Origin of the sequence: Bacillus sp. B.PNR1 (assembly GCF_030386235.1) — a bacterium.
GTDB lineage: Bacteria > Bacillota > Bacilli > Bacillales > Bacillaceae > Bacillus > Bacillus stercoris.
Genome location: NZ_JANYMN010000003.1, coordinates 56,497 through 287,182, shown reverse-complemented (window position 1 = coordinate 287,182; position 230,686 = coordinate 56,497). Strand labels below are relative to the sequence as shown.

205 protein-coding genes, 7 tRNA genes, 7 pseudogenes and 2 riboswitches (2 of these 221 running past the window's edge) are annotated in these 230,686 nt (G+C 44.6%); of the genes and pseudogenes, 153 read left to right on the top strand and 66 right to left on the bottom strand.

Annotation, left to right across the window (positions count from 1 at the left end):
• The 4 genes from putB to putR form a co-directional block, all read left to right on the top strand.
• A protein-coding gene (gene putB / locus NZD81_RS18120; RefSeq protein ID WP_134976107.1) for a proline dehydrogenase PutB crosses the window boundary here: on the top strand, positions 1-847 show its 3' portion. 65 nt of this gene lie to the left of the window's left edge; only the last 847 of its 912 coding nucleotides appear in the window; its start codon lies beyond the left edge, outside the window; the stop codon is at positions 845-847.
• Between the two features lie 16 nt (positions 848-863).
• The gene (gene pruA, locus NZD81_RS18115) at positions 864-2,411 is read left to right on the top strand and encodes an L-glutamate gamma-semialdehyde dehydrogenase (protein WP_040084225.1); all 1,548 of its coding nucleotides are present in this window, start codon (positions 864-866) and stop codon (positions 2,409-2,411) included.
• 91 nt (positions 2,412-2,502) lie between these two features.
• On the top strand, positions 2,503-3,957 hold the full coding sequence (gene putP / locus NZD81_RS18110) for a sodium/proline symporter PutP (protein WP_071581388.1): 1,455 nt from the start codon (positions 2,503-2,505) through the stop codon (positions 3,955-3,957).
• Positions 3,958-4,108: 151 nt separating this feature from the next.
• Entirely contained in the window at positions 4,109-5,344 is a 1,236-nt protein-coding gene (gene putR, locus NZD81_RS18105) for a proline utilization transcriptional regulator PutR (RefSeq protein ID WP_014662710.1), read from the top strand.
• Between the two features lie 36 nt (positions 5,345-5,380).
• Here putR and NZD81_RS18100 read toward each other — a convergent pair whose 3' ends face one another.
• The 3 genes from NZD81_RS18100 to NZD81_RS18090 form a co-directional block, all read right to left on the bottom strand.
• Positions 5,381-6,238: a TIGR03943 family putative permease subunit gene (locus tag NZD81_RS18100; RefSeq protein WP_040084224.1), complete on the bottom strand. Its 858-nt coding sequence runs from the start codon at positions 6,236-6,238 to the stop codon at positions 5,381-5,383.
• Positions 6,239-6,242: 4 nt separating this feature from the next.
• On the bottom strand, positions 6,243-7,124 hold the full coding sequence (locus tag NZD81_RS18095; RefSeq protein WP_134976109.1) for a permease: 882 nt from the start codon (positions 7,122-7,124) through the stop codon (positions 6,243-6,245).
• Between the two features lie 90 nt (positions 7,125-7,214).
• Positions 7,215-8,078 carry an alpha/beta fold hydrolase gene (locus NZD81_RS18090; protein ID WP_134976081.1) on the bottom strand — a complete coding sequence of 288 codons (864 nt, stop codon included), beginning with the start codon at positions 8,076-8,078 and terminating at the stop codon, positions 7,215-7,217.
• Between the two features lie 161 nt (positions 8,079-8,239).
• Between NZD81_RS18090 and ffoR the strand changes: the two genes are divergently transcribed.
• The gene (ffoR, locus tag NZD81_RS18085; protein ID WP_014662714.1) at positions 8,240-9,250 is read left to right on the top strand and encodes a ferredoxin--NADP(+) reductase; all 1,011 of its coding nucleotides are present in this window, start codon (positions 8,240-8,242) and stop codon (positions 9,248-9,250) included.
• Positions 9,251-9,281: 31 nt separating this feature from the next.
• Here ffoR and cobA read toward each other — a convergent pair whose 3' ends face one another.
• From cobA to nirB, 5 genes are all read right to left on the bottom strand, one after another.
• Complete coding sequence (cobA, locus tag NZD81_RS18080) at positions 9,282-10,733, bottom strand: uroporphyrinogen-III C-methyltransferase (RefSeq protein WP_282373948.1); 1,452 nt, start codon at positions 10,731-10,733, stop codon at positions 9,282-9,284.
• Between the two features lie 60 nt (positions 10,734-10,793).
• Complete coding sequence (nirD, locus tag NZD81_RS18075; RefSeq protein WP_014662717.1) at positions 10,794-11,114, bottom strand: nitrite reductase small subunit NirD; 321 nt, start codon at positions 11,112-11,114, stop codon at positions 10,794-10,796.
• Positions 11,115-11,145: 31 nt separating this feature from the next.
• Positions 11,146-13,563, bottom strand: coding sequence for an NADPH-nitrite reductase (gene nasD, locus NZD81_RS18070; RefSeq protein WP_134976083.1), 2,418 nt, complete (start codon positions 13,561-13,563; stop codon positions 11,146-11,148).
• Between the two features lie 120 nt (positions 13,564-13,683).
• Positions 13,684-15,816: an assimilatory nitrate reductase catalytic subunit NasC gene (gene nasC, locus NZD81_RS18065; protein ID WP_282373949.1), complete on the bottom strand. Its 2,133-nt coding sequence runs from the start codon at positions 15,814-15,816 to the stop codon at positions 13,684-13,686.
• A gap of 6 nt (positions 15,817-15,822) precedes the next feature.
• On the bottom strand, positions 15,823-18,138 hold the full coding sequence (nirB, locus tag NZD81_RS18060) for a nitrite reductase large subunit NirB (RefSeq protein WP_282373950.1): 2,316 nt from the start codon (positions 18,136-18,138) through the stop codon (positions 15,823-15,825).
• Between the two features lie 179 nt (positions 18,139-18,317).
• On the opposite strand from nirB, the gene NZD81_RS18055 reads away from it, so the two are divergent.
• The 5 genes from NZD81_RS18055 to zinU all read left to right on the top strand — a co-directional run bounded on the left by NZD81_RS18055 (position 18,318) and on the right by zinU (position 22,679).
• The gene (locus NZD81_RS18055) at positions 18,318-19,523 is read left to right on the top strand and encodes an MFS transporter (RefSeq protein ID WP_014662721.1); all 1,206 of its coding nucleotides are present in this window, start codon (positions 18,318-18,320) and stop codon (positions 19,521-19,523) included.
• A 116-nt stretch (positions 19,524-19,639) separates the two neighbouring features.
• Entirely contained in the window at positions 19,640-20,554 is a 915-nt protein-coding gene (gene folE2, locus NZD81_RS18050) for a GTP cyclohydrolase FolE2 (protein ID WP_282373951.1), read from the top strand.
• Positions 20,551-21,168 carry a L,D-transpeptidase gene (locus NZD81_RS18045; RefSeq protein ID WP_282373952.1) on the top strand — a complete coding sequence of 206 codons (618 nt, stop codon included), beginning with the start codon at positions 20,551-20,553 and terminating at the stop codon, positions 21,166-21,168. Before folE2 ends, NZD81_RS18045 begins: the two co-directional genes overlap by 4 nt.
• Positions 21,169-21,318: 150 nt before the next feature.
• Positions 21,319-21,456, top strand: a complete 138-nt coding sequence (locus tag NZD81_RS18040) for a hypothetical protein (protein WP_243572611.1) — start codon at positions 21,319-21,321, stop codon at positions 21,454-21,456.
• 29 nt (positions 21,457-21,485) lie between these two features.
• Positions 21,486-22,679 carry a zinc metallochaperone ZinU gene (gene zinU / locus NZD81_RS18035; protein ID WP_282374328.1) on the top strand — a complete coding sequence of 398 codons (1,194 nt, stop codon included), beginning with the start codon at positions 21,486-21,488 and terminating at the stop codon, positions 22,677-22,679.
• A gap of 46 nt (positions 22,680-22,725) precedes the next feature.
• On the opposite strand, the gene NZD81_RS18030 is transcribed toward zinU, so the two are convergent.
• Positions 22,726-23,406, bottom strand: a complete 681-nt coding sequence (locus NZD81_RS18030; protein WP_134976095.1) for an amino acid ABC transporter permease — start codon at positions 23,404-23,406, stop codon at positions 22,726-22,728.
• Between the two features lie 9 nt (positions 23,407-23,415).
• The gene (locus NZD81_RS18025; protein ID WP_014662728.1) at positions 23,416-24,279 is read right to left on the bottom strand and encodes a transporter substrate-binding domain-containing protein; all 864 of its coding nucleotides are present in this window, start codon (positions 24,277-24,279) and stop codon (positions 23,416-23,418) included.
• Between the two features lie 161 nt (positions 24,280-24,440).
• Between NZD81_RS18025 and NZD81_RS18020 the strand changes: the two are divergent.
• From NZD81_RS18020 to bglC, 4 genes and pseudogenes are all read left to right on the top strand, one after another.
• Positions 24,441-24,636 (top strand): annotated as a pseudogene (locus NZD81_RS18020) (hypothetical protein).
• 17 nt (positions 24,637-24,653) lie between these two features.
• Positions 24,654-25,109, top strand: a complete 456-nt coding sequence (locus tag NZD81_RS18015; RefSeq protein ID WP_040084209.1) for an RDD family protein — start codon at positions 24,654-24,656, stop codon at positions 25,107-25,109.
• Positions 25,110-25,189: 80 nt separating this feature from the next.
• Entirely contained in the window at positions 25,190-25,522 is a 333-nt protein-coding gene (locus tag NZD81_RS18010; protein ID WP_040084394.1) for a YckD family protein, read from the top strand.
• Between the two features lie 153 nt (positions 25,523-25,675).
• Positions 25,676-27,109 (top strand): 6-phospho-beta-glucosidase, encoded by a 1,434-nt coding sequence (gene bglC, locus NZD81_RS18005; RefSeq protein ID WP_069148927.1) that lies wholly within the window; start codon positions 25,676-25,678, stop codon positions 27,107-27,109.
• Between the two features lie 36 nt (positions 27,110-27,145).
• Here the strand turns inward: bglC and nin are convergent, their stop codons facing one another.
• The 5 genes from nin to hxlA form a co-directional block, all read right to left on the bottom strand.
• Positions 27,146-27,544: a DNA-entry nuclease inhibitor gene (nin, locus tag NZD81_RS18000; RefSeq protein ID WP_014662735.1), complete on the bottom strand. Its 399-nt coding sequence runs from the start codon at positions 27,542-27,544 to the stop codon at positions 27,146-27,148.
• Between the two features lie 26 nt (positions 27,545-27,570).
• Positions 27,571-28,020, bottom strand: coding sequence for a DNA-entry nuclease (nucA, locus tag NZD81_RS17995; protein WP_134976099.1), 450 nt, complete (start codon positions 28,018-28,020; stop codon positions 27,571-27,573).
• A gap of 167 nt (positions 28,021-28,187) precedes the next feature.
• A complete protein-coding gene (gene tlpC, locus NZD81_RS17990; protein WP_282373953.1) occupies positions 28,188-29,909 on the bottom strand; it encodes a methyl-accepting chemotaxis protein TlpC in 1,722 nt (573 codons plus the stop codon).
• Positions 29,910-30,019: 110 nt separating this feature from the next.
• Entirely contained in the window at positions 30,020-30,577 is a 558-nt protein-coding gene (gene hxlB / locus NZD81_RS17985) for a 6-phospho-3-hexuloisomerase (protein ID WP_014662738.1), read from the bottom strand.
• A gap of 5 nt (positions 30,578-30,582) precedes the next feature.
• Positions 30,583-31,215, bottom strand: coding sequence for a 3-hexulose-6-phosphate synthase (gene hxlA, locus NZD81_RS17980; protein WP_095431239.1), 633 nt, complete (start codon positions 31,213-31,215; stop codon positions 30,583-30,585).
• Between the two features lie 232 nt (positions 31,216-31,447).
• Here hxlA and hxlR point away from each other — a divergent pair, with 232 nt between their 5' ends.
• From hxlR to NZD81_RS17935, 6 genes are all read left to right on the top strand, one after another.
• Complete coding sequence (gene hxlR, locus NZD81_RS17975; protein ID WP_134976103.1) at positions 31,448-31,810, top strand: transcriptional activator HxlR; 363 nt, start codon at positions 31,448-31,450, stop codon at positions 31,808-31,810.
• Between the two features lie 564 nt (positions 31,811-32,374).
• Entirely contained in the window at positions 32,375-43,138 is a 10,764-nt protein-coding gene (srfAA, locus tag NZD81_RS17970) for a surfactin non-ribosomal peptide synthetase SrfAA (RefSeq protein ID WP_289861032.1), read from the top strand.
• Positions 43,139-43,150: 12 nt separating this feature from the next.
• The gene (srfAB, locus tag NZD81_RS21310) at positions 43,151-53,902 is read left to right on the top strand and encodes a surfactin non-ribosomal peptide synthetase SrfAB (RefSeq protein WP_483298475.1); all 10,752 of its coding nucleotides are present in this window, start codon (positions 43,151-43,153) and stop codon (positions 53,900-53,902) included.
• Between the two features lie 36 nt (positions 53,903-53,938).
• A complete protein-coding gene (srfAC, locus tag NZD81_RS17945; RefSeq protein WP_289861031.1) occupies positions 53,939-57,766 on the top strand; it encodes a surfactin non-ribosomal peptide synthetase SrfAC in 3,828 nt (1,275 codons plus the stop codon).
• A gap of 28 nt (positions 57,767-57,794) precedes the next feature.
• A complete protein-coding gene (srfAD, locus tag NZD81_RS17940) occupies positions 57,795-58,523 on the top strand; it encodes a surfactin biosynthesis thioesterase SrfAD (RefSeq protein ID WP_069148935.1) in 729 nt (242 codons plus the stop codon).
• A gap of 100 nt (positions 58,524-58,623) precedes the next feature.
• Positions 58,624-59,850 (top strand): MFS transporter, encoded by a 1,227-nt coding sequence (locus tag NZD81_RS17935; RefSeq protein WP_289861030.1) that lies wholly within the window; start codon positions 58,624-58,626, stop codon positions 59,848-59,850.
• A 14-nt stretch (positions 59,851-59,864) separates the two neighbouring features.
• Here NZD81_RS17935 and NZD81_RS17930 read toward each other — a convergent pair whose 3' ends face one another.
• Together NZD81_RS17930 and NZD81_RS17925 are read right to left on the bottom strand one after the other, a co-directional pair.
• Positions 59,865-60,422 (bottom strand): YcxB family protein, encoded by a 558-nt coding sequence (locus NZD81_RS17930; RefSeq protein WP_289861029.1) that lies wholly within the window; start codon positions 60,420-60,422, stop codon positions 59,865-59,867.
• A 53-nt stretch (positions 60,423-60,475) separates the two neighbouring features.
• Positions 60,476-61,414 carry a DMT family transporter gene (locus NZD81_RS17925; RefSeq protein WP_040084192.1) on the bottom strand — a complete coding sequence of 313 codons (939 nt, stop codon included), beginning with the start codon at positions 61,412-61,414 and terminating at the stop codon, positions 60,476-60,478.
• Between the two features lie 123 nt (positions 61,415-61,537).
• On the opposite strand from NZD81_RS17925, the gene NZD81_RS17920 reads away from it, so the two are divergent.
• Complete coding sequence (locus NZD81_RS17920; RefSeq protein WP_136654864.1) at positions 61,538-62,872, top strand: aminotransferase-like domain-containing protein; 1,335 nt, start codon at positions 61,538-61,540, stop codon at positions 62,870-62,872.
• Here the strand turns inward: NZD81_RS17920 and NZD81_RS17915 are convergent.
• The 6 genes from NZD81_RS17915 to bsdA form a co-directional block, all read right to left on the bottom strand.
• Positions 62,867-63,541: a 4'-phosphopantetheinyl transferase gene (locus tag NZD81_RS17915; protein WP_136654863.1), complete on the bottom strand. Its 675-nt coding sequence runs from the start codon at positions 63,539-63,541 to the stop codon at positions 62,867-62,869. The genes NZD81_RS17920 and NZD81_RS17915 overlap by 6 nt on opposite strands.
• 103 nt (positions 63,542-63,644) lie before the next feature.
• Positions 63,645-64,292 (bottom strand): YczE/YyaS/YitT family protein, encoded by a 648-nt coding sequence (locus NZD81_RS17910; RefSeq protein ID WP_040084189.1) that lies wholly within the window; start codon positions 64,290-64,292, stop codon positions 63,645-63,647.
• A gap of 123 nt (positions 64,293-64,415) precedes the next feature.
• On the bottom strand, positions 64,416-65,159 hold the full coding sequence (gene tcyC / locus NZD81_RS17905) for a cystine ABC transporter ATP-binding protein TcyC (protein WP_003246629.1): 744 nt from the start codon (positions 65,157-65,159) through the stop codon (positions 64,416-64,418).
• 13 nt (positions 65,160-65,172) lie between these two features.
• Entirely contained in the window at positions 65,173-65,877 is a 705-nt protein-coding gene (gene tcyB / locus NZD81_RS17900; RefSeq protein WP_014662754.1) for a cystine ABC transporter permease TcyB, read from the bottom strand.
• A complete protein-coding gene (gene tcyA, locus NZD81_RS17895; RefSeq protein ID WP_282373962.1) occupies positions 65,864-66,670 on the bottom strand; it encodes a cystine ABC transporter substrate-binding lipoprotein TcyA in 807 nt (268 codons plus the stop codon). Before tcyA ends, tcyB begins: the two co-directional genes overlap by 14 nt.
• Positions 66,671-66,785: 115 nt before the next feature.
• Positions 66,786-67,658, bottom strand: coding sequence for a transcriptional regulator BsdA (bsdA, locus tag NZD81_RS17890; RefSeq protein ID WP_069839841.1), 873 nt, complete (start codon positions 67,656-67,658; stop codon positions 66,786-66,788).
• Between the two features lie 89 nt (positions 67,659-67,747).
• Here bsdA and NZD81_RS17885 point away from each other — a divergent pair, with 89 nt between their 5' ends.
• The 5 genes from NZD81_RS17885 (at position 67,748) to NZD81_RS17865 (ending at position 71,401) form a co-directional block, all read left to right on the top strand.
• Entirely contained in the window at positions 67,748-68,362 is a 615-nt protein-coding gene (locus tag NZD81_RS17885; RefSeq protein WP_050982287.1) for a non-oxidative hydroxyarylic acid decarboxylases subunit B, read from the top strand.
• Positions 68,363-68,364: 2 nt separating this feature from the next.
• Complete coding sequence (gene bsdC, locus NZD81_RS17880) at positions 68,365-69,786, top strand: phenolic acid decarboxylase BsdC (protein ID WP_282373964.1); 1,422 nt, start codon at positions 68,365-68,367, stop codon at positions 69,784-69,786.
• A gap of 16 nt (positions 69,787-69,802) precedes the next feature.
• Complete coding sequence (bsdD, locus tag NZD81_RS17875; protein WP_019257455.1) at positions 69,803-70,030, top strand: phenolic acid decarboxylase subunit BsdD; 228 nt, start codon at positions 69,803-69,805, stop codon at positions 70,028-70,030.
• Positions 70,027-70,491: a pyridoxamine 5'-phosphate oxidase family protein gene (locus NZD81_RS17870; RefSeq protein ID WP_136654861.1), complete on the top strand. Its 465-nt coding sequence runs from the start codon at positions 70,027-70,029 to the stop codon at positions 70,489-70,491. The genes bsdD and NZD81_RS17870 overlap by 4 nt, the downstream gene beginning before the upstream one ends.
• Before the next feature lie 64 nt (positions 70,492-70,555).
• Positions 70,556-71,401: an alpha/beta fold hydrolase gene (locus tag NZD81_RS17865; RefSeq protein ID WP_136654860.1), complete on the top strand. Its 846-nt coding sequence runs from the start codon at positions 70,556-70,558 to the stop codon at positions 71,399-71,401.
• 39 nt (positions 71,402-71,440) lie between these two features.
• On the opposite strand, the gene NZD81_RS17860 is transcribed toward NZD81_RS17865, so the two are convergent.
• Positions 71,441-72,919 (bottom strand): peptide MFS transporter, encoded by a 1,479-nt coding sequence (locus tag NZD81_RS17860; RefSeq protein WP_071581058.1) that lies wholly within the window; start codon positions 72,917-72,919, stop codon positions 71,441-71,443.
• Positions 72,920-73,198: 279 nt separating this feature from the next.
• Here NZD81_RS17860 and NZD81_RS17855 point away from each other — a divergent pair, with 279 nt between their 5' ends.
• Positions 73,199-74,953, top strand: a complete 1,755-nt coding sequence (locus NZD81_RS17855; protein WP_282373965.1) for a right-handed parallel beta-helix repeat-containing protein — start codon at positions 73,199-73,201, stop codon at positions 74,951-74,953.
• A 14-nt stretch (positions 74,954-74,967) separates the two neighbouring features.
• Here the strand turns inward: NZD81_RS17855 and NZD81_RS17850 are convergent, their stop codons facing one another.
• On the bottom strand, positions 74,968-75,189 hold the full coding sequence (locus NZD81_RS17850) for a YczF family membrane protein (protein WP_014662762.1): 222 nt from the start codon (positions 75,187-75,189) through the stop codon (positions 74,968-74,970).
• Positions 75,190-75,313: 124 nt separating this feature from the next.
• Between NZD81_RS17850 and gerKA the strand changes: the two genes are divergently transcribed.
• From gerKA to gerKB, 3 genes are read left to right on the top strand one after another with little or no spacing between them, the layout of a single operon-like run.
• Positions 75,314-76,948: a spore germination protein GerKA gene (gerKA, locus tag NZD81_RS17845; RefSeq protein WP_282373966.1), complete on the top strand. Its 1,635-nt coding sequence runs from the start codon at positions 75,314-75,316 to the stop codon at positions 76,946-76,948.
• A complete protein-coding gene (gerKC, locus tag NZD81_RS17840) occupies positions 76,938-78,161 on the top strand; it encodes a spore germination protein GerKC (protein WP_040084176.1) in 1,224 nt (407 codons plus the stop codon). Before gerKA ends, gerKC begins: the two co-directional genes overlap by 11 nt.
• A gap of 24 nt (positions 78,162-78,185) precedes the next feature.
• Entirely contained in the window at positions 78,186-79,307 is a 1,122-nt protein-coding gene (gene gerKB, locus NZD81_RS17835) for an endospore germination permease GerKB (RefSeq protein WP_014662765.1), read from the top strand.
• A 104-nt stretch (positions 79,308-79,411) separates the two neighbouring features.
• Here gerKB and NZD81_RS17830 read toward each other — a convergent pair whose 3' ends face one another.
• Together NZD81_RS17830 and NZD81_RS17825 are read right to left on the bottom strand one after the other, a co-directional pair.
• Positions 79,412-80,092: an ABC transporter ATP-binding protein gene (locus NZD81_RS17830; protein ID WP_014662766.1), complete on the bottom strand. Its 681-nt coding sequence runs from the start codon at positions 80,090-80,092 to the stop codon at positions 79,412-79,414.
• Between the two features lie 15 nt (positions 80,093-80,107).
• Positions 80,108-81,583: an ABC transporter permease gene (locus tag NZD81_RS17825; RefSeq protein ID WP_282373967.1), complete on the bottom strand. Its 1,476-nt coding sequence runs from the start codon at positions 81,581-81,583 to the stop codon at positions 80,108-80,110.
• Between the two features lie 212 nt (positions 81,584-81,795).
• Between NZD81_RS17825 and yclJ the strand changes: the two genes are divergently transcribed.
• From yclJ to phrC, 4 genes are all read left to right on the top strand, one after another.
• Positions 81,796-82,479, top strand: a complete 684-nt coding sequence (gene yclJ / locus NZD81_RS17820; RefSeq protein WP_041521471.1) for a two-component system response regulator YclJ — start codon at positions 81,796-81,798, stop codon at positions 82,477-82,479.
• On the top strand, positions 82,466-83,887 hold the full coding sequence (gene yclK / locus NZD81_RS17815; RefSeq protein ID WP_103031555.1) for a two-component system sensor histidine kinase YclK: 1,422 nt from the start codon (positions 82,466-82,468) through the stop codon (positions 83,885-83,887). The genes yclJ and yclK overlap by 14 nt, the downstream gene beginning before the upstream one ends.
• Before the next feature lie 162 nt (positions 83,888-84,049).
• Entirely contained in the window at positions 84,050-85,198 is a 1,149-nt protein-coding gene (gene rapC / locus NZD81_RS17810; RefSeq protein ID WP_014662770.1) for a response regulator aspartate phosphatase RapC, read from the top strand.
• Positions 85,182-85,304, top strand: a complete 123-nt coding sequence (phrC, locus tag NZD81_RS17805) for a phosphatase RapC inhibitor PhrC (protein WP_014662771.1) — start codon at positions 85,182-85,184, stop codon at positions 85,302-85,304. Before rapC ends, phrC begins: the two co-directional genes overlap by 17 nt.
• A gap of 97 nt (positions 85,305-85,401) precedes the next feature.
• Here the strand turns inward: phrC and NZD81_RS17800 are convergent, their stop codons facing one another.
• Together NZD81_RS17800 and NZD81_RS17795 are read right to left on the bottom strand one after the other, a co-directional pair.
• Positions 85,402-85,512 (bottom strand): YjcZ family sporulation protein, encoded by a 111-nt coding sequence (locus NZD81_RS17800; RefSeq protein ID WP_040084173.1) that lies wholly within the window; start codon positions 85,510-85,512, stop codon positions 85,402-85,404.
• A gap of 142 nt (positions 85,513-85,654) precedes the next feature.
• Entirely contained in the window at positions 85,655-87,019 is a 1,365-nt protein-coding gene (locus tag NZD81_RS17795; protein ID WP_014662772.1) for an aspartate kinase, read from the bottom strand.
• A gap of 384 nt (positions 87,020-87,403) precedes the next feature.
• Between NZD81_RS17795 and yclN the strand changes: the two genes are divergently transcribed.
• The 4 genes from yclN to yclQ are packed head-to-tail and all read left to right on the top strand — an operon-like array spanning position 87,404 to position 91,021.
• The gene (yclN, locus tag NZD81_RS17790; RefSeq protein ID WP_014662773.1) at positions 87,404-88,354 is read left to right on the top strand and encodes a petrobactin ABC transporter permease YclN; all 951 of its coding nucleotides are present in this window, start codon (positions 87,404-87,406) and stop codon (positions 88,352-88,354) included.
• Positions 88,347-89,294 (top strand): petrobactin ABC transporter permease YclO, encoded by a 948-nt coding sequence (gene yclO / locus NZD81_RS17785; RefSeq protein WP_282373968.1) that lies wholly within the window; start codon positions 88,347-88,349, stop codon positions 89,292-89,294. The genes yclN and yclO overlap by 8 nt, the downstream gene beginning before the upstream one ends.
• Positions 89,288-90,046, top strand: a complete 759-nt coding sequence (yclP, locus tag NZD81_RS17780) for a petrobactin ABC transporter ATP-binding protein YclP (RefSeq protein ID WP_014662775.1) — start codon at positions 89,288-89,290, stop codon at positions 90,044-90,046. The genes yclO and yclP overlap by 7 nt, the downstream gene beginning before the upstream one ends.
• 21 nt (positions 90,047-90,067) lie before the next feature.
• A complete protein-coding gene (gene yclQ / locus NZD81_RS17775; RefSeq protein ID WP_014662776.1) occupies positions 90,068-91,021 on the top strand; it encodes a petrobactin ABC transporter substrate-binding protein YclQ in 954 nt (317 codons plus the stop codon).
• A gap of 47 nt (positions 91,022-91,068) precedes the next feature.
• On the opposite strand, the gene NZD81_RS17770 is transcribed toward yclQ, so the two are convergent.
• From NZD81_RS17770 to NZD81_RS17755, 4 genes are all read right to left on the bottom strand, one after another.
• Positions 91,069-92,487, bottom strand: coding sequence for an MDR family MFS transporter (locus NZD81_RS17770; protein WP_282373969.1), 1,419 nt, complete (start codon positions 92,485-92,487; stop codon positions 91,069-91,071).
• Positions 92,488-92,506: 19 nt separating this feature from the next.
• The gene (locus NZD81_RS17765) at positions 92,507-93,385 is read right to left on the bottom strand and encodes a TetR/AcrR family transcriptional regulator (RefSeq protein ID WP_282373970.1); all 879 of its coding nucleotides are present in this window, start codon (positions 93,383-93,385) and stop codon (positions 92,507-92,509) included.
• A gap of 163 nt (positions 93,386-93,548) precedes the next feature.
• The gene (gene nfsA / locus NZD81_RS17760; RefSeq protein WP_282373971.1) at positions 93,549-94,298 is read right to left on the bottom strand and encodes an oxygen-insensitive NADPH nitroreductase; all 750 of its coding nucleotides are present in this window, start codon (positions 94,296-94,298) and stop codon (positions 93,549-93,551) included.
• Positions 94,299-94,314: 16 nt separating this feature from the next.
• On the bottom strand, positions 94,315-94,602 hold the full coding sequence (locus NZD81_RS17755) for a putative quinol monooxygenase (RefSeq protein WP_014662780.1): 288 nt from the start codon (positions 94,600-94,602) through the stop codon (positions 94,315-94,317).
• Positions 94,603-94,742: 140 nt separating this feature from the next.
• Here NZD81_RS17755 and NZD81_RS17750 point away from each other — a divergent pair, with 140 nt between their 5' ends.
• Positions 94,743-95,057: an ArsR/SmtB family transcription factor gene (locus NZD81_RS17750; RefSeq protein WP_003234476.1), complete on the top strand. Its 315-nt coding sequence runs from the start codon at positions 94,743-94,745 to the stop codon at positions 95,055-95,057.
• 1 nt (position 95,058) lies between these two features.
• Here the strand turns inward: NZD81_RS17750 and gabR are convergent, their stop codons facing one another.
• The gene (gene gabR, locus NZD81_RS17745) at positions 95,059-96,498 is read right to left on the bottom strand and encodes a MocR-like transcriptional regulator GabR (RefSeq protein ID WP_014662781.1); all 1,440 of its coding nucleotides are present in this window, start codon (positions 96,496-96,498) and stop codon (positions 95,059-95,061) included.
• Positions 96,499-96,603: 105 nt separating this feature from the next.
• Between gabR and gabT the strand changes: the two genes are divergently transcribed.
• The 4 genes from gabT to gdh all read left to right on the top strand — a co-directional run bounded on the left by gabT (position 96,604) and on the right by gdh (position 101,162).
• Complete coding sequence (gene gabT / locus NZD81_RS17740) at positions 96,604-97,914, top strand: 4-aminobutyrate--2-oxoglutarate transaminase (RefSeq protein WP_069148956.1); 1,311 nt, start codon at positions 96,604-96,606, stop codon at positions 97,912-97,914.
• Positions 97,915-97,982: 68 nt separating this feature from the next.
• Positions 97,983-99,371 (top strand): succinate-semialdehyde dehydrogenase, encoded by a 1,389-nt coding sequence (gene gabD / locus NZD81_RS17735; protein WP_014662783.1) that lies wholly within the window; start codon positions 97,983-97,985, stop codon positions 99,369-99,371.
• A 122-nt stretch (positions 99,372-99,493) separates the two neighbouring features.
• Positions 99,494-100,357, top strand: a complete 864-nt coding sequence (gene glcU, locus NZD81_RS17730) for a glucose uptake protein GlcU (RefSeq protein WP_014662784.1) — start codon at positions 99,494-99,496, stop codon at positions 100,355-100,357.
• Positions 100,358-100,376: 19 nt separating this feature from the next.
• The gene (gene gdh, locus NZD81_RS17725; protein WP_040084163.1) at positions 100,377-101,162 is read left to right on the top strand and encodes a glucose 1-dehydrogenase; all 786 of its coding nucleotides are present in this window, start codon (positions 100,377-100,379) and stop codon (positions 101,160-101,162) included.
• Between the two features lie 44 nt (positions 101,163-101,206).
• On the opposite strand, the gene NZD81_RS17720 is transcribed toward gdh, so the two are convergent.
• From NZD81_RS17720 to cutR, 3 genes are read right to left on the bottom strand one after another with little or no spacing between them, the layout of a single operon-like run.
• Positions 101,207-101,821, bottom strand: a complete 615-nt coding sequence (locus tag NZD81_RS17720) for a YcnI family copper-binding membrane protein (RefSeq protein WP_014662786.1) — start codon at positions 101,819-101,821, stop codon at positions 101,207-101,209.
• 13 nt (positions 101,822-101,834) lie between these two features.
• On the bottom strand, positions 101,835-103,460 hold the full coding sequence (ycnJ, locus tag NZD81_RS17715) for a copper transporter YcnJ (protein ID WP_282374330.1): 1,626 nt from the start codon (positions 103,458-103,460) through the stop codon (positions 101,835-101,837).
• A 34-nt stretch (positions 103,461-103,494) separates the two neighbouring features.
• Positions 103,495-104,067, bottom strand: a complete 573-nt coding sequence (cutR, locus tag NZD81_RS17710) for a copper uptake transcriptional regulator CutR (protein WP_014662788.1) — start codon at positions 104,065-104,067, stop codon at positions 103,495-103,497.
• 164 nt (positions 104,068-104,231) lie between these two features.
• Between cutR and NZD81_RS17705 the strand changes: the two genes are divergently transcribed.
• The 6 genes from NZD81_RS17705 (at position 104,232) to sipU (ending at position 109,629) form a co-directional block, all read left to right on the top strand.
• The gene (locus NZD81_RS17705; protein ID WP_003246726.1) at positions 104,232-104,585 is read left to right on the top strand and encodes a hypothetical protein; all 354 of its coding nucleotides are present in this window, start codon (positions 104,232-104,234) and stop codon (positions 104,583-104,585) included.
• 173 nt (positions 104,586-104,758) lie between these two features.
• On the top strand, positions 104,759-106,195 hold the full coding sequence (locus tag NZD81_RS17700) for a PTS mannitol transporter subunit IIBC (RefSeq protein ID WP_172640203.1): 1,437 nt from the start codon (positions 104,759-104,761) through the stop codon (positions 106,193-106,195).
• 24 nt (positions 106,196-106,219) lie between these two features.
• On the top strand, positions 106,220-106,651 hold the full coding sequence (locus tag NZD81_RS17695) for a PTS mannitol transporter subunit IIA (RefSeq protein ID WP_136654853.1): 432 nt from the start codon (positions 106,220-106,222) through the stop codon (positions 106,649-106,651).
• Position 106,652: 1 nt separating this feature from the next.
• Positions 106,653-107,774 (top strand): mannitol-1-phosphate 5-dehydrogenase, encoded by a 1,122-nt coding sequence (locus NZD81_RS17690; RefSeq protein ID WP_040084158.1) that lies wholly within the window; start codon positions 106,653-106,655, stop codon positions 107,772-107,774.
• A 93-nt stretch (positions 107,775-107,867) separates the two neighbouring features.
• On the top strand, positions 107,868-108,932 hold the full coding sequence (locus NZD81_RS17685) for a tartrate dehydrogenase (RefSeq protein ID WP_082033069.1): 1,065 nt from the start codon (positions 107,868-107,870) through the stop codon (positions 108,930-108,932).
• 133 nt (positions 108,933-109,065) lie between these two features.
• A complete protein-coding gene (gene sipU, locus NZD81_RS17680; protein ID WP_069148962.1) occupies positions 109,066-109,629 on the top strand; it encodes a signal peptidase I sipU in 564 nt (187 codons plus the stop codon).
• Between the two features lie 61 nt (positions 109,630-109,690).
• On the opposite strand, the gene NZD81_RS17675 is transcribed toward sipU, so the two are convergent.
• Complete coding sequence (locus NZD81_RS17675) at positions 109,691-110,299, bottom strand: dienelactone hydrolase family protein (RefSeq protein ID WP_040084156.1); 609 nt, start codon at positions 110,297-110,299, stop codon at positions 109,691-109,693.
• Between the two features lie 85 nt (positions 110,300-110,384).
• Here NZD81_RS17675 and NZD81_RS17670 point away from each other — a divergent pair, with 85 nt between their 5' ends.
• Positions 110,385-110,777 carry a 3-hydroxyacyl-ACP dehydratase FabZ family protein gene (locus tag NZD81_RS17670; RefSeq protein ID WP_014662795.1) on the top strand — a complete coding sequence of 131 codons (393 nt, stop codon included), beginning with the start codon at positions 110,385-110,387 and terminating at the stop codon, positions 110,775-110,777.
• A gap of 32 nt (positions 110,778-110,809) precedes the next feature.
• Here the strand turns inward: NZD81_RS17670 and NZD81_RS17665 are convergent, their stop codons facing one another.
• Complete coding sequence (locus NZD81_RS17665) at positions 110,810-110,974, bottom strand: hypothetical protein (protein ID WP_052438188.1); 165 nt, start codon at positions 110,972-110,974, stop codon at positions 110,810-110,812.
• 132 nt (positions 110,975-111,106) lie between these two features.
• Between NZD81_RS17665 and NZD81_RS17660 the strand changes: the two genes are divergently transcribed.
• The 9 genes from NZD81_RS17660 to NZD81_RS17620 all read left to right on the top strand — a co-directional run bounded on the left by NZD81_RS17660 (position 111,107) and on the right by NZD81_RS17620 (position 118,525).
• A complete protein-coding gene (locus NZD81_RS17660; RefSeq protein WP_040084155.1) occupies positions 111,107-111,856 on the top strand; it encodes a Cof-type HAD-IIB family hydrolase in 750 nt (249 codons plus the stop codon).
• Between the two features lie 201 nt (positions 111,857-112,057).
• The gene (gene pxpA / locus NZD81_RS17655) at positions 112,058-112,831 is read left to right on the top strand and encodes a 5-oxoprolinase subunit PpxA (RefSeq protein WP_014662798.1); all 774 of its coding nucleotides are present in this window, start codon (positions 112,058-112,060) and stop codon (positions 112,829-112,831) included.
• A 14-nt stretch (positions 112,832-112,845) separates the two neighbouring features.
• Positions 112,846-114,060, top strand: coding sequence for an NRAMP family divalent metal transporter (locus NZD81_RS17650; protein ID WP_289861028.1), 1,215 nt, complete (start codon positions 112,846-112,848; stop codon positions 114,058-114,060).
• A 23-nt stretch (positions 114,061-114,083) separates the two neighbouring features.
• Positions 114,084-114,857, top strand: a complete 774-nt coding sequence (locus NZD81_RS17645) for a putative hydro-lyase (RefSeq protein ID WP_080478305.1) — start codon at positions 114,084-114,086, stop codon at positions 114,855-114,857.
• A gap of 44 nt (positions 114,858-114,901) precedes the next feature.
• Positions 114,902-115,624, top strand: coding sequence for a 5-oxoprolinase subunit PxpB (gene pxpB, locus NZD81_RS17640; protein ID WP_040084154.1), 723 nt, complete (start codon positions 114,902-114,904; stop codon positions 115,622-115,624).
• A gap of 2 nt (positions 115,625-115,626) precedes the next feature.
• The gene (pxpC, locus tag NZD81_RS17635; protein ID WP_082033075.1) at positions 115,627-116,634 is read left to right on the top strand and encodes a 5-oxoprolinase subunit PxpC; all 1,008 of its coding nucleotides are present in this window, start codon (positions 115,627-115,629) and stop codon (positions 116,632-116,634) included.
• A gap of 15 nt (positions 116,635-116,649) precedes the next feature.
• Positions 116,650-117,402, top strand: coding sequence for an IclR family transcriptional regulator (locus NZD81_RS17630; RefSeq protein ID WP_014475834.1), 753 nt, complete (start codon positions 116,650-116,652; stop codon positions 117,400-117,402).
• 63 nt (positions 117,403-117,465) lie between these two features.
• Positions 117,466-118,107, top strand: a complete 642-nt coding sequence (gene lipC, locus NZD81_RS17625) for a spore germination lipase LipC (RefSeq protein WP_014662804.1) — start codon at positions 117,466-117,468, stop codon at positions 118,105-118,107.
• 172 nt (positions 118,108-118,279) lie between these two features.
• The gene (locus NZD81_RS17620; RefSeq protein WP_014662805.1) at positions 118,280-118,525 is read left to right on the top strand and encodes a YczI family protein; all 246 of its coding nucleotides are present in this window, start codon (positions 118,280-118,282) and stop codon (positions 118,523-118,525) included.
• A 5-nt stretch (positions 118,526-118,530) separates the two neighbouring features.
• Here NZD81_RS17620 and NZD81_RS17615 read toward each other — a convergent pair whose 3' ends face one another.
• Positions 118,531-118,818 (bottom strand): antibiotic biosynthesis monooxygenase family protein, encoded by a 288-nt coding sequence (locus NZD81_RS17615; RefSeq protein WP_069839882.1) that lies wholly within the window; start codon positions 118,816-118,818, stop codon positions 118,531-118,533.
• A 150-nt stretch (positions 118,819-118,968) separates the two neighbouring features.
• Between NZD81_RS17615 and pbpC the strand changes: the two genes are divergently transcribed.
• The 4 genes from pbpC (at position 118,969) to NZD81_RS17595 (ending at position 125,972) form a co-directional block, all read left to right on the top strand.
• The gene (gene pbpC, locus NZD81_RS17610; RefSeq protein ID WP_289861027.1) at positions 118,969-120,975 is read left to right on the top strand and encodes a penicillin-binding protein 3; all 2,007 of its coding nucleotides are present in this window, start codon (positions 118,969-118,971) and stop codon (positions 120,973-120,975) included.
• A gap of 100 nt (positions 120,976-121,075) precedes the next feature.
• A complete protein-coding gene (locus NZD81_RS17605) occupies positions 121,076-121,978 on the top strand; it encodes an aldo/keto reductase (RefSeq protein ID WP_069148970.1) in 903 nt (300 codons plus the stop codon).
• A gap of 186 nt (positions 121,979-122,164) precedes the next feature.
• Positions 122,165-124,249: a mannitol operon transcriptional activator MtlR gene (gene mtlR / locus NZD81_RS17600; RefSeq protein WP_289861026.1), complete on the top strand. Its 2,085-nt coding sequence runs from the start codon at positions 122,165-122,167 to the stop codon at positions 124,247-124,249.
• A 211-nt stretch (positions 124,250-124,460) separates the two neighbouring features.
• Positions 124,461-125,972, top strand: coding sequence for a class I adenylate-forming enzyme family protein (locus tag NZD81_RS17595; protein ID WP_289861025.1), 1,512 nt, complete (start codon positions 124,461-124,463; stop codon positions 125,970-125,972).
• A gap of 18 nt (positions 125,973-125,990) precedes the next feature.
• Here NZD81_RS17595 and NZD81_RS17590 read toward each other — a convergent pair whose 3' ends face one another.
• Positions 125,991-126,587 (bottom strand): class I SAM-dependent methyltransferase, encoded by a 597-nt coding sequence (locus NZD81_RS17590; RefSeq protein WP_289861024.1) that lies wholly within the window; start codon positions 126,585-126,587, stop codon positions 125,991-125,993.
• 150 nt (positions 126,588-126,737) lie between these two features.
• Between NZD81_RS17590 and NZD81_RS17585 the strand changes: the two genes are divergently transcribed.
• From NZD81_RS17585 to amj, 5 genes are all read left to right on the top strand, one after another.
• Positions 126,738-127,598, top strand: coding sequence for an SDR family oxidoreductase (locus NZD81_RS17585; protein ID WP_289861023.1), 861 nt, complete (start codon positions 126,738-126,740; stop codon positions 127,596-127,598).
• Positions 127,599-127,613: 15 nt separating this feature from the next.
• Positions 127,614-128,117 (top strand): D-lyxose ketol-isomerase, encoded by a 504-nt coding sequence (gene lyxE / locus NZD81_RS17580; protein ID WP_040084144.1) that lies wholly within the window; start codon positions 127,614-127,616, stop codon positions 128,115-128,117.
• 87 nt (positions 128,118-128,204) lie between these two features.
• Positions 128,205-128,750 carry a GNAT family N-acetyltransferase gene (locus NZD81_RS17575; protein ID WP_289861022.1) on the top strand — a complete coding sequence of 182 codons (546 nt, stop codon included), beginning with the start codon at positions 128,205-128,207 and terminating at the stop codon, positions 128,748-128,750.
• A gap of 83 nt (positions 128,751-128,833) precedes the next feature.
• A complete protein-coding gene (locus NZD81_RS17570; RefSeq protein WP_014662815.1) occupies positions 128,834-129,256 on the top strand; it encodes a pyridoxamine 5'-phosphate oxidase family protein in 423 nt (140 codons plus the stop codon).
• Between the two features lie 506 nt (positions 129,257-129,762).
• Complete coding sequence (gene amj / locus NZD81_RS17565; RefSeq protein WP_003234394.1) at positions 129,763-130,572, top strand: lipid II flippase Amj; 810 nt, start codon at positions 129,763-129,765, stop codon at positions 130,570-130,572.
• Positions 130,573-130,616: 44 nt separating this feature from the next.
• Here amj and NZD81_RS17560 read toward each other — a convergent pair whose 3' ends face one another.
• Positions 130,617-130,907: a DUF3817 domain-containing protein gene (locus NZD81_RS17560; RefSeq protein ID WP_014662816.1), complete on the bottom strand. Its 291-nt coding sequence runs from the start codon at positions 130,905-130,907 to the stop codon at positions 130,617-130,619.
• Between the two features lie 184 nt (positions 130,908-131,091).
• Between NZD81_RS17560 and lrpC the strand changes: the two genes are divergently transcribed.
• The 10 genes from lrpC (at position 131,092) to NZD81_RS17510 (ending at position 145,586) form a co-directional block, all read left to right on the top strand.
• Positions 131,092-131,526, top strand: a complete 435-nt coding sequence (gene lrpC, locus NZD81_RS17555; RefSeq protein WP_136654844.1) for a transcriptional regulator LrpC — start codon at positions 131,092-131,094, stop codon at positions 131,524-131,526.
• A 64-nt stretch (positions 131,527-131,590) separates the two neighbouring features.
• A complete protein-coding gene (locus tag NZD81_RS17550; protein ID WP_289861021.1) occupies positions 131,591-133,774 on the top strand; it encodes a DNA topoisomerase III in 2,184 nt (727 codons plus the stop codon).
• A 204-nt stretch (positions 133,775-133,978) separates the two neighbouring features.
• Positions 133,979-135,067 (top strand): glycosyl hydrolase family 8, encoded by a 1,089-nt coding sequence (locus NZD81_RS17545; protein ID WP_069148978.1) that lies wholly within the window; start codon positions 133,979-133,981, stop codon positions 135,065-135,067.
• A complete protein-coding gene (gene epsK, locus NZD81_RS17540; protein ID WP_069148979.1) occupies positions 135,048-135,899 on the top strand; it encodes a cyclic-di-GMP receptor EpsK in 852 nt (283 codons plus the stop codon). Before NZD81_RS17545 ends, epsK begins: the two co-directional genes overlap by 20 nt.
• 10 nt (positions 135,900-135,909) lie before the next feature.
• The gene (locus NZD81_RS17535) at positions 135,910-137,619 is read left to right on the top strand and encodes a DUF2334 domain-containing protein (protein ID WP_103749865.1); all 1,710 of its coding nucleotides are present in this window, start codon (positions 135,910-135,912) and stop codon (positions 137,617-137,619) included.
• A complete protein-coding gene (locus NZD81_RS17530) occupies positions 137,612-138,874 on the top strand; it encodes a glycosyltransferase family 2 protein (protein ID WP_069839898.1) in 1,263 nt (420 codons plus the stop codon). Before NZD81_RS17535 ends, NZD81_RS17530 begins: the two co-directional genes overlap by 8 nt.
• Positions 138,875-138,879: 5 nt before the next feature.
• Positions 138,880-140,991 (top strand): cellulose biosynthesis cyclic di-GMP-binding regulatory protein BcsB, encoded by a 2,112-nt coding sequence (locus NZD81_RS17525; protein ID WP_289861020.1) that lies wholly within the window; start codon positions 138,880-138,882, stop codon positions 140,989-140,991.
• A 137-nt stretch (positions 140,992-141,128) separates the two neighbouring features.
• Positions 141,129-141,272, top strand: a riboswitch (cyclic di-AMP (ydaO/yuaA leader).
• A gap of 193 nt (positions 141,273-141,465) precedes the next feature.
• Positions 141,466-143,289 carry a potassium transporter KimA gene (gene kimA, locus NZD81_RS17520; protein WP_172640213.1) on the top strand — a complete coding sequence of 608 codons (1,824 nt, stop codon included), beginning with the start codon at positions 141,466-141,468 and terminating at the stop codon, positions 143,287-143,289.
• Positions 143,290-143,345: 56 nt separating this feature from the next.
• Positions 143,346-143,795, top strand: a complete 450-nt coding sequence (locus NZD81_RS17515; protein ID WP_040084387.1) for an NUDIX hydrolase — start codon at positions 143,346-143,348, stop codon at positions 143,793-143,795.
• Between the two features lie 66 nt (positions 143,796-143,861).
• Complete coding sequence (locus tag NZD81_RS17510) at positions 143,862-145,586, top strand: pyruvate oxidase (protein ID WP_289861019.1); 1,725 nt, start codon at positions 143,862-143,864, stop codon at positions 145,584-145,586.
• Between the two features lie 293 nt (positions 145,587-145,879).
• Here the strand turns inward: NZD81_RS17510 and NZD81_RS17505 are convergent, their stop codons facing one another.
• The 4 genes from NZD81_RS17505 to NZD81_RS17490 all read right to left on the bottom strand — a co-directional run bounded on the left by NZD81_RS17505 (position 145,880) and on the right by NZD81_RS17490 (position 148,544).
• On the bottom strand, positions 145,880-146,146 hold the full coding sequence (locus NZD81_RS17505) for a hypothetical protein (protein WP_060397954.1): 267 nt from the start codon (positions 146,144-146,146) through the stop codon (positions 145,880-145,882).
• Between the two features lie 103 nt (positions 146,147-146,249).
• The gene (locus NZD81_RS17500; RefSeq protein ID WP_014662829.1) at positions 146,250-147,527 is read right to left on the bottom strand and encodes an Nramp family divalent metal transporter; all 1,278 of its coding nucleotides are present in this window, start codon (positions 147,525-147,527) and stop codon (positions 146,250-146,252) included.
• Between the two features lie 229 nt (positions 147,528-147,756).
• Entirely contained in the window at positions 147,757-148,014 is a 258-nt protein-coding gene (locus NZD81_RS17495) for a GlsB/YeaQ/YmgE family stress response membrane protein (RefSeq protein ID WP_003246519.1), read from the bottom strand.
• A 77-nt stretch (positions 148,015-148,091) separates the two neighbouring features.
• Positions 148,092-148,544, bottom strand: a complete 453-nt coding sequence (locus NZD81_RS17490) for a DUF2188 domain-containing protein (protein ID WP_014662830.1) — start codon at positions 148,542-148,544, stop codon at positions 148,092-148,094.
• Between the two features lie 118 nt (positions 148,545-148,662).
• Between NZD81_RS17490 and NZD81_RS17485 the strand changes: the two genes are divergently transcribed.
• The 4 genes from NZD81_RS17485 to NZD81_RS17470 all read left to right on the top strand — a co-directional run bounded on the left by NZD81_RS17485 (position 148,663) and on the right by NZD81_RS17470 (position 150,808).
• Positions 148,663-149,481 carry an EcsC family protein gene (locus NZD81_RS17485; protein ID WP_014662831.1) on the top strand — a complete coding sequence of 273 codons (819 nt, stop codon included), beginning with the start codon at positions 148,663-148,665 and terminating at the stop codon, positions 149,479-149,481.
• A gap of 128 nt (positions 149,482-149,609) precedes the next feature.
• Entirely contained in the window at positions 149,610-149,981 is a 372-nt protein-coding gene (gsiB, locus tag NZD81_RS17480) for a glucose starvation-inducible protein GsiB (protein ID WP_014662832.1), read from the top strand.
• A 132-nt stretch (positions 149,982-150,113) separates the two neighbouring features.
• A complete protein-coding gene (locus NZD81_RS17475; protein WP_014662833.1) occupies positions 150,114-150,446 on the top strand; it encodes a cupin domain-containing protein in 333 nt (110 codons plus the stop codon).
• Between the two features lie 2 nt (positions 150,447-150,448).
• Complete coding sequence (locus NZD81_RS17470; protein ID WP_289861018.1) at positions 150,449-150,808, top strand: YdbC family protein; 360 nt, start codon at positions 150,449-150,451, stop codon at positions 150,806-150,808.
• Between the two features lie 36 nt (positions 150,809-150,844).
• Here the strand turns inward: NZD81_RS17470 and NZD81_RS17465 are convergent, their stop codons facing one another.
• Positions 150,845-151,666, bottom strand: a complete 822-nt coding sequence (locus NZD81_RS17465; protein WP_015382816.1) for a manganese catalase — start codon at positions 151,664-151,666, stop codon at positions 150,845-150,847.
• Positions 151,667-151,750: 84 nt separating this feature from the next.
• A complete protein-coding gene (gene dctB, locus NZD81_RS17460; RefSeq protein ID WP_168781291.1) occupies positions 151,751-152,803 on the bottom strand; it encodes a C4-dicarboxylate TRAP transporter substrate-binding protein DctB in 1,053 nt (350 codons plus the stop codon).
• A gap of 69 nt (positions 152,804-152,872) precedes the next feature.
• Here dctB and dctS point away from each other — a divergent pair, with 69 nt between their 5' ends.
• The 9 genes from dctS to NZD81_RS17415 all read left to right on the top strand — a co-directional run bounded on the left by dctS (position 152,873) and on the right by NZD81_RS17415 (position 162,708).
• Positions 152,873-154,480, top strand: coding sequence for a two-component system sensor histidine kinase DctS (gene dctS / locus NZD81_RS17455; protein ID WP_014662837.1), 1,608 nt, complete (start codon positions 152,873-152,875; stop codon positions 154,478-154,480).
• Complete coding sequence (dctR, locus tag NZD81_RS17450) at positions 154,470-155,150, top strand: two-component system response regulator DctR (RefSeq protein ID WP_148343886.1); 681 nt, start codon at positions 154,470-154,472, stop codon at positions 155,148-155,150. Before dctS ends, dctR begins: the two co-directional genes overlap by 11 nt.
• A gap of 119 nt (positions 155,151-155,269) precedes the next feature.
• Positions 155,270-156,535, top strand: coding sequence for a C4-dicarboxylate transporter DctP (gene dctP / locus NZD81_RS17445; RefSeq protein ID WP_014475862.1), 1,266 nt, complete (start codon positions 155,270-155,272; stop codon positions 156,533-156,535).
• A gap of 147 nt (positions 156,536-156,682) precedes the next feature.
• Positions 156,683-157,735 (top strand): AI-2E family transporter, encoded by a 1,053-nt coding sequence (locus NZD81_RS17440; RefSeq protein WP_136654837.1) that lies wholly within the window; start codon positions 156,683-156,685, stop codon positions 157,733-157,735.
• A gap of 48 nt (positions 157,736-157,783) precedes the next feature.
• Positions 157,784-157,914, top strand: a riboswitch (cyclic di-AMP (ydaO/yuaA leader).
• Between the two features lie 72 nt (positions 157,915-157,986).
• Complete coding sequence (locus tag NZD81_RS17435; RefSeq protein ID WP_041521244.1) at positions 157,987-159,225, top strand: dicarboxylate/amino acid:cation symporter; 1,239 nt, start codon at positions 157,987-157,989, stop codon at positions 159,223-159,225.
• A gap of 90 nt (positions 159,226-159,315) precedes the next feature.
• Complete coding sequence (locus NZD81_RS17430; protein ID WP_289861017.1) at positions 159,316-160,242, top strand: ABC transporter ATP-binding protein; 927 nt, start codon at positions 159,316-159,318, stop codon at positions 160,240-160,242.
• A complete protein-coding gene (locus NZD81_RS17425) occupies positions 160,235-161,002 on the top strand; it encodes an ABC transporter permease (protein ID WP_014662842.1) in 768 nt (255 codons plus the stop codon). The genes NZD81_RS17430 and NZD81_RS17425 overlap by 8 nt, the downstream gene beginning before the upstream one ends.
• 94 nt (positions 161,003-161,096) lie before the next feature.
• The gene (locus NZD81_RS17420; protein WP_003225151.1) at positions 161,097-161,432 is read left to right on the top strand and encodes a hypothetical protein; all 336 of its coding nucleotides are present in this window, start codon (positions 161,097-161,099) and stop codon (positions 161,430-161,432) included.
• A 130-nt stretch (positions 161,433-161,562) separates the two neighbouring features.
• Positions 161,563-162,708, top strand: coding sequence for an acyl-CoA dehydrogenase family protein (locus tag NZD81_RS17415; protein ID WP_069148989.1), 1,146 nt, complete (start codon positions 161,563-161,565; stop codon positions 162,706-162,708).
• Positions 162,709-162,732: 24 nt separating this feature from the next.
• On the opposite strand, the gene fbpB is transcribed toward NZD81_RS17415, so the two are convergent.
• Both fbpB and NZD81_RS17405 read right to left on the bottom strand, forming a co-directional pair.
• Positions 162,733-162,912, bottom strand: coding sequence for a Fur-regulated basic protein FbpB (gene fbpB, locus NZD81_RS17410; RefSeq protein ID WP_080478162.1), 180 nt, complete (start codon positions 162,910-162,912; stop codon positions 162,733-162,735).
• Positions 162,866-163,030 (bottom strand): Fur-regulated basic protein FbpA, encoded by a 165-nt coding sequence (locus NZD81_RS17405; protein ID WP_003225157.1) that lies wholly within the window; start codon positions 163,028-163,030, stop codon positions 162,866-162,868. The genes fbpB and NZD81_RS17405 overlap by 47 nt, the downstream gene beginning before the upstream one ends.
• A 246-nt stretch (positions 163,031-163,276) precedes the next feature.
• Between NZD81_RS17405 and NZD81_RS17400 the strand changes: the two genes are divergently transcribed.
• Positions 163,277-164,149, top strand: a complete 873-nt coding sequence (locus NZD81_RS17400; protein ID WP_014662844.1) for a cation diffusion facilitator family transporter — start codon at positions 163,277-163,279, stop codon at positions 164,147-164,149.
• Between the two features lie 14 nt (positions 164,150-164,163).
• Here NZD81_RS17400 and NZD81_RS17395 read toward each other — a convergent pair whose 3' ends face one another.
• Entirely contained in the window at positions 164,164-164,484 is a 321-nt protein-coding gene (locus tag NZD81_RS17395) for a thioredoxin family protein (RefSeq protein WP_003234326.1), read from the bottom strand.
• Between the two features lie 153 nt (positions 164,485-164,637).
• On the opposite strand from NZD81_RS17395, the gene NZD81_RS17390 reads away from it, so the two are divergent.
• The 5 genes from NZD81_RS17390 to NZD81_RS17370 all read left to right on the top strand — a co-directional run bounded on the left by NZD81_RS17390 (position 164,638) and on the right by NZD81_RS17370 (position 171,176).
• Positions 164,638-165,723, top strand: a complete 1,086-nt coding sequence (locus tag NZD81_RS17390) for a D-alanine--D-alanine ligase (protein WP_103031592.1) — start codon at positions 164,638-164,640, stop codon at positions 165,721-165,723.
• A 71-nt stretch (positions 165,724-165,794) separates the two neighbouring features.
• Positions 165,795-167,168: a UDP-N-acetylmuramoyl-tripeptide--D-alanyl-D-alanine ligase gene (locus NZD81_RS17385; RefSeq protein WP_103032391.1), complete on the top strand. Its 1,374-nt coding sequence runs from the start codon at positions 165,795-165,797 to the stop codon at positions 167,166-167,168.
• 400 nt (positions 167,169-167,568) lie between these two features.
• Positions 167,569-169,053 carry a degradosome RNA helicase CshA gene (gene cshA, locus NZD81_RS17380; protein WP_040084118.1) on the top strand — a complete coding sequence of 495 codons (1,485 nt, stop codon included), beginning with the start codon at positions 167,569-167,571 and terminating at the stop codon, positions 169,051-169,053.
• Between the two features lie 172 nt (positions 169,054-169,225).
• The gene (locus tag NZD81_RS17375; RefSeq protein ID WP_134976259.1) at positions 169,226-169,705 is read left to right on the top strand and encodes a PH domain-containing protein; all 480 of its coding nucleotides are present in this window, start codon (positions 169,226-169,228) and stop codon (positions 169,703-169,705) included.
• Positions 169,695-171,176, top strand: coding sequence for a PH domain-containing protein (locus tag NZD81_RS17370; protein ID WP_289861016.1), 1,482 nt, complete (start codon positions 169,695-169,697; stop codon positions 171,174-171,176). Before NZD81_RS17375 ends, NZD81_RS17370 begins: the two co-directional genes overlap by 11 nt.
• Positions 171,177-171,427: 251 nt before the next feature.
• Here NZD81_RS17370 and NZD81_RS17365 read toward each other — a convergent pair whose 3' ends face one another.
• Positions 171,428-172,027 (bottom strand): rhomboid family intramembrane serine protease, encoded by a 600-nt coding sequence (locus tag NZD81_RS17365; RefSeq protein ID WP_040084115.1) that lies wholly within the window; start codon positions 172,025-172,027, stop codon positions 171,428-171,430.
• A 93-nt stretch (positions 172,028-172,120) separates the two neighbouring features.
• Here NZD81_RS17365 and acpS point away from each other — a divergent pair, with 93 nt between their 5' ends.
• From acpS to NZD81_RS17280, 17 genes and pseudogenes are all read left to right on the top strand, one after another.
• On the top strand, positions 172,121-172,486 hold the full coding sequence (gene acpS, locus NZD81_RS17360; RefSeq protein ID WP_069839917.1) for a holo-ACP synthase: 366 nt from the start codon (positions 172,121-172,123) through the stop codon (positions 172,484-172,486).
• A 165-nt stretch (positions 172,487-172,651) separates the two neighbouring features.
• A complete protein-coding gene (locus tag NZD81_RS17355) occupies positions 172,652-173,668 on the top strand; it encodes a LolA family protein (protein WP_080478309.1) in 1,017 nt (338 codons plus the stop codon).
• 114 nt (positions 173,669-173,782) lie between these two features.
• Complete coding sequence (alr, locus tag NZD81_RS17350; protein WP_040084114.1) at positions 173,783-174,952, top strand: alanine racemase; 1,170 nt, start codon at positions 173,783-173,785, stop codon at positions 174,950-174,952.
• A gap of 115 nt (positions 174,953-175,067) precedes the next feature.
• Positions 175,068-175,349: a type II toxin-antitoxin system antitoxin EndoAI gene (gene endB, locus NZD81_RS17345; RefSeq protein ID WP_003225183.1), complete on the top strand. Its 282-nt coding sequence runs from the start codon at positions 175,068-175,070 to the stop codon at positions 175,347-175,349.
• A gap of 4 nt (positions 175,350-175,353) precedes the next feature.
• Entirely contained in the window at positions 175,354-175,704 is a 351-nt protein-coding gene (gene ndoA, locus NZD81_RS17340; RefSeq protein WP_003156187.1) for a type II toxin-antitoxin system endoribonuclease NdoA, read from the top strand.
• Between the two features lie 114 nt (positions 175,705-175,818).
• The gene (gene rsbRA, locus NZD81_RS17335) at positions 175,819-176,643 is read left to right on the top strand and encodes an RsbT co-antagonist protein RsbRA (protein ID WP_014662853.1); all 825 of its coding nucleotides are present in this window, start codon (positions 175,819-175,821) and stop codon (positions 176,641-176,643) included.
• A 4-nt stretch (positions 176,644-176,647) separates the two neighbouring features.
• On the top strand, positions 176,648-177,013 hold the full coding sequence (rsbS, locus tag NZD81_RS17330) for an RsbT antagonist protein RsbS (protein ID WP_003225190.1): 366 nt from the start codon (positions 176,648-176,650) through the stop codon (positions 177,011-177,013).
• A gap of 3 nt (positions 177,014-177,016) precedes the next feature.
• Positions 177,017-177,418 carry a serine/threonine-protein kinase RsbT gene (gene rsbT / locus NZD81_RS17325; protein WP_003240352.1) on the top strand — a complete coding sequence of 134 codons (402 nt, stop codon included), beginning with the start codon at positions 177,017-177,019 and terminating at the stop codon, positions 177,416-177,418.
• Between the two features lie 11 nt (positions 177,419-177,429).
• Positions 177,430-178,437, top strand: coding sequence for a phosphoserine phosphatase RsbU (rsbU, locus tag NZD81_RS17320; protein ID WP_014662854.1), 1,008 nt, complete (start codon positions 177,430-177,432; stop codon positions 178,435-178,437).
• A 61-nt stretch (positions 178,438-178,498) separates the two neighbouring features.
• Positions 178,499-178,828: an anti-sigma factor antagonist RsbV gene (gene rsbV, locus NZD81_RS17315; RefSeq protein ID WP_014662855.1), complete on the top strand. Its 330-nt coding sequence runs from the start codon at positions 178,499-178,501 to the stop codon at positions 178,826-178,828.
• On the top strand, positions 178,825-179,307 hold the full coding sequence (rsbW, locus tag NZD81_RS17310; RefSeq protein ID WP_014662856.1) for an anti-sigma B factor RsbW: 483 nt from the start codon (positions 178,825-178,827) through the stop codon (positions 179,305-179,307). The genes rsbV and rsbW overlap by 4 nt, the downstream gene beginning before the upstream one ends.
• Positions 179,273-180,061: an RNA polymerase sigma factor SigB gene (sigB, locus tag NZD81_RS17305; RefSeq protein ID WP_014662857.1), complete on the top strand. Its 789-nt coding sequence runs from the start codon at positions 179,273-179,275 to the stop codon at positions 180,059-180,061. The genes rsbW and sigB overlap by 35 nt, the downstream gene beginning before the upstream one ends.
• The gene (gene rsbX / locus NZD81_RS17300) at positions 180,061-180,660 is read left to right on the top strand and encodes a phosphoserine phosphatase RsbX (protein ID WP_014662858.1); all 600 of its coding nucleotides are present in this window, start codon (positions 180,061-180,063) and stop codon (positions 180,658-180,660) included. Before sigB ends, rsbX begins: the two co-directional genes overlap by 1 nt.
• A 301-nt stretch (positions 180,661-180,961) precedes the next feature.
• Positions 180,962-181,197, top strand: a pseudogene (locus tag NZD81_RS17295) (hypothetical protein).
• Positions 181,194-181,634: an EVE domain-containing protein gene (locus tag NZD81_RS17290; RefSeq protein WP_147772930.1), complete on the top strand. Its 441-nt coding sequence runs from the start codon at positions 181,194-181,196 to the stop codon at positions 181,632-181,634. Before NZD81_RS17295 ends, NZD81_RS17290 begins: the two are co-directional and overlap by 4 nt.
• Positions 181,618-182,061: a MarR family winged helix-turn-helix transcriptional regulator gene (locus NZD81_RS17285; protein ID WP_103031598.1), complete on the top strand. Its 444-nt coding sequence runs from the start codon at positions 181,618-181,620 to the stop codon at positions 182,059-182,061. The genes NZD81_RS17290 and NZD81_RS17285 overlap by 17 nt, the downstream gene beginning before the upstream one ends.
• 92 nt (positions 182,062-182,153) lie before the next feature.
• Positions 182,154-184,313, top strand: a complete 2,160-nt coding sequence (locus NZD81_RS17280; RefSeq protein ID WP_289861015.1) for a Tex family protein — start codon at positions 182,154-182,156, stop codon at positions 184,311-184,313.
• Between the two features lie 9 nt (positions 184,314-184,322).
• Here the strand turns inward: NZD81_RS17280 and cmpA are convergent, their stop codons facing one another.
• Positions 184,323-184,436, bottom strand: coding sequence for a cortex morphogenetic protein CmpA (gene cmpA / locus NZD81_RS17275; RefSeq protein ID WP_003225207.1), 114 nt, complete (start codon positions 184,434-184,436; stop codon positions 184,323-184,325).
• A 103-nt stretch (positions 184,437-184,539) separates the two neighbouring features.
• Between cmpA and NZD81_RS17270 the strand changes: the two genes are divergently transcribed.
• The 8 genes from NZD81_RS17270 (at position 184,540) to NZD81_RS17235 (ending at position 185,831) form a co-directional block, all read left to right on the top strand.
• Positions 184,540-184,992 carry a SprT family protein gene (locus tag NZD81_RS17270; RefSeq protein WP_040084104.1) on the top strand — a complete coding sequence of 151 codons (453 nt, stop codon included), beginning with the start codon at positions 184,540-184,542 and terminating at the stop codon, positions 184,990-184,992.
• A 121-nt stretch (positions 184,993-185,113) separates the two neighbouring features.
• A tRNA-Asn gene (locus NZD81_RS17265) sits at positions 185,114-185,188 on the top strand.
• A 4-nt stretch (positions 185,189-185,192) separates the two neighbouring features.
• A tRNA-Ser gene (locus NZD81_RS17260) sits at positions 185,193-185,283 on the top strand.
• 29 nt (positions 185,284-185,312) lie between these two features.
• A tRNA-Glu gene (locus NZD81_RS17255) sits at positions 185,313-185,384 on the top strand.
• 11 nt (positions 185,385-185,395) lie between these two features.
• Positions 185,396-185,470, top strand: a tRNA-Gln gene (locus tag NZD81_RS17250).
• Positions 185,471-185,497: 27 nt separating this feature from the next.
• Positions 185,498-185,573, top strand: a tRNA-Lys gene (locus NZD81_RS17245).
• Between the two features lie 11 nt (positions 185,574-185,584).
• Positions 185,585-185,666: transfer RNA gene (locus NZD81_RS17240), tRNA-Leu, on the top strand.
• Positions 185,667-185,747: 81 nt separating this feature from the next.
• Positions 185,748-185,831 (top strand) — tRNA-Leu (locus tag NZD81_RS17235).
• A 219-nt stretch (positions 185,832-186,050) separates the two neighbouring features.
• On the opposite strand, the gene NZD81_RS17230 is transcribed toward NZD81_RS17235, so the two are convergent.
• From NZD81_RS17230 to NZD81_RS17215, 4 genes are all read right to left on the bottom strand, one after another.
• Positions 186,051-186,614, bottom strand: a complete 564-nt coding sequence (locus NZD81_RS17230) for a GNAT family N-acetyltransferase (RefSeq protein ID WP_040084102.1) — start codon at positions 186,612-186,614, stop codon at positions 186,051-186,053.
• Positions 186,615-186,811: 197 nt separating this feature from the next.
• Positions 186,812-187,330: a hypothetical protein gene (locus tag NZD81_RS17225; protein ID WP_014662892.1), complete on the bottom strand. Its 519-nt coding sequence runs from the start codon at positions 187,328-187,330 to the stop codon at positions 186,812-186,814.
• Positions 187,331-187,793: 463 nt separating this feature from the next.
• Positions 187,794-188,252, bottom strand: coding sequence for an SMI1/KNR4 family protein (locus NZD81_RS17220; protein WP_282373990.1), 459 nt, complete (start codon positions 188,250-188,252; stop codon positions 187,794-187,796).
• Between the two features lie 12 nt (positions 188,253-188,264).
• Positions 188,265-190,061, bottom strand: a complete 1,797-nt coding sequence (locus tag NZD81_RS17215; protein WP_282373991.1) for a T7SS effector LXG polymorphic toxin — start codon at positions 190,059-190,061, stop codon at positions 188,265-188,267.
• 479 nt (positions 190,062-190,540) lie between these two features.
• Between NZD81_RS17215 and NZD81_RS17210 the strand changes: the two genes are divergently transcribed.
• The 17 genes and pseudogenes from NZD81_RS17210 (at position 190,541) to cspC (ending at position 208,779) form a co-directional block, all read left to right on the top strand.
• Positions 190,541-191,566 (top strand): amidase domain-containing protein, encoded by a 1,026-nt coding sequence (locus NZD81_RS17210; RefSeq protein WP_289861014.1) that lies wholly within the window; start codon positions 190,541-190,543, stop codon positions 191,564-191,566.
• Between the two features lie 81 nt (positions 191,567-191,647).
• Entirely contained in the window at positions 191,648-192,121 is a 474-nt protein-coding gene (locus tag NZD81_RS17205) for a hypothetical protein (RefSeq protein ID WP_017695949.1), read from the top strand.
• 937 nt (positions 192,122-193,058) lie between these two features.
• A pseudogene (locus tag NZD81_RS17200) lies at positions 193,059-193,260 on the top strand (hypothetical protein); the annotation flags it as partial.
• Positions 193,261-193,485: 225 nt separating this feature from the next.
• Positions 193,486-194,010 carry an NAD(P)H-dependent oxidoreductase gene (locus NZD81_RS17195; protein ID WP_289861013.1) on the top strand — a complete coding sequence of 175 codons (525 nt, stop codon included), beginning with the start codon at positions 193,486-193,488 and terminating at the stop codon, positions 194,008-194,010.
• A gap of 982 nt (positions 194,011-194,992) precedes the next feature.
• Positions 194,993-195,169, top strand: coding sequence for a hypothetical protein (locus tag NZD81_RS17190; protein WP_289861012.1), 177 nt, complete (start codon positions 194,993-194,995; stop codon positions 195,167-195,169).
• Between the two features lie 24 nt (positions 195,170-195,193).
• Positions 195,194-195,880, top strand: coding sequence for a hypothetical protein (locus NZD81_RS17185; protein ID WP_136654829.1), 687 nt, complete (start codon positions 195,194-195,196; stop codon positions 195,878-195,880).
• A 406-nt stretch (positions 195,881-196,286) separates the two neighbouring features.
• Positions 196,287-196,472, top strand: a complete 186-nt coding sequence (locus NZD81_RS17180; protein ID WP_282373993.1) for a hypothetical protein — start codon at positions 196,287-196,289, stop codon at positions 196,470-196,472.
• A gap of 98 nt (positions 196,473-196,570) precedes the next feature.
• Positions 196,571-196,654 (top strand): annotated as a pseudogene (locus NZD81_RS17175) (hypothetical protein); the annotation flags it as partial.
• Between the two features lie 153 nt (positions 196,655-196,807).
• Entirely contained in the window at positions 196,808-197,428 is a 621-nt protein-coding gene (locus NZD81_RS17170) for a type 1 glutamine amidotransferase family protein (RefSeq protein ID WP_282373994.1), read from the top strand.
• A 461-nt stretch (positions 197,429-197,889) separates the two neighbouring features.
• Entirely contained in the window at positions 197,890-198,687 is a 798-nt protein-coding gene (locus tag NZD81_RS17165; RefSeq protein WP_014662902.1) for a dihydrodipicolinate synthase family protein, read from the top strand.
• Between the two features lie 125 nt (positions 198,688-198,812).
• Positions 198,813-200,063: a CynX/NimT family MFS transporter gene (locus NZD81_RS17160; RefSeq protein ID WP_282373995.1), complete on the top strand. Its 1,251-nt coding sequence runs from the start codon at positions 198,813-198,815 to the stop codon at positions 200,061-200,063.
• A 44-nt stretch (positions 200,064-200,107) separates the two neighbouring features.
• A complete protein-coding gene (locus NZD81_RS17155) occupies positions 200,108-201,004 on the top strand; it encodes a LysR family transcriptional regulator (RefSeq protein ID WP_243572533.1) in 897 nt (298 codons plus the stop codon).
• A gap of 51 nt (positions 201,005-201,055) precedes the next feature.
• On the top strand, positions 201,056-201,688 hold the full coding sequence (locus tag NZD81_RS17150) for an MOSC domain-containing protein (RefSeq protein WP_282373996.1): 633 nt from the start codon (positions 201,056-201,058) through the stop codon (positions 201,686-201,688).
• A gap of 95 nt (positions 201,689-201,783) precedes the next feature.
• Positions 201,784-202,410, top strand: coding sequence for a LysE family translocator (locus tag NZD81_RS17145; protein WP_134976382.1), 627 nt, complete (start codon positions 201,784-201,786; stop codon positions 202,408-202,410).
• Positions 202,411-202,934: 524 nt separating this feature from the next.
• Positions 202,935-207,593, top strand: coding sequence for an isopeptide-forming domain-containing fimbrial protein (locus tag NZD81_RS17140; protein WP_289861011.1), 4,659 nt, complete (start codon positions 202,935-202,937; stop codon positions 207,591-207,593).
• Positions 207,594-207,602: 9 nt separating this feature from the next.
• The gene (locus NZD81_RS17135; protein WP_081483664.1) at positions 207,603-208,172 is read left to right on the top strand and encodes a class D sortase; all 570 of its coding nucleotides are present in this window, start codon (positions 207,603-207,605) and stop codon (positions 208,170-208,172) included.
• Positions 208,173-208,578: 406 nt separating this feature from the next.
• A complete protein-coding gene (gene cspC / locus NZD81_RS17130) occupies positions 208,579-208,779 on the top strand; it encodes a cold shock protein CspC (protein WP_014662910.1) in 201 nt (66 codons plus the stop codon).
• Between the two features lie 289 nt (positions 208,780-209,068).
• On the opposite strand, the pseudogene NZD81_RS17125 reads toward cspC, so the two are convergent.
• A pseudogene (locus tag NZD81_RS17125) lies at positions 209,069-209,802 on the bottom strand (DMT family transporter); the annotation flags it as partial.
• A gap of 301 nt (positions 209,803-210,103) precedes the next feature.
• A complete protein-coding gene (locus NZD81_RS17120) occupies positions 210,104-210,985 on the bottom strand; it encodes an AraC family transcriptional regulator (RefSeq protein WP_148343870.1) in 882 nt (293 codons plus the stop codon).
• Between the two features lie 113 nt (positions 210,986-211,098).
• Here NZD81_RS17120 and NZD81_RS17115 point away from each other — a divergent pair, with 113 nt between their 5' ends.
• Positions 211,099-212,025: a DMT family transporter gene (locus NZD81_RS17115; RefSeq protein ID WP_014662914.1), complete on the top strand. Its 927-nt coding sequence runs from the start codon at positions 211,099-211,101 to the stop codon at positions 212,023-212,025.
• 172 nt (positions 212,026-212,197) lie between these two features.
• Here NZD81_RS17115 and NZD81_RS17110 read toward each other — a convergent pair whose 3' ends face one another.
• Entirely contained in the window at positions 212,198-213,070 is an 873-nt protein-coding gene (locus NZD81_RS17110) for an AraC family transcriptional regulator (protein WP_282373998.1), read from the bottom strand.
• Between the two features lie 225 nt (positions 213,071-213,295).
• Between NZD81_RS17110 and NZD81_RS17105 the strand changes: the two genes are divergently transcribed.
• From NZD81_RS17105 to NZD81_RS17090, 4 genes are all read left to right on the top strand, one after another.
• Positions 213,296-214,684: an aminotransferase-like domain-containing protein gene (locus NZD81_RS17105; RefSeq protein ID WP_282373999.1), complete on the top strand. Its 1,389-nt coding sequence runs from the start codon at positions 213,296-213,298 to the stop codon at positions 214,682-214,684.
• Positions 214,685-214,797: 113 nt separating this feature from the next.
• The gene (locus NZD81_RS17100) at positions 214,798-216,093 is read left to right on the top strand and encodes an MFS transporter (RefSeq protein ID WP_282374000.1); all 1,296 of its coding nucleotides are present in this window, start codon (positions 214,798-214,800) and stop codon (positions 216,091-216,093) included.
• 230 nt (positions 216,094-216,323) lie between these two features.
• Positions 216,324-216,692: a hypothetical protein gene (locus tag NZD81_RS17095; RefSeq protein ID WP_069149014.1), complete on the top strand. Its 369-nt coding sequence runs from the start codon at positions 216,324-216,326 to the stop codon at positions 216,690-216,692.
• Positions 216,693-216,867: 175 nt separating this feature from the next.
• Positions 216,868-217,461, top strand: coding sequence for a YdeI/OmpD-associated family protein (locus tag NZD81_RS17090; protein WP_282374001.1), 594 nt, complete (start codon positions 216,868-216,870; stop codon positions 217,459-217,461).
• A gap of 154 nt (positions 217,462-217,615) precedes the next feature.
• Here the strand turns inward: NZD81_RS17090 and NZD81_RS17085 are convergent, their stop codons facing one another.
• Positions 217,616-218,275 (bottom strand): hypothetical protein, encoded by a 660-nt coding sequence (locus tag NZD81_RS17085; protein WP_147772978.1) that lies wholly within the window; start codon positions 218,273-218,275, stop codon positions 217,616-217,618.
• A gap of 313 nt (positions 218,276-218,588) precedes the next feature.
• On the bottom strand, positions 218,589-219,452 hold the full coding sequence (locus NZD81_RS17080) for a DMT family transporter (RefSeq protein WP_014662921.1): 864 nt from the start codon (positions 219,450-219,452) through the stop codon (positions 218,589-218,591).
• A 154-nt stretch (positions 219,453-219,606) separates the two neighbouring features.
• Here NZD81_RS17080 and pdxR point away from each other — a divergent pair, with 154 nt between their 5' ends.
• Positions 219,607-220,998 (top strand): MocR-like pyridoxine biosynthesis transcription factor PdxR, encoded by a 1,392-nt coding sequence (gene pdxR / locus NZD81_RS17075; RefSeq protein ID WP_069149017.1) that lies wholly within the window; start codon positions 219,607-219,609, stop codon positions 220,996-220,998.
• Positions 220,999-221,174: 176 nt separating this feature from the next.
• Entirely contained in the window at positions 221,175-221,600 is a 426-nt protein-coding gene (locus NZD81_RS17070; protein WP_014662923.1) for a MaoC family dehydratase, read from the top strand.
• 37 nt (positions 221,601-221,637) lie between these two features.
• Here NZD81_RS17070 and NZD81_RS17065 read toward each other — a convergent pair whose 3' ends face one another.
• The gene (locus NZD81_RS17065; RefSeq protein WP_040084078.1) at positions 221,638-222,210 is read right to left on the bottom strand and encodes an alpha/beta hydrolase; all 573 of its coding nucleotides are present in this window, start codon (positions 222,208-222,210) and stop codon (positions 221,638-221,640) included.
• Positions 222,211-222,292: 82 nt separating this feature from the next.
• Complete coding sequence (locus NZD81_RS17060) at positions 222,293-222,622, bottom strand: winged helix-turn-helix transcriptional regulator (RefSeq protein WP_041521251.1); 330 nt, start codon at positions 222,620-222,622, stop codon at positions 222,293-222,295.
• A 247-nt stretch (positions 222,623-222,869) separates the two neighbouring features.
• Here NZD81_RS17060 and NZD81_RS17055 point away from each other — a divergent pair, with 247 nt between their 5' ends.
• Entirely contained in the window at positions 222,870-223,742 is an 873-nt protein-coding gene (locus tag NZD81_RS17055; RefSeq protein WP_014662926.1) for a YitT family protein, read from the top strand.
• A gap of 161 nt (positions 223,743-223,903) precedes the next feature.
• Here NZD81_RS17055 and NZD81_RS17050 read toward each other — a convergent pair whose 3' ends face one another.
• Complete coding sequence (locus NZD81_RS17050) at positions 223,904-225,091, bottom strand: MFS transporter (protein WP_282374002.1); 1,188 nt, start codon at positions 225,089-225,091, stop codon at positions 223,904-223,906.
• Positions 225,092-225,293: 202 nt separating this feature from the next.
• Here NZD81_RS17050 and NZD81_RS17045 point away from each other — a divergent pair, with 202 nt between their 5' ends.
• The 5 genes and pseudogenes from NZD81_RS17045 (at position 225,294) to NZD81_RS17025 (ending at position 229,285) form a co-directional block, all read left to right on the top strand.
• Complete coding sequence (locus NZD81_RS17045) at positions 225,294-225,872, top strand: TetR/AcrR family transcriptional regulator (protein ID WP_134976402.1); 579 nt, start codon at positions 225,294-225,296, stop codon at positions 225,870-225,872.
• Positions 225,873-226,397: 525 nt separating this feature from the next.
• Positions 226,398-226,668, top strand: a pseudogene (locus NZD81_RS17040) (ArsR/SmtB family transcription factor).
• Between the two features lie 12 nt (positions 226,669-226,680).
• Positions 226,681-227,988 (top strand): arsenic transporter, encoded by a 1,308-nt coding sequence (locus NZD81_RS17035; RefSeq protein ID WP_282374003.1) that lies wholly within the window; start codon positions 226,681-226,683, stop codon positions 227,986-227,988.
• Between the two features lie 12 nt (positions 227,989-228,000).
• A pseudogene (locus NZD81_RS17030) lies at positions 228,001-228,378 on the top strand (arsenate reductase/protein-tyrosine-phosphatase family protein).
• Between the two features lie 97 nt (positions 228,379-228,475).
• Positions 228,476-229,285: a GNAT family N-acetyltransferase gene (locus tag NZD81_RS17025; protein ID WP_282374004.1), complete on the top strand. Its 810-nt coding sequence runs from the start codon at positions 228,476-228,478 to the stop codon at positions 229,283-229,285.
• Positions 229,286-229,339: 54 nt separating this feature from the next.
• Here the strand turns inward: NZD81_RS17025 and NZD81_RS17020 are convergent, their stop codons facing one another.
• A complete protein-coding gene (locus tag NZD81_RS17020) occupies positions 229,340-230,260 on the bottom strand; it encodes a DMT family transporter (protein ID WP_282374005.1) in 921 nt (306 codons plus the stop codon).
• 132 nt (positions 230,261-230,392) lie between these two features.
• Here NZD81_RS17020 and NZD81_RS17015 point away from each other — a divergent pair, with 132 nt between their 5' ends.
• Positions 230,393-230,686 carry the start of an aminotransferase-like domain-containing protein gene (locus NZD81_RS17015; RefSeq protein ID WP_282374006.1) on the top strand. Its footprint extends 1,155 nt past the window's final position, so the window shows 294 of its 1,449 coding nt (coding positions 1-294); it begins with the start codon at positions 230,393-230,395; its stop codon lies beyond the right edge, outside the window.

Sequence of the window (230,686 nt, the reverse complement as noted above, 5' to 3'; positions counted from 1 at the left end):
CTGGGGAAGCAGAGTAGCAGCGGGTAAAATTATCGGCGGGAATGACTTTAACAGTTCAATCCCGACCATTCGACAGCTTAACAGCCAAGGTTTGTCAGTTACTGTCGATCATTTAGGAGAGTTTGTGAACAGCGCCGAGGTCGCACGGGAGCGTACGGAAGAGTGCATTCAAACCATTGCGACCATTGCGGATCAGGAGCTGAACTCACACGTTTCTTTAAAAATGACGTCTTTAGGTCTGGATATAGATATGGATCTGGTGTATGAAAATATGACGAAAATCCTTCAGACGGCTGAGAAGCATAAAATCATGGTCACCATCGACATGGAAGATGAAGTCAGATGCCAGAAAACGCTTGATATTTTCAAAGATTTCAGAAGGAAATACGAGTATGTAAGCACAGTGCTGCAAGCCTATCTGTACCGGACGGAAAAAGACATTGACGATTTAAATTCTTTAAACCCGTTCCTTCGCCTTGTAAAAGGAGCTTATAAAGAATCAGAAAAAGTAGCTTACCCGGAGAAAAGCGACGTCGATGAAAATTACAAAAAAATCATCCGAAAGCAGCTCTTAAACGGTCACTATACAGCGATTGCCACACATGACGACAAAATGATCGACTTTACAAAGCAGCTTGCCAAGGAACATGGCATTGCCAATGACAAGTTTGAATTTCAGATGCTGTACGGCATGCGGTCGCAAACCCAGCTCAGCCTCGTAAAAGAAGGTTATAACATGAGAGTCTACCTGCCATACGGCGAGGATTGGTACGGCTACTTTATGAGACGCCTTGCAGAACGTCCGTCAAACATTGCCTTCGCTTTCAAAGGAATGACAAAGAAGTAAAAAAGGAGAGATTATCATGACAACACCTTACAAACACGAGCCATTCACAAATTTCCAAGACCAAAACAACGTGGAAGCGTTTAAAAAAGCGCTTGCGACAGTAAGCGAATATTTAGGAAAAGACTATCCGCTTGTCATTAACGGCGAGAGGGTAGAAACAGAAGCGAAAATCGTTTCAATCAACCCGGCTGATAAAGAAGAAGTCGTCGGCCGAGTGTCAAAAGCTTCTCAAGAGCACGCTGAGCAAGCGATTCAAGCGGCTGCGACAGCATTCGAAGAGTGGAGATACACATCTCCTGAAGAGAGAGCGGCTGTCCTGTTCCGCGCTGCTGCCAAAGTCCGCAGAAGAAAACATGAATTTTCTGCTTTGCTTGTAAAAGAAGCAGGAAAGCCTTGGAACGAGGCGGATGCAGATACGGCTGAAGCGATTGACTTCATGGAGTATTATGCACGCCAAATGATCGAACTGGCAAAAGGCAAACCGGTCAACAGCCGTGAAGGCGAGAAAAACCAATATGTATACACGCCGACTGGAGTGACAGTTGTTATTCCGCCGTGGAACTTCTTGTTTGCGATCATGGCAGGAACAACAGTGGCGCCGATCGTTACTGGGAACACAGTGGTTCTAAAACCTGCGAGTGCTACACCTGTTATTGCAGCAAAATTTGTTGAGGTGCTTGAAGAGTCCGGATTGCCAAAAGGCGTAGTCAACTTTGTTCCTGGAAGCGGAGCAGAAGTAGGCGATTATCTTGTTGACCATCCGAAAACAAGCCTTATCACATTTACGGGATCAAGAGAAGTTGGCACGAGAATTTTCGAACGCGCGGCGAAGGTTCAGCCGGGCCAGCAGCATTTAAAACGTGTCATCGCTGAAATGGGCGGTAAAGATACGGTTGTTGTCGACGAGGATGCGGACATTGAATTAGCGGCTCAATCGATCTTCACATCTGCATTCGGCTTTGCCGGACAAAAATGTTCTGCAGGTTCACGTGCAGTTGTCCATGAAAAAGTGTATGATCAAGTATTAGAGCGTGTCATTGAAATTACGGAATCAAAAGTAACTGCTAAACCTGACAGTGCAGATGTTTATATGGGACCTGTCATTGACCAAGGTTCTTATGATAAAATTATGAGCTATATTGAGATCGGAAAACAGGAAGGGCGTTTAGTAAGCGGCGGCACTGGTGATGATTCGAAAGGATACTTCATCAAACCGACGATCTTCGCTGACCTTGATCCGAAAGCAAGACTCATGCAGGAAGAAATTTTCGGACCTGTCGTTGCATTTTGTAAAGTGTCAGACTTTGATGAAGCTTTAGAAGTGGCAAACAATACTGAATATGGTTTGACAGGCGCGGTGATTACAAACAACCGCAAGCACATCGAGCGTGCGAAACAGGAATTCCATGTTGGAAACCTATACTTCAACCGCAACTGTACAGGTGCTATCGTCGGCTACCATCCGTTTGGCGGCTTCAAAATGTCCGGAACGGATTCAAAAGCAGGCGGTCCGGATTACTTGGCACTGCATATGCAAGCAAAAACAATCAGTGAAATGTTCTAAAGCGGGACTAAATGGGCATCCTCCCTGCGGGGATGTCCATTTCATCCATATACCATAAAAAAGAGGAGGAAGTGCCATAGAAAACATACAGCTGATTATTTCGATTTGTATTTATATGGCGGGGATGATGCTGATCGGCTACTTTGCTTACAAGCGCACGTCGAATCTGACGGATTACATGCTTGGAGGACGCTCTTTGGGTCCGGCCGTAACCGCTCTCAGTGCCGGTGCTGCCGATATGAGCGGCTGGCTGCTGATGGGTCTCCCGGGCGCCATGTTTTCAACAGGTCTGAGCGGTATTTGGATTGTGTTCGGACTTTGCCTTGGGGCATGGGCGAACTGGCTCTATGTTGCGCCTCGGCTGAGAACCTATACTGAACAAGCGGGGAATTCCATCACAATTCCCGGGTTCCTTGAAAATCGCTTCGGAGACCATTCGAAGCTGCTGAGACTATTTTCAGGGATTGTGATTTTAGTTTTCTTCACATTTTATGTTTCGTCTGGAATGGTATCCGGCGGCGTTTTATTCAACAGTATTTTGGGGATGGATTATCACACCGGCCTGTGGGTTGTGACTGGTGTTGTTGTGGCGTATACCCTGTTTGGCGGCTTTTTGGCAGTCAGCTGGACAGATTTTGTTCAGGGGATCATTATGTTTGCCGCACTCATCCTTGTTCCGATCGTTACGTTTTTCCATACGGGAGGAGCAAGTGAAACAGTTACTGAAATCCGCTCTGTTGATCCAGATATGTTTAATATTTTCAAAGGAACAAGCGTCCTTGGCATTATTTCTTTGTTTGCCTGGGGTTTGGGCTACTTTGGCCAGCCGCATATCATTGTGCGTTTTATGGCGATAACGTCCGTAAAAGAGATCAAAAGAGCGCGCAGAATCGGAATGGGCTGGATGATTTTGTCGGCAGTCGGCGCTGTGCTGACCGGTTTGGGCGGAATCGCTTATTACCATCAGAATGGCATGACACTGAAGGATCCTGAGACGATTTTTATTCAATTAGGGAATATTTTGTTCCATCCGATTATCACAGGTTTTCTGATTTCAGCTATTTTGGCCGCAATTATGAGCACAATTTCTTCCCAGCTGCTTGTGACATCAAGCTCTCTGGTAGAAGATTTGTATAAGTCGATGTTCAGACGCTCAGCTTCTGATAAAGAGCTGGTGTTTTTGGGCCGTATGGCTGTGCTTGTGATTTCTGTCATCGCATTATTCCTGGCTTGGGAGAAAAATAATACAATCCTTGGATTGGTAAGCTATGCGTGGGCGGGCTTCGGTGCATCATTCGGGCCGGTTGTGCTGCTCAGTCTGTTTTGGAAACGAATGACCAAATGGGGGGCACTCGCCGGCATGATTGTGGGAGCAGCAACTGTAATCATTTGGGCGAATGCCGGTCTTTCGGACTTTCTGTATGAAATCATACCTGGTTTTGCTGCGAGTCTATTAACTGTCTTTATCGTCAGTGTATTGACGCAGGCTCCGTCACAAGCTGTCGAAGACCAGTTTAAAGACTACCAAGATACAATGTCACAATAAAGATCGAAAGGAGGAGGAAGGGGCTATCCCTTTTTCCTCTTTTCTCCTTTTAAGCGGCCATTTTTTCTTTTGGAAACAAACGTATTTTTTTCTATACAAAAAGCCCCCGTATGGATATGATTAAAGTAAAAAAAGTATAGGAGAAAAAGGTATGGAAGAGCTTTTAGAGAGAGTTTTTTCATTTTCAGATGTTGATAAGCTGATTGATTTTATCAGTTATGAACTGCAAAAACCAGTCATCCTGGAAAGCGCGGATTTCTTTTTGTTAGCCTATAATTCTTACTATATTAACCATTTTGACTCTGCCAACCAGCAGACTATTTTCTCAAAAAAATGTCCGGTTCAGATTTTTGAGAGGTTTTTGAAGGACGGAATCATTGAAAAACTGAAAACAGAACCTGAGCCTTTTCGCGTCAATAAAATTGAAAGCATTGGGTTAAACCAGAGGGTGGTCGTGAGTGCAAAGCACAAAGGGGAAGTCATGGGCTACATCTGGGTTCAGGAGCTGGACCAAAATCTGACGGAAGAAGAGCTCGATTTTTTGTATGAGACCTCTTTTCATGTCGGGAAAATCATTTATAAAACGAACAAATTGAAACAGGAAAAGGAAGAAAAAGCAGAGGATCTCATCAAACGGGCGATCTATCAGCAATTCACCTCTGAGAAGGACCTCAGACGAGAAGCTGAAAAGATCAACACCGTGCTGCCTTCCATGTTTTCAGTTGTTATCCTGCACGCCGCGAATGGGGATGGGGAAGCGGTTGAGGATTTAAAGGAAAATATCAGGTCGTACCTGAATTTACGGGATAAAGTCAGTCATGTCTTAACGATCGAATCAAATATTGTCATCGTCGTAGCGAGTTTTTCCCAAAAAAGCTCCGTCTCCTCAGCAGCTTCTGAATTTATTAACAAGCTGTTAACACATTTTCACTTTCAAAAAATACCTACCCCTATTTATATCGGTATCGGAAACGAATATAATCACCTTCTCAAGCTTGGCAAGAGCTACACAGAAGCACTCGAAGTCATCAAAGCCGCAGAAATCACCGGCAATCAGGAAAACATTCCATATGAATATGCCAAACTCGGCATTTATCGCTATTTAGAAAGCATTGAACAGAAAAACGAACTTTTAGAATACGAGAATAAGGATTTGGCTTTATTAAAAGCGAAAGACGAAGAAAGCAGCACTGAGCTGCTCAAAACCTTGGAAATCTATCTCCTCAACAACTGCAAAACAAAACCAGCGGCTGAACAGCTGTTCATTCACCAAAATACATTGAATTACCGCATCAAACAGATTACTGAGATGACATCAATCGATTTAAGCGATTTCAGAACGCGATGCCAGCTCTATCTTGATTTGATGCTGATGAAAAAGAAATAAAAAAGAAACCAGTACTTGTACTGGTTTCGTCTTCATTTAAAATCCTCTGTAAACGTACGGATCATCAGGCTTTTTAATGGTGTTCCAGTCGGTTACTTTCACAACAGGGAGAGTTGATTTGAATGGCTGATAATATTCTGAGGCCAGAGTGCCTTTAATCTGAATCCATTCATCATCCTTGATGTTCATGTCCTTCGGAAACTCCACAAGCATCCCGTACACGCCGGAATCAGCGATACAGTGAATGACGCCAAACCTCAACACGAACAGCTGATTTTTGTTAATCGCGTTTCCTTTGTACGCAAATCCATGAAATTCAATCGTCCGTCCGAGAAATTCACCCGGATAGTTATAGATGGTTTCCATTCCTTTTAGGAAATCATCATCGGTCAGAGAAATCTCTTTTTTGCCGGAATACTTATTAAACAGCTGTTTCATCTGTTTGTCATAGCTGTCTTGCGCGTAATAAAGGCTGGCATCAGGCCGCAAATACTGTGTTTGGGAGTAATGATCTCCGCTCTCCATCGCCTTAAACGAGAACCCTTTTGTTTTGACAATCGATGAGTCAAGCGTTGCAATCGGGAAGAAAATGCCTGACACCAAAGGAAAAAGAAAAACAACATAAATCAAATAACGCTGATAAAATGGCTTGTTTTGCTCATGATCATGCTCGTGATCATGGCCGCACCCGCAATCATGGTCATGGTGATGCCCGCCTTTTTCAGGCGACTTGATAAATAGATATGCTTGGACGGCGGTCAGAATGGCCAGCAGGAAGATCGCAATAAAGGAAAGATAGGCATATTTCATATTGATATATTTTGTTAGATTTCCTGAGGCATGCAGATGATAAAAGAAAAACGTAAATCCCATCAGCACCAATAGACGAAACACCCAATCACCCCTTTACCAGTAGTGATCCCGCTAAGACGAGCACGACAATGTACGTAATCAGCAGGAAAACAAATCGTTTTTTGAAGGCCGCAAGCATCATCAATAGATTCTTAATATCCACCATTGCCCCAAAGACGAGAAAGGCGATTAACGACCCTAATGAAAATGTGCTGCTGAAGGAAGACGCGATGAATGCATCAACTTCTGAACAAAGCGACAAGACAAATGCCAGACTCATCATCACGAGGGAAGAGGATACATCACTTTGCCCGATCGCAAGCAAAGTGGATGTTTTGACATACGTCTGCATGGCTGCTGCGATAAAGGCGCCGATGATTAAATATTTCCCCACGGAGAAAAATTCATCAATGGCATGACGCAAGGTCCCGCCCAGCTTTTGGAGCAAGGTGCCGTGATGATGATGGTGCCCGGGTTCGTCAGGCTTTAAAAGCTGATTATCCTTAAATTGATAGGATAAGATGACCCCGATGATCAGCGAAACGGCGAGAGCCAGTCCGCCTCTGTAAAAGACAACGCTCCATCTATTCCCGAACGCAATATAAGTAGAAAATAAAACGATAGGATTAATGATAGGCGCGGTCAGCATGAAAGCTACGCCCGCATGCAGAGGAACTCCCTTTAACAGAAGCCGCCTCGTAATCGGGATGATGCCGCATTCGCAGGCGGGAAATAAAACGCCGGCCAGCGCACCGAATAAAACGGCGAGAAAACGGTTTTTCGGCATGATTCTTGCAATCATTTCTTCAGAAACAAACATTTGAATGATTCCGGAAAGTATGACGCCAATCAGAATAAACGGAATGGCTTCTATTAAAATGCTGATAAAAATAGAATTCAGCTGAAGAAAAGATGATGGTGCTGTCACAATAAAACCTCCGCTCATGGTAAGCTGCCTCTCTTATGATACCAGAAAAAAAGGCACTGCTTGTTTGACGGAGGAGGGGAAAGGATCGTTTCACTTTGGTGGGGATTCTAAAAAGCCGAGTAGGATACTGTCTGTTTCAGCAGCTTCTTTTCCGAGCCAAATCAGGTGCCCCCATGAGTGAAGCAAACAGAGGGCGGCGTCACGAATGTGCTCTTTTGCATGATGTGCATGTGACAAGTCAACCAATCCATCATAAACACTTTGCATAATCAGCACAGGACATGAGATAGCCTGCAGTTCTTTCGAAGAGACAGCGGTTGTTTGTGACAAGTCAAGAAGAAATCCTTCACCCGAGCGCTGGCGGCTGTTCATTTTTCGAAAAGCTTCTATGTCGCTTTCATCCATCAAGGACTTGATTCGCTGAAACGGAAGCGTGCTGAATTGCGGGCTCATAGCACGAAATATCCAACGTGGAAAGGCGTTATTCAAAGAAGAAATCAGCTTCCATATCCACTTTTCCAGCGGCGGACGGAAGAGGATTCTTCCGACTTTGTATTCCGCGTCTTTGGGGGTAAGCCATTCCTTTGTGACCGCGGATTGCAGGATCAAAGTGTTTACTCTTTCCGGATAATGTGAGGCAAAGTATATGCCGCTCGGCCCTCCTGCTGAGATGGCGATCACATGGACGCGTTCGAGTTGTAAATGATCTAATATATTCACATAAAAACGGCAGGCATCAGCAAGGATTTTTCCAATCTCTTTTGACGTTCGTCCGTAGCCGGGCCTTGAAGGCGTAATGATGGAATACCCCTGCTCAATCAGTGCTGTGTACCCGAATTCCTCGTAACAATTTGAATGGCCGCCATGCATGACAAGGATTGGGGTGCCCTTGCCTGTCACAGAATATTCTAGTGTACGGCCTTCGATAGTGATTGTTTCGACTCGTCTTTTCATTTGTTTCACCCAATTGTTTTTTGCCTATTATAGAGTTTTCAGCAATTGACCACAAGGAGAAGAAATGAATAAACAAAGGACCTTGAAATATGATATACTTTGTATTGATATTCATTCTCAATTAAAGTTGTTGATATAGATGTGAACGGGAGGCAGGACGGATGGCTGAGAATCAAGAGGTATATGACGTTACGATTATAGGCGGGGGGCCGATTGGGCTGTTTACTGCTTTTTACTGCGGGATGCGGGAGCTGAAAACAAAGGTAATCGAATTTTTGCCGAAGCTCGGAGGGAAAGTGTCTTTATTTTTTCCTGAGAAAATCATTCGCGATATCGGCGGCATACCGGGGATTGCGGGAAAGCAGCTGATCGAGCAGCTGAAGGAGCAGGCGGCGACGTTTGATCCTGATATCGTGCTGAATCAGCGTGTGACCGGGTTAGAACGTCTGAATGACGGCACCATTGTATTGACAGGTTCTGAAGGGGAAAAGCACTATACAAGAACTGTGATTTTGGCTTGCGGCATGGGAACGCTTGAGGTCAATGAGTTTGACAGCGAGGATGCAACTCGGTACGCGGGCAAAAATCTTCATTATGGAGTGGAGAAGCTTGATGCGTTTAAAGGGAAGCGCGTGGTGATATCAGGCGGCGGAGATACTGCCGTCGATTGGGCCAATGAGCTGGAACCGATTGCGGCGTCTGTGACTGTCGTTCATCGCCGCGAGGCATTCGGAGGAATGGAAAGCAGTGTGACGAAAATGAAGCAATCATCGGTGCGAGTGCTGACGCCTTATCGTCTGGAGCAGCTGAGCGGCAATGAGGAGCGCATCCAAAAAGTGACGATTTGCCATACGGAGTCTGGCCAGAGGGAAGAGATAGAGGTTGATGAACTGATCATTAATCATGGCTTCAAAATTGATCTCGGGCCGATGAAGGAGTGGGGGCTGGAGATTGAAGAAGGCAGGGTGAAAGCAGACAGACATATGCGGACGAATCTTCCGGGCGTGTTTGTGGCAGGGGACGCGGCTTTTTATGAAAGCAAGCTGAGATTGATTGCCGGAGGCTTTACCGAAGGCCCGACAGCGGTCAACAGCGCTAAGGCTTATTTGGACCCTAAGGCTGAGAATATGGCGATGTATTCAACCCATCATAAAAAATTGGTGCATAAATAAAACAGCCCTTGAGGAAAAGGGCTGCTTGCCATCAGCTGTGAAGGAGTTTTTTTTCCGCTTGTTGATTGTGGATGAAAGCAAACAATTCATCCTGTGCTTGGACGGCTGCGAATCCATAAGCGCCGGCAGCCGAATCATCGCCTATGCAGACGATAGGGGGGCGGCTTGCTGATGGTTCTGGTGAAATGCCAATTTGTTGTCCATTACTGATCAATTGCTGAACGGACAGCTTGTTCGGGCAAATGACCATGTGCAACGGGGATTCACTGATGGTACGCTGAATCATGTGGGTGAACCGGTCGTCTATGACATTTTCATGAGTGATATAAAACGAACTGGACTCATGCGTCGGGACATTTTCCACTGCAGGGCGGCTCCCAACAACAAGGCGTTTTTCTGAATCAGGCTGAATGGCGGTGACAAGAAAACCCCGTTTTTCAAGCTCCGCCTTTGCTTGCTCAGTTGCTGCACTCAGTCGGGCTGTCAGCTGGCGGATGTCGATTTTCTTAGAAGCCAGTGCTTTGAAAAATTCACAAACCGCACGGCGCGATGTGAAAAGTATGTCTTCAAAGCTGCCGATCTTTCGAAGAATGTCTTCATTGACGGGCATATTTTCAGTCCGCCACTTGGGCCATTCGATGACATCGGCGCCGGAATCACGCAGCCTGTCTGCAAGCGGGTCTTCATCCTCGCCATGAGTGACTATCATCATATGCCGGCCGATAAGCGGTTTGCTTTCAAACCAGCTGTGTGTTTGAAAGTTAACGATATCTCCGATGACGATAATCGCAGGGTTTGTTATCTGGTGCTCCTGAACTTTTTGCTGAATGTTCTCAAGCGTTCCTTTCACACTTCGCTGGCGGCCCCACGTTCCCCATTGGATGACAATGACAGGGACAGAAGGCGATTTTCCGTATGAAATGAGCTGCTGGCAAATATAAGACAAGTTCTTGACACCCATGTAAAAAACAAGGGTTTGAACGCTTCGGGCAAGCCCTTCCCAGTCAAGGTTCGGCGTGCCTTTTAATGATTTATCATGCGCTGTAATCATGGCAAAAGACGATGCGAAATCCCGATGCGTGACGGGGATGCCCGCATATAGCGGCGCTGCGATTCCAGAGGTGATTCCCGGCACCATTTCATAGCGAATGCCGTGCTCATGAAGAGCATCCGCTTCCTCGCCGACTCTGCCGAATACGCTCGGATCTCCGCCCTTCAAGCGAACGACGGTTGACCCATTTAATGCTTTTTCAACCAGCAGGGCGTTAATTTCTTTTTGTTTCATAAAATGGCGGTCTGGCAGTTTTCCGCAATAAATAAACTGGCAGTCCGGTGATGCAAATTCGAGCAGCCTCGGGTTGGCGAGCCGGTCATATAAAATCACATCTGCTTCCTCGAGCGCCTGTTTTCCTTTAATGGTGAGCAGCCCTGGGTCACCGGGTCCGGCTCCCACGAAATATACGATTCCGTTCTTCATGATCATGTCATCCTTCCGTCACTGTAAAAAATGAAGGACCACTAGAAAAGTGATCCGGTCTTTTGATCAATATACGAGATAAACATGCTCTCCTTCGATCAGCGTTTCGTATGTTTTGACGCATCCGTGGTCAGGTTCTTGAACGATTCCGTCTTCTAAGGAGATTTTCCAGTCGTGCATCGGGCAAAAAACATATTCGCCGCTGACGATGCCTTCTGCCAGAACGCCGCCCTTATGTGGACAGCGGTTTTCGATGGCGCGGATGCTTCCGTTTGAAAGCTTGAAGACTGCAAGCTCCTTATCTTCAATATACACTGTTTTGCCTAATTGTTCAGGCAATTCTCCAATTTTTCCGATACATACTTTCGTTACGTCTTTGTTTACCATGTCCATTCCTCCTTAATGTTTGTTTTTGTCATTATGATGTGGTGACGACATTTTCAAATAATTCTTTAGAAGTTTGTTTATCCTCTAAAAAGTCTTTCCACGGATCCTTGTGGACAGAGAGTGTTTCATTCATTCTGTCGTTCAGCTCCTGCCGCTTTTTAGGATCGTTTAACACGGACTGGACATGGGATAAACCGACGCGCTCAAGCCATGCGGATGTACGCTCCAGATAGTTTGCAGTTTCCCGGTAATATTGCAGGTAAGCGCCTGCGTATTCTAACACTTCTTCATTTGTTTTTACCTTCATCAGCAAATCGCCGGCACGCAAATGGGTTCCGCCGTTTCCGCCGACATAAAGCTCCCAGCCTCCGTCGATGCCGACTACGCCAAGGTCCTTAATGCCGGATTCCGCACAGTTTCGCGGGCAGGCAGACACGGCCATTTTGACTTTATGAGGCGTGTTCAGCCCTTCGAATTTTTTCTCAAGTGCAATGCCCAGTGCCATGGAGTCTTGTGTGCCGAAGCGGCAGAATTGCTCGCCTACGCATGTTTTTACTGTCCGAAGTGTCTTTCCGTACGCGTAGCCTGATGGCATATCAAGATCTTCCCATACCTTCGGAAGGTCTTCTTTTTTCACTCCGATAAGATCAATTCGCTGGCCGCCTGTCATTTTCACGAGCGGGATCTCATATTTGTCGACGACATCAGCGATTTTGCGCAAATCTGTAGAGTTGGTCACGCCGCCGTACATCCGAGGAACGACTGAGTATGTTCCGTCTTTTTGAATATTGGCGTGCATTCGTTCATTAACAAAGCGGGAAGTCCGTTCATCCTCGTATTTGGTTGGATTGATCATGCCTAAGTAGTAGTTCAGAGCCGGACGGCATTTGGAACAGCCTTCTGGCGTTTTCCAGCCGAGCACATTCATGACTTCTCTTGTATGTGACAGCCCTTTGGCTTTGATTTCTTCTACGACCTCATCTCTCGACAATGTGGTGCAGCTGCAAATGGCTTCTTTTTGCGCTGACGCATCAAAGTCTGATCCGAGCGTATGCTGGAGGATTTCTTCTACGAGCGGCTTACAGCCTCCGCATGAACGGGATGCACCGGTGCATGCTTTGATCTCGTCCGTTGACGAGCAGCCCTTTTCCTGGATGGCTTGAATAATCGCACCTTTTGACACGCCGTTGCAGCCGCAGATGATTTCATCGTCGCTCATCGCTGCGGTAATGCTTGTGCCTGCTTCTTGGTCGAGAGGCTGTAAGATTGATATTTTTGAGGTTTCAGAGATATCGGCTTCTTTTTGAATCATAGAAAACAGGCGGTTGCCCTCGCTGCTGTCGCCGAATAAAACAGCACCGACAATTTGGTTGCCTCTCAGGACGATTTTTTTATAGATGCCGTCCTGCTCATCAAAGACTTTAATCGCTTTTTTCTCCTCTGATTCGTTAAAGTCACCGGCAGAGAAGACTTCGACGCCTGATACCTTTAACTGTGTGGAGAGAACGGAACCTTCATACGGTTTTGTGTCGATGCCGCAAATATGCTTCGCCAGCACTTTTGCCTGTTCATAAAGTGGCGCCACAAGCCCGTAGGCGATTCCGCGGTGCTCAGCACATTCGCCGACCGCATAAATGTGCGGGATTTCCGTCTGCATATAATCGTTGACGATGATGCCGCGGTTAACCGGAATGCCGCTCTCGGCCCCGAGCGTTGTATTTGGGCGGATGCCGACAGCCATGACGACCAAATCAGCTTCAATGCTTGTGCCATCCTTGAAGCGGAGGCCTTCGACACGATCGTCACCAACAATTTCTTCGGTTTGCTTTTCAAGTAAAAAGGTCATCCCTTGTTTTTCTAACTCGTTTTGCAGCAGGCGTCCTGCCGTTGCATCAAGCTGGCGCTCCATCAGGAATGGGGCGAGGTGGATGACGGATACTTCCATGCCGAGATTCAGCAGTCCGCGAGCCGCTTCCAAACCAAGAAGTCCTCCGCCGATGACGGCTGCTTTTTTATATTGTTTTGACGCGGCGAGCATTGTGTCTGTATCTTTTATATCCCGGAAAGCTGTGACGCCTTTTTTGTCTGCTCCCGGAATCGGAAGGATAAAAGGGACAGAGCCTGTCGCCAGGATTAATTCGTCGTAAGGCTGGATTCTGTCTGAGTCTGTGATGACTGTTTTGTTTTCCGTATCTACTTTGATGACCGTTTCATTTGTATACAATTGAATGTTGTTTTCTTCGTACCAGTCCCAATCGTTTAACGTAATATCTTTAATATCTGTATCGCCTTGAAGCACTTTTGACAAAAGGATTCGATTATAGTTGGGATGCGGTTCGGCACCAAAAATTGTGATCTGAAACTCGTCTTTAGCAACACTCAGTATCTCTTCAATGGCCCTTACCCCGGCCATTCCATTACCAACAAGAACTAGCTGTTTTTTTCCCATCAGATGATCCGCTCCTTATCAATGTTTTTTCCAGCGTAGCACAGCAAAAAGGAATATTTAAGATACATGTTATAAAATGTAACAAAATATACGAAAAGTTCTAAAAATTTTATGAAAAATTTAAATAGGTCTGATTCGGACGGCGCATACCTTAAAACCGGGCATTTTACAGGCTGGATCTAAGGCCTCCCCGATTAAATCATTCACATTTTGAGCGTCTGCCCAATGAATGGGAACAAAAACGGTATCCTTTCTGATTTGTTCTGATAATTTGCTGCGGACGGTGATGCTTCCCCGCGGAGATTCTATTTTTACCAGTACACGGTCCTCGATATTGTAGGTCGCTGCTGTTTGCGGATGGATTTCCATAAACGATTCAAAATGTCTCGCGGCCAGGGCGGCGCTTTTTCTTGTTTGAACGCCTGTTAAGTAGTGAGACATGACGCGGCCTGTCGTTAAATAAAGCGGATAATCGGCTGTCGGCTTCTCTTTTGGCACAGGCGGTTCATTTGGAATTACACTTAATGCCGCTTTTTGATCCGGATGAGCAAATGATTCTGTAAACAAGCGCCCGGTTCCGGGATGATCAGGTTCCGGACATGGCCAGTGAATGCCGCCTTCACGTCTTAGCCTCTCATATGTGATGCCTGAATAATCGGCGATCCCTCCTCGGCTCGCTTCTCTTAATTCATTAAAAATATCCTCCGCTGACGTGTAAGAAAAGTAGCGGCCTTTGCCGAGAACGGATGCGAGATCACAAATGATCTGCCAATCATGCTTTGCTTCGCCGGGACATGGCCGGCTTGCTTCTCTTAATGTCACGCGTCCTTCTACATTTGTCATGGTGCCCTCATCTTCTAAATAAGAGGAGGCTGGCAAAATCACATCTGCGTATTCCGCAGTCTCTGAAATAAACAAATCGATTGCGACAAAGAATGTTAGTTTTCTTAGGGCTTTTTTCACGAGATTCGCATTTGGGCTGGAGACAGCAGGATTGGAGCACGTGAGGAACAGTCCTTTAATGTCGCCGTCATGGATTTTTTCCATCATTTCATAGGCTGAGACACCTTTTCGCGGCAGATCATCCTGATGAATTCCCCACACTTTCGCAATATGTGCCCGGTGTTGCTCATTTTCGATAGATAGGTAGCCCGGAAGCTGATCGGCTTTCTGGCCATGCTCTCTTGCACCTTGCCCGTTGCCTTGTCCGGTGATCGCTCCGTAACCTGAGTAAGGCTTGCCGATTTTTCCTGTGATCAGCACCATGTTTAAGAAGCCTTTCACAGCCGCTGTTCCATCGGTTTGCTGTTCAATCCCGCGGGCTGTAAACAGCATGCCGGACGTTTCCTTTGCAAACTTTACAGCAGCTTTTCTTATATGCGCCAGCGGGACACTCGTCTGTTCAGCGATGTTATTCAGGTTCAACGAGTCAGTATGCTGCTTCAGCTCCTTGAATCCATTTGTTCGTGATTGAATGAAATCCTCGTTTATGAGCTGCTCGTCAATGATGATTTTGACGAGACCGTTGGCAAGGGCGGCGTCTGTGCCGGGTTTGATTTTCAGATGAAGATCGGCGATTTTTGTTGTAGCTGTTTCACGCGGATCAATGGCAATGATGTAAGCTCCGTTTTCTTTCGCTTTTTCAAAATACGGCATCATTGTAGGCTGGCATTCCGCAATATTGGTGCCGGCCAGAATGATCACACGGGTGTGGGGAATGTCTGATAAGGGATTCGTTAAGCCTCTGTCCGCGCCGAATGTTTGGTTGGCTGCGGTTGCGGCGGCGGACATACAAAGCCGCCCGTTGTAGTCAATGTATTTGGTCTGTAAGCCCACCCGTGCGAATTTCCCCAACAAATACGCCTCTTCATTTGTTATCGAGGCGCTTCCGTATACAGCCATGGCGTCATGGCCGTGTTCTGTTTGGAGCATCGTCACTTGGTCTTTGATGTAATTCAGTGCTTCTTCCCAAGAAACAGGCATAAACTCGCCGTTTTTTTTTAGCAGCGGGTGGGTGATGCGAGAGGAGTTCAACGCATGCTGGTGAGCATTCATGCCCTTCATGCAGAGACGGCCCTTTGTCGTAGGATTGTCAATCCCAATCGCTGTGTACTTTTTCCGTGTGACGATGGTTTGTTCCACGAGCTGCATTTTGCACTGCATGCTGCAAAACGGGCATTGGGTGTCATACGTTTTTTCTGATTGGATGTCTTGCTGTTTATCGCGGAAATATCTAAGCAGTCGTTCGGTCAAAATGCCTCACCCTTTCTTATGTGCGCCAGCCTCTATAGGCGGATTTTGAATCAGTGACAGGTCTGTATGAAGGCTTTCCAGCAGCTGTGTCCTTAGGTCTTCTTCAAATAGCACTTCTCTGATATGAACGATTCCGAGACGGTCCATCCACTGATGAACGGCTTCTAAGTAATGAGCTGTTTCACGATAATACTGGATCAGCCCTTTGATCATGCCGGCAGTTTTTTCTGCGTTGTCTGTCACGCAAAACAGGGCTCCGGAACGGGCATGGGTTCCCCGGACGCCGCCGATGTATATGTCCCAGCCAGCTTGTGTCCGAACCGCGCCGACATCCTGCAGGGCGGCATCGGTGCAGTCTGTTTCACATGATAAGCTGATAGAAATGGGAGCGGGGAAGGGAAGCGTCTCAAGGTGTCTTTCGATTTGGGCTGCCAGCTGCTGAATCAATCGATTTTGCCCGCATGTACATGCTTTGATGCTTTGCAGCGTGTGCCGGAGTTCATTGGTGGAAACGGGCATCTTCAGGTCTTTTTTTATGTTCGGGAGATCCGCAGATTTGATCCCCGAAAGCTTCAGTCTTTGGCTGTGAGTGATGGATACGTCAGGGATGCTGTATGCCTCAATGATGTTGGCGATGTTTCTTAACTGCTCCGCGTTTGTCCGCCCGCCGTACATTTGCGGGATCAGAATGCATGTGTCCTCAGCGGCTGGCTCAGGCTGAACAAAACCTGGGTACAGCATTTCCAGGTAGTATTGAATCGCAGGAACACAAGTACTGCATCCTTTTTTTGTTTTCCAGTCAAGCTGGTCCATCACTTCTGCCGGATTAGTGAATGGCCTGCGCTGAAGCTCAGCGATGATGTCGTCTTCTGTAAAATCAGTACAGCTGCAAAACGAAGGTGTGCCGGCAGGCTTCGTATATTCGCTGTTGGTCATGTATCTCAAAAGGTCTTCAACGAGCGGTTTGCATCCTCCGCAGGACCCAGTGGCTTTGGTGCAGTGCTTGACTTCCTCAACAGTTGTTAAGCTATTCGTGTGCACCGCGTCTTCAATCGCGCCTTTCGTCACTGTGTTGCATTGGCAAATCGTTTCACTGGAAGGCATGGATTCAAATAAAGTGCCGCTTTTCTGCGGTTCGATGATCTGCTTTTTGACAATGGAGATGTCTCGTTGTTTCAGTAAGCTGTCGAGAAGCCGCTGCTTATCACGGGTGTCTCCGAATAAAATAACCCCGGCCAGCTTGTCATCCTCAAAAAGTGCTTTTTTGTAAATGCCAGCTTGTTCGTCGTAAATATTGATGCTCGTCGTGTGTTCATCCTCTTGGATTTTTCCTGCTGACCACACATCAATTCCAGCTATTTTTAATGCTGCAGCTGAGGCTGAGCCTTGATATCCCTCACATGGAACGCCGCAAATATGTTTGGCGAGAACATTTCCCTGCTCATAAAGCGGTGCCACCAATCCGTACACCGTTCCGTTATGCTCGGCGCATTCGCCAACGGCGTAGACATTCGGTTCGCTTGTCTGCATGCAGTCATTCACGATGATCCCGCGGTTCACTTCGATTCCAGCGGATACAGCCAATTCAATATTCGGTCTAACGCCAGCCGCCATCACAATCAGGTCTGCTTTTAGTGAAGCGCCATCTTTAAAATGGATTCCGTCTGCCCGCGTGGTGCCGGAAATGGAGACGGTGTCTTTCTCCAAAAGAAAGGTTAAGCCTTTTTGTTCCAGCTTCGTTTGCAGCAGCCGCGCTGCCGTTTGATCGAGCTGTTTTTGCATAATGCCGGCGGAGTGGTGAATGACGCTGACATCCATGCCGAGCCGCTGTAAACCGATTGCAGCTTCCAGTCCTAATAAGCCGGCTCCGATCACCGCCGCCTTTTGATAGCGCTCGGCCATCTCCATCAGCGCTTGGCAGTCTTCTATTGTCCGAAATCCATAGACGCCTTCTTTGTCTGCCCCGGGGATAGGGAGAATATAAGGGGAGGAGCCTGTTGCAACAATGAGTTTGTCATACGACAGGATGCGCTTGCGATCCGTGATGATGCGCTGCTGATCTGTATCAATTTGAATAACCGTTTCGCCTGTGTAAAGCGTAATCCCGTGCTTGTCGTACCAAGCCTTGCTGTTCAGTGTAATGTCATCGAGTGACGCTTCACCCTGCAATACAGAGGATAAGAGAATGCGATTGTAGTTGGGATGCGGTTCGCTTCCGAAAATAACAATCTCAAACATGTGGCGATTCAGCTTTACTATTTCTTCAATACAGCGAATACCGGCCATGCCGTTTCCTGCTAACACCAATCTTTGTTTCTTCATGTATCAGACCTCCTTTGACGCGGCTCGTAAGTTTTCTCCTATTAAAAATTATGTCACAATGCATTGTTAACGCATTAAACGTGTGATAAAAACTAACACATGTCTTTTCCAGAAAATAATGGTCCTATATCCTTGATTCAGAAAATGTAAAATAATGAGGGTCAAGAAAGGGGAATCTTATGAAGCTGTCGGAACTGAAAACTAGCGGTCATCCACTCACTTTGCTCTGTTCCTTTTTATATTTTGATGTCAGTTTTATGATATGGGTGATGCTTGGGGCGCTGGGTGTTTATATTTCTCAGGATTTTGGCCTGTCTCCTTTTGAGAAAGGGCTTGTCGTGGCTGTGCCGATTTTATCTGGATCTGTGTTTCGTATCATTCTGGGTATTTTAACGGACAGAATCGGACCGAAAAAAACGGCAGTGATCGGGATGCTGGTGACAATGATTCCGCTGCTGTGGGGGACATTTGGCGGCCGTTCACTTACTGAGCTGTATGCCATCGGGATTCTGCTTGGCGTAGCTGGGGCAAGCTTTGCCGTTGCGCTGCCAATGGCAAGCCGCTGGTATCCGCCTCATTTGCAGGGGCTTGCGATGGGGATTGCCGGCGCGGGAAACAGCGGCACGTTGTTTGCAACCCTGTTTGGCCCTCGTCTGGCAGAGCAGTTCGGCTGGCACATTGTTATGGGAATTGCGCTTATTCCATTATTGATCGTCTTTATTCTTTTTGTCTCCTTGGCTAAAGATTCTCCTGCACAGCCGGCTCCGCAGCCGCTCAAAAGCTATCTTCATGTGTTCGGGCAAAAGGAAACATGGTTTTTCTGCCTGCTGTATAGCGTCACATTTGGCGGATTTGTCGGGCTCTCAAGCTTTTTATCTATTTTCTTTGTTGATCAATACCAGCTGTCAAAAATTCACGCAGGGGACTTCGTTACATTATGTGTGGCGGCAGGGAGCTTTTTCAGGCCTGTCGGGGGTTTGATTTCGGATCGCGTCGGCGGCACGAAAGTTCTTTCTGTATTGTTTGTCATCGTGGCACTGTGTATGGCCGGAGTCAGCAGCCTGCCGTCCCTCTCAATGGTCATTGTTCTATTGTTTGTCGGAATGATGGGGCTCGGAATGGGCAACGGCGCAGTATTCCAGCTCGTGCCGCAGCGTTTTCGCAAAGAAATTGGCATGGTGACGGGAATCGTCGGTGCGGCCGGAGGTATCGGAGGTTTTTTCCTGCCGAACATCCTAGGATCTCTCAAACAGATGACAGGCACATATGCTATCGGTTTTATCACGTTTTCCTGTATCGCGCTGCTGGCGTTTGCACTCGTGCTTGCCGCAGGCTATTACTGGCGGAAAAGCTGGAGCGCGGAAAGCAGCCCGGCGGATGTGTAGGTTTTTGACGGACACGCGTTTGTGCGTGTCTTTTTTATTTTCTCTTGATTTTCATCAGTGAACCGATCAAAATAAATAGTAATTATTACGATTTGTTAGTGAGAGGAGTTTTCTGAATGAATCAACACATGCCGCTTCCGGGAAAAACGGAGCGTCTTCGATACTTTGGATCGGTCAGTCCGGCCAAGGGTGAGAAACCAGTGGAAAAAAAGAAAATGAAGGACCTGCAAAATATCAGGAAGGATTACTTTTTTGACATTCAGCATGTAGGTGTTGCTGATGTGTCCCATCCAGTCACAATCACTTCTGCAATGACGCCTGCCGAGCAAACAACGGCCGCGAACTTTATTATGACTTGTGATTTGCCGAGAAATCAGAAGGGGATTAACATGAGCCGGTTAACAGAGCTGCTGCAAGTTTATCATCAAAAGGGCTGGATTCTCTCATTTTCCTCCCTTCAGCAATTTACGAAAGAGCTTGCGGAAAACATGGACACATCCTCTGCTTCAGTTGAAGTGAGGTTTCCGTGGTTTTTCGAACGGAAAAGTCCGAAGCTTGAGAAAGCAGGTCTGATGCATGCTGACATACTCATGTCTGTTACGTATCGTGAAGATCAGCCGTTTAAACAGCGTGCCGGCATCTCAGCTAAAGTAACGACTCTGTGCCCTTGTTCCAAGGAAATTAGTGAATACAGTGCCCATAATCAGCGGGGAACGGTCAATATTTGGACTGATATTCACCCGGCTGCATCGCTGCCAAGTGATGTTAAAGCTGATTTGCTTCACGCCGCAGAATCAAATGCCTCTGCGAGATTGCATCCGGTATTGAAGCGCCCTGATGAAAAAGCAGTGACGGAAACGGCCTATGAGAATCCGAGGTTTGTTGAGGATCTCGCCCGGCTGATTGCTGCGGATTTGTTTGAGCTTGAATGGGTGTCAGCCTTTGAGATTGAATGCCGGAATGAAGAATCAATCCATCTCCACGATGCCTATGCGAAGCTGTGTTTTTCAAAGGAAGTGGATAGAATATGAAACTCTCATTATTCATTGTTGCCGTTTTTATGCCAGCATGCCTGCTGTCAGCCTGCTCCGATCATGCGGAAGAACACGCAAGTGCCGATAAAAAGAAAACGGAAGAACATGCAAGCGCTGATACAAAGAAAACGGCAGAGCACGTAACGTCCGACCAAAAGACAGAAAAAACTAGCATCGATTGGACAAAACCATCGGGCGGTAAATACCCGGATATCAAGCAGAAACATGTCTGGATTGATGTGGACGTGAAAGAACAGAAGGCTTACATCAAAGAAGGAAGTAAAACTTTATATACAATGATTGTCTCGTCAGGACTGGATCAAACAAAAGATGATGCTACGCCAAAGGGCACCTTTCATATAGAGCCTGAACGGGGAGAATGGTTTTTCTCCGAAGGATACCAGGAAGGCGCGGAATATTGGGTATCATGGAAAAGCCATGGAGAATTTCTATTTCACAGTGTGCCGATGACAAAGGATCAAAAAGTCATCAAAGCTGAAGCAGCAAAACTAGGAACGAAAGCATCTCACGGGTGCATCAGGCTGACCATCCCGGATGCGAAATGGATATATGAAAATATCCCTGAACATACAAAAGTGGTGATCAACTGAATTGAAAGCTGTTGACAAAAAGGAAAAAAGACCATACAATTCAAATCGTAACAATTACGTTTTGTGATAAATGGGTTATCATTGGCTGTGCATCCGTGAAAAACAGAAAGACATTGATTAAGGATCTTGCTGTCGGCAAGGGGAAGAGATTTGCGATGGGGAAAAGGATTAAACGCGGTTGGAGCCTTTACTGATTTAGCAATCGGGTGGCAGCAAGAAATGTTTTCGGAGCGCGAAAAGCTGCTTACACCATTGCTTATACGGCGAAGCATAAAATTTAAATCGTAATCGTTCTATTTTAAAGGGAGGATATCATGATGAAAAAAATTCCGGTTACCGTACTGAGCGGCTATCTCGGTGCGGGAAAAACAACGTTGTTGAACAGCATTCTGCAGAATCGCGAAGGCTTAAAAATAGCGGTCATTGTAAACGATATGAGCGAGGTGAACATTGACGCGGGCTTGGTTAAGCAGGAAGGGGGCCTTTCCAGAACAGATGAAAAGCTTGTGGAAATGTCAAACGGCTGCATTTGCTGCACGCTTCGCGAAGACTTATTAATAGAGGTTGAGAAGCTGGCAAAGGACGGACGGTTTGATTATATCGTCATCGAATCGACAGGAATCAGCGAACCGATCCCGGTGGCCCAGACTTTCTCTTATATCGATGAAGAGATGGGAATCGACCTGACAAAATTCTGTCAGCTGGATACGATGGTGACAGTGGTGGATGCCAACCGTTTTTGGCATGATTATCAGTCAGGCGAAAGCCTTCTGGACCGCAAAGAGGCATTGGGGGAAGAGGATGAAAGAGAAATCGCCGACCTCTTGATCGATCAAATTGAATTTTGCGATGTACTGATCTTAAATAAATGTGATTTGGTCAGCGAGCAAGAGCTCGAACAGCTTGAAAACGTTCTACGCAAACTGCAGCCTAGGGCCAAATTCATACGTTCTGTCAAAGGAAATGTAAAACCGCAGGAGATTTTACATACAGGGCTATTTAACTTCGAGGAAGCGAACGGATCGGCCGGCTGGATTCAAGAGCTGACGGCAGGTCATGCGGAACATACCCCGGAAACAGAAGAATACGGTATCTCTTCATTTGTGTATAAGAGACGTTTGCCGTTTCATTCTACACGATTTTACCGTTGGCTGGATCAAATGCCAAAGAACGTGGTACGTGCCAAAGGAATCGTCTGGTGCGCATCTCATAACAACCTTGCTTTACTGATGTCGCAAGCAGGTCCGTCGGTTACGATTGAGCCTGTATCATATTGGGTGGCGGCGCTGCCAAAGCTTGAGCAGGAGCAAGTCAAACAGCAAGAGCCGGAAATGTTGGCGGAGTGGGACCCTGAATTTGGCGACCGCCTAACGCAGTTAGTGTTTATTGGAACTGATCTGGATGAAGAAGCGATCACGAAAGAGCTTGATCAATGCCTGCTGACTGAGTATGAATTTGATTCCGACTGGTCGCTATTTGAAGACCCATTTAAATGGAAACTGAATCAATAGAAAAAAGCCGTTCCCTGGGGAGCGGCTTTTTTAATGAAACGTTTGTTTAAACATAATGAGCGTATTTTTTCTCAAGGATATTCTGAAAGGTTGCGGCAATTGAGCAGATGGCCCAATAAATGAGAGCGGTCAGAATATACATGGTCATGTAATCAAACTCTCTGCCTCCGATGATTTTCGCATGCTGGAGCAATTCCGGCACTGTAATCATTGCAGCGAGAGATGACGCTTTGATTAAGTCGAGCAATACATTGGCAAGCGGAGGCAGCGCAATACGTATCGATTGCGGCAAAATGATGCCCCTCATCGTCTGCCAATAGGAAAGGCCCAGCGAGGATGCCGCCTCCCATTGTCCTTTATCAACGGATGAAATGGCTGAACGGTTAATTTCCGCAATGTAGGCGGCACTGTTAAAGCTAAAGCCGATTAAAGCAGCCGTGACAGCGGAAAATTCAATGCCGATGTATGGAAACCCAAAATAAAGGATAAACAAAATCACCAAAATCGGAACGCCCCGCATAAATGAGATATAGAGCTTCGCCGGCCATCTTAACAAAGCAAGCTTAGACATTCTGGCGAGTGATATGAACAGGCCGATCACAGTTCCTGCAAACATGCTTACAAAAGAGATGAGCAGTGTATACCCAATGCCTTTTATGACATAAGGAAACGATTCAATGGCCAGCTTCGTGTTGAAAATATATTCCCACTGAATGCTATTGATCATGGCGTCCGATTACAAATCAACGTCCTGAACGTCGACATTCAGTTTCTTTGATACATCTGCTTTATTGAAGAATTGCTTCGACAGCTTAGTCAAAGTGCCATCCTTGCTCATTTCCTTCAATGTTTCATTCATCTTTTTCTGAAGTGCCGCATTGCTTTTTTTCATGACAAGCGCCTGTTTGTTCGGCATGTACTTGATGTCAGGATGGATCATAATGTTGAGATCCGGGAATGCTGCGAGCGCGAGTGTCTGCAGGTAATAGTCGTTTAAAATGACATCAGTGCGTCCGTTGGCGACATCTTTTAAATATTGCTCATTCGTCGCATTATCATAAATCACTTCTTTGGCGCCGTATTTTCTCGCGACATCCATGTAGACGGTGGTAGCAGCGCCAGCCGCTTTCTTCCCTTTCAAATCCTTAAGCGTTTTAATCCCTGATAAATCGTCTTTACGGACGATTGCCGTGCCGTATGAATATTTATATGGAGTAGAAAATGCGAACTTCTTCTCGCGGTCCTTCGTCACATCGATGTCATTCGCGGCTGCGTCAACCTGTCCGCTGTTCACCGCTGTCAGCATCCCGTCAATGCCCATCTCCTTGAACTCAACCTTCAGCCCCAATCGTTTTGCAGCTTCGCGAACGACTTCAACCTCGTAGCCCGTCAGCTTATCGGAGCCAGAGTCGGTATCGTGATAAGAAGTAGGATAGAGCGTACCTGATGTAGCGACTACGATTTTCCCTTTATCCTTAATCTGCTCCCAGCCTGTATCCTTGGAATCGGCTTCATTTTTGCCGGAACAGGCTGCCAATATAAGAAAGAAAGCCATTGTGAAACTGAATATAACGGCTTTGGATTGCTTGAATGATTTCACCTATAGTTCCCCCAATCTGTTAATCAACTAAAAAGATAGCATTGAACATAAGGGGTTGCAATATGTTGATGACGTTTTCAAAAAGTTCGAATTGTGTATACAAAAGGCATGGGTGGGTGTTTAAAAGCGGCTATGAAGGGAAGAGGTGATGAAAAAAGGAGTTGTTCAAGGATGAATGCCAGACGTATCAAGGAAACGCATGTTAAAGGAAGGATGCAGCAGATCCGTCATTCATCTATGCCAATACCGTAAGAAATGGTCAAGAGGCATGAAAGCGATCTTCAGAATAAATTAAGTCTTGCTGATGCCCCTAAGACATATGACATATTCGATAAGAAAAAAGATGGAAACATTTAAACCATAATGGGGGGCAAATGAATATTTACAAACCAGCCGGATTTTGGATCAGACTGGGAGCTGCATTGTTAGATTACATTATAGTCTCGGTACCTCTTTTGTTGATCTATTGGCTGATTACAGGAAAAGACCCGAACGACAGCCTGTTCATCAGCTTGGTTGTTCTGCTGTACTCTATGCTGCTGCCGGTGTTTTGGCGCGGCTACCTTATCGGAAAAAGAATCTGCGGAATCAGAATCGTAAAAAAAGACGGATCACAAGTCAGCCTGTTAACAATGTTTTTACGAGTTATTGTTGGAGGCCTTGTTTACGGTATAACCTTCGGACTTGGCTTGATCGCTAGCCTGATTCTGATTGCCGTACGAGAAGACAAACGAACCCTGCATGATTTAATCGCGGGAACGTATGTCACGTACGCGTCACCCGGTGAAGAAGAACTTTATACTGACGAAGAGATTAGAAAGAGCGAATAATGTTCGCTCTTTTTATTTTTATGCATAAAAAATACAATGCAGCAAAACATATGAAAAATAGGATTGGAGGAATAAACTGGATGAAACGAATAACCATCAACGTGATCACAATGTTCATTGCCGCGGCTGTCATTTCTCTGACCGGTATAGCTGAAGCCGCTGAAAAACAGCAGCAGCCTCCCGCAAATGTCACACTGACAGATCAGCAAAAGAAAGAGATTGAAAAAATGGAAGCAGAGATTCTAAAAAAACGCAAAGACGTGATCTCAAAGTATGTACAATACGGCGTACTGCCTAAAGAAAGAGGAGAATATATTAAAAATCACATGGACAAACACTTTGAAATGATGAAACAAAACGGTTTTGTTCCAAAGCCCCATCCCCATCCGCATAAATTTGAAAAAAGACATTAAGACGGTAAGCATCCAATGGGAATTGGGTGCTTTTGTGTTATTTACAAGTAGGCAATATTAGCTGAACTGTTCCGCGACTAAGATCGAGTTGATCTGAAACGCGTTTCATAGCCTATGATAGGTTTATCAAATCATTCAGGAGTGATAAACACTATGATCCACCAGCATCCAGAATCTTTTCCGAAACATTTTTTGTGGGGCTCTGCTTCTGCAGCGTACCAGATTGAAGGCGCTTGGAATGAAGATGGCAAAGGCCCTTCTGTTTGGGATGTATTTACGAAAATACCGGGCAAAACGTTTAAAGGAACCAATGGAGACATTGCGGTTGACCATTATCACCGATATAAAGAAGATGTCGCCCTGATGGCTGAGATGGGATTAAAAGCGTATCGATTTTCCGTCAGCTGGCCGCGGATTTTTCCAAAAGGAAGAGGGGAGATCAATGAAGCAGGTCTAGCGTTTTACGACAACCTGATTGATGAATTGCTTTCTCATCACATCGAGCCGGTTTTGACTTTATATCACTGGGATTTGCCTCAAGCGCTTATGGACGAGTACGGCGGGTTTGAGTCAAGAAAAATCATAGAGGATTTTAATCATTACTGTATTACTCTTTATAAACGTTTTGGAGACAGGGTGAAATATTGGGTTACGTTAAACGAACAGAACTACAATTTTAATCACGGCTTTATTACAGCCATGCATCCGCCTGGAGTGAAAGACAGAAAACGATTTTATGAAGCAAACCATATTGCATTTCTGGCTAATGCAAAAGCCATTGAATCCTTTAGAGATTATGTGCCTGAAGGCAAAATCGGTCCAAGCTTTGCTTATTCTCCGGCTTATCCTTTATCAAGCCATCCAGAGGATATCCTGGCATTTGAAAATGCAGAAGAATTTATGAACAATTGGTGGCTTGACATGTATTGCTGGGGAACCTACCCGCAAATCCCTTTCCGTTACTTGGAAAAACAGGGATGGGCGCCGACTATCGAAGCGGGAGATATGGAGCTCCTTGCCAAAGGGAAGCCTGATTTTGTAGGTGTCAATTATTATCAGACAATCACCTACGAACGAAATCCGCTTGATGGTGTGTCGGAAGGGAAAATGAATACGACAGGTCAAAAGGGAACCAATCAAGAGACGGGGATACCGGGAGTGTTCAAAACGAAAAAAAATCCTCACCTGACAACGAGCAACTGGGATTGGACAATTGACCCAACTGGGCTGCGTATCGGCCTTCGCCGAATTACAAGCCGCTATCAGCTTCCAGTGTTTATAACAGAGAACGGTTTAGGTGAATTTGATAAAGTTGAGGACGGCACTGTACAGGATGATTATCGAATTGATTATTTGCGTTCGCATCTTGAGCAATGCAGACAAGCTATCAGTGACGGTGTCGATTTAATCGGCTATTGCAGCTGGTCGTTTACTGATCTGTTAAGCTGGCTGAACGGCTACCAAAAAAGATACGGATTTGTATATGTCAATCGTGATGAAGAAAGCACATACGATTTAAAACGCTTGAAGAAAAAAAGCTTTTATTGGTATCAAGATGTCATCAAGACGAACGGAGAAAGTTTATAAAGAGTCCCTGAGAGTTATTCTCTCAGGGGTTTTTCATTACACAGAAACAGCATCAATAATATAAGTGTCAGCGTGCAAATCTGACATTTCAGCCGGCACAGTCCAGCATGTCAATTGATAGTCTCCTTTGGGGAGATCAAAGGACAGTCTTTTAGACATGATGCTTTCAATTTGAATTCCGTTTTCTGTGAGATGAAAAGGAACAGTCACTTTTTTCTCGTAGGAGTTTACTGTTTCTGAACTGTTCAGGCGCAAAAGAATAAAGGCCTTTGTATTTCGCTGCGCCTCAAAGGAAATGGCCCCGTCTGCCGCAGTATAACCTTTTTCAATCGCTTCGTCAGTCCAATCCATTACAGGAGGTGCAGAATCCTTTTGAAATACAGTAAATTGATGATATGAAATCGAAAGTTCTTGCGGCTTCCATGATTTGATCAATGTGCTGTTCCTCCTCTATGTATTGTTTACTGAATTGTGAATAAAACCTTTGTGCCGTCTGGATAATCGGTAAGCTGATGCCCGACCCAAGAGCCTGCTCCGCGATTGTCAGCGGGAGAAATGTATTCTACAGAAGCTCCCTCACCGCCTTCTTTGCACATGGCCATTGGCCATTCATCTCTGTCATACCCCGTTTTTGGCGGTACGTCTTTTAATGATTGCTCGCGGCGTTCCTCAGCTCCGTCTCTGTCGATGGTGCACACATCTGAGTGCCCCTCATTTATCGCATTCTTAATATGTTTGGCCGTTTCGGGATAACGGTCAGAAGGGAGGGCGATTGTTTCATCATATTCTTTCGTTTGAGACGTTTTTTGATCAGCTGAGAAAAAGTCTCCTTTTATCAGGCCGACAGCTGCAGCTGCTATGATGACGATGACGAGAAGTATCGTTTTTATGATGTCCGTCGTGATGTTCACCTCCCGCTTTTAAAACTGACACAAGAGTAATCCAGAAAGCATGTGGTGTAAAGGTTTAAATTTTATGTTTTACGATCAGTTTATTGCAGAAATCGTAATTTTAGCAGGTCGAAATATTTGTTTTCAGCAAAATACGATTGCCAATTTACAATAATGATAGTAAGGCATCAGCTGTTTTCGGCTTGATTAATCATTTTAAATTGGCTTATGATACCGGTAAGCTCCTCAGCTAATTGAGACAGCGTTTCAGAAGCTGCGGTAATCTCCTCCATTGCAGCAAATTGCTCCTCTGTTAATGCAGCCGCTTGCCGGGTATTTTGAGTAGATTCTTTAATGTCGGCCGTATTGGCTGCAAAGGAATCATTTATTTGATGTGCACTGGCTGAAATGTTTGTTACAGATGCTGATAAATCACTAATCTCGGCGCTGATTTCACCTGTTGCAGCTGCAATTTCCTTAAATGCATCGCTGGTGCGCTGGATCATGGTGACTCCTTCTGCAGCTTCTGTTTTCACATGCTCAACAGATCTTGCAGATTGGTTCATATCCTTTTGTATTTCTTTGATCAGTTTTGAAATCTGTCCCGCAGACTGTTGAGACTCTTCCGCTAATTTGCGTACCTCATCGGCAACAACAGCAAAGCCTTTTCCATGTTCACCGGCTCTGGCAGCTTCGATCGCTGCATTCAGCGCAAGCAGGTTTGTCTGGTCGGCAATTTGGGTGATGACAGATAAAATTTGCTCAATTTGTTTAGAGCGGCCGTCTAGCTGGTGTATGATTTCTCCGCTTTTCTGAATTGAATTGTGAATCGCGTCCATTTGAGCCTGTACATGTAAAATTTCCTTTTGCCCAATATCTGCTTTTGATTGCGCGAGCTGTCCTTTGTAGGCGATAGCGGCAGTATTTGCAGAAATATCCCGGATGTCTGCTGAAGCTTGTTGTAATGAGCTTTCACTGTTTTCAATTCGTGTGATCTGATCTTGGGCTCCATTTGCAATCTGCTGTACAGCTTCTGTAATCTTTTCTGAAGCTTGATTCGTTTCTTCTGCTCCGGCTGAGAGCTGCTGAGAGGCTGATGCAAGCTGAAGGGCTGATTGTTGTACAGTTTGGATGGTATCGTTCAGCTTCATTCTCATCTTATTATAATAGGCGCTTAGTTCTGAGAGCTCGTCACCTGTTTTATCTGACACCTCTATTGTCATGTCTCCGTTTCCGGCACTTTCAAACGCGCTTTTTAAAGCGTTCAGCCGCTTGTTGATTTTTTTTGTGAAAACCAGGACAAGGATGACTGATGCCATAATGACGATAACAAGAACGATAGCGAATTGAGTGAAAAGCGAATGTGTAAGTGATGCTAATATGCTTTGATTTGCTCCGGTATAAAGCATGCCGATGATGTTCCCGTTTTGATCTTTTAACGGCATGTATGCCGTCTGATAAGAGGAGCCTGCAACATCTGCTTGTCCGTAGAACCGTTTTCCGTTCTTTAATACAGTGTCAGTAACTTCAGAAGAAGCCTGGGTGCCAACAGCTCTTTCTCCATTCTTCATGACATTGGTTGCAACACGAGTATCGCCTTGGAAAATGGTAATGGTATCACCCGTTTTTTCGCCAAGCAGATCAACGATATCTTCATTTCCATTGATTTGTGTTTGCCCTTTATAGAGCTTATTGTTTTTCACCTGCCAGTCCCCTGAAATGACATCATCAATATAAGCACTGCTTAAAGCGAGATCACCTTTCGCTTTTTCAGTTGCCATTTGTTTCATGTTTTCTGTAATTTCCTTAAGCATCACCGTGCCGACTGATGCGGAAAATAAAAGAATCACTACAAAAACCAGGAAAAGAATTTTAGTTCCTAGCTTCAACTTAAGTCGTTTTATCAACATAATTCCTCCTTTTGTGATTCGTAGGTCATATTACTTATCGGATTTTCGGGCTTAAAGTTTTATTTTAGAAAAAATAAAACCGGCCTGATCTTCAGGCCGGTTGTGTAAGGCTATTCAAGGTTCGCGTGGTGGGTGAACATGGTTTCAGAATCGAGCTCTTTTTTCTCCATGAGTTTTAAAATTACTGCATCGTAGAATAGCAGCAACGTTTGTTCAAATAATGATCCCATTGGCTGGATGGTTTTATAGCTTCCGTTTGACTGGTCTTTAGGAGAACCAGGCATTCTAATGATCAGGTCTGCTTGTTTTCCGATACTTGATTGCGGATTGATGGTTAAAGCTGCAACATTTCCGTGTAAGCTTTTCGCTTTTGCTGCGGTATGAATCAAGCTCTTTGTCTCGCCTGAGCCTGAGCCGATAATAACTAGATCTCCTTCGGCGAGCGGCGGAGTGAGAATTTCACCGACTATATGGGCGTTGAAGCCCATGTGCATCAATCTCATCGCGAAGGATTTTGCCATCAGGCCAGACCGCCCCGCACCCGCAGTAAAAATTTGATTAGACGAAAGAATGTGATCGGCAAGCTGGTCAGCTTCTTCATCAGAAATATAAGCTGCTGAACGGTGTAACTCATTGAGAATTTCCGTTACGTATTCAGTCGTTTTCATCTGATTTATCCTTGGGCAATCAGCTGTTTCATTTTTGAAGCTGTTTTGGCTTTGTCTGCCGCGCTTGTAATTCCGCCCCCTACAATGACAAGGTCAGGCTTTTGTTTGATTACTTCTGGCAGTGTATCAAGTTTGATGCCGCCCGCGATTGCGGTTTTTGCGTTTTTTACGGTATTTTTGATTGTCGTTAATTCTTCGAAAGAGTTTTTGCCCTCTGCTTGAAGATCATAACCAGTGTGGACGCAGATGTAGTCAACACCGAGTGCGTCGATTTCTTTCGCGCGGGATTCGATGTCTTTCACGTTAATCATGTCCACTAGGATTTTCTTCTTTTGTTTTTTGGCTTCTTCTACTGCGCCTTTAATCGTTGCATCGTCTGTAGCCCCTAAAACGGTGATGATGTCAGCGCCCGCTTCCGACGCTTTCATGATTTCGTAGCCCCCGGCATCCATGATTTTCAGGTCTGCGAGAACTTTCAATTGCGGAAATGTGTCTTTTATCTCTTTAACGGCTTTTAGGCCTTCATTAATGACGACCGGTGTTCCGATTTCAACCACGTCGATATATTGTTCCACTTCTTTGACAAGCTCAATGGCTTCGGGGATGTTGACGAGGTCTAATGCAAGCTGTAATTCCATTGTTGATCCACTCCCTTTTTCGAATTATTTTTCATTCTATAGGTTCCTTCTATTGATGAGAAGTAGGCACTTTGAAGTCAACAAGTTACTTGGAGGATACTGTGTGGAGCGGCAATCAGATTTCTTTCTCTTAGTATTATGAGTGAGTATAATGAAAAAAGAGTCTGCAAAAAAGTAAGTAAGTGACGATACGTATCTAACATATAAAAAGGTTACTGAGGGGGGATTTCTTTTGAGCCGGATGGACGGAAAAAGGTTTAATTGTGAGAAAGAATTAACGCTTGCAGTGATTGGCGGTAAGTGGAAAATGCTCATTTTGTGGCATTTAGGAAAAGAAGGCACAAAACGGTTCAATGAATTAAAAACATTGATTCCTGATATTACGCAGAAGATCCTCGCGAATCAGCTGAGAGAGCTTGAGCAGGATATGATTGTTCACAGGGAAGTGTATCCGGTTGTCCCGCCGAGGGTTGAATATTCTCTGACCTCGCAAGGAGAGAGCCTCATGCCTATTCTTGATGCCATGTATGAGTGGGGGAAAGGCTATATGGAATTGTTTGATATCGACAAAAATGTCATGAAAGAATTGTTGTAAGGCGCTCTTCGCAAGGGTGTCTTTTTTTTTGCCTGTTTTTCGGTTTTTGCGCGGTAAACATATATCATGTAAAGACTGTAAATCGCAGTCAACAATAAATAAGATTGAACGCAGCAATTTATTTTAAAAATTTTTATTTTTCTGTAAATAATGTTTAGTGGAAATAATTGCGGCATCCCGCAAAAATATCCCTGTAAATAAACTGGAATCTTTCGGCATCCCGCATGAAACTTTTCACCCATTTTTCGGTGATAAAAACATTTTTTTCATTTAAAGTGAACGGTAGCAAGATAAAAAATATTGAAAACAATGAATAAATAGCCAAAATTGTTTCCTATTAGGGTGGGGGGTCTTGCGGTCTTTATTCGCTTGTGTTAGACCCCGCAATGCTGACTGACGGCAGCCTGTTTTAATAGCGGTAGATTGGAAGCACTGCTTTTTAAGTGTAGTACTTTGGGCTATTTCGGTTGTTAGTTCATAAGAATTAAAAGCTGGTATGGATAAAAAAGAGAAAATGCGCTGCACATGTTCACTGCTTATGAAGACTAGGGGAGGTATGACAATATGGAAATAACTTTTTATCCTTTAACGGATGCACAAAAACGAATTTGGTATACAGAAAAATTTTATCCTCACACGAGTATTTCAAACCTTGCGGGGATTGGTAAGCTGGTTTCAACTGATGCGATTGATTATGTGCTTGTTGGGCAGGCGATTCAAGAGTTTATTCGCAGAAATGAGTCCATGCGCCTTCGGCTGCGGCTCGATGAAAACGGGGAGCCTGTTCAATATATTAGCGAGTATCGGCCTGTTGATATAAAACATACTGACACTACTGGAGATCCGAATGCGATAGAGTCTATTTCACAATGGAGCCGGGAGGAAACGAAAAAACCTTTGCCGCTGTACGATTGTGATTTGTTCCGTTTTTCCTTGTTCACTATAAAGGAAAATGAAGTGTGGTTTTATGCAAATGTTCATCACGTAATTTCTGATGGCATCTCCATGAATATTCTCGGGAATGCGATCATGCACATTTATTTAGAATTAGCCAACGGCTCAGAGAAAAAAGAAGGAATCTCGCATTCATTTATCGATCATGTTTTATCTGAACAGGACTATGCTCAATCGAAGCGGTTTGAAAAGGACAAGGCGTTTTGGAACAAGCAATTTGAATCGGTGCCTGAACTTGTTTCCCTGAAACGGAATGCTTCCGCAGGAGGGAGTTTGGATGCTGAGAGGTTCTCTAAAGATGTGCCTGAAGCACTTCATCAACAGATTCTATCGTTTTGTGAGGCAAACAAAGTCAGTGTTCTTTCGGTGTTTCAATCGTTGCTTGCCGCCTATTTGTACAGGGTCAGCGGCCAGAATGATGTTGTGACGGGAACCTTTATGGGCAACCGGACGAATGCGAAAGAGAAGCAAATGCTAGGCATGTTTGTTTCTACGGTTCCGCTTCGGACAAACATTGACGGCGGGCAAGCGTTTTTAGAATTTGTCAAAGATCGGATGAAGGATCTGATGAAGACACTTCGCCACCAAAAGTATCCGTATAATCTCCTGATCAACGATTTGCGTGAAACAAAGAGCTCTCTGACCAGGCTGTTTACAGTTTCTCTTGAATATCAAGTGATGCAGTGGCAGAAAGAAGAGGATCTTGCCTTTTTGACAGAGCCGATTTTCAGCGGCAGCGGATTAAATGATGTCTCGATTCATGTAAAGGATCGATGGGATACTGGGAAACTCACCATAGATTTTGATTACCGAACTGATTTATTTTCACGTGAAGAAATCAACATGATTTGTGAGCGCATGATGACCATGCTGGAGAACGCGTTAACGCATCCAGAACATACAATTGATGAATTAACACTGATTTCTGAAGGGGAGAAAGAGAAGCTGCTTGCGATGGCCGGCGGTAAATCTGTGAACTACCGTAAGGACATGACGATCCCAGAGCTGTTCCAAGAAAAGGCTGAGCTGCTTTCAGATCACCCAGCAGTTGTATTTGAAGATCGCACATTGTCCTATCGAGCGTTACATGAGCAATCTGCACGTATTGCCAATGTGCTGAAACAAAAAGGGGTTGGCCCGGACAGTCCTGTCGCCGTACTGATTGAACGCTCTGAACGGATGATTACATCTATCATGGGGATTTTAAATGCCGGCGGAGCCTATGTGCCGATTGATCCCGGTTTTCCTGCTGAGCGGATTCAATATATTTTGGAGGATTGCGGGGCGGACTTCATCCTGACTGAATCGCAGATTGAAGCTCCTGCGTCCGATGCTGAATTGATTGATTTTGATCAGGCGATTGCGGAAGGCTCAGACGACATGCCGGAGGCTGATGTAAACGCGCGGAATCTTGCTTACATTATTTACACATCGGGAACAACCGGACGTCCGAAAGGCGTTATGATCGAGCATCGCCAGGTTCATCACTTGGTTGAATCTCTGCAGCAGACGATTTATCAAAGCGGCTGCCAAACCCTGCGAATGGCATTGCTTGCGCCTTTCCACTTTGATGCGTCAGTGAAGCAGATTTTCGCGTCGCTTCTTTTGGGACAAACCCTATATATCGTACCGAAGAAAACAGTGACGAACGGGGCCGCCCTTGCTGCGTATTATCGGAGAAATAGCATTGAGGCGACGGATGGTACACCTGCCCATCTGCAAATGTTGATAGCGGCGGGCGATCTTGTCGGACTTAAGCTGAGGCATATGCTGATTGGCGGAGAAGGCCTATCCTCTGTCGTTGCGGATAAGCTGATGAAGCTGTTTAAAGAAACAGGCTCGGCGCCGCGTTTGACCAATGTGTACGGGCCGACTGAAACGTGTGTTGACGCCTCTGTTCATCCGGTTATCTCGGAGAGTCCCGTTCAATCAGCGTATGTGCCGATCGGGAAAGCGCTGGGTAATAACCGCTTATATATTTTGGATCAAAAAGGCCGGCTGCAGCCTGAAGGCGTGGCGGGCGAGCTTTATATCGCGGGAGACGGTGTAGGCCGAGGCTATTTGCATTTACCTGAATTGACGGATGAGAAGTTTTTACAAGATCCGTTCGTGGCGGGCGAGCGCATGTACCGAACCGGGGATGTGGTGCGCTGGCTTCCAGATGGAACAATCGAATATTTAGGCAGAGAGGATGACCAGGTCAAAGTCCGCGGATACCGAATTGAGCTTGGGGAAATTGAAGCTGTGATTCAGCAGGCGCCCGACGTTGCAAAAGCCGTTGTTTTGGCACGGCCTGACGAACAGGGAAATCTTGAGGTTTGCGCATATGTTGTGCAGAAGCCTGGAAGCGAATTTGCGCCAGCCGGCTTGAGGGAGCATGCGGCCAGACAGCTTCCTGACTATATGGTGCCGGCTTACTTTACAGACGTGACAGAAATTCCGCTTACGCCAAGCGGCAAAGTCGATCGCCGCAAGCTGTTTGCGCTAGAGGTGAAGGCTGTCAGCGGCACGGCCTATACAGCGCCGCGAAATGAGACTGAAAAAGCAATCGCAGCCATTTGGCAGGATGTGCTGAACGTTGAGAAGGCGGGGATCTTTGACAATTTCTTTGAAACGGGCGGACATTCATTGAAGGCCATGACCCTTTTAACGAAGATTCATAAGGAAACAGACGTCGAGATTCCGCTTCAATATTTGTTTGAGCATCCGACGATTGCGGCTCTTGCACAGGAAGCAGATCACAGAGAAAGCCGGGCATTTTCGGTGATTGAACCTGCTGAAAAACAGGAGCATTATCCGCTTTCTCTGGCACAGCAGCGAACATATATCGTCAGCCAGTTCGAGGATGCGGGAGTCGGCTACAACATGCCGGCGGCAGCAATTCTGGAAGGGCCTTTAGATATTCAAAAACTGGAGCGCGCATTTCAGGGGTTAATCCGACGCCACGAGTCTTTGAGAACGTCATTTGTTCTTGAAAACAGCACGCCGAGACAGAACATTCACGACAGCGTTGAATTCAACATTGAGATGATTGAAAGAGGCGGCCGCTCAGATGAGGCAATTATGGCATCATTCGTTCGGAAATTTGATTTGGCGAAAGCTCCGCTGTTCAGAATCGGTTTGCTGAAGCTTGAAGAGAACCGTCATATGCTGCTGTTTGACATGCACCATTTGATTTCTGACGGTGTATCCATTGGCATTATATTGGAGGAATTAGCACGCATTTATAAAGGCGAACAGCTTCCTGAGCTTCGTCTCCAGTATAAGGACTACGCCGTATGGCAAAGCAGGCGGGCTGCTGAAGGGTACAAGAAGGACCGGGCTTATTGGAAGGAAGTCTTTGCAGGCGAGCTCCCGGTGCTTCAGCTTCTGTCCGATTACCCGAGACCGCCTGTTCAAAACTTTGAAGGGGATCGGGTGTCAATCAAGCTGGATGCGGGGGTAAAGGATCGCCTGAATCGTTTGGCTGAACAAAACGGCGCCACTTTGTATATGGTGATGCTTTCCGCTTACTACACACTTTTGTCAAAGTATACGGGACAGGATGACATCATTGTCGGGACGCCGTCAGCCGGCAGAAACCACTCCGATACAGAGGGCATTGTCGGGATGTTCGTCAATACGCTTGCGATTCGCAGTGAGGTCAAGCAGGATGAGACGTTTACTCAATTGATCTCGCGTGTCCGCAAACGGGTGCTGGATGCCTTTTCTCATCAGGACTATCCGTTTGAGTGGCTTGTTGAAGAGTTGAACATCCCGCGTGATGTAAGCAGGCATCCGCTGTTTGACACGATGTTCAGCCTTCAAAACGCGACAGAGGGCATTCCGGCTGTCGGCGATCTGTCCTTGTCTGTTCATGAGACCAATTTCAAGATAGCCAAATTTGATTTGACAGTGCAGGCGAGAGAAACCGATGAAGGCATTGAGCTTGATTTGGATTACAGCACGAAGCTCTTTAAACAAAGCACGGCAAACAGGCTGCTTACGCATTTTGCGCGTTTGCTTGAAGATGCTGCGGCTGAGCCGGAACAGCGGATTTCCGAGTTTAAGCTTCTTTCTGAAGGGGAGGCAGCTTCGCAGATTCAGCAGTTTAACCCGGGCAGAACACCTTATCCGAAAGACAAAACAATTGTTCAGCTGTTTGAAGAGCAAGCGGCGAAAACGCCAGACCATCCGGCGCTTCAATATGAAGGTGAAACACTCACTTATCGTGAGCTGAATGAACGGGCCAATCGTTTAGCCCGCGGCATTCTTTCTCTTGGAGCTGGCGAAGGCAGAACTGCGGCTGTCTTATGTGAGCGGTCCATGGAGATGATTGTGTCGATCTTGGCAGTATTAAAATCAGGTTCGGCTTATGTTCCGATCGATCCCGAACACCCGATTCAGCGAATCCAGCATTTCTTCCGTGACAGCGGCGCAAAGGTGCTTCTCACACAGAGAAAATTAAAGGCTTTAGCAGAAGATGCGGAATTTAGCGGCGTTATCGTGCTCGCAGATGAGGAAGAAAGCTATCATGCCGAAGCGCGAAATCTCGCACTGCCTCTTGATTCTGCGGCAATGGCCAACCTGACGTATACTTCCGGAACGACAGGAACGCCAAAGGGGAATATTGTGACACATGCCAATATTCTCCGTACGGTGAAGAAAACGAATTATCTCAGCATTACAGAACAGGATACGATTCTCGGACTTTCTAATTACGTGTTTGACGCGTTTATGTTCGATATGTTCGGCTCTTTGTTAAACGGAGCCAAGCTGGTGCTGATACCGAAGGAAACCGTCTTGGATATGGCTCGCCTGTCTCGCGTCATTGAACGGGAGAACATCAGCATTCTCATGATTACAACCGCTTTGTTCCACTTGCTTGTGGACTTGAATCCAGCGTGCTTGTCAACGCTGCGCAAGATTATGTTTGGCGGGGAACGGGCTTCCGTTGAGCATGTCAGAAAAGCTTTGCAAACGGTTGGAAAGGGCAAGCTCCTTCACATGTATGGGCCGTCTGAAAGCACGGTTTTCGCGACGTATCATCCGGTTGATGAGTTAGAGGAGCACACGCTGTCTGTTCCGATTGGAAAACCGGTCAGCAATACGGAAGTATATATTCTTGACCGTACGGGACACGTGCAGCCGGTGGGGATTGCCGGAGAGCTTTGCGTCAGCGGCGAAGGACTCGTGAAAGGCTATTACAACCGTCCAGAGCTGACTGAGGAAAAATTTGTTCCCCATCCGTTTGCATCCGGTGAACGCATGTATAAAACGGGAGACCTTGCGAGATGGCTGCCGAATGGCGACATCGAATTTATCGGGCGCATCGACCATCAGGTAAAGATTCGCGGACAGCGCATCGAGCTTGGAGAAATCGAACATCAGCTGCAAACCCATGATCGTGTTCAGGAGAGTGTTGTGCTTGCTGTTGAACAAGGAGCAGGAGATCAACTGCTTTGCGCTTACTATGTCGGAGAGGGAGACATCTCATCACAGGAGCTGAGAGAGCATGCTGCGAAGGACTTGCCGGCATATATGGTTCCTGCGGTGTTTATCCAAATGGACGAGCTGCCGCTGACTGGGAACGGAAAAATTGATCGGAGAGCGCTGCCGATTCCTGATGCCAACGTTTCAAGAGGTGTTTCATATGCTGCGCCACGCAATGAAACGGAACAAAAAGTCGCAGACATTTGGGCGCAGGTGCTTCAGGCTGAACGAATCGGCGTCTATGACCACTTCTTTGACATTGGCGGACACTCATTAGCAGGCATGAAGATGCTTGCCTTGGTTCATCAGGAACTGGGCGTTGGGCTGTCACTCAAAAATCTCTTCCAGTCACCGACGGTTGAGGGCTTGGCACAAGTGATTGCTTCTGCTGAAAAAGGGACAGCCGCAAGCATCAGCCCGGCAGAGAAACAAGATACGTATCCTGTTTCTTCACCGCAAAAACGGATGTACGTGCTCCAGCAGCTTGAAGGAGCGCAAACGAGCTATAACATGCCGGCGGTTCTGCGCCTGACAGGTGAGCTTGATGTTGAAAGGCTTAACAGCGTCATGCAGCAGTTAATGCAGCGTCATGAAGCCTTGAGAACCACGTTTGAAATAAAAGATGGAGAAACGGTGCAGCGGATCTGGAAAGAGGCTGAGTGTGAGATGGCCTATTTCGAAGCCCCGGAAGAAGAGACAGAGCGGATCGTTTCTGAGTTTATTAAGCCTTTCAAAATCGACCAACTTCCACTGTTCAGAATAGGGCTGATCAAGCATTCAGATACTGAGCATGTGCTGCTGTTCGATATGCATCACATTATTTCTGACGGTGCGTCTGTCGGTGTGCTGATTGAGGAGCTTTCAAAGCTGTATGACGGAGAAGACCTTGAGCCGCTCCGTATTCAATATAAGGATTATGCCGTGTGGCAGCAGCAGTTCATTCAGTCTGAGCTTTACAAGAAGCAAGAGGAACATTGGCTGAAGGAGCTGGATGGAGAGCTGCCGGTATTGACGCTTCCGACTGACTACAGCCGGCCTGCCGTTCAAACATTTGAGGGAGACCGCATTGCATTTTCATTAGAAGCAGGCAAAGCCGATGCTCTGCGCAGGCTTGCGAAAGAAACGGATTCCACGCTTTACATGGTGCTTCTGGCTTCATACAGTGCGTTTTTATCAAAATTGAGCGGACAAGACGATATCATCGTCGGTTCACCTGTGGCCGGACGATCTCAAGCGGACGTCAGCCGTGTCATCGGAATGTTCGTCAATACATTGGCGCTGCGCACGTATCCGAAGGGTGAAAAGACCTTTGCTGACTATCTTAATGAAGTGAAAGAAACGGCACTCAGCGCTTTTGATGCGCAGGATTACCCGCTTGAGGACTTGATCGGAAATGTTCAGGTTCAGCGTGACACAAGCAGAAATCCGTTATTCGATGCAGTTTTTTCAATGCAAAATGCGAATATAAAGGATTTAACAATGAAAGGGATTCAGCTTGAGCCGCATCCGTTTGAACGGAAAACAGCCAAGTTTGACCTCACACTGACAGCTGACGAAACCGACGGAGGGCTTACATTCGTACTCGAATACAATACAGCTCTGTTTAAGCAGGAAACGATTGAACGATGGAAGCAATACTGGATGCAGCTTTTAGATGCTGTTACCGGCAACCCGAACCAGCCGCTTTCCAGCCTGTCACTCGTCACTGAAACAGAAAAACAAGCGCTTCTCGAGGCGTGGAAGGGCAAAACGCTGCCTGTGCCGACAGACAAAACGGTTCATCAGCTATTCGAAGAGACTGTTCAGCGCCACAAAGACCGCCCTGCTGTCACATACAACGGCCGGTCCTGGACGTACGGCGAACTGAATGCGAAGGCAAACCGTCTCGCGCGGATTCTGATCGACTGCGGCATCAGCCCGGATGACCGCGTCGGCGTCCTCACGAAGCCGTCGCTTGAAATGTCCGCCGCTGTGCTCGGCGTCTTAAAGGCGGGAGCGGCGTTTGTGCCGATTGATCCTGACTACCCGGATCAGCGGATTGAGTATATTTTACAGGACAGCGGCGCGAAACTTCTCTTGAAGCAGGAAGGCATTTCAGTGCCGGACAGCTATACGGGAGATGTCATTCTTCTCGACGGAAGCCGCACGATTCTAAGCCTGCCGCTTGATGAAAACGACGAGGAAAATCCAGAAACCGCTGTAACAGCTGAGAACTTGGCGTACATGATTTACACATCTGGAACGACCGGACAGCCGAAGGGTGTCATGGTCGAGCACCATGCGCTTGTGAACCTGTGCTTCTGGCATCACGACGCGTTCAGTATGACAGCGGAGGACCGCAGTGCGAAGTACGCGGGCTTCGGATTCGACGCCTCCATTTGGGAGATGTTCCCGACCTGGACGATTGGCGCTGAGCTTCACGTCATTGATGAAGCGATCCGCCTCGATATTGTCCGCCTAAACGATTATTTCGAAACGAACGGTGTAACGATTACGTTCCTGCCGACACAGCTGGCGGAACAGTTCATGGAGCTTGAGAACACATCACTCCGTGTCCTCTTGACTGGAGGAGACAAGCTGAAGCGTGCCGTGAAAAAGCCGTACAAGCTCGTCAACAACTACGGGCCGACAGAAAACACGGTCGTTGCCACAAGCATGGAAATCCATCCGGAGGAAGGCTCGCTTTCCATCGGACAGGCAATCGCCAATACGAGAGTGTACATTCTTGGCGAGGGCAATCAGGTGCAGCCGGAAGGCGTAGCCGGAGAGCTTTGCGTGGCGGGACGCGGATTGGCGCGAGGCTATCTGAATCGAGAAGACGAAACCGCGAAGCGGTTTGTCGCTGATCCTTTTGTGCCGGGTGAACGCATGTACCGCACTGGTGATTTGGTGAAGTGGGTGAACGGCGGCATTGAATACATCGGCCGGATCGACCAGCAGGTCAAGGTCCGCGGCTACCGGATCGAGCTTTCAGAAATTGAAGTCCAGCTCGCGCAGCTTTCTGAGGTGCAGGATGCGGCGGTGACAGCTGTCAAGGATAAAGGCGGCAATACAGCGATCGCGGCGTATGTCACACCGGAATCAGCTGATATAGAAGCACTAAAGTCTTCGCTTAAAGAAACCCTGCCGGATTACATGATCCCGGCGTTCTGGGTGACGCTGAGCGAGCTTCCGGTTACGGCAAACGGCAAAGTCGACCGCAAAGCCTTGCCTGAGCCGGACATCGAAGCGGGAAGCGGAGAATACAAAGCGCCGACGACCGACATGGAAGAGCTGCTTGCCGGCATCTGGCAGGACGTGCTTGGAATGGCTGAAGTCGGTGTCACCGACAATTTCTTCTCGCTTGGCGGAGATTCTATCAAAGGAATTCAGATGGCGAGCCGCTTGAACCAGCACGGCTGGAAGCTGGAAATGAAAGATCTCTTCCAGCACCCGACGATCGAGGAGCTGATCCAATACGTAGAGCGTGCCGAAGGCAAACAGGCAGACCAAGGCCCGGTGGAGGGCGAGGTCATCCTGACGCCGATCCAGCGCTGGTTCTTTGAAAAGAACTTCACGAATCAGCACCACTGGAACCAATCGGTGATGCTTCACGCCAAGAAGGGCTTTGATCCTGAACGTGTGGAGAAAACATTGCAGGCGCTGATCGAGCATCATGACGCGCTCCGCATGGTTTACCGTGAGGGACAGGAAGATGTCGTTCAATACAACAGAGGACTAGAAGCCTCTTCCGCTCAATTGGAGGTCATCCAGATTGAGGGACAAGCGAAAGATCACGAAGACCTTATAGAGAGAGAAGCGGAGCGTTTGCAAAGCAGCATCGACTTGCAGGAAGGCGGATTGTTAAAAGCGGGATTGTTCCAAGCGGAAGACGGAGATCACTTGCTGCTTGCCATTCACCACTTAGTGGTTGACGGCGTGTCGTGGCGGATTTTACTGGAGGATTTCGCCGCGGTATATACACAGCTTGAGCAAGGCAATGAACCGGTTCTCCCGCAGAAAACACATTCATTTGCAGAGTATGCAGAGAGATTGCAAGACTTCGCGAACTCCAAAGCCTTTTTGAAAGAAAAAGAGTATTGGAGACAGCTTGAAGAACAAACTGTCGCAGCAAAGCTTCCGAAGGATCGCGAATCTGGTGATCAGCGAATGAAACATACAAAGACAATTGAATTCTCGCTGACTGCTGAAGAGACAGAACAGCTCACCACAAAGGTGCATGAGGCATATCACACAGAAATGAATGATATTTTGCTGACGGCATTCGGATTGGCGATGAGGGAGTGGACAGGCCAAGATCAAGTAAGTGTTCATTTAGAGGGGCATGGACGTGAAGAAATCATAGAAGACCTGACCATTTCCCGCACAGTCGGCTGGTTTACAAGTATGTACCCGATGGTGCTTGATATGAAGCATACGGATGACCTGGGCTACCAGCTGAAGCAAATGAAAGAAGATATCAGACATGTGCCGAATAAGGGAGTCGGATACGGCATTCTGCGCTATCTGACGGCACCGGAACATAAAGAAGATGTGGCGTTCTCGATTCAGCCGGATGTCAGCTTTAACTATTTAGGTCAGTTCGATGACATGTCGGATGCGGGTTTGTTCACGAGATCAGAGCTGCCATCAGGACAGTCATTAAGCCCTGAAACAGAAAAACCGAATGCGCTGGATGTTGTCGGATATATCGAAAACGGAAAACTGACGATGTCACTGGCCTATCATTCTCTTGAATTTCATGAAAAAACGATAAAGTCATTCAGCGATAGCTTTAAAGCGCATCTACTCAGAATCATTGAACATTGCCTATCTCAAGATGGTACGGAACTGACCCCGAGTGACCTTGGTGACGACGATTTGACGCTGGATGAGCTTGATAAATTAATGGAAATTTTCTAATAGAGGTGGCATATGAGCAAAAAATCGATTCAAAAGGTGTACGCACTGACACCAATGCAGGAAGGAATGCTGTATCATGCGATGCTTGATCCGCATTCTTCCTCATACTTCACACAATTAGAGCTTGGGATTCACGGCGCTTTTGATCTTGAAATCTTTGAGAAAAGCGTCAATGAACTGATTCGGTCATACGATATTCTCCGTACGGTATTTGTGCATCAGCAGCTGCAAAAACCGCGTCAGGTTGTATTAGCGGAACGCAAAACAAAGGTGCATTATGAGGATATCAGTCATGCAGACACGAGCCGCCAGAAAGAGCACATTGAGCGTTACAAACAAGACGTTCAGCGACAAGGCTTTAACCTGGCAAAAGATATTTTGTTCAAGGTAGCAGTTTTCCGCCTTAATGCAGATCAGCTGTATCTCGTCTGGAGCAATCATCATATTATGATGGACGGCTGGAGCATGGGCGTCCTCATGAAAAGCCTGTTCCAAAACTATGAAGCGCTCAGAGCAGGCAGGACACCTGCAAACGGTCAAGGCAAGCCTTATTCCGATTACATCAAGTGGCTTGGAAAACAGGACAATGAAGAAGCGGAGAGCTACTGGAGCGAGCGCTTGGCGGGTTTTGAACAGCCAAGTGTGCTCCCGGGCCGCCTGCCTGTGAAAAAAGACGAATACGTCAATAAAGAATATTCATTTACATGGGACGAAACACTGGTTGCCCGTATTCAGCAAGCCGCAAACCGCCATCAAGTGACGGGGCCTAACCTATTTCAGGCCGTTTGGGGCATTGTTCTCAGCAAATACAACTTTACGGATGATGTGGTCTTCGGAACGGTCGTCTCGGGAAGGCCGTCTGAAATCAACGGAATTGAAACGATGGCGGGGCTGTTTATCAACACCATTCCAGTGCGGGTAAACGTTGAACGAGATGCTGCTTTCGCTGATATTTTCACAGCTGTTCAGCGGCATGCAGTAGAGGCGGAGCGTTACGATTACGTGCCGCTCTATGAGATTCAAAAACGCTCAGCCCTTGATGGCAATCTCTTAAACCATCTGGTCGCTTTTGAAAATTATCCGCTTGATCAGGAGCTTGAAAATGGCAGCATGGAAGACCGCCTCGGGTTCTCGATCAAGGTAGAAAGCGCATTTGAACAAACGAGCTTCGATTTCAACCTGATTGTGTATCCGGGCAAAACGTGGACCGTCAAAATCAAATATAACGGCGCCGCCTTTGATTCCGCTTTTATCGAACGGACAGCGGAGCACCTTACCCGCATGATGGAAGCAGCTGTCGATCAGCCGGCCGCGTTTGTGCGTGAGTACGGGCTTGTGGGAGCCGAAGAGCAGCGGCAAATTGTCGAGGTGTTTAACAGCACGAAAGCCGAACTCCCGGAAGGAATGGCTGTTCATCAAGTGTTTGAAGAGCAAGCGAAACGGACGCCGGCGAGCACTGCCGTTGTATATGAAGGAACCGAGCTGACATATCGCGAGCTGAATGCAGCGGCCAATCGTCTGGCGAGAAAGCTGATTGACCAAGGCCTTCAAAAAGGGGAAACAGTCGCGATTATGAACGACCGCTCAATAGAAACCGTTGTCGGCATGCTGGCTGTGTTAAAAGCAGGCGCTGCATATGTTCCGCTTGATCCAGCGCTTCCTGGGGACCGTCTTCGGTTCATGGCAGAGGACAGCTCCGTTCGAATGGTCTTGACCGGAATTTCTTATACAGAGCAGGCGCATCAGCTGCAGGTGCCGGTCCTTACACTGGACATAGGCTTGGATGAGAGCGAAGCGGTTGACAATCTCAACCTGCCATCCGCCCCGTCCGACTTGGCATATATCATGTACACATCCGGTTCAACGGGCAAACCAAAAGGCGTCATGATCGAACATAAAAGCATTCTGCGCCTCGTCAAAAATGCCGGGTACGTTCCTGTTACTGAAGAGGACCGTATGGCGCAAACAGGAGCGGTCAGCTTTGATGCCGGAACGTTTGAGGTATTCGGTGCACTGCTAAATGGCGCAGCGCTTTATCCGGTCAAAAAAGAGACGCTGCTTGATGCGAAACAATTTGCTGCATTCCTGCGCGAGCAAAGAATCTCGACGATGTGGCTGACATCACCATTATTCAACCAGCTTGCCGCAAAGGATGCGGGTATGTTCGGCACACTGCGACATTTAATCATCGGCGGAGACGCCCTTGTCCCGCATATTGTCAGCAAAGTCAAACAGGCATCGCCGTCGCTTTCATTGTGGAACGGATACGGCCCGACAGAAAACACGACGTTTTCAACAAGTTTTCTGATCGACCGCGAGTATGGCGGCTCTATCCCAATCGGGAAGCCGATCGGAAATTCCACTGCCTACATCATGGATGAGCAGGCACGCCTGCAGCCAATCGGCGCACCCGGCGAGCTTTGCGTCGGCGGAATCGGTGTGGCGCGTGGCTATGTCAATCTCCCTGAGCTGACGGAGAAGCAATTTCTCGAAGACCCGTTCAGACCGGGTGAAAGGATTTATCGCACTGGCGACTTGGCAAGATGGCTGCCGGACGGCAATATCGAATTTTTAGGCAGAATCGACAACCAAGTGAAGGTGCGCGGCTTCCGAATTGAGCTTGGCGAAATTGAAACAAAACTGAACATGGCTGAGCATGTGACAGAGGCTGCGGTGATCATCCGCAAAAACAAAGCGGATGAAAATGAAATTTGCGCGTACTTTACGGCAGACCGTGAAGTTGCTGTGAGCGAGCTGAGAAAAACGCTATCTCAGTCTTTGCCTGACTATATGGTCCCTGCCCACCTGATTCAAATGGACAGTCTGCCGCTCACGCCGAACGGGAAAATCAACAAAAAAGAACTGCCCGCGCCGCAATCAGAAGCCGTGCAGCCGGAATACGCAGCACCAGAAACAGAGAGTGAAAAGAAATTAGCGGAGATCTGGGAAGGAATACTCGGTGTCAAAGCAGGCGTTACCGATAACTTCTTTATGATCGGCGGCCATTCTTTGAAAGCGATGATGATGACGGCAAAAATCCAAGAGCATTTCCATAAGGAAGTACCGATTAAAGTGCTTTTTGAAAAGCCGACCATTCAAGAATTGGCGCTGTATTTGGACGAGAACGAAAGCAAGGAGGAGCAGACGTTTGAACCGATCAGGCAAGCACCTTATCAGCAGCATTATCCTGTATCCCCGGCCCAGCGGAGAATGTATATCCTCAATCAGCTTGGACAAGCAAACACAAGCTACAACGTCCCCGCTGTACTTTTGCTGGAGGGAGAAGTAGATCAAGACCGGCTTGAAAACGCGATGCAGCAATTAATCAACCGGCACGAAATCCTTCGTACATCGTTTGACATGATCGACGGAGAGGTTGTACAAACCGTTCATAAAAACATATCGTTCCAGCTGGAGGCTGCCAAGGGACGGGAAGAAGACGCGGAGGAAATGATCAGAGCGTTCGTTCAGCCGTTTGAATTACATCGTGCGCCGCTCGTCCGTTCGAAGCTTGTCCAGCTGGAAGAAAATCGCCACCTGCTGCTCATTGATATGCATCATATTATCACTGACGGCAGTTCAACAGGCATACTGATCGGTGATCTTGCCAAAATGTATCAAGGCGCGGATCTGGAGCTGCCGCAAATTCACTATAAAGATTACGCAGTTTGGCACAAAGAACACGCTGATTATCAAAAAGATGAGGCATACTGGCTCGATGTCTTTAAAGGCGAGCTGCCAATACTGGATCTTCCCGCGGATTTCGAGCGGCCTGCTGAGCGGAGCTTTGCGGGAGAGCGCGTGATGTTCGGGCTTGATCAACAGATGACTGCTCAAATCAAGTCATTCTTAGCAGAAACGGATACGACAATGTACATGTTTTTGCTGGCGGCATTCAATGTACTCCTTTCTAAGTACGCGTCGCAGGATGATATCATTGTCGGCTCGCCGACAGCTGGCAGAACACATCCTGATCTGCAAGGTGTGCCGGGGATGTTTGTCAACACGGTAGCACTCAGAACGGCACCAGCGGGGGATAAAACCTTCGCGCAATTCCTTGAGGAGGTCAAAACAGCCAGCCTTCAAGCCTTCGAGCACCAGAGCTATCCGCTTGAGGAGCTGATTGAAAAGCTTCCTCTTACAAGGGATACAAGCAGAAGTCCGCTGTTCAGCGTGATGTTCAATATGCAGAATATGGAGATTCCTTCTTTAAGATTAGGAGATTTGAAGATTTCCTCGTATTCCATGCATCATCATGTGGCGAAATTTGACCTCTCCTTGGAAGCGGTCGAGCGTGAAGACGATATCGGCCTAAGCTTTGACTATGCGACTGCTCTGTTTAAGGACGAGACCATCCGCCGCTGGAGCAGCCACTTTGTCAATATCATCAAAGCGGCCGCGGCTAATCCGAACGTTCGGCTGTCTGAAGTAGATTTGCTTTCATCTGCAGAAACGGCTGCTTTGCTGGAAGAAAGACATATGACTCAAATAACGGAAGCCACCTTTGCAGCTCTCTTTGAAAAACAGGCCCAGCAAACACCTGACCATCCTGCCGTGAAGGCTGGCGGAAATCTGCTGACCTATCGCGAGCTTGATGAACAGGCGAACCAGCTGGCGCACCATCTTCGTGCCCAAGGGGCAGGAAGTGAAGAGATCGTTGCGATTGTTATGGACCGGTCAGCTGAGGTGATGGTATCCATTCTCGGTGTCATGAAGGCGGGGGCAGCTTTCCTTCCCATTGATCCTGATACACCCGAAGAACGAATCCGTTATTCATTAGAGGACAGCGGAGCAAAAATTGCGATCGTCAATGAAAGAAACATGACGGCTATTGGGCAATATGAAGGGGCAATCGTCAACCTTGATGAAGGTAAATGGAGAAATGAAAGCAAGGAGCGCCCAGCTTCCATTTCAGGGTCTCGCAATCTTGCATATGTCATTTATACATCCGGTACGACCGGAAAGCCGAAGGGCGTGCAGGTCGAGCATCGCAATCTGACAAACTATTTCTCTTGGTTTAGTGAAGAGGCGAGCCTGACGGAAAAGGATAAGACTGTATTGCTATCCTCTTACGCATTTGACCTAGGCTATACGAGCGTGTTCCCCGTGCTTCTGGGCGGGGGCGAGCTCCATATCGTACAGAAGGAAACCTATACGGCGCCGGATGAAATAGCGCACTATATCAAGGAGCATGGGATCACATATATCAAACTGACCCCGTCTCTGTTCCATATAATGGTGAACACATCCAGTTTTGCAAAAGAGTCGAACTTTGAATCCCTGCGCTTGATCGTCTTGGGAGGAGAAAAAATCATCCCCGCTGATGTTCTTGCCTTTCGCAGGGTGTATGGACATACCGAATTTATCAATCACTACGGCCCGACAGAAGCAACGATCGGCGCCATCGCCGGACGGATTGATCTGTCTGAGCCGGATGCATTTGCGAAAAGCCCGACAATCGGAAAACCGATTGCGAATGCCGGCGCGCTTGTCTTAAATGAAGCATTGAAGCTTGTGCCGCCGGGAGCGAGCGGACAGCTCTATATTACGGGACAGGGGCTTGCGAGAGGATATCTCAACAGGCCTCAGCTGACAGCCGAGAGATTTGTGGAAAATCCATATTCGCCGGGCAGCCTCATGTACAAAACCGGAGATGTCGTACGGAGACTTTCTGACGGTACGTTTGAATTTATCGGCCGGGCTGATGATCAGGTGAAAATTCGCGGCTACCGCATTGAGCCGAAAGAAATTGAAACGGTCATGCTCAGCCTCAGCGGAATTCAAGAAGCGGTTGTGCTGGCGGTTTCCGAGGGCGGCCTTCAAGAGCTTTGCGCGTATTATACGTCGGATCAGGCCATCGAAAAAGCAGAGCTCCGGAACCAGCTTTCACAAACACTGCCGTCTCATATGATTCCTGCTTTCTTTGTGCAGGTTGACGCAATTCCGCTGACGGCAAACGGGAAAACCGACAGAAACGCTTTGCCGAAGCCGAATGCGGCACAATCTTCTGGCAAGACCTTGGCGGCACCGGAAACAGCGCTTGAAGAAAGCTTATGCCGCATATGGCGGAAAACGCTTGGCATAGAAGCCATCGGCATTGACGACAATTTTTTCGATTTAGGCGGCCATTCATTAAAAGGAATGATGCTGATTGCCAACATTCAGGCAGAATTGGAGAAAAGCATACCGCTTAAAGCACTGTTCGAGCAGCCGACTATTCGCCAGCTGGCGGCTTATATGGAGGCGTCTGCTGTTTCAGGCGGCCATCAAGTCCTCAAGCCGGCTGACAAGCAGGCTATGTATCCATTGTCATCCGCGCAGAAACGGATGTATGTGCTCAATCAGCTTGACCGCCAGACGATAAGCTACAACATGCCATCTGTTCTTCTAATGGAAGGTGAGCTTGATGTTTCGCGCCTGCGCGACTCGCTCAACCAGCTTGTGAACCGTCACGAATCATTGCGGACGTCATTTATGGAAGCTAATGGTGAGCCTGTTCAGCGCATTATTGAGGAGGCGGAGGTTGATCTTCATCTGTTTGAAGCGGAAGAAGACGAAGCGGACCAAAAGATTAAGGAATTTATCCAGCCATTCGACTTAACCGACGCACCGCTCATTCGCGCCGCTTTGCTCCGAATAGAAGCGAAGAAACATTTGCTGCTTTTAGATATGCATCACATCATCGCAGACGGCGTCTCAAGAGGCATCTTTGTAAAAGAATTGGCGCTGCTTTACAAAGGAGAGCAGCTTCCGGAGCCGTCGCTTCATTATAAAGATTTCGCCGTTTGGCAACATGAAGCTGAGCAAAAAGAACGGATGAAGGAGCATGAGGCGTACTGGCTGTCGGTTCTTTCAGGCGAGCTGCCAGAGCTTGATCTCCCGCTCGATTACGCCCGTCCGCCGGTGCAAAGCTTTAAAGGAGATACGATTCGTTTCCGTACGGGAAGTGAGACGGCAAAGGCGGTCGAAAAGCTGCTCGCGGAAACCGGAGCGACCTTGCACATGGTGCTCCATGCTGTTTTCCACGTCTTTTTAAGCAAAATTTCCGGACAGCGGGATATCGTCATCGGTTCTGTTACTGCGGGCCGGACGAATGCCGATGTCCAAGACATGCCGGGAATGTTCGTCAATACACTTGCCCTGAGAATGGAAGCGAAAGAACAGCAGACATTTGCGGAGCTTCTGGAGCAAGCGAAGCAGACGAACCTGTCAGCGCTGGAGCATCAGGAGTATCCATTTGAAGATCTGGTTAATCAGCTTGATCTCCCTCGGGATATGAGCCGAAATCCAGTATTTAATGTGATGGTGACGACAGAAAACCCCGATAAAGAACAGCTTACATTGCCAAATCTGAGCATTTCACCTTATGAGGCTCATCAGGGAACCTCTAAGTTTGATCTGACATTGGGCGGGTTTACTGATGAAAACGGCATTGGCTTGCAGCTCGAATATGCGACAGATCTGTTCACAAAAGAAACGGCTGAAAAATGGAGCGAATACGTTCTGAGGTTACTAAAGGCTGTTGCGGAAAACCCGAACCAGCCGCTTTCCAGCCTGTCACTCGTCACTGAAACAGAAAAACAAGCGCTTCTTGAGGCATGGAAGGGCAAAACGCTGCCTGTGCCGACAGACAAAACGGTTCATCAGCTATTCGAAGAGACTGTTCAGCGCCACAAAGATCGCCCGGCTGTCACATACAACGGCCGATCTTGGACGTACGGCGAGCTGAATGCGAAGGCAAACCGTCTCGCGCGAATTCTGATCGACTGCGGCATCAGCCCGGATGACCGCGTCGGCGTCCTCACGAAGCCGTCGCTTGAAATGTCGGCCGCTGTGCTCGGCGTCTTAAAGGCGGGAGCGGCGTTTGTGCCGATTGATCCTGACTACCCGGATCAGCGGATTGAGTATATTTTACAGGACAGCGGCGCGAAACTTCTCTTGAAGCAGGAAGGCATTTCAGTGCCGGACAGCTATACGGGAGATGTCATTCTTCTCGACGGAAGCCGCACGATTCTAAGCCTGCCGCTTGATGAAAACGACGAGGAAAATCCAGAAACCGCTGTAACAGCTGAGAACTTGGCGTACATGATTTACACATCTGGAACGACCGGACAGCCGAAGGGTGTCATGGTCGAGCACCATGCGCTTGTGAACCTGTGCTTCTGGCATCACGACGCGTTCAGTATGACAGCGGAGGACCGCAGTGCGAAGTACGCGGGCTTCGGATTCGACGCCTCCATTTGGGAGATGTTCCCGACCTGGACGATTGGCGCTGAGCTTCACGTCATAGATGAAGCGATCCGCCTCGATATCGTCCGCCTGAATGACTATTTCGATACGAACGGCGTGACGATTACGTTCCTGCCGACGCAGCTGGCGGAACAGTTCATGGAGCTTGAGAACACATCACTGCGTGTCCTCTTGACTGGAGGAGACAAGCTGAAGCGTGCCGCGAAAAAGCCGTACAAGCTCGTCAACAACTACGGGCCGACAGAAAATACGGTCGTTGCCACAAGCACAGAAATCCATCCGGAGGAAGGCTCGCTTTCCATCGGACAGGCGATCGCCAATACGAGAGTGTACATTCTTGGCGAGGGCAATCAGGTGCAGCCAGAAGGCGTAGCCGGAGAGCTTTGCGTGGCGGGACGCGGATTGGCGCGAGGCTATCTGAATCGAGAAGACGAAACCGCGAAGCGGTTTGTCGCTGATCCGTTTATGCCGGGTGAACGCATGTACCGCACTGGTGATTTGGTGAAGTGGGTGAACGGCGGCATCGAATACATCGGCCGGATCGACCAGCAGGTCAAGGTCCGCGGCTACCGAATCGAGCTTTCAGAAATCGAAGTCCAGCTCGCGCAGCTTTCTGAGGTGCAGGATGCGGCGGTAACAGCCGTGCAGGATAAAGGCGGCAATACAGCGATCGCGGCGTATGTCACACCTGAATCAGCTGACATAGAAGCACTGAAATCAGCACTGAAGGAAACCCTGCCGGATTACATGATCCCGGCGTTCTGGGTAACGCTGAGCGAGCTTCCGGTTACGGCAAACGGCAAAGTGGACCGCAAAGCCTTGCCTGAGCCGGACATCGAAGCGGGAAGCGGGGAATACAAAGCGCCGACGACCGACATGGAAGAGCTGCTTGCCGGCATCTGGCAGGACGTGCTTGGAATGGCTGAAGTCGGTGTCACCGATAATTTCTTCTCGCTGGGCGGAGATTCCATCAAAGGAATTCAGATGGCGAGCCGCTTGAACCAGCACGGCTGGAAGCTGGAAATGAAAGATCTCTTCCAGCATCCGACGATCGAGGAGCTGACCCAATACGTAGAGCGTGCCGAAGGCAAACAGGCAGACCAAGGCCCGGTGGAGGGCGAAGTCATCCTGACGCCGATCCAGCGCTGGTTCTTTGAAAAGAACTTCACGAATCAGCACCACTGGAACCAATCGGTGATGCTTCACGCCAAGAAGGGCTTTGATCCTGAACGGGTGGAGAAAACATTGCAGGCGCTGATCGAACATCATGACGCGCTCCGTATGGTTTACCGTGAGGAAAACGGGGACATCATTCAGGCGTATCAACCGATCGGTGAGAGCAAGGTAAGTTTCGAAATCGTGGATCTGTACGGCTCTGATGAAGAGATGCTGAAAAACCAGATTAAGATTCTGGCGAACAGGCTGCAAAGCAGTATTGATCTGCAAAACGGGCCCCTTCTAAAGGCGGAGCAATACCGCACGGAAGCTGGGGATCACCTGCTCATCGCTGTACACCATCTCGTGGTCGACGGTGTGTCATGGCGGATTTTGCTTGAAGATTTTGCTTCAGGCTACATGCAGGCTGAGAAAGAAGAGAGCCTTGTCTTCCCGCAAAAAACAAACTCCTTCAAGGACTGGGCGGAAGAACTGGCGGCATTCAGCCAATCAGTGCATCTTTTACAGCAGGCTGAATACTGGTCGCAAATTGCCGCTGAGCAGGTTTCTCCTTTACCGAAGGATTGTGAAACAGAGCAGCGGATCGTCAAGGATACATCATCCGTCCTATGTGAATTAACGGAAGAAGACACGAAGCATCTTTTAACAGATGTTCATCAGCCATATGGAACTGAAATCAACGATATACTTCTCAGCGCGCTTGGTTTGACAATGAAAGAATGGACAGCCAGTGCCAAAATCGGCATTAACCTTGAGGGACACGGCCGGGAGGACATCATCCCGAATGTGAATATCTCCAGAACGGTCGGCTGGTTTACGGCACAATACCCAGTTGTGCTCGACATGTCTGAAGCAGATGTCTCAGCTGTGATCAAAACAGTCAAAGAAAACCTGCGCCGCATTCCGGATAAAGGTGTTGGCTACGGCATTCTTCGTTATTTCACAGAAACATCGGAAACAAAGGGCTTCACACCGGAGATCAGCTTCAACTATTTGGGCCAATTCGACAGTGAAGTCAAAACCGATTTCTTTGAACCGTCCGCTTTCGATATGGGGCGCCAAGTAAGCGGAGAATCAGAGGCGCTGTACGCTTTAAGCTTCAGCGGCATGATCAGAAACGGCCGGTTTGTGCTTTCCTGCTCCTACAATGAGAAGGAGTTTGAAAGAGCCACGATTGAAGAGCGAATGGAACGGTTTAAAGAAAATCTTCTGATGCTGATCCGTCATTGCACGGAAAAAGAAGAGAAGGAATTCACGCCAAGCGACTTCAGCGCCGAAAACCTTGAAATGGACGAAATGGGAGATATCTTTGACATGCTTGAGGAGAATTTAAAATAAAACGCAAGGGAATTACAGAAGGCGGGAGCGAAACATATGAGTCAATTTAGCAAGGATCAGGTTCAAGATATGTATTACCTATCGCCGATGCAGGAAGGGATGCTTTTTCATGCCATCCTGAATCCCGGCCAAAGCTTTTACCTTGAACAGATCACGATGAAAGTAAAAGGCAGCTTGAATATCAAATGTCTTGAAGAAAGCATGAATGTGATCATGGACCGGTACGATGTATTTCGTACCGTGTTCATTCACGAAAAAGTAAAAAGGCCTGTCCAAGTCGTATTGAAAAAACGGCAGTTCCATATAGAAGAAATCGATCTGACACACTTAACGGGCAGCGAGCAAGCAGCCAAAATCAATGAATACAAGGAACAGGATAAGATCAGAGGCTTTGATTTGACGCGGGATATTCCGATGCGGGCAGCTGTTTTCAAAAAAGCTGAAGAAAGCTTTGAATGGGTGTGGAGCTACCACCACATTATTTTGGACGGCTGGTGCTTCGGCATCGTCGTACAGGATCTATTTAAAGTATACAATGCTCTGCGCGAACAAAAGCCGTACAGCCTGCCGCCAGTCAAACCGTATAAAGACTATATCAAGTGGCTTGAAAAGCAGGATAAACACGCATCACTGCATTACTGGCGCGAGTACTTAAAGGATGTTGAGGGACAAACGACGTTTGCGGAGCAAAGAAAGAAACAAAAGGACGGCTATGAGCCGAAAGAGCTGCTCTTTTCATTGCCGAAGGCGGAAACAAAGGCCTTTGCCGAGCTTGCAAAATCGCAGCATACCACTTTAAGCACGGCGCTGCAGGCAGTCTGGAGCGTATTGATCAGCCGCTATCAGCAGTCTGGCGATTTAACGTTTGGTACAGTCGTTTCCGGGCGTCCCGCGGAAATTAAAGGCGTTGAACATATGGTTGGACTGTTTATCAACGTTGTCCCGAGACGTGTGAAGCTGTCTAAGGATATCACATTTACCGGCTTGCTCAAGCAGCTGCAGGAGCAATCGCTGCAGTCCGAGCCGCATCAATATGTGCCGCTTTATGACATCCAAAGCCAGGCCGATCAGCCGAAACTGATTGACCACATCATTGTTTTTGAGAACTATCCGCTTCAGGATGCGAAAAATGAAGAAAGCAGTGAAAACGGCTTTGATATGGTGGATGTTCATGTTTTTGAGAAGTCGAATTATGATCTCAACCTAATGGCTTCTCCAGGTGAAGAGATGCTGATTAAGCTTGCTTATAATGAGAATGTGTTTGATGAGGCGTTTATCCTGCGCTTGAAATCCCAACTTCTCACAGCAATTCAGCAGCTCATCCAGAATCCCGAACAGCCTGTCAGCACGATCAACCTCGTTGACGACAGGGAGAGAGAATTTTTGCTTACCGGCTTAAACCCGCCGGCTCAAACTCATGAGACAAAGCCTCTGACCGATTGGTTTAAGGAAGCGGTGAATGTCAATCCGAATGCACCGGCGCTTACGTATTCCGGCCAGACCCTGTCTTATCGCGAATTAGATGAGGAAGCGAACCGCCTTGCGCACCGTTTGCAAAAACACGGTGCGGGCAAAGGCTCCGTTGTAGCGCTGTACACGAAGCGCTCACTTGAACTGGTGATCGGCATTCTCGGTGTATTAAAGGCGGGAGCGGCTTATCTGCCGGTTGACCCGAAGCTGCCAGAGGACCGAATCTCGTATATGCTGGCTGACAGTGCGGCAGCCTGTCTGCTGACACATCAGGAGATGAAAGAACAAGCGGCTCAGCTGCCGTATACAGGCACAACGCTCGTCATCGATGATCAAACACGGTTTGAGGAAAAGGAAAGCGATCCTGCCACCGCAATTGATCCCGATGATCCGGCATATATCATGTACACGTCCGGCACAACCGGAAAGCCAAAGGGCAATATGACCACTCATGCCAATATTCAAGGGTTGGTCAAGCATGTAGACTACATGGCATTTTCTGAAAAAGATACGTTCTTATCTGTTTCGAATTACGCCTTCGACGCATTTACCTTTGATTTCTACGCTTCCATACTGAATGCGGCACGGCTCATTATCGCAGATGAACATACGCTGCTTGATACAGAACGGCTCACTGATCTGATCAAGAAGGAGAATGTCAATGTCATGTTTGCCACAACTGCGCTGTTTAATCTTCTCACAGATGCGGGAGAGGATTGGATGAAGGGGCTTCGCTGTGTATTATTCGGCGGAGAGCGCGCATCTGTTCCGCACGTCAGGAAAGTGCTGCGGGTCATGGGGCCGGGCAAGCTGATTAACTGCTACGGGCCGACTGAGGGAACAGTGTTTGCGACTGCTCACGTCGTGCATGATATACCGGATTCCATCTCCTCATTGCCGATCGGAAAGCCGATCAGCAATGCCAGTGTTTATATTCTGAATGAGCAAAGACAGCTCCAGCCATTCGGGGCGATCGGTGAACTGTGCATCAGCGGAATGGGCGTGTCAAAAGGATATGTAAATCGTGCTGACCTCACGAAGCAAAAGTTTATCAAGAACCCGTTTAAGCCGAAAGAAATGCTTTACCGCACAGGGGATTTAGCACGCTGGCTGCCGGATGGAACGATTGAATACGCCGGCCGTATTGACGATCAGGTCAAAATACGGGGACACCGGATTGAGCTTGAAGAAATTGAAAAGCAGCTGCAGGAATACCCGGGAGTGAAAGATGCGATCGTTGTTGCGGACTGCCCTGAGTCTGGCGATGCATCAATCAACGCCTACCTGGTGACCCGGACGCAGCTTTCAGCTGAAGGCGTAAAGGCGCACCTGAAAAAGCAGCTTCCTGCTTACATGGTGCCGCAAACCTTTACCTTCTTGGATGAGCTTCCTTTAACGACAAACGGGAAAGTCAATAAACGGCTGCTGCCAAAACCTGATCAGGATCAGCTGGCGGAAGAATGGATCGGACCGCGAAACGAGATGGAAGAAACTATCGCGCAAATCTGGTCTGAGGTTCTCGGCAGAAAACAAGTCGGCATTCATGACGATTTCTTTGTGCTCGGAGGACATTCCTTGAAGGCAATGACCGCCGCCTCCCGCATCAAGAAGGAGCTCGGGATTGATCTTCCGGTAAAGGTTTTGTTTGAAGCGCCGACAATCGCCGGTATTTCAGCGTTTTTGAAAAACGGGGGCTCAGATGGATTGCAGGATGTAACGATAATGAATCCCGATCGGGAGCAGATCATTTTCGCATTTCCTCCAGTCTTGGGCTATGGCCTCATGTACCAAAATCTGGCCGCCCGCTTGCCGTCATACAAGCTGTGCGCCTTTGACTTCATTGAAGAAGAAAATCGCCTTGACCGCTATGCGGATTTGATCCAGAAGCTTCAGCCGGAAGGGCCTTTGACTTTGTTTGGATATTCAGCAGGATGCAGCCTGGCGTTTGAAGCTGCCAAAAAGCTTGAGGAACAAGGCCGTATTGTTCAGCGGATCATCATGGTGGATTCCTATAAAAAACAAGGTGTCAGTGATCTGGACGGACGCACGGTTGAAAGTGATGTCGAAGCGTTGATGAATGTAAACCGGGACAATGAAGCGCTCAACAGCGAAGCCGTCAAACAAGGACTTAAGCAAAAAACACATGCCTTTTACTCATACTACGTCAGCCTGATCAGCACAGGCCAGGTGAAAGCTGATATTGATCTGTTGACATCTGGCGCTGATTTTGACATGCCGGAATGGCTTGCATCATGGGAAGAGGCAACAACAGGTGCTTATCGTGTGAAAAGAGGCTTCGGAACACACGCAGAAATGCTGCAGGGCGAAACGCTAGATAGGAATGCCGTAATTTTGCTCGAATTCCTTAATACACAAACCGTAACGGTTTCTTAAATGAAGTGATGAAAGGAGGAGACAGCCAATGAGCCAACTCTTCAAATCATTTGATGCGTCGGAAAAAACGCAGCTCATCTGTTTTCCGTTTGCCGGCGGCTACTCAGCGTCGTTTCGCCCTCTCCATGCTTTTTTGCAGGGGGAGTGTGAGATGCTTGCTGCTGAGCCGCCGGGACACGGCACGAATCAAACGACAGCCATTGAGGATCTCGAAGAGCTGACGGATTTGTACAAGCAAGAACTGAACCTGGGCCCTGATCGGCCGTTTGTGCTGTTCGGACACAGTATGGGCGGCATGATCACCTTCAGGCTGGCGCAAAAGCTTGAGCGGGAAGGCATCTTTCCACAGGCAGTTATCATTTCTGCGATACAGCCGCCCCATATTCAGCGGAAGAAAGTGTCCCATCTGCCTGATGATCAATTCCTTGATCATATTATCAAATTAGGCGGAATGCCCGCAGAGCTTGTTGAAAATAAGGAGGTCATGTCCTTTTTCCTGCCTTCCTTCCGATCGGACTACAGGGCGCTTGAACAATTTGTGCTTCACGATCTGGCCCCGATCCAATCGCCTGTTCATGTCTTTAACGGGCTTGATGATAAAAAATGCATTCGAGATGCGGGAGGCTGGAAGAAGTGGGCAAAAGACATCACATTCCATCAATTTGACGGCGGCCACATGTTCCTGCTGTCACAAACGGAAGAAGTCGCAGAACGGATTTTTGCAATCTTGAATCAGCATCCGATCATTCAATCGTGATCAAAAGCGGACAGCTCAGGCTGTTCCGCTTTTTTAGTGTGGAATGACAATTTTCGCATGGTATAATAGTCGAAATACTCAGATAAAGGCAGGTCAAAACATGCGCACGTCTCCCAGGATGAAATGGTTTGTATTGCTGTTTACGTTTGTTTTCGCCATCGGAATGAACTCATTCAGAAACTCCTTTCAATTTTTTATGCTTCCAATGGCGGATGCCTTCCATGCCGACAGGTCGCTGATCTCGGTTTCTGTCAGCATTTTTATGATCACAACCGGCATCGTCCAGTTTTTTGTCGGTTTTTTTATCGACCGGTTCAGTGTCAGAAAAATTATGGCGCTGGGGGCTGTTTGCATCAGCGCTAGCTTTTTGATGCTTCCGTATTCACCAAATGTTCATGTGTTTTCCGCTATTTACGGTGTGCTTGGCGGGATCGGCTATTCCTGTGCGGTCGGCGTGACGACCCAGTATTTCATCAGCCGCTGGTTTGACACACACAAAGGTCTGGCGCTTGCTATTTTGACCAATGCCAACTCTGCGGGCTTGCTGCTTCTCTCGCCCATTTGGGCAGCGGCTCCGTACCATGCCGGCTGGCAGAACACCTATACCATTTTGGGAATCGTCATGGCGGCTGTTCTGCTGCCGCTCCTCGCCTTCGGGATGAAGCATCCGCCACATGCACAAGTGCAGTCAGTGAAAAAATCTTATGACTGGCGGGGATTTTGGAACGTGATGAAGCAGTCTCGCCTCATTCATATCCTGTACTTCGGGGTGTTTACTTGCGGATTTACGATGGGAATCATTGATGCTCACCTCGTCCCGATACTGAAGGATGCGCATGTCTCTCATGTTAACGGAATGATGGCCGCGTTCGGGGCGTTTATTATCATTGGCGGATTATTGGCGGGCTGGCTGTCAGATCTCCTCGGCAGCAGAAGCATCATGCTATCCATCTTATTTTTCATCCGGCTGCTCAGCCTGATTTGCCTGCTCATCCCCATTCTCGGAATTCATCACAGCGAACTTTGGTATTTTGGCTTTATCCTGTTATTTGGACTCAGTTACACAGGCGTGATCCCGCTGACCGCGGCGTCAATTTCAGAAAGCTATCAAACAGGATTGATAGGTTCGCTGTTAGGCATCAATTTCTTTATCCATCAGGTTGCCGGGGCTCTCAGTGTGTATACGGGCGGTTTGTTTTTTGACATGACTCATGATTATCTGCTGATTGTTGCTGTGTGTATCGTGTTTGTGGGTGTATCGGCTGTAATAGAGCTTGTGCCGTTTTTCGATAAACAAAAGGCAAAAGAAACCCATCAATCAATATAAAAGGACCGGCACTATCAATGCCGATCCTTTTTAAATTTGAGTTTTTTTGTTTCGGTATTTTTAAGGATAATCTCCTTGAATCTGTTCATCTCCACTTCGGAATGAAAAAAATGTTTTGGTATCGCAATATATTGGCTGCTGGATGTATTGATCCGAAAGATATTCTTATATTCGAAAACAGCTGTGATTTCATTCCAATTGAAAATGAGGTCATATTTTTTAGAACTTATACGAATTCCTTCTTGATTCACAGTATATGTTCTTTTGGATTTCATCCGTTCGTTCCTCTTGTATGCTCTGGAAAACTTCACATATAGAAGAAGGAGGAGCAGCAGTGTAAACAGAACGGACATCACGATAATCAACATACTGTTCATAAACAAGTTAAGCGCGTCACTGCCATAAACGATACGGGGCCATCCGTTAATGAAGTTAACTGCAGCAAATATGGCGCAACACAACAGAAAGTAAAAGCATGACATTTTTGCGATTTGATAAAAAAAGATTTCTCTTACATCCTTAAAAGTGATTTCTCCTGGAAGAATGATACTTTCACTAGCATATTGAATCATACGGTAAACCTACACCTCTAACCATGTTTTTCCTTTCAGTCTAGCATAATTTCTCATTTTTTTGCAGGCATACCAGAGCGCTTTGTTTTTTTCTGCAGATTGGTATTGCTCCCCAGCACGCCAATCATAATACAAACCGCTCCGGCAAAGTGATACCAGGCAAGGCTTTCGTTTAGAATCACCACTCCTGCAATCATCGTTACGATAGTAGATACATGATTAAAAGCACTCATTTTAAACGCCTCAATCCGTGACAGCGTATAGTTAGACAAGAATGAAGTGACGAGTGAAGACAGCACGCCCAAATACAAAATAGAGAGAACGAAGCCGGGCTCCCGGAATGGCAGAAAATAAGTGCCGACAGTTCCCGCCGCTCCGTGGCGCACAAGGGCAATGGCGTTGAAGACGACAAAGCCGATGGCAGACATGATGTAGGTAAGCTCGGTCAGCTTGAACCGCTGCGTCATTTTTCTGGCAGCGGTATTGTACATCGCTGAAGACAAGGCGGACAACAGTATCAGCAAAGACCCTTTTAAGCTGGCTGATTCCACGTCAACGCCTTTCATCACAAAAATAAACATGACACCGGCAACGGATAAAACCGTGAACCCCTTTTGTATCCACGTCGGGCGTTCCTTTAAAACATAAGCGGCAAACACCATCGTGAAAATCGGAATGGCTGCCTGAATAACCCCCGCTTCAGATGAGGACGAGTACACAAGGCCGAATGCCTGAAAGCTGAAAAATAGCGCGGGATACAGCAGGGCGAGCGGCAAAATGGCAATGACGTCCTTTATGCGGATTGAAAGCTTTACCCAGCCGAATAAGACAGGTACAGTGGCCGCAGCAAACGCAATGGTGAACCGGTGCGCCAGAATATCAAACGGCTCTGCTGTTTCCAGTGCGATTTTTACGAATAGAAAGGATAAACCGATAATAACCGAATATAAAACAGCCGCTATATAAGCGGAGGCTTGCTGATGTTTAACCATAATGGGAGGTGCTCCTTTACCTGAATTGCAGCGCCGGTCGCTCCCTTTATTGTATGGCCGCGGTCAGCACGGTACAATGAGAAAAACAATGAACTGTACCGGTACAAAACAGGAGGAGAAGACATGGAGAAATATATGTGTCTATTAACGAGGATAGAGGAGATGATGCAAAGCACCGCCTATCAAGAAGGAGACAGGCTTCCATCTATCCGTCAGCTGTCCGCCCGCCACCAAGTCAGCAAAAGCACAGTGATCCGCGCGCTGCAGGAGCTGGAAAAGCGCCACCTTATCTATTCCGTTCCGAAAAGCGGCTATTATATTGTGAAAAAGACGGGGAAATCAAAAAGCGGGCAGCCTGGCCCCATCGACTTTGCCACATCTGCGCCAGATCCAGATGTGTTTCCGTATCTTGCTTTTCAGCACTGCATCAACAAAGCGATTGATACATATAAAAACGATTTGTTTATTTATGGGACGCCAAAGGGGCTTCCATCACTCATCCGTGTACTCCGAAAGCTCTTGGCCAATCAGCAGGTATTTGCGGATGAACGGCACATTTTCATTACTTCAGGTGTCCAGCAGGCGTTATCCTTGCTTTGTGCCATGCCGTTTCCAAATGGGAAAGAGAAGATCGCCATTGAACAGCCGGGCTACCATTTGATGGTCGAACAGCTTGAGACGCTTGGAATTCCCGCCATCGGAGTGAAACGAACGGAAGAGGGGCTCAATTTAACCGAGGTTGAGCGGCTGTTTCAAACAGAATCGATCAAATTTTTTTACACGATGCCGCGCTTCCATAACCCGCTTGGCTGCTCTTTGTCAGAGCAAGAGAAACAAGAGCTTGTAAGACTGGCAGAAGCGTATGATGTCTATCTCGTTGAGGATGATTATCTCGGTGATTTGGAAGAAAATAAAAAGGCAGATCCGCTGCACGCATATGACCTGTCCTCACATGTCATTTATTTGAAAAGTTTCTCGAAAATGATGTTTCCCGGCCTTCGCGTGGGGGCGGCTGTTTTGCCCGAAGCACTGACTGACATGTTTCATGCGTACAAAAAGCTGAACGACATCGACTGTTCGATGATTTCTCAAGCGGCATTGGAGATTTATCTGAAAAGCGGTATGTATGGCAGGCACAAGGAGAAAATCAGAGATTCCTATAAGGAGCGATCACTGAGGCTTCATCAAGCCATTCAAACCCACAGGCAGCTGGGAAGCGGACGCTTTACGTTTTCAGGCGGCCAGGCACCCTGTATGCACACCCATCTGGTGCTTCCTGAGGATCTACCGGCCTCAAGAGTGATTCATAGACTGAAAAAACAAGGGGTTCACCTTGAGGCGATAGACCGTCATTATTTATCAGGTTATCCAAAAGAAAATCTATTAAAAATCAATATATCCAATGTGAAAACGGAAGATATTGATCGCGGTGTCAAGCTGTTGATGAGCCATTTATAAAAGCGCTTCGTACGAGACCATTGTGATATCCTCAGGGAAATCAGAGTGCGCGGCGCATACAGCCATTTTGTAGCCGGGATCGACATCATACGTTTTGATATAGCAGGGGGAATGGCTGTCTGGAAGCTCAATGGATACTTCTCCGTCCTGATGCAGGCGCACTGAAAAGGAATCAAGCGGTAGTGATAACCCCTTGCCCTCCTGTTTGATAAAGCTTTCTTTCATTGACCATAGATGATAAAAATAGTCTGTTTGCTCGTCTTTGTTTTTGGCTAAAAGGTCGCTGTACTCTGTTTTTGAAAAGAAGCGCTTGGCGATCTCAAGGCTGATCGGTTTCATTTTTTCAATATCGATGCCGATGGGCTGTGAATCAAACGCACCAATGACCCAGCGGCCGGAATGAGAAATGTTGAAATGGGCGTCAGTAAGATCAGGGATGCAGGGCTTCCCGTATTCCTGCGTGCTGAAGCGGATATCAGATTTGTCCAACTGATACTGCCCGCTTATGACTGAACGAACAAGCACATCTCCCAGCAGGGTGCGGTGTGCATCTTCTTTATGATAAAATCTCCGGCATTTCTCCCGTTTTTCAGGCGATATGAAAGACATGAACCGTTCAGTCTCTTCCTGTGAAAGCGGGCGGTCCATATAAATTCCGTAAATCTTCATTCTAGGTCCTCCGTCTGCAAAAGATTGTCAAAACCATCCTATCATACATCAACAAGACTCATATAGAGGAGAAAATAAAAAACAAAGCCAAGACGGCTTTGTTTTAGTGTATAGGCGGAGATGCTTTCACAGCGGCTGTCCGCCTTGCCACGGCATAATTCAGCAGCTGGATTGACTGCGGCAATGAAAAGCGCAAAATGAGTCCGGTGAAGATGGCGGTCAAAATGGTGCCAAAACCGATCGGGCCGCCCATGCCCCATGCCGCAAATAAAATAGTTAATTCCATGCCGTTCCGCACCCATTGCACATTCCAGCCGGTTTTTTCTGTAATCAGCATCATCAGTGAATCACGCGGCCCCGCGCCAAGGCCTGCTGATACATAAACACCGACGCCGTAACCGATCAGCACCACGCCGAGAGAGAAGACGATGACGGAGCCCGTGTAGGTCGAGGGAGCAGGCAGAAGAAAATTGAAAAAGTCTATAAATACACCGATGAGCACCATATTCAGGATCGCTCCAATTTTTGGCCAAGCCCTCGTGAACAATGACGTTAATCCGACGATGAGCGCTCCAATAATGATGGACCACTGGCCGACGGTAAGCCCGTAGTGCTGAAACAGGCTGTAATGAAATGCATCCCACGGACTAATGCCGAGTGCTTTTCCTTCTATCGTCAGGGATACACCAAAAGCCAAAATGATCAAACCGGCAAAATAAAATGTCCAGCGCAGAACAAGTTCTTGCTTCACGTGAGGTCCCTTCTTTCGTAAAAATCAGTCGATTGTCATTGTAGCACATCTGACAGAAGGGCGGAATAGGCGAAAGGAGCTCAACAAAAAAACAGGGCGCCCGCAGGCGCCCTGTTTTTCTTATTACAGCGGGTTCAAAATCCGGTTTAAGAACCGCTGTGTCCGTTCTTCTTTTGGTGCGGAGAAAATTTGCTCCGGCGGTCCCTGCTCCACGATTACACCGCCGTCGATGAAGATGACTTCATCGGCAACCTCCTGCGCGAACTTGATTTCGTGGGTCACAACGACCATGGTCCAGCCTTCATTGGCTAAGTCCTTGATAACCTTCAGCACCTCTCCGACGAGCTCCGGATCAAGCGCTGAGGTCGGTTCGTCAAACAGCATGAGCTCAGGCTGAATCGCCAGTGCGCGGGCGATGCCGACACGCTGCTGCTGGCCGCCGGAAAGCTGGAACGGATATAAATCCATTTTGTCCTTCAATCCGACTTTATCAAGAAGCTGGATCGCTTCTTTTCTGACTTCCTCTTTGTTCCGTTTTTGCACCTGAACAGGGCCTTCCATCACGTTTTCGAGGGCTGTGCGGTGCGGGAACAGGTGATACGCCTGAAACACCATTCCGGATTTTCGGCGAAGCTTTAGGATATCCGCCTGTTTCACCTTTTTGGAGAAATCGATGGAGAAATCATCAAATGCAAGCTCTCCGCGATTCGGAATCTCCAGCGCGTTCAGGCAGCGGAGCAGCGTCGTTTTCCCTGAACCTGAAGGCCCAAGTATGGCGATGACTTTTCCTTTTTCAATCTTCATATCTATCTTTTTTAAAATTTCATTTTCACCGAATGATTTGTTTAATCCCTTAACGGTAAGCATACTCGGAACCTCCTTATTTGGCCACGTAGCGGTCAAGACGCCGTTCGATGACATGCTGGACGAGTGAAAGCAGGAAGCAGATAATCCAATAAATAAAGGCTGCTTCAATATAGATCACTAAAATTTGATCAAGATTCCGCGCGCCGATTTCCTGGGCTTTTCTGAACAGCTCAGCGACCAGAATTTGGGAGGCGAGGGATGTATCTTTAATCAGGCTGATAAAAGTATTGGATAATGGCGGGATCGACACACGAAACGCCTGCGGCAGTATGACGCGGAACAGCGTTTTCTGATGTGTCATGCCGATTGTGTAGCCGGCCTCCCATTGCCCTTTCGGCACGGATAAAATAGATGCCCGGATGATTTCAGATGCATAGGCGCCGACGTTTAATGAAAAGGCGATAACTGCGCTTGGAAATGGATCTAATGTGATGTTAAAGGCCGGGAACAGATAGAAAATGATGAACAATTGAACGAGAAGAGGAGTGCCGCGTATTGCGGATACGTATACGCTGAACACCCATCTCAAAGGTCTCACTTTCGACATTCTGGCAAGCGCCGTAATCAGCGCCAGGATCATTCCAAATATAAAGGAAAGAATCGTAAGGGGAATCGTATAGTAGATTCCCCCTGAAAGTATCGGCCAGAATGACTGCTGCACCAGATCCCACGGGATCGCCGTGCCAAGCGTCAATGCCGGCAGATTATTTAGAAACATCTTCGCCAAACCATTTTTTAGAAATTTTAGAAAGAGTCCCGTCCTCTTTCATTTCTTTTAATGCTTTGTTGACTTGATCAACAACCTCGCCGCTTCCTTTACGGAACGTGAAATACGTTTCCTGCGGATCACCTGTTTCAAACGCGATCTTCACGTTTTTGTTGCCGGATGTTTTTAAGTAGTTCAATACGGCAAGCTTATCGTTGTACGTCATGTCGACGCGGCCTTGCTGGATCATTTGGAGGGCTTGCGCCATGCCCTCAACGCCTTCTACTTTAGCGCCAGCATTCGTAGCTAATTTGTTGTAGTTGCTTGTAAGCGATTGAGCTGACGTTTTTCCTTTTACATCTGCTTCAGACTTAATATCGTTGTTGTCTTTTTTCGTCACGACAACGGCTCTTGATGTTGTGTATTTATCTGAGAAATCATATTTGTCTTCACGATCTGTTTTTCCGACTTGGTTGGCAACAACGTCAAACCGTTTGGAATTCAGGCCGGCAAACATGCTGTCCCATTGTGTTTCTTTAAAATCGACTTTCAGTCCGAGGCGTTTTGCGACTTCTCTGATGACTTCGACATCATAGCCAGTCAGCTTGTCAGTGTCTTTGTCGTGGTAAGTGAACGGCTCATATGTTCCTTCCGTTCCGACTGTGAGCACACCTTTTTTCTTGATTGAAGCCCAAAGATCGCCACCTTTGGCATTATCTTTTGACTGATTGTCATTTCCTGCTCCGCAAGCTGCAAGAGCTGTAATACTTACGACCATGAATAAAGCCAATAATGCTTTTTTCATCTTATTCCCCACTTTTCTGGTTGATTTTATTGAAATAAAAAATTAGCTTACAAATCTAAAGGATAACTTTTTTTTAGTATGAGTCAAGTATTTGGTTTTCATAAGACAAATTCTTTTAAAATAAATCCAAAAATTGCTGTGCCGGTTTAGGCAAATAACTGTCCGTTCTCCACATGACAGCGGGCGTCATAATGAAGGGATTATTTTCGATATGAACGGTGTGAACGTGATTTCGCATATGAACGGGAATCATTGTGACAGGCAGAATAGACGCGCCAAAACCAGATGACACGAGGCTGAGCAAAGTTGCAGAGTCATGGCATTCACAAACAATGCTCGGCTTCAGGTTCAAACGATGAAATTCATTCATGACCTGATTATAAACGCCTTTTCCGTTAACAGGCCGGAGCAGTATCAGCGGAAACGAAGGAATGTCCTCCATTTTAATCGTGTCTCCGCACGGATATCCGGCTTCATCTGAAAGCACGAGCACACATGGAATGTCATCAAGCTGCTTGAATTGTACTCTGTCACTTTTGATCAGTGTTGTCGTGACCGCCGCATCGATTTGCCGGCTTTCCAGCAGTTCCAACAGTGTCGCAGGCTCATTTTCCCAAATATTAAAGGTGAGATGGGGGTATCTCTCTTTGATCTGTGTGACTTTTTCAAGCATCAGAGCCGCGCAATAAATTGTTGAACCCACGGCAAGCGTCCCTGCTACCTCCTCCTTCAGCTCCTGTACCTCGATGACGGCATCCTCAAACCTATGCAAAATCTCCTTTGCTCTTTTCAGAAAAACAGTTCCTTCATATGTAAGCGTCATTTGTTTTTTCTTGTTCCGATCAAACAGAACAACACCAAGCTCGTCCTCCAGCTGTTTGAGCTGCCTGCTTAAAGGCGGCTGCGCCATGTGAAGCTTTTTGGCTGCGGACGTGATTTTCTGTTCTTGGGCAATGGTAATGAAGTATCGAAGCTGGCGAATGTCCAAAAGAAAGCGCCTCCTTAATATACCTTTTAAGTATTAAATATAGATTTTATAGATATTTTTCACATGGATATATCAGGAGTATGATTGAAATGAAAGCAGAATTCAAGCGTAAAGGAGGGGGCAAAGTGAAACTCGTTGTCGGAATGACAGGGGCAACAGGGGCGATTTTCGGGGTCAGGCTGCTGCAGTGGCTGAAGGCCGCCGAAGTGGAAACCCATCTCGTTGTGTCTCCTTGGGCGAACGTCACGATCAAACACGAAACAGGCTATACCTTACAAGAAGTAGAACAGCTGGCCACATACACTTACTCACATAAGGACCAGGCGGCAGCCATTTCAAGCGGGTCGTTTGATACCGATGGAATGATCGTTGCGCCGTGCAGCATGAAATCTCTCGCAAGCATTCGCACCGGAATGGCGGATAATCTGCTGACACGTGCGGCGGATGTCATGCTCAAGGAGAGAAAAAAACTCGTCCTCTTAACGAGAGAGACGCCTTTGAACCAAATACATCTCGAAAATATGCTAGCGCTTACGAAAATGGGTACAATCATTCTTCCTCCGATGCCGGCATTTTATAATCAGCCGACCAGCTTAGAGGAAATGGTTGACCATATTGTATTTAGAACGTTGGACCAATTCGGCATTCGCCTTCCTGAAGCGAAGCGCTGGAATGGGATTGAAAAACATAAAGGAGGAGCTTGATCATGGCTTATCAAGATTTCAGAGAATTTCTCGCAGCCCTCGAAAAAGAAGGACAGCTGCTTACAGTGAATGAAGAGGTAAAGCCGGAGCCTGATTTAGGGGCCGCCGCACGCGCAGCCAGCAACCTTGGCGATAAAAGCCCCGCGCTCTTATTTGACAACATTTATGGCTATCATAACGCCCGAATTGCGATGAATGTCATCGGCTCTTGGCCGAACCATGCAATGATGCTGGGTATGCCGAAAGACACACCGGTAAAAGAACAGTTTTTTGAATTCGCAAAGCGTTATGACCAGTTTCCGATGCCGGTCAAACGTGAGGAAACAGCGCCATTTCATGAAAATGAAATCACAGAAGATATCAATTTGTTCGATATACTGCCTCTTTTCAGAATTAACCAAGGTGATGGGGGCTACTATTTAGACAAAGCATGTGTCATTTCCCGTGATCTTGAAGACCCTGACAACTTTGGCAAACAAAATGTCGGCATTTACAGAATGCAGGTCAAAGGAAAAGACCGCCTCGGCATTCAGCCTGTGCCGCAGCACGATATTGCCATCCATTTGCGCCAAGCTGAAGAACGCGGCATCAATCTTCCAGTCACCATAGCGCTTGGCTGTGAGCCGGTTATTACAACAGCGGCATCGACTCCGCTTCTTTATGATCAATCAGAATACGAAATGGCAGGCGCGATTCAAGGCGAACCATATCGCATCGTCAAATCAAAGCTGTCTGATCTTGATGTTCCGTGGGGCGCTGAAGTGGTGCTTGAAGGTGAGATTATTGCCGGAGAGCGCGAATATGAAGGGCCGTTCGGTGAATTCACAGGCCATTATTCCGGCGGACGCAGCATGCCGATCATTAAAATTAAACGCGTCTATCACAGAAACAATCCAATTTTCGAGCATTTATACTTAGGCATGCCTTGGACAGAATGCGATTACATGATCGGCATTAACACATGCGTGCCGCTTTATCAGCAGTTAAAAGAAGCGTATCCGAACGAAATTGTGGCAGTAAACGCCATGTACACACACGGTTTAATCGCGATTGTATCCACAAAAACCCGTTATGGCGGATTTGCGAAAGCGGTCGGCATGCGCGCATTGACCACACCGCACGGACTTGGCTACTGCAAAATGGTCATTGTCGTTGATGAGGATGTCGATCCATTCAACCTGCCGCAGGTCATGTGGACGCTTTCGACGAAAATGCATCCGAAACACGATGCGGTCATCATTCCGGACTTATCTGTTCTGCCGCTTGATCCGGGATCTAATCCGTCAGGAATCACGCACAAAATGATTCTTGACGCGACTACACCGGTTGCGCCGGAAACAAGAGGCCACTATTCACAGCCGCTTGATTCTCCGCTTACAACGAAAGAATGGGAACAAAAACTAATGGACTTAATGAATAAATAAGGAAAGGATGTTCGAAATGCATACATGTCCTCGATGCGACTCAAAAAAGGGAGAAGTCATGAGCAAATCGCCTGTAGAAGGCGCATGGGAAGTTTATCAGTGCCAAACATGCTTTTTTACATGGAGATCCTGTGAACCGGAAAGCATTACAAATCCCGCGAAATACAATCCGGCGTTTAAAATTGATCCGAAGGAAACAGAAACAGCCATTGAAGTTCCGGCGGTGCCGGAACGAAAGGCTTGATCAGCGTGAACTGTCTATCAGACCGTCTTTTTGAACTGCTTGACGGGGACCGCCTGAATGAGAAGCAGCATGAGGCCTTCGTTCTGCAAACAGTATCAGAGGATGGCTGGCCGCATGCCGCTATGATTAGTGTGGGGGAAATGATCGCGCTGAACCGAACTGATATCCGAATCGCTCTGTGGAAAAACACAATGACTTCGACCAATATCCTTCGCACAGGAAAAGCTCAGTTCACGGCATGGTGGAAGGGAGCCGCTTATTATGTAAAGCTTGAATGCACGCCTTTGCCGCCTTTGAAAGATGCCGAATATGATAGAGACCGTTTTTCCTGCCGGGTCGTTTCAGTGAAGGAAGACATTGCGAAATACGCTGATTTGACTTCTGGTGTCCGTATCCAGCTTCACAGGCCTGAAGAGGTGCTGAGCAGATGGATAAAGACCCTGGAAGAAGTAAAACGGTAATATCGAGAGCCTGACGCCATGCGTCAGGCTTTTTTTATATAATGAAAACAAAGGGGGCGGAAAAATGGAACGTACGGGGATCTGTCACTCGGACGGTTTTGATTTAGCTTATCGAATTGAGGGCGAGGGCGCACCCATCCTTGTGATCGGGAGTGCGATTTACTACCCGCGCCTTTTTTCCTCAGATATCAAACAGAAATATCAATGGATCTTTGTCGACCATAGGGGATTTGCTAAGCCTAAGCGGGAGCTTCGTGAGGAGGATTCGAGGCTTGATGCCGTTTTGGCTGATATTGAAAGGATGAGAACATTTCTTCAGCTTGAGGATGTTATCATCCTGGGACATTCCGGGCACGCTTTTATGGCTTTAGAATATGCCAGGACATATCCTGAACATGTCCAGAAGGTGGCGCTCTTCAATACTGCGCCTGATAACAGTGAAGAAAGACAACGAAAAAGTGAATCATTTTTTATGGAAACAGCCAGTCTTGAGAGAAATAAACGCTTTGAAACAGATATCGCGAATTTGCCGCAGGACATTGAAAACGATCCTGAAAGACGCTTCGTACACATGTGTATTCGCGCTGAAGCGAAAAGCTTTTATCAAGAGCGGCCGCATGCAGCTGCTTTATGGGATGGCGTATTTACGAATATGCCGATCATGGATGAATTATGGGGGAATACATTTGCCCGGCTGAATCTCATTCAGCGGTTAGCTGATGTACAAGTGCCGGTGTACATCGGCTTAGGAAGATATGATTATTTGGTTGCGCCTGTTACGCTATGGGATACTGTTGACGATTTATATCCACATGTGGAGAAGGTTATTTTTGAAAAGAGCGGCCATCAGCCGATGCTGGAAGAACCGCAAGCCTTCGAACAAAGCTTCAGGAAATGGCTTGATCAATAAAAAACAGCCCGCAGATCAACATCCGCGGGCTGTTTCTGATTATAAGACCCCTTTCATCGCGCGTTTGATCACCGGCGAGAGCAGCAGGAGAATGCCGCCAAGAACGATAGAAATCAAACCGATGGTGCCGAAGTATGTTGTTTCAGGAATTTTATCAAACAATCCTGCTACTTGGGCATTGATCGCTTGGGCTGCTGCGTTCGTCAGAAACCACATACTCATTGTCTGTGCAGAGAAGGCAGCTGGCGCCAGTTTCGTTGTCACGGATAAACCGACTGGAGACAGGCACAGCTCTCCAAGCACAACAAGCAGGAAGCTGAGAACGAGCCAAAGCGGGCTTACGAGTGCTTCTTTTCCTTGCATAGCCGGGAATACCATAATGATAAATGACAATCCGGCAAGAATAATTCCGATTGAGAATTTAACTGGCGTAGACGGCTGGCGTTTGCCGAGCTTCATCCAGAGCCATGCGAATATTGGCGCAAATATGACGACAAACAATGGATTTAATGATTGGAACCAAGATGACTGAAGTTCGAATCCGCCCAATGAAAGTCTTATACGCTCATCAGCATATACCGCAAGAATGGTCGCTCCCTGTTCCTGAATGGCCCAGAACATGACAGCACCGATAAACAAAGGAACGTAAGCGGCAAGACGGGATTTTTCTGTTTTGTCCGCTTTTTTGCTAGTAAACATGATGATGAAATAAATAACAGGAATCAAAATACCGAGAATACTTACTAGGTCGATGAAACGCTTGATCGTCAGCACGCCTGTTTGTACGGAGATAATCACTGCGATCGCCACAATGATCACACCGATTCCGGTGCCAATCGCAGATTTTTTAGACAGCGGATTCGGCACATTGGAACCTGCAAGACCGAGGTTTTTCTTTCTTGTCAAAGCAAATACGATAAGTCCGAGAAGCATTCCGACCGCGGCAGCTCCGAAGCCGAGATGATAGTTGTACTTCTGTCCGAGTGTTCCGACAATTAACGGCGCAAGTAAACCACCGAGGTTAATCCCCATGTAGAAAATACTGAAACCTGAGTCGCGGCGCGGGTCTTCTTTCGTGTAAAGATCCCCAACCACGCTTGAAACGTTTGGTTTTAATAAGCCTGTTCCGACAATGATAAGCACCATGCTGATATAGAATGCTACCGAACTGCCTGGATAGGCGAGTGCAATGTGGCCGAACATAATGAATATGCCGCCGTAAAACACGGTGTTTGCGGTACCGAATACCCGATCAGCGAGCCATCCGCCAATAATAGTGGACATGTATACGAGTGAGCCGTAAATCGACATAATGGCAACCGCAGTGCCTTTGTCAAAGCCAAGCCCGCCGTTTACCGTCTCTGTATACAAATAGTAAAGTAAGATTGCTCTCATTCCATAGTAAGAGAAACGCTCCCAAAATTCGGTGAAAAATAGTGTAAATAGTCCTCGCGGGTGACCAAAGAACCCTTTTTGCGGGACGCTTTTGATGATACTTTCGTTATCAATCGAAGCCATGTCAGCCAAACCCTTTCTAAAAAAAGTGTATTATAAAAATCATATTCTTATATAATACTTGTGTCAATATAATTTATACTCATTTCAAATAGTTCCATAATGGAAAAATTATAAATGCCTAAAAATAGTGATTTTCTCCTAATTTTTATACTCTTTATCGTGAGATTTTCTTACACAACTATTCCTTTATATTTTTTTAATAAAATTTTAGAGAAATGTACAAGCAGACCGGGCCTTTGTGAGTAACATGATAGTAATCATGGAGAAGGAGGCTCGCAATTGGCTGAATTCATATTAAATGCAGCGGATTTCGGTGTTCCTGGAGATGGTCAAACGGATTCGACAGAACTGATTAATCAGTGCCTCAGTACAGCTGTTTCGAAAGGCTATCATACTGTCTGGTTTCCAAAGGGAACATATTTAATAGATGGAACGCTTGGCGGAGATTTTAATCAGAAGTTTCGAAACGCGGGAATCATTGTTCCCGGCAACCTTGAGATTATGATGGACCCGGAGTGTATCATGAAAGTAATCCCGAATAGCTCGTGGGGTTATTCCGCATTTTATGTAGGCAAGCAAGAGAATATAACCATTTCCGGAGGACAAATTATCGGCGAACGCGATGAGCATATCTACGCCTCAGCGGGGATCAGGTCAACCCATGAATGGGGCTTTGGCATATGTATTGAAGGATGCTCGAATGTTGTCATTGATCATGTGAAAGTCTCTGATTTTACCGGTGATGGGATCATTGTCAGTCCGAGGGGATTAAAGACCAATCAAGATTATCGAACGTCAAAGCAAATTATCATCCGCCGCTGTGAGGTTCGGCGGTCGAGGAGAAATAACATTTCCATTACCGGATGTGACATGGTCACAGTGGAGGAATGCGTGATTGAAGATGCCGGAACGGGGAATGGGACAGCGCCGAAATACGGAATCGACATTGAAGGATATGGCGAAGGTGATGTTGATTATGAGGAACCGATTAATGTATCAATTCGCAATAACTACTTTATTGGAAACGTTTCAAGTTCTGTGACCAATTTTAACGGGTATGGCGTTTTAATAGAAGGAAATCTCTCAGATAATACAATCAGCTACGGATATGGGACGCAAACAGTGATCAAGGGAAATATTCTGAGAGGTCCTGAAGACGCGGCGGCTGCGACAAGAGTCGGGATAACCGGACTCGGTGTGTCACAAGGAAAAGAGACCAGTGATGCGGTGATCTCTGGCAATCTGATTACCGGATTTTCAACTGGAATTGATGTCAGGGGAAAGAGCGTTCTTGTGACCAACAACAAAATCAGCAACTTTGAAAACACAGGGATATTGGTTTATCAGTCTTCTGACGTAAAGGTAGACGGAAACCACATTCAAAACGGACTGTCTGAAACAAGGCGCAGCATCGGTCTTCGCGCAGTGCTGTCAGATGACATCGCGTTTCTGAATAACTGTCTCATTCAAGTCATTGACGGTGTGAACATCTCCGGAGGCGACGTGATCATTAAAGATAATCTCCTGAGAAAATTCAGCCGGGGCATTTGGATCGCTCAAGGGAATGCGGTGATTGAAGGAAATACACTGCATCCTGACACGTTTGAAGCGGTCCCGGAATCATATGCTGTTTCCGTCACAAATAATGCTGGCGCTATCATCAAAAACAATACATTTAAAGAGTTTAAAAATTACCCGATTTACTGCTCCACAAGTGCAAAAACCTCAATTATCGGCAACCACCTCGAGAGATCTCCGCTTTTGGTCACCATCTATATCAGCACCGGTGTGCATGAGATTTTTGATAATACCATTTCAGTCAACAGAACAGCCGGGTATCCGATTGTGATTTATATCAATGGATCAGCAGGCTCTATCATTTCTGGAAACACCATCAATAACCTCTCCGCAGGCACTGCGACAGCTATTCAAACAAACACCTCAACCAATTCCAAAATCATTGGCAACCGCATTTTTAAAGGGACCATCAACAAACACAGCAGTGATACACTAGACGGCAATATTATCGCCTGAAAAAAGCGCCCCCTCTAGGGGTTCTTTTTTTTCGATTTATAGATCACGTACATTTCCCTCACAAGGACTAACACAAAAAATATAAGCACAACCCATTCCGCAAACGTTGTCATCTTAAAGCTGGACATATTGTTATAAATCGCTTTTGTTAAACTGAACCCTTGAAGCATGTCCATCAATACAGAAATAGTTAATAAACAAATTAATATGACTCCTGTCACGCCCAATATCTTCATGCTTCATCATCCTCCGCTTTTAGTGTCTATCGTTGGCGGAGAAGTTATACGGCATCTAAACCTATGCATAATCTTAATTCTAATAGGAAGAATATGAGAAAACGACAAAGAAAGGTATTTGTGTATGCCTTTATTTTCTAAGCGAAAGAACAATACCGGTTCAAAAGACAAGCAGAATACAGAAGAAAAGAACCAGGAACGGCAGCAAGAAAAAGAAAGGCCGGCTCTCATTTCTCCTAGTTTGGCAAAGAACATAGCGGAAACGAAAAAGGAAGTCGGAAGCAGCTCTGACGTTATCATTCGCGAGATTAAAATCGGGGAGCAGGATCGTGTCCATCTAGCTGTTATTTATATTGCTGGGCTGGTCGATAATAACACGATCCATGAGTCGTTAATCGATCCATTGGTACAGGATGAGTCTATCCAGAATACTCATGCGATCCAGCAAATTCTTGAAAAAACGCTCCCGCTGGGCGGGGTGAAAGCGGAAAAGAGCTGGGATAAGCTTTTTTCCGAGTTAATGCTCGGCAATGCGCTCGTTTTTGCCGATGGCTATGTCGAAGCGCTGATTTGCAGCACTCAAGGGGGAGAGCAGCGCTCCATCCAAGAGCCGAGCACCCAGGTGTCATTCCGCGGCCCGCGCCAAGGGTTTACAGAATCTCTGCAAACCAATATTTCCATGATCCGGCGATACATTAAAAACCCGAATTTATGGGTTGAAAAAATGAAAAAAGGTTCTGTCACAAATACGGATATCGCCCTCATGTACATTGAAGGAATATGTGATGAAAAGGTGCTGAAGGAAGTGAAGCAGCGCCTGGAAAAAATAGATATTGACAGTATTTTGGAATCTGGATATATTGAGCAGCTGATTGAAGATGAAACCTTTACGACGTTTCCGACTATGTATCATACAGAACGCCCTGATGTTGTAGCGGGAAATCTGTTAGAAGGAAGATTCGCGATTATTGTGGACGGAACACCGTTTGTGCTTATTGCTCCGGCATTATTTGTCCAATTTTTTCAGTCTGTTGAAGATTATTATTCCCGTTTTGACATTGCGACAAGCATACGGATCCTGCGGGTTTTAGTCTTTTTCATTTCGCTTGTGGCTCCGGCTGTCTATGTGGCAGCCACGACGTTTCACCAAGAAATGATACCGACTCAGCTGTTAGTGGTCATTGCGGCCCAGCGGGAAATTGTCCCGTTTCCGGCTGTTGTGGAGGCGCTAACGATGGAGGTTGCTTTTGAGATTCTGAGGGAAGCGGGGGTCAGGCTGCCCCGGGTTGTCGGCTCGGCAGTATCAATCGTAGGCGCGCTCGTAATCGGCCAGGCTGCCGTACAAGCTGGTATTGTCTCTCCGGCAATGGTGATTATCGTGGCACTCACCGCGATTGCGAGCTTCGCAACGCCGGCATTTGCAATGGCGATTTCAGCCCGGCTCATCCGGTTTATTTTTATTATTGCCTCAGCTGTTATGGGTTTTTACGGGCTGATTTTAGGGATCATTATGATGTTTGTGCACTTATGCAGTCTTCGTTCATTTGGCGTTCCATATATGTCGCCGCTTGCACCCTTTTCTTCACAAGGCGTAAAGGACGCGCTGTTCCGGGTTCCGTGGTGGGCCGATGAAAAGAGGCCGGAATCGGTCAGTAAGGAAGATAAGGTGCGGCAGGGAGAGGGTCAGCGCCCAGAGCCGGCCGCTTCACGAGGAATGGTGAACAAAGATTTGGAAGAAGGGGATCAGAATGGTACGTAAATGTCTGTTAGCCGTTCTCATGCTTTTGAGCGTCATTGTGCTGCCCGGCTGCTGGGATAAGCGGGAGCTGACGGATCTTGCGATTATCTCGGCGATTGGCATCGATCGGACAAACGACGGCAACTACGTGCTGCATCTTCAAATTATCAATCCAGGAAATGTTGCCGGCGGCCTTCAAGGAGGCGGTGCCGGAGACAGGCCGCCTGTATCTGTCTATTCGATTGAAGGTAACAATATAACGGAAGCACTCAGAAAAGCCTCCATAAAGGTGTCACGCCGGCTTTATTTTGCCCATACCAATCTGGTCGTGATCAGTGAAAAGCTGGCAAAAGAAGAAGGATTGGATTTTGTTTTAGATAATCTTGACCGGGACACAGAATTCAGGACAACGGCAACATTCGTCGTTGCTCATAAAACAAAAGCGGAAAATATTGTGAAAATCTTGACGCCAATTGATAAAATTCCATCAAATAAAGTCAATAAAACCCTGGATTTCACGGAGGCGGAATACGGACGGGTGGTTAAAACCAATATTCAGGACGTTTTAAAAACACTTGCCGCCAATACCAGGGCGCCGGTTATTCCGGGATATATGATGATTGGTGACGATAAAAAAGGAGTCAGCATGGAAAACACGCAGGCGACTGACCCGAAAGCCATTCTCCAGGCAGATGGTTTGGCGATTTTTGATAAGGCTGGGTATTTAAAGTATTGGCTTGAAGATCATGAAAGCGTGGGGGCAGTCTGGCTGATGAATAAGATCCAGCATACGTTTATTAATGCTGACTGGGACAAGACGAAGGATGCCGTCAGCTTGCAGGTTACCCATCAAGATACAAAGCTGGTACCGGAGATGCGGAACGGACGTCCATACATCCATGTGAAAGTGTCGGTTGAAGGAATTATAGATGCTGTCAAATACCCTTTCCAATTGTCTGACCCCAAGGTGCTGCCCGCTATTGAAAAAGCGCTCAACAAAGAGCTGGAAAAGGAAATCAGCCATACTGTGAAAAAGATCAAGAAGAATAAAATAGATTTTATCGGTTTTGGTGACACGATATATAGAAAGTATCCGGAGCAGTGGGAGAAAATGAAGGATACATGGGACAAAGAGTATTTACCGGACCTGCCCATCGACGTAAAGGCCGAGACGTATATCAGAAGAACGGGATTGCGAAACAATCCGATCAAACACCAGTTTAAAGATGATTAGGTCTGTAGAAAGGGGAAGTGACAGATGGAAAAAGCCAGAATAAGCATAAGGCAGCTGTTTGTCATGATCATCATTTTTGAACTGGGCAGCTCCTTATTGATTACACCCGGATCGATGGCGGGCAGGGATGCTTGGATAGCAGTTCTATTAGGCTGTGCAGCCGGGCTGTTTCTTTTCTATTTGTATCAGGGCATTTATCAATGCTATCCGGAATCTTCACCGAAAGAATATATGGATGATATGCTCGGAACCAAGCTGAGCTGGCTGTTTTCATTTCTCTATATCTTGTACTTTGCCTATATTGCCGCAAGGGTGCTGCGTGACTTTGGAGAAATGCTGCTGACGTTTGCTTATCATGATACACCTATCATTATTGTAAATGCTTTATTAATGGTTGTAAGCATATATGCCGTAAGAAAAGGAATTGAAGTGCTCGCACGCGCGGCCGAACTGCTTTTCGGGGCCATGTATTTACTGGGCGCGCTCGGCCTCGTGCTGATTATTGTCTCAGGCACTATAGACCCGCACAATTTAAAGCCGGTTTTGGCAAACGGCATTTCTCCTGTCCTTCACTCTGTTTTCACACAGACCATGTACGTTCCATTTGGTGAAGTTGTTTTATTTGTGATGATTTTCCCTAACCTGAATGACAGAAAAAATGTGAAAAAAATGGGGATGATTGCCATGGCTATTAGCGGATTGGTTGTGGCGCTCACCGTGGCGATTAATATCAGCGTGCTTGATGTTGATCTTACACTCAGATCCCAGTTTCCGCTTTTAAGCACGATCCAGACAATCAAAGTCGAAGAATTTTTAGATCGGCTTGATGTCTTTTTTATGCTGGCGCTGATCATTGGCGGCTTCTTTAAGGTCAGTCTCTACTTATATGCCACTGTGGTGGGGACATCTACGCTCTTTAAGGAAAAGAATCCCTCCCAATTGGCTTATCCGATGGGATTGGGCATTTTAATCCTCTCTATTACGATTGCGACTAACTTTTCGGAGCACTTGAACGAAGGCCTGAAAGTGGTGCCGCTGTATATTCATTTGCCTTTTCAATTATTGTTTCCGCTCTTTCTGTTTATTCTGGCTGTTTGGAAAAAGAAGCGAAGAGAGAAGTCAAAAGAGGCAGGAACGAAAAAATGATAAAAAGAGCGGGGGGATGCAGCCGCCGCTCTTTTTATGTTCACTTCTATATAAAAGGGGGATATAGGTTGCGCCCCTGTCTGCACTGGCAGAGGCGCGTTTTGTTATACCACTGCGACGTTTTCCTTCACAGTAAAGCTTCCTCTTGAAAGTCTGATATTAATGTCGGATACTTTTGCAATTTGCTCATCGTGCGTCACCATAATGACGCATTTATCTTCCTTGTGCGCCAGATCTTGAAAGAGACGTACAATTTCTTTTGATGTGTCCTCATCAAGGTTTCCGGTCGGTTCATCGGCTACGATAAGATCCGTGTCACAGCAGAAAGCTCTTGTAATTGATACCCGCTGCTGCTGTCCGCCGCTCAGTGTGAGCACTTTTTGCCGGGCTTGTTTTTCGTTGATGCCGACCTTCTGCAGCATGTCAAGCGCATATGATTCTTTGTTCTTTTCTTTAGATCCTGTGATTTCCATAGCGGTTGTGACGTTCTGCAAAGCCGTCATATACGGAAGCAGGTTGTACGCCTGAAACACGATTGATACATATTGGTTTCTGAAATTGGTTAAGCCGATTTTAGAAACCGCTTTTCCGTCGTAAAGGATGTTTCCTTCTTTTGGTGCGTCAAGTCCGCCTGCCAGAGACAGGAAAGTGGTTTTCCCTGTCCCTGATGTGCCAACAATGGTGTAGAATTTTCCTTTTTGAAAGCTGATGTTAATATCCTGAAACAACGGCTGGCTCTTGTCTTTATACCAGTAGCCGACTTGTTGAAATTCTAATAAGCTCATAGGTTCCGCCTCTTTCTATTCCTGTTTTGTCAATATCGTTTTCGGATGAAGCCGCAGTACTGAAATGGACGGCAGCAATGTTGCAATGATTGCGATCAGGATGCCGATCCCGCCAAGAACAAGCATGTCGTTCATAGAAACCGCGACGTTCAGTGAATCGATAACGTCCGCGTTTGATGAACTGTGGCCGAACATTCCGCCACCCATGCCGCCACCGCCGCCAGGCATTTGTCCGTTTTGCCCGCTTGCAGTTTGCGTTGAATCGGTTGATGAACTGATCTGCTGGGATAAAAGCTGATTTCCAAGCTGATTTGCGACGAGATTTCCAGTCACCGATGCAAGGCCGATGGCGATAACGGCCACGATCAGAATCTCAGTCAAGAACTGTCCAATCAATTTCCACCGTTTTTCACCGATGGCCATTAACACACCCATTTCGTATTTGCGCTCCCTGATCGACATCATGACAATCAGGCCGAGAATGACAGCCCCTGCCACTGATACAAGATACACCACGTTTTTAGAGAAAGAAGCTACATTTTCAATCGGGCCGACCATTTGCTGGTACAACTGATCGTTTGTATTCAGTGTGTACGTATCGAAGTCAATGGATGTTTTCTTCGCTGCTTTTACGAAAGCATCCATATTTTTCGCATCGTCCATATAGTAAACGGCTGAGTCAATCGTATTTTGATAGTCGTCGCCTTTCAGCGCCGCTGTTGCTGTGTAAGGTGTATAAAGCTTGTTATAAGGATTTAAGAAAGAGAAATTTTGGGCTTGGTCATCGCCTGAAGATGTTGTTTTATAAATACCGACGATCTTCAGCTTTACTGTTGTATCCTCATCTGTTGCTGATTCAATTGTGATCGAATCGCCAACGCTTAAATCATTTTCTTCCGCTAATGTTTCGTTGATCACTGTTACTTTTTTGCCGACATCTGATTTTGTAATAGCGCGTCCGTCAGTGATTTTTGAATCCCCGTCAGAGAAATCATCAACTAATGCTGTGCTGATGACACCTTCAATCGAAAGATCGGCTTGCACCATTTGCGGTCCGCCTTGTCCGCCGCCTTGGCTGTTTTTAGCATTTGAGTTTGAACTGCTTGAGCTGGAATCGCTTGAACTGGAGCTTGAGCTCTCAATCGCATCAAAGTTCCCCGCGTTGGCTGAAGCTGATGTGATGAAATTGTAGCTCTTCACATGATCGAGTGCTGCAAGCTTATTTGCATCAGACACTTTGATCGGTGTTGATTCGAAGCTGCGTTTTTCACCGCTGTCCTGCTGTTTTTCCATTTGCTTTTGGCGGTCAACCTGTAGTGTCACGCTTCCGCCTAGCTCCTGTCTGGCCAGTTCGCTTGATTTTTGTGCTGCCGACTGGATGGTGAGGCCTGATAGAACAAAGACACATATGACTGTAAACACAAATAATTGCAATAACGTTTTTCCCTTTTTAGCCTTCATATTCCAAAAGGCCCGTTTGATAAAGTTCATTTATGTTCCTCCGTATAGGTATTGTTATTGATAAGGCCGCCTCTGGGGCGGTCTTGCTTGTTGATAAATTAATAGTAGTCCAAAGGTATGAAAAAAATATGAACAATCTATTTCTAGTTGATGAAATAAAAACTAACAATTGCGAAACGCAAAACCTTCTGTTTAAAATGGTGCTATTATATAAAAAAGCATCAAAACAACCGGAGGATATAATGAAAATATTAATGATAGAAGATAATGTTAGTGTCTGTACGATGACGGAGATGTTCTTTTTTAAGGAAGGTTTTGAAGCGGAATTTGTTCATGACGGATTAGAGGGATACCAGCGTTTTACGGAAGAAAATTGGGATCTGATCATTTTGGATATCATGCTTCCATCTATGGACGGCGTGACCATTTGCAGAAAAATAAGAGAGACAAGCACGGTGCCGATTATCATGCTGACTGCCAAAGACACTGAATCAGATCAGGTCATCGGTTTTGAGATGGGGGCGGATGATTATGTCACGAAGCCGTTCAGCCCGCTGACATTGGTTGCCCGCATCAAAGCCGTCATCAGAAGATACAAGGCGACAGGCAAAGCGGTTGTTGATGAAGATATGATCGAATCGGAATGCTTTACAATTAATAAGAAGACGAGAGAAGTCTTTTTGAACGGAGAGCCTGTAGAAAATCTCACGCCGAAGGAATTCGATCTGCTTTACTACCTTGTCCAAAATCCGCGTCAGGTGTTCTCCAGAGAACAGCTGCTTGAACAGGTATGGGGCTATCAATTTTATGGAGATGAGCGGACGGTTGACGTTCATATCAAACGGCTGCGGAAAAAGCTTGCCAGCGAAGACAAGCCTTTCCTATATACCGTGTGGGGAGTAGGGTATAAATTTGATGAAGATTAAATATTTATACCAGCTGCTGCTGAGCCATATCAGCATTTTGATTTTAGCGTTTGTCATTATCATTTCGCTATTTTCTCACTTTGTGAAAGATTTTGCCTATCAAAATAAAGTAGAGGAACTGACGTCATATGCGGTTCAGATCGCGAATGAATTCCAAGCAGGCCAGGTTGATATGCGCAGGCTCTATCCTTATCAGGACATTTTAAGCACAAGAAAGACTCAGTTTATCATCTTCAATGAAAAGCAGCAGCCTTATTTTCTTCCTGAAGGCTTTCATCATCAGCCAAGGGAACAGCTGAAGAAATCAGAATGGAACAAGCTGAAAAAAGGGCAGACTGTCATGATCAGGGCAGATGGCCGTTTTGATGATGAAGTGTCTCTTGTGGCGCAGCCTATATTTGTTCAGAACGAGTTTAAAGGCGCCGTTCTGCTGATTTCTCCAATCAGCGGCGTTGAACAGATGGTCAATCAGGTCAACCTCTATATGTTTTACGCTGTAATCAGCACGCTCGTCATTACGATTCTTGTGAGCTGGCTCCTATCCAAATTCCATGTCAAACGGATTCAAAAGCTGAGAGAAGCGACAGATAAAGTGGCTTCCGGCGATTATGACATCCACTTGGAAAACAGCTACAGGGATGAAATCGGCGTACTGGCGTCCGACTTTAATATTATGGCGAAAAAGTTAAAGCAATCGAGGGATGAAATCGATCGCCTTGAGAAGCGGAGAAGGCAGTTTATCGCTGACGTGTCACATGAATTAAAAACTCCGCTGACGACGATCAACGGTTTGGTTGAAGGGCTGAACAGCCATACGATTCCTGAGGATAAGAAGGATAAGTGCTTCTCGCTGATCAGTGAGGAAACGAAGCGCATGCTGCGGCTCGTAAAAGAAAATCTGGATTATGAAAAAATCAGGTCTCAGCAAATTACCTTGAACAAGCTGGATGTTCCGCTGATCGAGGTGTTTGAAATCGTGAAAGAGCACTTAGAGCAGCAGGCGGAAGAAAAACAAAACAGGCTGATGATTCAGGTAGAGGATCACGTGATCGTTCATGCCGATTACGACAGGCTCATTCAAATACTCGTCAACATTACGAAAAACAGCATCCAATTTACGCAAAACGGTGACATTTGGCTGCGCGGAATAGAAGGTTATAAAGAGACGATTATTGAAATTGAAGATACGGGGATCGGCATTTCAAAAGAGGATATTGAGCATATTTGGGAGCGGTTCTATAAAGCAGATATTTCAAGAACGAACACGGCATACGGTGAATATGGACTCGGTCTCTCGATCGTCAAGCAGCTCGTTGAAATGCATCGGGGCACAGTAGAGATCAAGAGTGAAGAAGGGAAAGGCACAAAATTTATCATCCGCCTTCCCTTAACGGCAAAGCAGCAATAGCATACAGGGCGGCAGCATCATCAGATGAGCCGCCTTTTTTGCACACCGCTTCGGTTTATTGCGTGCTCCCGAAAACAAAGATTGCGTGTTTTTCGGGTTAGGACAGTCTATAAACATGATAAAATATGACATAAACAGTTTTTGATGGGAGAGGGTGAAGGAATGAAGAGCGGGGTAATTCCTTCTTCAGCGGTCGGTCAAAAAATTAACGAGTGGTACAAATATATCCGGACATTCAGCGTGCCGGATGCCGAAGTGTTAAAAGCTGAAATCCAGCAGGAACTGAAACACATGCAGCATGATTCCAACTTGCTGCTTTATTATTCACTAATGGAATTCCGGCACCAGCTTATGCTGGATTATCTTGAGCCGTTAGAAAAATTAAATATCGAAGACCAGCCAAGCCTGTCTGAATTATCACGAAACATTGACAGCAATCAGGCAGATCTTAAAGGGCTGCTCGACTATTACGTGAATTTTTTCCGCGGGATGTATGAGTTTGATAAGCGGGAATTTATTTCTGCCATTACATACTATAAACAGGCGGAGAAAAAACTTTCCTTTGTCGCAGACCATATTGAACGGGCTGAATTCTACTTTAAAATCGCGGAAGCTTATTATTATATGAAGCAAACGTATTTTTCATTGATTAATATCAAAAATGCCTATGAAATTTACGTGGAGCAGGAAACCTATAATGTGAGAATCATTCAATGCCATTTCGTGTTCGGGGTTAACCTGATGGATGAGAGAAATTTCGAACAAGCCGCACGCCATTTCAAATTGGCGCTCAATATGGCCCAAGCGGAACAAAAAGCCCAGCTGGTCGGAAGAGCATACTACAATCTCGGATTATGCTATTACAATCAAGATATTCTTGACCCTGCCATTGAGTACTTTGAAAAAGCGGTCTCCACGTTTGAAAGCAGCAGGATCATCAATTCTCTGCCGCAAGCCTATTTTTTAATCACCCTGATTTATTATAAACAGGGAAAACATGATAAAGCTTCGGAATATCACAAGCGGGGCTATGAATATGCTAAAGAAACAGACGATGCAGACTATGCCGTAAAATTCGAGTTTTTGCAATCCCTATATCAGGATCAGCCCAGTGAAGAAGGAATCGAACGATGTTTTCAATACCTAAAAAATAAAAATATGTACGCTGATATAGAGGATTTAGCCCTAGAAGTAGCAAAATATTACTATGAACAGAAGTGGTTTAAACTGTCTGCTTCCTACTTTCTACAAGTTGAAGAGGCAAGAAAACAAATACAAAGGAGTGAAGGTTTGTATGAAATTGAAATCTAAGTTGTTTGTTATTTGTTTAGCCGCAGCCGCGATTTTTACAGCGGCTGGCGTTTCTGCTCATGCGGAAGCACTCGACTTTCATGTGACGGAAAGAGGAATGACGTAAGAACCAGCCCCTTCTCTTTGGTGAGAAGGGGTTTTTCTTTTCAAAAAAACACCGCAAGACATAGTCTTGCGGCGCCCCCGCAGAGACGGTCAGCAGCTTAGTAGCCGCCAACAAACGCAGTCCCTACGATAATTAAAAGAATGAACAATACAACGATTAAAGCGAAAGAACTGATGCCGTAACCGCCGCCAGTAGAGTATCCTGACATAAGGTTTCACCTCCCTATGAAGGATACTATAAGATATGCTGAGCCGATCTGTTTGGCAGGGATAATAGTGGACAAGAGAAAAAAATGAACAATTCGGCTATATGAAAAATAGCGGGCGCTGCGGCCCGCTATTTATGTACGATTAAGAGATCAGCACGCCCGCGAAAAATTCCTGGTATAACGCTTGAACGGCTTTTCTTTCTTCGGCTTCTTTTACGCCAAACATCATGCTCACTTCAGATGATCCCTGATTGATCATTTCGATATTCACCTTAGCCTCTGATAATGCTTTGGCGGCTCTTGCTGTTGTACCGACATTGTGGCGCATCGCTTCTCCTACAACCATAATCAGTGCGAGATGATGCTCGACAATGACTTCGTCGGCATGCAAATCCTTTTCGATCCGTTTGATCACGCTGCGTTCAGTGGCGGCATCCATTTGACCCTCCCGCAAGATGATGGTCATGTCATCAATTCCCGATGGAACATGCTCATACGTCAATCCGTGCTCCTCCAGGATTTGAAGGGCTTTGCGGCCAAATCCGATTTCTCTGTTCATTAAATACTTGCTGATATAAATGCTGCAAAAACCGGTATCGCTGGCAATGCCGACGACAGGCCCGTTCGTGTTATCCCGCTTGCTTACGACGCGGGTGCCTCCGGCTGAGGGGTTGTTCGTATTTTTGATCTGAACAGGAATCCCCGCTCTAAATGCCGGAATGAGCGCTTCATCATGAAACACTGAAAAACCGGCGTAAGACAGCTCCCGCATCTCTCTGTATGTCAGCTCACTGATTTCCTTTGGATTTTCAACGAAGGACGGATTGACAGAATACACAGCGTCCACGTCTGTAAAGTTTTCGTACAAATCAGCTTGAAGTCCGTTGGCAAGAATCGAGCCGGTAATATCAGAACCGCTCCGTGAGAATGTGATCACATCGCCATCCTTGCTGAATCCGAAAAAACCGGGAAAAATAATGAGTCCGTCACGTTCCCGAAGACGATAGAGGTTTTGATAGGATTCAGGAAGAACTTGCGCGTTGCCGGGTTCATTTGTCACAAAAAGGCCGGCATCCTTCGGGTTGACATATTCCGCTTTGACGCCTTTATAGCGGAAATAAGCGGCGATCAGCTTGGCGTTGTTATCCTCCCCGCTGGCCTTAACTGCGTCAAGATATTGCTCGGGATTGCTTTTGTCTCCTTCTAAAAGCGTAAACAAATCATCTCTGATTTTATCGATAATGCTTTGCCCCAGCTGAAGCTCATTGGCGATGAGAGCGTACCGTTCCACAACCGCTTCCGCCAGTTCAGGTGCGCTGCCTGATGCCAAATATTGTTCCGCACATGCGATTAAGAGATCAGTCACTTTCGTATCCTCGGCATAGCGTTTTCCCGGAGCTGAAACGACTACAGCTTTCCGTGCCGGATCTGAGGTAACGATGTGAAACACCTTGTCAAGCTGAGCGCCTGAAGCAAGTGAGCTGCCTCCGAATTTAACGACCTTCATGTTTACATCTCCTAATGTTTAAAATTTTCACACAAATTTAGTATTTATTATCTCTCTTTCAGTCCTGTAAATCAAGGGATAATTTCTCCCCAGAAAGAACATTTGTATTTTCCACGAGGAATGATGTCAGGTTTGCTGACCGTAAACAGGCGTTCAAAAGATAAATATGGTAAACAGCCTAACGTTTTGGGATGGAAAATGGTTAGAATGATTAGTAAAATTGATAAATGACCAGGTTAATATTTTTAAAGAATATTGACTAACCATAGAAAAATGGTAATATGTAAATGATAATGATAATCAATTACTATATGGCCATATTGTTTTGAGTCCTTGCGGAGTAGGAGATACGTTCTTTTTGCTGTAAGGATGTAAGGAGGCAGCATGAAGCTACGTTATTTATTTATTCTACTTATCATATTAGCCGTCACATCTGTATTTATCGGCGTAGAAGATCTGTCGCCGCTTGATCTTTTCGATTTAAGCAAACAAGAGGCGTCAACGCTGTTTGCAAGCCGTTTGCCGCGATTAATCAGTATTGTCATCGCGGGCTTAAGCATGAGCATCTGCGGCTTGATTATGCAGCAGATCAGCAGAAACAAATTCGTGTCACCGACGACGGCGGGCACGATGGATTGGGCTCGGCTCGGCATTTTAATTTCCTTGCTGCTGTTTACATCCGCCAGTCCTTTAATCAAAATGCTGGTCGCGTTTGTCTTTGCCCTAGCAGGCAACTTCCTGTTTATGAAAATCCTTGAAAGAATCAAGTTTAACGACACCATCTTTATTCCGCTTGTCGGTTTAATGCTCGGGAATATCGTCAGTTCAATCGCGACTTTTATCGCGTATAAATATGACTTGATCCAGAACGTGTCATCATGGCTTCAGGGAGACTTCTCCTTAGTCGTGAAAGGGAGATACGAGCTTCTTTATCTGAGTATTCCGCTCGTTATCATTGCCTATGTGTATGCGGATAAATTCACATTGGCCGGTATGGGAGAAAGCTTTTCTGTCAATCTCGGCCTAAAGTACAAAAGGGTAGTGAACATCGGGCTCATTATCGTGTCCCTGATCACGTCTCTTGTCATTTTGACTGTCGGTATGCTGCCGTTTCTCGGTTTAATCATCCCGAATATTGTATCGATTTACAGAGGAGACAATCTGAAGAGCAGCCTGCCGCATACTGCGCTATTGGGAGCGGTTTTTGTGCTGTTTTGCGATATATTGGGCAGAGTCATTATCTTCCCTTATGAAATCTCGATTGGCCTGATGGTCGGAATCATCGGCAGCGGCATTTTCCTGTTTATGCTGTTAAGGAGAAAAGCGTATGCGTAACCAGATGAAAATGGCGTTGCTCGTTGGTTTAGCCATTGTATGTATTGGCTTGTTTCTGTTTTATGACTTAGGCAATTGGGATTACACTCTGCCGAGACGAATCAAAAAGGTCGCCGCCATTGTGCTGACGGGGGGAGCGATTGCGTTTTCGACGATGATCTTTCAAACGATTACGAACAACCGCATCCTGACGCCGGGCATCTTGGGCCTCGATTCTCTCTACATGCTGATTCAGACCGGCATTATCTTTCTGTTCGGTTCTGCGAATATGGTCATTATGAATAAAAACATCAACTTTATCATCTCTATTCTTCTGATGATACTGTTTTCTCTTGTTTTATATCAGATCATGTTCAAGGGTGAGGGGAGAAATATCTTTTTCCTTCTGCTTATCGGTATCGTGTTTGGCACGCTGTTCAGCAGCCTGTCTTCCTTTATGCAGATGCTGATTGATCCGAATGAGTTCCAAGTGGTGCAGGACAAGATGTTTGCCAGCTTTAACAACATCAATACAGATTTGTTATGGCTCGCGTTCATCATCTTCCTGCTGACAGGCGCTTATGTCTGGCGTTTTACAAAGTTTTTCGATGTGCTGTCGCTCGGACGCGAGCACGCCGTGAATTTGGGCATTGACTACGACAAAGTGGTGAAGCAGATGCTGATCGTGGTTGCGATTTTGGTTTCTGTGTCAACAGCGCTAGTCGGGCCGATTATGTTTTTAGGCCTTCTTGTCGTCAACCTGGCGAGAGAATTCCTGAAAACCTATAAGCATTCATACTTAATCGCAGGCTCCGTTTTCATCAGCATCATTGCGCTGGTCGGAGGGCAGTTTGTGGTTGAGAAAGTGTTTACCTTCTCAACGACGCTGAGCGTCATTATTAATTTTGCCGGCGGGATTTATTTTATCTACTTGCTGTTAAAGGAGAATAAATCATGGTAGAGGTCAAAAATGTAAGCAAACAATATGGCGGGAAAGTTGTCCTTGAAGAGACGTCAGTCACGATTCAAAAGGGCAAAATCACCTCGTTTATCGGTCCTAACGGCGCCGGCAAAAGTACGCTGCTGTCTATCATGAGCCGCCTGATCAAAAAGGATTCCGGCGAGATTTACATAGACGGACAAGAGATTGGATCATGCGACAGCAAAGAGCTTGCCAAGAAAATGAGCATTTTGAAGCAGGCGAACCAAATCAATATCAGGCTCACGATCAAAGACCTCGTCAGTTTTGGCAGGTTTCCGTACTCACAGGGCCGGCTGACTGAGGAAGACTGGGTTCATATCAACCAGGCGCTCAGCTATATGAAGCTGGAAGACATTCAGGACAAATACCTCGACCAGCTAAGCGGCGGACAATGCCAAAGGGCATTTATCGCCATGGTCATTGCCCAGGACACCGATTATATCTTTCTGGATGAGCCGCTGAACAATCTGGATATGAAACATTCAGTTGAAATTATGAAACTGCTGAAACGGCTGGTAAAGGAGCTTGGAAAAACGATCGTCATCGTCATTCACGATATCAATTTTGCTTCTGTCTATTCGGACTATATCGTAGCTTTGAAAAACGGCCGCATCGTAAAAGAGGGGCCGCCTGAAGAAATAATAGAAACCTCTGTGCTTGAGGAAATCTACGATATGACCATCCCGATTCAGACGATTGATCATCAAAGAATAGGTGTCTATTTTTCTTAATATATAGAAGAGGTGAAGAGCATGAAAAAGTTCGCATTACTATTCATCGCTTTGGTGACGGCAGTTGTCATTTCTGCATGCGGAAACCAAAGCACAAGCAGCAAAGGTTCTGATTCAAAGAAAGAACAAATCACGGTGAAACACCAGCTGGACAAAAACGGCACAAAAGTACCGAAGAACCCTAAAAAAGTTGTCGTATTTGACTTTGGAAGCTTAGATACATTAGATAAACTAGGACTTGATGATAAAGTAGCGGGCCTGCCGAAACAAGCCCTTCCTAAATATCTGTCCAAGTTCAAAGATGACAAATATGCTGATGTCGGAAGCCTAAAAGAGCCAGACTTCGAGAAGGTGGCAGATTTAGACCCTGACCTGATCATTATTTCAGGAAGACAATCTGAGTCTTACAAAGAATTCTCTGAAATCGCGCCGACGATTTACCTTGGCGTAGACACAGCGAAGTATATGGAATCATTTAAATCAGACGCGGAAACAATCGGTAAGATTTTCGATAAAGAAGACGAAGTGAAAGATGAACTCGCAAAAATCGATGATTCAATCGCAGATGTAAAGAAAACGGCTGAAAAGCTTAACAAAAACGGTCTAGTGATTATGGCGAACGACGGGAAGATCAGCGCATTCGGCCCTAAATCAAGATACGGCCTGATCCATGACGTGTTCGGCGTGACACCGGCTGATAAAAACATCAAAGCGTCTACTCACGGACAAAGCGTTTCATACGAGTACATTTCAAAAACAAACCCTGATTACCTGTTTGTCATTGACCGCGGTACAGCGATCGGTGAAACATCATCTACAAAACAAGTCGTTGAAAACGATTATGTGAAAAACGTAAACGCAGTGAAAAATGATCATGTCGTCTACCTTGATTCTGCTACTTGGTACTTATCAGGAGGCGGTCTTGAGTCTATGGCGCAAATGATTAAAGAAGTGAAAGACGGTTTAGAAAAGTAAAACCAAAAAGAGCCTCCGCTAAATCAGCGGGGCTCTTTTTATGTTGATCAGCGTGCCGGCTGCTGTTCGGCAGGGCGCTGAGGTTTCTTTAGTGTGAATGAGAGAAGGAAGCCGACAAGTGCTATGACGGCAGCCACAATAAAAGCGGCGTTCATGCCGTGCAGGGCGGCGTGCTTTACATTTGTCGTGCCTGCATGTGCCGCCTGGTTGCTCATCACGGAAACCAATAGCGCGGTTCCGATCGAGCCGCCGACTTGGCGAATCGTGTTGTTCATCGCCGTTCCGTGCGGAATCAGGTGGCGCGGCAGCGCATTGATGCCGGCTGTTGTCACCGGCATCATGATCATGGCGGTGCCTAAGAGACGAACGGTGTATAAAACGACAATCCAAGCGAGTGACGTATGATCAGTCAGCTGCATAAACGGCAGTGATGTCAGGAAGATGATGCAGAAACCGGCAATCGCCAGCCCTCTTCCGCCGACACGGTCAAAAACTCTGCCGATAATCGGCGACATGAAGCCCATCACAACGGCTCCCGGCAGAAGCATAAGCCCTGTATCAAAAGCTGTGACGTCTCTGACGTTTTGTGTATAAAGCGGCAGAATGGTTTCCGTACCGATCAATAATGCAAAGACAAGGGTTCCCAGCAGTGTTGTTAAGCTGAAAACGCCAAACGTGAAGACGCGGAATTCCAGCATCGGTTTTTCAAGCTTCATTTGTCTTGTGATAAATAAGAGCAGCGCGATGACACCCACCAGCAGTGAAATCAAGACGGTTGAACTGGACCAGCCGTAAGAGCCGACGCTTGAGAAGCCGTACAGAAGGCCGCCGAACCCAAATGTTGAAAGGATGACTGATAAAATATCAATCTGTGTTTTTCTTAAAGTCGTCACGTTTTTCATCAGGATGCTGGCAAGAATCAAATCAATCACAGCAAACGGAAGAATAATATAAAACAATGATCTCCAAGAGAAAGCTTCGACAGCCCATCCGGAAAGAGTCGGTCCGATCGCAGGCGCAAATGAGATGACCAATCCAACCATACCCATAGCCTGGCCGCGCTTTTCAATCGGAAAGATTGTCAGGAATACAGTCTGCATGAGCGGCATCATAATGCCGGCTCCGGCCGCTTGAATGATACGAGCCGTCAGCAGAATCGGGAAGTTCGGTGCGAATGCTCCGACAATCGTTCCGGCAGTGAAAATGCTCATTGCTGTGATGAGCAGCGCCCGGCTTGTGAATTTCTCAATTAAAAACGCAGTGATCGGAATTAAGATCCCGTTGGTTAACATAAATGACGTGGTCAGCCACTGTGCTTGGTTGGCATCGACATTGAAATCCCTCATGATATGGGGGAGGGCGGTAATCAACAATGTTTGATTTAAAATCGCCACAAACGCTCCGGCTAACAAAATGCCGACAATGACAGAACGGTTAAAAGGTTTCGGTTTAATACTTGTGTCCAATACATATCCCTTCTTTTCTCTAAGTGATTAACAGTGTTTTTAACATGGAAACGGGCTGTGTTAAAACACCGGTTTGTTCCAGATAGCCAATCAGTGATTTGAGTAAAAAAGCGCGGGGTTCTTCCTTCTTCGCTTCTTGCTCCAGCATGGCGGCTGCGGATGTCAGTTCATCTACGTCATAGTCCGCGGCGGGCAGGGAAGAGATGCCTTTATGTAATTCCTTCAGGCTTTCCGATAATAGGACTGACTTATCCTTTGGCTTGTAGGAGGATGCTGAATGAATATAAAGCTCGATGGCTTCGGGCGGAAGAAGAGACTGATGGGTTTCCCTGTTTTTGACAATCTGATTGAGGGTGCTGATGATAAACGCTGCGATCGGGTCAAGCTCAAGCGGTTTTTCCTCAATTTTGATCAGCATTAAAAACTCACGCATCATGCCGTGAAGAATGATGACCAAATCCCACACAAACGGGAGAATGGTTTCTCCATACGCCTGGATCAGCGAATCACGGTGCCAGCAGATAATCGTCGATCTGGTCTGATGGATATGCTGTTTGACCCGGTCATTATGCAGCTTGGGATTTCCGTAGGTCAGCATATTGAAAAACTGCTGATTCCGCCTGAAGCCCTCCAGTTCCATTTTGACCTTTTGCGTCAAACGCTCCTCCGGTGTAAGTGCGGTATTTTCCTGAAGTCTTGAGGCCGCGGCCACCATTTGCTTCTGGTTAAATGACAGCAGCTCCAAAAGCAGGTCTTCTTTAGATTGAAACAGCTTATATATCGAAGCTTTTGACATCTTACATTCTTCTGCGATCGCCTGCATGGAAACCGACGTAAAATCCTTTTCCGAAAAAAGCTTTCGCGCGGCTAACAAGATATCTGTTTTTTTATCAAGCATCTCATGGCTTCCTTCTTTCTTGAGCATTAGAAAACCCATTGGTTCACAGAAAACCAATGAGTAACAATGAAAAAATTTTACCAAATAAACAAATTAGAAGTCAATGGATTTTAACCGGGTAAATGAAAGGCCTGCCGGAAAATCCGACAGGCCGGGTGAAGGCTTATTTTTCAACCTTAAATCCTTGTTTTTCAAGCATTTCACGGATATGCGGATAGTACAGGCGCTCATAGTAGGAAGCGATGCTCTGTGACCAGTTTCTTGTTTCTTTTCCGTTTGTCCGTTTATTCATGTATTCAGACATCTGTTCGTCGTATGCCTGAATGTGAGACGTCAGCTCATCCTGGTTCAAATAAGTTTCCTGATGATTGACTGCTGCCTGAGGAAGGCGCGGTTTTTTCGCGGAACGGTCAGCAGGATGCCCAATGACAAGTCCTGATAAAGGGAACACGTATTTCGGAAGCTCAAGCAGTTCGATCAGCTCTTGAGGGTTTCCGCGAACCGCGCCGATCGGAACTGTGCCAAGTCCGAGTGACTCAGCGGCTGCTGTCGCTGTGCCGAGGGCAATACCAGCGTCTACTGCCCCGACAAGAACAGATTCCAATCCATTTGTGATTTCCATTTTGAAATCATGCAGATCTTCAAGCGCGATTTTGGCCCGGTTGAAATCTGCGCAGAACAGCAGGAAAACAGGGGCTTGATCGATCCATGGCTGGCCGCCTGCCAGCTCAGAGATTTTCTTTTTGCGCTCTTTATCCTGCACTGTGATCACAGTCACTTGCTGCCCGTTGATAGAAGAAGGGGCTGCTTGCACCGCTTCAATGATTTGGTTCAATTGCTCTTGAGCTACAGGTTCATCTGTGTAGCTGCGAATCGAGCGGTGGTCTGTTAATGATTTAATCACTTCATTCATATGAGACACCCTTTCTTTACTCGCTAAGCTCTGTGCGGACAACATCAAGAGGAGCGCTCAGCAGTTCTTTTGCTTTTGCGACAAACCCTTGGAAGTGTGCAGTTTCATTGTGGGATTTCATCGCTGCTTCACCTTTCCATTGTTCAAGCATGACAAATGTATTTTCTTCGCCTACTTTTTCAAATAGGTCGTACTGCGCGTTGCCTTCCTCAGCTCTTGAATGCTGAACAAGCGATTGCGCCTCGCTCAAAAATTCCTCGCGTTTTTCTGGTTTTACTTTCATGTAAGCTTGTAATACGATCATTCTAATCTCCTCCATCGTTATGCTGAATTTATTGTTCGAATTTCATCGAACTAACTGTACCATGTATTCTACATGAGGTAAAGGAAAAACCCTTAATTAGTAAAATTGTCATTCTAATTGTTGTGTGATACATTTGTGTCATGAACATTCCAAACCATCCAGAAACAGAAACATTGCAGCTGACAAAGGTTCTTCATGCACTTAGCGATCCGCTTCGTTTAGAGCTGGTCAAGCAATTAGCTGAAGCGAAAGAAAAAACGTGCAGCACCTGTGCGGATGTGCAGGTTGCTAAATCGACTTTGTCGCATCACTTTAAAGTTTTGAGAGAATCAGGCATCGCGCAAGTTCGGATAGAAGGAAAGCGCCGGTATTACTCGCTTCGCGCTGAAGACCTTGAAAAGGCATTTCCGGGCCTGCTTGAAGCCGTGCTGAATGTAGACCAGGACCGCTGGTGAATCAATCCCCTGTAACGGGGATTTTTTTATGTCCGTAAACAGCTTTGAAAAGCCGCTGCACACCCTCCTGAATATCCTCTTCCTTCAGCCGGGCAAAGCCGATAATGAGTGCTGTCCTGCCTGTTTGCCGCTGGTTTTTCTTCAAGTTAAACCGGCTCATTCCGAATATTTCAAGCTGCAGGCCGGCGGCATGTGAGAGGATGTCTTGTTCGGTGCGGCTGGTATCAAATTCGGTAACAAAGTGCAGCCCCGCATTTGCTCCTTTAACGGTAACTGCTCCGCTGAACCCTGCTTCTAAAGCGGTGATCAGGCGTTCTCTCTTTTCTTTATAATGCTGCTTCATTTTTTTTATATGCTTCTGGTATTCACCAGACTCGATAAATTCCTGCAGGGTGAGCTGCGTCAGTGATGAGCAAGTCTGCAGATCATAGCCCCGCTGTTTGTATGTCCTCAACAGCTCAGGCGGCAACACCATATAGCTGATCCTCAAGCCGGGGAGAAGGGACTTCGAAAAGGTTCCCATATAGATGACATTTTGAAAACGATCTAAGCTTTGCAGTGCCGGTATACTGTCTACATCATATGTGAATTCACTATCATAATCGTCCTCAATGATGTATCGGCGCGGCTTCCCGGCTGCCCAGTTCAGCAGCTGAATTCTTCTGGATACAGGCATAATCGTTCCGGACGGAAACTGATGCGACGGGGTCGTCACCAGCACATCAGGCTGCTGTCTGGTGATTTCAGCAATCGACATTCCTTTTTCATCCAGCATGATCGTTTTTACTTGTTTTCCGGCATTCCTCAAAAGCTGGTACATGCGCCTGTAGCCAGGCTCCTCCATCGCATACACGGCTTCCTTGGGCAAAAGCTCAGTCAACAGCTGCATGAGCACCTGTGTGCCTGCCCCTATGATTATTTGTTCCGGCCTGCATTTTACACCCCGCGTCAGAGAAATGAGCCTGGTAATGGCCGCTCTTACTTCATATATCCCTTGCGGATGCGACATCTCGCCGAGCGTGCGGTATGAGCGGGAGGCCGCTTTTTGCTCGCAGCGAAACCAGCTTTTGATCGGAAAATGGTCTGTATCGGAGCTCATGTGTGAAAACGAAATCCAATCGCTCTGATCAATGTGAATCTCTTTCAGGTCATCGGGCAGTGCATATGGAGTAAGCTCCTCGGCGGAAAACATGTCTAGCTCCTCCACGAAGAAACCCTTTCGCTCAATGGCGTACAAATACCCCTCAGCCAGCAGCTGCTGATAGGCTGAATTCACTGAATTTACGCTGACCTTCAGATTTACAGCCAGCTCCCGCTTGGAGGGAACCTTCGAGTGTGGCAGCAAATTGTGGCTGAGGATTTCTTTTTTCAGCTTTTGATAAATTTGCTGATAGATATAATCAGCTTGTTCTGAACGATCGAGTGTAATCGTGATATCCATTTGCAGATTCTCCTTCTGATACCATCCAAAAGTTATAATTGGTACTTTTCATCATACCAAAGAGAAGTCAGAATGATAAGAAAATACCGACAGGGGGATATTCACATGAGTCAAACAACAGCAAGCATCACAACTGCACAATGGCAGCAAAAACGGGATCAATTTGTGTCAAAAGGTGTGAGCAACGGCAACCGCAGTCTGGCGGTCAAAGGAGAAGGGGCTGAGCTGTACGATCTGGACGGCCGGAGATTTATTGATTTTGCAGGCGCCATCGGAACGTTAAACGTCGGTCACTCTCATCCGAAGGTGGTTGAGGCTGTGAAGCGGCAGGCGGAGGAGCTGATTCATCCAGGCTTCAATGTCATGATGTATCCGTCTTATATCGAATTAGCCGAAAAACTGTGCGGCATTGCACCGGGCGATCACGAGAAAAAAGCGATTTTTCTTAACTCAGGAGCGGAAGCGGTCGAAAACGCTGTGAAAATCGCCAGAAAGTATACAAAACGTCAAGGGGTTGTCTCGTTTACCCGCGGGTTTCACGGGCGTACGAATATGACGATGAGCATGACAAGCAAGGTAAAACCTTATAAATTCGGTTTCGGGCCTTTTGCGTCAGAGGTTTATCAAGCGCCGTTCCCTTACTATTATCAGAAGCCGGCTGGCATGAATAATGAAAGCTATGACGATATGGTCATTCAAGCATTCAATGATTTCTTTGTTGCTTCCGTTGCGCCTGAAAACGTAGCGTGTGTCGTGATGGAGCCGGTGCAGGGAGAAGGCGGATTTATTATTCCTTCGAAACGCTTTGTGCAGCATGTTGCTTCATTCTGTAAAGAACACGGCATTGTTTTTGTTGCTGATGAAATTCAAACCGGCTTTGCCAGAACTGGCACTTATTTTGCGATTGAGCACTTTGATGTAGTGCCTGACCTGATCACGGTGTCTAAATCGCTTGCGGCTGGCCTGCCATTAAGCGGTGTGATCGGCCGTGCGGAAATGCTAGATGCGGCAGCGCCAGGCGAGCTAGGGGGCACGTATGCCGGCAGCCCGCTCGGCTGCGCGGCGGCTTTGGCTGTCTTGGATATTATTGAAGAAGAAGGGCTGAATGAGCGATCTGAAGAAATTGGAAAAACCATTGAAGGCAAGGCGTATGAGTGGAAACAAGAATTCCCGTTCATCGGTGACATCCGCAGACTCGGGGCGATGGCGGCAATCGAAATCGTCAAGGATCCTGACACGCGTGAGCCTGATAAAGCAAAAGCAGCAGCGATTGCTGCCTATGCGAATCAAAATGGATTACTTTTGCTGACAGCGGGAATTAACGGTAATATCATCCGCTTTTTGACACCGCTTGTCATCTCAGACAGCCTTTTAAATGAAGGGCTAAGCATCCTGGAGGCGGGCCTGCGAGCTTAATCATTGGAAAGAAAACGGCCGGGTCTGCTATCATTTTAAGTAATCATGAAAAGAAAGGAATGTTCAATATGCCAGATCAATTAAAGGTCTACAACCCGGCTACGGGCGAGGAGATCAAAACGATCCCTCAGCAATCAGCCAAAGAAGTAGAAGAAGCCATTGAACGTTCACATCAAGCGTTTAAAACGTGGTCTAAAACATCAGCGAACGAAAGAGCGTCTCTTTTGAAAAAATGGTATGAGCTGATTGTTGAACATAAAGAAGAACTTGCAGATTTAATTACAAAGGAAAACGGAAAACCCTATCAGGAAGCAGTCGGAGAGGTACTATACGGCGCAGGCTATATTGAATGGTTCGCAGAGGAAGCGAAGCGTGTGTACGGAAGAACGGTCCCCGCTCCGACAACGGGTAAACGAATTGTGGTCACACGCCAGCCCGTCGGTCCCGTTGCCGCTATCACGCCTTGGAATTTTCCGAATGCGATGATTACACGCAAAGCGGCGCCTGCTCTTGCTGCGGGCTGTACATTTATCATCAAGCCGGCGCCGGACACACCGCTGTCTGCTTATGAACTGGCGCGCCTCGCATATGAAGCGGGCATTCCGAAGGATGTTCTTCAGGTTGTGATCGGCGATGGAGAAGAAATCGGAAATGTGTTCACAAGCAGTCCGAAAATCCGCAAAATCACGTTCACAGGATCAACACCAGTAGGGAAAATCCTCATGAAAAACAGCGCGGACACTGTGAAACACGTTTCAATGGAACTCGGCGGACACGCCCCGCTGATCGTAGATGAAGATGCGGACATTGACCTTGCCGTTGAACAGGCGATGGCGTCCAAATACCGGAACGCCGGGCAAACATGCGTATGTGCCAACCGCCTGATCGTTCATGAATCCATCAAAGATGAATTTGCTGCGAAACTGAGCGAGCAAGTGTCTAAGCTGAAAGTCGGAAATGGACTTGAAGAAGGCGTCAATGTCGGCCCGATCATCAACAAAAGAGGCTTTGAAAAAATCGTCAGCCAAATTGATGATGCGGTTGAAAAAGGCGCGAAAGTGATTGCTGGGGGCACATATGACCGAAACGATGACAAAGGTTGCTACTTTGTGAATCCGACAGTGCTTACCGATGTTGATACGTCCATGAATATCATGCATGAGGAAACGTTCGGCCCAGTCGCCCCGATCGTCACGTTTTCTGATATTGATGAAGCGATTCAGCTTGCCAACGATACACCGTACGGCTTAGCTGCTTACTTCTTCACAGAAAACTACCGCCGCGGCATCTATATTTCCGAAAATCTAGAGTATGGCATTATCGGCTGGAATGACGGCGGACCATCAGCGGTTCAAGCGCCATTCGGCGGAATGAAAGAAAGCGGCATTGGCCGTGAAGGCGGTTCGGAAGGCATCGAGCCGTACCTTGAAACAAAATATTTGTCCATCGGTTTGTAAAAGAATGCAAGCTCCTGAGAGCTGCCGGATTTTCCGGCAGCTCTTTTTGTGTTCCGGCGAATAATCACAACAATTCCAGCCAAAATAACAGCAAATACATTTTGAAAGAAGGTTCCCCAACAATGGATTTATTATTGGCTCTTCTCCCAGCTTTGTTTTGGGGGAGCATTGTTCTCTTCAATGTGAAATTAGGCGGCGGGCCGTACAGCCAGACACTGGGAACGACGATCGGGGCGCTCATAGTTTCTATCGTTATTTACTTTTTTGTTCAGCCCGTTCTGTCACTTCGCATCTTTATTGTTGGAATCGTATCCGGCTTATTTTGGTCACTTGGACAGGCCAACCAGCTGAAAAGCATTCAATTGATGGGCGTATCTAAAACAATGCCGATTTCCACAGGAATGCAGCTCGTTTCCACCTCGCTGTTCGGTGTGATCGTGTTCCGCGAATGGTCAACACCGATTGCGATTACGCTCGGCGTTCTCGCTTTGATCTTTATCATTGTGGGAATCATTCTCACGTCCTTGGAAGATAAGAATGATAAAAAAGAAGGCGAGCCAAGCAATTTGAAAAAGGGCATTTTGATTCTCCTTGTTTCGACTCTTGGTTATTTGGTTTATGTAGTCGTGGCTAGATTGTTCAATGTGTCCGGCTGGTCCGCGCTGCTGCCGCAGGCAATTGGCATGGTGGTCGGGGGGTTAGTTTTAACCTATAGACACAAACCCTTTAACAAGTATGCAATCAGAAATATTCTCCCAGGCTTAATCTGGGCAGGCGGAAATATGTTTTTGTTTATTTCTCAGCCGCGAGTTGGCGTTGCAACGAGCTTCTCCCTTTCACAAATGGGAATTGTCATTTCTACGCTCGGGGGTATTTTCATCCTGCGTGAAAAGAAAACGAAACGTCAGCTAATAGCAATTGCAATCGGGATTATCCTGATTATTGCGGCCGCCGTCTTCTTGGGTATCGCGAAATCAAATTCATAACAAATGGAGGAAGATGTATATGTATCCGGATTTAAAAGGAAAAGTCGTTGCCATTACAGGAGCTGCATCAGGGCTTGGAAAGGCAATGGCCATCCGCTTCGGCAAGGAGCAGGCAAAAGTGGTTATCAACTATTATAGTGATAAACAGGATCCAAACGAGGTAAAAGAAGAGGTCATCAAGGCAGGCGGTGAAGCTGTTGTCGCCCAAGGAGATGTCACGAAAGAGGAAGATGTAAAAAATATCGTGCAAACGGCAATTAAAGAGTTCGGCACACTCGATATTATGATTAATAATGCCGGGCTTGAAAATCCTGTGCCGTCTCACGAAATGCCGCTTAAGGATTGGGAAAAAGTCATCGGCACGAACTTAACGGGTGCCTTTTTAGGAAGCCGTGAAGCGATTAAGTACTTCGTGGAAAACGATATCAAGGGAAATGTCATCAATATGTCCAGTGTGCATGAGATGATTCCGTGGCCGTTATTTGTCCACTATGCAGCTAGTAAAGGCGGAATTAAGCTGATGTCTGAAACGTTGGCTTTGGAATACGCGCCGAAGGGCATTCGCGTCAACAATATCGGGCCAGGTGCGATCAACACGCCAATCAATGCTGAAAAATTCGCTGACCCTAAACAGAAAGCGGATGTAGAAAGCATGATTCCGATGGGATATATCGGCGAACCGGAGGAAATCGCAGCAGTAGCGGTGTGGCTTGCTTCGAAGGAATCCAGCTACGTCACAGGCATTACGCTGTTTGCAGACGGCGGAATGACGAAATATCCTTCTTTCCAGGCAGGCCGCGGTTAAACATAAAAAGCGACCCAGACATGACATCTGGATCGCTTTTTTTATTAGGCGCGTTTTTTCTTAACAAGCGCTGCTACAGATAAAATAATGGCAGCCGCGGACAGCACAATCGCTGTAATGTCTAGAGCTGAAGAACCTGCGTTTTCAGAATCATCTTCTGTTTTCGTGGCGCCGTGCTCATCTGTCACTTGTTTTGCAGAAGTGATCTTTGTAATGGAGTGAGGTGTATCGGCATTCTCGTCACCTGTCCATTCAACAATGCTGCTGTCCTTATAATATTGATATGCGTCCCAAGCGGCTTCCTCCGCTTTGTCAGGGTTTTTTGCAACAAAGGTAAACTGCTGGAACTGTCCTTCCTGAATACCGCCGCCAGTCGCTTCCCACGTCACGGACACTGATTTGTCATCATGTTTTTGGGTGGAAACCTTCCAGCCTGGAATTGGCTCGTACTGCTGGAATTCAACATCCTTCGGCATTTTGAGGACAACCTTCGTTGTCGGTTGATTTTTCTCGGAAGGAACCTTCATTGTATACGTTTCCCAAGAGCCTGCAGCAGATTCAGCCGGTTTTACAGAAACATGCGCGCTGGCAGGAGCCGTAAAGAATAAGAGAGAGCCGACAATAGCCGGACATAGTGTCAATGCGATTTTTTTCAACAACGTAAACACTCCTTTAATTGGTCTTTGTAAACATGATATTGATTTCGTTAAAGTCACCGGTCAGTCCGTGGACTTTGATCTTCCAGTTTCCCTTCTCATTAATGGACAGGTTTTCATCCTGGAAGACGCCTTTTGTTTTCTCTTTTAATTGAAACGTGCTTTTGTTTTCGCTGCCTGACAGCCCTGTTTTATAAATGGTTAACGTGATTTGCTGGATGTTTTTCACCGGATCTCCGTTATGGTCGGTGACTCGCAGCTCAAAAACATTTTTCCCGGGCTGGTTTGGGCTGATGCTGAGTGAAACGCTTTGTCCGTTCTCAATCGCTTTGGTTTGGTAGAACGGTTCCGGCTGCGGCTCAGGCGGGCTTGGCAGGCTTGTAAACACAGCAGCTGTGATCAATACAGCAATGCCGATTGCCCACTCCGCTTTCAACGTTCGGCTGATTCCTGTGCGGCGCTGCTTTCTGGTGAGAAGAAAATGAATCGCGCCTAAAACCAGCATGAAAACAAACAGCCCGCTTTTCACTAAAAGTGCTTGGCCATACGCTGTATGGAACAGTGAATCCATTGAACGAATGATGAAAAATCCATTGAGTAAGCCTGAAAACAAAATGACGCCGACTGCAGTGAGTGCCCATGGGGAGAACCGGCTTACCGTTTCCCATGCGAGCGTTTTGTCAGGCTGCCTCCATTCTTTTGAGAGCAGCAAAACGAGTGCCGCGATTCCGCCGACCCAGATGGAAGCGGAAGATAAATGAAGGAAATCCATCAAAATGCCCACTGTTTTTTCTTCAACGACAGCCGCATGTCCTGTAAACGCCTTGGCAAGCAGGAGACCGAAAAAGAAAATGAGCGGCGCAGTCCAATAGCCAAAAGATGAAAAGCGGTTTTTCCGTATTGCAGGGATTACAGACAGTGCGAGCAGCACGAACAGTGCGGCCTGTATAATCCAAATAGAGCCGCCTGCTGTCTCAAACAGTGTTTCTCTGATGTAGCCCGGCTGGAATGCGCTGCCCCAGCCACCGCCTGCGTTCGCTTTTGTTTGAATCGGAAGCTGAAGCAAAAGCGCCAGACCCAGTGCTGCGATCGAGACGATCAGGATACGTCTCGTCCGTTTCACGAGCTTTTCTGGTTTCCCTTTATACCAGAAAAGATGGAAGAAAACCGTTCCGATAAACAGAGATAAGGCTGTATACAGAATCGCGCGATCTGCGGCTGTTCCCGGATTCAGCGCTGAAACGGATGCTTTTTGGCTGCTGAATCCGCCATCCGCTTTCCCGATACTGAACGGAATGACGCCGGAAACCGGATGCCCGTCCGCGGATACCGCATTCCATTCCGCTCTGTACACATCATGAGGCAGATTCTTTTTTAGCTTCGCTGTCATGATGTGATTGTTGTCTTTTTTGATTTCCGTCTTGTCCATATCCACCCGGTCGCCGTTTGAATTATAGACTTTAATGTAATGAAATCCTTCTTCAACAGGTTCATTAAATTCAATCTCCACCTGTGCAGGCGCGTTTTTTAATTCGCTGTTTTCCCCAGGTGAGGATTTGACAATATAGGCGTGAGCAAAGCTTGTTTTCGGCAGGAAAACAAGAAAAAGCAGCAGAATGATCCACCATCTGTTTCGCTTCATCACTCAGACACCACCTTCCGCTGTATGTGTTGTGTTATTTCTTGGTGCAGGTGCAGCGTTTCTTTCTGTCTTTGAGCATGTCTTCCAGCGCTTGGTCGAAAGTACGGACGGCGCCGCCGAATCCTTTTTGAAATCGTTCGGCATGGTCAAGCGTCGCAAACGGAATGGCCTGCGGCTGGCAGCAGTGCAGGTTCAATTCAGCATTTACGACAAAATAAGCCGAACCGGCACTGACGGTTGTGTGTAACAGAAAATCTCTGCAAATCAAGTGTGAAACCTCTTCCGTTTTATCGGCGTAACGCAAAAATGCACAATGTGCGCAGCATAGCTGTTCAATGTCTTGGTTTACCGTAATCAGCTGAACCGAATGAGCTTGATTGACGGGCTTCAAGCAATAGCTGCACATATGATCTGTTTGAGGTGTTCGGACGGGAAGCGTGATACCGCCGGCTGTTTTGATGACTTGATTTGACTGAACCAGCTGATTGACATCTCTATATACCGTCATTTCCGAAACGCCGAACCTTGCGCTGATGTCAGAAATTCTAAGCGAGCCTTCTTCTTTCAGCCACTTTAGTATGTGTTGCTGTCTATTAATCGGAAGCATTCATACACCCTCTTCATTAAGATCTATTTAAGCGTAGAGGATTTTAGAGACGGAGACAAGTAAGCTGATGATAAAAAATGTGAAAATGTGTTGAACAGCAACAAAACGTAACAGAAGGGACTCTGGTATAATAGACAGATGGAATAGAAAGTGAGGAATACCCTATGAAAGAAACACCATGCCCGAACTGCGGCAAACCTTTGACAGGCGATATGGTCAGATCATCAAATGTGCCTTGTCAATTTCGCTGCGGCCACTGCCGGGAACGGCTTTATGAATATAAAGTTTCAGCTCCGATTATGCTGGTATCATTAGCGGCTATCGTGCTGCTTATTTATCTTTTGATGCTCCTCCGCAATGCGGCAGGCTCAGTGCTGCCAGCTGTACAGCACGTGCCGATGGCTGTATTTGCGCTTGTGTGCGCGTATCCCGTTTTTATTGTGAGTGAGCGGATGATTGCAAAGTACGTGATTCAAAACGGCAACATTATTTATAGAGGAAAAAGAAAAGGCTCCTGATATCAGGAGCCTTTTTATTTTTAAAAAATTGTCACAGTCATGTGCCAAAGTCCTCTTTACTTTCAATTGTATAGGGGCTGTAAGCGTTTTAACATAGAGTCAAAGGGAAGGCATCATTCTCTAAACATATCTTTGTATCTTATAGCGACAAACAAAACAGGGAGGGTTTATATATGCAGCAGCAAGAACAGCAGCAAGGCGGCATGAAAGTGAAAGTGCAGCGCTTTGGGAGTTATTTGAGCGGAATGATCATGCCGAACATCGGCGCGTTTATCGCGTGGGGCATCATTACCGCGTTGTTTATTCCGGCAGGATGGTTTCCAAATGAACAGCTGAATACGCTTGTCAGCCCGATGATCACGTATTTACTGCCGCTTTTGATAGCGTATACAGGCGGAAAAATGATTTACGACCACCGCGGCGGAGTCGTCGGGGCGACAGCGGCAATCGGGGTGATTGTCGGGTCAGATATTCCAATGTTTCTAGGCGCAATGATTATGGGGCCGCTTGGCGGATACCTCATTAAACAAACTGATAAATTGTTCAAGGATAAAGTCAGACAAGGCTTTGAAATGCTGATCAACAACTTTACAGCAGGGATTGTCGGCGCGGCTTTAACGATTCTCGCGTTTTACGCCATCGGCCCGGTTGTCCTGACACTAAACAAATTGCTGGCGGCTGGTGTGGAAGTTATTGTACACGCGAATTTACTGCCGGTAGCCAGTGTTTTTGTAGAACCGGCGAAAGTGTTGTTCCTCAACAACGCCATTAACCATGGAATCTTAAGCCCGATCGGAATCGAGCAAGCATCTCAAACAGGAAAATCCATTTTGTTTTTAGTGGAAGCAAACCCTGGACCGGGGCTCGGCATTTTGCTGGCGTACATGTTCTTCGGTAAGGGATCTTCAAAATCAACGGCTCCCGGTGCGGCGATCATCCATTTCTTCGGCGGGATTCACGAGATTTATTTCCCGTACATTTTGATGAAACCGGCCCTGATTCTCGCAGCCATTGCCGGCGGAGCAAGCGGACTTTTAACGTTCACGATCTTTAATGCCGGACTTGTCGCAGCGGCGTCACCGGGAAGCATTATCGCATTGATGGCGATGACGCCAAGAGGAGGCTATTTCGGCGTATTGGCGGGTGTATTGGTCGCTGCAGCTGTATCGTTCATCGTATCAGCAGTGATCCTGAAATCCTCAAAAGCAAGTGAAGAAGACCTGGCTGCCGCAACAGAAAAAATGCAGTCCATGAAGGGGAAGAAAAGCCAAGCAGCCGCTGCTTTAGAGGCGGAACAAACCAAAGCGGAGGAAGCGTCTGAGCTGTCTTCTGAAAGCGTAAACAAAATTATCTTTGCGTGTGATGCGGGAATGGGATCAAGTGCCATGGGGGCTTCCATCTTAAGAAACAAAGTGAAAAAAGCAGAGCTTGACATTAGTGTGACCAACACGGCCATTAACAATCTGCCAAGCGATGCGGATATTGTCATCACCCACAAAGATTTAACAGACCGCGCGAAAGCAAAGCTGCCGAACGCGACACACATATCAGTGGATAACTTCTTAAACAGCCCGAAATACGATGAGCTGATTGAAAAGCTGAAAAAGTAATCTTATAGAAAGAGAGTGATACTCATGCAAGTACTCGCAAAGGAAAATATTAAACTCAATCAAACGGTATCATCAAAAGATGAGGCCATCAAATTGGCAGGCCAGACGCTGATTGACAACGGCTATGTGACAGAGGATTACATTAGCAAAATGTTTGAACGTGAAGAAACGTCTTCTACGTTTATGGGGAATTTCATTGCCATTCCACACGGCACAGAAGAAGCGAAAAGCGAGGTGCTTCACTCTGGAATCTCAATCATTCAGATTCCAGACGGTGTTGAGTACGGAGAAGGCAACACGGCAAAAGTGATATTCGGCATTGCGGGTAAAAATAATGAGCATTTAGACATTTTGTCTAACATCGCCATTATCTGCTCAGAAGAAGAAAACATTGAACGCCTGATCTCCGCTAAAAGTGAAGAAGATTTGATCGCCATTTTCACCGAGGTGAACTGACATGATCGCTTTACATTTCGGTGCGGGAAATATCGGGAGAGGGTTTATCGGCGCGCTGCTTCACCACTCTGGCTATGATGTGGTGTTTGCGGATGTAAACGACACGATGGTCAGCCTCCTCAATGAAAAAAAAGAATACACAGTCGAACTGGCAGAAGAAGGACGTTCATCAGAGGTCATTGGCCCGGTCAGCGCGATTAACAGCGGCAGCCAGCCGGAGGAGCTGTACCGGCTGATTAATGAGGCTTCGCTCATCACAACAGCTGTCGGCCCGAATGTGCTGAAGCTGATTGCTCCATCTATCGCAGAAGGTTTAAGACAGAGAAACGCTGCCAACACACTGAATATCATTGCGTGCGAAAATATGATTGGCGGAAGCAGCTTCTTAAAGAAAGAGATATACAGCCATTTAACGGAAGCAGAGCAGGAATCCGTCAGTGAAACGGTAGGTTTCCCGAATTCTGCCGTTGACCGGATCGTGCCGATTCAGCATCATGAAGACCCGCTGAAAGTATCGGTTGAACCATTTTTCGAATGGGTCATTGATGAATCAGGCTTTAAAGGGAAAACACCAGTCATAAACGGCGCGCTGTTTGTTGATGATTTAACGCCGTACATCGAACGGAAGCTGTTTACGGTCAATACCGGACACGCGGTGACAGCGTATGTCGGCTATCAGCGCGGATTGAAAACAGTCAAAGAAGCAATTGATCATCCGGAAATCCGCCGTGTCGTTCATTCGGCGCTGCTTGAAACTGGTGACTATCTCGTTAAATCGTATGGCTTTAAGCAAACTGAACACGAACAATATATCAAAAAAATCATCGGGCGCTTTGAAAATCCTTTCATTTCGGACGATGTGACCCGCGTAGCGAGATCGCCTCTCAGAAAATTGGGAGAGAATGATAGACTCGTAGGCCCGGCAAAGAAAATAAAAGAGCCGAACGCACTGGCGGAAGGAATTGCCGCAGCCCTGCGCTTCGATTTCACCGGTGACCCTGAAGCGGTTGAACTGCAGGCGCTGATCGAAGAAAAAGGATACAGCGGCGTACTGCAAGAGGTGTGCGGCATTCAGTCCCACGAACCGCTGCACGCCATTGTTTTAAAGAAACTCAATCAATAACCAATCACCACCCGTGACACAATGTCACGGGCTTTTTTTACAATCTCGCTATCTAGTATAATAGAAAACGCTTACGATAACAGGGGGAGGAGAATGACGATGAAACAATTCGAGATTGCGGCAATACCGGGAGACGGAGTAGGAAAAGAGGTTGTAGCGGCTGCTGAAAAAGTGCTTCATACAGCGGCTGAGGTGCACGGGGGTTTGTCATTCTCATTCACGGCTTTTCCATGGAGCTGTGATTATTACTTGGAGCACGGCAAAATGATGCCCGAAGATGGAATACATACGCTTACTCAATTTGAAGCCATTTTCTTGGGAGCCGTCGGAAATCCGAAGCTGGTTCCCGATCATATTTCGTTATGGGGGCTGCTGCTGAAAATACGGAGGGAGCTTGAGCTTTCCATTAATATGAGGCCAGCCAAACAAATGGCGGGCATTACGTCGCCGCTTTTGCATCCAAATGATTTTGACCTTGTGGTGATTCGCGAGAACAGTGAGGGTGAATACAGTGAAGTCGGCGGGCGCATTCACAGAGGCGATGATGAAATCGCCATCCAGAATGCCGTGTTTACGAGAAAAGCGACAGAACGTGTCATGCGCTTTGCCTTCGAATTGGCGAAAAAACGGCGCGGCCATGTGACAAGTGCGACAAAGTCTAACGGCATTTATCACGCGATGCCGTTTTGGGATGAAGTCTTTCAGCAGACGGCCGCTGAGTATAGCGGAATTGAAACGTCATCCCAGCATATTGATGCGCTGGCCGCTTTTTTTGTGACGCGTCCGGAAACGTTTGATGTTATTGTGGCGAGTAACTTGTTCGGTGATATTTTAACCGACATCAGCTCGAGCCTGATGGGAAGCATCGGCATTGCGCCTTCTGCGAACATCAATCCATCCGGCAAATATCCATCCATGTTTGAACCGGTTCACGGCTCAGCTCCTGACATTGCCGGACAGGGCCTTGCCAATCCAATCGGCCAGATTTGGACAGCGAAGCTGATGCTGGACCACTTCGAGGAGGAAGAACTGGGGGCGAAAATTCTGGATGTAATGGAGCAAGTAACTGCCGACGGCATCAAAACACGCGACATTGGGGGGCAAAGCACAATGGCTGAGGTCACTGATGAAATCTGTGCGCGTTTAAGAAAGCTCTGATGAAACAGGCCGGGGAAGTTGGCTGCCCCGGCCTGTCCATTTCCTTACGAAAATTTCCCCAAAAGTCTAACCAAGCTGATCCAAATGCTGTATAATAATTTGGAATTATTAGGAAAGCACTGGGTGAAGGAAGTTGAATGCAAAAACAATCACGTTAAAGAAAAAAATAAAAATCAAATGGATCGTTGTACTCAGTATCGTTATGATTGCAGCTCTCATTTTTACGATCAGATTGGTGTTTTACAAGCCCTTTCTCGTTGAAGGCTCATCGATGGCCCCAACGCTTAAAGATTCAGAAAGAATTCTGGTTGACAAAGCAGTCAAATGGACTGGCGGGTTTCATAGAGGCGACATCATAGTCATTCATGACAAAATGAGCGGCCGCTCTTTTGTCAAACGTTTAATCGGTTTGCCTGGTGACAGCATCAAAATGAAGAATGATCAGCTATACATAAATGATAAAAAGGTGGAAGAACCGTACTTAAAGGAACAGAAACAAGAGGTCGAAAAGTCGGGTGGAACCTTAACAGGCGACTTCGAAGTTGAGGTGCCTTCCGGTAAATATTTTGTAATGGGAGATAACCGTCTCAATTCACTAGATAGCAGAAATGGAATGGGCATGCCTTCTGAGGAAGATATCATCGGTACTGAATCTCTCGTCTTTTATCCATTCGGTGAGATGAGACAGGCAAAATAAAACGCAATGCAAAAAGTACATGGAACGTATGACGGCACTGATAAAAAAGCGCCGGGCACGTTTAAAAAAATGATGATGAAGCAGGGCGGAGACGTTTTTCCGCCCCGTTTTTTATGATGGAAAGCGTTTTGAAGAAAAGGGCCCTGTCGAAATAAACAGAATCAGGATTGGCGAAGCCGTGAAGCGCATCAAATTGATAAATCTTCAGATGGGCATGCTGTTTCTCCTGAAGTTTTTTGATCAGAAGCGCCACGTCAAACGATGGCTCATAAGAAGGGAAAAACAATAGGACCGGGCAGGCTGGCACGTGGTGAAGAGAATCACGTATCCGGGAACCGTAATAACAAACAGTTCCGCTTACCTCGGGCATACTGCTGCATTTCCATGCGATGGTAGCCCCTACGCTGAATCCAATCACAAAGATGTGCCGTCCGGCATTTTGCCTGATCACATTCTGGATGATGGTTTCTCCCGTTTTCAGCCGTTCATGTTTTGTAAATTGTTCGTATGCCGTTTTTTCCTCTAGCAGTGTGTAGACTTCTTCCGGTTCGAGCAAGTTGGGCGTCAGCACGTCATATCCAGCCATGTTGATCAGCCGGGCCATCTTTTTCATATGGCTGTTTACACCGTATATTTCGTGGACAAGAATGACAAGCGGTTTTGGGGACATAACGGCCTCCTTTTGTGTTTTTTCCATTATATCCTATCGTTACGCTTTAGGCTGATATATAATGGTCAAAAAAAGGAGATATACAATGAACCCATTATCTTTGCCTCACCGCTACCCGTTTTTATTTATTGATGGCGTGACGGATAGCGAGCCCGGCAAACACGCGGCAGCTTATAAACGAATTAGTGAGAATGACTGGTTTATCACTGATGCCCAAACAGAAATGCCGTTTTCACTTGTGATTGAAGCGCTAGCGCAAACCGCTGCTTTTACAGGAATTACAGATGAGAACAGCTTGGGGTTATTGTCTTCGGTGAAGAAAGCAGAAAAGCTGGGAGCGGCTGTGCCTGGTGACCGGCTTGATCTTACGTTTGAAGTCACGCGCAATCGGCGCGGATTTGTGTTCGGACATGCCAAGGCGTCAGTAGGGGAGCAGCCTGTTGCTGAAGCTGAAATCGGCATCTATATTGAAAAATGAAAAAAACCCTTCACAACATTTTGTGAGGGGTTCTATTTTGTGTCGTAATCCCGTTCGCTTTGAGAGTCATCTCTTTGCTGGCGTTTGTGTTTTTCATCATTCATATTTTCCTTCAGCTCTTCATTAGGAATTGGATCGGTTAAGTCGTTGTGCTCGGGATTTTCATTTGGTTTGTTTTGCTGTTTTCTTTCTGCCATGTTTGATCACCTCACCGTTTGTTTTCCTCTTATCAGTTCACCTCAAACATGGGAAATCGCTTTTTTGTCCCGCTGGGTATAATGTATTAGAATAGAGAGAAGCACAACAAAAAGATAAAGAGAGGTACATATATGTCTGTTCAAAGAGAAGATGTAGATATCAAGCTGATCGCAATTGATATGGATGGAACATTGCTGAACGACGAGCAGCTGATCTCGGAGGAAAACCGCAAAGCCATTCGTGAAGCGGAGGATAAAGGTGTGTATGTGGTAATCAGCACGGGCCGGACGCTGATGACGTGCCGGGAGCTGGCCGAGTCGCTGAATCTGTCATCCTTTCTAATCACGGCAAACGGCAGTGAAATCTGGGACTCGGATTTTAATTTGGTGGAACGGAAGCTGCTCCATACAGACCATATTCAAATGATGTGGGATTTGCGGAATAAACACAACACCAATTTCTGGGCTTCTACCGTGAACAAAGTATGGAGAGGCGAGTTTCCGGAAAACATTACGGATCATGAATGGCTCAAATTCGGCTTTGACATCGAGGATGACGACATCCGAAACGAAGTGCTGGAGGAGCTGAAAAAAAACAAAGAGCTCGAAATCACAAATTCAAGTCCGACAAACATTGAAGTCAACGCGCTCGGCATCAACAAAGCGGCAGCCCTTGCCAAGGTTACGGAAAAACTCGGCTTTGCGATGGAGAATGTGATGGCGATGGGCGACAGCCTCAATGACATCGCGATGATTAAAGAAGCGGGTCTGGGCGTCGCAATGGGTAATGCGCAAGACATCGTGAAAGAAACGGCTGATTGGATCACGGATACAAATATTGAGGATGGTGTCGCTAAGGCGATTCGCCATTGGGTACTATAAAAAAGAGAGTCCTAAGATGGACTCTCTTTTTGTTTGGCAGGTTTTCTTCTGGGACCATGGTAGGTTTTCTGACAAAAGTATTTCACAAACTAATATGCTTGACTTATAATGAAATAAAGTTCAAAAATTCGGAATAGTCGTTCCGAATTTCGGGACAATAAATACATAAAGCATATCGTTTGCTTTGGCAGGAGGGATTCTGTGTTTCAAATTGATTTAAACTGTGATTTAGGAGAAAGCTTCGGAGCCTACAAGATAGGCCTTGACCAAGATATTTTAGAGTATGTGACATCAGCGAATATCGCATGCGGATTTCATGCTGGAGATCCTAGTGTGATGCGAAAAACCGTCACGCTTGCAGCAGAAAGAGGTGTGAAAATCGGCGCGCATCCGGGCTTGCCGGATTTACTCGGTTTTGGGCGCCGCAATATGGCGATTTCACCTGAGGAAGCGTATGATCTTGTCATTTATCAAATTGGCGCGCTCTCTGGCTTTCTAAAAGCAGAGGGACTTCACATGCAGCACGTCAAGCCGCATGGCGCTTTATACAATATGGCGGCAGTCGATCAAAAACTGTCGGATGCGATCGCGAAAGCTGTCTATAAGGTTGATCCCGGCCTGATTCTTTTCGGTCTTGCTGAGAGCGAGCTTGTAAAAGCGGGAGAACGGATCGGACTTCAGACCGCAAATGAAGTGTTCGCCGACAGAACATACCAATCGGACGGCACGCTGACACCGCGCTCCCAACCGGACGCACTCATTGAAAGTGATGATGCCGCCGTCACCCAGGTCATCAAAATGGTGAAAGAAGGGGCGGTCAAATCTCAGCAAGGACATGATGTGTCATTAAAAGCAGATACAGTCTGTATTCATGGAGATGGAGCCCATGCGCTGACATTTGCCCGAAAAATCAGAAAAGAGCTTAAGGCGGCAGGAATTGAAGTGACAGCTATTTCAGAACAGAAGTCGACATAAAGGAGGAACAATAGATGGAGCAGGAGAAAAAAACAGCAGGAAAAAAAGCGGGCAGCTGGTCATTGCTGATGGGCGCCGCCTTTTTAATGGCAACCTCAGCAATCGGACCGGGTTTCCTCACCCAAACTGCAACTTTCACAAACACACTCGCGGCAAGCTTCGGTTTTGTCATCTTAATCTCTATTATTTTAGATATTTTTGCCCAAACCAATGTGTGGCGCATCATCACAGTTTCTGGAAAACGCGGTCAGGAAATTGCGAATATGGTGCTTCCGGGACTGGGGTATTTCATCGCCATTCTCGTCGTACTTGGCGGGCTTGCCTTTAATATTGGGAATATCGGAGGTGCCGGGCTGGGGCTTCAGGTGCTGTTCGGCATTAAACCGGAAACAGGCGCATTGATCAGCGCTGTTATCGCCATTTTGATTTTTGTCATTAAAGAAGCGGGAAAAGCGATGGACCGTTTTACGCAAATCGCGGGCTTTGCCATGATCATCCTAACGCTGTATGTCGCAATCACGTCTGCACCGCCAGTCGGACATGCTGTGGCGAACACGTTTGCCCCTGAACACATCAGTATTTTTGCTATTGTTACACTGGTGGGCGGAACTGTCGGCGGATATATCACATTTGCCGGGGGACACCGTTTGCTGGATGCAGGCATTAAAGGGAAGGAATCCATTCCCCAAGTAACAAAAAGCTCGGTTGTCGGCATTTTAATTACCTCTGTCATGCGGATCGCTCTTTTCCTTGCGGTGCTTGGCGTTGTTTCAAAAGGCCTGCATATCGATGAAAGCAACCCTGCGGCTTCAGTCTTCAAGCTTGCTGCTGGAAATGTCGGTTATAAAATTTTCGGATTGATCATGTGGTCTGCGGCCATTACATCTGTGATTGGAGCAGCCTATACATCTGTTTCGTTTTTCAAAACCTTTTCTCCAAAAATTGAAAAGAATTCACGCGGCATTATTATCGGATTTATTGTGATTTCTACGTTAGCTTTTGTCACAATCGGACAGCCTGCGAAGATCCTCGTCCTTGTCGGATCGCTGAACGGCTTGATTTTGCCGATTGCACTCGGAACACTGCTTGTTGCCGCCTACAAGAAAAACATTGTTGGTGATTATAAGCATCCGCTATGGCTGACAAGCACAGGCGCGCTTGTAGTGATTGTAATGGCAGTTATGGGAATTTACACGTTATGTACACAACTTCCTCAATTGTGGAGCTGATATAAGTGGAGCAATTAAACAAAATGGCGCCAAAAGATGTACGCGCCCTGATACGAGAGGGAAAAATAAACGGGCCGACCGCAGGCATGTCCGGCGGCTATGCCCAAGCGAATCTTGTGGTTTTGAAGAAAGATCTTGCTTTTGATTTCCTGCTGTTTTGCCAGCGAAATCAAAAGCCCTGCCCTGTGCTCGATGTGACTGAAACGGGTTCGCCTGTGCCGTCTCTGGCTGCGCCGGATGCTGATATCAGAACGGACTTTCCGAAATACCGTATTTACAGGCACGGTATCTTAACGGAAGAAGTATCTGATATTACGCCATACTGGGAGGACGATTTTGTCGGCTTTCTGATCGGATGCAGCTTCTCCTTTGAACAGGCACTGATCAACAATGGGATAGCGGTCCGGCATATTGATGAGGGGACAAATGTCCCGATGTATCAAACGAATATCGATTGTGTTCCGGCGGGGGCGTTTCACGGACGGATGGTTGTCAGCATGAGACCGGTTCCTGAACGGCTGGCTGTACGTGCCGCACAAGTGACCTCGCGTTTTCCGGCTGTGCACGGAGGGCCGATCCATATCGGCAATCCGGGAGCAATCGGCATTCGCAATCTGGACAAACCGGATTTCGGAGATGCCGTTTCCATTCGTGAAGGCGAGGTTCCTGTTTTTTGGGCATGCGGAGTGACACCGCAAGCCGTGGCTATGAATGTAAAACCTGAAATGGTCATCACACATGCGCCGGGGCATATGCTCATCACAGATATTCGAGACGAGTCGCTTGCGGTGCTGTAACCTCTCGTCATCCTGATGAACGAGAATTAAAAGAGGTGAGAAAGATGACTGTACGATATCAAATCGAACAGCTCGGTGATTCTGCAATGATGATCCGATTCGGAGAAGAAATCAACGAACAGGTCAACGGCATTGTCCATGCCGCGGCCGCTTATATAGAAGAACAGCCATTTCCGGGATTCATTGAATGTATCCCGGCTTTTACAAGTCTAACCGTATTTTATGATATGTATGAAGTGTACAAGCATTTGCCTCGGGGTATAAGCTCACCTTTTGAGAAGGTCAAGCGCGATGTCGAAGAGCGGCTGGTAGAAATAGCTGAAGATTATGAGGTCAACCGCCGTATTGTGGAAATTCCCGTCTGCTATGGCGGTGAATTCGGGCCTGATTTAGAAGAGGTGGCGAAGATCAATCAGCTGTCACCGGAGGAAGTGATCCACATTCATACAAGCGGTGAATATGTGGTGTATATGCTCGGATTCGCGCCTGGTTTTCCTTTTCTAGGCGGGATGTCAAAACGTATTGCAGCTCCGCGAAAATCATCGCCAAGACCGTCGATTCCCGCAGGTTCGGTCGGTATTGCGGGATTGCAGACAGGTGTTTATCCGATTTCAACGCCGGGCGGCTGGCAGCTGATCGGCAAAACGCCGCTGGCGCTTTTCCGGCCGCAGGAAAATCCGCCGACATTGCTGCGGGCGGGAGATACTGTGAAATTCGTTCGCATCTCAGAAGAAGACTATCACGCCTATAAGGAGGAGTCCAATTGAGCATGAAAGTATTAAAGCCCGGACTGCTCACAACGGTTCAGGATATAGGCAGAACGGGTTACCAAAAATACGGCGTTTTGGCCAGCGGCGCCATGGACACGGTTTCGCTGCGCATTGCCAATTTGCTGATCGGAAACGGCGAAAATGAAGCAGGTCTCGAAATAACGATGATGGGGCCAGGTCCGTCGTTTCATTTTGCAAAAACGACGCTGATTGCGGTGACAGGGGCGGACTTCACGCTGCGTATTAATGACGAGGAAGCGCCTTTATGGAAGCCTGTGCTCGTCAAGGAAAACAGCACGGTCAGCTTTGGCCCCTGCAAGCTCGGCAGCCGTGCTTATGTAGCCGCAGCCGGCGGCATCAATGTGCCTGCCGTTATGGAAAGTAAAAGCACATACGTCAGAGCAGGCATCGGCGGACTTCATGGCAGAGCGCTTCAAAAAGAAGATGAACTGTCTATTGGAGAGATGTCAGCTCTTTCGCAAACCATCCTTTCCCGTTTAAGTCCGCAGCTTGAAAAACAGGGATTTGCAGCACCGAAGTGGTCGGTCAGCCGCAGCAGATTTCTGCCGCTGAAGAAGAATCCCATCATTCGGGTGCTGGAAGGAAAGCAATTCGCCTTTTTCACAGAAGAATCAAAAACGCGTTTTTATCAAGAAACATTTCGTGTCACGCCGCAATCCGACCGTATGGGCTACAGGCTCAAAGGAGAGCCGCTCGAACTGAAAGCCTCGCTTGAGATGGTGTCAGAAGCGGTTTCGTTTGGAACAGTTCAGGTGCCGCCTGACGGCAACCCGATTATCCTGCTTGCAGACCGGCAGACGACTGGCGGCTATCCGAGGATCGCGCACATCATATCCGCCGATCTTCCGATTGTTTCCCAAATCATGCCGGGCGAGCACGTCCAGTTTGAGCCTGTGTCCCTTCAGGAAGCAGAAGCGCTTGCGGTAGAACGGGAACAGCATATAAAAGAACTGAAAACGAGAATGAAGATGGAATGGCTGACATAGCAAAGGGGATGAAGGATGCAGAATAAAAATAAAACCGTAGTCAAATCTATGGCGCTGCTTAATTTGTTTTTGCATAAACCAAGCCTGACCTTAAGTGAACTGGTGGCGCTGACAGGAATGCCGAAGACCTCTGTTCACCGGATGGTCAGCTCCTTGGAGGAAATGGGGTTCCTCAGTCGGGATGCGTCCGGCGCTTATTCGCTGGGGTTGGTGTTTTTGGAATTCGGACAGCTTGTCGCTGACAGGCTGGATATCAGAAAAATAGCGAAACCCGTGATGGAAGAGCTGTGCCGGGAAGTGGACGAGGCCGTGCAGTTGATCATGAGGGACGGCAATGAAGCGATATACGTTGAGAAAATAGAAGGAACACAGACTGTACGGCTGTATACGGCAATCGGCAGGCGTTCCCCACTGTATGCGGGAGCGTGCGCCAGAAGCATTCTGTCCTTTCTTCCCCGTGAAGAAATCGAAGCATACATCAAACAAACTGAACTCATTTCAATTGGCTCCGGAACGATTACCGATCCCGAAAAGCTGCTTCAGGAGATTGATGCCTCTGTTCAAAATGGCTATACTGTCAGCTATTCAGAACTCGAAAACTATACGGCGGCGATCGGCGCCCCGATTTTTAACCATAAGCGCCAGGTGGCAGCTGGCATTAGCATCGCAGGCTTTGAAGCGAGATTTACAGAAGACAGGCTGCCCTATTTAACAGAAAAGGTGAAGGACGCCGCTTTACAGATTTCAAGAAAAATAGGATATACATAAGTAGCCAATCTTTACTCTGCTGCGTACATTAACGTATCGACGTTCAGGAGTGGAGGAAAGAACATGGTGCTTCGATATACAGCTTTGGGCGATTCCTTGACGACAGGGAGAGGTTCCGGGCTGTTTTCACCCGGCTTCGTCCAGCGTTTTGGAGACATGATGTCAGCTGACTTGAAAACAAAAACGGCAATAGCCATATTTGCCAGATCAGGCCTGAATACAGAGGAGATTTTGGGGCTCCTGTCATATTCCTATGTGCAAAAATGCATACGAGATGCTGATATGATAACGATCACAGGCTGCGGAAACGATCTTATCGATTCGGTCTTAGCCTACCAAACCTCTAAGGATGAAACAATTTTCAGCCGTGTATCCGCCCATTGCCATGAGAATTTTGAAAAGATGATTGCCAAGATCGCCGAGATCAAAGGAGAAAACCCTTCCCCGTACGCCATCCGTGTGTTCAACTTATACAACCCGTTTCCCAGCATTGAAATCGCCGGCAAATGGATCACATCCTTCAATTCACATTTAGCAACACTTGCATCAGCACCCCATGTCAAAATCGCGGATGCCTACAGCATCTTCAAAGGCAAGGAGCAGGAATACCTGTCCTTTGACGGTGTCCATCCGAACAGCAAAGGCTATCAAGCGATGGCTGAAGCCGTTCACAAGTTAGGCTATAAAGAATTGTCAGTTTCATAGAAAACGCGCCTCATGACAGGCGCGTTTTTTATGTGTGATCGAAATATTAAAAGAAACTTAAAATTCCCTTTCTTCTGTTCTACATCCCCAAAAAGTGCGCTAGAATAATGGAGGGCGTAGGCAAATATAGCCATAACGTTCAATATTTCGTATATAAGGAAGGATGGTCCTTTTGTTTCGCATTGTTAAAATGTCCTTTGCGGTTATCATTATTTTATTGGCGCTTATTGCTTTTAAATATACGGAACACACCTCTGTTATCCAATCGGTTATGCTTGTTTTCCTTGGTGCAGTCATGTTTATGCAGGGGCTTGAAGAACGCAAAAAAGAAAATGACGGCTCAGGCGCTTTTAATATTTATACCGCCGTTTTTGTATGGTCTGTCTCCCTTATCGGTTTTACACTTCATATTATATAAATCTATTACACATCCTGAAAATGCTCGACCGTCGGGAACGGGGTATAGAACCGATGAAGCAAGGCTTTCCACTCTTGATACTCTGAAGAACCGCGAAAGCCTTCCGTATGGTCCTCAAGTGTTTCCCACTCCACAAGAAGCAGATATTTATGTGTTTCCTCCATGCATTTTGATAACGAGTGAGTGATATAGCCCTTCATGCTGGAAATGATCGGCGCCGCTTGCCGGAACGCCGCCTCAAACTCTTGTTCAAGCCCTTCTTTAATGTGAAGCATTGCTGCCTCTCTGACCATGCTATCCCTTCTTTCTGTCTTTTCAAATAGTCTACAGCAAACGATAGGAGATTTCTGCAAAATCGGTGAACTTTTCCTTCATTTTCAAAAAAATCTTGCACGCACCAATTCAATTAAGAGAAAATAACAAGTGGAAGGCAGGGGAAAGTCATGTTAAAAAAGTGTATTCTACTAGTATTTCTATGCGTCGGGTTGATTGGATTGATCGGATGCTCCAAAACAGATTCACCAGAGGATCGCATGGAAGCATTCGTGAAACAGTGGAACGATCAGCAATTCGATGACATGTATCAAAGCCTGACTAAAGATGTCAAAAAAGAAATCTCCAAAAAAGATTTCGTCAACAGGTATAAAGCCATCTATGAGCAGGCCGGCGTAAAAGATTTGAAAGTCACTGCGGGAGAAGTAGATAAGGACGATCAAGACAACAAGACAATGAAACATATCCCGTATAAAGTCAGCATGAACACAAATGCCGGCAAAGTCAGCTTCAAAAATACTGCTGTGCTGAAATTAGAAAAAACAGATGACGAGGAGTCATGGAATATAGATTGGGACCCATCGTTTATTTTCAAACAGCTGGCTGACGACAAAACCGTGCAAATTATGAGCATTGAACCGAAACGAGGCCAAATTTACGATAAAAATGGAAAAGGCTTAGCCGTCAATACAGATGTTCCGGAAATCGGGATTGTTCCCGGAGAGCTTGGCGATAAAAAAGAGAAAGTCATAAAAGAGCTCGCCAAAAAACTTGATTTGACTGAAGACGATATCAAGAAAAAGCTGGATCAAGGCTGGGTAAAAGACGATTCGTTTGTGCCGCTCAAAAAGGTCAAGCCTGACCAGGAGAAGTTAGTTTCTGAAGCGACGTCATTACAAGGCGTAACAAGAACGAATGTCAGCTCCCGCTACTATCCGTATGGCGAAAAGACAGCCCATTTGACAGGGTATGTCCGCGCCATTACAGCGGAAGAACTAAAGAAAAAGAAAGCAGGAACGTACAGCGATACGTCTAACATCGGCATCGCCGGACTTGAAAATGTGTATGAAGACAAGCTAAGAGGCACAACTGGCTGGAAAATTTACGTGCCGCAAACCGGGGAAGTCATCGCTGAAAAGAAAGCAAAGGACGGCGAGGATCTTCATCTTACAATTGATATTAAAACGCAAACGAAGCTGTATGATGAACTCAAGGATGACAGCGGGACGGCAGTCGCGCTGCAGCCGAAGACAGGCGAAACACTTGCACTTGTCAGCGCACCTTCCTATGATCCGAACGGGTTTATTTTCGGCTGGAACGATAAGGAATGGAAAAAGCTAAACAAAGATAAAAACAACCCGTTTTCAGCGAAATTCAATAAGACATATGCACCAGGTTCCACGATTAAACCGATTGCGGCTGCTATTGGAATCAAAAACGGCACCCTTAAAGCCGATGAAAAGAAAACAATCAAAGGTAAGGAGTGGCAAAAAGATTCGAGCTGGGGCGGCTATTCAGTGACACGTGTGTCTGAGAGACTTCAGCAAGTCGATTTGGAAAATGCCCTTATTACGTCAGACAATATTTATTTTGCCCAGAATGCGCTTGATATGGGAGCGGACACCTTCACAAAAGGCTTGAAGACATTCGGTTTTTCAGAGGACATTCCGTATGAATTCCCGATCCAGAAATCGTCTATTGCAAATGACAAGTTTGATTCAGACATTTTGCTTGCGGATACAGGCTACGGACAAGGGCAAATGCAAATGTCTCCGCTTCACTTGGCAGCTGCTTACACGCCATTTGTTGACAATGGAGACCTTGTCAAACCGACGCTGATCAAAAAAGACTCGCAAACAGCTGATGTTTGGCACAAGCAAGTGGTCACCAAGGAAGGAGCGGCAGACATTACAAAAGGTCTGAAGGGCGTTGTCGAGGATGAGCGCGGATCAGCCTATCAGCCTGTCGTGAAAGGAATCACAGTGGCCGGAAAAACAGGAACAGCCGAGCTGAAAACATCCAAAGATGATAAGGATGGCGCGGAAAATGGCTGGTTTGTCGGCTACGATTACAAAAACAAAGACCTGCTTGTCGCCATGATGATCCAAAATGTGCAGGACCGCGGCGGCAGCCACTACGTCGTTGAGAAAGCGAAAAAGCAATTTCAATCGAATTAAAATGTCTTTTTAAAAGGGGCGAAAGGAAAAAGGGGATCTGAGGCCGAATGAACTAGTAAGGGGCAAAACCCGGTTTATACAAGGAAAAGAGGGATTTTGCATGCAACGTATTCAATTGGCGGAGGATCTTCAATTTTCAAGAGTCATACACGGCCTTTGGCGGCTGAATGAATGGAACTATTCAGATGCTGAACTGCTGAGTCTCATTGAATGGTGTATCGATCACGGCATCACGACCTTTGATCATGCGGATATTTATGGGGGCTATACGTGCGAAAAGCTGTTTGGAAACGCCCTTGCCCTTTCGCCCGGATTAAGAGAAAACATAGAGCTGGTCACAAAATGCGGCATCGTTCTTGAATCGCCTGAACGGCCAGCTCACAGATCGCATCATTATAACACAAGCAAATCGCATATTTTGGCATCCGTTGAGCAATCACTTATGAACCTTAGGACGGATTATATCGATGTGCTGTTGATTCACAGACCGGACCCGCTCATGGATCCGGAGGGGGTAGCAGAGGCGTTTCAAGCGCTGAAATGCTCTGGCAAGGTCAGGTACTTTGGTGTTTCAAATTTTAAAGATCACCAGTATCGGATGCTGGAATCGTATTTGCCTGAGAAGCTCGTGACCAACCAGATTGAGCTTTCCGCATATGAATTAGAAAATGTGCGCGACGGCACTTTGAACCTCTGTCAGGAAAAACGGATACCACCGATGGCTTGGTCGCCTCTGGCAGGCGGCAAAGTTTTCACTGGTGACACGGAAAAAGACCGGCGTGTCCGCACGGCGCTTGAATCCGTTCAAGCAGAAATCGGCGCCGCTTCTTTGGACGAGGTCATGTACGCATGGCTGTATACGCATCCGGCAAACATCATGCCGATTGTCGGAAGCGGAAAGCGCGAGCGGATTACCGCCGCGATAAACGCGATGTCATACAAGCTTGACCAAGATCAATGGTTTCGTATTTTTACAGCCGTACAGGGTTACGATATTCCATAAAAAGCATCAGCTTACCAGCTGATGCTTTTTCAATGTTGTCACACCACTTAGTGCCAAATTACCATTTATAACTGATTGATTCTTTTGTGAAAGCGTTTTATATTAAAAGGAAACCTCTCTATATCCTCTACTGCATCTCCTTGCGACTTCATCCGCACATCAAGATTGTCTAGGAGGTCTTTTTTTATGTATATGACTGCCAGAGAACAAAAGCTGTTAAAGCACTTGTTATTACAAAATAGATATATAACCGTAACTGAGCTTGCTGAGCTGATGGAGGTCAGCACGAGAACCATTCACAGGGAGCTCAAATCAATTAAGCCGCTGATGGAAACCGTCGGGCTTACGCTTGATAAACAGCCCGGCAAAGGGTTGAAAGCAGTGGGAAGTCCCGAAGATAAACAAAAGCTGCTCACCGATTTATCATATGAACAGCATGAATACAGCGCGGACGAAAGGAAACTGCTCATTCTCTGTTCGCTATTAGAGTCTCAAGAGCCCGTCAAACTGTACACGCTTGCTCATGATCTTCAGGTGACAAATGCCACGGTCAGCTATGACTTAGACGAGCTGGAGAAATGGATTTCTCCCTTCGGATTGACTCTGATCCGCAAAAGAGGTTTTGGCATCCAGCTCATAGGGCCGGAGAATGCGAAACGGAAAATTGTCGGCAACTTGATTGTGAACCGCCTCGACATCCAAATGTTTTTGGAAGCGGTTGAATTAAACATCAAAGGAAAACCTGATTCTTCAGAGAAAATGTTCGGTGTTGTCAGCAAAGGTGAGCTGCTAAAAATGGAGCGCATCTTATTTCAGCTGAAGGAAAAAATCGCTTTTTCATTGTCCGACAGCTCCTATATAGCGCTCGTCGTCCATCTGACGTATGCGATCGAACGGATTAAGCTTGGGGAAACCATCACCATGGAGCAAAATGAGCTTGAGGAGATGAAGAATGCGAGAGAATACAGCTCGGCTCTTGAAATCGCAGGCGAGCTTGAACGAGCCTTCGGCGTGACGATACCGGAGGCGGAGGTCGGCTATATTACAATCCACCTTCGAAGCGCCAATCGAAAATACAAAACAGAATACAAAGCGCAGGAAATTGAGCTGGAAACAGCCTTGCAAACAAAGCGGCTCATTGCCTTTATATCAGATAAAATCCGAATGGATCTCACGAAAAACTACTCTTTATATGAAGGCTTGATCGCCCATTTGGAGCCGGCCGTCAGTCGCATAAAAGAAAATATTGAGATATACAATCCGATGAAGGAACAGATTAAGCACGATTATTTTCTGCTTTACATGGCAATTGAAGAAGGCGTCGAAAGATATTTTCCGGGCATGTCCTTTTCTGATGATGAAATCGCTTTTATCGTTCTTCACTTTGGCTCGGCTCTTGAAATCAAAAAAGAAGAAGCAAAAGTGAAAGCGCTTGTCGTCTGCTCAAGCGGGATCGGCTCTTCGAAAATGCTTGCCTCAAGGCTGAAGAAAGAGCTGCCGGAAATTGAATCGTTTGATATGTCATCCCTGATCGAGCTAAAGGGGAAGGATGTTCAAGCGTATGATATGATTGTATCCACTGTTCCGATTCCTTATGAAAACATTGATTACATCATGGTCAGCCCGCTATTAAATGAGGAAGACGCAAACCAGGTCAAGCAGTATATCAAGCGGAAAATTCCCCTTATTCTTAACAAAAAAAGAAGCCCCAAGGAAGAAACGCAGCAAGCTGATGCACCTGATATGCTGGAAGCGGCGGAAAGCATAGGTCGGTATATGGAGGTTATTCAAGATGTTTTACGCCATTTTTCACTAACTCAACTCAAAACAAACCCGGATCATAGCATGCTGCTGTTAGAACTTTTTCAGCAGCTGAAGAAGGATGGCTTGATCCGTGATCCGGAAAAAGCCGCGGTTTGCCTGGCTGAGCGGGAGAAACAAGGGGGATTGGGCATCCCGGGAACAAACATGGCGCTTTATCATCTCAAAAATGATGAAATCGTCCTGCCTTTTTTCAAAATGTTTGATCTCAGCACCTCCTATGAAGTGGATGGCATGGACGGAAATACCCTCAGCATGACACGCATCCTCGTCATGATGGCGCCTGGTTCATTATCTGCTGAAGGCTCGGAAATTTTAAGCGCGATCAGCTCGGCAATTATCGAGAGCGGAGAAAGCGTGGCGGGATTTCAGGAAGAAGGAGAACAAGAATTGTATCAGCGGTTAAACCGCATATTTTTCACTTGGATGAAAGAAAAAAACATACTGTAATCCTTCATGGCACACGTCAAAAAATTGGCGTGTGTTTTTCTGTGGACGGGGAACAAAATAAGAAAATGTGGGACTATTTTATCATTCAGTATTGGAATAATTCCAAAATGAAATAGTTTTACAAGTTATCTTTTTTGGGTTAAAATGGGTGAGGTAAGGAAGAAAATCTAACAAATTATTGAAGATTCAAGAGAATATAGGAGATGACGATATGGAAACATTACAGCATCTGATTCTGCATGACATGCCGGATAGCGAAGAAATAGAGGCTGTAAAAAGCGGAGACCATACACTGACATATAAAGGTTACCGTAAACGGATTAATCAGCTGGCGAATGCCATGCTGCAAAAAGGAATTCAAAAGGGCGACCGTGTTGCATTGCTTTGCAAAAACGGCCATCCCGCATCAACTGTTATGTTCGCCGCGCTTGAAATAGGTGCTGTTGTTGTACCTGTCAGCTGGCAGCTGAAACCATATGAAATGACAGGCATTTTAAAAGCAAGTGAACCGAAAGCGATGTTTTACGGAGCGGAGTTTAAAGAGACGCTGGATGAAATTCTTCCTGAATTGTCCTCACTGTGTTTAACAATGGAGACAGGAACAGCTTACGAAACATCTGCTGAATTTGAAGCGCTGTTTGCCGGTCCTGATCAATTGCCGGAAACGGAAATGGTTTCCCCAGATGATACAGCACTTCTCATGTTCACGTCTGGCACAACGGGAAACCCGAAAAGATGCATGATCACACATGGCGGCATATACAGATACGTCAAAAAATCCAACAGCTCAGTAACACGCATGAAGGGCCTTCGTTTTCTCGCGTGCCATCCGATTTATCATACGAGTGCGCTCATTTGCATCATGCTTGGAACGTTTGCAGGAACAACCTTTGTGTTCACAAAGGATCAAGATCCTGTTCACATGCTGAAGGTCATTGAAGAAGAGAAAATTCAGACCGTGATGGCTCTTCCTGTGTTTTACACGTATTTGCTTGAAGCGTGGGAAACGCACCAAACTGACTTATCGTCGCTTGTTATTTTAATGACAGGCGGAACAAAAGTGCCGAGCAGCCTAATCCGCCGCTATCTTGATATCGGCATTCCGCTCGCGCATGGCTATGGAAGTACTGAGGCTTGGGCAATCAGCACATGGGTGCCTGATATGGGAATGGATAAAGCGGCATCTGCGGGGAAACCTGTGGAAGGCGTTAAAGTCAAAGTCGAAGATCCTCTGACGGGAGAAGAACTCCCCCAAGGAGAAATAGGCGAAATCGTTGTTCATACTCCATTCTTATTTAAAGGCTATGAAGACAACCCTGAAGCAACAGCGAAAGTGCTGCAAAACGGATGGTTCAGAACCGGAGATTCTGGCTATGTGGATGAAGATGGCTTTATTTTCATCACTGGACGCTACAAGGATGTCATTATTTACGGAGGCGATAACGTCTATCCTGATCAGGTTGAAGAAGTTATCCAGCAGATCCCGGGAATCCTTGAAACGGCGGTGGTCGGAATACCAGACCCGCTTTACGGTGAAAAACCGAAAGCTTTTATCGTGAAAAATGGCGGCCAGCGCATAACGGAAGAGGATGTCATCGCATTTTGTAAAGAGCGCCTGTCCGCTTACAAAATACCTGAAGTTGAATTCGTTAACGAACTGCCGAAAAACAACCTCGGCAAGGTGAAAAAAGACGTCCTGCGCAACCAGGCTGTACATTCATAAAAGAAGAAGCCCGCCACTTTATGTGGCGGGCTTCTTTGCAGTTGCACAAACGGCAAGCTCAGGCCTAATGTTCTTAAATTGTATATCAATGTCCTCGAAGCCGGCTGCTATGAAGTCGGCAATCATCTGTTTTCCAAATGATTTGGTTTTCTCAGGGCTGGCATCCGCTTCCCGCGGCTGCATCGTAATGGCTGCTTTGCCGCCGGGCTTTAATGCACGATAAATCTGTTTCATGCCTTTTGTTTGGTCATTCCAAATGGTGTAGTTGTTAACGGAAATCACTTTATCATAAAACGAGGCGGAAAGAGGAAATGTCTCGACGCTTCCTTGTATCAGGCGTACCCCCGCTGATTTCACTCTGCGGGCGGCCAGCTTCAGCATGGCTTCTGACACATCAATCCCATGAAGATGAACATCCTTTTCGCGTTTCAATATCTGCTGCATGCAGTATCCAGGGCCAAACCCGACTTCTAAAATGCTGTCCCCGCGCATGATCTCAAGCTGATTGATTGTCCACTGATTCAGTGTCTGATTTTCAACAGCCATGATGTACCCGGCAATCATGCCGATGACGCCTTTAGGTCTGCTGAATTTTTTTGAAAGCATGTTAATCATTCAGTAACCCCCTTTTCAAGTTATTTCCTCCCAGCGTTCCATGTGAAACATTTTTCTGATAAAGCAATGCGAAGATGCCAATCCATGTTTATCCAAAGAGCGTGTGAGGTACACAACAAATAGACATGAAAACAAAGGAGGAGAATCATCATGGCACATTATCCAAAAGAACTGCCGGCACAAACCCAAAATCGCCAGCCGGGAATTGAAAGCGAAATGAATCCAAGTCCGGTGTATGAGTACGAGGATTATAAAGGAGCAGACAAATTAAAAGGAAAAGTTGCGCTCATTACAGGCGGCGACAGCGGGATCGGACGCGCGGTTTCGGTCGCTTATGCAAAGGAAGGCGCTGATATCGCCATTGTATATAAGGATGAGCATGGAGACGCCGAAGAGACGAAGAAACGCGTTGAACAAGAAGGTGTAAAATGCCTGCTGATTGCCGGTGACGTTGGTGAAGAGGAATTCTGCAATGACGCGGTTGAAAAAACGGTCAAAGAACTAGGCGGCCTTGACATCCTTGTCAACAATGCCGGTGAACAGCATCCGAAGGAAAGCATCAAAGACATTACAAGTGAACAGCTTCACCGCACATTCAAAACAAACTTTTATTCTCAATTTTATTTGACTAAAAAAGCAATTGATTACCTGAAACCGGGCAGCGCCATCATCAATACGACATCCATTAACCCGTACGTAGGAAACCCGACACTCATTGATTATACAGCGACAAAAGGCGCGATCAACGCCTTTACAAGAACAATGGCGCAGGCGCTTGTCAAAGACGGCATCCGTGTAAATGCAGTCGCGCCGGGTCCAATCTGGACGCCACTAATCCCAGCTACGTTCCCTGAAGAAACAGTTGCTCAATTTGGGCAAGATACGCCGATGGGCCGTCCTGGACAGCCTGTTGAGCACGTCGGCTGTTATGTGCTGCTGGCATCAGATGAGTCCTCTTACATGACAGGACAGACCCTGCATGTCAACGGCGGAAACTTTGTGACGACATAAGAGGGAGTGAGACATATGGGCATCACGAAAGAAGAAGTGAACAGCTACTATCAAAAAGCAGGGATTGTATTAACGGACGAGGAAGTAGACCAAATCCAGCTGATGGATTACGGCTTAGGAAAAGAAAGAAAAGTCGGGCTCCAGCTCTTCGTCTACGTCAATACAGACCGTTATTGCTCAAAGGAACTGGTGCTGTTTCCGGGACAGACTTGCCCGGAACACCGCCATCCGCCGGTCGACGGCCAGGAAGGCAAGCAGGAGACCTTCCGCTGCCGCTACGGAAAAGTGTATCTTTACGTAGAAGGAGAAAAAACGCAGCTGCCAAAGGTTCTCCCTCCTCAGGAAGACAGGGAACACTATACGGTCTGGCACGAAATTGAGCTGGAACCGGGTGGGCAATATACGATTCCCCCGAATACAAAGCATTGGTTTCAAGCCGGGGAAGAGGGAGCCGTCGTGACGGAAATGTCTTCGACGAGCACAGATAAGCATGATATCTTTACCGATCCAAGGATATAAGGATGAGGCTTAGCAGCCCATCCTTTTTTGTATTGAAAAAAACGGGATCATCGCTATAATGGGTAAAAAAGGAAAGAGGGAGAGGCAATGTTCACTTGCAAGGTAAATGAGCACATCACCATCCGATTATTGGAGCCGAAGGATGCGGAGCGGCTGGCCGAACTCATTATCCAAAATCAGGAGAGGCTTGGCAAGTGGCTGTTTTGGGCGGAAAATCCAAGCAGCGCTGAAACGTACAGAGAAACGATCATTCCAAATTGGCGGTGGGAATATGCTGATCTGAACAGCATTGAGGCGGGGCTCCTTTATGACGGCAGCCTATGCGGCATGATCGGACTGCATAACCTTGATCAAGTGAATCGGAAATCGGAAATCGGATACTGGATTGTCAAAGAATTTGAAGGGAAAGGCATTATTACAGCTGCCTGCCGAAAACTCATTACGTATGCTTTTGAAGAACTTGAGCTGAATCGAGTGGCGATCTGTGCGGCTGTCGGAAACGAAAAAAGCAGAGCGGTTCCGGAGCGGCTCGGCTTTCTAGAGGAAGGAAGGGCACGGGACGGCTTATTCGTAAATGGCAGGCACCATGATCTTATCTATTACAGCTTGCTAAAGCATGAATGGAAAGGATGAAAATAAAGAGCACACTTTCTTGTTTAAATCTTCCCCGGATGTGGAAAAGTAACAGCGGAGACGTTAAAAAGGAGTGATTCGAGATGAATCAGAAAGACATAAAACAAAAAGTGCTTGATGTTCTAGATCACCATAAAGTAGGTTCGCTCGCAACGGTTCAAAAGGGCAAACCGCATTCCCGCTACATGACTTTTTTCCATGACGGGCTGACGATTTACACACCGACAAGCAAGGAAACTCATAAAGCGGAAGAAATTGAGAACAACCCCAATGTCCACATTTTATTAGGCTATGATTGTGAAGGCTTTGGCGACGCCTATGTCGAAGTTGCCGGAAAAGCTAAAATCAACAATTCGGCAGAACTGAAGGACAAAATATGGAGTTCTAAATTAGAGCGCTGGTTTGACGGCAAGGATGATCCGAATCTGGTGATTCTTGAAATTGAACCGGAAGATATCAGATTAATGAATGCCGGAGAGAAAACACCGGTCTCACTTGACCTGTAAAAAATAATTGTGTTTTCAGGGGCGATATGTTATTATGAATAGATAGTAAGAAAAATAAGCAAATAAAAAAGAAAGTAAACTTCTTTTTTCTGTTTTGAGAGAGAAGCTTACCGCTTCCCAAGCAGTATAATCAGCTGCCCTTATTCTTTTCCTTCATAACAAATCGCCCCTAACGATGAGATGGAAAAAAGACTTTTTTGTTTTACAATTCACACCGGCGCGGCTTCGGAGCCGCAGTGACGATTGAGAGGTAGGGCTTTCGTTGTCTTGTGTTCAAGAAATTTCCATGGTGTTTACTTTCCAGAAAGATTCTTCGGAACAATGCTTTATGAATCTAACCCGCCCGAGCAGGCGGATGATATAATCTTTATTTGCGTATAGAAAAGAATAAGACAAACCGCCCGGCGTACGCCGGCGGTTTTTTTATTGCAAAAAACACATCGTACTGAAACCTAATTGCCTTCTTTCCAGTCTTATCTCTAGGATGAAATTGGAGGAAGAATAACGTGCATGTCATTACAACACAAGTACTTTTTATATTTTGTTTTTTATTACTGATTCATTCGATAGAAACCTTAGCCTATGCCACAAGGCTTTCCGGGGCCCGCGTTGGATTTATTGCGTCCGCGCTTTCCCTGTTTAATGTCATGGTCATTGTGTCCAGAATGTCGAACATGGTGCAGCAGCCCTTTACCGGGCATTTAATTGATGATGCGGGAAAAAACGCACTGGCGATTGTAGGCGAGCAGTTCCGCTTCTTGATTTTCGGATCGACAGTCGGCACCATCCTGGGCATCATCCTGCTCCCGTCTTTTGTCGCTCTTTTTTCACGGGCGATTATTCACTTGGCGGGCGGCGGCGGCTCCGTTTTTCAAGTATTCCGAAAGGGATTCTCGAAACAAGGATTCAAAAATGCCCTTTCCTATTTGCGTCTGCCGTCTATTTCATATGTAAAAGGATTTCATATGCGCTTGATTCCGAAGCGTTTGTTTGTCATCAACATGCTGATCACATCGATTTATACGATTGGCGTGCTTTCGGCTTTGTACGCAGGCCTGCTGGCGCCGGAGCGCAGCACGACAGCCGTCATGGCATCGGGTTTGATCAATGGAATTGCGACGATGCTGCTGGCCATTTTTGTTGATCCTAAGGTATCCGTTCTTGCTGATGACGTGGCAAAAGGAAAACGAAGCTATATCTATTTAAAATGGACATCTGTCACAATGGTCACATCAAGGGTGGCGGGCACACTCCTCGCCCAGCTCATGTTTATTCCGGGGGCCTACTATATCGCCTGGCTCACAAAGTGGTTTTAATAAGAAAGGCTGGATCAAAAAGATCCAGCCTTTTTTGCGTTTCCTTATTTAAAATTCCTCAATCCGCGATCGTACAAAAAGTTTCCGAATGGGACGAAAGCGACGATGAAGCCGGCGGCTGACCATTTCAACGGCCATTTGACAGAGAAGGTTGCATAAGCCAAGACAAGCAAATACAAAATGAACAACCCTCCGTGAACCGAACCGACAATTGTCACTGCAAGCGGAAGGCCTGCCCAATATTTAAGCGGCATAGCGATGAACAGCAGGATTAAGAGTGACATTCCTTCAATAAAACCCATCGTGCGAAGTCTTCCGATCGGCGTGTGCAGCATAAATCGCCCTCCTTGTGGACACGTTTTCATTTTATACTATAAACAATCCAGTGGGGCATATGACAGCTTTCAAAAAATGTTCGGAAAACATTCATTTTTACATGCCTTTTTCAGGGAACTGTACTTGTCATTTACAAAAATACCCGAGATAATGTGTACAAAATCATAAAAGAAGGATGTTGAAATGAAACTTGACCAGATTGATCTGAATATCATTGAGGAGCTGAAGAAGGACAGCCGTTTGTCAATGAGGGAATTAGGCAGAAAAATTAAGCTGTCACCTCCATCTGTGACAGAACGGGTAAGGCAGCTTGAATCGTTTGGCATCATCAAGCAATACACGCTGGAGGTCGACCAGAAAAAACTGGGCCTTCCCGTTTCCTGCATTGTGGAAGCAACCGTCAAAAATGCGGATTACGAGCGGTTCAAAAGCTATATTCAAACATTGCCGAATATTGAATTTTGCTACCGGATTGCGGGTGCAGCCTGCTATATGCTGAAAATCAATGCCGAAAGCCTCGAAGCGGTAGAAGATTTCATTAACAAAACATCGCCCTACGCGCAAACCGTCACTCACGTCATTTTCTCAGAAATTGACACGAAAAACGGGTGCGGTTAGAGAGTGCCGCGCGAAGTCTGTTATAATAACAGGATGAGCGTGAAAGAAAGAGAAGTGATCAAGCATGTCAAAAACAGTTGTATTAGCTGAAAAACCTTCAGTCGGCCGGGATTTAGCCCGGGTGCTGAAGTGCCATAAAAAAGGAAACGGTTATCTCGAAGGTGATCAATATATTGTAACCTGGGCTTTAGGCCATTTGGTGACACTTGCCGATCCGGAAGGCTACGGAAAAGAATTTCAATCATGGCGTCTGGAGGATCTGCCAATTATCCCAGAACCATTAAAGCTTGTGGTGATTAAAAAAACCGGAAAGCAGTTCAATGCGGTCAAATCCCAGCTTAACCGTAAAGACGTCAATCAGATTGTCATCGCGACTGACGCAGGCCGGGAAGGTGAGCTTGTTGCGCGCTGGATCATTGAGAAAGCGAGTGTCCGCAAACCAATCAAGCGGCTGTGGATTTCTTCTGTAACGGATAAAGCGATCAAGGAAGGATTTCAAAAGCTTCGCAGCGGCAAAGAATACGAAAATCTGTACCATTCTGCTGTCGCCAGAGCGGAAGCGGATTGGATTGTAGGGATTAATGCGACCCGTGCGCTGACAACCAAATTCAATGCCCAGCTCTCATGCGGGCGTGTGCAGACCCCGACGCTTGCCATGATTGCAAAGCGCGAGGCAGACATTCAAGCGTTTACGCCAGTCCCGTATTACGGCATACGTGCAGCAGTCGACGGCATGACGCTGACGTGGCAGGATAAGAAATCAAAGCAGACGAGAACGTTCAATCAAGACGTAACAAGCCGTTTGCTAAAAGACCTACAAGGAAAGCAAGCGGTCATAGCTGAGCTGAAAAAAACATCGAAAAAAAGCTTTGCGCCTGCGCTTTATGATTTAACGGAGCTGCAGCGTGACGCCCACAAGCGCTTCGGTTTTTCTGCTAAAGAAACGCTTTCTGTGCTGCAGAAGCTGTATGAGCAGCATAAGCTCGTCACATATCCGCGGACGGACTCTAGATTTTTATCCAGTGACATCGTCCCGACGTTAAAAGACCGTCTGGAAGGCATGGAAGTAAAACCGTACGCCCAATATGTCAGCCAAATTAAAAAACGCGGCATCAAATCCCATAAGGGCTACGTTAATGACGCGAAGGTGTCAGACCACCACGCGATTATCCCGACCGAAGAGCCACTCATTCTCAGCAGTCTGAGTGATAAGGAACGAAAGCTGTATGACCTGATTGCGAAACGTTTCCTTGCAGTATTAATGCCTGCATTCGAATATGAAGAAACAAAGGTCATCGCAGAAATCGGCGGAGAAACCTTTACGGCAAAAGGCAAAACCGTACAGTCGCAAGGATGGAAAGCCGTTTATGATATGGCGGATGAGGATGATGAGCAGGACGATGACAGAGATCAGACACTTCCTGCGCTTCAAAAAGGCGACACACTTGCCGTCCGGACGTTAACGGAAACAAGCGGCCAAACGAAGCCGCCCGCCCGCTTTAACGAAGGGACCCTGCTGTCAGCGATGGAAAACCCAAGCGCATTTATGCAGGGAGAAGAGAAAGGCCTCGTCAAAACGCTTGGAGAAACAGGCGGCCTCGGCACGGTGGCAACGCGTGCCGACATCATTGAAAAACTGTTCAACAGCTTTTTAATTGAGAAAAAAGGCCAGGATATTTTTATCACTTCTAAAGGGAAACAGCTCCTGCAGCTTGTTCCGGAGGATCTGAAATCACCGGCTTTAACGGCAGAATGGGAGCAAAAGCTGTCTGCGATCGCGGCAGGCAAATTGAAATCGGCTGTCTTTATTAAAGACATGAAGGCTTACGCTCACCAAACGGTAAAAGACATCAAAAACAGCAGCCAAACCTTCCGACATGACAACATCACGGGAACGGCATGTCCGGAATGCGGCAAAATGATGCTGAAAGTAAACGGCAAACGCGGGACGATGCTCGTGTGCCAAGACCGTGAATGCGGAAGCAGAAAAACGATTGCCCGAAAAACAAACGCGCGCTGCCCGAACTGCCATAAAAGAATGGAGCTTCGCGGCCAAGGTGAGGGCCAGACCTTTGCGTGTGTGTGCGGTCACCGTGAGAAGCTCTCTGTATTTGAAAAACGAAAAAACAAAGACAAAGCGCGTGCTTCCAAACGGGACGTGTCCTCTTATTTGAAAAAACAAAATAAAGATGAGCCGATTAACAATGCGCTGGCAGAACAGCTGAAAAAACTCGGTTTGGATAAATAATAAAAAACCTGTGCCTATCGCACAGGTTTTTCTATTGGACTTAGGTCCCGTTTTTTAAATGTTCAAAAAGGGAAAAAAAAGCTAGCAATCTGCATTTTTTTCTTTTATAGTAAATGTACTTTGTAACATGGCAGTCATATTTTTTTCTTCTATAACTATTTGTGAGCGTCTGATTCGCTTCAGGCGACAAAGGGGGATTTGCCTGTGAGGCATGCACTAATTGCTGTCATCTTATTCTTCTTATCTATCGGACTTTCCGCAGGGTGTGCTGAAGCTGGAAATAAGGCCCAAAATCAGTCGACGGCAGAAGTGAACACCAGCCCGCTGCAGCCAGCGGAATATTTCATCTATCATAATCTAATGAATGAACAAGGGCTGATCAAAACCGATTTTTCAGACCAGCCTTCGTATTTATCGGAATCTCTCGGCCTGTGGATGGAGTTTCTGCTCAGCAAAAATGACGCACCGCATTTCCAAGACCAATATCAGCATCTGACTGATTCATTTCTGATGAGCAATCACTTGGTGACGTGGAAGATTCAAAATGGCCAAGCAAGCGGGACGAATGCGCTGATAGATGATATGAGAATTATGCTGTCTCTTGACCAAGCCGCCGCAAAATGGGGCCGCAGCGACTACGCGCAAACGGCTAAGGATATCGGCACGGCTTTGAAGACATACAATATGAACAACGGTTTATTCACAGACTTTTACGACTCACAGGCCGCTTCAAAGGATGTGACGCTTTCATACGTCATGCCTGATGCCTTAGCTGTCTTAAAGAAGAATGGAATCATAGACGAAGAAACAGAACAGCGGAATGCCAATGTTCTCTATTCAGCTCCTTTAAAAAATGGCTTTTTGCCGAAGACATACAGCTCGGAGACGAAGGAATACACATATGACAGTGAAATCAACCTGATTGATCAGCTTTACACTGCTTGGCATTTGCCGGAAGGGGATGAAAAAGCATCTGTTTTAGCGGACTGGATCAAGCGGGAATTTCAGACAAACGGAAAACTGTACGGGCGATATTCGGCAGATACGAAGGAGCCTGCCGTCCAATATGAATCGCCATCCGTATATGCATTATCCGTATTGTTTTTAACAAAACAGCATGAAAACAGCTCTGTCATCAAAGCCATATATGACAGAATGAATGACTTTGAAATTCATGATCCGGTGAAATCGTATTATGGAGGCTATATGAGCGGCACTCAGACGCATTCATTTGACAATCTGCTGCCGCTGTTAGCCGAAAGGAAGCTTTTTAATGAAAATATCATTCAATGAATCACAAAAATTATTTGCTTATTTTTCAGGGCTCATCGCGGCCCTGTCTCTGTTTATTTATTATGTGTCAGCCCAGCAATCGGAAGGCGCCCTGATCCTTTGCATCACGTTTGTCGTCATCGCCGCAGGCATCTGGTTCGGCCCGATTTACGCGCTCGCGGTGACCTTAATCGTACTTTTTGTTCTCGGCACCTTAATGATGTTTTTCCAGACTGGACAGGCATCGCTCTTTCCAACTGAGGAAGGGCTGCGAATGCTTGTCGTGTGGGGAATCGCGCTTTTGCTGTTTTCTTTTATTTCCGGAAGAATCCACGATATCACAGCAGAGCTTCGGCGCTCAATCACACGGCTTCAATCCGAAATCAAAAGTTTTGTTGCTGTTGACAGAGTGACCGGGTTTGATAACAAGCAAAGGATGCAGCTGGAACTTTCAGAAGAAATGAAGCGGGCGGAGCGCTACGGCAATTCTTTTGTGTTTTTGCTGCTCCATATGCATTATTTCAAAGAGTTTAAATCCTTGTACGGTGAAAAAGAAACGGATCGCCTCTTCCAATATGTCGGTCAGCAAATCAGGACGAGTGTTCGGGAAACGGATAAGAAATTCCGCCCCTCTGACGAGCGTATCGGGATCGTGCTGACGCACACGCCTGCTGAACATATGCCAGCCGTTCTGACCAAGCTGAAGAAACAATTGGATACATATCAGCTGGAAAATGGAAAGTACGTCTCGCTTACATTCCACGTTTGCTATTTGCCCTACCGGAAAGATATCAAAACAGCTGATCAATTTTTAGAAGAACTGGAAAACGAGATGATGATGAATGAACTATAAAGGAATCACACTGCTCTGCATCATGCTGCTTCTGTTTTCAGCGCTTGCGTCTTTTCCCGTTTCAGCGCAAGCGAAGGAGCGGGATGCCGGAATTCTCATCATCTATTCAACCTTGGACGGCAAAGAGTCGTCTCAAGTCAAAATGCTCGATTTGCTTGCGGGACACTTTACATCCCATGTGACAGTCAAAAGAGATTCAGATGTTGAAGCGTCGGATTTCAAAGGAAAAGATCATGTGATGTATTACGGCCAAACGAAAAGAAAGCTCAGCAAAAAATTGCTGTCTCTTATCAGCGGCGTAAAAAAACCGGTTGTCGCCATTGGCTATAACGCAGGACAAATCAGCCAATTTTCCGGGCTTTCATTAGCCCGCAAAGAAAATGTGTTTCAGGTTCACAGCAGGCCGGAAAAGGCCGATGTGTCTCTGGAAAGCGGGCTTAATGTGCTGAGCGTATCAGGCCTGAAAGGAACGGCGCTTTACACCTTCAAAGCCGATGACGGCAAAACACATTCTTTTATATGGAAAACAAAAAAAGGGAATGTGTACATTGGATTAACGAATTTGTTAAATGACAATTTGATCGTGGCGAAACAGCTCAGAGAAGCCTTCGGAGAGAAGGCGGGGACGACGTTATTGTATTTGCGTCTCGAGGATATCAGCCCGATGTCTGATGAAAAATTGCTGCTACAAGCCGGTACATATCTGCATAAGCGGCATATTCCTTTTATCCTGGCGGTCATTCCGGTTTACTTGAATCCGGAAACAGGCGACAAAGTGTATTTGTCTGATCAACCGAAGATGGTCAAGGTGCTGAAAAAGCTGCAAAGCATGGGTGGCAGTATCATTGTTCACGGCTATACTCACGCTTATCGCTACAGTGAAACAGGAGAGGGCTTTGAATTTTGGGATGCAAAGGCGGATCAGCCGATTACATCCGGAAATGCCGAAGACCCCCCGTCCATTTTGGAGAAGGCACAGGACTTCCCGAACGAACAAGCCTACCGCAGCTATCTCGAACCATTTCGGGAAAAGGAAGAAACGTATACAAAGCAAAAACTGACGCGGGCCATTGAGGATTTGACATCATCGGGTCTTTACCCGCTGGCGTTTGAAGCGCCGCATTACACGATGTCCGAATACGGCTATCAAATCGCTTCACAGTATTTTTCAAGCATTTTTGGCCAGGTTCAGCTCAGCGACACAACGTGGAAAACCTCCGGTGCACCTCCGTTCGTGACCGCTCCCTCGATGCTGCACGGAATGACGCTTTATCCGGAGACGATCGGCTTTGTTGATACATCAAAGCAAAACCCGCTAGGTGAGATGGAGGAGCATATCTCTCAGATGATTGATTTTGAAGGTGGAGTAGCCGGTGGGTTTTATCACCCGTATCTTGGGATGAAATATCTGCCGGAGCTGGTTGATCAGATGGAACGCATTCCAGACAGTGAATGGCTCGATTTAAAGAAAACGCAACAAACCGTCAAAACAGACAAAGTGGAAATTCATACAAGCGGTGATGGAACGATTCAGGTGAAAAACGGCGTAAGCGCCATAGACGAGTTTTTCGATCATCATCGGCAAACCCCTCTGGAAAAGGCATTATGGATTCTCTCCGCTGTCGTGCTCTTATTTGTCATCATGTTTGTCAGTTATACGTTTTACTTGAGAGCCACATTGAAAAAACGAATTTTTAAGGAGAGAAGAAGCCTTGGGTAATACGCTGTTCTTTATCTCGCTAAGTTTAATATGGGTGATGCTTCTCTACCACATGTTCCTTATGCAGGGCGGGTTCCGCCACTATATGACCTTCGAACGGAATATCCCGAAGTGGAGAGAAAACATGAAGGAGCTGCCAAAGGTCAGCGTCCTCATCCCGGCGCATAACGAAGAGGTTGTGATTCGGCAGACGCTGAAGGCGATGGTCAACCTTTATTATCCGAAGGACCGTCTGGAGATTATCGTCGTGAATGACAATTCATCAGACCGGACGGGTGATATCGTCAATGAATTTTCCGAGAAATACGATTTCATCAAAATGGTGATTACGAAGCCGCCGAACGCAGGTAAAGGAAAATCCTCTGCACTCAACTCGGGTTTTGCCGAATCGAATGGCGATGTGATCTGTGTGTATGACGCCGACAATACGCCGGAGAAAATGGCCGTGTATTATCTCGTGCTCGGCCTGATGAATGACGAAAAGGCAGGCGCCGTGGTAGGGAAATTCCGCGTCATCAATGCGGCAAAGACGCTGCTGACGAGGTTTATCAATATCGAAACGATCTGTTTTCAGTGGATGGCTCAGGGAGGCAGATGGAAGTGGTTTAAAATCGCCACGATCCCAGGAACCAACTTCGCGATTCGCAGAAGCATTATCGAAAAGCTCGGAGGCTGGGATGACAAAGCGCTCGCTGAGGATACTGAGCTGACCATTCGGGTGTACAATCTCGGCTATCACATTCGCTTTTTCCCTGCGGCCATCACGTGGGAGCAGGAGCCGGAAACCTGGAAGGTATGGTGGCGCCAGCGCACCCGATGGGCGCGCGGTAATCAATATGTCGTGCTCAAATTTTTGGCGCAGTTTTTTAAGCTGAAACGAAAACGGATTATCTTTGATTTGTTTTATTTTTTCTTTACGTACTTCTTGTTTTTCTTTGGCGTGATCATGTCGAATACGATTTTTGTAGTGAATTTGTTTTATGATTTGCATTTATCGGTTGGATTTTTGGCAATGATTCTCTGGATTTTGGCATTTTTCTTATTTATGACAGAGGTCATGATTACGTTGAGCATTGAAAAAACAGAAATGAACAGGCAAAACTTTTTTATCGTGTTTCTCATGTACTTCACATACTCGCAGGCATGGATTGTGCTTGTTATCTACTCTTTATTCGTAGAAATCAAGCACCGTTTATTCAAGCAGGAGGTCAAATGGTACAAGACAGAACGATACAACCAACATAAAAGCGGGTGACCTTTTTGAAACAAATAATGATTTTTCTCACAAGCTTCATGCTGCTGGCGATGGCTGGACAACCGGCTCTTGCCAAGGATGTACAGGTCAGCGGTTCGCTTCTTGGGAAAAGCAGCCAAGAACAAGCCAAACAGCAGGTGCTGACAAGCGAGCTGATTACACTGTATGGATCAAAAGACAGCGCGGAGCTGACGTATCAGATCCCGGCAGGCGCCTCTTCAGGCAATCAGCAATTGGTCATTGAATACGAAGCATCAAATCTTTTAATTTCTCCTTCATCGTTAACGGCTGTCATTGATGATGAACCAGTCAAAACGTTAAAGCTTGATGGTGATTCCAAGCGGAAAACAGTGAAGCTGAATCTGAATAAAAACCAGTCAGCGCAAGGTTATCACAACGTATCGCTGAAATTTTACGGCGTAATGAAAGAGGGCGTGTGTGTCAGACAGGATACGTCTGGCAACTGGATCAAAATTTATCCGGACAGCCGGCTGACACTTGCTGAAAGCGGTGAAGCGAAAGGAACGTCGCTGGACCATTATCCGTACCCATTCGCCCAATCTGGAAACACAAGCGAAGAAACCGCCCTCGTCATTCCGGATGACCCAAGTTCGGCGGAAATTGAAGCTGCGGTTAAAACAGAAGGCTATTTGAAAACGGTGGACAGCAGTGTCAGGATTGCGTATGTCACAGAATCTGAGCTAAAAAAAATCGATAAGCCGACGATTGTTATCGGAGTGGACAAGCATTGGAACGGCAAAGTGAAAAAACTGATGAAACAAGCCGGCTTGCAGGCAAAAGGAGAAGAACTTCTGCTTGCTGAGCGGGTGCTGAAAGCAGAGGGCAAGCAGCAGCCGGTTCTGTTTGCGCAAGCTGCATCCGAGGACGTACTCGCTAAAAAAATCAGCGTGATGACAGATCAGACATACACAGGCCAGCTCAGCGGCGATACACTTTCAATCAGCAAGCTTAAGCAGACAGAAAAAAAAGAAAGCGATAAGCTGACCCTCGAGAATTTTGGAGCGGGCGATATCACAATTGGAGCCGACAAAACATCTTCAGCACATTATTTTTATCCGGCTTCGGCGGTTTTGGATGAAAACCAATCAGCGAAGCTGTCGCTTAAACTGAAAAAGTCTGAAACGATTCAAGCCTCAACGGACGAAAATGAATCGGCTTCTCAGGATTCAGAGCTGAAAGTGATGATCAACGGCCAGCCGCACTCGGTCCGGCTTGATGACTTAGGAAAAGAAGATAAAAACGGATTCTATCATGTTACGGTAAAAGTGGACCCAAAGCTGCTGCAAAAAAACCGCTACATTGATATTCAGTTCGTCACAACCGGGTTAAAGGAAAACAACCCTTGCAACACCACTGATGAAGAAAAGTGGGTCTTTATTGATAAAAGCAGTACATTATCATACACCATCAAAGGGATGTCCCCGTCAGCGGATTTTCAAGAGTGGCCGCTTCCTTACGCCGGAAATCAGGTTCAAACAACGGTAATCGTGCTTCCTGACACCGTAAGCCAATCGAAGCTTGAGGAGCTTTCTCTCATAACGGAATCCTTTGGCAGCGAAGCACAGCATTCATATACGGTAAAGAAATCATCTGACGTTACAGCAAACGATGCGAAAGGCCGAAACCTCATTTTTATAGGAGGGATCAATCAATTTTCTCTTCTGAAGGAGAAATCATCAGACCTGCTTGTGCCGCAGGCAAAAAATGGCTCGTTTGATGTATCTGGTTTCGAGATGCTGAATGAGACGACAAAACAAGTGGTATTTACCCAAGCATCGCCTTGGGATTCACACTATACAATGGCTGTATTTGCACCGGCAAAAGGAGAAGGCACGGCTGTCACGAAAGAGATCATCAATTATCTGAACAGCAACGATGATTCGGCAACCGTCCTTAATGAAACAAATAGCCAGCAGGTGTTTACAAACCACCAGCAGCTCAAATCGGAGACAATCAGCTCAGACGCAGAACAACCAACACAGGATCATAGCCAGAAATGGATGTATATTGGTGTGCTGGCACTTATTATGGTGATTGCGGCAGTGTTCATTTGGGTTGCCGTAAGACGAAGAAAAAGAAAGACAGATACAGAATAAAAACAGAGGCAATCTAGCCTCTGTTTTTTTTTATTTTTGGTATGTAAATTCCATTTGTGGAACCTATCATTTTATTTTTTCCGCCCGGCCAATAAGCCTCTTTACAACGTGTGGGAACGGGAGTATGATCTCTTTTAGAAAACAAATCGCTTAATCTGAAATCAGAGCGGGGGACCCATTAGAATGGCTTTTTGCCGTTGGGGTGAATCCTTTTTAGGTAGGGCTAACTCTCATATGCCCGAATCCGTCAGCTAACCTCGTAAGCGTTCGTGAGAGGAGATGAATGAAACCTGTGTTCGATGTTATGGCACAGGGGCATCCGTTTGCCTCTGTGTTTTTTGCCGTTCATTTTTAGGAATGTAAATCGCATACAGAGACATCATAGCAGAAAGGACTATTGCAAAATGTGAGAGCAAGACACTGATGTTTTATTGTTTTAATTGAAAAATGAGAAATTAAAAGGGGAAGACATCGATGTATCATTCAATCAAACGTTTTTTGATTGGGAAACCACTAAAATCTCAAGCAGCGGGAGAGCAAAAACTGACGAAATTAAAAGCCTTGGCAATGCTTTCCTCAGATGCGCTGTCATCTGTCGCTTATGGGACAGAGCAAATTCTAATCATTTTAGCAACAATCAGTGCTGCCGCATTTTGGTACTCCATTCCGATTGCGGTCGGCGTTCTCATATTACTGCTCGCACTGATTCTTTCATACAGGCAAATTATTTACGCTTATCCGCAGGGCGGCGGGGCCTATGTTGTTTCGAAAGAAAACCTCGGCGAAAAGCCGGGATTGATCGCGGGCGGTTCATTGCTTGTCGATTATATTTTAACGGTAGCGGTAAGTATTTCCGCAGGAACGGACGCCATCACGTCGGCCTTTCCTGCATTGCATGATTATCATGTGCCGATCGCTATTTTTCTCGTGTTAGTGATTATGATTTTGAACCTGCGCGGGCTTTCGGAATCGGCATCCATTCTTGCCTACCCGGTTTATCTGTTTGTGGTGGCGCTATTGGTTCTCATTGCCGTCGGGTTGTTCAAGCTCATGACAGGACAAATAGACCAGCCGGTTCATCATACACCGCTTGGCACACCTGTAGCCGGCATTACGCTGTTTTTGCTGCTTAAGGCTTTTTCCTCCGGATGCTCAGCGTTGACCGGAGTTGAGGCCATTTCTAACGCCATTCCCGCTTTCAAAAACCCGCCTGCACGAAACGCGGCAAGAACGCTTGCGATGATGGGGATTTTGCTGGCGATTCTGTTTTCCGGCATCACGGTGCTCGCATACGGATATGGAACGGCGCCGAAGCCCGATGAAACAGTGGTTTCACAAATTGCGTCCGAAACCTTCGGGCGGAATGTGTTCTACTATGTCATCCAAGGTGTCACATCGCTTATTTTGGTCCTTGCGGCAAATACGGGATTTTCAGCCTTCCCGCAGCTTGCCTTCAACCTGGCGAGAGACCAGTATATGCCGCGAATGTTTACAGTTCGGGGTGACCGCTTAGGCTTCTCAAATGGGATTATCTTTTTAGGCTTTGCCTCCATTATTCTCATTATCTTATTCGGAGGACAGACGGAGCACTTAATCCCGTTATATGCTGTGGGCGTATTTATTCCATTTACGCTTTCACAAACCGGCATGTGCATAAAATGGATCAAGCAAAAACCAAAAGGCTGGATCGGAAAAATGCTGATCAACTCCTGCGGCGCTCTGATTTCGTTTATGGTTCTATCTATCCTTTTTGTGACAAAGTTTAATGTCGTATGGCCTGTGTTAATCTTTATGCCTATCGTCGTTTTGCTGTTTTTTGCGATTAAAAATCACTACACAGCGGTTGGTGAACAGCTTCGCATCGTAGACAAAGAGCCGGAAGAAATCAAAGGCACCGTTGTGATTGTGCCTGTAGCAGGTGTCACCACCGTCGTGCAAAAATCGATTCACTATGCGAAATCACTGTCCGATCAGGTGATCGCCGTTCACGTGTCATTTGACAGAGACCAGGAAAAGAAAGTCGAAAAACGCTGGGAAGAGCTCAATAATGGAGTGCGTCTCGTTACCCTTCACTCCTCGTACAGAAGCCTTGTTCATCCGTTTGATAAATTTTTAGAAACAGTTGAGGCAAAAGCGAAGAAGGAGCAGTTTTCTGTCATGGTGCTGTTTCCGCAATTTATAACGAAAAAACGCTGGCACACCATCCTTCACAATCAATCGGCCTTCCTCCTCAGAGTTCGGCTGTTCTGGAAAAAGGACATAATGGTTGCCACACTGCCGTATCATTTTAAAAAGTAAAGTCTAGGACCAAGGGAATCACCTTGGTCTTTTTTGCGGGAAAGAGAGGAATGGCGGTGTATACTCAAGGTGCTTTTGTAATCGTACTGAACGAAAATCAGCAGATTCTATTGGTCAAACGAAAAGATGTCCCTTTATGGGATCTGCCGGGCGGCAGGATTGATTCCGGGGAATCGGCTGAGGCAGCGGCGGTACGTGAGGTATTGGAAGAGACGGGATACAATACAGCGCTTTCCGCGAAAATAGGTGTCTATCAAAGGCCAAAGTTTCTAGATGAACAGCATGTGTTTTTCGGAAGCATAACAGGCGGACAAGCAATAGCGGACGGCACAGAGACAGCACGATTAAAGTGGTTTTCTCCGCGGCGTTTGCCGCTTTTTATGGTGCCGAACCGAAAACGGCAAATCAAAGATTACGTGAATGGCGCCTTAGATGCAACCATCACCCTCAAGGACGTCGGCATGCTTGCGGCGATCGATCTGTTGAAAAGAAGACTTGGCAAGTGATTCAGGTCTCCGGGTTTTAAAGCCTTTCTCCTGTGGTATTGAAAAAAGGAAAAAGGAGGATACGTTATGGCACACAAAACTGCAGGACAAGCAATGACAGAGCTGCTTGAACAATGGGGAGTTGATCATGTTTACGGCATCCCCGGGGATAGTATAAATGAGTTTATTGAGGAATTAAGACACGAAAGAAATCAACTGAAGTTCGTTCAAACCCGCCATGAAGAGGTGGCGGCACTGGCAGCCGCGGCTGAAGCAAAACTCACCGGCAAGATCGGAGTCTGTCTGTCGATCGCAGGGCCGGGAGCGGTGCACTTATTAAATGGTTTATATGATGCAAAAGCGGACGGCGCCCCTGTGCTGGCCATTGCAGGACAGGTTTCATCAGGTGAAGTCGGACGGGATTATTTCCAGGAGATCAAGCTGGAGCAAATGTTTGAGGACGTGGCTGTGTTCAACAGAGAGGTACATAGCGCGGAAACACTGCCGGATCTCTTGAATCAGGCGATCCGCACCGCCTACAGCAAAAAAGGCGTTGCGGTATTGAGTGTGTCAGATGATCTGTTTGCGGAGAAAATCAAACGCGAGCCCGTGTATACTTCACCAGTGTATATTGAAGGGAACCTTGAACCGAAAAAAGAACAGCTCGTCACCTGCGCGCAATATATTAATAATGCTAAGAAGCCGATTATCTTGGCGGGGCAGGGAATGAAAAAGGCGAAACGGGAGCTCTTAGAATTTGCGGACAAAGCCGCCGCTCCGATCGTAGTCACACTACCGGCAAAAGGCGTCGTTCCCGATAAGCACCCGCATTTTCTCGGCAACCTAGGGCAAATTGGCACAAAGCCGGCTTACGAGGCAATGGAGGAATGTGATTTATTAATCATGCTCGGAACGTCATTCCCGTACCGCGATTATTTGCCAGATGATACACCGGCCATCCAGCTCGATTCAGACCCGGCGAAAATCGGAAAACGCTATCCGGTGACAGCGGGCCTTGTCTGCGATTCGGCTCTCGGCCTGCGCGAATTGACAGAGTATATTGAACGGAAGGAAGACAGAAGATTCCTGAATGCCTGCACAGAACATATGCAGCATTGGTGGAACGAAATTGAAAAAGATGAGACAGAGGCAACAACACCGCTTAAACCCCAGCAGGTCGTGGCACGTCTTCAGGAAGCGGCTGCTGATGATGCGGTGCTCTCTGTAGATGTCGGCACTGTGACAGTTTGGATGGCGCGTCATTTCAAAATGAACGCGAAACAGGATTTCATCGTTTCCAGCTGGCTTGCGACAATGGGCTGCGGCCTGCCGGGAGCGATCGCGTCAAGCTTGGCCGAACTGGAGCGCCAGGCGATCGCTGTTTGCGGTGACGGGGGATTTTCCATGGTCATGCAGGATCTTCCGACAGCCGTCAAATATAAGCTCCCGATCACTGTCGTCATTTTAAACAACGAAAATCTCGGCATGATCGAGTATGAGCAGCAGGTTAAAGGCAATATCGATTATGTCACACAGCTTCAAAATGTCGACTATGCCGCATTTGCAGAAAGCTGCGGAGCAAAAGGCATCAAAGTGACCAAAGCGGAAGAGCTTGCGCCGGCTTTCCATGAGGCGCTGCACTCTGACCAACCGGTCGTTGTGGATGTCATGATTGGGAACGAACCGCCGCTGCCTGGCAAAATCACCTACGGGCAGGCAAAAGGCTTTAGCAAGTACATGCTGAAAAACTTCTTCGAAAACCAAAAAATCGAAATGCCGTCACTGAAGAAAAGTTTGAAACGGTTATTCTAAAAAAGAGGCCCTTTTAGAGGCCTCTTTTTTGTGTTGGAAACAAATGTATTTCAGGTTATCCTTGTATTATATTGGTATGAGGAGGATTACATGTTTGAGTTCATAAAATTATTGTTGTATGTATTAGGATCTGCAGGAATGATCTATGCGTCATATCACGATTTTCGCCATGCTCAAAACGGACAAAAGGACAAATGCACCTTCTTTCAAAGCAAAAAGACCAGCGCATTTGTCCTTGTATGTTTCATTTGTTTATTCTTATCAAATCTTACAGAGCTCTTCTCAGTATAGGGTTATTTCTCTTTTTTCTTCAGCCCGAAAAAGAAAGGAAAAGCAGAACCGACCAAGAAGGTGCCGAATAAAAACATGCCGCCGATAAACACGTGAAAATTCGTGTGTCCGGCCGTAAACGCCGTGATTAAGGAAATGATACTGAGCACGATCATGGCAATGCCGGGCGCGACTCTCATTTTTCCCTTGGATTTATAGGCAGCGACAGAACATAAAATGCCGATAACAATAGGAACAATCCACAAATAAAACAGAATAAATACTGACATCATCAAAACTCCGATTTTTCTTCTATCATAACAAATTTCTGTCAAAAAGGGTATCAATGAGCTTTTGCCAAAAATAAAAAACCGGCTTTTGCAGCCGGTTTTGTTATCGAAACGTATCTACAATTAAAAACACATTCAAAGCGACGATCAATACTGCAATCAGCCAAGACACCACTGTGACCCATTTGGCGTTGATCAGAGATCCCATGATCCGTTTATTGCTTGTAAACAGAATCAGCGGAATGAGGGCAAAGGCGATCCCGAAAGACAGCACGACCTGGCTCAAGACGAGAGCGGTCGTCGGATTTACGCCAGACGCGATGATCAAGATCGGCGGAATGATCGTGATAAACCGCCGTACATACAGCGGGATGCGGTAGTTGATAAATCCTTGCATAATCACGTCGCCTGAAAGTGTGCCGACAGACGAACTGGATAGCCCGGCAACGAGCAGCCCAATTCCGAATAAAGCCGCAGACATAGGGCTGACAAGATGTCCGAATTGCTGAAACGCGACATCAAGGTCCTCAACAAACAGGCCGTTTTTGAAAAATAATGCGGCAGCCACAATCAGCATACTTGCATTAATAGCCCCTGCAATCAGCATCGCTATTAAAATATCAATAAATTCAAATCTAAAGATTTTTTTCCGTTCTGCATCCGTTTTGCCAACCACCCGCCGCTGTGTAAGGGCAGAGTGCAAATAAATGGCGTGCGGCATAACAGTTGCGCCGAGAATACCCGCTGCAAGGAGCACACTGTCAGTGCCATGAAACGCCGGGACAAAGAGGCCCTTCATCACTGACACGGCATCAGGCTTTGCGAAAAATGTCTGCAGTGCAAAGGCGATCACGACCACAAACAGCATACCGGCGATGCCGGCTTCAAGTGAGCGATAACCGCGGCGCTGAAGCTCCAAGATCGCGAAAGAACCGATCGCCGCTATAATAGACGCTTCAAGCATCGGAATGCCGAACAGCAAATACAGTCCCAGAGCCGCTCCGATAAATTCCGCCAAATCAGTTGCGATAATGACAAGCTCGCCCTGAATCCATAATCCAATCGAGACAGGCTTCGGGAATTCTTCACGGGCAACCTCAGGCAGATTTTTGCCTGTCGCAATCCCAAGTTTGGCGGATAGGGATTGAATTAAAAGCGCCATGATATTGGAAAATAATATTACCCATAAGAGCATATATCCGTATTTAGAACCCGCCGAAATATTCGTTGCGAAGTTGCCGGGATCAATATAGGCGATGGCTGCTATAAATGCAGGGCCCAGAAAAGGGAGCAGCCCTCTGAATCCTCTGATTTTCCCGTCAAGCGCATCTTGGACGGCTTTGGAACGGGGAGATTGTGCTGTGATGTCCTTGTTCATCATGTCTCACCTGAATTCTGATTGTTTTTGCCGTACAACAAAGAGTTTCCTTAAGGCAAATTATTTTATCTACATCATATGACCATCCCGGTTTCTTGTCAACCGAAAATGTTCAAAATACATTCCTGAATTTTTCCCTGTTATGTAACATGATATGTAGGGATTCGGGATAAGGTCCCATATAAAAAGACATCGTTTCAGTTCGAAACGATGCCTCCTGTATCTAATGAGTCTAGGCTTCCTTCCGCAGCCCGCGGAATATCAGGCCCAGCAAGAACACGAAGATGGCTGCCCCGATGATGGCCGGGAAAATAGCAAAGCCGGCGAGGCTTGGTCCCCAAGTGCCAAGAAGTCCGTGTCCGATCCAAGCGCCGATCAGCCCGGCAATCATAGAGCCGAAAATTCCTCCCGGCAGCCGGTTTCCTACAATGGCGCTTCCAATTAATCCGATAACGATAGCAACAACTAATGAAACCAAAAAGCTAAGCATCATGATCACCTCTCATAAATGATTTACCAATCAATAACCGCTCCTGATTATTTCGAAACACCTAAAAGCACATCGCTTTATGATCCCGTTTTGATCGTTCTCTGCACACTGCCGTCAGCCAAATGGACAACGACCTCAGTGCCTTTATGCGCAGCGATTTCCTTTGCCCGTTCAATCGCTTCTCTCTTTGTATCCTTGATGTCAGACGCACGTTTGGCTCCCTCGGCTTTGACTGCCCAGCCGTTTTTATGCTTGATGACATGCTCTGCTTTATGCATGAGTTCTGGGTCTCCGCCGCTGTTGGAACCATCATCGCGTTCTGTCTCGTCATCATGTTTAAGAAAATCATCAATTTCATCTGTAGATGCGTTTTCCGCCCATTCCTTCGCTTTGCTTGTCGCGATCGGGATCGCACGTCCGTCCTCATAGCCCTCATCAATCATCGCATTCGCAATATCAATTGCTTTTTTCTTGACCGGCTTCTCAAGGTTTTTTAATGAAGCGGGATAATCCTTCATTGACCATGGCATGTCCCATCACTCCTTTTTCTTTTATAAAAATGGTACCCGCAGGTGAAAAATAAAAACGCATCTGAACAAATGAAGGTATACTATATAGTAGAAAAAACGGAAGGGAAGTGCGGGTTGAGTGACAACAGAACGAAAAGAAGACTTACACCAGCAATTAAAAGAGATAGAAAAATGGGAAAAAGCTCAGCAAAAAGTCTGGTTTTGGGAAAAGCTCGGCCGTCTCCCGTTTCAGCTGCTGGACAAGCTGACACCTGAATTCATTCAGAAAAAGATCGGCAAGCTCTTGGATGAGATCGGCAGCTTTGTTCAAACAGGAGGACAGTACCTGACATCTGAAAAACAGATTATCAGGATGTTTCAAAAGAAACTGCCGGAGGAGATCTTTGAATCGCTGGAGGACGTCCGGAAAGCGCCTCTTCCTGTCATGGATGAAATTGCGGAAGGAATGGGCAAAAACAGAATCAACGCAGCAACCGTTCAAGGCGCGACAACCGGTGTGGGCGGCGTGTTTACACTGGCGGCAGACATTCCGGCAGTGCTTGGCTTATCACTAAAAACATTACAGGATATCGCAGTTGCATACGGCTATGACCCAAAGGAGAAAAAAGAACGCGTCTTCATTGTGAAATGTTTGCAGCTGACGTCGGCTGATGTTGTCGGCAAAAGATCGATTTTGCAAGAATTAAAACACTACGATCAAGACCGTACTTATAAGAATGTCGCATCTCAAATCCAAGGCTGGCGAGAAGTCGTTTTAGGCTATCGGGACACGTTTGGCTGGAAAAAGCTATTCCAGCTGGTGCCGGTCGCCGGAATGGTTTTTGGCGCCGCTGCCAATCGCTCAACATTAAACGACATTACCGAGACAGGCATGATGCTGTACAAAAAGAGGCGCATTCTTGAACGGCTGAAAGAAACAGAACGAGAGATGGAATAGCAGAAAGCAGACGGACACCGCGATCCGCCTGCTTTTTTTATTGAAAACACACCCAATGTGTTTTGTTTGTTTAAAAGAATTGATAGCGGGAATACAACAACCAACACCAATTAAAGGAGGAATTCAAAATGGCAGACAATAACAAAATGAGCAGAGAAGAAGCAGGTAGAAAAGGCGGAGAAACAACAAGCAAGAACCATGACAAAGAATTCTATCAAGAGATTGGGAAAAAAGGCGGAGAAGCCACTAGCAATAACCATGACAAAGAATTCTATCAAGAAATCGGTGAAAAAGGCGGAGAAGCCACTAGCGAAAATCATGACAAAGAGTTCTATCAAGAAATCGGTGAAAAAGGCGGAGAAGCCACTAGCGAAAATCATGATAAAGAATTCTATCAAGAAATCGGCCGTAAAGGCGGAGAGGCTACAAGCAAAAATCATGATAAAGAATTCTACCAAGAAATCGGCTCAAAAGGCGGAAACGCCCGCAACAACGACTAATCAAAAGCATAAAGGCAGACAACCTGTAAATAAAAAGCGATCCGGCACATCAGCTGGATCGCTTTTTATTTCGGGAATTTTCTCAATTTATGCGACAATGCGATACAATAAGTGAAAAAGGGGTTTTCGCTAATGTCCGAAATGCAAAACTTGCTCGCTATTGCAAACGAAGTCAAAGAAAAACACGCCAATTTTTCAATTTCAGAGGTCAACGACCACTGCGTGCGCCTTGCGGTGTTTACAGGAGAATATGACTGGCACCATCACCCTGACTCAGACGAATTGTTTATTGTTCTTGAAGGTGAGCTGCTGATCGACTTTAAGGACAAAGAAACCGCGGTGCTCAAAGCAAATGACAGCCTGCTCATCCCGAAAGGCACGGTTCACCGCACACGCTCTTACGTCAGAACGGTGAATCTCTGTGTCGAGCATAAACAAGCCGAAACCGTCATCATAGAGGAGTAGCCATGCTGATCAAAAGGATTGTATGTGAAGTAGACACTGCAAATGCTGAAGCATTTGCAAAAGCGCAGTCAGAGTGGAAAGCACTATCACATGTAAATGGCTTCATCAAACAGGCCGGCGGCTGGCGAAAAATGATAGACGGGCCGCTCACCGCAGAAATCATCAGCGTATGGGAAAACAGAGAAGCCTATGATCATTTTATGGAGAACGAACATGACAGCATATACGAGGAAAACGACCAGAAGGCTGTGATTCTTTCCCTAGAGGTGACGCTGTATGAAGAGGATAAATCGTTCGTTCAAGATCTGTTACATCACCCTGATATCCGGTATGAACCAGACTGGACGGTTCTGAAGGCATAATCAAAGCCCAAAACATCATGTTTTGGGCTTGTGTCTTTACTCGCGTCCCGGAAGTGTATTATGAACAAAAGGCGGTGCTGGTTTTAACTCCGGTTTTTCTCCAAACGTTTTTGCTTCTTTCACATATTCAAATGCTTCTCCGTCCGGCGCTTTTTCATTCAGCCAGTTTTGCTTGGCGCTTTCTTCGCCTTCAGAGAAATTGATCAGCTGATGTGAGAACTCTTGTTTTTCGAGCGCTTTCGGGAATGTGCCCGGCACAACCGGACCTTCCTGTGCTTCTAATTCTTTAATGGCGGCGAGCCATTGATTTTGGTGCATCGTGTCACGCGCCAGCAGGAAGCTGAGCATATCTTTAACGCCTTTGTCATCCGTCATTTCAAACAGGCGTGCGACCTGCAGACGGCCCTGTGATTCCGCATTCAGGTTGGCGCGGAAGTCTGCCAGCAGGTTTCCGCTTGCTACGATATAACCGCCGCTCCAAGGTACGCCTGTACTGCTTTCCGGCATGGCGCCAAGTCCTGATACAATTGCATGGTGAGGGTTCATGCCGCCCAGGATGGAGCCGATGACCGGATCTTCAGCGGCTTTTTCCTGCTGATCAAGAGGGGCGTCCTCTAGAAGTCTGGCGATCATCGTTGCGATCATTTCAACATGCCCGAGCTCCTCGGTTGCCGTATCCATCAGCAAGTCCTTGTATTTTTCATTTCCTCTTGTGTTCCAGCCTTGAAATAAGTACTGCATGGCAACTGAAATTTCTCCGAATTGCCCGCCTAAAATTTCTTGCATTTTTTTAGCGAATAATGGATCTGGACGATCTGGTTTAGCAGGATGCTGCAGCATTTTTGTATGCTTAAACATGTACCCATCTCCTTTTTCGATTATCTCTTTTTATATTTCCGATCAATAGAAAGATAAACGAAAACCAGCGTATCGAGATGGGAACTATGAATCTTTTCGGAGCTCCAACAGTTCCTTGATCAGCTTCCGGCCAAAGATTGGTTCATACTGCCGGTAAACAGGATCAAGACGCTTCATCCATTCTTTTTTCTCTTTATCTGACAGCTCATAAATATGTATAGCAGAATTCTTTTTGATTTCCTCCAGCTGCTCCTTGTTCATTTGTTCGGCGTATGTTTCATTCCACTCCGTCGTCTCCTTCATCGCTTCAGTCAAAATGCGCCTTGTTTCTGGGGTTTGCGCCTTCCAGAAATGCTCATCAGTCATGACAGCGTAGCCGAGGTAACCATGGCTGCTTATTGTCAAATAGTCCTGAACATTATAAAATTTTTTAGAATAGATGTTTGAGATTGTATTTTCTTCACCATCAACTACATTGTTTTCTAGCAGCTGAAAGGTAGAATTGAAGGATTCCTGATGAGGTATTGCGCCAAGCAGCTTGAACTGATTCTCAATCACATCGCTTTGCATAATGCGCAGATCCTGCCCTTTTAAATCATCCGGGGTTTTGACCGGCCCTTGATTTGTCGTGATTTGTTTAAAGCCGTTTGTCCAATAGGCGAGGCCTTTTAATTGGTTTTTCTTTAGAGAATCAAACAGCTGTGTGCCGATGCTTCCGTTCAGCCCTTTTTTGGCGGCATCGTAATCTGTAAATGCATACGGCAGATCCAGCACTCCCCATTCAGGCGAGAGCATGCCGAGCTTCGATGTGGAGGGGGCGATAAATTGAACATCGCCGTTTTGCAATGCTTCGATTTCTTCAATGTCCGAGTACAGGCTTCCATTCGGAAATACTTCAATTTTTATTTTCCCGCCTGATTTTTCGTTCACCAAATCAGCGAATTTATTGGCGGCCAGCCCTTTTGGCGTATTTTCAGCAACCACGTGGCTGAATTTAAACACGATTTGATCCTGCAAGCCTTCCTGGTCGTCATCATAAACAATCTCTTTATTGCCGGTATGATCATGGAATCCGATAAATAAAGCGGTTGCAATGCCAGCGATCATCAGTGCGAGACATGCAAGCAAACTCTTCATGAAAAGCCCTCCCCTATGTTAAGAATAATGGGGGCAATGACATTCGTAAAGACCTGAAAGGAGAAGCTGATGAACAAAAAGAAGCTCTCAATCCGTTGGAAAATCACGATCTTATCCTATATACTCGTCATTTTCTCCTTTTTGATCGGCGGCATTGTGCTCATCGGCAACATTCAGCACACAGAGGAGCGGGAGCTGAAAAAGCGGCTGATGAATACGGCCCGGACGGTGTCAGAGATGACAGAAGTGAAAGAAGCTTTGACGCAAAAAAAACGAACAGAAGCGGTTCGCCATGCGGTTGAAGAAATCAGGATGATTAATGAAGCAGACTATATTGTCGTCATGGATATGAATCACATTCGATATACGCATCCTGTCAGCACTAGCATTGGCAAGAAATCAGAGGGAGCAGACGAGGAGGCGGCGTTTGCGGAGCACATTTATTTCTCTGAAGCAAAGGGCGAGATCGGCACAGCGGTTCGCGCTTTTTATCCGGTTAAGGATCACGACCTCAACCAAATTGGCGTGGTGCTTGTCGGAAAAACACTGCCGGGGATTGCTGACATCCTGCTTCATTTAAAGCGTGATATCGCATTCATCGTTGTGCTGACACTCGGCTTCGGGCTTGCGGGTTCCTTTTTGCTTGCCCGTCATATCAAAAAACAAATGTTTCAGCTTGAGCCACATGAGATTGTCCGAATGTATGAAGAGCGGACGGCGACGTTTCACTCGATGAATGAAGGGGTGATCGCCATTGACAACCGTCTCATCATTACGATTTTCAATGAAAAAGCGAAACAGATCTTTGAAGTGCAGGGGGATCTGATCGGCAAGGTGATCTGGGAGGTTCTCAAGGATTCGCGCCTGCCCGAAATCGTGGAGCGAAACAAAGCGGTTTATAATGAAGAAATTCGTGTCAGCGGTAAGGTCATCATGAGCAGCAGAATTCCGATCGTCATGAAGAAAAAAGTGATCGGCGCCGTCGCGATTTTTCAGGACAGAACGGAAGCAGCCAAGATGGCAGAGGAATTGACTGGTGTCAGAAACTTTGTGGAGGCGCTCCGTGTCCAAAATCATGAGCATATGAATAAGCTGCACACGATCGCCGGTCTCATCCAGCTGGGGAAATCTGAAAAAGCCTTGCAGCTTGCATTCCAGGCATCAACTGAGCAGGAAAATGTGACTGAATTTTTGCACCGCTCGATTCAAAATGACGCTGCGGCCGGCCTTCTATTAAGTAAAATCAGAAGGGGAAGGGAGCTCGGCATTGCTGTTCATATAGATGAAAACAGCAGTCTTCAGCAATTTCCCGAGCATGTTGATCAGCATGATATCGTCGTGCTTTTGGGGAATCTGATTGAAAATGCCTTCGGTTCTTTTGAAACCGTTCAATCTGATGACAAACGAATTGACATTAGTATCGAACAAACGGATGATATCCTTGCTATTTTAATAGAAGATAACGGCTGCGGGATTGAACAGGCACATATGCCGCACCTTTATGACAAAGGTTTTACGGTCAATAAAACAGGCGGCACAGGCTATGGCCTGTATTTAGTGAAACAAATCATAGACAAAGGATCGGGCACGATAGAAGTTGATTCACATGCGGGGCAGGGGACATCTTTTTCTATCGTTTTTCCAATGAAGGGGGAGGAAGCACAGCATGGCTCGTAAAGAATGGAAGGTTCTGCTCATTGAAGACGATCCGATGGTTCAAGAGGTCAATAAGGATTTTATTACAACTGTTAAAGGCTTTACTGTCTGTGCAACAGCAGGAAACGGAGAGGAAGGCATTAAGCTGATTAAAGAAGAACAGCCCGATCTCATCATTCTCGATGTGTACATGCCGAAAAAAGACGGCATCAAGACCTTGCAGGAGATTAGAAAGCAAAAGCTTGAAGTGGATGTCATTGTCGTCTCCGCTGCAAAAGACAAGGAAACGATCTCTCTTATGCTGCAAAACGGGGCGGCTGACTATATCTTAAAGCCGTTTAAGCTTGAGCGAATGAGACAGGCGCTCGAAAAGTACAAGCAATATAAACAAAAAATCGAAGCGAATGATACGCTGTCCCAGGAACAGCTCGATGCGATCCTGAATATTCCGCAGCAGGCCGTACAGGATCTGCCGAAAGGGTTGAATCACTTCACGATGAATGAAGTCACTGCATTTTTGAAACAGCAAACCGCATCCCTTTCTGCGGAAGAGGTCGCCAAGGCGCTCGGCATCGCCAGAGTGACAGCCAGACGATATCTTGATTACTTAGAAAAAAACGGGATCATCAAATTGGACGTTCAATATGGCGGAGTCGGCCGGCCGGTCAACCGCTACGTGTTAAAAGGATAAACCTGAGACCAAAAAGACCAAAATGTCCGTTATGATCATAAACTTCCCCAGACTATATGAAAACGCTATCATTCTAGTAAGAAAGACACAAAGGCGAATAGGACAGGGGGATGAAGGATATGAAACTGTTTAAAAATTTAACAGTTCAGGTCATAACCGCGGTCATCATTGGGGTCATTGTCGGGCTGGTCTGGCCGGATGTCGGCAAAGAAATGAAACCGCTTGGCGATACATTTATCAACGCTGTTAAAATGGTGATCGCACCAATCATTTTCTTCACAATCGTTCTCGGGATTGCAAAAATGGGCGATATGAAGAAGGTTGGAAAAGTAGGGGGAAAAGCGTTTATCTATTTTGAGGTTGTCACCACCCTCGCACTCATTATCGGTTTATTTGTCGTCAACATCATGAAGCCGGGTGCGGGTCTTGATTACAGCAAGCTTGAAAAGGGAGATGTATCACAATACACGCAAAATGGCGGTCAGGGAATCGACTGGATTGAATTTGTGACACACATTGTTCCGTCCAACATGGTTGATGCCTTCGCAAAAGGGGACATTTTGCAGGTCTTATTCTTTTCTATTCTTTTCGGAGTCGGTCTTGCGGCATTAGGTGAAAAAGGGAAAAGCGTCATTGATTTCTTCGACAAGGTTTCTCACGTCTTTTTCAAAATTATCGGCTACATTATGCGAGCTGCGCCAATCGGGGCATTTGGGGCGATGGCGTATACGATCGGGCACTTCGGGCTCGATTCCATCAAACCGCTGGCAAGCTTAATGATGTCTGTTTATATTACGATGTTCCTGTTCGTATTTGTTGCTTTAAATATCATCTGCAAGCTTTACGGATTCAGCCTGTGGAATTACCTGCGCTTCATTAAAGATGAGCTTCTGATCGTGCTTGGCACAAGCTCTTCCGAATCGGTGCTTCCGCGTATGATGGATAAAATGGAGCGCTACGGCTGTTCCAAATCCGTTGTCGGGCTTGTGATTCCGACGGGCTATTCGTTTAACCTCGACGGCACATCCATTTATTTATCAATGGCGACGGTCTTTTTGGCACAGGTGTTTGGAGTAGACCTCAGCATCGGCCAGCAAATTACGATTATCCTCGTGCTGATGCTGACATCGAAGGGAGCGGCAGGTGTGACGGGAAGCGGATTTATCGTCCTTGCCTCAACGCTGTCAGCGCTTCAGGTCATTCCGCTGGAGGGCCTTGCACTCCTGCTTGGTGTCGACCGTTTCATGAGTGAAGGAAGAGCCATTGTGAACCTGATCGGAAACGGAATCGCCACGATCATTGTTGCAAAAAGCGAAAATGAATTTGATGAAGCAAAAAGCGTAGAGGCTGTTGAAGGCATGAAAAAAATGAAAACAGCAGTTTGAAAAAAGAACGGCCCATTCATGGGCCGTTTTTTTAATTGTTTAAGAATTATTAAGGTAAGGACAGAGACCTCAGCATTTTTTTGTTATATAATTTACAAATGGATACTATATTGAATGAAGGACGTTTGTCCTAACAGGAGTGTATAAATGGCCGCTTTAGTTAAATTTTTTCAGCACCCGGGAGTAAGACGTTTCTCCATCTTTGTCGTGTTAACTGGTGTGTTATATCTATTTAGGAGCATGATCAACTTAATATTGCTTACCTTCATTTTCACGTTTTTAATGGATCGTTTGGAGCTTGTCGTGCGGCAGTTTGTAAGCCAGTTCTTCCGCGTGAGCCAGCGGGTTGTCATTACGTTTCTTTACATGCTGCTTGCTGTGCTGCTAACAGTCGGAGGTTTTGTATTTTATCCGGTCGTCGCGGCCCAAATCCAGCAGCTGGTCAAGCAGATTAAACATATTGCGTATCACCCTGACAGCATCCCTTTCTTTGATGAAATCACCAGTGTTTTCGGAGATATCAACATCAGTTCATATGTCAAAGAGGGCTTCAATGTAGTGTATACGTATCTGGCCGATATCAGCACATTCGGTTTGCAGGTCGTGATGGCGCTTATCCTCAGCATGTTTTTCTTATTTGAGAAAAAACGCCTTTCTGAATTCATGGCGAAATTTAAAACGAGCAAACTGAGGGTCTTTTATGAGGAAATTGCTTTTTTCGGAAGCAAATTTGCCAGAACGTTCGGCAAGGTGCTTGAGGCACAATTTATCATTGCGCTCGTCAATTGTATTCTGACGTTTATCGCGCTTTGGATTATGCACTTCCCGCAGCTGTTTGGGCTGTCTATTATGGTGTTCTTCCTTGGATTGATCCCTGTGGCAGGCGTCGTCATTTCCCTGATTCCGCTCAGCATTATCGCCTACAGCACTGGCGGCGGAATGTATGTGCTTTACATTGTGCTTGTCATATTCGCCATTCATGCGATCGAAACCTATTTCTTAAATCCAAAGCTGATGTCTGCGAAAACAGAGCTGCCAATCTTTTTCACCTTCACAGTACTCATTTTCTCTGAACATTTTTTCGGCATTTGGGGCTTAATTATCGGGATTCCAATCTTTGTATTTCTCCTTGATATTCTTGATGTCACCAACAAGGAGGATCGACCTAAAAGATCCAGAGAAAAAAGTAACAAAAAATAGTTTACAAAATTGGATCTTTTCTGTATAAATAAAATAGATCATATAATAGTAAGCCACACGCTTAATCCTATCATAAGGAGTGGGGGACCCGATCTTTTGGGGTTAATTTTTCATCTGAAAAACGGACATCTCTTCGTCCGAACCCGTCAGCTAACCTCATCAGCGTGAAGAGAGAGTCCTGTGGTTTGATTGTATAGCCAAAGCCCGCGGGAGTCTCTCGCGGGCTTTTTTCAAAAGAGGGAGGAATGCGGATGAAGCTGGCTACAAAGATTATCATTGCATTGGTGCTGGGTGCTGTGACGGGGATTATTCTTAACGTAACATCACCTGAATTATTTGAAAATTTAAATAAGTTTGTATTTGGTCCTCTAGGCACCATCTTTTTAAACCTCATTAAAATGCTTGTCGTTCCGATTGTCTTTTTCTCACTGACGCTGGGAGTAGCCGGGCTGGGCGATCCTAAGAAGCTTGGCAGAATCGGCGTGAAAGCCATTTCTTATTTTCTCATCACGACTGCAGTCGCGATTACGATTGCCATCATTTTAGCTCTTGTCATCAAACCGGGAGAGTTCGGAACGTATGATACTTCATCTGCCGAATTCACTGCTGAAAAAGCCCCAAGCATTGCAGACACTCTGTTAAACATTATTCCGACCAACCCTGTTCAAGCGATGACGGAAGGAAATATGCTGCAAATTATTGCTTTTGCCATTTTTGTCGGACTTGGAATTACAATGCTCGGAAAAAAAGCGGATATGCTTCTCAAAGTCGTTGAACAAGGAAATGAATTGATGATGTACTTGGTGAATCTTGTCATGAAGTTCGCTCCGTATGGTACATTCGGTCTGATTGCGACAGCTATCGGAAGCCAAGGATTCAGTGCAATGAAAGCGATGGGATTGTACATGGTTGTGGTAACCGTTGCATTGCTGATACATGCAGTCGTTACCTACGGATCTACAGTAGCGCTTTTAGCCAGAAGAAATCCGATCACGTTCTTTAAAGATTTCTCAGAAGTTATGGTTGTGGCGTTCAGTACTTCCAGCAGCAATGCGACACTCCCGGTATCTATGGATGTGGCTCAGAAAAAATTAAAAGTGCCTGAGCCGATCAGCAGCTTCGTCCAGCCGCTCGGTGCAACAATTAATATGGACGGAACAGCCATCATGCAAGGGGTAGCCACTGTCTTCATCGCGCAGGTGTTCGGGCATGATCTGACATTTACGCAGCTGCTGATGGTAATACTGACGGCTGTGCTGGCAAGTGTCGGAACCGCTGGTGTTCCGGGAGTCGGTTTGATTATGCTAGCCATGGTGCTTCAATCTGTCGGCCTGCCTGTCGAGGGAATCGGATTGATTCTTGGAATTGACCGCTTGCTTGATATGCTCCGTACAGTGGTGAACACAACAGGTGACGCGGCCTGCGCTGTCATCATTACAGAAACCGAAAAGAATAAGCAGACTGAGCAAGCGCCGACTCTATCGGTTTAACCAAACATTTGGAAGCAACAAGTGCTATAATACAAACAGTGCCTAATTTTGGGCACTGTTTATTTTTGGTTGAAAAAGGAGGAAGGCTTTATGGCTGAGCCGATTTTACATATTGAAGGCCTCGATAAAAAGATTGGGTCTAAAGCGATTTTAAAACAGATCAGCATGGACGTCATGGAGGGTGAAATCATCGGTCTGCTTGGTCCGAATGGTTCCGGAAAAACAACACTTATCCGTATCATCGTCGGGCTGCTAAAACAAAACAGCGGAAGCGTGACAATCAGCGGATTCCAGCATGATACAGAGTTTGAAAAAGCGATGGAAGCGGTTGGAGCGATCGTCGAGAACCCTGAGTTCTATCCGTACCTGACAGGCTGGGAAAACCTCAAGCACTTTGCGAATATGCACAGGAAAATAACGGATGAACGGCTTGATGAAGTGGTGGAACGTGTCGGGCTGACGTCAGCCATTCATGATAAAGTGAAAACCTATTCTCTTGGAATGCGGCAGCGTCTGGGAATAGCTCAGGCAATTCTTCACCGGCCGAAGCTTCTCATTCTAGATGAACCGACAAATGGCCTCGATCCTGCGGGGATGAAGGATTTTCGAGATCATATTAAGGAGCTCGCAGAAGTGGAAGGAACAGCAGTCCTGTTCGCCACTCATTTATTGCGCGAGGTTGAAGATCTGTGCGACCGTGTCATCATCATTCAAAAGGGTGAGATAAAAGCGGAAGTCAGCTTACAAGGAACTGGTCAAACCATAGAAAAAGCGATTATAGAAGTGCAGCCGCAAGAAAAAGCGCTCAATTGGCTGACAGGTAATCAATATCAAGCTGAGCGCCAAGCTGGGACGATTGTAGTTGAGGTAGCAAAAGAAAACATTCCGGAGCTGAACCGATCACTTGTCGGACAAGGTCTGAATGTATTCTCCATTACGCCTTACACGCAATCACTGGAAGACGAATTTATAAAAGCGACGACTGCTCATCAAGAGGAGGGAGAAGAGCTTGTCTAAATTAATTTGGAATGAACATATGAAACTTTTTAATCGGAAGGTCACTTTGGTTTCTCTGATCCTGATGGCTGTCTTCCAATTCTTCATGGCATTGATCATTAAACGGATTGTCGTCAGTGCCGGGACAGATGAAAACTTCATCGGTTATTTATCGTATACACCGAGCCTGAACATTTTGCTGCAGGCCTTAACGATCGTGATTGCAGCGACAATTATTTCGATGGAATTTGATAAAAAGACGATCAAATTCCTGCTCATTCGGCCGGTTAAACGCCAAAAGGTTTTTTGGTCAAAATTAATCACAGTCGTAATGGTCAGCTTTTATTTGTATGTGGCATACTACATTTTGGCTTTATTATTCGGTCTCGTGTTTTTTGGCACATCCGTGACCTCGGAATCACAGACATTGCTGATCAACACCTTGGCGCTGATCGGGTCAAACTGGCTTGAAGCCGTGATGATGGGATTATTCGGCCTGCTTTGTTCTTCGCTGTTCCGAAATAGCGCGGTAGCAGTTGTTGTTTCCTTTGTCGTTTTATACGGAGCGAGTACACTTGTTCAGCTCATGAAGTTGTTTGAAAACAAGTGGGGAAGCTTTTTGCTTTTTGCGAACACTGACTTTACACAATACAGAAGCGGAGAGACAGCGTTGTTTTCAGGCATGACGCCATTGTTTTCAATTGGGATTCTCATCATACACGCGATATTCTTCATCGTCGTTGGCTGGTGGTGCTTCTGTAAACGGGATGTTCGGGTCTAAAGGCAAGGAATGACATTTTTGTGAAAAAGCTCACGTAAATCAATATCATTTGATATTTTGGTTTATACTAAAGGTACTGACGGAGGTGTCTCGATTGAGGAACTTTATTACCGCTTTACCGATCGTATTGCTGCTTGGATTCTCATTTGTGTCATTCATGTTTCAGTTTGAACATCTTGTTTATTTCAGGCTCGCGCTAGGGTTGTTTTCTCTCGTGGGGCTGTACATGATATATAAAATGAAGACGGGCATTCGCTATTTTATCATCTATCTGTATGCCAGCTGGATTGTGTTGGCTGCAGTGACCGCTTTTGAAGAGCCGATTTTCTCAAGCTTTTTCTTTGGCGGCCTGGTGATGACAATGGGTTACCTGACATATATGCTGATTTATCTCGGCATGAAACAAGACCGGGATGCAAATCCTGTGTAATCGCGCTGTTCCCTAAGGGAACGGCGTGTTTTTCTATACTGGACAAAAAGATTAACAGTTGCGGAAAAAAGACAGGAAATCTATAATACATATTAAATTTATCGGAATTAAAACTTGGGGGGGCTGCCGGATGTCATTATTTATACAAAACGATCAACAGCGGCAATGGATGGAGAAAATCGGACGGATTGCGGATGAATTTCAGCAAACAGCTGCTGAAGATGACGAACAGGGACGTTTTCCTGTGGAGAAAATACAAAAACTGCGTGATGCTGGCTATACGGCATTAACATTGCCAGCTTCTCATGGTGGAGGGGGCATTTCTGTTTACGAAATGCTCTTGTTTCAAGAACGGCTTGCACGGGGAGATGCTCCTGCGGCTCTTAGCATCGGCTGGCATTTGAGCGTAATCGGGGAGCTTGGAGAAGGAAACAGCTGGGATGAAGACGTATTTGCATTTGTTGCCAAGGAAGTCCAAAACGGAGCCGTCATTAACAGGGCGGCGACTGAAGCGAAAACCGGAAGCCCGACGAGAGGAGGGCGTCCGGGTACAAATGCCGTCAAAAAGGATGGCAAATGGGCAGTGAATGGAAGAAAAACCTTTACGACGATGTCACAAGCACTGGATTATTTTTTAGTAACCGCATGGATTGAAGACAAACAAACAACAGGCGTGTTTCTCATTCATAAAGATGATCCCGGTTTGTCGATTGAAGAAACGTGGGATATGATGGCGATGCGGGCGACAGGGAGCCATGATCTTGTACTGAACGAAGTCATGCTTGAAGAGAATAAGCTGGTTGAATTGCTTCAAGGGCCTCGTGGAGCTAAGCCGAATGGCTGGCTGCTTCACATTCCGGCGATTTATCTTGGTGTTGCTCAAGCTGCGCGTGACTATGCAGTGCAATTTGCCTCTGAGTATTCTCCAAACAGTTTGAAGGGACCGATCAAGAATGTCCCGGCCGTACAGCAAAGGACAGGTGAAATGGAGCTTGAACTGCTTAATGCCAGACACTTTCTTTTCCATATCGCTCAATTATATGACGATCCGGAACGGCGTCCACACTTGACAAGCGAGCTCGGTGCAGCTAAGCATATCGTCACAAACGCTGCGTTGTCTGTTGTTGATAAAGCGATGAGAATTGTCGGAGCCAAAAGCCTTGAACGAACCAACCCGCTTCAGCGCTATTACCGTGATGTACGCGCCGGTCTCCATAACCCGCCGATGGATGACGCCGTGATACACACCCTGGCAGCAGAAGCGTTTGAGTCATAAAAAAAAGAGCCTTTCCGGCTCTTTTTATGTATTGTTTTGCTCTTGCAGATTTTTTTGATGCTTGCGGTCGATCCTGTCATAAATAACATTCATCAGCTTTGGATTGCCCATAATCGCCTCTTTGTTTTCCTGGATCAGCTGTTGGTAAGTTTTTATTTTACGCTTCGGCATGCTCCGGCGCCCTCCTGACATGTTTGTATTCACTTTCTAACTCCGTCAGCGACAATTCATACAGATGACGCTTTGACTTTTTGTATATACCATTCTGTATTAACAGATGAATGAGCTGTTTTTTTCTGATTTCTGCAGACTGAGGTGTCATTGTGTCACCAACCTCCAATCAAACGATATTGATAATCATTATCAATTGACTTCAGTATACAATGTCCGCAATAGCCTGTAAAGGTGAAAACAGTCCTATTCTTTGCCAATTTACAAACATTCAACAAATCGACAAAAAGTTTCCCGGGCAATATTTGCTGTCGAAATGTCCCGCTTCATTGAACGCAGTTCTGCTATTTTTCATGTTTTGAACCATACTATGTAATAGAATGGAGGCTGGTATACAATGGAGCGGACAGAAAATCTGAAAAAGGGAGAAAAAGGGGCGCTCCTCAATATTTTTGCATATGTCATCCTTGCTGTTGTGAAGCTAGTCATTGGGATTCTATATCATTCTGAAGCGCTGAGAGCAGACGGGTTAAATAATGGAACAGATATTGTTGCGTCCTTAGCGGTGTTCATAGGATTGCGGATTTCCCAAAGGCCGGCTGACAGCGATCATCCGTACGGCCATTATCGGGCTGAAACAATTTCGTCTCTTATTGCGTCTTTTATTATGATGGCAGTCGGCATTGAAGTGTTAATCGGCGGAGGAAAAGCGATTGCGGGAGGCACAACGGAAACGCCCAATCTTATCGCGGCATGGACGGCATTAGGCAGTGCTGTGTTTATGTATGGCATCTATGTATATAACAAAAGGCTGGCAGCGTCCATTAAAAGCTCTGCCCTGATGGCAGCGGCAAAGGACAGCAGGTCAGACGCTTTTGTAAGTGCCGGCGCGTTTATCGGTGTTTTTTCGTCCCAGCTGCAGCTGCCGTGGATTGATCCGGTAACGGCTTTTATCATCGGCATCATCATTTGCAAAACGGCGTGGGATATCTTTAAAGACGCTTCACATTCTTTAACAGACGGCTTCCATTTAAAAGATCTTGAGCCTTACAGACAGACCGTCGCGAGGATCGGAAATGTGCATCGCTTAAAGGATGTGAAAGCGAGGTATTTAGGCAGCACAGTTCATATCGAAATGGTCATTACGGTTGATCCGAAGCTTACAGTAGAAGAAGGTCATGGAGTGGCTGATGAAGTAGAAGACAAAATAAAACATGAACACGATGTCACTCATGTTCATGTTCATGTAGAGCCCGACGACATAAAATAAGGCTGTTTAACGAATTAGCTTATATGTTCAGATAAAAATTCAGTCACTTCTTCAGGCGTTTTGGCATTGGCGCTGTGAAGGTGAGCTGTTTTTTCACCGTTTTTGAAGATAAGCAGGCTGGGAATGCCCATCACTTGGTATTTTTCAGCCAAGTCAGGAAGCTCGTCCTTATTCAGCTCATACCAGTCGTTTTGATTATATTCTTCCAAAATATCGCCGATGAACATATTCATGCGTGTGCAGTCTGGGCACCAATCAGCATAAAACTTTACAATGATTTCTTTATCAGATTGAATCAGTTCATTAAATTGTTCGTTCGTTGTGATTTTTTTCATATGTCACATCTCCTTTTCAATGCCATTTTAATATAAAATAAAAAGGAATTACATACAAATGCATTCAACATCAGCATGCCCAAAAATAATTAGATCATTTTCTTGTGAAAGTGATAAGATAGTAAAGATGAATTGTAGTGGGGGGAGTATCCATTGAAAACAAGTCTAGGATTAGTGTACGGAGGAAAGTCGGCAGAACATAATGTTTCCCTGCAGACAGCTCTGGCTGTAATCAAAGCGCTAAATACTGAGAAGTTTGATATACATCCGATTTATATAACAGAAAAAGGCGAATGGGTAAGAGGCGCCCGTTTAACTGAGCCTGTTTCAAACGTGAAAATGCTTCAATTTGAGCAAGGAGGCAGTGCTTTTTCTCCAGCTGCCCTGAACCAGGAGATGTTTCCGCAGGAAGCGTCACAGCAAAATGAAGCAATCGACGTCGTATTCCCGCTCCTCCACGGACCGAACGGAGAAGACGGTACGATCCAGGGAATGCTCGAGCTCTTGAACATTCCTTATGTCGGCAACGGAGTGCTTGCTTCCTCAGCAGGCATGGACAAAGTCGTTATGAAACATTTATTCGCGCAGGCCGGCCTTGCTCAAGCTAAATACGCAGCTTTCCTTAAGAAGGACTGGACTCGTTCTCCGGAAGAATGCTGTGAGCAGGTTGAACAGGAATTAGGCTACCCTTGCTTCGTAAAACCGGCAAACCTCGGTTCAAGTGTCGGAATCAGCAAATGCCGAAACCGTGAAGAACTGCAAAAAGCGTTTGAGCTTGCTTTCCAATATGACCGCAAAGTCGTCGTCGAAGAAGGCATTAACGGCCGCGAGATCGAAATCGGCGTTCTTGGAAATGACGATCCTAAATGCTCTGTTGTGGGAGAAATCGCACCGAAGACGGATTTCTACGATTACAAAGCGAAATATGAGGATGGAGATACTGATCTGATGATTCCGGCGATTGTCACCGAAGAGGAATACGCAACAATCAGTGATATGGCGATCAAAGCGTTTAAAGCGATCGATGGTTCAGGACTCGTCAGAGCGGACTTTTTCCTGACAGCTGACGGCGAAGTTCTGATCAATGAAGTCAACACAATGCCTGGCTTTACGCCTTTCAGCATGTTCCCGCTGCTCTGGAAAGAAGCTGGTGTGGAATACGCTGACCTGATTGAACAGCTTGTGGAGCTTGCAAAAGAACGCCACGCTGAAAAACAATTGATCAAGCATACATTCTAATGAAGAAGGACACTGCCGGTAAAAGGGCAGTGTTTTTTCCCGTATATACAAAAGAAAGAGAGGGACCTCACTTGATTAAGCGAACAGTAAAAAACATTGCCGAAATGGTCAATGGCACGATGACAAATCCGAAATATGAACAAACAGTCATTCATGGAGTGGCAACCGATACAAGAAAACTGGAACAACATCAGCTTTTCATTCCGCTGAAAGGGGAACGTTTTGACGGCCACGCTTTTGTGGAAAAGGCTTTTGAAGCCGGTGTAGCGGCCGTTCTTTGGGATCGGTCAGAACCAAATCCGCCTGAGAATCACGCCGTCATTTTAGTGGATGATACCCTTACCGCACTTCAGCAGCTTGCAAAAGCCTATTTGCAGGAGCTTGGCACGCGTGTCATCGGAGTAACCGGAAGCAACGGCAAAACGACAACGAAAGATATGATTCACGCCGTCCTGGGAACCCGGTACCGTGTCCACAAAACAGGAGGAAACTTCAATAATCATATCGGTCTGCCGCTGACGGTTTTAGCGATGCCTGAAAATACGGAGATCGCCGTATTGGAGATGGGAATGAGCGCCAAAGGAGAAATTGACCTTTTGAGCCGCCTGGCAAACCCGGATGCGGCAGTGATTACGAATATCGGCGAATCGCATATGCAAGACCTTGGCTCTAGAGAGGGTATCGCGGAGGCGAAGCTTGAAATCATTAACGGGCTTAAAGAAGATGGAGTGCTGATTTATATCGGGGACGAACCGCTCCTTCAAAATGCATACAGCTGCCGGACGAAAACGTACGGAACGGGAGCGCATAATGATTATCAGCTTCAGGATGTCAGCCAGAGTGAGGAAGGCACCCATTTTACAATCAAAGGGATGGAAACATCGTTTTTTATTCCGATACTCGGCAAGCACAATGTGATGAACGCCATGGCTGCAATTGCTGCTGGGGCTAATTTTGGCATCACGCCTGAGGATGCGGCAACAGGACTGAGCGGCCTAAGGGTAACCGGCATGAGACTTGAACTCATTAAAACAGACAGCGGCCTTTCGATAATCAATGACGCTTATAATGCGAGTCCGACCTCCATGAAAGCTGCGATTCAATTGACAGAAAGTCTTGAAGGCTATGGCAAAAAAATGCTCGTGCTCGGCGATATGCTTGAACTCGGCGATCTTGAAGAAACGTTCCATCAAGAGTGCGGCGCTGTGATCAGCCCTGAAAAAATTGACCGCGTTTTTACGTACGGAAAACTGGGAGCTTTTATCGCGGAAGGCGCACTGAAACACTTTGAGAAAGACCGTGTCAGCCACTACACTGAGAAAAAGGATCTCCTCCAAGCTGTGAAGGAAAACGCATCAAAAGGCGATTTGATTTTATTCAAAGCGTCCAGAGGTATGAAGCTTGAAGAAATCGTTAAAGATTTAATAGAGAGCCCGCTTTCTTAAGAAAATAATTTGTGAAAAAAATCATATTACATCATAAAATCATACGATGTGCAAACACTAATGTATGCCGGCCGGAAATTATGTATATCTGGCCGGCTGCGGCTATGATACAATATATATAGGTTATTTCGCGATACGAACATATTCGTCCGGCCTTTTCATCCGCTGCCCAAAGTTCTCCGCCGGATTCTTGGGAGCGGATGGAGCAGCAGCCGGCATATTCGAGATGCCGATCTGCTTCTCATCTTATTGAAAAACAAATAGTGTAATGGTAAGATAAAACTTAAAGTAATTCGGGCTTTGTATACGGATGGATCCTGTCCTTCTTGTCTAAAGGGCAGTTTTATAAGTGGTAAATCACGACATTACTGAAACAGCAATTAGAAGGAGTTTGAATAATTTGACTATAACGTTTCAAGATTTTAATTTAAGTTCTGATCTCATGAAAGCAATTAATCGTATGGGATTTGAAGAAGCAACACCGATTCAGGCACAAACAATACCGCTCGGACTTTCAAATAAAGACGTCATTGGACAAGCGCAAACAGGTACAGGTAAAACAGCTGCGTTTGGTATACCCCTTGTTGAAAAAATTAACCCCGAGTCTCCTAATATTCAAGCAATCGTAATCGCGCCAACCCGTGAATTAGCCATTCAAGTATCTGAAGAATTATATAAAATCGGACAAGATAAACGTGCGAAGGTTCTTCCTATTTACGGCGGACAGGATATTGGACGACAAATCCGGGCGTTAAAGAAGAATCCGAATATTATTGTCGGAACACCTGGACGTCTTCTTGACCACATCAACCGCCGCACAATTCGTTTAAACAATGTAAATACTGTTGTAATGGATGAAGCGGATGAAATGCTGAACATGGGATTCATTGACGACATTGAATCTATCCTTTCAAACGTGCCGAGCGAGCATCAGACACTTCTGTTCTCTGCTACGATGCCTGCGCCGATCAAACGCATTGCAGAGCGCTTTATGACTGAGCCGGAACACGTAAAAGTAAAAGCGAAAGAAATGACGGTTTCTAACATTCAGCAGTTCTATTTGGAAGTGCAAGAACGCAAAAAATTCGATACACTGACTCGCCTTCTTGACATTCAGTCTCCTGAGCTTGCGATCGTATTCGGACGTACAAAACGCCGTGTCGATGAGCTGGCTGAAGCCCTGAACCTTCGCGGATATGCAGCTGAAGGAATTCACGGTGACTTAACGCAGGCGAAACGTATGGTTGCGCTTCGTAAATTCAAAGAAGGCGCAATCGAAGTTCTTGTCGCAACTGATGTTGCCGCTCGCGGACTTGATATTTCAGGCGTAACACACGTGTACAACTTTGACGTGCCGCAAGATCCTGAAAGCTACGTTCACCGTATCGGAAGAACGGGCCGTGCAGGAAAAACAGGTATGGCAATGACGTTTATTACACCGCGTGAGAAAAGCATGCTTCGCGCAATTGAACAAACAACAAAACGCAAAATGGACCGCATGAAAGAGCCTACACTTGATGAAGCGTTAGAAGGCCAGCAGCAGGTTACGGTTGAACGTCTTCGTACGGCAATCAGCGAAAACAACCTGAACTTCTACATGACAGCGGCAGCTGAATTGCTTGAAGATCATGATGCAGTGACTGTGGTTGCAGCGGCTATCAAAATGTCTACAAAAGAGCCGGACAATACACCGGTTCGCTTAACAGACGAAGCGCCGATGGTCAGCAAACGCTACAAAAACCAGCGCTCTTCTAAACGCAGAGACGGCCAAGGCGGCGGCTACCGCGGCGGAAAAGGGAAAAGCAACAACCGTTCTTCCTACGACAAAAAGCGTTCAAACGATCGCCGTTCGTCAGGTGACAGACGCCAGAAAAAATCATACTAATTTGATCGATTTAGAGCCCAAAACATCATGTTTTGGGCTTTTTTATATTCACGATTTGTGATTCAGCAAACTTTCAGCTGACGGAAGCCATTTTTCTATGTATGCTTAAGAATGAAACCTTTCCGTACAAGAGACGTATAAGTAACGACGAAAAAAAGGGAGGTAGGTATTTTTGAGAGAGCAGCCAAAAAACCAAATCAGTCCAGACGGATTAAAGGTTTGGCGACTTCAAGAGATCATCATATCCGCTGTTTGCTTGCTTATCGTCATAGCAGTTGCAGTGTTAAGCTATTATTTTCATTGGCCGTACTGGATCAGCGGCGTGCTCGGCGCAGTTTGGCTGCTGGGATCGATTGTGACGGTCTTTCTCATTCCGAAGGTCCGTCATAAGGTGTGGCGATATGAAGTCCATGAAAATGAAATAGATATTCAGTCAGGTATTTTTGTGGTGACACGTGTGATTGTCCCGATGGTCAGGGTTCAGCACGTTGATACGTCGCAAGGGCCATTATTGAAAAAATACAATCTGGCAACAGTGAAAATTTCCACGGCTGCGACCGTTCATTCGATCCCCGCTTTAGAGATGGAGGAAGCGGACCGGCTGAGAGACTCCATTTCCCGTCTGGCAAGGGTGACTGACGATGATGTCTGAACCGAAACGCCTGCACCCGGCAGCAGTCATTTTGAATTTATGCCATACCATTATTCAAACAATAAAAAATATCATTCTGCCATTCTTTTTTGTGTATATCGTCAATTCAAACCATACTGTCCGTTTTTACGGAGCCATTGCGCTCGGTGTGCTGTTCATCTGGCTTGTAGCGGCAAGCATCATCAAATGGAGAAGGTTTACCTATCGAATTGAAGATGATGAATTTAGAATCGAAGAAGGCTTATTTGTGACGAAAAAGCGATACATATCGATTGATCGGATTCAAACGATGAATACGAGCGCGGGCCTTGTCCAGCAAATCTTTAAGCTTGTGAAGCTGCAAATTGAAACAGCGGGCGGAGGCAAGGAGGCAGAAGCCGTTCTTTCTGCTATTTCTGTGGAAGAGGCTGAACGCATCAAAGAAGCTGTCTTTAAGAAAAAAGCGCAAAGACGAGAAAATGAACTTGATGATGAACAGCTTGAAGCTGAGGAGGAGTTAGATCCTGCCGTTGAGGTGCAAGAGCACTATCGCATGAACGCGAAAGAATTGCTCATGGCCGCTTCTACCTCCGGCGGAATCGGAGTCATTATCTCGGCTGTATTTGCGCTTATTTCCCAGCTCGATGAAGTATTGCCGATGGATTGGTTATTCGATAAATTTTCCTTTCTTCAGCACGCCAGCATCGGTATTTACGCGGTACTCATTTTTATCGGTTTATTTATCGCCTGGATTTTCAGCATTGCGGGCATGATGTTTAGATACGCGAACTTTCAAATCATAAAAAAAGAGCAGGAACTGGTGATTTCAAGAGGAATTATTGAAAAACATCAAGTCACGATTCCGTTGCGAAAAATTCAAGCAATTAAAATAAAAGAAAACATCATCCGCCAGCTTTTCGGCTTTGTAACGGTGTCCATCGTCAGTGCGGGCGGCGGCGACCGTGAAAAAGAAGAAGGTGCGTTGACCATTCTCTTTCCAATGATTCATAAAAAAAAGCTTCCGCACATGCTTCGAACATTTACGCCGGAATACACGCTGGAAGAAAACTCCCGCCGCCTGCCGCGGCGCGCGTTGAAACGCTATTTGTTCCGTTCTGTCATTTTTTCGCTCTTTTTGATCATTCCGTTATGTATTTTCTTTCAGCCCTGGGGCTACCTGTCGGTCATTCTGCTGCCGATTGAATTGTTTTTCGGCTATCTCGCGTATAAAGACGCTGCGTGGACAATCAACGGGAACCGTCTGCAGCTGACGTCTAGATTTATAGGCAGAACAACCGCCATTGTACTCAAAAAACGAATGCAGGTTTGCAAGTTCAGCCAATCCTATTTCCAAAAGAAAGGCCGCCTGTATACCATTTCTACTTCAGTGAAATCATCGAGCCACATGGAAGAATTAACGGTGAGGGATGTAGGTGAAGAGGATGCAGCCTTCATTTTAAACTGGTACTCATATGAAAAAGCGGAAGGTTAATACCACCGCTCCAGCGTGTCGGCAAACCCTCGCATTTGTTGTCAGGACTGCGCTTCGGTGCTCAATGCGAAGTGGATCAACGGCTAAATTCTCAGGCGTCCTGCCTAAACGCTGTCGTCATCACATCCTGTGAATGTCCGCTCCTATGCTCGTCCTTCCTAGACTTCAAGGGTTTTCAATCACGCTGAAAAGATGACAAAATCCTAAAATGAAAACCATTTTAGGATTTTGTCAACAATCTGAAGCGACGGTTAATACCGCCGCTCTTTTTTTTGCACACACAAAAACGAAAGAAGAAACCCGCCGCATAGTCCAAACAGATGAGCCATCATGTTAATATTGGAGTTGATAAACGACATGAGAACGGCAAATGCGAGCAGTGTGATGATCATTTTGGAATGCTCCTGCCCAATTAGCTCGTTGCGAAAAAGAACCATAAACAGGTACACGCCGAATAGCCCGAAAATGGCGCCTGAAGCCCCGACATGCACGTAATCAAGCGGCTCTGTAACATAAGTGCCGATATTGCCGATGATGCCGGAGCCGGCGTACACAAGAAGGAAACGCGCTTTTCCCAGCATGCGTTCCAAAGCCGGGGCAAATAAAAAGATGGACATGGAATTAAACAGCAGATGTGTGAAACCGGCGTGCAGCAAAATCGGTGTGATCAGCCGCCACCATTCACCGTTAGCGACGCCTAGATTATAGCCTGCGACAGTATCCCTCCATAAAACGACTGAATGGACAGGGAGTGAAAAAAACAGCCAGAGAACAGCTTGCAAAGCCAATATAAAGGTGACAACGGGATAAAGCCTGATAAACGTTTGAAAATTTTCAGTCCGTATAAACATTCCGAGCCCCTTTTCTTCATTTTGGTATATCTATAGTAACACGTTTATGAGACAAACCATTTAAATAGTACGTACGCAAAGGAGGTATCATACATGATTTACGGCATTGGACTGGATATTACCGAGCTTAAACGGATCGCCTCTATGGCTGGACGCCAGAAAAGGTTTGCCGAGCGGATTTTGACGCGAAGCGAGCTTGACCAGTATCGTGAGCTTTCAGAGAAAAGAAAAATCGAATTTCTCGCAGGCAGATTCGCGGCAAAAGAAGCGTTCTCGAAAGCATTTGGCACCGGTATAGGGAGGCAGCTCAGTTTTCAGGACATTGAAATTAGGAAAGACCAAAATGGCAAGCCCTACATCATTTGTACCAAACTGAGCCAGGCCGCCGTTCACGTATCAATCACTCACACAAAAGAATACGCTGCCGCGCAGGTTGTGATCGAAAGGTTGTCAAGCTAGTCTGCATATTAGGGAAACCCCACTCATATATTTGATAGTGCATTAAGGGAGACAAGTTGTTTGAGGCTTTTATGGTACGCATCTGTTCTGCCTAAACGTGTACCGAGCGTACCGTTAAAGTCAAACAAGCGATTTCTTCCTTTTACATCAATTGAGAAAAAGGGGTTGAAAAAGGTGAGAAAAAGCTTTGTTTTGCTTTTAACGGGACTGCTTGCTGTTCTTATTCTTTCTGCCTGCGGGCAAAAAACACAGCAAGATATTGTGGCCGGGTTAGATGAAAAGGCGAAAGAATACACCTCGTACAAAGCAAAAGCGAAAATGACCATCGAGACAGGGAGTGAGCCTCAAGTATACAATGTGGAAATCTGGCACAAAAAGCCGTCTCTGTACAGGGTTTATTTAGAAAATCCGAAAAAGGACCAAAACCAAGTCATTTTACGAAATGAAAACGGAGTATTCGTTCTCACGCCGTCTTTAAATAAGAGCTTCAGATTTCAAAGCGACTGGCCGAACAACAGCAGTCAGGTCTATCTGTTTGAATCGCTCGTAAAGGATGTTCAAAACGATTCGGATGCAGTTTTCACAGCGAAAGAAAAGAAATACGTATTCGAAACAAAAACAAACTATCAGCATAACAAAATGCTGCCGACGCAAGAAATCACTTTTAACAAAAAAGATATGAGCCCGTCATCTGTCAAAGTGATGGATACTGACCGGAAAGTGATGGTCAAAGTAGAATTCAGCAACTTTGAATTTAATAAACAATTTGATAAAGAATCATTTGACGAAAAGAAAAATATGACCCTTTCTCAAATGGATGTTGCCACAAGCGCGAAGCCTTCTGATACATTCGCGGTCAAAACGCCGCTGGAACTGCCGCTTGGCGTAAAGCTGCTTGAAGAAAAAGATATCTCTACTGAAGACGGGAAGCGCATCATCATGACGTACGGAGGAGAAAAATCATTTACGTTAATTCAGGAAAAGGCCCAGATTGCCAAGGCCTCCTCCTCCGTTACGCTGAACGGCGAACCGGTAAATCTCGGCTACACCATCGGCGCTTTGTCGGATGCATCATTATCATGGACATATGACGGCGTTGATTACCTTCTCTCTTCTAAAGATCTTTCTAAAGAGGAAATGGTGACAGTAGCGAAAAGCATGCAGGGACAATCATCGAAATAACCGCCAAAGGCCAAACATGATTTGGCCTTTTTTTCGTTAGACATCGTTTCCCTTTGGCCTTTAATTTTAGTATGATATGTAAATGATATTGAATAAAAGCTAGGAAGTGTCGTAATGAGCACAAAACCTTTTTACAGGGATACGTGGGCGGAAATTGACTTGTCCGCGATAAAGGAAAATGTCAGCAATATGAAAGAACATATCGGTGAACATGTCCAGCTAATGGCAGTTGTAAAAGCAAACGCCTACGGGCATGGTGATGCAGAAACAGCAAAGGCTGCTCTTGACGCAGGTGCTTCATGCTTGGCCGTAGCCATTTTGGATGAAGCGATTTCACTGCGTAAAAAGGGCTTGAAGGCGCCTATATTGGTGCTCGGCGCGGTTCCCCCGGAGTATGTGGCAATCGCTGCGGAGTATGACGTGACCTTAACAGGTTATTCCGTTGAATGGCTTCAGGAGGCAGCCCGCCACACGAAAAAAGGTCCTCTTCATTTTCATCTGAAGGTCGATACGGGGATGAACAGGCTTGGTGTCAAAACAGAGGAAGAAGTTCAGAACGTGATGGCCATTCTTGACCGCAACCCCCGTTTAAAGTGCAAAGGGGTATTTACCCATTTTGCGACAGCAGATGAAAAAGAAAGAGGCTATTTCTTAAAGCAGTTTGAGCGTTTTAAAGAGCTGATTGCTCCGCTGCCGTTAAAGAATTTGATGGTCCACTGCGCGAACAGCGCCGCCGGACTTCGGCTGAAAAAAGGCTTTTTTAATGCAGTCAGATTCGGCATTGGCATGTATGGCCTTCGCCCGTCTGCTGACATTTCGGACGAGATACCGTTTCAGCTGCGTCCGGCATTCACCCTGCATTCGACGCTGTCGCATGTCAAACTGATCAGAAAAGGCGAGAGCGTCAGCTACGGAGCCGAGTACACAGCAGAAAAAGACACATGGATCGGGACGGTGCCTGTAGGCTATGCGGACGGCTGGCTCCGAAAATTGAAGGGGACCGACATCCTTGTGAAGGGAAAACGCCTAAAAATTGCCGGCCGAATTTGCATGGACCAATTTATGGTGGAGCTGGATCAGGAATATCCGCCGGGCACAAAAGTCACATTAATAGGCCGGCAGGGAGATGAATATATTTCCATGGATGAGATTGCAGGAAGGCTCAAAACCATTAACTATGAAGTGGCCTGTACAATAAGTTCCCGCGTTCCCCGTATGTTTTTGGAAAATGGGAGTATAATGGAAGTAAGAAATCCTTTGTTGCAGGTCAATACAAGCAATTAGCTTACTTATATGGCGAATTTATAAAACAGCTTTGCTTGAAGAGTGAATAATGGTATCATTATCACTGGATGGATAAAAGAGTCGTATCCGTAAGTTTGGTGGAGGTGTATGTTTTTTGTCTGAATCCAGCGCAAGAACCGAAATGAAAATCAGCTTGCCCGAAAACCTAGTAGCTGAATTGGATGGTGTAGCGATGCGGGAGAAACGAAGCAGAAACGAACTGATATCACAAGCAGTGAGAGCGTATGTCAGCGAACGAACAACTCGTCACAACCGTGATTTGATGAGACGCGGCTATATGGAAATGGCGAAAATCAACCTGAATATTTCTTCTGAGGCTCACTTTGCGGAGTGCGAGGCTGAAACGACAGTTGAGCGCTTAGTCAGCGGAGGATAATCATTTGATTGTGAAACGCGGCGATGTTTATTTTGCTGATTTATCTCCTGTTGTTGGCTCAGAGCAAGGCGGGGTGCGCCCGGTTTTAGTGATCCAAAATGACATCGGAAATCGCTTCAGCCCAACTGCTATTGTTGCAGCCATAACAGCACAAATACAGAAAGCGAAATTACCAACCCACGTCGAAATCGATGCAAAACGCTACGGTTTTGAAAGAGATTCCGTTATTTTGCTGGAGCAAATTCGGACGATTGACAAGCAAAGGTTAACGGATAAGATTACTCATCTGGATGATGAAATGATGGATAAGGTTGATGAAGCCTTGCAAATCAGTTTGGCACTCATTGATTTTTAGACATATTTGCAGGTTGCTCACAAAGAGCAACTTTTTTTGTTTTCAAAAAACATAAACGATATAATAATGAAATAACGAAAAAATATGTTGTTTTTTATTGGGAGGTAAGCGAATTTGATGTCGAACCAGACTGTATACCAGTTCATTGCCGAAAATCAAAATGAACTGCTCCAACTGTGGACTGACACACTAAAAGAATTAAGCGATCAAGAATCCTATCAGCTGACTGACCAAGTGTATGAAAATATATCTAAAGAGTATATCGACATTCTGCTGCTGTCTGTTAAGGACGAAAACGCTGCTGAAAGCCAAATCAGTGAACTGGCGCTTCGGGCGGTCCAAATCGGAATTTCTTTGAAGTTTTTGGCTACTGCGCTTGCTGAATTCTGGAAACGTCTCTACACGAAAATGAATGATAAGAGATTGCCAGATCAAGAGAGCACGGAGTTAATCTGGCAGATTGACCGATTTTTCAGCCCGATTAACACAGAAATTTTTAATCAATACTCAATCTCATGGGAAAAAACAGTATCCCTGCAAAAGATCGCGCTGCAGGAGCTGTCTGCGCCGCTTATTCCGGTGTTTGAAAATATCACCGTGATGCCGCTAGTTGGAACAATTGATACAGAACGCGCGAAACGAATTATGGAAAACCTTCTTAATGGCGTTGTCAAACACCGTTCCCAGGTCGTGCTGATTGACATTACCGGTGTCCCTGTCGTCGATACGATGGTTGCCCATCATATTATTCAGGCATCAGAAGCGGTAAGGCTTGTCGGAGCAAAATGCCTGCTGGCCGGAATCCGCCCGGAAATTGCTCAAACCATCGTTAACCTGGGGATTGATTTATCCCAAGTTATAACTAAGAATACCCTGCAAAAAGGAATTCAAACAGCGTTGGAAATGACGGATCGAAAAATCGTTTCATTGGGGGAATAACATTGTGAGACATCCAAAAATCCCGATCTTGAAACTGTATAATTGCTTATTAGTGTCCATTCAATGGGAACTTGATGACCAAACTGCATTAACCTTTCAAGAAGACTTATTAAATAAAATATATGAAACAGGTGCTAACGGCGTTGTCATTGACCTGACATCTGTGGATATGATTGATTCATTTATCGCAAAAGTGCTGGGCGACGTCATAACAATGTCCAAGTTAATGGGGGCAAAAGTTGTCTTGACCGGCATTCAGCCCGCTGTGGCAGTGACGCTGATCGAACTTGGAATCGCGCTTGAGGAAATCGAAACAGCGCTCGACTTAGAGCAAGGGCTTGAGACATTGAAGCGGGAATTGGGGGAATAGCGAATGAACGACCAATCCTGTGTAAAAATCATGACAGAATGGGATATTGTAGCCGCCAGACAGCTGGGACGAAACGTTGCGAAAGAACTGGGTTTCGGCACTGTAGACCAGGCTAGAATTACAACGGCTATTTCAGAATTAGCCAGGAATATTTATTTATATGCCGGCAAAGGGCAGATTGGAATTGAACAGGTCGCAGACAGAGGAAAAAAGGGCCTGAAAATCATAGCGGAAGACCAAGGGCCGGGAATTCCTGATATCCGCAAAGTCATGGAAGACGGATTTTCAACGTCTGGAGGACTTGGTGCGGGACTTCCCGGGGTCAAAAGGCTGATGGATGAATTCAGCTTAAATTCCGTATCGGGGGAAGGAACAGAGATACAAGCCATCAAATGGCTTCGGTAGGAGGTAAGAACGTGGATTTTAGGGAGGTTATTGAGCAGCGGTATCATCAGCTGCTTAGCCGATATATAGCCGAATTAACAGAAACATCTTTATATCAAGCCCAAAAATTCAGCCGAAAAACAATCGAGCACCAAATTCCTCCGGAAGAAATCATCAGTATTCATAGAAAAGTGCTGAAGGAGCTGTATCCAAGTCTCCCGGAAGATGTGTTTCATTCGCTGGATTTTTTAATAGAAGTCATGATTGGTTATGGAATGGCTTATCAGGAGCATCAAACCCTTAGAGGGATACAGCAGGAAATCAAATCAGAAATTGAAATCGCAGCTAATGTCCAGCAGACGCTGCTCGGAACAAAAATTCCGCAGGAGGACGCGCTGGATATCGGCGCCATCAGTGTGCCTGCCAAACAGATGAGCGGTGACTACTACCACTTCGTCAAAGACAAGGAATCCATTAATATTGCAATCGCGGACGTGATCGGGAAAGGCATTCCAGCAGCTCTTTGTATGTCCATGATTAAATACGCAATGGACTCTTTGCCGGAAACGGGCATACACCCTTCCCAGGTGCTGAAAAATTTAAATCGTGTTGTTGAACAAAACGTTGACGCTAGTATGTTTATTACGATGTTTTATGCCAATTACAATATGGACAAGCATCGATTTACATATGCTTCGGCGGGACATGAACCGGGATTCTATTATTCTCAAAAAGACAACGCGTTTTATGATTTAGAGGCTAAAGGACTCGTTCTCGGCATCTCGCAGGATTATGACTACAGACAATTCGATCAGCATCTGGAAAAGGGTGATATGATCGTTTTATTTTCTGACGGCGTCACAGAATGCAGAACAGAAAACGGTTTCTTGGAGCGTCCTGATTTGCAGAAGCTCATTGAGGAACATATGTGTTCCTCCGCGCAGGAAATGGTCAAAAACATTTATGACAGCCTCCTCAAATTACAGGACTTTCAGCTTCACGATGATTTTACGTTAATTGTTTTGCGGAGAAAGGTTTAACGTCTGCCAGACGAGGGTATAAAGCAACTAGTGATTTGAAGGAAAATTTGAGGTGATACGGATGAATATAAATGTTGATGTGAAGCAAAACGAGAATGATATACAAGTAAACATTGCAGGAGAAATTGATGTATACTCAGCGCCGGTGCTCAGAGAGAAGCTTGTGCCTCTGGCAGAACAAGGTGCGGACTTAAGAATTTGCCTGAAAGATGTCAGCTACATGGACAGTACCGGATTGGGCGTTTTTGTAGGGATCTTTAAAACAGTAAAAAAACAAGGCGGTTCGTTAAAACTTGAAAATCTTTCTGACCGCCTGATCCGCCTGTTTGACATTACAGGCCTGAAGGACATCATTGATATTTCTGCAAAGTCAGAAGGTGGAGTGCAATGAAGAATAAAGCTGATTACATCGAAATGAAAGTGCCGGCCCAACCTGAGTATGTGGGAATTATAAGACTGACGCTGTCAGGCGTCGCAAGCAGAATGGGCTATACGTATGATGAAATTGAAGATTTGAAAATCGCAGTCAGTGAAGCGTGCACAAATGCGGTTCAGCATGCTTACAAAGAAGATAAAAATGGGGAAGTGTCAATACGATTCGGTGTGTTTGAAGACCGTTTAGAGGTTATTGTGGCGGATGAAGGAGACAGCTTTGACTTTGATCAAAAGCAGCAGGATCTAGGGCCGTACACACCTTCGCACACAGTTGATCAATTATCAGAAGGAGGGCTCGGTCTATATTTAATGGAAACGCTCATGGATGAAGTTAGAGTGCAAAATCACTCCGGCGTCACTGTAGCGATGACAAAGTATTTAAATGGGGAGCGAGTTGATCATGACACAACCATCAAAAACTACGAAACTAACTAAAGATGAAGTCGATCGGCTCATAAGCGATTACCAAACAAAGCAAGATGAACAGGCGCAGGAAACGCTTGTGCGGGTGTATACAAATCTGGTTGACATGCTTGCGAAAAAATATTCAAAAGGAAAAAGCTTCCACGAGGATCTCCGCCAGGTCGGCATGATCGGGCTGCTCGGCGCGATTAAGCGATACGATCCTGTTGTCGGGAAATCGTTTGAAGCTTTTGCAATTCCGACAATCATCGGTGAAATTAAACGTTTCCTCAGAGATAAAACATGGAGCGTTCACGTGCCGAGACGGATTAAAGAACTGGGGCCAAGAATCAAAATGGCGGTTGATCAGCTGACGACTGAAACACAAAGATCGCCGAAAGTTGAAGAGATTGCCGAATTCCTCGATGTTTCTGAAGAAGAGGTTCTTGAAACGATGGAAATGGGCAAAAGCTATCAAGCCTTATCCGTTGACCACAGCATTGAAGCGGATTCGGACGGAAGCACCGTCACGATCCTTGATATCGTCGGATCACAGGAGGATGGATATGAGCGAGTCAACCAGCAAATGATGCTGCAAAGCGTGCTTCATGTCCTTTCAGACCGTGAAAAACAAATCATAGACCTTACGTATATTCAAAACAAAAGCCAAAAAGAAACTGGGGACATTCTCGGTATATCTCAAATGCACGTCTCGCGTCTGCAGCGCAAAGCTGTGAAGAAGCTCAGAGAGGCCTTGATTGAAGATCCCTCGATGGAGTTAATGTAATGATCCAGGTTGAAGAAAACGAGCATATTCAAACTCTAGTATATCAACTGAATAAAGAAGGAAAATCGATTTGCGGAGACAGCTTTTTTATGAAAGCTGATGACAAGGAATTAATTTGTGCGGTTGCTGACGGACTTGGAAGTGGATCGCTTGCAAACGAATCCTCTGCAGCCATCAAAGACTTAGTGGAAAACTATGCGAATGAAGACGTACAAAGCATTATCGAACGCTGTAATCAGGCGATGAAAAACAAAAGAGGCGCCACAGCATCTATCCTGAAAATCAATTTTGAACAAAGGCAGTTTACGTACTGCGCTGTCGGCAATGTACGGTTTATTCTGCATTCTCCGTCTGGTGAAAGCTTTTATCCTCTGCCGATTTCGGGCTATTTATCAGGCAAGCCGCAAAAATACAAAACGCACACCGCCACTTATGAAAAGGGTTCAAAGTTCATTATACATACAGATGGACTCAACGTACCCGATATCCGCTCCCATTTGAAAAAGGGCCAATCGGTAGAAGACATATCGAATTCGCTGAAAATGTATACGACATCGAGAAAAGATGATCTGACCTATATTCTTGGACATCTGTCCTAGGAAACCAGAAAAAAGAAGCTGAACATCCGGCTTCTTTTTTTTTGGTTGACTATTAATAAGTGCGCTTATTATAATTAATAAGTGAACTTATCATTTTGGGGGGCTTATGGGATGTGGAATTATGAATACACTGCGATAGCTGATGCGGATATAGACAAAATCTGGAGCCGTTATCAGCAAACAGAAACATGGGATCAATGGGATGCGGGTGTTGCATCAGCTTCTTTGAAAGGACCATTTCAAAAGGGAACGGAAGGAACATTGCATCTGCAAGGAAAAACAGTTCCTTTTTGGCTTGAGCATGTGGAGAAACATCGGTCATTTTCTATCATGGCCAACATGCCGCATAACAATGTAAAAATGGAATTTTCTCACGTGCTTCAAAAGCAAAAAGAAGGTTTGCGTATCACACATGGAATTGTATTAGATGGTGCTGAAGCAAAAAAATGTGGAGAAATCATTGGGACTGAACTGTCTAAAGACATCCCGGCGGCTGTCAGCAGGCTTGTTCACCTATGCGGAGGAGTGATAAAATGAACACAAATTATTGGATCGGCGTTGTGTCAGAGCAGCATGTATTAAAAGGTGCTGCCGGTGGTTTTGCACAGCTGTGCCATGGAAAAAAAGCCCCGCTCGCCAAAATGAATGAGGGAGATTGGCTGATTTATTATTCTCCAAGAGACGCATATCCAGATGGCAAACTGCTGCGAAGCTTTACTGCGATCGGCAAAGTGAAAAGCGGAAATATCTATCCGTATCAAATGGCTCCGAATTTTATTCCATACCGATTAGATATAGACTATTATCCATGCCATAAAATCGGTTTTTACGACATTAAACCAAAGCTTGAATTTGTTCAGGAAACCAAGCATCTTGGCTTTTTATTTCGCAGAGGACACTTTGAAATCAGCAAAAATGATTTTTTGACAATAGCACAAGCGATGGGAGTTAACATAAGTGGAATGGCACTCTAAATTTAGCGGTCCGAACACAAGCCCGGGCTTTTTATTATGGCAGGCCACGCAAAGCTGGCAGCGGAAAGTGGGAAAAGCGTTGGCTGAGTTTGACCTGACCCACGTTCAATTTGTTCTGCTGACCTCGTGCAAGTATATGATTGCTCACGGAGAAACCGTCACGCAAAAAAAACTTGCAAGCTTCAGCCAGACCAATATCATGATGGTTTCGGAGGTTGTGCGGACGCTTGAGAAAAAAGGATTTATCCAAAGAAGCAAAAATCCCCAGGATAAAAGAGAGGTCCTCCTGTCTCTTACAGAAACAGGAGGAGAAAAAGTAACAGCGGCTTTGCCAATTGTTGAGAAGATTGATCAAGCCTTCTTTGCAGCTGCGATGAAAAAAGAGAATTTTCTGAGCGGCTTACAGGAACTATTGAAACATGAGTAAAGATACGGGCAGCGCCAGCTGTCTTTTTTATGTGTTTTTTTCGGTTTTTGATACACTAGAGAAAGAACGACAAAATTGGAGGCTTTGGTTACATGGAAACGTCAGCCCTTTTAAAACAGCAAATTGCGAAAGAAATAGGTTTATCACAAAAACATGTTGAAAGTGTTATCCGTCTGCTTGAGGACGGCAACACAGTCCCGTTTATTGCCCGGTATCGAAAAGAGCAGACGGGTTCAATGGATGAGGTTCAGATTCAAACGATTTCTGAACGCTGGCAATACATACAAAACCTGAATCAGCGAAAAGAAGAAGTCATCAGGCTGATTGCAGAGCAGGATAAACTGACAGATGATCTAAAACGTAAAATCGAGCAATCGGTGAAGCTTCAGGAAGTGGAAGACCTTTACCGCCCTTATAAACAAAAACGCAAAACAAAGGCGACAGTCGCTAAAAGCAAAGGCCTGGAGCCGCTTGCCGACTATATCCTGACACTCCCCCAAGATGATCGTCTGGCAAAAACAGCAGAACAGTACATCAGCGAAGAAAAAGAAGTGTTCACACGAGAAGAAGCGATTGAAGGCGCCAAGCACATTATTGCGGAACAAATCTCAGACGAGCCGTCTTTCAGAAAGTGGATTCGCCAGGAAACCTTCAAAAAAGGAACCATTAAGTCTGTTGCCGGAAAGTCGGCAGACACGGACGAAAAAAATGTGTATGAAATGTATTATGAATATGAAGAGCCAATCGCAAAGGTCGTTCCGCACAGGGTGCTGGCAATGAACCGCGGCGAAAAAGAAGACATTTTAAAGGTATCGATCGAACCGCCTGCGGATCACATTAAAGCGTATTTAGAAAAACAAATCATCAAAAACCGCTCAACATCCGTAAAAGAGATTTTGCAGGAGACAATTGAGGACAGCTATAAAAGACTGATCCAGCCGGCAATCGAGCGTGAAATCAGGAAAGAGCTCTCAGAAAAAGCCGATGAACAGGCGATTCATATTTTCTCAGAAAACTTGAGAAAGCTTCTGCTTCAGCCGCCAATGAAAGGCAAAACCGTTCTCGGTGTTGACCCAGCCTTTCGAACCGGCTGTAAGCTCGCTGTGTCAGATGAGACCGGAAAAGTCTTGAAAATTGATGTAATCTATCCGCATGCGCCAGTCAACAAAACAAAAGAAGCTCATGAAAAGGTGAAAAAGATTCTCGAGCAATATCAAGTCGAGATGGTGGCGATCGGAAACGGCACAGCATCCAGAGAAACAGAACAATTCATTGTCAATGTACTAAAGGATATGCCGCGCAAAATTTATTATGTAATTGTCAATGAAGCGGGAGCAAGCGTCTATTCGGCTTCTGAGCTTGCCCGAGAAGAATTCCCTGACCTTAAGGTTGAAGAGCGCAGTGCCGTATCTATTGCGCGTAGACTTCAAGACCCGCTCGCGGAGCTCGTTAAGATCGATCCGAAGTCTGTGGGTGTCGGACAGTATCAGCATGACGTCAGCCAAAAGCGCTTAAATGAATCTCTGCGGTTTGTCGTCGAAACGGTCGTAAACCAGGTTGGAGTAAACGTCAACACAGCATCTGCCGCGCTGCTTCAGTATGTAGCGGGATTATCGAAGTCTGTCGCAGGCAACGTTGTCAAAAAACGTGAGGAAATCGGAAAGTTTTCAAATCGAAAAGAACTGAAGGACATCCCAAGGCTCGGTGCGAAAACTTACGAGCAATGTATCGGTTTCTTAAGAGTGCAGGAAGGGACAGAGCCTTTGGATAGAACAGGCATCCACCCGGAAAGCTATAAAGAAACAAAAGCGCTATTGAAAAAACTCGGGTTTTCAACAGAACAGATTGGCACGGCGGAATTGAAGGACAAAATCAATCAGCTGGCACTTTCTGAAACGGCAAAAGAGTCGGGAATCGGCGAAATCACTCTGAAAGATATTTGTGAACAGCTGACAAGGCCAGAACGCGATCCCCGTGACGAGGTGCCAAAGCCTTTGCTGAAAACAGACGTCCTTCAGCTGGAAGATTTGAAAGAGGGAATGGAACTGCAGGGCACCGTGCGCAATGTAGTGGACTTTGGAGCGTTTGTTGATATCGGAGTCAAACAAGACGGGCTTGTGCATATCTCAAAACTCAGCAATCAATTCGTCAAGCATCCTCTTGATGTTGTCTCTGTCGGCGATATCGTGACAGTTTGGGTTGACGGCGTAGATGTACAAAAAGGCAGAGTATCGCTGTCTATGGTAAAATAAAAGCACTGCTTACGAGCAGTGTTTTTTCCTATAGAAATACCAGCATTGATTCAGCAGTTTAATTTGGTAATTATCTTTTTCAAGGAACGCTTTTTGCATCTGTTTTTTAAGCCAATTTGGCATAGGCTCATTCCTCCTCAGCTTTTATCATAAGAGGGACAGTGATTACCATATTGTATGCGAACGGTGAATTGTCCCGTTCAATGTTTTTTAAGTGAGGTGCACTATGGATAATATAGAGCTTCAAAAGCTGACAGAGGATATTTCTGAAACGTATTTTAAAAAGCCGTTCCGCCATCAGGCGCTTTTTAATGATAGGCTTAAAACCACTGGCGGCAGGTACCTGTTAACCTCCCATAACATTGAATTGAACAGAAAATATTTGATTGAACACGGCAGGGAGGAGCTGATCGGCATCATCAAGCATGAGCTCTGCCATTATCATCTTCACCTTGAAGGAAAAGGGTACAAGCACAGAGACAGAGATTTTAGAGTGCTTTTGCAGCAAGTCAACGCGCCGAGGTTCTGTACACCCCTTAAGAAAAAAGCGGAAAACAAAAAAACTTATATGTATATCTGTACGGCCTGCGGCCAACAGTATATAAAGAAGCGGGCTATGAACCCTGACAGATACAGATGCGGAAAATGCCGCGGGAAAATAAAAAGAATTTTTTCGTGAAAAGGTTGACGAATATGGCAAGCCTATGTTACATTATAAAAGTCGTTACGAGAGATAAATAAAAACATTTACCTCTTGACACTGAAAATCAAGGCTGATATAATAAGTCTTGTCTCATTATTCCACAGTAGCTCAGTGGTAGAGCTATCGGCTGTTAACCGATCGGTCGCAGGTTCGAATCCTGCCTGTGGAGCCATATTGGAGAAGTACTCAAGTGGCTGAAGAGGCGCCCCTGCTAAGGGTGTAGGTCGCGTAAGCGGCGCGAGGGTTCAAATCCCTCCTTCTCCGCCATAAGATTTCGATATAAGTTCTCAACCATCGGCCCGTTGGTCAAGCGGTTAAGACACCGCCCTTTCACGGCGGTAACACGGGTTCGAATCCCGTACGGGTCATTCCATTTCGTTGGGCTATAGCCAAGCGGTAAGGCAACGGACTTTGACTCCGTCATGCGTTGGTTCGAATCCAGCTAGCCCAGCCATTTTTATTTTTTGAAATCGAATAGTAAGAGCCATTAGCTCAGTTGGTAGAGCATCTGACTTTTAATCAGAGGGTCGAAGGTTCGAGTCCTTCATGGCTCACCACTTATCTTTTTGCGGGTGTGGCGGAATTGGCAGACGCGCTAGACTTAGGATCTAGTGTCTTACGACGTGGGGGTTCGAGTCCCTTCACCCGCACTTTATTTACAAAGTGCACGCAAATTGGTTTTACTAGGTTAAGAGCCTAATAAACCAGCACAAACACAATTTCATCATCACGCGGTCGTGGCGGAATGGCAGACGCGCTAGGTTGAGGGCCTAGTGGGTGAATAACCCGTGGAGGTTCAAGTCCTCTCGGCCGCATCAATGATACCAAGGGTTTAGAGTACCTTGGTATTTTTTGTGTCTTTTGAACAGAACGTATTTTGTGACTAAAACTGACCACTTACTTTAAGTAGGTGGTCTGATTTGTCCGCAAAAGTATATAGTTAAATAAGATAAAAAGGCATAGTATATTAGCATACAAAATATGTTATGTCCTTTTTGTTTTAATAACGCATCCGTTATTTTAAGCGTACGATTTTACTTTATTATGGAATAAAAACAAGTGTCGGTCAGCTTGCTTCCATCTGCGGATAAATCATCATTTCTTAAAGTGCCTTCGAATACAAACCCAAGTTTTTCTGGAATAGCACGACTTTTGAGGTTTGTTGATTCACATCTTATTTCAATTCTTCTAAATTTAATATTATGTAACCCAAAGGTAGCTAATTTTTTTACTGCTTCTGTCATATATCCATTCCCGCCAAATTTAGTATTTACCCAGTACCCAATTTCACATTTAGGAATGGTCCAGTCAATCCTCTGAAGGCTAGTTATTCCTATAAAGTTATTGCTAGCTTTATCAAAAATAAGAAAACGAAAACTTTCCCTCTTTAAAAAATTTATATGAGCATTTCTTAAATTTATCTCTGTTTCTTCAACAGTAGGAAGTTCTTGAGCAAATGGCAACCACGCTTTTAATTCATTAAAGGAATCCCTAATCGCTTGGTTTACAATTTTTCCGTCTCCTGTTTGGTGTGGTGCTCGAAGGATTAGTCTTTCTGTTTCCAATTGTAAAGGCACATCTAACAATAAAGGATTCATTTGATTTCTCCTCTCGGAAGTTCAATGTTAAAAATTGAAAATAAGTAATGAAAACTCTTATCTCTAAGAAATAATTTTTGAGGACGAGTTACAACTTCTTGGTACCTATTTGTTTATCTATGACACCTCCAGTAAGAATTGAATATTTTTTATTCTCATCAAAGAATTTTTTCACCTAGAGTAATTCACATTTAACCTCACATACATTTGATTTTGGTTTGCAATTCATCGATCTTATTAAGTTCATACTCATAATCACAGTTTTCTTCTAAAACAAAATTCATAGTTTCAAAGAAACTTCTCGCATTCTTTAAGAGTGATTCAAAAAAATCAAGTTTCGGTAGCAACACTTTTTGTTGTTGGCCAATCTGAAATAACAACATATCATTCGATATTGATTTCATTTTCAATAGAAGGGGTTGATCTGGAAAATAAGTTTCGCTTTCTCCTGTTTCATTAGCTTCTTCAATTAGATTTAAAAAATAAGCCCACAATTGGTCAACCAAGTCCCACATAGTGACATCAAGCAAAACTTTTTCACCATATTTTAAAATAATCGCCCCTGATAAATAGTAAGAGTCTAACTGTGGTTTTATGTTCTTTAGTCCCTCTATATTGCTAAGTGGAACAAAGTAATCGTCAATATTATTTTTTAAGATTGAAAGATCGTTTATCTTCTTATTTGGCCTAAGAATTAATGATTGAATATAAAACATTTTACCTCTCCTATTTTTCAGGATAGAATTGTTCTACTCTCCCTACCTCATACGATCTTTATATCTTTTGCTCCGTTTCAGCTTCAGATAACAAGGACTTGGCTTCAAAACTGTCAATGTAGAGAATTCATAACTAAATATTACCATAGATGTGAAAGAATCAAAGGAGGTACTGAATCTTAGATCCTTTAAACATAATGGGACTTACAAAGTTGAGGGATTTTATTTAGAGGAAGATACCAAAAATACTAGTATCTTTATTATTTTTGGTTTAGAGGTATAAGTCTTTATAGAACATATTCAAATTAATCATCATCTAAAACTCATAACAAACGTAGGTGATGGGAATGAAAAAGGAATTGCAATAAATATAGATTTCAAAAGGTGAGAGTCTATCTTAGAAAACCATACCAAAGCATCTTGGTATGGTTTTCTAACACCTTTATTTTGAGAATTGTAAAGATTAATCTTCCCAATCCTCATCTTCATCTAAGTCCTCTTTACCTTTTTCAAGTCGCTGAAGAAAAAATTCAAGAAAATTACATGCAGCAGTATAACCATATCCTTCACTGTTATCCCAAAGAATAACTGGACACTCTCCATCCACCATTCTGTTTGTATCAAGACAATAAGAGAATTCATCTATATACTCAATAACAACAAGACCTGGTATAAGACCGTAAAATGTTCTGTATTCTTTTGTTTGCTCTACAACTTCAGCACCTTCAGAGTCATAACCAAGGATCATTGTTCCGTATGCACCACCAGAACCATACTCTTTTAAAAACCATTTATAACTTTCGGGGAGAGAAACTTCAAGTTCTTCTTCTATCTCGTGAATCTCTTTTTCGCTGACTCCTCCAGTGATAATAGAGAATTCTTTGTTTTTTTCTAAAAACTTTTGTATTGTTGAGTAATCCATAAAATTCACCTCTTACTGTTTTTTTTCAAATTGTTGTGCTCTCCACTTCCAATATCTCTTTCTAAAACTGTCGTATTGAGCAGAAAGTTCGGGATTGTTTCTAAAACTTTGCCCGTTTTCCTTTAAACCATGGAGAATATTGTGATATTTTTTGTGCAGGCTTTCAGGAACTTCAACCATTGTACCAGGTTCTTCTTGGATTAAATGATGTAGGTTTATTTGTGTTCCGTCCTTTGCAAAAGGTGCATTGCCAAGTTTCATTAATTGAAGATTTGTTTGGCCTTTACGATTTTTTTGATTTAGGTCTATATCTTTTAACATATACACTTTTCGGCTTACGTCTTTTATATTTCCTTTAGCTTTCACTTTTCCTTCTATTTCAGCAGCAGTATATTTTTCTTTATTTAACCAAGGAACATCAATGTATTTCCCCGTAAAAGGTTTTCGAGTTACATCAGCTACCTTCTTGGAAAACTGATGAAATGATTTTTTATAACTCTCCCCATCTATTGTGTTGAATGGAAAAGTCCTTGAACCACCAGCCATTGCATACTGTTGTTCAAAAACATTTGGTATTTTAACATGTTCAATACCTTTTTTTATTCCTGTTTTTGAAACTTCAAGTGTCTTAAGTGCAGCAACTTTTGAACCGGCTTTTGCAACTTTGGATACTTTATCAATACCCTTCGGACCAACTATTGCAAGAACAACAGTACTCCCTACATAGGAAACCCATTTTGCTCTGCTGTAGCTATCTCCATTAATCATATCACGTTGAAAAGTGTCTTCTATGTCTTTTGCTATGATCTTATAAGTATCGATTGGATGTAAGGCTGCGTTCACAGTTCCAGAAAGCGATTCAATCGGGTGTCTTGCAAGTTGATAGAGACCCATCACTGTATCTTTACCTGCTTCATACATTCCCACTGCAATACCTTTTCCAATTTCAGCTTTTTGTTGGAGTTCTTCGAGTTGGCGGAAATAAACTTGCTGGTCAGGTTCCAAATTCTCGTATCCTATTTTTTTAGCGATTTTTAAATACTCGTCTGGATCTGTTACCTTTACAAGCTGTTTTTTCAAATCTTTTATTTCGCGTTTTTTAGCTTCTTCTTTTTTGATCTTCAAATAAGCTTCAGATTGCTTCTCGATATCGCTTTTTTTCTTATGTATATCGCTCTCACGATATGCCTTGGCATTATAGTGAAGGGGTGTAGCATTCTTGCCCTTACCTGTTGATTCCTGTAACTTTTGAAAGTCTGCTTTAATGAATTGTTCGTTAGGTTCAGTTATTGCATATTCAGTTTTTAAGTTTTCGTCCACATCGCCTATTTTATCAACAGTTTTTTTCCGTTTGTTTTCGGCAGAAGAGAGCTCATCCTTAAATGTCTCAGTTGAAAATAAATCAAGTGGAAGAATGTCATCGATGTCATTCAGAATATCTTTCATTGCTTTTTTCTGCTCAGACATAATTGATTTTGATTTTTTATATGCGTTTGCTAATTCATGTTCTAAGAAGGATTCCTCGATATATGCATCAGATAAGCTGGCATCTTCTAAAACACCGGAGATACTAGTAAGGAAAGCGATTTTCATATCAATTAAATCAATCCATTGATCAGTGACACCGACATGATCGTTATAAAATGCTTTAATATTGTTTGCTCCCTTGCCAGAGAACTCACTGTCATCCAGATCAGCAACAGCCTTAAATGCATTTCTTAGCTTAATCATTTGATTTTTCAATTCTTTATAATTTTTTGCTCGATTTTCAGCTTCAGATAACAAAGACTTAGCTTCAAATACCTTCATTGTCCAATCCTTTCAGTGATTTTATATCTAAATATTACCATGGAAAAGATGTGAAAGTTCGGAAAAATAATTGTTTAAGAGGTAAAGAATCTTAGATCATTTGAACTTAATGAGAGTTGGAGAAGTAAGGGGATTTTATTAACCATAATTCATAAAAATCTATAGAAATAATGTAAGTGAAGTTAGAAAGTGTAATGAAAAAAGCTTTCATACCCAGTGAAATGGATTTACAATGTTGAGGGCTTAGTTTAAGAACCCATACCAAGTAATGCTGGTATGGGTTTTTTATGCTTTAAATAGTTGCAGGGACTAAATTAAGGTCAAAGAGATCAGTTTTCTGCTAATAGACTATGATTTTTTTGGTACTAAAGTTTTAATTTTAAGGTTAAATTAAGGTTTTATATAAGATGAATTTATTGACATATTAGTATAATTGCACTAATGTATAAAAGTGGTATTTTTAAAAATAGGAGGTTAATATGAAGAAAATTACTTTATTTTCATTTTCAATTCTGTTATTAATAAGTACTTTATTTATTAATAATGATTACGCTTCTGCAGTGGAAAGAGATAACGGAGCTCTAAAAAAACCGAGCAGTGAATATACACTTGGTGAAATACAAAATATTTTGCAGGGTTATTTAAAAAGTAAAGGGAAAAATTATAAGATAGACTCTAAAGAATTTGAGGAGTTCGCAAATGATCAGTTATTGAATGATACAGATAAAGAGCTTGCTAATCGGGCAGATTATAGTTTAATTTGTGATTTCTTAGTAAGCTATTTGGAAGAAAAACAAAACTTTTATTTCGCAAATGAGAACAATCAAACTAAAAATTCCTTTAACTTAAATAATATTAAGGATAAAACAATCGGACAAGTAGCAAAGGAATCACAAGAAGAAGAAGAACATGTCGAAGAGATCGCGCAAAAACGCGAAGAAGAATCAAAAAATAAGTTTACCGCAATGGGCAGTTCATATAATGTCTCAAAAGCAAAAGCTTATGCTAAGAAATGGTATAAAGGGAGAAATAAAAACTATGCTAACTTCACTGGGAGTGGTGGGGATTGCACTAACTTTGTTTCTCAAATCCTTTATGCAGGCGGAAAAAAAGAAAAACAAGACAGAAGTGCTGAACCTTTCTGGATAACATCAACTACTTCATACTGGTACAGCTTTATCAATCATAAAGGTATTGGAAAAGCCTATAGGGTAGGGCGTGCAATCTCAACATCATGGATAAGAGTATCTGATTTTGGCGCTTATTGGGCTAGAACACAAACTGTAAAAACCTATAGTAAAGTAAACGATGTAGTGAAAAATGCAAAACCAGGTGATGTTGTACAGTTTATGAAAAAAGGGCGCAGTACTTACTATCACACAATGTTTGTTTATGGTAAATCAGGCGGAACTTTATATCTGTCAGGTCATTCGGATGATTATTTAGAAAGAAATATTAAAAATGTAGCAGGCGTCAAGAAATACAGATTGATTAAATTTAAATAAAAAAAGTAATTCATCGATTAATTTCCTATATTAGTGTAAAATAAACTTCATATTTATTACATATAGAGATTGGAGTCTGAAATGAAAAAAAGTAAGTTTATTTTAGCAACTATCCTTTCTATTATTCTATTAGTCTTTTTAAGTTGGTTCTTTTATACTGCGACGCATCAGCCGCCAATTCTAAAGGGGCATTCAAAAGATGGGAAATGGAGCGCTGTCTATGCTCCTGAAAAAGACATCGATCTTGCAAGGAAAGATTTGTGGGCTGTTCATATTAAATGGGAAGGCAGATCTGAATTTTTGATAAAAAAGGTTGTTTTCAAAGAAAATAATACGGTGGAAGCATCAGGTCAAGCAGGTGATGAACCTAAGAATGCAAAAGAAATAGCAGTAGCGATAATGGCAGATCCACCAAATACCTCCAATGATTATAAGGTAGAAGTCACTTGGGAAGAGAATGGGAAAACACAAAAAGACATTATTCAGGTAAATAAAGAAACCAAACGTTCATTTGTTATTCCTAATGTAATAAAAAGAATTTTAAGTTTAGGATAAAGCTAAAACACTCTAATAGGAATATTTTTAAAAAAAAGCAGGTGAACGCGCCTGCTTTTTTTATGTTTATCTTAATTTTCACCTTAACCGATTACTTCGAGCAGGGCGGTTACTAAGTAAACATCATTAATAAGGTAATTTTTTTAAAAAAGACCGCTACTCCATTTTTACTCCTCAATATGAATAAATCATTATAAAACCTTATAATCAAAATAAATAAACACTGATATAAAAAGGTTTTGTAACAGAAAACACAGATTCACTTTATTGAGGGCCTAGTGGGTGAATAACCCGTGGAGGTTCAAGTCCTCTCGGCCGCATCTCAATGATACCAAGGGTTTTGACGACCTTGGTATTTTTTTGTGTTTATTTTTAAATAATCTACTGCCCACAAACTGCCCACTTACCTAAAGTAAGCCATCTAAAAAAATGTTAGATGTGTTTATGGCTGATGTTGCTGACCTGATTGTACAAAAAAGCTAATTCATAATGAAGTGAATTAGCTTTTTTTCATACGGAGAATTCAAGAGTGTTTCTTAATAAAGTGCAGTAAAGTTTGTTTCTTCTTGAAAGAAAACATATAGCCTCAGGTTTAATTGCCTACTATCCAGTTTGTGTAGTTTTGATAACTGTAGGTGTCTATATCTTGATTCGTACCTTGCCAATCATAGAGGCATATCAAATAATGGTGAAAAACGAAGAGTATATAAATAGATTCGGCTTTAAGCTTAGTAAGAAAGTGAGAAAAAGAATGAATGATATCTAATAAAAGAGCCTAAAAAGGTTCTTTTTTTCATTATGAAAGAAAAAAGATAAAGTTCTCAGTTAATCTTAATTTGAAATAGGTTCATTATTTTTTTAAATAAATTCATGTACTAGGAGTGAAAATATGAAAACACATATTACATGGGCTTCAGCTTGTTTATTATTGATCTAGCTGACCGGATTTTCCAAGGATAAAAATTATATTTCTGACAGAAAAAATCAAAAAATTAAACCATATAGAATCAACAACAAGCGCTTCGGAAAATAAAGCATTTTTTAATTAATCTGACATAGATAAGCGATATGAAACAGTTAAGAAGCATACAATCGAAAAAGGGTTTGATTATGGATTCCCTTCTCGTTCAGATAAAAAGCCAAAAAGATGGGGAATATTACTGGGATTATTCAGAGGATTATTCTGTTATATCGGATTTCTACAAAACAATGTCTTAAGTCATCATTGATTTTGGTGACCAATTAGTTGCCCTGAATTCATAAAAAGGGATAAAATAGCTGTAAATAAAGTTGCTATTTTAAAATGTGAATCAATTCATTGCCGACAATAATAACTAATCGGCGAAGAAAGGATAATCAGTCAAATGAAAACATTAGTTATCGTTGTACACCCTAATTTGGAAACGTCTGTTGTCAACAAAACCTGGATGAATCGTTTAAAGCAAGAGAATGACATTACGGTTCATGACCTGTACGGTGAATACCCTAATTTTATCATTGATGTAGAAAAAGAGCAGCAACTCCTGGTAGATCATGAGCGTATCGTTTTCCAGTTCCCAATGTATTGGTACAGCAGTCCCGCGTTACTCAAACAATGGGAAGATGATGTGTTAACACATGGCTGGGCTTATGGAACTGGGGGAACTAAATTGCATGGAAAAGAACTACTCTTAGCTATCTCCTTAGGCGCACAGGAATCTGATTATCAAGCAGGCGGGGAATATAATATCACGATCAGCGAGCTTATCAGACCGTTTCAAGTCACTGCTAACTATATAGGAATGCGTTTTCTCCCTGCGTTTACACAATATGGGACACTTTACCTTTCGGAAGCAGATGTTAAGAACAGTGCGGAGAAATTGGTTGACTATCTTAAAGCTGAGCATTGATCCGGTATTCGCAAGGGAAGCTGAAACAAATGATGTGGTGTGAAAATAAGGGTTTGTGATAGATTTTAATAAGCTTAATTTCAAAGTTACATCGAATATTGATGCAGGGGAGCATAGAGCGAGGACTTAAAATTAATTAAAGCAGGGCAATCTACATATTTCTTGATGAAATGTAGAGCTCCTTGGTCTCTATGTGGCCAGAATTCATGAAAATGATGAAGATAAGTATAAATAAAATAAACAGATGCTTTGAATAAAAGCTTTTGCAACTTGATATATTTTTACTATGTTGAGGGCCCAGTGGGGTGAATAACCCCTAAAGGTTCAAGTTCTCTCGGCCGCACCCCTATAATACCAAGGGTTTAACCATCTTTGGTGTTATTTTTTTATGCAGAAAAACGACTATGGAAGATCGCATGCAAACCAATACTCACCAGTTATTTAAAACCACTTATTATATTTGATACTCCCCTGTATCCCCAAACCAAATAATTCAAAAAACAATATCCTACATAGAACAGGTTTAGAGAGCATGTAATTGAACGGAAGATATAAATTTATCACTTTTATTATTGAAAGGTGTTCCTTTGGCATTAAGTTCAGTTAATTTTGGTCTAACTGTTTTCTTTTTGAACATTTTCATTACCTCTTTATATTATTAATAAACTCGAAAAGGATTTTAATGGAAATTTAATAATTGGCGTATGTATCTCTAATTCTCAAAATGAATGAATAGTCCTTTTTAAGATTTACACACAGTCATTCTCCAAGGAAAAATGACTCAATTTTTCGATTTTTTATGTAAATCAAAAAAGAATCATGTTAGAGTAGGTGTGCTGAAAATAATTTAAAAAATTATTTTGCGATATGATTAAAGTAATATTGCCAGAGAGTTCGGATTGGACAAAATTGTAAGTATTTAATACACTGGGGCTGCAATCAAATATGCACCTGGAATCAATTGCTAAACGGGGGAGTTTAAATGAACAACAAGAAAAATATATTTGATATTGTAATGTATATTATTTTCGGTTTGTTAAGTCTTTTTCTAGTTGCAAAAACTGATTATGGCACTGGAGTTTTAGTGTTTGTTGCAATTTTATACCTCGCTGTAATTGCTTATAAAATTAAGCAAGTATTTAGTAATTCAGATTCTTAAGGTGTAACACAAGGAGGATTTTAATTGAGAAAGAAAAGAGTTATTACTTGTGTTATGGCTGCATCATTGACTTTAGGCTCACTTTTACCTGCAGGTTACGCTTCTGCTAAGGAGGACTCTAAGACAACCCCTTCTTACGAAGAACTAGCACAACATTACAAAATGAAAAGTGAAAAGATTTCATCGAAGGGGAAATTAGTTGAAATTGAGTATGTGAGTGGAAATGAATCTCACAAAGTTCAGATGAACGGAAATGATCACACTGTAAAAGTCGATGGCATAGAACAAAAAGGCTTAAACTTTGAGTATGATGAAAATGTTGCTAACAGAACAAATTATGAAAACAATAATTTCAAATCTAATGAATTCACAACACAGGCTGCAAAACCTAAAAAGGGATACCATTATGTGGGGACTTTATCTGGGCATACAAAAGCAGCTAAAAATGCGTTATCAGTTACAATGTCATTAGTCGGTATTGTCCCTGGCTTAGGGTGGGGAAGTAAGGCTGCCACAATTTTATTCTCTTATTGGGCTAAGGAACAAATCCCTGATGCGTATTATAAATATGATTTATATGAAAAAGGGGCAATGACTGATAGCTGGTATCAGTATGCTACAGTTCAATTTTTTGAAGATAAAGCTCATAAAAAGAAAATGGGCAAACCTTGGACTAGTACTCCTGCAAAAGTAGATTTACCTAATAGTTAATTTTAAAATCACTTTGTCTTTATAAAGGACAAAGTGATTTTTTATTATACAGAAGTAAAATCCCTGGTCTGAGGAATCTTGGATATAACATGTTTTTTCTTGCTAATATAGTTTTTCTATGTATCGCTGCACATTCTAAAAAACAAGATATTAGCCGGGCGGTTGAATGTCAAGCTCAAAAGTTTATATGGAAGTCAAAGCATAAAAAGGGTGTTACAACGTGTAGTCTTCTTTTTATTTTGCCAACGAAACAAGTGTGAAAGTAATGATTTGTAGAATGAGTTAAGAAATATTTAAGATTAGATATTGAAAAATTTTACATATTTTCAATAAAATACTGGTACTATTATAAATGTAGATAGATTGTATGGAGATGTAATTATTAAATTAAAAAGGAGTTTTTTAATTGCGTTGGAGTAAATGGTTCAATGTTTTTTGTATAGTAGCATTAGGATCAATATATGGTTATAAATTATTAACTAACCAAGAAGTCAGTACCACTCGTGTAATAATAGCTTCTGCAATTGTCTTGTGGAACATTGTTGGGCTTTTTAGCAAAGATCCAGTAAAACAAACACAGCAAGCAAATTAAAAGTCATAAAGTTGGGAAAGAAGGGTGTTACATTATGTAGTATCCTTCATTATTATTCCTTGAAAAACGAAACAAATTGGAGATTACAGATTATATAATCAATTGAAGCCGCTGATTATTTTCATGAACAAGGAGATTTAATGCTTTCTGATGAATATTATCGTATGAGTATTGAAGCAAGATGAAACGTTACGTAAAGATTAAAGGGATGTGATAAACATGATAAACACTCCTCTTTATAGCACTCACCCGCCTCAAATTGTGGGAGACTGGAAGATACGGAAATCGAAAAGATTGGATCATAAAAAACTTATAATCTAAGGCGGTACATAGTTATGAAAAAGGCGTTATTTCTTATATTAGACAAGTATGCAGATTGGGAAGTTGCTTACTTAGCATCAGCATTAAATCAAAGAGAAGATTGGTCGGTTCATACTGTTTCTTTAGACCCTATTGTCAGTTCTATAGGTGGTTTTAAAACATCTGTCGATTACATAATTGGGTTAGAACCTGCGAATTTTCATTTACTTGTTATGATTGGCGGAGATTCTTGGAGTAATGATAATAAAAAACTTTTACATTTCGTAAAAACTGCATTTCAAAAAGACATTCCAATAGCAGCGATATGCGGTGCAGTGGATTTTTTGGCGAAGAATGGTTTGCTGAATAATCATAGCCATACAGGTAATTTAGTTTACTTATGGAAGGATTATGAACAATATAAACCGATTAGCAGTTTTGTAGAGAAACAAGCAGTAAGAGATAAAAATTTGGTTACCGCAAATGGAACCGCCCCTATTGAATTTACTAGTTTGATTTTAGAGATGATTGATTTTGATACTCCTGAGAACATAGAGAAAATGATGTATATGAATCGTTATGGTTTTTATAATTTTTGTAATAAATATGGAAATCCATTTATTGATTCATCTGGGGGAAATGATTTTCCTGAATAGAGGCTTTAATATAATAAGGGAGCTCCTAGACAATAGGGGTTTCCATTTTATATTTATAAATGATTATTAAAAGGACGGCATGTGTTGTCGGAAATCATGTTAATTGGTCTTACACCGGTGTTTTTTGCAGTTTTTGAATGGGATCGTCTTAGCTTATGAAAGTTAACACCATAAGAAGAAGCCAAAGGTAATGAGAGGAGTAAACCATGTGTTTGCTCCTCTTTTTTTCTGTCTATAAAATATGTCCTGTGAATTCAATGCGGTTTTTAACAATTTAGTCGGTTTAACTTTATTTTTTTGATTATAAACGATAGGCCATACCTATCATTTCTATATAAATAATTGAATTGTATTATAAGTTAGGCTGACCTATACTTTTATTGAAAATTGACTTTGTGAGAAACCATCAAGGTATAAGACAATTGTTAAAGCTAATTCCGAAAAAACCACGGAGGTATTGTATGAAAAATTTTAATGTTGCAATTCCAACTCCATTTCATAACGACGAGAGTTTATTTGTAGAAGGTTTTAATGACATTCTGGACTATTTAAAAGAAAATGGGATTGATTCTGTTCTTGTATCTGCTACTACTGGTGAACAAAATTCAATGAGCATTGAAGAACGAATCCAGATTATTCATTATTTTAATCAAAAACAATTCAAAAATGTTGAGCTTATGTTTGGTGTATCAGCAACAAGGACCAAAGATGCCATAACACTCATTAAGGAGCTTGAGGACTCTGTCTTTGACGCCATTTTGATTCAGTTCCCACCTTATATTCAACCAACTCAAAAACAGGCTATTAGCTATATGAATGAGTTGCTGCAACACACAACTAAACATGTAGTGCTTTACAATAATCCTTTTAGAACAGGATTTGAGCTAAGTGCTGAATCATTTGAAACGCTTATCAATCAAAAACATTCAAATCTTGTAGGACTTAAAGAAGAGAGCGATGCCAAACGTCATTCAAGTACAAAACTACCGGATGACTTTGTGATGTTTGCTGGTGGTGATGTCAATCTTCCGGAAAAAATATTTAATGGCTGTAATGGGCTGTCCAGTATGGTTGGGAATGTATATCCAAAGGAGATTAAACAACTATTTCATCAATTAATGTTGAATCAACCAGTTGATCTTAGGAAATTAAACGATATCATTATTGAAGTTACAAGCGGTCAAGCAATAATGAATATAAAGAACCACTATAACTCGTTGGGAATAAAAGTAGGGCCATGTCGTTCTCCGATCAATTAATTGTAAGAATCAAACCAGTGACGATTTCACTGCCGTAATTACAGATAAACACAAATGCTGTTGAAACAGTAAACATTCTGAAACTTAATGGTGTCATTGCGTGATACGGAGGGGCAATATTGATCATGGGTAATTCACAATTAACAAATTACGGAGGACAATCGCAATTGGATTTAAAGCCTAGGATAGGATGGCTTATCATAGGTATCATCCTAATTGGCGCAAATCTCAGAGCCTCACTAACATCGGTTGGTCCGCTAATAGCTGCAATTCGTGATGACTTGGGGATTTCTAATGCACTGGCAGGAGTCATAACCACAATACCTTTACTTGCTTTTGCATTTTTATCCCCTTTTGCTTCTCATTTAGCTCGGCGTTTTGGTATGGAGTTAACCCTATTGATGTCTTTAGTGATATTAACAATTGGGATTGGAATACGTTCGTTTGTTGGAATAGAAACATTATTTATAGGAACGATTTTAATCGGATCATCAATTGCCATTGGCAATGTTTTATTACCCAGTCTTATCAAATATCACTTTATGAAACAAATAGGTATGATGACAGGACTTTATGCAGTATCTATGAATTTATTTGGAGCTGTTGGCTCTGGTATAAGTATTCCGATTTCGTCATCTTTAGGTTTGGGATGGTCAGGGGCTCTTGGATGTTGGGGGCTTTTATCTCTGCTCGCTATTTTTATTTGGCTGCCACAACTGCAATATCAACAAAAGTCTGTTCAGGTTGAAAAAACAGGAGAGGAAGTGAAATCCATCAGCTTATGGCGTTCTAGGCTAGCGTGGAATGTGACGTTATTTATGGGGTTTCAATCTTTCATTTTCTACACAGTGATTACATGGATACCTGAAATTCTTGAAGAAAAAGGGGTAAACACTCATGAAGCTGGCTGGACGTTGTCTTTAATGCAACTTGCTATGCTTCCTGTAACATTTCTCGTTTCTATTTTAGCTGGACGTTTAAAAAGCCAGCGGTTATTAGTAGCTGCAGCTGCTTCTCTGTTAATTTTTGGGTTTGTTGCTATCATGTATGGGGATACACTTCTTATGCCTTTATGGATGATCATAATTGGAATCGGAATTGGATGTGCATTTAGTTTAGCTATGATGTTCTTTAGCCTGCGTACTCAAAATGCGAACGAGGCAGCTGAACTTTCAGGTATGGCTCAATCTTTAGGTTATCTTCTGTCTGCTATAGGGCCTGTTTTATTTGGTTGGTTACATGACGTTACACATAGTTGGACGGCTCCTTTATATATGTTAGTTTTTACTTCAGTAATTGTTTTGATCTCGGGAATAAGGGCAGCGAAAAACGAATATGTGCCAATCAAGGGCTCGAGTTTAAAGTCAATCAAATAGAGACAGACTATAAAGTACTATTCATTTCCTAAAGGAGGCGCGAGATGGAATTAAAACAACTTGAATATTTCTATGCAGTATGCCAAGAACTTCATTTTACAAGAGCAGCTGAAAAAGTAGGAATTTCTCAGCCTTCTTTAAGTCAACAAATTAAGCTATTAGAACATGAAATTGGCACTCCTTTATTTGATCGTATTGGTAAAAAAACAGCACTTACTGAATCAGGAAAGCTTCTATTACAGTATACTCGCAAAATTTTTTATGAGGTAGAACAGGCTAAGACCTCAATAGATGAATTAAATGGACTTCAAAGAGGGACAATTTTGGTTGGCACTTTGCTGACAGTCGAGGATTACCTGATCACGCCTACTTTACTGAGTTTTCATCAAAAATACCCTGGTGTGAAGATATCCGTTTTTGGGCTGCGTACTGGGGACATTCACAAACAACTCATAGAAAATAAGTTGGATTTGGGAATTGTATTCTTGCCTATGAAAGGCGATGAATTAGAATCAATTTCTTTATCCACAGAAGAAATGGCTTTTGCAGTGCCTGAAGGTCACCCGTTAGAGAATCAGGATATGTTAGATGTAGAGGTGTTAAAGACAACACCCTCAATTTTACTCCCTCAACAGTATTTTATTAGGAATCTTATAGATGAAGCTTGTAAAGACTTAGGATTTCTTCCGAAGCCGATTTTTGAAATTACAACCATGCAGTCTTTAATCAATATGGTTTTGAAAGGGGTAGGAGTAACAATCCTTCCTAAACCTTATTTAGAGTACCTTAATCACCCTCATATAAGAATCATTCCAATTTTAAAACCTAATCTTTCTCGTGAAATTGGAGTTGTTTATAGAAAAGATAAATATTTGAGTGCTGCAACCCATGCTTTTATTAGTGCGCTTAAAGAAACTGTATGTAAGTCAAATAACGAGTGAGATCTTGATTGAATACTGGACAAACTAACTCATGTCGATTGAAGGGGTATCATGAATAGACAAATCATTCATTTAGCTGTTGGAAAACCTAAGGAATATGATTGGAATCATCGAAAAGAAATGTCCGCGATAGGCAAGTCGACTGTATCATCTATTGAGCTGAAAAAACCCGGCATTGTTGGTGATGATGTTGCAAACCACAAATTTCACGGCGGCGTTGATCGAGCAGTATGTTTATATCCATTTGAGCATTATGCGTACTGGGAACGAATGTTTAACAAAAAAATGACTCCGCCTATTTTTGGAGAAAACATTACTGCAATAGGCATGTTGGAAGAACAGGTTTGTATAGGTGATGTGTATAGAATAGGTGGTACCGTCATTCAAGTAACACAAGGAAGAGTGCCATGTGCAACTATATCGAAATACAATGAAGAGAGAGATTTTCTGAAGAAAGTGGTTGAAACATGTCTAACCGGTTATTTTTTTCGGGTGCTCCAAGAAGGGACGATTGAGTCTCATTCAGACATAGAGCTTGTTGAAAAGGACCCATGTGACATATCTGTACTTTCTGCCACGCAAGTTCTGTTTCATCAAAAAGAGGATAAAAAATCAGTTGAACAAATATTGAAAATCGATGCTCTCGCAGAGGATTGGCGGAAACGATTTTTAAAACTGTTGTGAGTTTTTAGCATGGAGTTGTGCAAAAAATTTGGTTCATTGACATTTAGTTATTGAAATTTGCTAGATAAAATGTGGAATTTTAGGAGTTGAAATTTATGTTTGGAATTCATGATCTTTTTTTGTTTGTATTGTCATCATTTGTTTTTATAGCTGCTCCTGGCATAGACGCTGTGTTTGTATTAAGCAGAAGCATCTCGAACGGCAGAGCTAGTGGTTTTGCTGCATCTGCTGGAATTGCTTCCGGCGCTTTTGTTCACACAATACTTGCTACTGTCGGATTATCCATTATCTTAGCGAAGTCGGTTGTTCTGTTTACTGCTATAAAAATAGTAGGTGGGCTATATTTGATCTACATTGGAATGAAAGCACTTCTTAAGAAAAGTGACGGAATAACTTTAAAGGATACAGCTAATGAGACGCTTAAAAAACATTATATCCAGGGGGTTATTACAAATATCGCTAACCCTAAAAACATTCTGTTCTATTTATCGTTTTTGCCTCAGTTTGCATCAACATCAGGGTCGACTGTGTCATTGTCATTTCTTATTTTAGGAAGCATCTTCGCCGTTATAGCCTTAGTGTGGTACATCTTAGTAACGTATTTTTCAACGATTGCTACAAAAACACTTAAAGACAACAAAAGATTCAATCATATTCTCAATAAAGTATCTGGAACAGTATTTATTGCTCTTGGCTGTAAGTTGATGGTTAGTCATAAATAATTTTTTGGAAAAGGTATGATTCTTTTACAATATTGAGGGACTTGAACTACTAAAAAAGATACCAAACTATATGGTATCTTTTTTTGGTTTTTGCATCAGAGTAATCAAATTTCTCTATATTGATGATGTTGAAGCAATGGCATGTTCTTCTTCTTACCCCTGCTTTTTAACAAGCACGATTTGGCACATATGAGAGTTATATGCACAAAACGCTTATAACTAGGAATTCAAGAAAATTAAAACAAAAAAGTACTAAATACCCTTTACAAATTACGACAAATACTTGATGTTTTTTGTAATGTAACCTTATTTTGTGTCAAATATATGAATATTTTGTCACCTTGTAAAAGGTGTATTTGTTATATATATTTAATTCGAGAGGAGGTCATATAAAGAACGAATATTCCGATTAATGCAAATTTATCGGGAGGTAGTTTCATAAAAAAATTAAATATTGGGAGTGAGAGTTTATGAGAAAGGGCTTTGTGCCTAAATCTTACATACTGAATCTTAGGAAAACCCTAATGATTTTTGCAATCTTGTTATTGGTTGCTGGCAATGTGTTGACTGTTTTGCCGAATCATATTCATGCTGAAGATAATACAGAGGTAACTCAAAGTGCAGATACTACTTGCCCAGCTCCTGTTGCGTTGATTAACGGAAGCTTTGAACAAGGTGCTGCAAGAGGATCTGCATATGATGGTTCGGGTCTTTATTACTATGAGTCTGAAGTTCCTAGTTGGAAAACTACTGATAAGGCAATTGAAATATGGAACTATGCACAGAATATTCCGGCTGTTGTGAAAAATTGGCCAGCACCTCCGGATGGCAATCGCTGGGCTGAATTAAACGCTTTTGAAAATGGCATGTTGTATCAAGACGTGAAAACAACGCCTGGACAAACGATTTATTGGCGTTTATCCCATATGGGACGACAAGGTGTTGACACCATGCAGGTTCGTATTGGGGCAGCTACTAGCAATCCATACAGTACGGTGGTTCAAAAACAATTTTCTGATGGAAGAACTGCATGGGGAACTCATACAGGTTCTTATACTGTCCCAGCAGGCCAAACGACAACACGATTCGGTTTTGAAGCTGTAAGTACAGCGTCTGGAAATATAGGAGCCGGCAACTTTTTGGATGATATTTTCCTTGGAACAGAACCATGTGTGACTGCAAATAAGACAGTTTCACCACAGGGAGAGGTACAACCCGGGGATGAGCTTACATACGCGGTTCAAATCAAAAACGAAGGCGGAGACGTTGCTGCTGATGCAAGCTTTTCCGATGCAATTCCAGAGGGAACTGAATATGTTCCTGGATCATTAAAATTAATTAACGGTTCGACAACAAAGAATTTAACTGATGCATCCGATGGTGATGGAGGCAATTTCGATGGCAATAAAGTAAATATTACATTAGGAGATTTACCTAACACGAACAACTTGCCTAATGGGATGACTGTACAGTTTAAAGTGAAAGCCAAGACAGGTTATGTCGGTAAGGAAATTTCTAACAAAGCGCAAATAAACTATGACAGTTTATTAACGAATACAAGCAAAAAAACCGAATCAAACGAAGTAACAACTCCGGTTGTTTTTAAAGATCCTGTACTTGAATCAAAGAAAACCTCTGCTATTAAGGCAAAAGCGGAAGGAAACCAAGATGCAGATCACCCAGAAGTGGGAGATACCCTTCTTTACACGATTCAAACCCGAAATACTGTTGAAGACAGTCAAGTGAAAAACCTTGCCATTTCGGATACGGTGCCGGAAGGCTTAGACTATGTTCCGGGCTCACTAAAAGTAGACGGTGCCTCTGTCAGTGATGATCAGGATAACGACAAAGGACAATATACTGATGGCAAAGTGTCAGGACAGATTGGTAATGTAACCGATACTGAGTGGCACAATGTGACCTTTGAAGTGAAAGTGAAGCCTGGTCAGGCAGGAAAGGATATTATCAATACGGCAAGCATTTCAGGAGATAATATCCAAACACCGGATAAGCCAAATAATGAAGTTAAAGTTTATCCTAGGAACCCTGCTTTAGAATCAAAGAAAACAGCAGCAATTAAGGAAAAAGTGGAAGGAAACAAATATCCTGATCACCCAGAAGTAGGAGACACGCTTCTTTACACAATACAAACACGAAATACAGAAGAAGACAGTGAGGTAAAAGCTCTTACAATCTCAGATGCGATACCAGATGGATTGGAATATGTTCCAGGCACTCTGAAAGTAGACGGTACAGCAGTCAGCGATGACCAAGACGATGACAAAGGTGACGTAACAGATGGCAAAGTGTCAGGCCAAATTGGCGATGTGACTGATACAGAATGGCATAACGTTACCTTTGAGGTGAAAGTAAAAGCTGGTCAAGCTGGTGAAACGATTAAGAACACGGCTACCGTTTCTGGCAGTAACATCGAGACACCAGATAAGCCAAGCAATGATACTGAGATTTATCCAAGAAAGCCGGATGTAGAATCGAAGAAAACCGCAAGTCTTCAGGAAAAAGCAGAGGGCAATAAAGATGAGAAACATCCAGAAGTAGGAGATACCCTTCTTTATACAATCGAAACGAGAAACACAATCGAGGACAGTCTGCTGAAAGATCTCGTCATTTCAGATAAACTTCCGGATGGATTAGAATACGTTTCGGGTTCTTTAAAAGTAGACGGCACAGCAGTCAGCGACGCCCAAGATGATGATAAAGGCGATATGACAGACGGCAAAGTGTCAGGTCAAATTGGTGATGTGACTGATACAGAATGGCATACAGTTACATTTGAAGCGAAAGTGAAAGCTGGCCAAGCTGGCGAAACAATTCAAAATACGGCTAGTGTTACCGGCAGTAATCTCGAGACTCCGGATAAGCCGAATCATGAAGTCGCAATTTACCCTAGGAACCCTGACTTAGAGTCAAAGAAAACATCGAGTATTCAAGCAAAAGCAGAGGGCAATAAAGAAGAGAATCAGATACAAGTGGGAGATACCCTTCTTTATACAATCCAGACAAGAAACATAGTTGAGGATAGTCTGGTGAAAAACCTTGTCATCTCAGATGAACTTCCAGAGGGACTAGAATATGTTTCTGGAACTCTAAAAGTAGACAATAAAGCCGTCAGCGACGCCCAAGATGATGATAAAGGTAATATGACAGACGGCAAAGTGTCGGGTCAAATTGGTGATGTGACTGATACAGAATGGCATACTGTTACCTTTGAAGTGAAAGTGAAAGCTGGGCAAACTGATCAGAAAATTGTGAATACTGCCAGCGTCACAGGTGACAATGTTGATAAACCAGACAAACCAAGCCATGAAGTTAAAGTTTCTCCAAGAAATCCAGTGTTAGAGTCAGAAAAGACAGCAAAGAATCTGGATTCCGATAAAGAGAAGTATGAAGTAGGAGATACGGTTGTTTACACGATCAAAACAAGAAATACAGTTAAGGACAGTAAAGTAACTGATCTTGTCATCACAGATAAACTGCCGGCAGGCTTAGAATATGTTCCTGGCACACTAAAAGTAGATAATAAAGAAGTCAGTGATGCCCGTGATGATGATAAAGGTGACGTGACAGACGGCAAAGTATCAGGCCAGTTTGGCGATGTGACTGATACGGAATGGCATACTGTTACCTTTGAAGCGAAAGTAAAATCAGGTCAAGCAGACAAAAATATTGTCAATACGGCTAGCATTAGCGGTGACAATACTGATAAACCGGATACACCAAGCCAAGAGGTCAAGGTTTCTCCGAAAGATCCAGTTTTGAAATCAGAAAAGTCAGTAAAAAATCTCGATTCAGATAAAGGTAAATATGAAGCGGGAGATACGGTTGTTTACACGATCAAAACAAGAAATACAGTAGCAGACAGTAAAGTAACTGATCTTGTTATCTCAGATAAACTTCCAGCCGGATTGAAGTATGTCGAAGGCAGCTTCAAAGCGAGTAACGGTGGAGAAGCAACCATTAAGGACGGCAAAATCACAGCTAACTTTGGTGACGTGACTGATACTGAGTGGCGTACTGTGACATTCCAAGCGAAAATTGAGTCCGGATATGCGGAAAAAACGATTAAAAACGTGGCAACCGTTGACGGCGGCAACATCGACACACCAGATAAACCAGGAACAGACATCAAAGTTGACCCGAAAGATCCTAAGCTGGAATCAAAGAAAACAGCCTCCATTAAGGAAAAAGCTGATGGAAATAAAGATGAGGACCATCCGGAATCTGGCGACACGCTTCTTTACACAATTCAAACCCGGAACACGGTTGATGACAGCCTTGTTAAAAATCTTGTCATCTCGGATTCTCTTCCGGAAGGATTAGAATATGTTGCAGGGACATTGAAAGTGGATGGTACAGCAGTAAGTGATGATCAAGACGATGATCATGGATATTATGCCGACGGTAAGACGTCAGGAGAGTTTGGCAATGTGACCGATACGAAATGGCACTCTGTAACATTTGAAGCAAAAGTGAAGTCTGGTCAAGCAGGTAAAGATATCGTTAACACTGCAAACATCAGCAGTGACAATATCAAGACCCCTGACAAACCGAGCCATGAAGTGAAGGTATATCCGCGAAATCCTGTTTTAGAATCTGAAAAAACAGTGAAGAACTTGGATGCAGATAAGGAAAAGTATGAAGCAGGGGATACGGTAGTCTACACCATTAAAACCCGAAATACAGTATCCGACGGTAAAGTAGAAAATCTGGTGATTTCAGATGATCTTCCAGCCGGATTGAAGTATGTCGAGGGCAGCTTGAAAGCGAGCAACGGCGGAGAAGCAACGTTCAAGGATGGCAAGGTTACTGCTAACTTTGGCGATGTCACTGACACTGAGTGGCGGGCTGTAACATTCCAAGCAAAAATCGAGTCGGGATTTGCAGGCAAAACGATTACAAACGTGGCAACTGTAAATGGCAGCGGTATTGATAATCCTGATAAGCCAAAAGCAGAAATGAATGTTGTATCGAAAGGCTCTGAGAAACCAAATGAACCTGCTAAGCCAAGCAAACCAACGCCAGAAAAAACAGGTGAAAAGACCAATGCCGGAAAAGAGCTTCCAGATACGGCGACAAATCATTATAATATTCTTCTTTTTGGTTTTGGATTATTGTTAATTGGATCTGCCCTCTGGTATTTTAGAAGGAAAAGAAATGCCTAAATGCAAATCATAAAAAAAGCGTTTCCTTTGTTCATCATAGCTGCCGGACTCATTTTCATAGGGTATGGGGGCTGGAAAGTGGTGGATACCAATCAAAAGACAGCTGAAGCTTTAGAAGAAGCCAAGCTGGAAGCAGGGCATCCTGAAACCAAAAAAAGCAAGGAGAAGGACACTTTTAAACCCAAGGTCGGGGAAGCTGTCGGTGTTCTTGAGATTCCTAAAATAAACGCAGAACTTCCGATTGTAGAGGGTACAGACGCAGATGATTTGGAAAAGGGCGTCGGGCACTACAAGGAAAGTTATTATCCAAATGAAAACGGACAAATTGTGTTATCGGGACATCGGGATACCGTCTTTCGCCGGACAGGGGAACTAAAAAAAGGTGATCAATTAAAGATTCTGCTGCCATATGGAAGTTTTCAGTATAAGATTGAGAACATGAAAATTGTCGATAAAAATGATACTTCCATTATTACGCTGCAGCATAACAAAGAGGAGCTCATTCTAACTACGTGTTATCCATTTTCGTATATCGGCAATGCACCGAAACGATATATTATTTATGGAAAACGGATTTGAGAAAATCTGGAATATCAAAGATTAGGCTGACGAAAATTGTTCGTCAGCCTTTTTATCATTAGGCAGTGTATAGCAAAAGTCTCTCCGATAAATGAAGACAAAAGCCTGTCGCAACGAGCTAATGTAACATATGGAATGATTTTTGAGTGTCAAAAATAAAGAGGGCTAGAACACCATATTGCGATTGGGGTGAATGTCCTCATAAAGCCAAGAAAGATGATTTGAGTCAAGTTTAACAAATAATGCTGTCAATATTAATTTGCAGTTATTTCCGACTCTTGATATAATAAAGAAGAATTATTTTTGTTCGGTGTAAAGGATAGTATGAAGATTGACTTTTCGTCTTGATGTTACTTGGGCAAGGATAGTAACACAATGTGTGGTTACACACTAGGAGGCAACAAAAATGGAACAAGGTACAGTTAAATGGTTTAATGCAGAAAAAGGTTTTGGCTTTATCGAACGCGATAATGGAGACGACGTATTCGTACACTTTTCTGCAATCCAAAGTGACGGATTCAAATCTTTAGACGAAGGTCAAAAAGTAACTTTTGACGTTGAGCAAGGTGCTCGTGGAGCTCAAGCTGCTAACGTTCAAAAAGCTTAATCTTCAATCGTTTATACAAACAGGCTCTTTATAGAGGGCCTGTTTTTTTATGTTCTTTGTAAAATAATCAATAAAAAACCTGCTCAACGTTCGAGTAGGAGATGGTACAAGGTAATAGAAGAGGTAAAACTTCAAAGTTGAAGAAATAGGGGGAAAGAAACCAAAAGCAAACTATATAAAATAGTTTGCTTTTTTTTGGTTATGAATTCACTTGTTTTTCTTTCTCTTTAATCACTAATAAAACACCGCTAAGAATTAAAAACGAACCTATCCAAAATGTCCCGCCTATTTGTTCTCCCAGCAGAAGCCACCCAAGTAATGTTCCAACCAGAGGCTGAAATAGAAAAAGAGGCCTCCACTTGAAGCGTTTAATAGCTGTAACCCGCGATTCCACAATAAAAAGGCACAAGCTGTTGAAACAATTCCCAAATACAGAAGACCACCTAGAATTTTAGGGTCAAGCAGTTGTGACGTAAACATGGTGCTAGGTTTTACAAAAGGAGTTAGCGCCACAATGGCAACAAAAGTTGAATACGTTGTAACAAGTATAGGTGAATAACTGCTTGGAACGCGTTTGATCAGCACTGACATAAGTGCCCATGTAAGTGCTGCAACAAGCAGAGAAATACCGCCAAGCTGATGAGATGTATCAATATGTCCGTTTCCCACAATACATAATACACCTATGGTCGCTAAAATAATTGAGATTCCTTTTTTGATAGTCAATGGTTCCTTGAGTAATAGACGAGCGAATATAACCATAAACGCTGGTGTTGAAGACGTAATAATTGCTCCCATTTGTGCTGAAGACAACATCGTTCCATATTCTTGTGTAACAATTGAAATCGTGTTGCCAACAATTCCAATGGCAATTATTAATAAAAGGTCGCGTTTATGAATTTTCCAAGATTGTCTCTTTATGAAACCAATGATAAGAAGTGCAAGGATGGCGATGACGTACCTCATCCAAACCAATTCAAAAGGCGGAATCACTGCGACAACAACCTTAACCACAACATACATGCCACCCCAGATACTAGCGGCTAAAGCTAAATATATAGAACCTAACAAGGTATTTTTCATTTTTTTGTTCCCTCCGTATTTAAAATTAGGTCATTACATGCCCTAACGGAGAGAAGTAGTCACTTTACTCCATTAAGGGCGGAGAAGTGCTACTGGAACATCATTTTCAAATAGTGGAGCTAAAAACATGTTGATATCACCTCGATTTTTAAGTTGTTTCTCATTATACAATGCCGTTTTTAAAACCGTAAACACTTTAAAGGGTACCATTAACAGGAACCCCATTTCTAAACTTTATAAATTAATGCTTCGTATGAATTTTTTTGTATGTTAATGGTGTCATTTTCATCGCTTGTTGAAATTTACTTATGAAATAACTGGTACTGTTAAATCCAACTTGATAAGACACTTCTGTCACATTGGAGTCAGGGTGCTGGAGTAATAATAAGCTTTTTTGAATTCGATAATCCATTACATAACGTAATGGCGTTTGATTCAGCATTCGTTTAAAATAACGGCAGCATTCAGAACGGCTCAGTTGGCCAGCTTTTGCGATATCCTCTAATGTAATTTTTTCAGCATAATGGAGATGGATCCAATTTAACATTTGTTTCATTCGATGGCTTTTTATCATTTCAGATTGATCGTACTCCAATTGAAAGCCATTAATGACCAGGTTTTTCCACATTAACGTTAATTGCATGGTAATGTCAATCTCATAAAGTGATGTCTTTTGTTGAATCAATTGATTTATTTTTTTTACAGCTTCAAGAATGTTTTTTGCCCAATGTTGATTTCCGTCCAAATATAAATAGGATAAATTGGTTGAAAACATATAGGGCTGAACATAGCTTGAATAAAGTTCTTGAGATAAAACGAAATGGGGTGACACATTTAAGCAAATATACGTACAATCCGAGCCATCCTTTTCTTCTGCCATGTGCAGGCAGCCACTATTGATAAATAATCCATCCCCTTCTTTAACCACTATTTTTTCTTCATTTATTTGAAAGACAGCTATCCCTTTTAGTATCAAAACAAATTGAATTTCATCATGCCAATGAAGCGGAATATAGCCATTTATATTTTGATTGATCCTTGTCTCGTAACAGGCAACCGGTAATTCTACCGTCCGGTGCTCTGTTAATTCTTTTAAATTTTGATCGATCACAAAATTCTTCATTTGGACATCCCCACCTCAATATATTTATATTTTTTTATTATATTTGAGTATTTTTTATAAAGGTATGCATTTATCATAACACTATTATTATATTTATTAGTGAGGAGTCATGTATGAATACTTCCAAAAGAGGAATGGGATTGTTCTATGTTATAACAGGGGCTACATGTTGGGGAATTGGAGGCACGGTAGCTAAAAAACTTTTTCAAGACTATCAAATTGATGTCAATTGGCTTGTAACGACACGCTTGCTTACGGCTGGAATGCTACTTTTAATGCTTCAATTGTTCAGAAAGGACCGGTCTCAGGTTATTGGGGTTTGGAAAAACAAAGCGTCAGCTGGTCAGCTTCTAATTTTTGGCTTATTGGGAATGCTTGCTGTGCAGTACACATATATGGCATCCATTCAACACGGGAATGCTGCCGTTGCTACATTATTGCAATATTTATCCCCAGTAATCGTTATTATCTACTCGCTTGTGCGAAAACAAACTGTTCTTACTAAACAAGATAGCATTACTGTTGTACTTGCTTTAGCGGGTTGCTTCTTTTTGTTAACAAATGGGTCAACGTCTCAACTTTCAGTGCCGGCAGCTGCAGTAGTATGGGGAGTTTTATCAGGGTTCGCGGCAGCTTTTTATACTTTATATGCCGTTGGTTTATTACATAAATTTGATTCTCTTGTTGTAGTGGGGTGGGCAATGATGATCGGCGGTGTTGCATTGAGCTTTATCCACCCGCCATGGCAGCTGGATTTTCAGCGTTTACCCGTTGAAGCGTATGCATATATCTTATTCGTGATATTATTTGGAACAATGATTGCGTTTTGGTTCTTCATAAAAAGCTTGGAAAGCCTTTCTCCCAAAGAAACAAGCCTGCTTGGCAGTCTAGAGCCTCTATCAGCAGTTGTAACAACTGTCGTTTGGTTAAAAGCGCCATTTGGTTTTTTTCAATGGGTCGGTGCTTTCTGTATTATTGGGATAACCTTAATATTAGCTTTAAATAAAGAGACTTCTATGCAGAGTAAAAAGTCGATATGAAAGATTAGGAATCATGCAAATCGGGATATATAAGGGCTTGAACGGTCCAGCAATGAAAAACACTGGTGGAGTTTGAGCCCTCTTCGCTGCATCAGGGATACCAAGGGGATTGCCGCCCTTGGTATGATTTCTTCAAGAACCTTCAATGCCTCTTCCCTGATCGAAAACCGTATTATTTTTTTGCAATTGGTATCCAGATTTCACTTTTAAATGATGGTGATGTTACATCCTTATGCTCATTCCACAGTATTTCCGGGCCTTCTATTTGTTCGTAATTTGACGATGGAAACCATTCGGAATAAATGCGTCCCCACACTTCTTGCAGTGTATCCGGAAATGATCCGATAGCTTCGAATACCGCCCATGTTGAGGCAGGAACTTCTAGCTGTGAGAGGTGATTTGGACACTGCTTTGTTGTAGCTGCACCAATATAATGATCAAGTTCTCCTTTTTCCTCTGCCCGACCTTCAGAAAAATTTGTGGATGCGCTAATGAGCCCTAATGGTGCTACATTAGAAATCGCTTTTAGTTCACTTATTGCTTCTTCATCTAAACTTTCCCACATAGCTGCAATTTCCGGATGAATCCCTTTGAAAATAATAGGAACTCTTTTTGTAATCCCAACAATGCGAAATGCCTCTTTTTCTTCAATGCGATAGTTCATTTCACTTCCTCCTTTGATTGATAATTGGAAGGTCATTTTTGGATAAGCTTTAAGGGAATGGCCATTAAGCCTGGCTTTTGATGGGTTTACGCCATGTAAGTTTTGGAATACCCGTGTAAAAGAATCTGGTGAGTTATAACCGTACTTGATTGCGATATCAATCACTTTTGCATGGCTGTCTTTCAGTTCAAAAGCTGCAAGAGTAAGTCGTCTGCGACGAATATATTCCGATAATGAAATACCTGCAAGGAAGGAAAACATCCTTTTAAAATGATATTCAGAGCAGAAAGCAAGCTTTGCTGCTTCTTTAAAATCAATATCATGAGTGAGATTTTCCTCAATATACTGTAATGCCCTGTTCATACTTTTAAGCAAATCCATTTATTTGGCCTCCTTTAACCAAAGAATAACAGGAGTGAAATGTATATACCCGACATTCTGTGCACAGTTTTGCAGGATGACTTATATGAAATAAAGTAAGTGATTCACTTGTATTTGTACAGGTTTTATTGAAGCATGCTGTTCACAAAAGGCATCAATAAAAGAAAGTTATAATTGTCTTATAAGCAGCACATTCCTATAATTGAGTGAAAAAGGATGCGAATCATGCCTATCAATTCTTTTGAAAACTATCCGATGAGCTGGAAGCCATCGATTGATAAAGCTGAAAAGCCTATTTATAAAGCAATTGCAGGGCAATTGGAACAGGATATTATAAACGGAGTATTATTACCTGGAACAAAACTTCCTCCGCAGCGAGAATTGGCCGATTATTTAGATTTAAATGTGAGTACGATTTCCAAAGCGTTTAAAGTGTGTGAGTTAAAGGGGCTGCTGAGTGCGACTGTAGGGAGCGGCACATTTGTATCGTATGATGCGTTATCGAATGCGTATTTACTTGAGGATACAAAGCCGACACATTTAATTGAAATGGGAGCAATACTTCCAGATCACGCTTCATATGAGCCCTTGTTACACCAGCTGAAAAACATGGTTCAGGAGGAGGATTATGAAAAATGGTTTAGCTACGGCCGGGCAGGTGAAAGCCTTTGGCAAAAAGATGCAGCTGTAAAGCTCATCCAAAGAGGCGGATTTGAAACATCCGTTGAGCACATTTTATTTGCAAATGGAGGACAAAATGCGATTGCTGCGACATTGGCGAGTCTTTGTAAGCCTGGAGACCGCATCGGAGTTGACCATCATACGTACCCTGGCTTAAAAACTGTTGCATCATTGCTTAGTGTGCAAATCGTACCGATAAAATCAGAAAATGATGAAATGAGTCCAGAGTCACTTGAATATGCGTGTAAAAACGAAAATATTAAAGGCTTGTATTTAATGCCGGATTATCATAATCCGACGACTTCCTTTATGTCTGTTGAGAACCGAAGAATGGTTGCAGACATTGCAAAGAAAAATAATCTGTTTGTTATTGAGGATGCATCGTACCATCTTCTCAACAAAAATCCGCTTCCGGCACTCGCCTCATTCGCACCGCAACAGGTTATTCATATTGCAAGTTTATCAAAATCGTTAGCGCCAGGCCTGCGTTTGGCTTATGTAGCAGTGCCGAGACAATATAAGGAGCCAATATCAAAGGCGCTTTATAATTTTAATATAACCGTTTCCCCGCTATTAGCTGAACTTACTGCTCGCACGATTGTATCAAATCAATTTGAAGTCTTAATTGAGCGTCATCGTGAACAAACCATTCGCAGAAATCAACTCGTAAACCGATATGTTGCGGGATATACATGTTTAGGCATTGAAACAGGCATTTTTCGTTGGTTGTTATTACCGGGTAAAATGACTGGTGCCGAATTTGAAGAGTTGGCTGCGCGACATGGCGTGCAAGTGTATGCGGCTGAACGTTTTGTAGTGGGAAATAGTTGTCCTGAAAGAGCTGTAAGGGTTTCTGTCTGTGCACCGAAAACACTTGAAGAGCTTGAGCAAGGATTAATGATCCTAAGACGTTTGCTAGACGGCCTTACCTAATATTGTTTGCCATACAATTATGAGATTGTATGGCTTTTTTGTGCATGTTATGATGATCCACATCTAGAGGAAGGTTTATACAAATTTAGGCTTTTAGAAAGGAAGGTCAGAATATGGCAGACAAGGACAGCGTAAAAGCAATAGACGTCCATACAGCTTCGTTAAAAAGCTACATCAATTCCCCAGAAAAACAAAAATCGTTATACAAGCGTACATTATTCGTTGTGAGTATCTCACAAATTTTTGGCGGTGCAGGGCTGGCGGCAGGGGTGACTGTCGGTGCGCTTATTGCACAGCAAATGCTAGGCACCGATGCGTTTGCGGGTCTGCCTTCTGCTTTATTTACTTTAGGGTCAGCAGGATCCGCATTCATTGTTGGTAGGCTTTCTCAACGTTACGGCCGTCGCACAGGTCTTTCAGCTGGCTTTATGATTGGCGGACTTGGAGCAATAGGAGTGTTGATGGCAGCAATTTTAAATAGTATTTTCTTGTTATTTGCTTCATTGCTTATTTATGGTGCAGGAACAGCCACAAATTTACAAGCCCGTTATGCAGGCACAGACTTAGCAAATCATAAGCAGCGAGCGACAGCTGTTAGTATGACAATGGTTTTTACTACATTTGGTGCAGTGGCGGGTCCAAGTTTAGTGAATGTGATGGGTGATTTTGCTCTTTCTATTGGTGTTCCTTCACTTGCTGGTCCGTTCATTTTAGCCGCAGCAGCATATATGTTAGCAGGTGCAGTCCTTTTCATCATGCTTCGTCCAGATCCTTTAGTTATAGCAAGAACAATAGAAGCGGCAAATGTAGAGCCTGGTGATAAACGACATGTGGCGGCTGCTGAGCATACAGAAAACAAAAAAGGCATCATCGTTGGGGCAACGGTTATGATTCTTACTCAAATTGTAATGGTAGCTATTATGACAATGACACCGGTTCATATGAGTCATCATGGGCATAGCTTGGGTGCTGTCGGTCTTGTTATTGGTTTTCATATAGGTGCTATGTATCTCCCTTCACTGGTTACAGGTGCCCTTGTTGATAAGCTGGGACGTACTGCGATGGCGATTGCTTCTGGAACGACACTTCTTCTGTCAGGTGTAATAGCAGCATTTGCTCCAGGTGATTCTATGGTTTTTCTTATCATTGCTCTTTCTTTACTTGGATTAGGGTGGAATTTTGGCTTGATAAGCGGGACTGCCCTTATTGTAGATTCAACTGATACTGCCACACGAGCTAAAACGCAGGGGACAGTGGATGTTCTGATTGCCTTGTCAGGAGCTGCTGGCGGAGCATTATCTGGAATGATTGTGGCAGGTTCAAGTTTCCTCGCATTATCACTTACTGGAGGGATTTTGTCCTTATTACTTATTCCAGTAGTGGTATGGTCTAGGGCGGCTAAGGTGTAGGATTGTTTAGATTCCATTAATTTGTTATATTGTTAGATAAAGGTTTGTGAGTCGTTTAATATTCTAACCAAATATGAGTTTTTTCTTTAAATCTAGTTAAATAAGCCATTTTGCTAAATATGACTTATCGCTGTGACATATGAATGCATATCTTTCATTAGGTAACATAAAATGGTAATCGGCGTTAAAAAAAGGCCGGAATACTCGCTTTAGGTGAAGGAGTCATAACGTTGTTAAAAAGAATTTCTCTTGTTTTTGTTACATTAATGATGTCCATCGTTGCTGTTTTAGTGGCTGCCAAAGACTCCCCTGGAGATCACGTCATTTCATTTGATCAGCCTATTATCTTATTAATCTCAATTGGGATCGTTGTATTTTTATTTATCCCGCCATTAGCCATGTCTTTTTTCGATAACGGGGTTGTAAGAATCATATCAGGGGTATACCAATGTTTTATCGTTTTCACTTTTCTGGGGCTCATTCCGATTGGATTTCTTATTCCCAATGGCTTTTTGACAATTATGGTTTCTATTGCTGGCACTTTAGTCAGTATAGCTAGTGTTGCAGTGACTTTATGTATTGGGAACAAAACAAGGTGAGAAGGCTATATGGGCCTTCTCTTTTTATGTTGTTGCATCATCTCCACTTTCAGCTTAATCTATTACATAATAAGAGCAGGAACATATAGAAGAATAAAATAAACACCGAGATGTCAAAAACACGAGGAACCAATTAGCCTTAATTAAAAATGCCTGGAAAGAGGGGAATTCCTTCATGACAAATAGCAGAACGAATCCGAAGGTTGATGATTTTTTAAATAAAGCGAAAAAGTGGAAGGAAGAATTTGAGAAGTTGAGAACCATCATTCTTGACTGTGAGCTGACTGAAGATTTTAAGTGGATGCATCCTTGTTACACATACAATAATAAAAATGTCGTTTTAATACACGGGTTTAAAGAATATTGTGCGCTTCTGTTTCACAAAGGTGCCCTATTACAGGATGTCCACGGAATTCTCATTCGACAAACGGAGAATGTACAGGCGGCGCGCCAGATTCGGTTTACTAATGTTCAGGAAATAAATGAGATGGAAACCATTTTGAAAGCCTATATTCAAGAAGCCATTGAAGTTGAAAAAGCGGGTTTGAAGGTGGAAGTTAACAACAATATTGAATTGTGCATTCCTGAAGAACTTCAAAATAAATTCGATGAAATCCCTGAATTGAAAACTGCTTTTGAAGCATTGACCCCGGGACGGCAAAGAGCATACACTCTTTATTTTTCTCAAGCCAAACAATCCAAAACCCGAGAATCAAGAGTTGAAAAATATGTGCAAAAAATTCTCGATGGAAAGGGATTAAAGGATTAGGAATGATCTATTCGAACGACGATAAACAGTGCCTATATAGGCAAACGCAGCTTAATAGGATAGTTTCTATAGAAGAAAAACAAGCATAGTAAGATGCTTGTTTTTTCTTATCTGCCTATTATGAATTAGTCAGGTGCAGGCAAACGTAAACTGTTTAATGAATCATCATGATAGTAATGAGCCGCTTGATTTTTTCATCATCGCCTGTATCAACGTACACTTTTTTTGTGTCTTTTATGATACTCTCAGTCACTTCCCGCATGACGCCTTTTTCGAGATTATCAGCGGAATCCCAGCGTAAAGGCACATTGTATACATGAATCGTGCCATCCCCATTGCCATGATAAGTGACTGATCCATCCACTAAACGAGAACCTGCTAACTGGGTCACATCTTCTGGATAGCTGGCACTTGTATCATCATTAGGGTTAATTGGCTCACCAGCTGAAATATGCCGAACATTTAATTCATCTATCTCTTGATTGGGTCCAAGTTGAAGCCAAACTCTGGCATATTCGATTTTCTCAGAAGAGTATGCTGCCAATACATTGTCTTCTTTGCTTTTCTCTTCTTCTGAAGTGGTCTCATTTGAAGCTTTTGTTGCGGGTTCTTCTGATCCTGTTTTTAGCTCGGATTCATCCTTGCGTATTTTGGTGCTGTCTTCAGTCTCAGTGTGTTTTTCGTCAGATTGTACAGCAGAAGCTTGATTTGAAGGTTGATGTGCTTCTTCATCCTTACTGTCCGTACATCCAGCAAGTAAAATCATGAGCAGCAGGGCAGTATTGCAATAACAAATCTTTCTGTGTTTCTTCATTCTTTCATTCCTCTCCATTAACTCAGGCCAGCTTCCTATATAAATTGCTGTATCTAAATATTACCATGGAATAGATAGGATGTTATTGAAAACGGTTTAAGAATAGGAAACAATCTTAAATAGCATCGCCAAAACTTAAGAATTCTTAAGAAGTTTTGCCCCTTTTTCTTCAGGTTTTGAATGTAGAGTGGGATATAAATGCAAAACAAATACGATATGCCTTATCCGCCTCGACCGCATACAAAATACCAAGGGTTGCTGGCCCCTGGTATTTTTATGCCTTCATGTATTATTGAGGTTTACGCTAAAGGCCTTACTTTGCAAATCGCCGAGCAGCAGCAACGCACATGATAACGGCGATATTTACTGCTACGAGTGTCCAGCCCACTTTCTCGTGCAGAATCACTGAGGCAAGCAGCAATCCAAAAAAAGGCTGGAGAAGCTGGAGCTGCCCAACCGCCGCAATCCCCCCTTGGGCAAGACCTCGATACCAGAACACGAAGCCGATCAGCATGCTGAATAAGGATACATATGCAAGACTGAGCAGCGCGGGAACGCCGATGCCCGACCAGGAGTCCGGTGTAAAAAAGAACGACAATGGCAGCATAAGAGGAAGCGACAGGACGAGTGCCCATGAGATCACCTGCCAATTCCCAAGACGCCGTGAAAGCTTGGCCCCTTCTGCATAACCAAGACCGCATACAACGATGGAAGCCAGCATGTACACATCGCCTAGCGGAGATGAACCCCCCCCTTGAATCAGGGCGAAACCTGCTACCAGCAAGCTGCCGGCAGCTGAGAAAATCCAGAAGACGGGCCGAGGGCGTTCACCCCCGCGCAGTACGCCGAAAACCGCCGTTGCGAGTGGAAGGAGTCCAATGAAGACAATGGCGTGTGCGGATGTGACATGCTGAAGCGCTAAAGCTGTCAGCAACGGGAAACCAATCACTACGCCGAACGCGACCACTAACAATGAAATGAGGTCTCTTTTGGCAGGATGCTGCTGCCGGAAGATGAGAAGGAGACCTCCCGCCAGTACACCAGCTATCGCAGCACGGCAAACGGTGAGAAATAACGGATCGAAGTCTAACACAGCCATACGGGTCGCAGGCAGCGAGCCGCTGAAAATGAGTACGCCTATAAAACCATTTATCCAGCCATTTGTTGTTTTGTTCATTATAATCACTCCACATATGTTTCTTGTTCATTGTCTGTATTTTCTTAACAAAGCCGGTAGCTAAGGATTACAATGACTATAAACTGGAATTGGCCTTTTTTAAACGGCCAGTTTTCATAAAAAAATGCATACCAGTTAGGAGAACAACGTGCAAATGGATATCACGCCTTTTTTGAATAGAAATCTGGATCGTCCGCTTTATCAACAGCTTTATCGGTATTTTAAAGAAAATATGCATCAGGGCCGTATTCAAAAAGGAATGAAGCTTCCTTCAAAAAGGCTCCTGGCGAATCAGCTTTCCATCAGTCAAACGACTGTAGAACGTGCCTATGAACAGCTTGCTGCTGAGGGTTATATAGTGAGCAAGCCAAGAAGCGGGTGGTTTGCTGATTATCATAATTCTGATTTTGCCTATGGCAGAATGCCAAGCACAGCACCCATTCAACAAGAAACAGAAGAAAGCAAACAATGGATTGATTTCCACTATGGAAATGTAGATTCTTCTTACTTCCCTTTTTCCGCATGGAGAAAAAGCATGGTCAATAGTTTGGACCGATATGGACACGAGCTTTATCGGCCGGGACATGTGTTAGGAGAGTTTGAGTTGAGAACACTCATTGCAGAGTACTTGTATCAATCTCGGGGAGTTCATTGTGCCCCTGAACAAGTGATTATAGGTGCCGGGAACCCTATTCTTCTGCAAATCTTGTGCCAAGTTTTTGAGCCGAATATTTCTATAGGATATGAGGATCCTGGTTATCCAAGAGCACGCAAGATTTTTGAAGCCAATCGCATGAAGATTGTTCCAATACCAGTCGATGATGAAGGAATCTGTATAAAGAAGATCAAAGAACAGCAGCCAAATCTTGTATATGTCACACCTTCCCATCAATTTACGCTGGGAACAATCATGACGATCAATAGAAGAATTCAGCTCCTCAAATGGGCGGCTGAAAATCAATCCTTTATCATAGAGGATGACTATGACGGGGAATTTAGGTACACAGGACAGCCGGTTCCTTCTCTGCAGGGGCTTGATCAGCATAACCGCGTCATTTATATGGGCACTTTTTCTAAGTCTCTTTTGCCCTCGCTGCGTATCAGTTATATGATTCTTCCTTTGCCTCTTTTAAAAAAAGGCCATGAAATCACGTCCTTATATAAGCAGACAGTGTCCTGCCACAGTCAGTTAACGCTAGCTGAATTTATAAAAAATGGAGAGTGGCAGAAACACATCAACAGAATGAGAAAACTTTACCGTAAAAAAAGAGCCATTGTATTAGAGGCAGTGCAAAGGGAGTTAGGAGAGCATGTTAGGATTCGCGGAGAAAACTCTGGACTTCGTATCTTACTTGACGTTTATTTGCCATTTGGTGAAAAAGAGTTAATTGAGAAGGCGAAAAAACATGGCGTAAAAGTTTATCCTGTTTCTCCTTCTTATCAACATCATCCTCCTGTAAAAAGGATCTCACTTGGATTTGCAGGGGTGTCTGAATCAGACATAAGAGAAGGCATAAAAAAACTCAAAGCCGCTTGGGAGATATGAGGGAGCTTTCAGTTTTGCGAAAAACCCAAGTGACGATTAAGTGTTGAGAGCTGTTCAGTTTCCAGTCTATGATAAGCCTTGCGTCATTCCATTCTCTTAAACGAAAACCAGAGTTTTTGATTTGCTCATCACAGTGCTAAACTAAACATAGATAATGAAAAAATAGAGGTGTAAGAATGAAGTTAGATGAGTTTACAATTGGCCAGATTTTCAAAACGAAATCATTAAAAGTAACAAAAGATGATATTATGCGGTTTGCGGGTGAATTTGACCCTCAGTATATGCATGTAGATGAAGAAAAAGCGAATAAAGGCAGATTTAATGGAATTATCGCTTCGGGCATACAAACACTGGCCATATCTTTTAAACTTTGGATTGAAGAAGGCTTCTATGGAGACGATATTATAGCCGGAACAGAGATGAATCATATGACATTCATAAAACCCGTATATCCGGATGATGAATTGTTTACAATTGTTGAAGTTATTGATAAGCAGCCAAAGAGAAATGAATTGGGAATACTCACTGTATTGTTATCTACTTATAATCAAAAAGAAGAAAAAGTATTTGAAGGTGAATTATCCGTATTGATAAAACGATAACTCAGAAAGCCCGCTTTCCTAAAGCAGGCGAAAGATTTTAGCAAGTTTCTTTTGAAAAATAAGAGGTTAAAACATCATAAACAATAGGCAAAGAAGTAAATCCCTCATCTTCTAGAAAATGACCTCCGTGCTGAACTTCATATAACGCAGCGTCAATGTGTTGTGCCAGATCCTTGCTGAATGAAAAAGGCACAATTTGGTCGTCCTTAGAAGCAATGACAGCACGGTGCTTCGCGGACTCGATGATTTTTTGATGATCAAACGATCCCTGTGTAAATTCATCTAGCATCTGTAAAGTGGGCAACGATTTGGCAAAGCCGGAAACAAGGATGATTCCGCCAAGCTGTTTTCGTAATTGAATATGTTCTAAAAATCTCAAAATGGCGGGGCACCCTAAGCTGTGCGCAACCAAATACGTATTTTCGTGTAAAGTGTGCTGATATAAAGAGAGTGTATCCAGCCAATCCTCAAGTTTTGGCTGGAGCGGATTAGGCATGTTTAAAATGTCTGCTTGGACCCCATCCGCGAGCAGACGTTTTTTCAGCCAAGGGAACCAATGATTTGTTGAGGAGGCTCTGTAGCCATGAATGATATAGACTTGTTTTGTCATTTTTTCCTCCTAAGAAATATTTTCATTCAGTATAAAATTCCTCTCATTGGGAAACAAGTACGCACTTTTTTGTAAGTAGCTTTTACGTATGAGGCATTCCTTGTGCCATTCCCCACTTACACATTTCATCTATAAGGGGATACAAAGACAGCCCTCTGTCAGATAACGAATACTCTACCTTCAGAGGTGTTTGAGAAACCTCAGACCGATGAATAAGGCTGTCAGTTTGCAGCTCTTTAAGCTGTGCGCTTAACATTTTATGGGTAATGGAGGGCATAGCCCTTTTCAGCTCGCCGTATCTCATCGTTTTTTCACACCCTAACTCATAGAGAATTCTCATTTTCCATTTTCCCCCTATAAGAGATAAGGTGTATTCAAACGGGGCTTGTTTACTGCGGCAAAGATTATTCATTGTCATTAACCCTCCTTTTTTAAGTATCATATCAGAATAAACCAGGATTTTCGGTGTTGAGGTTTGAAGGGCCTGGCGGGTAAAATTTGAGGGGGCAAGTTCTCTCGGCCGCGTACATGAATGTTCTCATTCAAAGAGGGTTACCTTACTGTTAATTACTTTATTTAAAAAAACGCATGTTTTTAGCTGAAAATAACTATTATGGTATATTTAAATATAACGAAATATAAGAGAAATGAGGAATGGTATGAATACACCCAAAAAACATAAGAAATTTAAAGCGAAAATGATTTTCCAAATCATCATGGTTATCATTGGAGGAATCATAGCGGCATATGGACTAGAAACAGTACTCATTCCAAACAGTGTATCCGATGGAGGGGTGACGGGTCTTAGCATCGTTGGTTCACAGCTCTTCAACTTGCCGCTGGGGATTTTGATTGCGGTTATCAATATTCCATTTGTCTGGTTAGGATATAAGCAAATTGGGAAAAGCTTTGCATTATTATCAATTATCGGAATCATATCGCTTGCCGCGGGGACAAGCTTTTTCCACCACACACCCGCTATCATAGAAGGAGATACCCTGTTAATTACCGTTGTCGGCGGGATTATCCTTGGATTCGGAATGGGGCTGGCGCTGCGTAATGGCGGCGCATTAGATGGCATTGACATGCTTGCTGTGCTGCTATCCCGAAAACTGCCGTTTGGAACGAGCGATCTCATCCTATTCTTAAACCTTTTTGTGTTTATTTTTGTTTCCACAGTATTTGGCTTACAAGGGGCATTGCTTTCAGTCATTGCTTACTACATTGCATCCAAAGTGATTCATGTTGTTGAGGAAGGTTTAAGCGGGTCCAAAACCTTCCAAATCATTACAACAGAACCCGCATTAATGGTAGAGACAATACGTGAACAATTAGGCCGAAGCGCCACATATAAAGAAGCTTACGGGGGTTTTTCCCACGAGAAATTTAAAGAAATCACATGTGTCATCAACCGCTTAGAAGAGACCAAACTAAAGGAAATTATTAATGATATTGATAAAACTGCCTTTGTTACCGTGTATGATGTAGCTGAAGTGAAGGGCAGCAATTTTAGAAATCTCAATCATCATTAGAAAAAAGAATGACTTTAACTGACATGCCGCCGATAAATATAATCAAAAACACTTTTTGAGGGCTTGAGGGTGTAACCGTAAAGGTCTGAATTATAGAAATACCAAGGGTGTCAAAACCCTTGGTATTTTTTCTGCCAAAAATAAGCCATTTTGGTGAAAGATTATTTCTCTGTGGCGAAATAAAGCAAAGCGATGACCGGAAAAGCGATACCAATCCATAATGCTGTACTCCACCCGCCTGAGGCATATGCCCATCCTCCAATAGATGACCCTATAGCACCGCCTAGAAAGAAGATTGCCATGAATAATCCGTTTAATCGACTGCGAATTTCAGGCGCCAACGAAAAAATGGCACGTTGACTGAGCACAAGGTTTGCAGATACGCCCATATCTAACAGAATAGCGGCAGCCACTAGAACTGTTATGCCGACGGGGGAGCTGCTCTGAATCAGGAGCGGCAGTAATAAAGAGACAATGACAACACCTAGAGCGATTCCAGTGGCAATCCGGGTCAAGCCGCGATCAGCCAGACGGCCGCCTATTGGTGCAGCGACTGCACCCGCAATACCTACCAATGCGTAGAGTGCTATTGCCTTCTGAGAAAAATGAAAAGCAGGACCGGACAATAATAAAGGAACAGTCGTCCAAAACAAGCTGAAAGCTCCAAATACAAACCCATGATAGATGGCACGGCGGCGTAAGACTGGAGTCGTGCGCAGCAGCTTCCACATTGAACCGAGTAATGCCGTATAGTTTGTTTTGGCTGTTGGTTTTCTGGCAGGAAGCACTTTTGATAATAAGATGGCTAGGGCAACACTTACCACGGCAGACAAAGCAAATATTGCATTCCACCCCCAAATATCAGCGACTAGACTGGATATCGGCCGAGAAAGCATAATACCGAGTAATAAGCCGCTCATGACATTGCCAACAACCCGGCCTCGTGCAGCGTCTGATGCAAGGTATGATGCAAATGGAACAAGCACCTGGGCTGCGATTGACCCCAATCCGATGAAAAATGAAGCTGCTAAAAACAGTGCTCCATGCTTCACAAATGCTGTTAGTGTCAAAGCCGCTGCGCTTAGCAGGAGCGATGCAACGACAAGTTTTTTGTTTTCGATAATATCTCCTAAAGGGACAAGAAATAGTAAGCCGGCAACGTATCCGATTTGGGTTAGTGTGACAATCAATCCAGCACTGCTTGGAGAAAGTCCAATTGCCTTACTAATTAATCCGACCAAGGGTTGTGCATAGTAAAGATTAGCAACAATGATACCGCATGCCGTTGCGAGAAGAAGGGTTAAACTGGGTGAGATCCTCTGATCTGCTTGTTTGTTTCCATTAGCCATAAGAATGAACTCCTTTTTAAGTGGATTTTTGAGTAAAATCATGACTTCTCTCAAGTTATTTTCTAAACTGTACGTTCAGTTTTTTTGATTAAGGAAATAATATACTAAACGTTCAGTTTTGTAAATAGGCTACTGTTTTCTTTTTTTATTCCGGTTAAGTATACTGAACGTATCGTTTATATTTCGGGAAGGAATGATTTATGTGCAGAGTAAACGAGGGCGGCCGCGTGATGAAGGAACGCATAAGGCGATTCTCTCTGCAGCCTATGACCTATTGCTGGAAAAAGGCTTCGATGCGGTGACAGTTGATAAAATTGCCGAGCGTGCGAAAGTGAGTAAAGCAACGATTTATAAATGGTGGTCTAACAAGGCTGCGGTTATCATGGACAGCTTTCTTTCGACCGCGACGGACAGGCTGCCTGTGCCTGATACAGGGTCGTCAGTACATGATATAGTAACCCACGCCACGAATTTAGCAAGGTTTTTGACAAGCAGGGAAGGAACCGTTATTAAGGAATTAATAGGTGCAGGGCAGTTGGATGAAAAATTGGCAGAAGAATATCGCACACGATTTTTCCAGCCTCGCCGCCTCCAAGCGAAAGGCCTTATAGAAAAGGGAATTCAAAAAGGTGAATTGAGAGAGAATCTTGATATTGAAGTAAGTATAGATCTCATATACGGACCGATTTTCTATCGTCTGCTTATAACAGGGGACGAGGTGAATGACTCCTATGTGCATGATTTGGTGATGAATGCGTTTGAAGGAGTTCAAGCTACGTGAAAGATTTGGTACAGAAAGCCTTCAAAGAACAGGGAGAAATTAACGGCCATTTTGTAGATGTCATGGCAATGGAGAAAATACTTGCAGTATAAAACAGGCCTCTAAAGAGGCCTGTTTTTTTTATGACCGGATGCTCCGTCTATATTCAGCATTGGCTGAATGACCACTCCCTGCAACTTGAAATCGTCTCATTTTTATCATGATCTGGATCATGATTGAAAACAGCCGGTCCCATACAATAAAATGGCATTCTTCAATGTCAAAATAATCAAATCTAATGTGTAATGAAGCAATGCAAAGGGTTTTCAGAATGAGGTTGGTGTTAAGGAATCAAAAAGCTTTGATGTTCCAAATATAAGGGATTGTTTATATAAATAATAGTTTATATAATGGCGGAGGCGCTAAAAAAACGCGGGGAGAGACTCATGCTTTCGTTTAGACAAACAGAGCGCTGTATAATGAAACGTAAAGGGGAATGTATAGACATTTGTTGCTTATATAACGAGTTGTGAAGGACGAGTGCATATGACTTTTGATGTTGCGGCGATGACTCGCTGTTTAAAAACACTTAGTGATCAAACAAATGATGAAATGATTTCTTGAACAAGAATATTGTGTCTGTCAATTGGTTGATATGTTCGAAATAAGCCAGCATTTGCGAAAATTAAAAAACGCAGGGTTTGTGAGGACAGAAGAGGCCAATGGCGTTATTATTCAACATTGCAATTGATCTTAACAGGAGGATGAATTGTTAAACCACATCAAACAAAAGGAAACTCAAGCGTGTTGCCAGTAAGGAGGCATTAGATTGACATCAATGATTTTGGCGGTATTCATCTTTTTATTAACTCTAGTATTGGTCATATGGCAGCCGAAAAATGTATCAATAGGGTGGTCAGCCTGTGGAGGCGCAGCTTTAGCTCTAGTAGCAGGTGTTGTCAATTTTCATGATGTGTTAACTGTGACAGGGATTGTTTGGAATGCGACATTGGCTTTTGTGGCTATCATACTGATATCGTTAATTCTTGATAATATCGGTTTCTTTGAATGGGCAGCGCTTCATATGGCTAAGGCTGCAAAAGGAAACGGTGTGCGGATGTTCGTTTATGTATCTATATTAGGAGCTATCGTCGCTGCGTTATTTGCAAATGACGGTGCCGCTCTTATATTGACACCAATTGTATTAGCAATGGTCAGAGCATTACATTTCAATGAAAAATTAGTTTTTCCTTTTATCATTGCCAGCGGATTTATTGCAGATACGACCTCGCTTCCATTAGTAGTGAGCAATTTGGTCAACATCGTTTCAGCGGATTATTTTCATATTACATTTATTGAATATGCATCCAGAATGATTGTCCCGAACTTGTTTTCGCTCCTGGCGAGCATCATTGTGCTTTACCTTTTCTTTAGAAAAAGCATACCAAAACGTTATGATCTGTCTGAGGTGAAGAAACCTATTGAAGCGATTAAAGATCAAAACATGTTCAGACTATCGTGGTATATCTTGGGGCTCCTGGTGGTTGGATATTTTGTAAGTGAATTTTTATCTATCCCTGTATCAATGGTAGCTGGCAGTATTGCAATCATTTTTTTAATCGCTGCGAAAAAGAGTCCGGCCGTCCATACAAAGAAAGTGGTGAAAGAAGCGCCATGGGCTATCGTATTCTTTTCAATTGGCATGTATGTTGTTGTATATGGTGTCCGAAATGCCGGATTAACTGATGTCCTTTCAGATGTCATTCAAGCCGCAGCTGATCACGGGATGTTTGCCGGGACAATTGGAATGGGCTTTATTGCGGCCATTCTTTCTTCCATTATGAATAACTTGCCGACTGTTATGATTGACGCATTGGCTATTGCCGGTACAGATACACATGGGATGATGAGAGAAGCGCTTATTTATGCAAATGTGATCGGTTCAGATTTAGGGCCTAAAATAACGCCGATTGGTTCCTTGGCGACATTATTATGGCTTCATGTTCTTTCGCAAAAAGGTATGAAGATTTCCTGGGGCACGTATTTTAAGACAGGAATTATCCTCACGATACCCACTTTATTGATCACACTTGTCGGCCTGTATATTTGGCTGCTGATCATCCATTCTTGTTTCTAAAAGGACAAGTCAATATATCAAGGAAAACATTGCACAGGTAACTCTTGCCGCAGCCAAATGGCTGAAGGGTGGGGGGAAATACTTGGAGACAAGTGGAATGTGTACAGCGCAGGAATCGAAGCTCATAGATGACACCCGAATGCTGTCAATGCCATGAAAGAAGCAGGGATTGATATTTCAAATCAAACAACGGATATCATTGATCCGAACATTTTAAACAATGCTGATTTCGTTGTTACACTCTGCGGGGTGCAGCAGATAAATTGGGGGTTTGATGATCCGGCAAAAGCACACGGAACAGAAGACGTTTTTCCAATCCGTGCTGAAATTAGTGACCGTTTGCTGAAATTGGGGAATAAATGTGCTGTTCAACAGGTGTCTGCGAGCTGAGTGCAGAGACCTGTTTTTTGTTTTCATTTGTCTGAGATCCGTAACAGAGAAGTTATTTAGCTTGTGACGGAGGAAAATTGATTTTGTTAACAGAATCATGAAGGAGAAGAGTTGTAAAGGGGTTGTTTGTTTGAAGGAATTAACGAAAGAAAAATATAGCAGCTTAAAAACAACGTTTGCTGACAAATATTGTCCCACATTTGTCTATTCAATATTAGACCAAGCTATTCCGGGAGTTGTTTATGTAGATGACCAAACATTTCCTAGATCGTTTTTTATAGGAACGAAATCAGGCATTTATTTTATTGCGGGAGACCCGGGGAATCAAGTTTTTAATGATTTCATTGCTGAATATTATGAAAAACAAGCGAAATCAACAAAACGATTTACCCTGTTTTCTTCCAGTGATAGATGGGATAGCGTACTGAAAACCATATTGAAAGATGACATGAACCAAATGAGGAGAATGGCATTTTCTTTTCGGCAAAAACCCTCTAAACCGTCTTTTGAACTTCCAAAGGGGCTTGTATTGAAAAGAATAGATGAAGATATCATGACAAACAGCACAGCTTTTAACAGCGCTTATTATGAGGAGTATTGGGATTCTGTCTCACAGTTTTCTTCAAAAGGTTTTGGATTTGCCGTATTACATGGCAATCATGTAGTAAGTGAGTGTACTTCTATATTTGTAGGGCATGGATTAGCAGAAATGGATATCTATACACTTGAAGAATACAGAGGACTGGGCTTAGCTTATTGCGTAGCAAATAGGTTTATAGCGTTTTGTATGGAAAATGGGATTGTTCCTAGCTGGGATTGTGATGTTTGCAACAAATCGTCCATTGCATTAGCAGCTAAATTGGGTTTTAAGCCGGTAACTGAATACTCTATTTACTTTTCTGGATAATCTTAAGAAAGAACCTTTAAGGAGATACCAAACGATGTTGGTATCTTTTTTGTTTTAGAGTTTTTTAATCCTTTTAGCAGAAAAATGGGTGATGAAAAACTTATTCATTTTATTTACTTTTAGGTAGGTAAAACACACCCCGCCAACGGTTACCACTCCGCCTAGCAGAGAAATGAATGCGGGTATTTCACCTATCCATCCCCATGAAATGACGAAGGCTAAAGCGGGTGTAACATAAAGTGAAAGGGTTGCTTCTGAAGCCCCGACGAGTGAAGTGACATATGCAAGGGCAAAGTATGGCACAACTGTTGGCAATAAACCTAAATAAACAATTGACAATGTTGCGTTCGTAGAGGCGTTTATCATCTCTCCGCCTAAGCCTGGCAGAAACATAAGCATAGGTATTGTTCCGCCCCAAATTGAAAATGTAACGAATCGGATAAATCCATATTTTTTTATATAGCGGGGTTGAAAAACGAAATAAATACTCTCCGAAAAAGCGGCCAGCAGGATGAACAAAATACCTTTCATTGAATAAGTATAGTCTCCAGACCCAAATGCAATCAATGACACACCCAATAAACTGATCATAGAGCCAATCCATTTCGCAAATCCAAAATGCTCTCTAAAAAACAGGCGGGATAGCATGGCTGAGAAGATCGGTGCTGTAGTAACGAGTAAGCTTGCAACTCCGGCACTAACTGTTTTTTCACCAATGTTCAGCAAAATGTGATAGAGTGCAAAACCTAAAAACCCTAAAAGAAAAATGGCAGGAATGTCTTTCAAGTCGGGTAGGCGCATCCGAGTCAAAACAGCAAAAAGCAATAATGCCATAGAGCCGATTAACAAGCGAAATAAAGCAAGGTGTTCTGGTGTGTACCCTTCTAGTCCTGCGCGAATTCCCGGAAAAGCAGATGCCCATAAACAGATCATCAGACTGTTTGAGGTGATCAATTGAACTGTTTTCTTTTGCATATTTCCCTCTCCTCTTTACAAAAACCAACCAGTTATTTAATGTGTTTTTATATTAATAAAGATTTGGTGATATGGCTTCAACCAGTTAAACGGATTTTGACCCAACCAATTTAGTTTAAGGAGACCGATTTTATGAGCTTTCAAGAAGAAAAAAAGATGAAAAAGCTCCCTAAGTACAGACAAATCGTTCATTTTATTAAAGAGAAAATAGGAAATGGTGAGTGGCCGATTGGAAGCAAGATTCCAAGCCAGCGCACGCTTGCAAAAGATTTTCAGGTGAATCGGAGCACAGTGATTACAGCCTTAGAGGAATTGATGGCTGATGGGTTAATAGAAGGCACAATGGGGAAAGGCACAGTTGTTATCAACAACACATGGACACTGATGGCTAAGAATTCTGCTCCCGATTGGGATCAATATGTCACC

Excerpts from the sequence above, each read along its gene's own strand:
- pruA (WP_040084225.1), top strand. The coding sequence starts at position 864 with ATGACAACACCTTACAAACACGAGCCATTCACAAATTTCCAAGACCAA.
- putR (WP_014662710.1), top strand. The coding sequence starts at position 4,109 with ATGGAAGAGCTTTTAGAGAGAGTTTTTTCATTTTCAGATGTTGATAAG.
- NZD81_RS18090 (WP_134976081.1), bottom strand. The coding sequence starts at position 8,078 with ATGAAAAGACGAGTCGAAACAATCACTATCGAAGGCCGTACACTAGAA.
- ffoR (WP_014662714.1), top strand. The coding sequence starts at position 8,240 with ATGGCTGAGAATCAAGAGGTATATGACGTTACGATTATAGGCGGGGGG.
- cobA (WP_282373948.1), bottom strand. The coding sequence starts at position 10,733 with ATGATCATGAAGAACGGAATCGTATATTTCGTGGGAGCCGGACCCGGT.
- nirD (WP_014662717.1), bottom strand. The coding sequence starts at position 11,114 with ATGGTAAACAAAGACGTAACGAAAGTATGTATCGGAAAAATTGGAGAA.
- nasD (WP_134976083.1), bottom strand. The coding sequence starts at position 13,563 with ATGGGAAAAAAACAGCTAGTTCTTGTTGGTAATGGAATGGCCGGGGTA.
- nirB (WP_282373950.1), bottom strand. The coding sequence starts at position 18,138 with ATGAAGAAACAAAGATTGGTGTTAGCAGGAAACGGCATGGCCGGTATT.
- NZD81_RS18055 (WP_014662721.1), top strand. The coding sequence starts at position 18,318 with ATGAAGCTGTCGGAACTGAAAACTAGCGGTCATCCACTCACTTTGCTC.
- folE2 (WP_282373951.1), top strand. The coding sequence starts at position 19,640 with ATGAATCAACACATGCCGCTTCCGGGAAAAACGGAGCGTCTTCGATAC.
- NZD81_RS18045 (WP_282373952.1), top strand. The coding sequence starts at position 20,551 with ATGAAACTCTCATTATTCATTGTTGCCGTTTTTATGCCAGCATGCCTG.
- zinU (WP_282374328.1), top strand. The coding sequence starts at position 21,486 with ATGAAAAAAATTCCGGTTACCGTACTGAGCGGCTATCTCGGTGCGGGA.
- NZD81_RS18030 (WP_134976095.1), bottom strand. The coding sequence starts at position 23,406 with ATGATCAATAGCATTCAGTGGGAATATATTTTCAACACGAAGCTGGCC.
- NZD81_RS18015 (WP_040084209.1), top strand. The coding sequence starts at position 24,654 with ATGAATATTTACAAACCAGCCGGATTTTGGATCAGACTGGGAGCTGCA.
- NZD81_RS18010 (WP_040084394.1), top strand. The coding sequence starts at position 25,190 with ATGAAACGAATAACCATCAACGTGATCACAATGTTCATTGCCGCGGCT.
- bglC (WP_069148927.1), top strand. The coding sequence starts at position 25,676 with ATGATCCACCAGCATCCAGAATCTTTTCCGAAACATTTTTTGTGGGGC.
- tlpC (WP_282373953.1), bottom strand. The coding sequence starts at position 29,909 with ATGTTGATAAAACGACTTAAGTTGAAGCTAGGAACTAAAATTCTTTTC.
- hxlB (WP_014662738.1), bottom strand. The coding sequence starts at position 30,577 with ATGAAAACGACTGAATACGTAACGGAAATTCTCAATGAGTTACACCGT.
- hxlA (WP_095431239.1), bottom strand. The coding sequence starts at position 31,215 with ATGGAATTACAGCTTGCATTAGACCTCGTCAACATCCCCGAAGCCATT.
- srfAA (WP_289861032.1), top strand. The coding sequence starts at position 32,375 with ATGGAAATAACTTTTTATCCTTTAACGGATGCACAAAAACGAATTTGG.
- srfAB (WP_483298475.1), top strand. The coding sequence starts at position 43,151 with ATGAGCAAAAAATCGATTCAAAAGGTGTACGCACTGACACCAATGCAG.
- srfAC (WP_289861031.1), top strand. The coding sequence starts at position 53,939 with ATGAGTCAATTTAGCAAGGATCAGGTTCAAGATATGTATTACCTATCG.
- srfAD (WP_069148935.1), top strand. The coding sequence starts at position 57,795 with ATGAGCCAACTCTTCAAATCATTTGATGCGTCGGAAAAAACGCAGCTC.
- NZD81_RS17935 (WP_289861030.1), top strand. The coding sequence starts at position 58,624 with ATGCGCACGTCTCCCAGGATGAAATGGTTTGTATTGCTGTTTACGTTT.
- NZD81_RS17930 (WP_289861029.1), bottom strand. The coding sequence starts at position 60,422 with ATGATTCAATATGCTAGTGAAAGTATCATTCTTCCAGGAGAAATCACT.
- NZD81_RS17925 (WP_040084192.1), bottom strand. The coding sequence starts at position 61,414 with ATGGTTAAACATCAGCAAGCCTCCGCTTATATAGCGGCTGTTTTATAT.
- NZD81_RS17920 (WP_136654864.1), top strand. The coding sequence starts at position 61,538 with ATGGAGAAATATATGTGTCTATTAACGAGGATAGAGGAGATGATGCAA.
- NZD81_RS17915 (WP_136654863.1), bottom strand. The coding sequence starts at position 63,541 with ATGAAGATTTACGGAATTTATATGGACCGCCCGCTTTCACAGGAAGAG.
- tcyC (WP_003246629.1), bottom strand. The coding sequence starts at position 65,159 with ATGCTTACCGTTAAGGGATTAAACAAATCATTCGGTGAAAATGAAATT.
- tcyB (WP_014662754.1), bottom strand. The coding sequence starts at position 65,877 with ATGTTTCTAAATAATCTGCCGGCATTGACGCTTGGCACGGCGATCCCG.
- tcyA (WP_282373962.1), bottom strand. The coding sequence starts at position 66,670 with ATGAAAAAAGCATTATTGGCTTTATTCATGGTCGTAAGTATTACAGCT.
- NZD81_RS17885 (WP_050982287.1), top strand. The coding sequence starts at position 67,748 with ATGAAAGCAGAATTCAAGCGTAAAGGAGGGGGCAAAGTGAAACTCGTT.
- bsdC (WP_282373964.1), top strand. The coding sequence starts at position 68,365 with ATGGCTTATCAAGATTTCAGAGAATTTCTCGCAGCCCTCGAAAAAGAA.
- bsdD (WP_019257455.1), top strand. The coding sequence starts at position 69,803 with ATGCATACATGTCCTCGATGCGACTCAAAAAAGGGAGAAGTCATGAGC.
- NZD81_RS17865 (WP_136654860.1), top strand. The coding sequence starts at position 70,556 with ATGGAACGTACGGGGATCTGTCACTCGGACGGTTTTGATTTAGCTTAT.
- NZD81_RS17860 (WP_071581058.1), bottom strand. The coding sequence starts at position 72,919 with ATGGCTTCGATTGATAACGAAAGTATCATCAAAAGCGTCCCGCAAAAA.
- NZD81_RS17850 (WP_014662762.1), bottom strand. The coding sequence starts at position 75,189 with ATGAAGATATTGGGCGTGACAGGAGTCATATTAATTTGTTTATTAACT.
- gerKA (WP_282373966.1), top strand. The coding sequence starts at position 75,314 with ATGCCTTTATTTTCTAAGCGAAAGAACAATACCGGTTCAAAAGACAAG.
- gerKC (WP_040084176.1), top strand. The coding sequence starts at position 76,938 with ATGGTACGTAAATGTCTGTTAGCCGTTCTCATGCTTTTGAGCGTCATT.
- gerKB (WP_014662765.1), top strand. The coding sequence starts at position 78,186 with ATGGAAAAAGCCAGAATAAGCATAAGGCAGCTGTTTGTCATGATCATC.
- NZD81_RS17830 (WP_014662766.1), bottom strand. The coding sequence starts at position 80,092 with ATGAGCTTATTAGAATTTCAACAAGTCGGCTACTGGTATAAAGACAAG.
- NZD81_RS17825 (WP_282373967.1), bottom strand. The coding sequence starts at position 81,583 with ATGAACTTTATCAAACGGGCCTTTTGGAATATGAAGGCTAAAAAGGGA.
- yclJ (WP_041521471.1), top strand. The coding sequence starts at position 81,796 with ATGAAAATATTAATGATAGAAGATAATGTTAGTGTCTGTACGATGACG.
- rapC (WP_014662770.1), top strand. The coding sequence starts at position 84,050 with ATGAAGAGCGGGGTAATTCCTTCTTCAGCGGTCGGTCAAAAAATTAAC.
- phrC (WP_014662771.1), top strand. The coding sequence starts at position 85,182 with ATGAAATTGAAATCTAAGTTGTTTGTTATTTGTTTAGCCGCAGCCGCG.
- NZD81_RS17800 (WP_040084173.1), bottom strand. The coding sequence starts at position 85,512 with ATGTCAGGATACTCTACTGGCGGCGGTTACGGCATCAGTTCTTTCGCT.
- NZD81_RS17795 (WP_014662772.1), bottom strand. The coding sequence starts at position 87,019 with ATGAAGGTCGTTAAATTCGGAGGCAGCTCACTTGCTTCAGGCGCTCAG.
- yclN (WP_014662773.1), top strand. The coding sequence starts at position 87,404 with ATGAAGCTACGTTATTTATTTATTCTACTTATCATATTAGCCGTCACA.
- yclO (WP_282373968.1), top strand. The coding sequence starts at position 88,347 with ATGCGTAACCAGATGAAAATGGCGTTGCTCGTTGGTTTAGCCATTGTA.
- yclP (WP_014662775.1), top strand. The coding sequence starts at position 89,288 with ATGGTAGAGGTCAAAAATGTAAGCAAACAATATGGCGGGAAAGTTGTC.
- yclQ (WP_014662776.1), top strand. The coding sequence starts at position 90,068 with ATGAAAAAGTTCGCATTACTATTCATCGCTTTGGTGACGGCAGTTGTC.
- NZD81_RS17765 (WP_282373970.1), bottom strand. The coding sequence starts at position 93,385 with ATGCTTGATAAAAAAACAGATATCTTGTTAGCCGCGCGAAAGCTTTTT.
- nfsA (WP_282373971.1), bottom strand. The coding sequence starts at position 94,298 with ATGAATGAAGTGATTAAATCATTAACAGACCACCGCTCGATTCGCAGC.
- NZD81_RS17755 (WP_014662780.1), bottom strand. The coding sequence starts at position 94,602 with ATGATCGTATTACAAGCTTACATGAAAGTAAAACCAGAAAAACGCGAG.
- NZD81_RS17750 (WP_003234476.1), top strand. The coding sequence starts at position 94,743 with ATGAACATTCCAAACCATCCAGAAACAGAAACATTGCAGCTGACAAAG.
- gabR (WP_014662781.1), bottom strand. The coding sequence starts at position 96,498 with ATGGATATCACGATTACACTCGATCGTTCAGAACAAGCTGATTATATC.
- gabT (WP_069148956.1), top strand. The coding sequence starts at position 96,604 with ATGAGTCAAACAACAGCAAGCATCACAACTGCACAATGGCAGCAAAAA.
- gabD (WP_014662783.1), top strand. The coding sequence starts at position 97,983 with ATGCCAGATCAATTAAAGGTCTACAACCCGGCTACGGGCGAGGAGATC.
- glcU (WP_014662784.1), top strand. The coding sequence starts at position 99,494 with ATGGATTTATTATTGGCTCTTCTCCCAGCTTTGTTTTGGGGGAGCATT.
- gdh (WP_040084163.1), top strand. The coding sequence starts at position 100,377 with ATGTATCCGGATTTAAAAGGAAAAGTCGTTGCCATTACAGGAGCTGCA.
- ycnJ (WP_282374330.1), bottom strand. The coding sequence starts at position 103,460 with ATGAAGCGAAACAGATGGTGGATCATTCTGCTGCTTTTTCTTGTTTTC.
- cutR (WP_014662788.1), bottom strand. The coding sequence starts at position 104,067 with ATGCTTCCGATTAATAGACAGCAACACATACTAAAGTGGCTGAAAGAA.
- NZD81_RS17705 (WP_003246726.1), top strand. The coding sequence starts at position 104,232 with ATGAAAGAAACACCATGCCCGAACTGCGGCAAACCTTTGACAGGCGAT.
- NZD81_RS17700 (WP_172640203.1), top strand. The coding sequence starts at position 104,759 with ATGCAGCAGCAAGAACAGCAGCAAGGCGGCATGAAAGTGAAAGTGCAG.
- NZD81_RS17695 (WP_136654853.1), top strand. The coding sequence starts at position 106,220 with ATGCAAGTACTCGCAAAGGAAAATATTAAACTCAATCAAACGGTATCA.
- NZD81_RS17690 (WP_040084158.1), top strand. The coding sequence starts at position 106,653 with ATGATCGCTTTACATTTCGGTGCGGGAAATATCGGGAGAGGGTTTATC.
- NZD81_RS17685 (WP_082033069.1), top strand. The coding sequence starts at position 107,868 with ATGACGATGAAACAATTCGAGATTGCGGCAATACCGGGAGACGGAGTA.
- NZD81_RS17675 (WP_040084156.1), bottom strand. The coding sequence starts at position 110,299 with ATGTCCCCAAAACCGCTTGTCATTCTTGTCCACGAAATATACGGTGTA.
- NZD81_RS17670 (WP_014662795.1), top strand. The coding sequence starts at position 110,385 with ATGAACCCATTATCTTTGCCTCACCGCTACCCGTTTTTATTTATTGAT.
- NZD81_RS17665 (WP_052438188.1), bottom strand. The coding sequence starts at position 110,974 with ATGGCAGAAAGAAAACAGCAAAACAAACCAAATGAAAATCCCGAGCAC.
- NZD81_RS17660 (WP_040084155.1), top strand. The coding sequence starts at position 111,107 with ATGTCTGTTCAAAGAGAAGATGTAGATATCAAGCTGATCGCAATTGAT.
- NZD81_RS17650 (WP_289861028.1), top strand. The coding sequence starts at position 112,846 with ATGGAGCAGGAGAAAAAAACAGCAGGAAAAAAAGCGGGCAGCTGGTCA.
- NZD81_RS17645 (WP_080478305.1), top strand. The coding sequence starts at position 114,084 with ATGGCGCCAAAAGATGTACGCGCCCTGATACGAGAGGGAAAAATAAAC.
- pxpB (WP_040084154.1), top strand. The coding sequence starts at position 114,902 with ATGACTGTACGATATCAAATCGAACAGCTCGGTGATTCTGCAATGATG.
- pxpC (WP_082033075.1), top strand. The coding sequence starts at position 115,627 with ATGAAAGTATTAAAGCCCGGACTGCTCACAACGGTTCAGGATATAGGC.
- NZD81_RS17630 (WP_014475834.1), top strand. The coding sequence starts at position 116,650 with ATGCAGAATAAAAATAAAACCGTAGTCAAATCTATGGCGCTGCTTAAT.
- lipC (WP_014662804.1), top strand. The coding sequence starts at position 117,466 with ATGGTGCTTCGATATACAGCTTTGGGCGATTCCTTGACGACAGGGAGA.
- NZD81_RS17615 (WP_069839882.1), bottom strand. The coding sequence starts at position 118,818 with ATGGTCAGAGAGGCAGCAATGCTTCACATTAAAGAAGGGCTTGAACAA.
- pbpC (WP_289861027.1), top strand. The coding sequence starts at position 118,969 with ATGTTAAAAAAGTGTATTCTACTAGTATTTCTATGCGTCGGGTTGATT.
- NZD81_RS17605 (WP_069148970.1), top strand. The coding sequence starts at position 121,076 with ATGCAACGTATTCAATTGGCGGAGGATCTTCAATTTTCAAGAGTCATA.
- mtlR (WP_289861026.1), top strand. The coding sequence starts at position 122,165 with ATGTATATGACTGCCAGAGAACAAAAGCTGTTAAAGCACTTGTTATTA.
- NZD81_RS17595 (WP_289861025.1), top strand. The coding sequence starts at position 124,461 with ATGGAAACATTACAGCATCTGATTCTGCATGACATGCCGGATAGCGAA.
- NZD81_RS17590 (WP_289861024.1), bottom strand. The coding sequence starts at position 126,587 with ATGATTAACATGCTTTCAAAAAAATTCAGCAGACCTAAAGGCGTCATC.
- NZD81_RS17585 (WP_289861023.1), top strand. The coding sequence starts at position 126,738 with ATGGCACATTATCCAAAAGAACTGCCGGCACAAACCCAAAATCGCCAG.
- lyxE (WP_040084144.1), top strand. The coding sequence starts at position 127,614 with ATGGGCATCACGAAAGAAGAAGTGAACAGCTACTATCAAAAAGCAGGG.
- NZD81_RS17575 (WP_289861022.1), top strand. The coding sequence starts at position 128,205 with ATGTTCACTTGCAAGGTAAATGAGCACATCACCATCCGATTATTGGAG.
- NZD81_RS17570 (WP_014662815.1), top strand. The coding sequence starts at position 128,834 with ATGAATCAGAAAGACATAAAACAAAAAGTGCTTGATGTTCTAGATCAC.
- NZD81_RS17560 (WP_014662816.1), bottom strand. The coding sequence starts at position 130,907 with ATGCTGCACACGCCGATCGGAAGACTTCGCACGATGGGTTTTATTGAA.
- lrpC (WP_136654844.1), top strand. The coding sequence starts at position 131,092 with ATGAAACTTGACCAGATTGATCTGAATATCATTGAGGAGCTGAAGAAG.
- NZD81_RS17550 (WP_289861021.1), top strand. The coding sequence starts at position 131,591 with ATGTCAAAAACAGTTGTATTAGCTGAAAAACCTTCAGTCGGCCGGGAT.
- epsK (WP_069148979.1), top strand. The coding sequence starts at position 135,048 with ATGAAAATATCATTCAATGAATCACAAAAATTATTTGCTTATTTTTCA.
- kimA (WP_172640213.1), top strand. The coding sequence starts at position 141,466 with ATGTATCATTCAATCAAACGTTTTTTGATTGGGAAACCACTAAAATCT.
- NZD81_RS17510 (WP_289861019.1), top strand. The coding sequence starts at position 143,862 with ATGGCACACAAAACTGCAGGACAAGCAATGACAGAGCTGCTTGAACAA.
- NZD81_RS17505 (WP_060397954.1), bottom strand. The coding sequence starts at position 146,146 with ATGTCAGTATTTATTCTGTTTTATTTGTGGATTGTTCCTATTGTTATC.
- NZD81_RS17500 (WP_014662829.1), bottom strand. The coding sequence starts at position 147,527 with ATGATGAACAAGGACATCACAGCACAATCTCCCCGTTCCAAAGCCGTC.
- NZD81_RS17495 (WP_003246519.1), bottom strand. The coding sequence starts at position 148,014 with ATGCTTAGCTTTTTGGTTTCATTAGTTGTTGCTATCGTTATCGGATTA.
- NZD81_RS17490 (WP_014662830.1), bottom strand. The coding sequence starts at position 148,544 with ATGCCATGGTCAATGAAGGATTATCCCGCTTCATTAAAAAACCTTGAG.
- gsiB (WP_014662832.1), top strand. The coding sequence starts at position 149,610 with ATGGCAGACAATAACAAAATGAGCAGAGAAGAAGCAGGTAGAAAAGGC.
- NZD81_RS17475 (WP_014662833.1), top strand. The coding sequence starts at position 150,114 with ATGTCCGAAATGCAAAACTTGCTCGCTATTGCAAACGAAGTCAAAGAA.
- NZD81_RS17470 (WP_289861018.1), top strand. The coding sequence starts at position 150,449 with ATGCTGATCAAAAGGATTGTATGTGAAGTAGACACTGCAAATGCTGAA.
- NZD81_RS17465 (WP_015382816.1), bottom strand. The coding sequence starts at position 151,666 with ATGTTTAAGCATACAAAAATGCTGCAGCATCCTGCTAAACCAGATCGT.
- dctB (WP_168781291.1), bottom strand. The coding sequence starts at position 152,803 with ATGAAGAGTTTGCTTGCATGTCTCGCACTGATGATCGCTGGCATTGCA.
- dctS (WP_014662837.1), top strand. The coding sequence starts at position 152,873 with ATGAACAAAAAGAAGCTCTCAATCCGTTGGAAAATCACGATCTTATCC.
- dctR (WP_148343886.1), top strand. The coding sequence starts at position 154,470 with ATGGCTCGTAAAGAATGGAAGGTTCTGCTCATTGAAGACGATCCGATG.
- dctP (WP_014475862.1), top strand. The coding sequence starts at position 155,270 with ATGAAACTGTTTAAAAATTTAACAGTTCAGGTCATAACCGCGGTCATC.
- NZD81_RS17440 (WP_136654837.1), top strand. The coding sequence starts at position 156,683 with ATGGCCGCTTTAGTTAAATTTTTTCAGCACCCGGGAGTAAGACGTTTC.
- NZD81_RS17435 (WP_041521244.1), top strand. The coding sequence starts at position 157,987 with ATGAAGCTGGCTACAAAGATTATCATTGCATTGGTGCTGGGTGCTGTG.
- NZD81_RS17430 (WP_289861017.1), top strand. The coding sequence starts at position 159,316 with ATGGCTGAGCCGATTTTACATATTGAAGGCCTCGATAAAAAGATTGGG.
- NZD81_RS17415 (WP_069148989.1), top strand. The coding sequence starts at position 161,563 with ATGTCATTATTTATACAAAACGATCAACAGCGGCAATGGATGGAGAAA.
- NZD81_RS17405 (WP_003225157.1), bottom strand. The coding sequence starts at position 163,030 with ATGACACCTCAGTCTGCAGAAATCAGAAAAAAACAGCTCATTCATCTG.
- NZD81_RS17400 (WP_014662844.1), top strand. The coding sequence starts at position 163,277 with ATGGAGCGGACAGAAAATCTGAAAAAGGGAGAAAAAGGGGCGCTCCTC.
- NZD81_RS17395 (WP_003234326.1), bottom strand. The coding sequence starts at position 164,484 with ATGAAAAAAATCACAACGAACGAACAATTTAATGAACTGATTCAATCT.
- NZD81_RS17370 (WP_289861016.1), top strand. The coding sequence starts at position 169,695 with ATGATGTCTGAACCGAAACGCCTGCACCCGGCAGCAGTCATTTTGAAT.
- NZD81_RS17365 (WP_040084115.1), bottom strand. The coding sequence starts at position 172,027 with ATGTTTATACGGACTGAAAATTTTCAAACGTTTATCAGGCTTTATCCC.
- acpS (WP_069839917.1), top strand. The coding sequence starts at position 172,121 with ATGATTTACGGCATTGGACTGGATATTACCGAGCTTAAACGGATCGCC.
- alr (WP_040084114.1), top strand. The coding sequence starts at position 173,783 with ATGAGCACAAAACCTTTTTACAGGGATACGTGGGCGGAAATTGACTTG.
- rsbT (WP_003240352.1), top strand. The coding sequence starts at position 177,017 with ATGAACGACCAATCCTGTGTAAAAATCATGACAGAATGGGATATTGTA.
- rsbV (WP_014662855.1), top strand. The coding sequence starts at position 178,499 with ATGAATATAAATGTTGATGTGAAGCAAAACGAGAATGATATACAAGTA.
- rsbW (WP_014662856.1), top strand. The coding sequence starts at position 178,825 with ATGAAGAATAAAGCTGATTACATCGAAATGAAAGTGCCGGCCCAACCT.
- sigB (WP_014662857.1), top strand. The coding sequence starts at position 179,273 with ATGACACAACCATCAAAAACTACGAAACTAACTAAAGATGAAGTCGAT.
- rsbX (WP_014662858.1), top strand. The coding sequence starts at position 180,061 with ATGATCCAGGTTGAAGAAAACGAGCATATTCAAACTCTAGTATATCAA.
- NZD81_RS17290 (WP_147772930.1), top strand. The coding sequence starts at position 181,194 with ATGAACACAAATTATTGGATCGGCGTTGTGTCAGAGCAGCATGTATTA.
- NZD81_RS17280 (WP_289861015.1), top strand. The coding sequence starts at position 182,154 with ATGGAAACGTCAGCCCTTTTAAAACAGCAAATTGCGAAAGAAATAGGT.
- cmpA (WP_003225207.1), bottom strand. The coding sequence starts at position 184,436 with ATGCCAAATTGGCTTAAAAAACAGATGCAAAAAGCGTTCCTTGAAAAA.
- NZD81_RS17270 (WP_040084104.1), top strand. The coding sequence starts at position 184,540 with ATGGATAATATAGAGCTTCAAAAGCTGACAGAGGATATTTCTGAAACG.
- NZD81_RS17230 (WP_040084102.1), bottom strand. The coding sequence starts at position 186,614 with ATGAATCCTTTATTGTTAGATGTGCCTTTACAATTGGAAACAGAAAGA.
- NZD81_RS17225 (WP_014662892.1), bottom strand. The coding sequence starts at position 187,330 with ATGTTTTATATTCAATCATTAATTCTTAGGCCAAATAAGAAGATAAAC.
- NZD81_RS17220 (WP_282373990.1), bottom strand. The coding sequence starts at position 188,252 with ATGGATTACTCAACAATACAAAAGTTTTTAGAAAAAAACAAAGAATTC.
- NZD81_RS17215 (WP_282373991.1), bottom strand. The coding sequence starts at position 190,061 with ATGAAGGTATTTGAAGCTAAGTCTTTGTTATCTGAAGCTGAAAATCGA.
- NZD81_RS17210 (WP_289861014.1), top strand. The coding sequence starts at position 190,541 with ATGAAGAAAATTACTTTATTTTCATTTTCAATTCTGTTATTAATAAGT.
- NZD81_RS17205 (WP_017695949.1), top strand. The coding sequence starts at position 191,648 with ATGAAAAAAAGTAAGTTTATTTTAGCAACTATCCTTTCTATTATTCTA.
- NZD81_RS17195 (WP_289861013.1), top strand. The coding sequence starts at position 193,486 with ATGAAAACATTAGTTATCGTTGTACACCCTAATTTGGAAACGTCTGTT.
- NZD81_RS17190 (WP_289861012.1), top strand. The coding sequence starts at position 194,993 with ATGAACAACAAGAAAAATATATTTGATATTGTAATGTATATTATTTTC.
- NZD81_RS17170 (WP_282373994.1), top strand. The coding sequence starts at position 196,808 with ATGAAAAAGGCGTTATTTCTTATATTAGACAAGTATGCAGATTGGGAA.
- NZD81_RS17165 (WP_014662902.1), top strand. The coding sequence starts at position 197,890 with ATGAAAAATTTTAATGTTGCAATTCCAACTCCATTTCATAACGACGAG.
- NZD81_RS17160 (WP_282373995.1), top strand. The coding sequence starts at position 198,813 with ATGGGTAATTCACAATTAACAAATTACGGAGGACAATCGCAATTGGAT.
- NZD81_RS17155 (WP_243572533.1), top strand. The coding sequence starts at position 200,108 with ATGGAATTAAAACAACTTGAATATTTCTATGCAGTATGCCAAGAACTT.
- NZD81_RS17150 (WP_282373996.1), top strand. The coding sequence starts at position 201,056 with ATGAATAGACAAATCATTCATTTAGCTGTTGGAAAACCTAAGGAATAT.
- NZD81_RS17145 (WP_134976382.1), top strand. The coding sequence starts at position 201,784 with ATGTTTGGAATTCATGATCTTTTTTTGTTTGTATTGTCATCATTTGTT.
- NZD81_RS17140 (WP_289861011.1), top strand. The coding sequence starts at position 202,935 with ATGATTTTTGCAATCTTGTTATTGGTTGCTGGCAATGTGTTGACTGTT.
- cspC (WP_014662910.1), top strand. The coding sequence starts at position 208,579 with ATGGAACAAGGTACAGTTAAATGGTTTAATGCAGAAAAAGGTTTTGGC.
- NZD81_RS17120 (WP_148343870.1), bottom strand. The coding sequence starts at position 210,985 with ATGAAGAATTTTGTGATCGATCAAAATTTAAAAGAATTAACAGAGCAC.
- NZD81_RS17115 (WP_014662914.1), top strand. The coding sequence starts at position 211,099 with ATGAATACTTCCAAAAGAGGAATGGGATTGTTCTATGTTATAACAGGG.
- NZD81_RS17110 (WP_282373998.1), bottom strand. The coding sequence starts at position 213,070 with ATGGATTTGCTTAAAAGTATGAACAGGGCATTACAGTATATTGAGGAA.
- NZD81_RS17105 (WP_282373999.1), top strand. The coding sequence starts at position 213,296 with ATGCCTATCAATTCTTTTGAAAACTATCCGATGAGCTGGAAGCCATCG.
- NZD81_RS17100 (WP_282374000.1), top strand. The coding sequence starts at position 214,798 with ATGGCAGACAAGGACAGCGTAAAAGCAATAGACGTCCATACAGCTTCG.
- NZD81_RS17090 (WP_282374001.1), top strand. The coding sequence starts at position 216,868 with ATGACAAATAGCAGAACGAATCCGAAGGTTGATGATTTTTTAAATAAA.
- NZD81_RS17085 (WP_147772978.1), bottom strand. The coding sequence starts at position 218,275 with ATGAAGAAACACAGAAAGATTTGTTATTGCAATACTGCCCTGCTGCTC.
- NZD81_RS17080 (WP_014662921.1), bottom strand. The coding sequence starts at position 219,452 with ATGAACAAAACAACAAATGGCTGGATAAATGGTTTTATAGGCGTACTC.
- pdxR (WP_069149017.1), top strand. The coding sequence starts at position 219,607 with ATGGATATCACGCCTTTTTTGAATAGAAATCTGGATCGTCCGCTTTAT.
- NZD81_RS17070 (WP_014662923.1), top strand. The coding sequence starts at position 221,175 with ATGAAGTTAGATGAGTTTACAATTGGCCAGATTTTCAAAACGAAATCA.
- NZD81_RS17065 (WP_040084078.1), bottom strand. The coding sequence starts at position 222,210 with ATGACAAAACAAGTCTATATCATTCATGGCTACAGAGCCTCCTCAACA.
- NZD81_RS17060 (WP_041521251.1), bottom strand. The coding sequence starts at position 222,622 with ATGAATAATCTTTGCCGCAGTAAACAAGCCCCGTTTGAATACACCTTA.
- NZD81_RS17055 (WP_014662926.1), top strand. The coding sequence starts at position 222,870 with ATGAATACACCCAAAAAACATAAGAAATTTAAAGCGAAAATGATTTTC.
- NZD81_RS17050 (WP_282374002.1), bottom strand. The coding sequence starts at position 225,091 with ATGGCTAATGGAAACAAACAAGCAGATCAGAGGATCTCACCCAGTTTA.
- NZD81_RS17025 (WP_282374004.1), top strand. The coding sequence starts at position 228,476 with ATGAAGGAGAAGAGTTGTAAAGGGGTTGTTTGTTTGAAGGAATTAACG.
- NZD81_RS17020 (WP_282374005.1), bottom strand. The coding sequence starts at position 230,260 with ATGCAAAAGAAAACAGTTCAATTGATCACCTCAAACAGTCTGATGATC.